The sequence below is a fragment of the Pontibacter kalidii genome (assembly GCF_026278245.1).
In the GTDB taxonomy this organism is placed as follows: domain Bacteria; phylum Bacteroidota; class Bacteroidia; order Cytophagales; family Hymenobacteraceae; genus Pontibacter; species Pontibacter kalidii.
This window is the reverse complement of record NZ_CP111079.1, coordinates 1,521,640-1,752,325: the sequence shown is the minus strand read 5'-3', so window position 1 is coordinate 1,752,325 and position 230,686 is coordinate 1,521,640. Positions and strand designations below refer to the sequence as shown.

Here is a 230,686-nt window from a genome sequence, read left to right as displayed (position 1 = left end):
TATAGAAATTATGATGAGATCGCTCCGAAGGTTTTGTCCTGGGAAAAAAAGGCTGAGGCTATAGAGGCGGCTAAGCAGTCGAGCCTGCGCAGGCAGGCTGGCTTTACGGCCTACGAGCAGCCACGCAAACCAGCAACCAGCCGCTACGCCGAAATGCTTCGAAACCCCGCCACCGCCCGCGATGCTGTTATACTTTCAGAGATCTTTAACAGGAAGTATAGCTAAGGCTGAAGGAAATAAGGTATACCTCCTGCAGCTATCTGATGCAGGAAGCGAATTCGGAAGCGGAAAAGAGGAGTGCTATACTTGCTGAAACTCTCTCCTTTTAAAAATCGCTACTCCTGCGTTAGCGCGAAAGTAAGGATGTTGGCGCCCATGCGCAGTGCTTGCTGGCGGATAGGCTCCGGGTCGTTATAGATCTCCTGATCTTCCCAGCCATTTCCCAGATCGGTTTCATACGTGTAAAAACACACCAGCCGCCCTTCGTGGATTATCCCAAATCCTTGCGGAGGCTTGTTGTCGTGCTCGTGTATCTTGGGTAACCCGCCGGGGAAAGCATACTTCTGTTTGTAGATAGGGTGGTCAAAAGGCAACTCCACAAATTCATACTCCGGGAACACCTTTTTCATTTCCTTTCTGATAAACTGGTCAAGTCCGTAGTTGTCGTCGATGTGCAGGAAGCCGCCGCTAAGCAGGTAAGTGCGCAGGTTCTGCGCTTCAGCCGCTGAAAAAGCCACGTTTCCATGGCCTGTCATGTGCACGAACGGGTAAGAGAACAGCTCCGGGCTGCCAACCTCCACCACCTCCTCATCAGGGGCCATATTCATGTTCAGGTTTTGGTTGCAAAAGCGGATCAGGTTAGGCAGGGATGTTTTGTTGGCGTACCAATCACCGCCGCCGTTATACTTGAGCTTGGCTATCTTAAAGCTTTGCGCCTGCGCTATACCTACGGTAAGGCTGGCCAGCACTAGGAGGAATATAAGCAGCAATCGGTTCATGGGCAATGATTTACTTTTATAACGGTGCGAAGATGTCGTGGAGTACATTTAACGTATGGCAGGCCACCAAAGCGGCCGTCTCGGTGCGCAGCCGGCTTTGCCCAAGTGTCACCGGTCTTACGCCGGCCTGGTAGGCTGCTGCTATCTCGCCTGTCGAGAAATCGCCTTCCGGGCCGATCAGGATGCAGTGCGGTTCCCCGTGCTTGTAGTAATCCTTTATACTTTTGGTGGCATCATCCTCTAAATGAGCTATGAAGGTGTTTTCAGGTATGGCTTTCTGGATGAAGCGGTGAAATGGAGTCATGTCGTTGAGCAGGGGCAGGTAGCCTTTCTTAGACTGTTTCATGGCGCTGACCGCGATTTTCTCCAGCCGGTCCAGGCGCAGGTTGCGGCGCTCCGAGTGCTCGCACAACAAGAAGGTAATTTCGCTCACGCCGATCTCCACGGCCTTCTCCACAAACCACTCCATACGGTCCAGGTTCTTGGTCGGGGCCACTGCAATGTGCGACACATAGGGCAGCTTACCATACTCTACCTGTTTTTCTATAATCTGCAACTGGCAGCGTTTCTGGTGCGCCTCCTGAATAATGGCCGTATACATACCGCCCACACCATCTATCAGGTATACTGTGTCGCCGTGGCTTAGGCGCAGCACGCGCGTACAATGCTTCGACTCCTCCTCGTTTAAAGTATAAATATCGTGGGTAATATCCGGGGTATAGAATAGGTGCACTTTGGGAAATCTGATTTAAGGGTGTACTGATAAGCTAGCGCTCTGATTTAAGTATACGAAAGTATAAAATTTACGCTGAACCAACACATGGAATTAAAAAAGCCCCTCGGCCTTAAACAGAGGGGCTTTTCCTTAATTGACTATTCTTATTTAGCCGATGGTAACCTCCACCTGCGGAGCGCCTGCCAGGATCTTGTCGTTGGCATAGTCGGCAAACTTCTGAAAGTTCTTCACAAACTTAGAGGCTAGGTCTGTGGCCTTAGCATCGTAAGCTTCCTGATTAGCCCAGGTATTGCGAGGGTTCAGTACCTCCGCCGGCACGTTAGGGCAGGTAGTAGGCATCTCTACGCCAAAAATTGGGTGTTTGGTGTATGGCACGTTATTCAACTCGCCGTCCAGCGCTGCTGTGATCATGGCACGTGTGTAAGGCAGCTTCATTCGGTGTCCTACGCCGTAAGGCCCGCCGGTCCAGCCAGTGTTCACCAGCCAAACGTTTACGTTATTTTCCTCCATTTTCTTACCCAGCATCTCTGCATACTTGGTGGGGTGCAGGGGCAGGAAGGCAGCACCAAAGCAAGCAGAGAAGGTTGTCTGCGGCTCTGTTACGCCCACTTCGGTACCTGCTACCTTGGCTGTATAACCGGAAATGAAGTGGTACATCGCCTGGCTAGCATTCAATCGGGAGATCGGAGGCAGGACGCCAAAAGCATCCGCTGTCAGGAAGAAGATGTTTTTAGGAATGTCCGCTCTGGAGGGTTCTACCGCATTATCAATATAGTTAATAGGGTAGGCGGTACGCGTATTCTCAGTGACCGAGCTGTTGGTATAATCCACGGTTCGGGAGCCAGGGAAGAAGCGGGTATTCTCCACAATGGAGCCGAATTTAATCGCATCCCAGATCTGCGGTTCTTTTTCACGCGTCAGGTCGATAACCTTGGCGTAGCAGCCGCCCTCAAAGTTAAATACGCTGTCTTCTGTCCAGCCGTGCTCGTCATCTCCGATCAGGCCTCTGTTCGGATCAGCTGAGAGCGTGGTTTTACCAGTGCCCGACAAGCCAAAGAAAATGGCTGTGTCGCTCTCTTTGCCTACGTTAGCAGAGCAGTGCATGGAAAGGATGTTTTTCTCATGCGGCAGGATGTAGTTCAGAACGCCAAAGATGCCTTTTTTCATCTCGCCGGCATAGCCAGTACCACCAATCAGGATCATGTTTTTGGTGAAGTTGATGATGGCGAAGTTGTTCTGGCGGGTTCCGTCTACGGCCGGGTCGGCCTCAAATTCCGGAGCACAGATAATGGTAAAGGCAGGGGTGTGGTCTTTAAGCTCTTCTTTCGTTAATCGTAGGAACATGTTATTGCAGAACAGGTTCTGCCATGCCTGGGTGTTTACGATACGCAGGTTCAGACGGTAATCGGGGTGGGCACCAGCGTATGCGTCGCGCACGTACAGCTTCTTGTCCTTCAGGAAGTCAACCATTTTAGCGTGCAGCTGATCAAACTTGTCAGCATCAAAGGGGATGTTAATATCTCCCCACCACACGGATTCCGCTGTTTTGGCATCCTTTACAATAAAGCGGTCTTTGGGCGAGCGGCCGGTGAATTTGCCGGTATCGCACATCAGGGCTCCATTGTCAGTCAGCATGCCTTCACCGTTTTGAATAGCTTCCTCTACCAACTCAGCAGGAGTAAGGTTCCAGAGCACCTCCTTTGCCTCCTTTATGCCAATACTCTCGAGACCTACTGCGTTAGATTTATCTCCAGATTCTTTCATTGAAATTTTTGGGTTTTGATTAAATGATAGGTTCGTTGCAACTATGGTACAAAAATAGCAAAAAATGTATATTCTAACAGGTGCTAGTATTTTTTTAAGTGTTTACTCACATTTCTTTTGTTAATACGCCTGCTTTCATACTTTTAGCAGCAAAAAAATGCTTAAGTTTCTGATCCTGATGCACAATGAGAATTTTAAAAGCAACTGATAATCAGCCTGAATGCATCTTGAGGCAAACAAATAAGCTTCTTCAGCAGTGAAGAGGTGTAGTACCGCTTACTACGCGTGAGTTTGCTGCGAGTTTAACCGAGAGCAAGAAAATAAAAGCCTTGTTATTATATAGTATTACTTATATTTAGCAGCTTTAGCAAGGGCGTTTCGTATAGTATACTGCGATTTTGTTGTGCTTGTTTGAGCTTTTCCCCTGATTATGAGCCCCAAGGAATGATGAAGTTCTCAGAGTCCCCGCTTACGTTGCAGATTGAAAGCCCAGGCAGGGCCTTCTACTCACTTTTTCTATAACACAGGAGGGACGTTAAATTTGTATAACTCATAATTGAGTCGTATTTTTAGTCTTATAATGCCCTAAACCGTTAAAAAAGTAACAACCAATTTATGTCAAATTCTCAGAATATCTCTGGAGGGAGAGCGCCGAGTTTTATGGATAAACAAGGCACGCTGTTCGGTCATCCTAAAGGCCTGATGGTACTGTTTTTTACCGAAATGTGGGAACGTTTCAGCTACTATGGCATGCGTGGCATTTTGGTGCTGTTCCTCGTATCCAACACAAAAGGGGGGTATGGCTGGACCGACGAGCAGGCGTTGGAGCTTTACGGTACCTACACCATGTTCGTTTACCTCATGTCGATTCCGGGGGGGATTCTGGCGGATAAATTCCTGGGGCAGAAAAAGGCCGTTATCATAGGCGGTTTTACGCTGGTTGCGGGCCACTTATTGATGGCCTATCCGCCGGAGTGGGCATTCTACACGGCACTGGTGCTCATCGTGTTGGGCACAGGCCTGCTGAAGCCTAACATCTCTACCATGGTGGGTGGCCTCTACAGAGAGGGCGATAGCCGCCGTGACTCCGGTTTCACGATTTTCTACATGGGTATTAACCTTGGCGCTTTGCTTGCCTCTCTGATCGTTGGTTACGTTGGAGAGGTTTACGGCTGGCACTACGGCTTTAGCCTTGCCGGCTTTGGTATGGTGCTGGGCCAGATCGTATTTATCTGGGGCCGCAAGTACCTGACGGGAGTAGGCAACCTGGAGAAGAATACAAAAGACGAGGACAGGATCTTTACAAAGGATCAGCACGGAACTCCTGCTGCCGCTACGGGCTTCATGGGCTTCACAAGACAAGAGTGGGACAGAATCATTGTTATCCTGATCTCTTTTATTATTGTACTGGTGTTCTGGGCCTCGTTTGAACAGGCCGGCGGTTTGATGAACCTGTTTGCCAAGCAGTATACCGATCGGGTTATTTTTGGGTGGGAGATTCCTACTGCCTGGCTTCAAGGGCTTAACTCCTTCTTCATCCTGACATTAGGTGGCATTGTAGCTGCTGTTTGGCTGATTTTAGCGAAACGTGGCATAAACCTGCCTTCCATCTTTAAAATGGGCCTTGGTACCTCTATCCTGGGTATCGGCTTTATTTTCATGGTGTTTGCCTCGCTGCAGCGTTCATCCTCTCCTGACGGGCTTTCTTCGTTACACTGGCTAGTGTTTGCCTACATGTTCCATACCATCGGTGAGCTGGCACTTTCTCCGGTATCGCTCTCCTTCATCACCAAGGTAGCGCCTAAGCGTATCGTGGCCTCCATGATGGGCTTATACTTTGCCGTAACAGGCCTGGCGAATAAACTGGCCTCCCTTATCGGTATCTGGGCTGTGCGTTTAGGTGAGCTGGAGGTTTTCATGTACATCGCCGGTTTCACCATTTTCCTGGGTATCGTGTTGATGGTGCTGACCAAGCGCATTAACAAACTCTCGCATGGCATGGAAGACAAGAAAATGGATGAGCAGCAGGCCCAGACCGGCCAGCTGCTGGAGGCTGAAGTAAGCTAGTTCACTCCTGACAAAGTATGCTATAAAAAAGCCCCTGGCGACTTATCGTCAGGGGCTTTTTTATGATTTATTTTATACTTATGCCGGCAAGAGAGAACCTTTAGCTACTCTACATGTGTTCTTTCCGGGATTAGTTATTTTAGCCAATTTATACTTTTAGCCAATGTTTCTTCATGTTCGGGCTCGGCAGCTCCTGTTGCTGTTGCCGTTGCTGCTGGGCTTCACTTCTGTAGCCTGCAATACCGTAACCGAGGTTGCCCCCAAAGTAGAGGAGGTGCCTGCCACGGTTTACACCATCAAAAAAGGATCCCATTACTCAGACAGGAACAACGTCCGGAAGCTAACGTCCAACCGCATCAGCTTTGAGGTAAGCTTCGATAGCACGGCCATTTATACTTCCGCAAAGTCTAACAACCAGGCAGACATCAACAAGCTCTATGGGTTATCAGACTGCAACACAAGCCACCACACCAACAGCGCACGTTTCGGCTGGCGCTGGTACAACAACCGCCTGGAGGTACTGGCCTATACGTATCGCAACAAGAAGTGGGATTACAAGCTGCTGGGCCCGGTTCCTCTGGGCCAGATAATAGCGCTTGAGTTGCGCATGGAAGATGGCTCCTATGTATTTGAAATGCTGGGAAAAGAAGTTAGCATGCCACGTGCCTGTAACGGGGCGGCAGAGGGCTATCAGCTCTACCCATACTTTGGTGGCGACGAAACCGCCCCTCACGACATCACGATCCGTATCAAAGACCTAAAATAAAGTATAAACTGAGGGTTTTTATACTTCAGTAGCGCTTACAGAAAGTAAAAAGCCCTGAGCTAATCTGGCTCAGGGCTTTCTATACTTTAGGTGCGGGGGGGATTACATCATGCCGCCCATGCCACCCATGCCGCCTGGCATAGCTGGGGCACCTTTATCTTCCTCCGGCTCCTCAGAAACCACGCACTCTGTCGTCAGCAGCAGGCCAGCGATAGAAGCCGCGTTCTCCAGGGCAAGACGCGTAACTTTGGTTGGGTCGATGATACCAGCCGCAAACATGTTCTCATATTTGTCGTCACGGGCATTGTAACCGTAATCGGTCTTGCCTTCGCGCACAGCTTGTACCACTACAGAACCCTCACCGCCAGCGTTGGAAACGATAGTTCTAAGCGGTGCCTCCAGGGCAGTCTTGATGATGCTTACACCTGTTTGCTCATCCGCATTATAAACGTCGATGTTGTTCAGGGCATCCAGTGCACGGATCAGGGCAACGCCACCACCGGCCACGATACCTTCCTCAACGGCAGCGCGTGTGGCATGCAGGGCATCATCTACGCGATCTTTCTTCTCTTTCATCTCTACTTCCGTAGAAGCACCGATGTAAAGGATGGCGACACCGCCAGAAAGCTTCGCCAGACGCTCCTGCAGCTTCTCTCTGTCGTAGTCAGATGTGGTTGACTCCATTTGAGACTTGATCTGGTTGATGCGCGCAACAATATCGTCTTTTGTACCGGCACCGTTAACCAGCGTCGTGTTATCTTTGTCGATAATCACTTTCTCAGCCTGGCCCAGGTACTCAAGCGTAGCGTTCTCCAGCTTGTAACCGCGCTCTTCAGAGATCACAGTACCGCCAGTTAGAATGGCAATGTCCTCCAGCATAGCTTTTCTTCTGTCGCCGAAGCCAGGGGCTTTCACAGCGGCTATCTTTAGAGAGCCACGCAGTTTGTTTACTACCAGCGTGGCAAGCGCCTCACCGTCCACGTCTTCCGCGATGATCACCAGGCCTTTACCCGTCTGAACAACCTGCTCCAGTACTGGCAGCAGCTCCTTCATGGTAGAAACCTTCTTGTCGTAAATCAGGATGTACGGGTTATCGAAGTCGGCTTCCATCTTCTCCGCGTTTGTCACGAAGTATGGAGACAGGTAACCGCGGTCAAACTGCATACCTTCCACAGTCTTCACCTCAGTTTCCGTTCCTTTTGCCTCTTCTACTGTGATCACACCGTCTTTACCAACCTTGTCCATCGCATCAGAGATCATTTTACCGATCTCAGCGTCGTTATTAGCAGAGATAGTACCCACCTGAGCGATCTCAGAAGATTTTTCGATTTTCTTGGACTGCGCACGCAGGTTTTCTACCACAGCATGAACAGCTTTGTCGATACCGCGCTTCAGATCCATTGGGTTAGCACCGGCAGCTACGTTCTTGATACCAGCCGTGTAGATTGCCTGTGCAAGTACAGTGGCAGTAGTCGTACCGTCACCCGCCTGGTCAGCAGTCTTAGAGGCAACCTCTTTCACCAGCTGCGCACCCATGTTCTCGATCGCGTCTTTCAGCTCGATCTCTTTGGCTACGGATACACCATCCTTTGTAATGGTAGGGGCACCAAATTTCTTGTCGATGATTACGTTGCGGCCTTTAGGGCCCAAGGTAACTTTAACAGCGTTTGCCAGTTTATCTACGCCAGACTTAATCTTGGCGCGAGCGTCGGCATCAAATGTGATGTTTTTAGCCATAGTTATAATGTTTTTTTACAGATTAGTTTTACTGATTGGATAAGATAAGATTAAAGAACTGCCAGGATGTCTGACTCACGCATGATCAGGTAATCGTTACCATCCACGGAGATCTCAGTACCGGCATACTTGCCATACAACACAGTGTCGCCAACGTTTACCTGTGGCTTCATCAGGGCTCCCTGCTCCGATACTTTGCCTTCACCAACGGCTACCACCTCACCACGCTGAGGTTTCTCTTTAGCAGTGTCAGGAATAATGATACCAGATTTGGTCTTTTCTTCTGCTGCAGCCGGAGCCACAATCACTCTGTCTGCTAATGGTTTGATGTTGATTGACATAGTTTTTGGTTATTTATAAGTTATGTTTATTGTTAAAGTTCCTACAATAACACCTGTGCTTTATCATTTCCTGTGCCAATACGCAGAAGGTGCCATTTTAAGCCAATTTTTCAGATTCTAACGCTAGAACAACTGCCAGGTTTGTCATTTCCTGCCATAGTGCGGAACTTTTTTGTAAATCTGTCATGCTTTCCCCGGCAGGGGCACAAACAAAAAAGCCGGCCTTTAGCAGGACCGGCTTAACCCACAGTGGGGGAGTCTTTAGTTTATTCTTGCGTTGCAGTATCTACCATCGTTGGTATCTCACCTGCGCCTGGGATAGCGGCAGTAGTGTCAGCGCCCGGAAGAGCTCCGGCAGGGGCTGTGGGCAGCTGTGACTGACGCGCGCGCTCCTCGTTTACGCTTCGCATGGTGCCTTCGCCTGAGCTACCTATCATGTGCGTACCCAGGGTAAGCACCACCAATGCAATGGCAAAGCCCCAGGTCAGTTTCTCGAGCAGGTCGCCGGTGCGCTTAACGCCCATTAGCTGGCTGGTGCTACCGCCAAACTGGCTTGATAGGCCGCCTCCCTTAGGATTCTGAGCAAGTACAACCAATACAAGCAGCACGCAGATAAAAATAATGATACTAATAAGGGCGATATACATGTTAGCTTAAGTTTTGTAATTTTTCGATCTGTTCGGCAAAGTAACTCTTTTTTTCCGGACTTTTCAAAATGAGTTGCTCATATATTTTAATGGCTTTTTTTACTTTGCCTTGCTTGAGGAAGATATTTGCCAGGCTTTCGGAGGCCGTGCCCCGCTTTATCTTAGAGCTTTTCAGGGATAGGTCTTCCTGCGGTTCCGGCTTGAGCCTGATGTTATTCAGTGTTTTGAGCCGCGGGTTTATCTTCAGGAACTGGTCGATGATGTCCTGTTGCCCATGCAGCGCCGGACCGGCTGTCTCCTCCTGCTTTACCAGGCCATGGGTTTTGCTGTACTCCAGTATCAGCTCCGGATGGAAGCCGGAAGGCCTTGGCCGGGTCAACTCATTCTCTTCCTTCAGCTGCAGCACCTCACCCATGCGACTCGACGACATCCAGTAGCCCAACACGTCCTGCTGGTACATGTCGTCTATGGCATCAAAGGCATACTTTACCTCCGTTTCCTCAGGGGCTGCTGCTTTTTCAGCTGAAATAGCAGTATCCTCTTCTTCTGCCTCCTTTATACTATAGTACAACTGGGCAGCGGTGGCCGCTTCTGCTGCGATGAGGCTGGCAAGGTCTTCTTTGGGGTGGTATACTTCTGGCTTCTCTTCCTGGTGCTGAGGAGCCTCTATCGCTTCTGGCTCCTGCAGATCATGCGGCGGGGCAGCAGGAGGCATAGGGGCTGCCGGCACTTTAGGTTCGACGTCCGGCTTTTGGGCCAGCAGGTCGGTAAAGGAAGGGCTGAGGCTTTTGATCGTCAGGAGCAGGGCCAGCTCAGAGTCCAATTTCTCCATCGGCTGCTCCAGTATGTCCTTGGTTGGCTTTAAGGAATTGATGCTTTCGGTTTCGTCCTCCTCTACAACTGCGTCCTCCATTTCCGGTATTGCCTCTTCCGCAATACTTTGCTGCGGTTCCTCGGTTATACTTTCTTCTTCTGCTGCTGTGTAAGCTGTTACAGGGTGCTCTTCCTCTGGCTCTACAATTGCCATAGAAGTCGTGTCCTCTTCAGGAGTAACCTCTTCTAGAGCAGGCTGGTTAGCTGCCGCTGCTTCAGGTGATTCTGTAACTGGGGAAGAGGCTATGGGTTGTGCTGGGGCAGGCGTTATAATTTGTTCTTCTACAGCCGTTTCGTCGAATACGGGCTCGGCTACCGGCGAAGTATAAATGATGCGCTTTAGCAGCTGACGGTTGGTGGCATAGGCCGAGGCGCGGCGCAAACGTTGGGTGGAGAGCATGCTGCCTTTATCATAGGCTGATTTAGCTAGCAGCAGGTGTGCTGTCTGGCAATAAGGAAAAGTAGCCGCCACCTTCTCCAGCTCTTCGGTTTGCTGGTCTGTGATGTTGGCTGCCTGCTGTATCAGTTGGAGAAATGCCGATTTATTCATGCTGACCTATTTCTGTAAAAGACGGCGTTACCAGTCTGCCACGGTTTTGTTGAATATATCCACCACCAACTGCTCCGACATCTGCTCGATCTGGGCAGTGGAGAGCTGGGTCACGTCCACGTTCTGCGGAAAATCCTGCGAGATGGTGAAAGTTCTTTCGAAATCCTTCTCCGGCTGCTTCACGTTGGCAAAGCGAATCTGTACGCTAAGCGTCAGTCGGTTAAGGGAGGCGATGTCCTGCTGCCCCTCGCGCTGAATAGCCGCCGGCGAATAAGTAAAGCTAACGATCTGACCTGCTAATTGCAAGTCGCCCTCGCCCTGCACAATGGCCAGGTTGGTATTGCGGCGGTAATAATTCTTCAGGTTTTCGGTTACTACCTGCGTCAGGTTAGAAGGGCCCTCTCCGGTGCTGTTCTCGATGTTTTGGATGGAGATGGTTCTAATATCGGGCGACAGGTTGGTGCCGGTAAATGAGTAAATGCCGCAGCCGCCGTTAACAAGCAGCAGTAACAGCAGTGTGTAGCTGAGTAAACGGGTTTTAATCTTCAATGTCATACTGCTTTAGTTTGCGGTAAAGGGTGCGCTCCGAGATACCCAAATCCTGGGCGGCATACTTGCGCTTGTTGTTGTGCTTCTTCAGCGCCTTCAGTATCATTTCCCGCTCTTTGTCTTCTAAAGATAGGCTTTCTTCCTCGGTTTCGTGCGGGATGTCCTCTACTTTATCATCCTCATACTCCTGCGGCTGGCTTTGCTTGATGGGCAGGTAATAGGGTTCAGCTTGCACAGGCTCCTGTTTGTAGGAACGCCCGTTGTACTGCGCCTTCTCCATGTTCTCGAACAAGTGGCTGTGCTCGCGCAGCAGGTCCTCGTCCTTTGGCTGGTGCGCCAGCATGTTAAACACCAGTTTCTTCAGCTCCGACATATCACGGCGCATATCAAAGAGCACCTTGTAGAGCAGGTCGCGCTCTGAGATAGGGCCTTCTGAGGCATTTTCTTTGGCCAGTACAGCCGGAAGCGAAGTGCTTGTCTCGCGGGGCAGGTAGTGGCGCAGCTTCTCAGCATTTATCTCGCGGTCATACTCCAGCACCGAGATCTGCTCCACAATATTCTTTAGCTGGCGGATGTTGCCCGGCCAGCGGTAAGCCAGTAAATCTTTTACCGCATCGGGTGTCAGGTAAATGGCCTGTACTTTATACTTCTCCGAAAAATCTGCGGCAAACTTGCGGAATAGCAGGTGTATGTCGTCCCCACGGTCGCGCAGGGCCGGAACAGAGATCGGTACGGTGTTGAGGCGGTAGTACAGGTCCTCGCGGAAAGTACCCTTTTCCACCGCCTTCAGCAGGTTCACGTTCGTGGCTGCCACAACGCGGACATCGGTTTTCTGCACCTTAGAGGAGCCCACTTTGATAAATTCGCCGTTCTCCAGCACACGCAGCAAACGCGCCTGCGTGCCCAGGGGCATTTCACCAATCTCATCCAGGAAAATCGTGCCGCCGTCCGTAACCTCAAAATAGCCTTTGCGGGCTTCCTGGGCACCCGTGAAAGAGCCTTTCTCGTGGCCGAACAGCTCGGAGTCGATAGTGCCTTCCGGTATGGCGCCACAGTTGATGGCAATGAACTGGCCGTGCTTGCGCGGGCTGAGTTGGTGGATGATCTTGGAAAAGGATTCCTTCCCGCTGCCGCTCTCGCCGGTGATGAGCACAGTCATTTCGGTAGGGGCCACCTGCGCCGCCACCTGGATGGCATAGTTAAGCAGCGGCGAGTTGCCGATGATGCCGAAGCGCTGTTTTATACTTTGAATATCGATAGTGCGCATGGATTTAATGTACTAATGAGTTAATGTGTTGATGTGTTAAATATGTAATGTGCCGGTTCGAAGTATTAGCACATTATCACATTAATCAATTAACACATTACTCTACCGCCTCGCCAAATAGGGTGCCTACGCTGCAGTCGTGCACGAAAACGCTCACATAGTCGCCTTTTCTGTAGTGCTTCCTGTCGAAGATCACCACCTTGTTCTGGTCGTTGCGGCCGCTCAGCTGTTCTTCTGACTTCTTAGACGGACCCTCCACCAGCACTTTATGCACCTTGCCCACGTCGCGTTTGTTGCGCGCCAGCGATGTTTCGCGCTGCTTCTCGATGATCTCTGCCAGGCGGCGTTTCTTTACCTCCAGCGGAATATCGTCCTCCAGCTTGCGGGCGGCCAGCGTACCTGGGCGCTCGGAGTAAAAAAACATGTAGGAGTAATCGTACTGCACGTAGTCCATCAACGAGAGCGTATCCTGGTGCTCTTCCTCGGTTTCGGTGCAGAACCCGGCGATCATATCTGATGAGATGCCGCAGTCCTCTCCAAGTATACTTCTGATGGCGTCCACGCGGTTGATGTACCAGGCACGGTCGTAGGTGCGGTTCATGAGTTCCAGCACGCGGGAGTTGCCGCTTTGCGCCGGCAGATGGATGTATTTGCAGATGTTGTCATACTTCTTCATCGTATACAACACCTCGTCGGTTATATCTTTCGGGTGGGAGGTAGAGAAGCGTACCCGCAGGTCAGGCGACACCAGGGCTACTTTCTCCAGCAATTGGGCAAAGTTCACGGATTCAGCTCCGTCCTCTGAAGCCCACTTATAGGAATCCACGTTCTGGCCCAGCAGGGTGACCTCTTTATAACCCTGCGCTACCAAGGCCTCCGCCTCGCGCACAATGGAATGGGCGTCGCGGCTGCGCTCACGGCCGCGCGTAAACGGCACTACACAGAACGAGCACATGTTGTCGCAGCCGCGCATGATGGAGATAAAGGCACTCACACCGTTGCTGTTGAGGCGGATCGGGTTGATGTCGGCATACGTTTCCTCGCGCGAGAGCAGCACGTTCACTGCCTTCTGGCCGCCGTCTACCTCATTGATCAGGTTGGGCAGGTCGCGGTAAGCGTCCGGGCCCACCACCATGTCCACGATCTTCTCTTCCTCCAGCAAGGACTTTTTCAGGCGCTCAGCCATACAGCCAAGGATGCCGATCATCATTTCCGGCTTCTTCTTTTTATAGTAGTTGATCTGGCCCAAACGGTTGCGCACCGTCTGCTCGGCCTTCTCCCGGATAGAGCAGGTGTTCAGGAAAACAAGGTCAGCCTGCGCAATGTCCGCTGTCGTGTCGAAGCCCTGCTCAAACATGATGGACGATACAATTTCGCTGTCGGAGAAGTTCATCGCGCAGCCGTAGCTCTCGATGTACAGCTTTCGTGCTTTGCCGGTATTGGTCTCTTTCGTTACCTGGGTATCGCAGGCAGCGGCTTGCTCCGGTGTGCGGTTATCTATAAAATCTAAGTCTACTATTGGATCCATGTTTACTCAATTACAGCTGCAAATATACTATAATGTTCTCAAAAACGTGACAGAATGGCAGAGAAGAGTTAGCGAATTTTGAATGAGTGAAGGTGTGTTGGTTGTTAGATGCTGGTTATTAGTTAGTGGTACTAAGTAAGATGAGTCAGCGGTGATGAAGTTTTCTCCGACTCATACTTCTGTAATCCTGGAATGAACACACTTAAAAAAACATCCACTCATCCACTCATTCACTCATTCAAAATTATCCCCCAGCACCTTAATCATCGCCTGCGCCTTCAGCAGGCATTCCTCATACTCACGCTCCGGGTCAGAGTCGTAGGTGATGGCGCTACCCACCATAAAACTGAGGTAGCCGTTGCCGGCATTATACTGGATGCTCCGGATCACGACGTTAAAATCGCAGTCGCCGTTTGGTTTGATGTAGCCGAAGGCGCCGGAGTAGAGCCCACGCCGGGTGTCTTCCAGTTCCTCGATCAGTTGCATGGCGCTGATCTTGGGGGCGCCCGTCATGCTTCCCATCGGGAAAGCACCGATCAGCGCATCTACCAGCTCTTTATCCGGCCTCAGTTCGCCCACCACCGTCGAGATCATCTGTGACATCTGCCGGAAGCCGTAAATCCCGAACATTTCTTCTACCTGCACGGTTCCGGTGGCGCAGGAGCGGCTCAGATCGTTGCGCACCAGGTCCACGATCATCATGTTCTCGGCCAGTTCCTTTTCATCGTGCCGCAGCTGCTGCTGCAGCAACTGGTCTTCCTCCGGCGTAAGGCCCCGGCGGATGGTGCCTTTTATCGGTTGAGAGATGAGCTTTTGGCCTTCCTTTTTCAGAAAACGCTCCGGCGAGGCGCAAAGCAGGTACTTGTCGTGCAGCTTCAGGTAACCGGAAAAGGGGGTAGGAGAAGCCTCATTCAGGGCCAGGTACAGGGGCAGAGGCTGCAGCGTTACCCCTTCGGCGAAGAACTCCATGCAATAATTCAACTCGTAAACATTGCCCTCCAGGATATGCTGCCGTACCCGCTCCACCTGTTGTATATACTTCTCCCTGCTTACCCGCTGCTGTAACCTTATACCTTGCGGAGGGGCTGGGGCAGGGGGGGCGGTAGCAAGTATGGAAGCGAGTATAAGTTCTGCATTATCTGCATAAGTATAAATAGTTATACTTGCTGCGTTAAAGTATAAGTATACTTCCGGCACAAAGAATGTCAACAGCGGGAAGCCCAAGTTATCGTAGTTCCGGCTGCTCAGGTGCTCGGTCTGGTTCTTTAGGTCATAGCCCAGGTAGCCGCAGAGCAGCGGATGCTGCTGTAGCTGCCGGCGCAGGCTCTCATAGGCGTTTTCCTCCTGCAGCTGCAGTACCTTGCCACCCGAAACGGCCAGCAGGTGCGCAAAGCCCTGGTGAGGGTAAGGGATGTCGTTGGACGTATAGTAGGCGGTCAGCGGGTGCCTGTCAGCCCAGGCAAGGGCCCTGAGCCGGAACTCCGCCATAGGAAGCGGCAACTCCTTTTGCTGTATCTCTTTCCTAAACATAGTATACCTCACATGTCCGACAGCGCCAGCTTCGCCTTGGCGTCGATACTGTTTTTATACGCATGGTGCTTGTAGCTCAGCGCCTGTTTAAAGTATGATCTGGCCTTCTGGGGCTGCTGCAACGCCTCGTAAATGTAGCCTGATTGCAGGGAAGCGCTGGGGGCAAAGTATAAATCTGTGCCTTGGCATAGGCTAATGGCCTTCTGGTACAGCGGCAGCGCCTGCTGCAACGAATCTGTGGCGTGGTAGATGCGGGCTTTCCTGTAAAAATACTCTGCTTTTACGGCTCTAGGTGTAGCCGCATTTACCTGCAGCTGCTCCAGCTCCTTCAAAGCCTCGCGGTAGTAACCGCCGTCGGAGTGGAGGCGGGCCTGCATCAGCGGCCTGACCAGCGGCTCCTGCTGCAGGGCGTACTTCTGGGCGTAGCGGTCTTCCTCGCTTTCTTCAATTCCTACTTGAGCTATTTGCTGAAAGTGCCAAGTGGCCTGCGGCTTATGGTTGCTCAGCGCGTACGCCAGGTATAGTTTATAGTTGGCCGACTTCAGGTAGTGTTTCCCCTGGTGCAGCTCCAGAAACTGGCGGTTCTCCTGTATGGATCTTTCGTAATCTGCGCGGAACAAGTATAAATCGGCGGCCATGTGGTGCAGGTACGGGAACGGATGGTAGGCTTTTCCCTTCGGGCGTCGCAGGTATACTTGCAGTGCTTCGTCGCTGGCTTGTGTCTTTTTGAGCAAGTGCATTGCCACGAACTGGAACAAGAGGTTATCCGCTTCATTTCTAGCCATTGCCTGTACCTGCCCCAATGCTTGTTCTTTGTTTTCTGGCTTCGTCAGGTGAAGTATAACGGCGTGCAGCAGCTGCGCCTCCTGGTAGAAAGGATTCTCCCTGGCGGTGGCTAATTTCAGGTTGGCCATGCCTTGTTTTACACTACCTTTCAGGCCGACGATGTTCAGGAACCATTTATACTTATCCGGGACGGAGCCAATCAGCACCTGCAGCACCCCCAGGTTCTTTTTAGTTGGAAGGAAATGAGGATGATTCTGAGCATTCTCGTTGTACTGCACGTACGCCTTGCGGAAGTCCCAGGCTGCGGATAAGCGGCTACCGAATAAAAGCTTAGACATCGCCATTTGAAGCCTGACTTCCGCCTGTGCATACGTTACCCACTCATTCTGTTGCGGTAGTTCTTCCAGCTTTTCCAATCGTTTTTCCTGCGCAGCCAGGAGCCTTTCATACTGGTGCTGGTCCTGCTGCACGCATAGTTCCAGAAAGTCGGCGTAATTGGCGAGCAGCAGATTGCGGGCGTCTTTTTGCGGCTGATGCTGCAGCAGCAGCAAGCGGCCATGGCTTACTTTCAGCTTTAGCAGCTCTTGGTAAACAATTTTTTGTTGGGGGGTAAATGTAGGAGTGGCTGCCAAGGTATGGCAAAAGAGCCAAAAGCCCAGCAGCAAAAAAAAAGGATGGGGTTTAGCCATCCTCTTTCGGTTAGTATGCAAGCGATGTTCGCTCAAGCTAATTCTTTGTTAGTACACACGCAGCTCCACACCAGCCAGAATACGGCCGCAGTGCTCGCACACGATGATCTTCTTCTGGGCCGCAATATCAGCCTGGCGCTGTGGCGGCACGGTGTTAAAGCAACCCCCGCAGGCATCACGCTTTACGGACACCACGGCAAGACCATTACGCACGTTTTTGCGGATACGGTTGTAGGCGCTCAGCAGGCGATCTTCCACACCGGAAGCGGCAGCCTGACGATCATCCTCCAGTTTCTTCTCTTCTTCCTGGCTTTCGGCTACGATCTGCTCCAGTTCCTTCTGCTTGTTCTCCAGGTCCTTGCGGCGCTCCTCGAGGCGGTGTTTTGTCTCCTCAATTTCAGAGATCTTCTGCTCGATCTGGAAGTGAGCCTCTTTTATCTTCTTCTCAGAGATCTGGATCTCCAGTTTCTGCAGTTCAATTTCTTTGGTGATGGCATCGTATTCGCGGTTGTTGCGAACATTCTGCTGTTGCTCTTCATACTTGCGGATCAGGCTTTCGGAGTCTTTGATGGCTTGCTTGCGCTGTGCGATGGAGTCATTCAGGCCGGCTACCTCATCATCAAATTTACGAACCCTTACTTCATAGCCCTCAATTTCATCTTCCAGATCCTGAACTTCTTCAGGCAGGTCTCCTCTAACTCTTTTAATTTCATCAAGCTGTGAATCGATGCTTTGAAGCTTTGATAATGCTTCCAATTTGCTGGCTACAGTACTTTCCATGTATTAAAAAGTGTATCTGACGGGGTTAGTGTTTACTTCCGATATTAAGACTGCAAAATTAGGAAAAGTTTTTGAAATAGCGTCATAAAATATCTCCTTTGTATATACCTCGCTTTCGTAGTGGCCTATATCGGCGATCATTAGGCGCCCCTCGGCATCAAAGAACTCGTGGTACTTTACATCCCCGGTTACCAGGGCGTCGGCTTCCTGTCGCAGCGCATCCTTGATCAGGAAGCTGCCGGCGCCGCCGCAAACCGCCACACGCTTTACCTTTCTGCTTCCGATGGAGGTATAGCGCAGCCCCTGCAGCTGCATTTTCTCCTTCAGATAGGCCAGAAATTCCTCCTCTGTCAGCTCCTTGTCCAGCTCCCCGATCATGCCAATACCTACTTCCTGGTTCTGGTTCTCGAGGTTATAGAAGTAATGGGCCACCTCCTCGTAAGGATGCACTTGTTTTAGCGCTGCCAGTATCTTGCCCTGTAAAACAGCCGGGAACAGCAACTCCAGTCGGTTTTCCTGCACCTGCTCCGCTTGATTGGCACTGCCGATGGCAGGGTCAGCCTGCTCCGAAGGGGTAAAGCGGCCGGTGCCAGTAACGCTGAAGCTGCAGCCGCTGTATGCGCCGATGTTACCTGCTCCGGCCTGATGCAGTGCCGCCAGCACCTTCTCGGTTTGCTCCACAGGCACAAACGTGACCAGTTGCATCAGGGTAGCGGGTTTGTTCACAAGTATGTGCTGTTGCTGCAGCCCCAGTTTGTCGGCAATTTTGGTGTTCACGCCGTTGAGCACGTTATCCAGGTTGGTATGGCTGGCGTAAATGGCAATGTTGTTTTGGATGGCCTTGATGATGGTGCGCTCTACGTAGCTGCGGCCTGTAAGCTGTTTGAGTCCTTTAAATATAACCGGATGGTGCGCCACCACCAGGTTGCAGCCTTTCGTTATGGCCTCGTCCAATACTGCCTCGGTGCAGTCCAGCGTTACCAGCACGCCGGATACTTCCGCGTTGGCGTCGCCGGTTTGCAAGCCGGCGTTATCGTAGCTCTCCTGGTAGCGGAGCGGGGCCAGTTGCTCCAGCAGGCTGGTTACTTCGTGTATTTTTGCCATAGTTTCTCTCGTTTCATTCAGTTGTTAGCATAGGCACGTTAAAATTAACGTAAATTGCGCGCGTTACAAAACCATGTTCCACTATCTTCACATACCGCTCTGGCCGTTCTCGCAGCTTTATGGGGGCATTATGCGGCTGCGCAACCTGGGCTACGACAAGGGGCTGCTGGCCTCGCGGCAGTTCAACCTGCCGGTTATCGCTGTTGGCAACCTGACGGTAGGAGGCACGGGTAAAACGCCCCATGTGGAGTACCTGCTGCGCCTGCTTCACGCGTATAAAGTTGCTACCCTCAGCCGTGGCTATAAGCGCCAAAGCAAAGGATTTATACTGGCTGACAATACTTCCTCTGCCGCCAAGATAGGGGACGAGCCTTTTCAATATCATCTTGATTTTAAGCAGGTTGAGGTGGCGGTATGCGAGGATCGGGTGAAGGGTATTGAGCAGCTGCAGCAATTGGTGCCGGGGCTGGAGGTGGTGGTGTTGGACGATGCTATGCAGCACCGCCCGGTGCAGCCGTCGCTCAACTTGTTGATCACCGATTATAACCGCCCGTTTTATCAGGACCATGTGCTACCGGCCGGAAGGCTGCGGGAACCGAGGAGCGGAGCAAAGCGGGCCGATGCCGTAATTGTGAGCAAGTGCCCGGCAAGTATAAACCAGCAGGAGCGGGAGCTGATTGTAGGGAAGGTGCAGCGCTATACTTCTCCCGGTACTCCGGTTTATTTTTCAACGTTTGCCTACGGGGCACCCGTGGCTATGGGAAACGGATCAGAAACAACAAAAAAGGTAATCCTACTGACGGGTATTGCCAATGCGGAGCCGCTGAAAAACTACCTCGGCAGCCATGGCTATACTTTGCTGAAGCATCTTTCGTATCCTGATCATCACCTTTATACTTCTGACAACCTGCAGGAGCTGAAAGAACTGCTGCAGCAGCCAGCCTATGCGGGTGCCTCTATCCTTACCACCCGCAAAGATGCCGTAAAACTGTCCGATACCGGGCTGCTGCCGCTCACGCAGGCTTTGCCGATCTTTTTTGTGCCGATTGAAGTACAGTTTATAGCAGACGGGGAGATGTTTGACCAATTGGTGCTGCAGCACGTGCAAAGCCTGGTGCATGCCTGAGGCTGCGTAATTCCATTAATATTTCACTATTTTTGAAACGTGAGAAGAAAACTATCCGCCTTTATACTTTTAGTGCTGAGTTTGCTGCTGGTAAACACGGATGCCTTTGCCCAGATCATAGACGACACCACGAAAGCGATTTACGGCCCCAAAACGGTTTTAAAGCTTTACGAGCAGGACGTGCTGGAGGGGCGCTATACGGCTGTGCCCATTGACACCACGCTGGATAACCTGCATAACGAGCGCTACTGGTATAACGACACGGCTTTTTACCAGCACCTGGGTAACATCGGCACAGCCTCTACGCCCATGCTTTTCCGGGCGCCCGACAAAATCGGCGTACGCCTGGGCAAGACCATCTTCGACCGCTATGCCTACGATCCGCACAGGATCAACTATTACGATACCCGCTCCCCCTACACGCATCTGAAGTATGTGCAGGGAGGCAACGGCGAGCAGGTGTTTGAGGTGCTTCACACCCGCAACATCAACCCGCGCTGGAACTTCGGCCTGGCCTACCAGATCCTCTCCGCTGACCAGCAGATAGGACCGGGCTCGCAGGGCCGCTCCAAAGGCATGCTGGATAACCAGGCTGTGAAGGCTTTTACCCACTACCGCTCCGAAAATGAGAAGTATGACCTGTTCTTCAACTATACCTTTATGAAGGTGGAGCAGATTGAAACGGGTGGGATCGATACCACCGGGACCAGTGCCGTGGAGTTTGAGCGCTTCGAGGAGGCACCGGTGTACCTGACGCAGGCCTCGAATGAGGAATCGCGCAACAACCTGCACCTGACACAAATATACCGCCTGGCGAAGGAGAACCTGAAAGTATACCACACCCTGGACTACTACCGCCAGCGCAACGAGTTCGTGGATGATGCCATTCCCGCCACGCTGGTAGGGGAAAGACAGCCAAATGGCACTTATTTGGGCACGACCTACCTGTACCCGACTTTCAGGTACAGCACGGGCCGCACCAGGGATGCCACGCAGTATAACGAGTTGGAGAACACCTTTGGCCTGACAGGCAACAACAAACTTTCCTCTTACAAGGCTTACCTAAAGATACGCAATGCAGGTATTACCTACAGTGCCATCGATTCTATCGGAACAGCCACTACTATTCCAGACTCGCTGCTGGCAACAGGCAACGTTTTCAAAACAATTAGCTCCAGCGGAGATTACAACCAGGTATTCATTGGCGGCGACATCAGGCTGTTTTACAAAGAACTGGCTGAGCTGACGGGTGTTGCGGAGTATCAATTGGCGGGCGATTACCGGGTTAAGGGTATGGCCAGGCTGGGCGGTGCGTACGGTACGCTGGAGCGTGTGCTCTATTCCCCAAGCCGTGTGCAGCGTTTTATGCTGAGCAATCACTTTGAATGGGAGAAAGACTTTGGCAATATTGTGATAGACCGTATTGGCGCAGGCTTGCACCAGAAAATAGGCAAGCGGCAGCACGTAAAGCTGGACGGGCATTTCACGAACGTAAAACGCTGGGTATACTTTAACGAGCAGGCTGTGCCGGTGCAGGCAAGCGGAAACCAGCGCTTCTGGGGTGGCAGTGTGGCACATAAAATTAACTTCGGCCCGCTGCATTTCGATAATTACGTTGCCTATCACAACACCGACGAGGCCAATAACATACGTATACCGGATTGGCTGGTGGAGTCGAAGTTATACTTGCAGGGGCCGCTGTTCCGCGAGGCTTTGTTCCTACAGGTGGGGGTACAGGGTACGTATGCATCGGAGTACTATGGCTATGGCTACATGCCGGTAACGCAGCAGTTCTTTGTTCAGGATGCTTATACCGTGCAGGGCTACCCGGTGGCCGACGTTTTCCTGAATGCCGATATCAAAACGGTGAATGTTTTCCTGAAAATGAGCCACATCAACCAGGGTTTGTCCGACCCCTATTACTTCCAGACGCCACTATACCCGGGAATGCGCCGCAGCTTCGTGTTTGGCCTTACCTGGAGGTTCTTCGATTAATAATTATTGATTGATAATTGTTCGTTATGGATGCGGAAATTAGTGCCCTGGCCTCAGCACAAATGGCGAGCCTATACTTCACTACCTGAGAGATCTTATACTTGCGGCAAGATGCAGCGTATCGCGGTGCCGGCGCAGGAGGAGAAAACCTTTTTCCCGCACGTTACCTCATTTACATATCCACTTATTCACTCATTCAAAATTATACACCCATGTCTGCTACTCAACCGACCAAAACCATACTTCGCCTGGAGCTGCCTACCGACCCGCGTTGGGTAAATATTGCCGAGAAGAACATTGAGGAGATCCTGGTGGACCATGCCTATTGCGAGCAAAAGGCCGCCACTTCCGGCATCTCGCTTATCGTGAAGTACCCCGACAAGGAGCGGCTGGTAGAGGAAATGACGGAGCTGGTGGCCGAGGAGTGGACCCACTTTGAGCGCGTGCTGGAGCAACTGAAGAAACGCGGTTACGGACTGGGCCGCAACCGGCCGGATGAGTATGTGGTGGAGCTGACAAAGCACATCCGGAAGGGAAACAAACGCGAGCGCCAGCTCATGGACCACCTGCTGGTAAACGCCCTGATCGAGGCGCGCAGCTGCGAGCGCTTCAAGCTACTTTGGAAGAACATCCAGGACGAGGAGCTGCAGAAGTTCTACTACGAGCTGATGGTGTCAGAGGCTGGGCACTATGTTAGCTTTGTAAAGCTGGCCAAAGAGTACATGCCCGCCGAGGAGGTGGACGCCCGCCTGAAGGAGCTCCTCGCCATCGAAGCCGACATCATCCGTAACCTGGAGCCCCGCCCCGACAGGATGCACTAGAACATTTAGCAGAGATCAAGTATCAATAATTTAAACAAAGGCTTGTGACGGTTTCACAGGCCTTTGTTTTTTATGTTTCCTTACATTGATAGTTGTTCATTGTAAACTGATAATTGAAATCAAGTTTTCTGCTTCTTCTTTTTGGCTGCCGGGAAGAGGATATTGTTCAGGATAAGGCGATAGCCTGGGGAGTTAGGGTGCAGGGTCAAGTCCGTGGGGTCTTCGCCCACCAGGTGCTGGTAGTCTTCCGGGTCGTGGCCTCCGTAGAAGGTCCAGGTGCCGCGGGCATAGGTGCCGTGCATGTAGCGTATCTCGCCCAGCTCCTTGTTCTCGCCCATTACCACCACCTCCGGTTTTACCAGCCTTTTCCGGAACGCTGTGGTCTGGCCCATAAAGCCCTTGATGGTCTTAACATGGTTCTGCGTGAGCATGGTTGGGATGGGGTCCCACTTGGCGGAGAAGGTGAACAGCTGGAAATAGTCATTCGCTTCATTTACCGGGCGCTCTTGCGGCTGCATGTCGATGTCGGAGTACTCATACTCTAGCGGGTTGCGGGATATCGTGAAGTCCTGGAAAGCAAAGGTTTTGCTGTAGTCCAGCTTGCTTTGCGCGTTCGGGTCCGCGGCATCCCCATCGAACATAGCTTCCACAATGTCCACGCCCTCGGCAGCCAGGGCAATATCATAGGTGTCGGTGGCAGAGCACATGGCAAACAGGAAGCCGCCGCCCGCTGTGAAGTCTTTGATCTTGTTCACTACTGCCATCTTCAGCTGCGACACCTTCGCAAATCCCAACTCCTTGGCCGACTCCTCCGACTCGCGCTGCTGTTCCTGGTACCAGGGGTAGTGGCGGTAGCTGGCGTAGAACTTACCATACTGCCCGGTAAAGTCCTCGTGGTGCAGGTGCAGCCAGTCATACTTTGGCAGCTGGTCCTGTACAATCTCCTTGTCATAGATCACATCGTAGGGGATCTCCGCATACGTCAGCACCAGGGTCACGGCATCATCCCAGGGCATCTTCGATTTAGGGGAGTATACCGCCACTTTGGGCACCTTCTCCAGCTTCATGATGTCCATATTCGCCTCCGGGGCGCCGATCTCCGTCAGGATGCCATTGTACTGCGCGTCCGAGATAACGGTATAGCTCACACCGCGCACGATCAGCTCGTTCTCCAGTTGCGGCATGTGGTTGAAGGCGAAGCTTCCGCCGCGGTAATTGAGTAGCCAGTCTACGGGCACGTTTTGGCCCAGCACCCAATACGCGATGCCGTAGGACTTCAAGTGGTCTTTCTGCGCCTCATCCATCGGCACCAGAATGGTGCTTGCCAGGACTGGAAAGTATAGGGTAAGCAGGCAAAGTATTAGTGCAGTGGTGCGGAAAAACATCTGGTTTGTCTTTAAAAAGTAATCGACTGTATAAAAGTGGTTCTTTTTTCAGAAAATGCCACTATCTTAGAAGCAGCGTGGTGATTTTTATACTTAACGTAAAAGATAACAAAAGCGCACATCTTTTCAACCGATGAACCTACTCGAAAATATTTTAGAGGGCCTCCGGGCCATTCAAAGCAACCTGCTCCGCACCGTGCTCACGGGCCTGATCATCTCTATTGGTATCATGTCGCTGGTGGGTATACTCACGGCGGTGGACGGCATGAAGCAGTCGCTCACCCAGACCTTCGCAAACCTGGGTGCCAACTCCTTTGACATCCGAAGAAAAGGGATGAACAACCGTGGGAGCCAAGGCGGGCGCGTGGAGAAAGTATACCCCAACATCTCCTACGAGCAAGCCATGCAGTATAAAAGCCAGATGCAGGACGAGGCGCGCGTCAGCCTTTCTGCCTATGTGTCGGGCGCCACAGTGGTGAAGAGCGAGACGGAAAAGACCAACCCGAACATCAACATTGTAGGTGCAGACGAGAATTACATGCTCAACAACAACCTGAACCTGGCAAAAGGCCGCGATTTTTCAACCTTCGAGCAGGAGCAGGGCACAAACGTGGCGATCATTGGCAACGAGCTTGCCACAACGCTTTTCAAAAATAAAGATGCCCTCGGAGAGTATATCTCCTTTCTGGGTCGTAGGTTCAAGATTGTGGGCCAGATGGAGAAGGCCGGCAGCAGTATGGGTGGGAGCAGCGACAGACGCATACTCATACCCCTGGAGACCGGCCGCCAGATACCCCGCACCGGCAATGCACAGCTGAACTACGATATAAAAACAGCCATTTACCGGGCGGATGAACTGAACTATGTAATGGGGGAGGCCACCGGCACGATGCGTAATATCCGCCAAGATGGACTTGGGCAAGAGGACTCCTTTGAGATTCGCCGGTCAGACTCCCTGGTGCAAAGCCTGGATGAGATATCAGGTTACCTCAAGATTGGCGGCGGGGTTATAGGCTTTATCACCTTGCTGGGTGCTTCGGTTGGTCTGATGAACATCATGATGGTTTCGGTGAACGAGCGTACCCGGGAGATCGGCGTGCGGAAGGCGCTGGGGGCAACTTCCTTTCAGATCCGGCAGCAGTTCCTGATCGAGGCCATTGTGATCTGCGTGCTGGGCGGCCTGGCAGGTATTTTACTAGGAATCTTGATGGGCAATGGTATCTCCTCGCTTATTACGCAGGGAGGAGGAGGGTTCTTCGTGCCGTGGTTATGGGTGTTTGTTGGCCTTACGATTTGTGTCCTGGTTGGCGTTATCTCCGGTTATTACCCGGCTTATAAGGCCTCAAAACTGGATCCGATTGAGTCTTTGCGGTATGAGTAGGAGAGTTCGCTTTAATTCTCATAATGATCCTATGCATCTTTGGTTAACTCTATAAAAACCGCCAACATCGTCAAAGGATAATAATATATTCCAATCTAAGAGTACGTCAATTAAATAAGCCATATCTTTTTTGTTAATTGGTATTTTTTGCCATCCATTTTCTCCGAAAAAATGACTTATGGTAAAGTCTTTACCCTTGGCTCTAATTGAGTCAATCATTACACTTGGTTCAACAATGGTAACATTAGTAATACTGACATTGTCTAATATAAACTCTGATTTTCCTTTAACAAGAGAAGCGATTGCCATTGAATCTGTAGGATGATTATTAGTTTCAGCTATTCTAACAAGGTGCCATAGATCATAGCTAACAATCCGAAAACTATCATTTTTATAAATTGCTTTAACAGTAAACGGGTACGGCCCTATTCTTGGTCTTGGTAATTCTCCTTCTTTAAGTTGGGTTGGATAAGTGTCCATAATAGCCTCAACAACACATTCAGGTCTAAGCAAACTAATACTCTCTTTTTTACTATCATTAACACAACCAATTAGAAAGGGATGGATAAATAAAAATGCGATTAACCTACTAGCAACATGCTTTCTCACCCTTTTGAACTTAAATTATTTCTTTTGATGGCTTAGTGTCATCTATACTTTTACTGAGCTCATGCAAAGACTGAGCACAGCAGGTTCTACAATTCAAGATTACAAAATAAAGCCTGCAACAATCAAGTTGCAGGCTTTTCTGTTGGTATGAGTATGTCAAAAGCTTACTTCTTCTTTTCTGCTTCTTTTTTCTTGTCAGCCGCGGCTTTCTCAGACTCGTAATTCTTGTTCAGGGCAGATACTACGCTGGAAGTGATGTCTAGGGTAGAGTCGCCGTACAGGATGGCGCTGTTGCCACGCTGGTAAGTTAGCACCATCTTATAGCCTTCTTCGTTGCTCAACTGCTTGAGGTACTCCTCCACGCGGTCGTAGATCTTCTTCATCTCCTCAGACTCCTCCGTCATCAGCTCGTTGCCAGAGCTCTGCTGCAGGGCCTGCAGTTGCTGCTGCTTTTGCATCAGGCGTTGCTCAGTGGCTTGTGCCTGCTGCTGCGTCATGCCGCCGGCATTCTGCTGAAAGCGCTGTACTTCTTTCTGAAACGACTCGGCCTGGGTACGCAGGTCCTTCTCCTTCTGCTCGGCTTTGGTCTGCAGGCGGGTGCGTACATCCTTAAAGTATTCGTAGTTGGCCAGCAGGGAGTCAGAATTCACATACACGATATCCGGCTTACTAACGGCTGTCTCTGTGTTGGCAGAAGCGGCAGTAGTGCCGTTAGTGGGGTTTTGATTGCAGGCTACCATCATGGCAGAGGCGGCAGCCAACCCTAATGTCATTTTTAAAACTTTCACGCTTTATCTTAATTTGTTTGTTGGAAGATTTCGCAGCTTAAATATAAACCATTTCCCAGGCAAAAACCTAATGCCGGAGCACCTCCTGGAAAGTTTCCTCTGCTTCCATGAGTCCCTGCGCATCGATCTGGGTCAGGCGCACATGTTTTGTCTCGTTTATCAGCACCGGATCATACTTGGCTACCACGCGCACGTAGTTCTCCGTCCAGCCTTCCATCTGGCCGTCCTTCACGTCATCCTCGAAGAGCACCGTAAACTCGCTACCGATTTGCTGTTCATAGAAATGGCGCTTTTTCTTCTCGGAGAGGATGCGCAGCATGTCGGCACGGCGGTTGCGGTCCTTTATACTTACCTTGCCCTCCATGTCCGGGGCCAGCGTGTTCTCGCGTTCAGAGTAGGGAAACACGTGCAGGTAGCTCACATCCAGCCCGTTTATGAAGTTATAGGTCTCCAGGAAATCCTCCTCCGTCTCGCCCGGGAAGCCCACGATCACGTCTACCCCGATGCAGCAGTGCGGCATCAGCGCTTTTATCTTGGCCACGCGGTCGGCGTAGAGCTCGCGCTGGTAGCGGCGGCGCATCAGCTTCAGGATCTTGTTGGAGCCCGACTGCAGCGGAATGTGGAAGTGCGGCATAAAGCGCTTGCTGCCTGCCACAAACGCTATGATCTCATCCTTCAGCAGGTTAGGCTCAATGGAAGAAATCCGGAAACGATCGATTCCTTCGACCTTGTCCAGTTCCTGCACCAGCTCAAAGAAAGATTCCACGCGCTGTCCGTCCTGGATGCCAAAGTCGCCGGTGTTTACGCCGGTCAGCACGATTTCTTTTACGCCAGACGCCGCAATCTCATTTGCAGACCGCACCACGTTCTCGATACTATCGGAGCGGCTGTTGCCGCGCGCCAGCGGGATGGTGCAGAAGGTACAGGAGTAGTCGCAGCCGTCCTGTACCTTCAGAAAGGTGCGGGTACGGTCGCCGAAAGAGTAGGAGTTATGGAAGGTGTTAGCCTCCGAGATTGGGCTGGCGAAAACCTGCGCCTTATCTTTTTTCTCGAATGTCTCCAGGATATCCACCAACTGAAACTTCTCGGCGGCCCCCAGTACGGCGTCTACGCCCGGAATCTCGGAGATTTCCTTCGGTTTGAGCTGGGCATAGCAACCCACTATGGTAATGAAGGCGTCCGGAGAGTGCTTGAGCGCCTCCTTCACAATCTTGCGACATTTCTTATCGGCGTTATCCGTGACCGAGCAGGTATTGATAACGTAGATGTCCGGTGTATCGGTAAACTCCACCTTCTCAAAACCCCGCTCCTGGAAAATTCGCCCGATGGTGCTGGTTTCGGAGTAGTTAAGCTTACATCCTAGGGTATAAAAAGCTACTTTTTTCATAATCAGGTGGCAAAGTTAAGAAATATTATTGTGAAAGAGTGAATGTAAGGCATAGGATGTAGTGTTTTGCAGATCAGTGTCTTACGGAAGTTATACGGTGATGCTTTATACTTGAGAGGGTGCATCTGAAAGATCACTTCCCCACAAAATCCTCAAAAGAAAACTGCATGTAGGCCTGGCCATTCTTCAGTTGTTCTTCTGTGACACCTTCTTCTTTTATAATGGGCTGTTTGGCCACGTTGTCATAAACCAGAATACCCTCCGGGGTGATGTAGCCAAAACCGTCGTTGTAGACATAAAACGCGAAAGGAGAGGAGCTTGGTGCCAGCAGGTTACGGCTCCACGCAAAATCCTGGTGCGGCAGCTGCAGCAGTGCCAGCAAGGTGGCGGCAATGTCGGTTTGGCTGCCGATGCCCTCTACCGTAATGCCTCCTTTTGCTAAAGCGCCCCCCGTAAGTATAAAGGGCATTCGGAACTTACCCGGGGCGTGATTCGGCTCGTTGCCGGGAAAACGATGGCCATGGTCGGCGGCAAGTACAACAACTGTGTTCTGCCACCAGTCCTGTTGCTTTGCCTCTTCTATAAACTTGCCCAAAGCCCAATCGGTATAGTACACACTGTTCCGGAACTGCGCCTCTTCACCGGTACCCGGGAATTTGGCCGGTATTGGAATTTCGAAGGGCTCGTGGCTGCTCAAAGTATAAACGGTGCTGAAAAACGGCTCCTTTTCCTGTTTCAGGTCCTGCTGCACGCGCGCAAACAGCACATGGTCGTGCGCCCCCCACTTGGAGTTATAGGTACTCGGGTCGAAATCATACTTGTCTACCAGCCGGTCGTAGCCGCCGTTGCGCAGGTATGACTTGATGTTGGCGAACTCGAGCTCGCCGCCGTAATAGTAGCTGGTGCTGTAGCCCTGAGCCTCGAACACCTGGCTCAGTTGCGGCAGTTTCTCTGTTTTCTTTGGGTACTTAATAATAGAGGTGGTGGTTTGCACCGGATATCCGCTCAGCAGGGCCACCATCCCTTTCTCGCTGCGCTCCCCGGAGGCATAGATGTTAGTGAAATTTATACCTTCTGCAGCCAGTATGTCCAGGTTGGGCGTTACGCCCTTCTCGCCCCCAAGGCTCTCTACGAACTTGGCTGTGTAGCTCTCCAGGATGATGAACAGCACGTTGGGCTGCTGCACGCGCAGCAGCTGCTCCGTAGTGTCCGTGGAAACGGCAGCGTATAATTCCTGCACCAGCTCCTGCGCCTGTTCCTCCGGCATATACTTATAGGGGTTGCTGGTCGACTCCTCATACTTGAGCAGGGCGTGCATCAGGTTCCAGGGCATGTTCAAACCGGCATGGTTGGCAAAGGGCTTGTCCGAAAAATAGGCCACGCTCTGGTTGATCGGGATCTGCTGCCAGCCGCCGCGCAGCGGCAGCACCAGCAGAGCGGCAAAAACCAACGAAGCGCCGGCCAATAACCACCTGTTTTGGGGCATCTTATACTTTCTCAGGTCAAAAAAGCGACGGTACAGAAAGATAAAAGCCACCGAGATCGACAGCGTTACCAGGAAAAGTATGAACAGGGGTGCCGTAGCGGCTGAGGCAGCCATTTCGGCCGGGGAGTTTAGGTACTGCAGGGGGGAGGTATCCAGCCTGAATCCCCAGTGGCTGTAAAGCTCCAGGTCCACGGTGAGCAGTGTCGACAGCAGCGCCAGCAGCACGAATGTATAATAGCGGATAACCTTACCCACTTGCAGCCGCGGCCACAGGCTGATCAGCAGCAACAGCAGGAATGGCAGTATACTTATGTAAGCAGCAAAGGAGGCATCCAGCCGCAGGCCATACATAAAAGTATGAAATACATCTGAAGAGGTGAGTTCAGCGCTGCGGTCGAGGTGGTAAACAAGAAAAATAGCCCTGGCTACGATAAAGTATAGTATCCAGAACAGAAAGTATAAGGGCTGGAATAGGATGCGGTTTTTCACAGCGCAAATATAAAGTATAAGTCAGCCTCCCATAACAGATTATTTCCGGAGATAGTTCTTGGGCAAAAACGGGAGGGGTAAATTAGCAGGGGGTGTACAGGAAACAAGGTGGTCCTTTCGAAAGTAGCCTTTAATTTATAGGGGGTGTTAATGGCTCTTGTAATATATTTTTAAAATACCCCTTAAAAAATTAGGGGCATCTGCAGGATTTTAGAATTTTGTATCTAAATTTGAAACATCATTTGAACCCAACCCTAAACCCCATGGCAATTCTTCGATTTAAAGCGCTTGAGCAGGCAAGCCAGCACAAACCTGGAGAGGTGGTACTACCTTCCCACATTATCTCAGATTATTTCGGCGAGAACGTTTTCGGCAATGCAGCCCTTCGTTCCACTATGTCTACCGAAAACTACAAACGACTGCAGCGCACCATCGAGGCGGGCGAAAAGGTAGACCGCGAACTGGCCGATGCCGTGGCGGCAGCCATGAAGACCTGGGCCATGAGCAAAGGAGCTACGCACTATACGCACTGGTTCCAGCCCCTGACAGGCGCCACGGCCGAGAAGCACGACTCCTTCTTCGACCTTTCAGGGGATGGGGAGCCCATCGAGAGCTTTAAGGGCAGCGCCCTGGTGCAGCAGGAGCCGGACGCCTCCTCTTTCCCGAGCGGCGGCATCCGTAACACTTTCGAGGCCCGTGGCTACAGCGCCTGGGACCCTTCCTCGCCGGCCTTCCTCATCGAGAACGCCGGAACCCGCACCCTTTGTATCCCGACCATCTTTGTGGCCTACACCGGTGAGGCCCTCGACTATAAAACACCGCTGCTCAAGTCGCTGAAGCTGCTCAATGACGCTGCCGTGCCGGTTTGTCAGTACTTCGACAAAGACGTAAACAAGGTGAACACCACACTGGGTATTGAGCAGGAATACTTCCTGGTGGACAAGGCCCTGTATGAGGCGCGCCCGGACCTGGTGATCGCCGGCCGTACTGTATTTGGTCACTCACCGGCCAAGGGCCAGCAGCTGGAGGACCACTACTTTGGCAGCATCCCGAGCCGAGTGCATGCCTTCATGGTTGATTTTGAAAAGACGGCCCTGAAACTGGGTATTCCGTTAAGGACTCGCCACAACGAGGTGGCCCCGAACCAGTATGAGTGCGCGCCTACCTTTGAGGACGCCAACCTGGCAGTAGACCACAACCAGCTGCTGATGGACATCATGAACCGTGTGGCGGAACGCCACAACTTTAAAGTGCTGCTGCACGAGAAACCTTTCAAGGGCGTTAACGGCAGCGGCAAGCATAACAACTGGGCCATGAGCACCAACACAGGCGTTAACCTGCTGAGCCCGGGCAAAAGGCCGAAGGAAAACCTGCAATTCCTTACCTTCTTCATCAACACCATCAAAGCAGCCTATACCCACGCCGACCTGCTGCGCGCAAGTATAGCCTCTGCCAGCAACGATCACCGCCTGGGGGCCAACGAGGCGCCTCCGGCCATCATGTCCGTGTTTATCGGACAGCAGCTGACGGCGGTGCTGGATGAGTTTGAGCGCACCTCTAAAGTGCCGATGGAGAAAGGCGATAACATGTACCTGAAGCTGGGCATCGACCGCATCCCGGAGGTGCTTCGTGACAACACCGATCGTAACCGTACCTCACCGTTTGCTTTTACAGGAAATAAATTCGAGTTCCGTGCGGTAGGTTCTTCTGCCAACTCCTCATCCCCCATGACGGTGCTCAACACTATTGTGGCCGACCAGCTGCTGGAATTCCGCAAGGCGGTGGATGAGCTGATCGAGGCAGGTATGAAAAAGGAGCTGGCCATCATCCAGATCCTGCGCGAGTATGTGGCTGCCTCTAAGACCATCCGCTTTGAGGGCAACGGTTACTCCCAGGAGTGGGAGGAGGAGGCAGAGCGCCGCGGGCTGTCCAATGTCAAGTCCACCCCACGCGCACTGGATGTATATAAGCGCCAAGACGTGAAGGAGGTGTTTGCCAAACACGGTATCTTTACTGAGGTGGAGCTGGAGGCGCGCCATGAGATCCTGCTGGAAGATTACGTGAAAAAGATCCAGATCGAGTCGCGCATTATGGGCGACCTGGCCATGAACCACGTGATCCCAACGGCTATCGCCTACCAGAACAAGCTTATCGCCAACGTGCGCGGCCTAAAGGAGCTGGGGCTGGAGGATGAGTACACCCAGAGCACGATTGAGGGCATCAAGAAAATGTCGGGCTACATCAGCTCGATACAGAAAAACGTGCGCGACATGGTAAACTCCCGTAAGGTGGCCAATAAAATTGACGACGCCCGCGAGCGTGCCATCATGTACAACGAGGAGGTGCTGAGCTACTTTGAGCCCATCCGTTACAGCGTAGACAAGCTGGAACTGATGGTGGATGACGAGGACTGGCCACTGGTGAAGTACCGTGAGCTGCTGTTCCGCCACTAAGCGTATTTTATTTTATTAAGGTTAATAAGTGAAGGCATCCGTCAGGGGTGCCTTCGCTGCTTTAGTCCCGAACCCTCCTAAGGAGCTCGCCGGCCACCTGGGCAAGTATGATCGGGAGCAGAATAATCACCAGAGCCATGGCGATTACCTTGCGCAGCCCCAGCCGCATGATCAGCTTGCCGATCACCTTGTCGCGCAGCTCGTGGTAGAGAAACTGTCCGGCCTTGGTCATGGGTTTGCCTTTCAGTACCTCCTGCACCTCGCGCCAGTTGCCGCGCTCTATCTGGTGGCGCAGGTACTGCAGTACGGTATCCTTGGTGATGTAAAAGGCGAGGGTCATCTGCTCCTGTCGCAGCTGGCCCCAGCGCTGCAGTTGCTGCAGCCTCGGCCATGATTTTCGGGGTATGAACTGGTGCATATAGATCATGGGTGAAGTGGGTGTATACAGGTACTACGTAAAAATTGCTGCTTAGGAGGGGGAAACACGTAGCTGTGCGGTGGGGCAGTAATAGCAGCCTGTATAATGCATGTTAAAATAAGCAGCCGTTAACCGGAAAGGCTCTTCAAAGCCCGTGGGCAACTCCTCGTCGGAGCCTACCGCCAATAGGTGCACCTTCTTGCCTGCCATCTTTCGGCCAAGTTCCTTTTGTGTCGTTACAAGATCCGTAAGCCTGTCGAAGAAATTCTTAAGCAGGCCACTCATGCTGTACCAGTAAACTGGAGTAGCGAAAATAACCTGTTCATGCTGCAGCAGCTGCCTGGCAATACCTATAAACTGGTCTTCCGTCTCATACTTGCCTGCGTAAGTATAAGGGCTTACCCGGAAATCAAGCAGGTTGATCAGTTCATACTTCTGTTCGGCCAAAAGCTTGCAAGCCAGTAGCTGCGTATCGCTGTTCCTGCGCGCGCTGGCCAGTATAACAAGTGGTGCGGATGTGGAGGGAGGTGGAAGGATGTTAGGAGGCATATTATTGAATTTGATAAGGTAAGAAGCAAGGGAGAAGTATAAGTCGCTGCCCATACTTTGAAATCAAGCCCTGAAGCGGGAGCTTGAACGGAAAATTACGTATTTTGCCGATTGAACAAAGCAGCGGCTACTTTAGTTAAAGATACGCATGGAATGTCAACTGGAAAATATAATGAATTCTTACTGTCCGAGCCTGGTAGAGTATAAGCGCCGCAAATCGCGCGTGGTGAATATCGGTGGAGTGCCGCTGGGCGGGGATTACCCGATCCGGGTGCAGTCGATGACCACCGTGGATACCATGGATACGATGGGCTCGGTGGAGCAATGCATCCGAATGATCGAAGCCGGCTGTGAGTACATCCGTATTACGGCGCCAAGTATAAAAGAGGCTGAGAACCTGCAGCATATCAAAGATGAGCTGCGCAGGCGCGGTTACAACGCCCCCCTTGTCGCCGACATACACTTTACCCCGAACGCCGCCGAGGTGGCTGCCCGCATTGTGGAGAAGGTGCGCGTGAATCCGGGCAATTATGCCGATAAGAAGAAGTTTGAAGTAATAACCTATAACGACGACACCTACCAGGCGGAGCTGGACAGGATCCGGAAGCGTTTTGTGCCGCTGGTGCGCATCTGCAAAGAGCACGGCACGGCCATGCGTATCGGTACCAACCACGGCTCCCTGTCTGACCGTATCCTGAGCCGCTATGGGGATACCCCGCTGGGCATGGTGGAAAGCGCGCTGGAGTTTATCCGCATCTGCGAGGACGAAGGCTACTATGATATCGTGATCTCCATGAAGGCCTCTAACACGCAGGTGATGGTGCAGGCCTACCGCTTGCTGGTGCAAAAGCTGGAGGAGGAGGGGCTGCAGCCGTACCCGCTGCACCTGGGCGTAACCGAGGCCGGTGAAGCCGAGGATGGCCGCATTAAATCCGCCGTGGGTATAGGCACTTTACTGGAAGATGGACTAGGTGATACCGTGCGCGTGTCGCTGACCGAGGCTCCCGAGGCGGAGGCACCCGTGGCGCAGGCGCTGATAGACCGTTATACGTACCGTGCCGAAAAGGCGCAGCCCATCAAACCCCTGTGCACCAACCCGATTAACCCGTACCAGTATCACCGCCGCGAAACAGGGGAGGTGGAGAACCTGGGAGGGCTGAACGTGCCGCGGGTGGTAGCCGATCTGAGCCGCCTCAGCGATGTAAAATACGCCGACCTGAAAGCCGTAGGCCATCTCTACTCTATGCTGCTCGACAAGTTCAACATGAACGACCTGGGCGCCGACTACATTTATACAGGTAATAACCCGATCTCGTTTATGCTGCCAAACGGCCTGAAGGAGATCGTGAATTATACTGCCTGGCAGCAGGCAGCGCAGCGAGAAAACCTCCACCCGCTGATGAGCACTGAAGTATACCTGGGCGGCGCTGAGCGGCACAGCAGTCTGAACTTTATACTTGCCTCTGTGCATGACATCACGCCGGAGCTGATGGAGGCGCTTAAAAAGGACAACACGGCCGTACTTGTGTTGCACACGCAAAATGAGCATGCCATGCCCGAATTGCGCAAGTGCTTTATCCGCCTGATGAACAACGGCGTGCAGGCACCCTGCATCATAAAGCGGGAGTATGGGGCGTTGACGCCGGACCAGGTGCAACTGTATGCCGCCACGGATGTGGGTGGATTGCTGATAGACGGCTTAGGCGACGGTGTGCTGCTGAGCACGGAACTACTGCCAGTGCAGGAGAAGCAGGAGGAGTTGCAGACCATAGACACGCTGAACAAGCTGGGTTTTGGCATACTGCAGGCCGCCCGCACGCGCATGAGCAAAACAGAGTACATCAGCTGTCCGAGCTGCGGCCGTACCTTGTTCGACCTGCAGGAAACCACTGCCATGATCCGCAAGCGCACCGACCACCTGAAAGGCGTGAAGATCGGCATTATGGGCTGCATTGTAAATGGCCCCGGCGAGATGGCTGACGCAGACTACGGCTATGTGGGTGTGGGTAAGGACAAGATTGCGCTCTACCGGGGGCAGACGGTGGTAAAGAAATCGGTGCCGGCTGACCGTGCCGTGGATGAGCTGATTGAGCTGATACGCGAGGATAACCGCTGGATTGAGCCGGTGCGACTAGAGGAGGAAGTATAGTGTTTTTTCTCCATCTGAAGTATAAACTATAACATGAACACCTGCAGGAGAGCACCCAGAAGGCACTTCTATACTTTCCCGCATACCCAAAACTCCAATGTATTATGAAAAAGGGACTTTTTAACCTGTCGGAAGTGGCGACCTATTTTTTTCGGAAGAAGGACCCCAGCCGCAAAACCAACTTTAACCTGCGCGCCATGCACACCATCAATAAAATATCTATCCTGATGTTCCTGGCCGCCATGATCTACTTTATCATCAAGCACCTCTAAAACTGCATGAATATAGAGGAATTTCGGGATTATTGCCTGGCCAAGGCAGGAACTACCGAGGAAACACCTTTTGACGAGGATACGCTTGTATTTAAGGTATGCGGTAAAATATTTGCGCTGTGCAGCATCGCTGAATATGCAAACGGCATTAACCTGAAGTGCGCGCCGGAAAAGGCGGTGGAGTTACGCGAGCAGTACCCGCAGGTAAAACCTGGCTACCACATGAGCAAAATGCACTGGAACACCGTGCTGCCGGAAGCCGGCCTTCCCGATACCCTTTTGAAGCAGTGGACGGATGATTCCTATGAGCTGGTGGCAAGCAAATTGAAGAAAACGCAGCGGCAGGAGCTGGGGCTGGATGTAGCCTGAAAAGTGGCGGGATGAAATTCCGTAAGCTAAGTTATTATGAGTCAGTGTGATTACATCGATGTTGCAAGGCTAAACTACTGATCCTTAATATATTTTTATCTTAAATAACGTTTTTCCTATTTATTTATTGTGCTAAGGGTTTACCAATTGGGTTTTTTTTCTTATAATTGGTAAAACTCACCTTAACACAAATATGAACCTTAACAGTCAACTTAGCATCGGTGCCTTCCGGAATGAATGGCAAAAGGCAAGTATGAGCCTGCTTTATACCTGTGGCTTTCTCAGCAACGGGTATGAGAGCTTCTTTAAGAAACACACCATTACCAGCCAGCAATATAATGCGTTGCGCATTCTGAGAGACCAGTTTCCAAAGCCTGTCTCCACCTCGTTTCTGCGCGAAAAGATGCTGGACAAAATGTCCGACGCCTCCCGCCTTGTCAGCCGCCTGAACGCCAAAGGCTATGTCACCGTAACACAGAACCCAACTGACAAGCGCCTGGTAAACATCCTCATCTCCAGTGAGGGCTTAGCCATATTATCCGGCATTGACAAGGAGCTCTACCAGCTGGATGCCATGCTGCAGGGCCTTACGGAGGAAGAAGCCGCTACCCTGGTGGAGCTGCTCTCCAAAGTACGGGAATCTATTACCACAACCGAAGAAAGAGTGGCTGCTTTAGAAGAAGCCACCGCATAATTCTATACCCTGAACTTTACTAACCTTACCCACCTTAGGCAAACGGAGGTGGCAGGAGAGGCCCCGGCTTCTTCTGCCACCTTTCTGTTTTCTGGGCCATGCCCGAGCCCGCTGTATTGAAAAGTTTGCTTGCAACTGTTTCGGCGGCGTCTGAGAAGGGCAGCAGCACCAGCACGTGCTCATTTTCCTCCTGCAGCAAGAGGGCATCGGAGGCGCGGTGCGCCGTCACCGCTATCCTTCCCGGGTAGCACAGGTGGCCCGGCAGCACCGGGTCTTCCATGTCGCCGTATTGCGCCGGCAGCTTCTTTTTCTGCCAGTAACTGATCATGCTCGGGTCAAAGTCCACAGCCAACACAGTATAGCCGTATTTCTGAAGCTCCAGCGCAAGGTTCCCGCCAAACCGGCCCAGGCCGAAAAGTATAATGACGTACTGCGCATGCTCTGGCAGGGCAGACTGTTCGGCAACAGGTATGCCTCACTCAAAAACACCCAGCACCGGCGACAGGAAGGCGAACAAGAGTTACGAGTTGATGATCATGTACGTAGATAGACCTATGGTTATCAAACAAGCACGCGTAATCAATCCTACTATGTCAGGGGAGATGTAGTCTCAGCCTTGGCCAGGAAGCTGATGTTTTCCGGTAATCCATCAGGCCCATAATGATCATCACAATAAGGGGTTGCCCACCAGTACAAAGAGTGAGAAAAGCAGCGCAGGCACTACCTGTCCGCTAATAAGCTGGAGGTCGAGGTGTATGAAGAGAACAGCAGCAGGAAATCGCGGATGCCGACGAGGCGGCCGCTGATGACGTTGCGGTACTGGGTAGAGGCCAGGGCCACCGCCCAGGCAATGGCAAACAGCACCAGCAGCTCCTGCGAGCTGGCCAGGTACTGCACTATGCCTGGGTATAACATAGGCACCATCAGCAGTCCGATCACCAGTATAACCCCAATCACTTGGCCAACATTCCGGCCATATTGTAGCCAAGGGCTATGCCTATGGCATACCCTGTAACGGATGTGAAGATGACCTGCCCAAGCCCCGTCATCAGGTTCCCTTTGCCCATGGAGCGGATCAGAATCAGGTTCAGGTCCAGCTTCAGGCCCACTACAAACAGGGGGAAGGCAATGCCCAGATCGGAAAGGAGGTAGTTTTATCGGTAGAAGAAACGAGGTTGAGTCCGGAAGGCCCAGCAAGTAAACCGACGGCAATAAAGACAGCAATCAGCGGCTGTCGTAGCAGCAGTCCAATGGCTGCGAATACTGCTGCCATCAAAAGTATAAGGGTAAATTAGTAGAAGGAATTCTGGCTCAGTACTTCTTCTATGGCGCCCCTTTTATTCTTCCTCGTCCAGGTGCGGTATCACCAGCAGCGGCAGCCTCGCCTTGTAGGCTATTTCCTCTGTAAAACCTTCTGAAAGCGAGTCGCCCCAGCCACCAACTTGCCTTGGAAGCCATACCAGCAGGTCTGTGTTGGTCTTTTGCAGGTGCTGCTCCAGCTCCTCGTTTTTACTATTCTTGCGGATAGGGATGATTTCGTAATTTAACCCGTTCACCAGCTCCGCCGATTCTGCCAGGGGTAGGGAGTCTCTCGCCTGACCATCCTCATCCAAAATAAAAAGAAAATAAACCGAGGCGCTGAACGTATGTGACAACCTGTCCAGGATGGATAAGCCCGGCCTGTTGCCGAAGCGCTTCGCCCTGATGACCACGGTTATACTTTTGAATCCCCGGAAAGCATAGCGGGCAGGAACGATCAGGAGCGGCACGGTGGTGATGCGGATCATCTCGGCCGTATTGCTGCCCATGAAAAACTTTTTTAGGCTGCTCACGCCGCTGCTCCCCATCACAACCAGGTTTATACTGTTGTCTCTGATAAGCTGAAGTACAGTGTTGGAAACCGGGGTAGGGAGGATCTGCACTCTTCTCGTCACCTCCTTCGGGCGCAGGTCCAGCTCCTGGTGAAGCTGCTGACTTAGTTGCTGCAGCCGTTGCCCCAGTTCCTGTTGCGCCGCCTGGAGAATGCTGTAGTATACTTCCTGCGGCGTGGCGGCCGGCACCATCGGTCGCTCCATGGCATGCAGAAAAGTGACTTCCGCATGGTAGCTTCGGGCCAGTTGCAAGGCGGTGCGCATGGCAGCATAGGCCGTGTCTGAGAAATCGGTGGGTACAAGTATACGCAGCATGGCTAAAGGGCTTTACCTACTCTACGGATATAGCGGATGCAGAAGTTTTACAGGGGAACTACAGAAGCCAAAAAACCGCCCAGCTTTTAATAGCTGCAGCGGCTTTTTGCTTCGTTAGTTGGTAATGGGGATAGTTTATACTACCACATTAATGATTTTGTTAGGCACGATAATGAGTTTCTTTGGTGCTTTTCCATCAAAGAACTTGGTGACCTGCTCCTCTGCCAAAACGGCCTTCTCTATCTCTTCACGGGGAGTATCCAGCGCAAAAGTGAGCTTGGCGCGCATCTTGCCGTTCACTGATACCGGGTACTCAAACGTGTTTTCCACCAGGTACTCTTCCTTCCATTGCGGGAAGGCGGCGTGGCTGATACTCTCTGTGTGGCCCAGTTGCTCCCAAAGCTCCTCGGTAATGTGCGGCGCGTAAGGGGAGAGGATCACCGTGAGCGGCTCCAGGATGGCGCGCTTGTGGCACTTGAGCTGGCTCAGCTCATTCACGCAGATCATAAAGGTAGAGACAGAGGTGTTGAACGAGAAACGCTCGATGTCTTCCTCCACCTTCTTGATCGTCTTATGCAGCGACTTGAGTTCCTCGGCCGTCGGTTGCTCGTCAGTTACCTGCAGGTTGCCTTCCTTGTCGAAGAACAGTTTCCAGTACTTCTTCAGGAATTTGTGCACGCCGTCCATGCCGTTGGTGTTCCAGGGCTTGAACTGCTCCAGCGGCCCCAAAAACATCTCGTACATGCGCAGCGTATCGGCCCCCATTTTCTCTACCAGGTCATCCGGGTTCACCACGTTATACTTCGACTTCGACATCTTCTCGATCTCCACGCCCACGTTATACTTGCCGTCTTCCAGTATAAACTCCGCATCGGCGTTCTCCGGCCGCCAGTTTCTGAAAGCTTCCAGGTCCAGCACGTCATTCTCCACGATGTTCACATCCACGTGAAGGGGAGATGTATCGTATTGATCTTTCAAACCAAAAGAAACATACTTGTTAGTGCCGTTGATGCGGTACACGAAGTTAGAGCGGCCCTGGATCATACCTTGGTTGATGAGCTTTTTGAACGGCTCCTGTTCTACTACCACGCCCAGGTCGAACATGAACTTGTTCCAGAAGCGGGAGTACAACAGGTGGCCTGTAGCGTGCTCCGATCCGCCGATGTACAAGTCTACGCTGCGCCAATATTCGATGATGTCTTTATCGGCAAAAGCCTTGTCGTTGTGCGGGTCCATGTAGCGGTACCAGTACCAGCTGCTGCCCGCCCAGCCTGGCATGGTGCTCAGCTCATACTCATACTGCCCGTTGTACTTCCAGTCTACGGCGCGGCCTAGTGGCGGCTCACCGGTTTCAGTTGGCAGGTAAGCATCGATCTTTGGCAGCTCCAGCGGCAGCTCGTCCTCCTTGATCAGGTGCGGCACGCCGTCTTTAAAGTATACCGGCACCGGCTCACCCCAATAGCGCTGGCGGCTGAACACGGCGTCGCGCATGCGGTACTGTGTGCGGCCTTTGCCTACGCCCATTTCCTCGGCTCTGGCTATACCTGCTTTTATCGCCTCCTTCACCTCCAGCCCGTTCAGGAAACCGGAGTTGATGATCTTGCCTTCTTTGCCGGCATAGGCCTCCTCCTCAATGTTGCCGCCCTCCACTACCTGCGGAATCGGCAGACCGAAGTGCTTGGCAAAGGCATAGTCGCGGCTATCGTGACCCGGAACGGCCATGACGGCTCCTGTGCCGTAACCGGCCAGCACGTAATCAGCAATCCAGATCTGTACTTTCTCGCCGGAAAGCGGGTTGATGGCATAAGCGCCCGTGAACACGCCGCTTACTGTCTTCACGTCCGTCATGCGCTCACGCTCTGATCGGTTTTTGGCCACGGTAACATACTCTTCCACAGCAGCGCGCTGTGCATCTGTCGTGATCTGCTCCACCAGTTCATGCTCCGGCGCCAGCACCACAAACGAAACCCCGAAAATGGTATCGATACGGGTCGTGAATACCTTGATCTTATCCTCAGCACCTTCAATGGAGAAATCCAGTTCGGCACCTACGGATTTCCCGATCCAGTTGCGCTGCATTTCCTTGATCGGCTCGGGCCAGTCTATATTTTCCAGTCCCTGGAGCAGGCGCTCCGCGTAGGCTGTGATACGCATCATCCACTGGCGCATTTTCTTGCGCTCCACCGGGTAGCCGCCGCGCTCCGACACGCCGCCAACAACTTCATCGTTGGCCAGTACCGTGCCTAGGGCAGGGCACCAGTTTACCACGGCTTCGGCTACGTAAGTCAGTCTATACTTCAGCAGCATCTCCGATCTCTGCTGTTCGTTGAAGTTATTCCAGTCCTCTGAGGAGAAAGCCGGGGTGTCTTCATCGCAGGCAGCGTTTACCTGCTCATTACCGCTCAGCTCAAACACACGCACCAGGGCATCTATCGGTTCAGCTTTATCGGTGCTGTAGTTGTAGTAGCTGTTGAACAGCTGCATGAAGATCCACTGCGTCCATTTGTAGTAGTTCGGCTCGGATGTGCGGATCTCGCGCTCCCAGTCGTAGGAGAAACCGATGTTCTTCAGCTGCTCCACATAGCGTTTGATGTTTTGCTCGGTCGTAATAGCCGGGTGTTGCCCAGTCTGGATAGCATACTGCTCGGCAGGCAGGCCAAAGGCATCGAAACCCATCGGGTGCAGCACGTTAAACCCTTTCAGGCGCTTGTAGCGGCTCACGATGTCAGAGGCGATGTAACCGAGCGGGTGGCCCACATGCAGTCCGGCTCCGGAAGGGTAGGGGAACATGTCCAGGGCGTAGTACTTCGGTTTATCACTGGTGGCCGTGGCTTTAAAGGTCTGGTTTTCTTCCCAGTAGCGCTGCCACTTTTTCTCAATCTGACTGAAATTATACTCTGACATTGTGTATGGCTATACTTTTGAATCTTGTTATAACTGCTAAGATAATTGTTAATCTTTAATTGTGGGATGGTTTCGTAGGGGAATGCTTAAAATCTTGGTGTAGGTAGTACCGAATCCAACTACATCTGCCTGACCTTGACCAAATAGGGGAGCCTTTTGTTGCCGCGGCTGAAGTATAAGTTCTGTAGCCGCTGCCGTTGGGCGGACAGGTTGCGACCTGTTCCTACAAAGTATAAACCCACCCCTGGCCCCGCTTCACCCCACCCCAACTCTCCCCTAAGAACAGGGGAGGGAGTTGTACTTGCCACACTCCCTGTCATCTCGAGTACTCTTGAGGCGGGAGCCGAGGAGAGCCAGCGTAGCTGTGAGAGATCTATCTGAAATTCTAATTAGATCTCTCCCAAAGGTCGAGATGACAGCAAGGGCAGCGGCTATCGAACCTGATCCCAGTCTTTCCGTTGAGCGCCTTGTAGATTTACGGTTTCGCTTCAGCGAAATTGCGGAGACCGCAGGTCAAGCAAAGGAAATGTACACCGCGCGATGCCAAAGGACGAGCCCTCTCGGGCCTGAGAGCAGAGTATACTATGGAACAAGTTGGTTGTAAAGCCGTGGATGAACGGCAGCTAGTAAGAATAGCTTGCTTCAGGTTAGGGTTAGCAGCGGCTAAGAAAGTATAAGCCAGCAAGTATAAGCAAAGCATAAAGTATGGCTCGTGCGGATTACAAATCCGCAGCTATTATACTTCCGGATTGCAAATCCGAAAGAGCAGAAGCAAGTATAAAGTATGGCCAAAGCAAGTATGGCTCTGTGAGCCAGTCGGGTTGAAAACCCAACGAATAAAAAGACACGGGCTGCAAGCCCGCGCCAGCGGAGGACTAGCGCCATGAAACATACAAAGGCACAAGCGGACGCTGGCGCCGGGGAAGGCAAGCAGCAGCCCGTTCTCAAAGTCCGATCGAGCCGTAAACTCAAGTCCATTTACACACACACGAACCCCGGCATCCTCGTAAAACAAAGTATAAATTCACCAAATCCCTACCTTTGCGCCATGGAACAGAAGAAACACGACCTACTCGATATCATCCACCTCATCTACGTGATGGACCCGATGTGCTCCTGGTGCTATGGCTTTGCGCCAGTCATCAGGCAGCTGGTGGCGGAGCAGGAGGGGAAGATGCAGTTTAAATTCGTCATGGGGGGCCTGCGCCCCGGCACGGAGAAACCCTTGGAAGAGCAAATGAAAGAGGGCATCAAACAGCACTGGCAGGACGTGGAGAAGATAACCGAGCAGCCTTTCGACTATACGTTCTTTGAGCGTACGGACTTTGTCTACGATACAGAGCCGAGTTGCCGTGCCGTTGTAACCATGCGTTACCTGAAGCCGGAGCATGAGTTTGACATGGCCAGAGCGGTGCAGAGCGCCTTTTATGCCAAAAACAATGATGTCACCAAACCGGAGGTGCTGGCAAGTATAGCCACCGCCTTTGGCGTGGAGGAAGAATCCTTTCTGGAAAAGTATAACTCGGAAGAAATGAAGGAGAAAACGCAGCAGGATTTTACGATTGCCCGCCATTTGCAGGCCACCGCCTTCCCGAGTTTATACTTGCTCAACGGCACCAGCATCCACCTCATCAGCCGGGGCTACCGCCCTTACGATGGCATGAAAGCGCACCTGGAGCGTGTGCTGCAGCAGCTGGCCCCGGACCAGCATCCTTCGGCCGAGTAAATTGGTATAAGGAACCAGCCGCCTACCTGAGGTTATGTTATGAGCCATCACCGAGAAACCTTCGGCTTTTGCCAGATCACTAAAAAGCGTTTGCCCCTGCATCTGCTGATGCCGGGTAAGGCCATTCGCCCGAGCTTACTCAGGTTAATTAAGGCTGATTTCCCGGACTTTGACGAGGAAAAGTATGTGGCCCTAGATGTGCTGGCAAAGTACCGCAAACTTTACCTGGAGCAGCTGCTGCGGAAGGAACTGGGCGAACTGACGGAACTGGAGGAGGAGGTGGTGAAAAGCATCAATCAGCAGGAGCTGCTGTCGAGCAACGTGGAGGAGAAGCTGGAAGAGCGCATCAGCCTCGGCGACCGCATGGCCGATCATATCGCCAGTTTCGGTGGCAGCTGGACGTTCATCCTCCTCTTTTTTTCTTTCCTTCTGCTTTGGATGGCGGTAAACGTTTACCTGCTGGCAACCCGTCCCTTCGATCCGTACCCGTTTATCCTGCTCAACCTCATTTTATCCTGCCTGGCTGCCATCCAGGCGCCTATTATCATGATGAGCCAGAACAGGCAGGAGTCTAAGGACCGCCTCCGCTCGGAGCACGACTACAAAGTGAACCTGAAGGCCGAGCTGGAAATAAGGTTGCTACACGAAAAGATAGACCACCTGCTGATGCACCAGAACCAGCAGATGGTAGAAATCCAGCAACTGCAGCTCGATCTGCTGGAGGACATTATGGAGCAGTTCAAGAAGAAAAATCATTCGTAGCTAGCAGCAGTTGCGTCTTTTCAGGTTCCGCTCCGTCTTCTAACTAAACAGAGGAACATGGAGACACTAAAGGCTTTTATTTTTGGATTAACCCTGGCCATTGCCGTCGGCCCTATCGCAATTCTGATCATCAACCGTGGCCTGACACAAGGGCTCAGGAGCGGCCTGATGAGTGGACTAGGCGCTGCGCTCGCCGATTTTACGTATGGGCTCATGGCCTTCTCCGTAGGGGCTGTGATCGTTGGCTACCTTCACCTGAATGCATATTACTTCAAGTTTCTGACCTCGCTCATACTTGTAGTCTTCGGGCTATGGATGCTGAAGGGAAGTCTGAAACCCTCCTTAGAAAAACAGAAGGGCCAGCCGGAGACAAAAAAGAAAAGCGGCTTTACCTACCTGCTGTCAACTTACCTGCTGACGGTGGCAAACCCGCTGACGGTGGTGGCTTTTGTCGGATTCTCAGGCCAGCTGGTTTCCCCGGTAACGGGTGCAGGACATGTTTTTATACTTGCGCTGGCCATTTTTGCTGGCAGCCTGATCATTCAATCTGCTCTGGCTTTCTTTGGTGCTTCTTTAGGGAGATTTCTGCAAAGCCCACACATCCTTCGCTTTCTGAATGTAGGCAGCAGTGTCTGTATCATGCTTTTTGGCCTGGCAGGGATGCGCTGGTGCTGAAGTTCGCCAGCACATGCTCCAGCGGATCAGTTCCGTTCCAGGTGCCCTGGCTGCTGATGGGCTTGAAACGGGCGAAAAGCTCCTCGCTGTACCAGTTCTCGGAGCGGGTGCGGCGCATGACCTCCTGGTGCAGCGGGTTTTTATAGGCATACGTTTTCATCGCCTCCACCGACTCCCACACGCTGAAAGTGGCCTGGCGCACCAGCGGCAGCTCGCCCAGGCCAATGGAGCACAAAAGGCCTTCTGCTGCATCCAGCGCCATACTTGCCTTCGGCACAAACCGCCAGAAGCTGGGCAAGGCCCGCCAGTTTATACTTGCCCGCGTCAGCACGGCCATGGGGCCGCTTTCATACTTTGCCACGAGAGCGGGAGCGAAGGGCTCTTGCCCGTCCCAGTACCCATGCGACTGCCAGGGCAGCAGCTTCACCGTCCATACTTCTTCGGTGTGGTCTTTATACTCCCTGATAAATTCTGAGTCATGCAGAAAGGCATCGGCGGCGGCTTCGCTCTCCCAGGTGCAAAGCAGGCCATACCTCCTGAAATTGGGCTTGATACTGAACCCCTTGCCATGCCCGCTGCCCAGCAATTTAAAGAACAGCAGCCCTGGCACCTTTTGCAGTAAGGCTCCGGAGGTACCCATCTGCGCCAGTCCCCAACGGATATGGCCGCTGCGGATACCGAACAGGGTGAGGGTGGTAAGGCGTGGAGAGGATGCGTGCATAAAGCTACGGGGGATGCCTAAAGATGTGTATTTTAGCTGCTTCTAAAAAAGAACACCTGCCAAACCAGATGTTCGGCAGGTGCTGCAGAGAGTTCTTTACCTTATCATACTATAAATTGATCTTCTTGTTCTCGCCACCCTTGGATGGCTCTCCGGTAATGGCTGCCTTGGCCATGCCAAACAGCGTCACCATTGTGTTGCTGGGTGTGTCCCAGTACTCGGCTTTGTCAATTCTCACACGTATCAGGCCGATGTTCTTATCTTCTTTGCCATCCGGAAACCAGGCTTTCATGTCAGAGCTCCAGAGTTCGTCTATCTTCTGCTGGTCGCGCAGGAGCTGCGCCTTGCCCGAGATGGAAACGTACAGGTTGTCGTTTGGGTCGGCATAGCTCAGGTTCACATGAGCGTCGTGCGCTATCTCGTGCGACTTACCTGATTCGTAGCCGGTAAAGAACCAGATGTCGCCGTCAGCCTCCGTTTTCTGATTTTTCATGGGGCGGCTGCGCAGCGTCCCATCATCATCCACAGTGGTCATCATGGCAATTTTTACGTCCTTTATCTTATCTATGAGCTTCCTGAGGTTTTCCTTCGTGTTTGGGTCGTTTTGCATAGCTTTATATCTTGTTTGTGATTGATTACGCGGCTCTCTTGCCTAGGGTTTATACTTTGCCGGATGCAACCAACACCACCCCGGAACCGCTAAAACAATAGGCGCAGCAGCCGGTTTATACTTTTCACCTAACCCTGATCAACCCTTTGAACTACCTGGCGCACATTTACCTTTCCGGAACAGACGACGAACTCCTCATAGGCAATTTTATGGCGGATGCCGTGAAGGGACGGCAGGCCGAACGCTACGCCCCGGGCATTGCCAAAGGCATCCGCCTGCACCGCCTCATCGATACGTACACCGATACCCACCCGGTGGTGGCCGAGACGAAAGCTCGGCTCCGCCCGAAATACAGAAAGTACGCGCCGGTGGTCGCTGACATGTACTTCGATCATTTCCTGGCCCGTAATTTCAGCAACTACGCCAGTGAGCCCCTGCCTGATTTTGTACAGCGAGCTTACAGCCTGATCGAACAGCACCACCACGTGCTGCCGCCGCGTGTGCAAAACCTGTTCGGGTATATGCAGCGGCAGAACTGGCTGGAGTCTTATGCGGAGGTGGAAGGGATAGCCCAGGCGCTGCAGGGCATGAGCCGCCGCACCACCTTTGCCTCTGGAATGGAAACGGCCGCCGAGGAGCTCGTGGAGCAGTATGCGTTATACCTGGCCGACTTCCGGCTTTTCTTTCCGGAACTGGAGCGGTACGTGGCCAGTGTGAGGGAGCAGTTGTAATGGCTGGCTAAACCTTTTAGCCTCTTGTACTTATACTTTAGAAGTATAAAGTATAAACCAAGCCGCGCATCCCTATGATACAAACTAATTTTTTCTTCCGGCATAACCGCCGCAGGTTCCTCAAAGACCTCTCGTTAGCCTTTGGTGCGACCGCCGTGGGCGTTCCGCTGGCTTCCTTTGCCGCCTCCTGCCAGTCTTCCGGCTCAGAAAAAGCAGCAACCCAGACGCAGCAGACAGGGCAGCAACAGCAGCAAAAACTGGGAATAGCCTTAGTAGGCCTGGGCAGATACGCCACCCATCAATTGGCGCCGGCGCTACAGGAAACCGAGCATTGTTACCTGGCTGGCATCGTTACCGGCACCCCCGCTAAAGCAGCGGAGTGGAAGCGCAAGTATAACCTCCCGGACAAGAACATCTATTCCTACGACACCTACGACCAGATTGCCGATAACCCGGACATCGACATTATTTACATCGTGCTGCCCAATGGTATGCATGCGGAATATACCATCCGGGGAGCCAAAGCTCGAAAGCACCTTATTTCCGAGAAACCCATGGCTACCTCTGCCGAAGATTGCCGGCGTATGCTACAGGCCTGTCAAGAAAATAACGTGCGCCTCTCCATCGGGTACCGCCTGCACTTCGAGCCGCACAACCAGCGGGTAATGGAGCTGGGGCAGCAGCAAATTTATGGGCCGGTGCAGGAGATAGAGGCAGCTGACAGTTTTGTGTTCAGCGGCGATCCAAATGCTTGGCGCTTAGACAAAGAACTGGCTGGGGGCGGGCCCTTGATGGACCTGGGCATCTACTGTGTGCAGGGAGCAATTTATACGATGGGGGAGAACCCGGTGGCAGTGACGGCAAAGTATGGCAATGTAACCAGGCCGGAATATTTTGATGAAGTGGAGCAGTCTATTAACTGGCAGTTAGAGTTCCCTGGTGGCGCCAGGGCCAATTGCCGTACCAGTTACAACCAAAACGAAGGGCTTTTATCGGCCAAAGCTGAAAAAGGGTGGTGGCGGCTGGAGCCAGCCTACAGCTACTCCGGCATAAAAGGCGAAACGAGCGAGGGCTCTATGGAGCTGCCCCAGGTAAATCAGCAAGCCCGGCAAATGGACGATTTCGCCCGCTGCATACTGGAAAACAAGGAAACGCGGGTGCCGGGCGAAATGGGACTTCGGGATGTGCAGATTCTGGAGGCAATTTACCAGGCTGCCGAAACCGGCGAGCGGGTGGAGCTAAAGCTGTGAGCGGCAACAAAAAAGGGGCGGCAGAAAATATCCTGCCGCCCCTTTCTAAACTCTAAAGTGTATACTTCTTAATGATGCACACCGCCTTCGCCGTGCACGTGGCCGTGCGCAAGCTCGTCAGCCGTGGCTTCGCGGATGCTTTCCACTTTGCCTTTAAAGTATAGCTCCTTGCCCGCCAGCGGGTGGTTAAAGTCCATTTTTACCGTATCATCCGTTACTTCCACCACGCGGCCCTGCAGTTGGTTGCCTTCGCTGTCGGTCATCGGGATGTAGTTGCCGATCTCCAGCATATCTTCCGGCACAGCGCCCTCTACTTCGAAGGCGTTTTTAGGCAGGTCAACAATTGCGTTCTCGTCTTGGCCGCCATAACCTTCCTCGGCATCCAGTTTAAAGTCAAAAGTATCGCCAACCGACAAGCCATCGAGCTGCTCCTCGAACTGCTCCGGAAGACCGCTCATGCCGTAGATGAATACCATCGGCTGCTCTTTATCGGCTGTTTCTATCAGGCTTGGTTCGCCTTGCTCGTCCATGATGCGCAGTTCATAGGTAAGCGAGACTACTTTGTTTTTCTCAATCTTCATGTCTTATTTTTTAATGTTCGAGATTAGAAAGTTACGGATTTATATCCATACCTCTAAACTTTGTCCAATGTTTACAGGTTTTACGCCATTAGCTCCTGCAGCTCCCAGGCGCTTCGGTAGGCGTTTATACTTTCTACGTAAGTCAGGAACGAAGCGTAGAAAGGGTGTTGGCTAAGGGTGGCGCTATCGCCCACGATCACCAGCTTTTTCTTCGCACGCGTCATCCCCACGTTCATACGGCGCATGTCTGCCAGAAAGCCGATCTCTCCCTGCTCGTTGCTGCGCGTCATGCTGATGTAGATGATGTCGCGCTCCTGCCCTTGAAAGCTGTCCACGGTACCTACTGACAGGTGGCGCAGCTGCCGCAGCTCATGCAGCTTGGGCATGTGCTCCACGCGGTCCTCCAAATAGTTGATCTGGGCACGGTAGGGGGCAATAACGCCTATTCGCAAATGCTCTACTTCCTCGTCGGCGTGGCTGTAGTCTTTCAGCAGGTGTGCCAGGTGGTTGAGCAGCAGATTTGCCTCGTCGGGGTTGGCCGAGCTGCTGCTTTCCGGCGTTTCCACCTCGTTGTAGCCACATCCGGCCGTATCGACAAACTCCACGGCCAGGCCCGGGGCAAAGTGTGGGTTATACTCATGCAGGTCGCTGCTGTGCACGCTCTCGTGCGCCATCAGCTCCCCTTTGTAAAACTGCTGGTTAGAGAACTCCATAATGTGGTGGTGCATGCGGTACTGCGTCTTGAGCATCGTGGAGACATCCTGCTGCCGCTCAATGCATTTCTCAAACAGCGTCTTCCCCAAGCCTTTCTGCTCCGCCAGGAACGATTTTACCGTGGGGGGCAGCTGGCAGTGGTCGCCAGCCAGCACCACGCGCTTGGCCCGGGAAATCGGGATCCAGCAGGCCGGCTCCAGCGCCTGTGCCGCTTCATCTATAAACACGGTGTCATACTCCAGGTGGCGGATGGCTTTGTTGGCCGCGCCTACCAGTGTGCAGGTGATGACCTGTACGTTGTTGAGCAGGTCCTCGGTGATATACTCCTCTACACGGTCGGCTTCGTCGAGCAGGCGCTTGCTTTCCATTTTATACAGTTGCCGCTGCGCCCGCTCCTCATGCCCGAACTTACGCTTGAACTGGAAGGCCATTCGCTTATATTCTTCGGCCGTTTTGCGGTAGTCCTTCAGTGTTTTATAGGAACGGTGCGCCATTACCTGCGCGTCCAGCGTATGCTCCAGCAGCACATCCGATACGCGCGACGGGTTGCCGATGCGGATCACGTTCACCCCTTCGTTCGCCAGTTTTTCCGTTAGTAAATCTACAGCGGTATTAGAGGGGGCCGTTACGAGCAGGCGCTTCTGGGTTTGCAGGGTGGTAAGGATGGCCTGTACCAGCGTGGTGGTTTTGCCCGTGCCCGGAGGTCCGTGAATAATAGCCACATCCTTTGCCTGCACAATCCTGCGCACCGCCTCGTTCTGCGAGGGGTTCAGCGACGGGATCTCCTCCATGGTGGCATCAGTGAAGTGGGCGGGCATATCGCCTAGCAGGATATCGCGCAGCTCCGCCAGGCGGGTCTTATACGCCTCAATCACCTTCTTCATGGCAATCTCCATCTCGCGGTAGCTCATCTCATCAAAGGTGAGGTCAATACCCAGGCGACCATCGTCTATCCAGTCGGGCAGGTCTTCCTTGTTGGTGGCCAGCAACACCTTGTTGCGCTTCAGGCCCACAATCACACCGTTTATGTTCTGCCGCTCGCCGTTGTTGCTGAAAAGGGCCGCTGTCTTGCCCACCTGGAACAGGTGCAGCTGGTCGCGGTCCTTGGTGCGCTCCAACTCCACCACCACCTTGTTGCCGAAGCCTATTTCCTCCTTGGAAATGGTGACCGGGTACCAGCAGAAGCCCATGGCCTTGCGCTCGGCAATCGTGCTTTTCAGGCTCTTGATCTTATACTGCTGGCGGTCTTCTTCCTGTTCTATTTTAAGCAGGTCCTGTACCTGCTTCAGCTCTAATAATATGTCGCTCATGTATATCAAAAAGAAAGGCTGGGCGTTTTGCCCCAGCCTTTATACTTTAGTTTATGTTGTGCGGATAAATTCCGCGGATCTAGCTTTGTATCTGCAGCAGAAAGTATAACAAACACAGTGCCTTTATGATTCATGCCTGCCCCGGCAAAGTATACATCTATACTTTCTTTTTCTTACGCGATTTGGCGTTGGCCTTGTTCAGGCGCACCTGCAGGATAACGGCGTAGAGCAGCAGTATAAAAGCGCCCACTGCCAACACAGCTATCACCTTGTCTTTGCCATACTTTAGATCGTAACTGGCCTTTACCTGCGTCTGCAGCTCTGCCATTTCGCGGTCCTTTTTACGCAGGGTGCTCTCCAGCGTTTTCACCTCGCTCTTCAGGCTGCTGATCTGCTTCTCGAAGTTGCGCTGGTCCTCCAGGCTGAGCTTGCCCTCCCGCTTGCTTTGCACGGTGTTCTGCGCGTACTGCCGCAGGCTGTTCTCTTTCACAGCCGCCACCAGCTCCGAATCCAGGTTAATGATCTTCTTCAGTGTCTCTACGATGTTGAGCAGGTCTTTCTTGGATTGCGTACCCCAGAAGCTGCTGTTTTGCTGCTTGTAATACTGATACTCCAGGATCAGCTGCTCCCGCTCACTCATCAACCGCGACAGTTTGTCTTCTGCCGGCACCGGCGTCTCCTGCGCCTGTGCCCCCATAAACCACAAACTCAACACCACCAACGTAAATAGCTTTTTCATCATCACTCTCTATACTTAACCCACAATTTACACGCAAATATGGTCATCCTTATTGGATCGGGCCTAATTTATTTTTTAGGGAGGCGGTAGAAACAGAGCACCAGCACAGGCAACAGCAGCAGGTCGGCCACGACGGCAAACACCAGCGTCAGGCTCACGAACAGGCCCACGTAAAAGGTCGCATCGAAGGTGGAGAGCACCAGCGTCAGAAAGCCGCCCACCAGGATGCAGGACGTGATGATGATGGCCTTTCCCGTTGAAATAAAAGTGCCTTTGACAGCATAGGGCAACGATTTGCCTGCCAGTAGCTCCAGCTTTAGCTTACTGAGGAAGTGGATGGTATCGTCCACGGCAATACCGAAGGCGATGGTGAAGATAATGGACACCGTCACCGTCAGCTTCACGCCCATAAAGCCCATCATACCTCCAATCATCAGCAAAGGAATGAGGTTTGGGATCAGCGAGATGATGATCATCCTGAAAGAACGGAAGATCAGCCCCACAATCACTGCGATCACTCCGAAAGCGATGAGCAGCCCCCGCAACATGTTGGCCGTTACGTACTCATTGTTCTTGTCCATGAGCGGGGCGCTGCCGGTGAGGCGGGTCTGCAACACGCTTGGGTCTATGTTTTGCTGGATGAACGCCTGCAGGGAATCGTTGCGCAGGGTGGCACTGGCGCTACCGATGTCCTGCATGTTGCCACTCAAGCGGCCTTCTTTGCCATTCGGTGTAACCACGTGGCGGAGCTCACTGCGGTGGCGGAATGCCTGCAGGCGACTTTTTATACTTTGTAACTCTTTTCTGCTTTCCGGCAACGTATAAAACTCCTGCAGCCCGCCATTCTGCGCGCGGTGCAGGGTTTTCACGATGGTGGCAGGAGAGGTGATAAAGTTGAGGCCGTACGTATGCGTCAGGTAGCGTTCCAATTCCTCCACCTCCTGCAGCACCTGCGCATCAAACATGGTTCGGCCCTCGCCGGCGATCAGGTGCAACTCGAAGGGGCGCACGCCGGAGAACTTCTCATCAAAGTACATAAAGTCCCGGATCACTGGGTCATCGTCGCCGAGATCCTCCAGCATGGTGCTGTCTACTTTTATTTGGCTGATGCCCACTAGGCTCAGAAGTATAACGGTAGCACTGGAGGCAAGTATGGCTTTGGGGTGCTGCAGCACGAAACGGAGAATGCGCCGCATCAGGGTCGGCCACGAGTAACTTATTTTTCTGGCCCGCGACGGGTTGGGCGGCTTCAAGAGGAAAAGCAGGGCCGGCAACACCGAAAAGGCCAGCAGGTAGGCCAGGCCGATGGAGATGGCCGTGTATAGCCCGAAGTTGCGGATGGGTACAATGGCCGTTGTAAGCAGCGTGAGAAAGCCCACAGCGGTGGTAAAGGAGGTGAGGAAGGTAGCCATCCCCACTTCCTTTACCGTCAGTTTCAGGGCCTGAAGCTTGGGCGTGCCGTTGCCTGTCTCCGTTAGGTAGCGCGAGAGGATGTGCACCACATCCGACATGCCCACCACGAACATAATGGTGGGCAGCAGCACGGTCATCAGGTCGATAGGTTTGTGGAAGAGCCCCATCACACCCATGGCCCAGAGTACCGACAGCAGCACCACAACCACGGGCACCAGCACTCCCCAAATCGTTCGAAAGGCTAGCCACAGGAAGAGCAGGACCAGCACAATGGCCGCCGACATAAAAATAGCCAGCTCCACCTGCATCTTGTCTATAAACACCGATTGCGCCAGCGCTTTGCCGGCCACGTGCACTTCCTGCAGTTGCAGCTCCTCCAGCTGTTGGTTCAGCGCCGTCAGCAGCGTGTCGCTGGCGCCTTTGCTCAGGTTTTCGGTGGTCCGGACAAATAGCGAAACGGCCATGGCATCCTCTGAAAACAAAGTGCCGATCAGCTCCGGGGACGAATAGATGTGAACCGAGTCCTGCCCGTAGCGCTCCGGCTCATAGGGGTGCAGGTATGGGATCTCAAAATAACCGAATGGCTCGATCACTGGGCTTTTCACTGTGGTGGGAGAAAGGACCGCCTCCACGTGCGGCTGCCGCTGCAGGAAGCTGGTCAGGCTATCCACCTTCGTCAGGAAATTTTGATTGAAAAGGCTCTTGCCCTGATTGTCGAGACCGATGAGCAGGTAGTCGTTGTCATTGCCGAACTTATCACGGTAGCTGAAATAGTAAGCCAGGTCCGGGTCGCCCTTCGGAAAGAAGTTGTCGAAGTTATAGTCGAAGCGCAGGCGCAAGGCAAAGTATAAACTAATGGCCGAGAGCACCGCCACCGACAATAGCACCAGGTAACTTAGATTTCTATAGCTCAAGGAAGTATAAAACTGATTTTAATCATTGGGAGCAGTGCTCAGCAACGGTACATTTACGTCTGAAACAACTGCATAACTTTCTTTTTGTTCAAATAAAAACACAAGTTCAGAAGATGAAAAAACTAGCGCTAACCTTAACACTGGCCGGCTTTCTAGGAGCCGGCTTTGCCACACCTGCCATGGCCTGCAAAGACGGCAAATGCAAGATGGAGCACAACGCCAACGACAATACATCCGGGAAAGACAAGAAGAAAACCGCTAAAGCTGAAAGCTGCCACATGACCGCTGCCTCTGCCAAAGAAACTAAGTCCTGCTGCGCGAAAAAGGATACTGCCAAAGCTGCGGCTACAAAAGACAAAAAGGCGCAATAGTTCCTGCTATCACCTGTCTTAGCCTTCTGCCATCGCGGCAGAAGGCTTTTTGCTTCTTTGTGTATCCTTTACTCGAGGCAGATGAAGGCCATAAGATCTACCTGGAAGTTTGGCTCAATTCTTCCTTCAGGCAAATCACAATTTTCCTATCTTTATCCCTCCACAACAAATGAATCATACATGAAGCAATATTTAGACTTGATGCAGCACATCCTGGACACCGGGGTAAAGAAGGAGGACCGCACCGGCACCGGCACCCTGAGCGTGTTCGGCTACCAGATGCGCTTCGACCTGCAGCAGGGCTTCCCGCTCGTCACCACTAAAAAAGTGCACCTGCGCTCTATTATACATGAGCTGCTCTGGTTTTTAAAAGGCGATACCAACATTCAGTACCTGAAAGAGAACGGGGTGAGCATCTGGGATGAGTGGGCGGATGAGAACGGCGACCTGGGCCCGGTCTACGGCTCGCAGTGGCGTAACTGGCCCACGCCAGACGGCCGCCACATCGACCAGATCACGCAGGTAGTGAACCAGCTGAAGCACAACCCGGACTCGCGCCGCATCATTGTGAGCGCCTGGAACGTGGCCGAGATCGAGCACATGAAGCTGCCGCCTTGCCACGCCTTCTTCCAGTTTTATGTGGCCGAGGGCAAGCTGAGCTGCCAGCTCTACCAACGCTCCGCCGATGTGTTCCTGGGGGTGCCGTTCAACATTGCCTCGTATGCCCTGCTGGTGCTGATGATGGCGCAGGTTACCGAACTGGAACCCGGTGAGTTTATCTGGACCGGCGGCGACACCCACCTGTACCTCAACCACCTGGAGCAGGCACAACGGCAGTTAAGCCGCGAACCCCGGGAGTTGCCGCAGATGAAGCTGAACCCGGACGTGAGGGATATCTTTGGGTTTAGGTTTGAGGATTTCGAGCTGGTGAACTATAATCCGCACCCGGGAATAAAAGCGCCTGTGGCGGTGTAGGTTTCAGTCAAGAAAGGATAATTTCCGTATGTATGTCGGTTATTATCCTTTCAACTTAATCCTAACACCATGAAACTGAAATCCATACTTGCCCTGGCTTTTATACTTGCCTTCGTGCAGGTACAGGCACAGCAGTTGGCAAAGCCAGACACGCTTAAGACCAGCGGCGGCCCGCTGGTGATTCAACCGATAACGCATGGCACGTTGGCGTTAACCTACAAGGCCAAAACTATTTACGTGGACCCGTATGGCGGGGCGGATCTTTTTAAAGGGCTGCCCAAGCCAGACCTGATCCTGATTACGGACATCCACCCCGACCACCTGGACACCGCCACACTTGCCGCCCTGGAGACCGAGAAGGTGAGGATGGTGGTGCCGCGTGCCGTGGCCGAGCTTCTGCCGGAGAAGTATCAGCAGCAACTGGTAATCCTCGACAACGGCGGGCAAAGTATACAACAAGGCATTAACATTATGGCCCTGCCCATGTATAACCTTCCAGACACCGCCGATGCGCGCCACCCGAAAGGTCGGGGCAACGGTTATGTGCTGCAGATAGGCGATAAGCGTGTCTACATCTCCGGTGACACGGAAGGCATCCCCGAGATGCGCCGGCTGGAGAACATCGATGTGGCCTTTGTAAGTATGAACCTGCCCTATACCATGGATGTGGACCAGGCTGCAGATGCCGTGCTGGAGTTTCAGCCGAAGGTTGTGTACCCGTATCATTACCGCGGCCAGAATGGCTTTAGCGATGTAGAGAAATTCAAGCAGCTGGTAGGTGCAAAGAACAAGGGCATTGAGGTGCGCCTGAAGGATTGGTACCCGAATAAGTAAGCATACACATTACTAAAAGCAGCACTAAAAGCAGCAAAGCACAGGTCGTCAGGCCTGTGCTTTGCTGCTTTTTATACTTGGTTTGATTTAGGGGTTAGTGGACCACAGACCCGCCTCTTTCACGAACACGCGGCGGTTCAGTTTCAGCTGCGATACGATCAGCTCGGCAAAATCTTCCGGCTGCATCACGCGCTCGGGGTTGCCGTCAGTCAGCTTCAGGTCGATGGCCATGTCGGTGGCGACAGTGCTTGGCGTGAGCGTGGAGACACGGATATTATGCTTGCGCACCTCCTGCATCAGCGACTCCGACATGCCGATCAAACCAAACTTGGAGGCACTGTAGGCACTGGTGACAGGCGCGCCCTTCTGTCCGGCGGTAGAAGAAATGTTGATGATGTCGCCTGTCTGGCGCTCGATCATCTCCGGCAGCACGGCGCGGGTGACGTAGTAAGGCCCCAGCAGGTTCACCTTGATGATGCTTTCCCACTTCTCCGGCTCCATCTCCAGGAATTTGGCAAAGGCCCCCACACCGGCATTGTTGATCAGGATATCGATCGGGCCAAGCTGCTCACGCGCCTGGGCCACGGCGCTGTTCACGGCGTGTATGTCTGTTACGTCGGCCGTTACCACGGCTGCTGTCACACCCTTGGCCGTCACGGCCCCGGCCACTTCCTCCAGCTGGCTGGTGGTGCGGGCCATCAGGGCCACGTTCACGCCTTCTTCTGCCAGCGCCAGGGCAATGGCCCTGCCAATTCCCTTTCCGGCGCCGGTTACCAGGGCGTTCTTTCCTTTTATAGATTCCATATTTTTATGTTGAGTTTTGTTGCTGGGAATACAAGTTCATCGACCAAAATGTTTTAAGCCCCGGGCTTGTAGAGGAAACAAAAGCGTGCTGTAGCGAAGCGTCAGGAAGATCAAAAGGGAAGTGCAGCTGAAAAAAGGTTTATACCTGCATCCCCGCGCGAAGCTGCTCCACAAACGCGTCTTTTTGATGCAGTTGCGTGCCGTTTATACTTGCAATGGCGCGTATGCCCGTAACGTTGGCAGCAAAGACGGCGTCTGCCTGTAGCAGCTGCTCAGGGCTTTGCAGAACCTGCTGCGTTTTAATATCCTGGGCATGGCACCAGGCCAGAATATTCCGGCGCAGGATGCCGTTCACGCAGCCAGAGCTGAGATCGGAAGTATACAGCGTGTTTTCCTTTACCCAAAAGATGTTGGAGGAGATGAGTTCGGCCACCAAACCTTGCTGGTTCAGCAGCAGCATGTCGTCTTGTTGCCGGGCCTGTTTCTCCAGCCCGGCCAGTACATACAAGGGGGCATTTGGCCCTTTAACGTGCGAGAGGGAAGTATAAACGGTGTGGCTGTTCTGGCAGATGCCGATGTGTAGCGGCTCCTGAGAGGCAGGTGTGGCCGGCTCTATACTTGCCAGCCAGTTTACCTGGCTGGTCTGCGGGGTATACAGCCCGGCACCTGCGCGCCATACCTTCAGTTTTAAGCGGCCATACTTTTCGGCCTGTTGCTGGCGGGCCAGCTGCAGCAGTTTATCCTCCAAGGTAGGCTGAAGAAAGTATTCAGGAAGCTTCAGGTGTAAGGCCCCGGCCGCCTCGCGCATGCGCTGCCGGTGTTGGTCCCAAAAGCGAATGCGGCCGTTTGCAAGTATAGCGGTCTCAAAGAATCCATCATTATACTGAAAAGCCCTGTCTGTAAGGGGCAGGTGCCAGTCGGACTCCCGGAGAAGCTGATCGTTATAAAGTATGAACAAGATGCCGTTGCTTTGGTTAAGGTATAAATTTAAAGCATACGCAGGAAACATGTACCTGTAATTTCTAAAAAACCGCCCCGCGGGCATCGCGTAGTATAAAGTATAAAGCCTTCACTTATGATTATCAGGAATTTACTCTTTCTTTTTGCAGCCTTTTTTTGTTTTGCAGCCTGCTCCGAGGCAAACACTTCAGAACGGATGCAGATGACGGGAAGCGACGCCCTGGCGCAGGAGGAAGAGGACACAGTGGGGCTGCCAAGCGCTGTTTTTGCCGGCGGCTGCTTCTGGTGCACCGAAGCTTACTTCGAAAGGCTGAAGGGAGTGAAGGCCGTGATCTCGGGGTACTCGGGGGGTAAGGAGAAAAACCCAACGTACAAGCAGGTAAGCTCCGGCCTTTCTGACCATGCCGAGGCCGTGCAGGTTTATTATAACCCGAGCCAGATAACGTACCAGGAGCTGCTGGAGGTGTTCTTTGCCACCCACGACCCCACCACCCTGAACCGACAGGGCCCTGATGTGGGTAAACAGTACCGCTCCATCGTTTTCTACAAGACGCCGGAGGAAAAAAAGCAAGCGGAGGAATACATCAGGCAGCTGGAGGAGGCAGGCACTTACAAAAACAAGATCGTGACCCATGTGCAGCCCTTCAAAAAGTTCTGGATGGCAGAGGAGTATCACCAGGACTACTATCGCCGCAATCCCCAGGACCCGTACGTGGTGTCGGTGGCTATGCCGAAGGTGCGGAAGTTTGAGGACAATTACAGAGATAAACTGAAGCCGGAATACGTAAAATAGGCATAATATCTATTTTACTACAGCACACGTAGTAGAGGCAGGTTTATAATTTTCCAACATAACATAAAACTATGGGATTTATCATTGATTTACTCGTTAGTGCCGGCGTTATACTGCTGCTAGCTTATGTTCTGCCGAGCGTGCACGTAAAAAGCTTCTGGACTGCGCTCTGGGTGGCTTTTCTGATCGGTATCTTCAACGCCACCATCGGCTGGATACTGGGCGGAATACTGAACCTGGTGTCTTTCTTCCTGCTGGAGGCAATCGTCAGCATCATCGTCACGGCCCTCATGATCAAACTGGTAGACATGCTGGTGGGCAACTTTAAAGTAGACGGGTTTCTGCCCGCCATTATTATTGCCGTTGCCACGGCGCTGGCGCTCTACCTGGTGGGCATGGCCCGCGGCGGTGAAGACGATTATTCCCTGCAACAGCACGAGGAGCTTCCTAAGATAGAATATGTAGCTCAGGCTTAGGTCAGAAGGTATAAAATATAAAAGCCTGTGCCGCTTTCTGTGGCACAGGCTTTTATATTCCCCATTCAACTGTATCATAACTGCGGCAGCTGCTCCATCTCCTCAGGAGTGAAAATCCTGGAGCGGATGTGAAACCGCACGCCCAACGGTATTTCCAGGGAGAAGCTGGAGCCGCGGCCGGGGATCACGTCCAATGTTAACTGCGTGTGCTTCCAGTATTCGTACTGGTCGCGGGCGATGTAGAACCTGCAACCGTGCACCTCGCCCAGCAGCACATCGCTGTCGCCCACCATGAACTCGCCTTCCTCAAAACACATGGGCTGCGAGCCGTCGCAGCAGCCCCCGCTCTGGTGAAACATCAGCGGACCGTACTTTTCGCGCAGCTGGTCTATCACCGCCTCGGCGGCCTTGGTTACGCTCACGCGCTCTACCTTTTCCATAGGTTATACTTTAAAAAGGAAGCCCCACCGGCTTTGCACCGGCAGGGCTATACTTTAATTTACGTTAAAAGAAGCCCAGCTTGTTCCTGTTATAGGAGATGAGCATGTTCTTGGTCTGGCGGTAGTGGTTGAGCATCATCTTGTGGTTCTCTCTACCAAAGCCAGATTTCTTGTACCCGCCAAACGGCGCGTGCGCCGGATAATGGTGGTAGCAGTTCACCCACACGCGCCCTGCCTGGATGGCTCTCGGGATCTGGTAGATCTCATGTGCATCGCGGGTCCAGAGGCCGGCACCCAGGCCATATAGCGTGTCGTTGGCCAACTCCACGGCCTCTTCCGCCGTTTTGAAGGTCGTCACAGAGGTAACCGGGCCAAAGATCTCCTCCTGGAACACGCGCATCCGGTTGCTTCCCTTAAAGATGGTCGGCTGTATGTAGTAACCCTTCTCCAATCCATTGTTCAGGCTGGCCACGCCACCGCCCACCAGCACTTCAGCGCCTTCCTGCTTGCCAATGTCCATGTAGGAGAGGATCTTCTCGAACTGGTCATTAGAAGCCTGGGCCCCCATCATGGTGTCCTCAGCCAGCGGATGACCAACTTTAATGGCCTTGGTACGCTCCACCACACGCTCCATAAAGCGGTCGAAAATGTTTTCGTGCACCAGCATGCGCGACGGGCAGGTACATACTTCGCCCTGGTTGAGGGCAAACATCACGGCACCTTCCACGCATTTGTCAAAGAAATCGTCGTCGGCATCGGCTATGCTGGGCATAAAGATGTTCGGCGACTTGCCGCCCAGCTCCATGGTTACGGGCACCAAATTCTCCGAGGCATACTGCATGATCAGGCGGCCGGTGGTGGTCTCGCCGGTGAAGGCTACCTTGGCCACGCGAGGCGAGGAGGCAAGCGGCTTTCCGGCCTCCGGGCCGAAGCCCGTTACTACGTTCAGCACGCCGGCCGGCACGATGTCCTGTATCAGCTCCATCAGCAGCATGATGCTGGTCGGGGTCTGTTCGGCGGGTTTCATCACCACGCAGCAACCGGCCGCCAGGGCAGGGGCCATTTTCCAGGTAGCCATCAAGAGCGGGAAGTTCCAGGGGATGATCTGGCCCACCACACCAATCGGCTCCTGCAGGTTTATACTTATCGTAAACTCGTCGTGCTCCGACATGGAGCTCTCGTCGGCCCGGATAACGCCGGCAAAGTAGCGGAAATGGTCAATGCAGAGCGGAATATCGGCAGCGCGCGTCTCGCGGATGGCTTTGCCATTGTCCACGGTTTCGGCGCGGGCCAGCAGCTCGGCGTTCTGCTCGATAGCGTTGGCAATGTCGAGCAGCACTTTGCTACGGGCTGCCGCCGAGGTTTTAGACCAGGATTTGAAGGCTTGGTGCGCCGCGTCCAGGGCTTTGTCGATGTCTTCTTTGGTGCCTCGGGCCGCTTTGGTGAAGGGCTTGCCGTCGATGGGCGAGATGTTGTCAAAGTACTCTCCGTTGGCTGGGGCCACCCACTCGCCGCCGATAAAATGCTCATACTTTTCTTTGAACTGCGGCCGCTCCAGTACGGCAGACTGTTCCTGAGGCATAGCTACTGAATCCATAGGTTTTAGTTTTTAAGGTTTAAGAACGATACCCCAAGGTCCGTATTTGCCTTATTTCTTTCTCAACTTATCGTCTCATTCTATCTTCTTATCGTATCATGTTAAGTATAAATTTTTAGATTTTGCCTATGTCCCTGAAGTATAACCTGCAGCCGATAGCACTGCGCGAGGAGCGCTCCCTGTTCACCCTGGTCGAAAACAGGTCGGTGTATAGCATGGATTCCTGCGAACTGAACGTGTTCGAGACGCACCAGCAGGCCAGGGACGTGCAGCTGCAGTTCGATGATTGGGTGCTGACCAGCATGCTGCGCGGCAAAAAGGTGATGCACCTCTCGGACCGCCCCGGCTTTGATTACCTGCCCGGCGAATCAGTGATCGTGCCGCCAAGCGAGCTGATGACGATTGATTTCCCGGAAGCTGGCAAGAAGACGCCCACCCAATGCCTGGCCCTGGCCATCCCTGCCGAGCAGATACAGGCTACGATAGGGCTGCTGAACGAGCGGCATGCTAAGGCAGAGGCGGGGGAGGAGTGGCAAATCAGCAAGGAGCACCTGCACCTGGCCAACAACCTGGAGCTGGCTGACATCATCAACCGCCTGATCAGGCTCGGCCTGCACGAGCACAGCCGCGAGAAAGACATCCTGATGAACCTGGCTCTACGGGAACTGCTGGTCAGGCTGATGCAGACACAGGCGCGTACTTTTTTTGAGCAGAACTACAACCGGCTGGCCTGCAGCAACCGCTTCGCGTACATTATCCAGTACATAAAGGAGAATATCACTTCCAAGATTGATGCGGACAAACTGAGCGAGAAGGCCTGTATGAGCCGCGCCAATTTTTTCCGGAAATTTAAAGAGGAGCTAGGCTATACACCTGCCGACTATATTCTGAAAGAGCGTATCCGTTTGGCAAAAATGTATCTGCAGAATCCGGTAAACTCCGTGACCCAGGCCTGTTATATGGCCGGCTTCCAGAACCTGAATTACTTCATCAGGGCCTTTAAAAAAGAGGTTGGCTTGACGCCCAAGGCTTTTCAGCTAAGCCTTTTGAATTGAGGTAAAGTATAAATTATACTTCATGACGAACGGACGCATGTAAACAACGAGGAAGGCAATTGGCCGTAGCGTGTTTTTTTACAATGAGAGGCACTGGCTATTATTTTTATTTATTCATTTAGTAGCACTGATACTCCCATTCCGTGAATAGAAAATGAAGGGTAATCACTTAAGTCCGAATTGGGAATATACTCTTCATAATACGCTTTCTCCAGTAAATGAAATTTCTCTATCCCATATCTTTTTGTGCTCTTATTGAATTGGTTCAAGAAGACACTAACTTTTCTTTCTAACCATGAATCCAATAGAAACTCATTCAGTTGTTTATATTTAATATTTTTCTTTCCGAACTGATTTTCATAGCTCTTTGAAAGCTCTGTTGTCATGTCTTTATAAAAAATTGGCGGCTCGAAATAAAGGTAGCCAAGTTTATCTAAATTGAAATCTTTTTTAATTAGTGGTAAACTTTCATTTATCTTGTCCAATGCCTTTGAAAATAAAATAGGATTACTGTGAAATACCCTAAGCTGGACTGAGCTGTCTGTCACATGTTCAGTCATCCCAATTTTAAAATCGAGCGTATCCTTATCAGATATCCAACAATATGTAAAAGACTTTGAGTAGAAGCCAACTTCATACGACTTCTCTAATTTATTTTCAATCTTAACCAATACTGTGTCTATTGAGGTTTCTTCAACATCAGAATCAAGGATGGCTTTCGTTTGATTTGATTTATTGCAAGACAATAAAGTCACTGTAATTATTAATAGAGTTAGTGTTTTCATTTTTCAGCTTGAACCGAACAGGTAGACATTAGAACTTTAGACAAAGGCCAGAAGATCTTGAAAGTATGAGCTATATAAGTTCAGGTAGTTGTCTGCAGGTGCTGCTCCGACTATACTACAAACTATACTTCACCCTACGCTTCTCCGCGCTGCTCTGCATGGCCAGCTCAACAATCCGGATGGTGTTGCGTGCCTGCTCCGGCTTCACCACCAACTCCTCCTGGCCGAGGATGGCTTTATACACATTCTGGTAAAGGCCGGTATAGTCCCCGGGTTCGCTGGTGAGTTTGCCTTTGTAGTGCAGACCCTGCACGGTGGTGTGCAGCGTCCCCCACAGGCTCTCGGGCTCCATACCCCAGTTCGGGGTATCGGCGGGAAAGCGGCTGGCCTTCAAGTTTTCTTCCTGCACGTCCATGCCATACTTCACAAAAGAGCCCTCACTGCCGTGAAGTATAAAGTGCGGCCCTTGCTCACGCACCAGCATACCCGCTTTCAGGATAGCTTTCATACTTTCATAGTAAAGCACTACCTCAAAATAATCCGGCACCTGCGAGTGCTGGCGCTGTACCTGCACATCGGCGTATACTTCCAGCGGCTCCCCGAACAAGTATAAAGCCTGGTCGATGAGGTGGGCGCCCAGGTCATACAGGATGCCGGCTCCGGGCAATGGCTCCTCTTTCCAGCTGTTGGGCTTTAGCTCGCTTCGGTAGCGGTCAAAATGGGTTTCATACTCTACCAGCCTGCCCAGCAGCCCGGCCTGCACCACTTTCTGCACCGTTTTAAAGTCGGAGTCCCAGCGGCGGTTCTGGTACACGGTCAGCACTTTCTGCTTTTCCTTTGCCAGTGCGATCAGTTCTTCGGCCTCCGCACTGGTGATGGTAAAGGGCTTGTCGACCAATACATGCTTGCCTGCCGCTAAAGCTGCTTTTGCTAATTTATAGTGGGTAGGATTTGCCGTGGCGATCACCACCAGATCTATACTTGCATCACCGAAAATGTCCTCCTCCAGGGGCACCACCTCCGTTTGTGGGTAGCGCTGGCGGGCCAGCTCCACACTTTCCAGGCGGTTGGCCTTTATTTTTTTCAGCTGGAGGCCCGGTACATTTGAAATAAAAGGTGCGTGAAAGGTTCTTCCGGCCATGCCAAAGCCCAGCAGGCCTACGTTTACTTCCTTGTTCATCTGGTCTGTTATTTAATCTTTTAGCAAAGCCTCACCTGAAGCGAGCGAAAGAGCCTCTTTATACTATACACCATAGCGCTATCCGCGTAAACTATAGCTGTTATTTGGTATAAACCCTCAATTTAATAAAACTGCAGATGAAAAAAAGAAAGCTAGGAAAACAGGGACTTGAAGTATCGGCGCTTGGACTGGGCTGCATGGGTATGTCAGACTTTTACAGCAACCGCGACGACAATGAATCAATTGCCACCATACACCTGGCGCTGGAGCTGGGGGTGAACTTTCTGGATACCGCCGACATGTACGGTGTGGGCGCCAACGAGGAACTGGTGGGCAAGGCTATCCGCGACAGACGCGACCAGGTGATCATCGCCACAAAGTTTGGGAATGTGCGCGGCAAGGACGGCAGCTTTTTGGGCGTGAACGGCAAACCGGAGTATGTAAAGCAGGCCTGCGAAGCCAGCCTGAAGCGCCTCGGCGTGGAGACCATTGACCTTTACTACCAGCACCGGGTAGATAAAAACACACCGATAGAGGACACGGTAGGCGCTATGGCCGAACTGGTGCAGGAAGGCAAGGTGCGGTATCTGGGCCTGTCGGAGGCTGCGGTTGAGACGATAAAAAAAGCACATAAAGTTCACCCGATCACGGCGCTGCAAACAGAGTATTCGCTCTGGAGCCGCGATGTGGAAGATGAGATCCTGCCAGCCTGTCGGGAGCTGGGCATTGGCTTTGTTCCTTATAGTCCGCTTGGCAGAGGCTTCCTGACGGGGCAGATCAAGAAATTCGAGGATCTGGCAGAAGACGATTACCGTAGGCAGTCGCCGCGCTTCCAGGGAGAGAATTTTCAGAAGAACCTGGACCTGGTGCAGAAGATTGAGGAGCTGGCCTCACAGAAAGGTTGCACCCCGTCTCAGCTGGCCCTAGCCTGGTTGCTGGCGCAGGGCGAGGACCTGGTGCCGATTCCGGGAACCAAGCGCCGCAAGTACCTCGAGGAAAACATGCAGGCGCTGGACGTTTCGCTGACGCCAGACGAGCTACGGCAGATCAATGAGATCGCTCCGAAGGGCATAGCCGCCGGTGGCAGGTACCGGGAGGAGCAGATGAAGGCGGTGAACGTATGATCTTTACCTCTAAAAGAGGAGCAGCCCCATGTGATAGAAAATGCATGGGGATGCTCCTTTTCAGCCATCAGGCAGATTCAGCTATCTCTTCTTCCTCCACTTCCGGTCGCTCCGTCTCCGTAACGATTCTGCTCAGATCCGTCAGGATGCTGCCCATGTCCTGAAGCACGGGCAACGCCGTTACATGCGTCAGGGTTTCGAGGCTGCGGGCCTGCTCGCGCCGTGCCACTCGTATGGCCGCGCCTAGTCTATCAGATTTCTCTTCCGATGGATCAACAATCGTCTCGCCAAAGGCACTGATGCAGGCAGCGGTAGCCTCCAGGGTTCGTACAAGCTGCTCCTTTCCTGCATAATCTGTTTGGAAAGCCGTATTCCGCTGCAGGTCGTCCAGGCTTCTCCGGATGCCCCTGATCTGGATCATGATACTATGCAACAGCCGGATGTCGGCTGCCAGCCGGCTCAGTTTCTCGCGCCTGTGCGTAAGCAGGGGGTTATATTTCAGGCTTTGCTCTGCCAGTTCCACCGATTTACGACATTCCAGGGCTGCTTTTGTAAGCGCATTTACTTCAGATCGGCCGGTTTTCCGGCGGGGGTCGGTGTCATCTAGCAAAGCACTTAGGCCACTCAGGGTGGTGGCGGCCATTTTGTTATACGCTATAATGCTTTTCTCTACATCCGGAATGGCATCGGTTGGAATGATCAGTGCATTGATCAGCAAGGCAATTCCTGAGCCGAGCACCGTCTCGATCACCCGTTCATAAGCATAACCCGAGTCAACCTGGCCAAAGGCAAGCACCAGCAGCGAACTGATAGCTACCTGCGAGATGATCTGGAGGTTCATCCGGAAAGCTTTGGCTATGCCCATTCCCAGTAGTATGATGAAGAAAATGGATGCCGTGTTTACCTGAAACCAGCGCCCCAGCAGCATGCTCAGCATCACGCCGCCAATAATGCCGATGATGCGCTGCGAAGCCTTGCTGACCGAATCGGCCACCGTTACCTGAACGGTAATGATAGCGGATACCGGCGCAAAATAGGGGTAAGCGGACTGCAGCAAGACAGAGGCGACAAACCAGGAAAGTGCAGCGGCCAGGGCTGTCTTAGCGATTTGCAGCGTGAGCCCAAGCTTTCCCAGAACTTCTACAATTTTCTTCACACAGAGGATTGTTATTACTACAACAAGATAAGCCTAGCTTTACCAAGCTTCGTGTTGCCTTAAGATTCTATACTTCGTTACCTCGCACAAATCCCTCTATACGCGCACCACTGGCACACATCCAGGTCTTTTGTTTTCTGGATTGGTTCCTCTGGGTCGAGCATGCGGCGCACGAAATCTCCCAGCAGTTCCTCCGAAGCCTCTACAAAATTCTTCGGCGTGGCACCGTCTTCTTCCATAAAGTTAAACTCCGATGAGAGCACACCCGGCTCCAGATTGCGGAAGGAGAGGATGCCGGATTTCGGGTTTATACTTTGTGGAGAGATATGCGCGGCATTGCGAAGTATGGTTTGCGGCTGCTCCTCCAGCACCCGTTTCAGCACGTACTCATACAGCCATAGCTGCCGCGCCTTGCCATACTTCTGGTCCGTAAGGAAATGCAGCGCCACATCCTCTGGCTTTACCTTCAGCTGGTTTTGCTCCACTTTCCCAGTCTTATAGTCGACTACGCGCAGCTCGTGGCCGGTCAGGTCAATACGGTCGGCTTTGCCGGCGATGCGCACGTTCACCACCTCTTCGCCTACCTGCACCGGAAGTATGGTAGCCAGCGTTTCCTCCAGGCGCAGCACGTACAGCGGCAGTTCCTCCGAATCTTTGAGTTTCAGCAGATATTTCTCCAGCACCTCCACGGCCACTTTATAAAGCAGGTAATTCATGCCGCGCTCGGGCTTGGCACCCAGCGTTACTTTGCTGAACTCGCGCTTCACCTTCTCGGGCAACGCCTGCAGCATCTGCTCCACATGCCCGGCAAGTATAGGCTCGCCGCTCTGCGCATGCGGACGGAAGAAATCTTCCAGCACCTGGTGCACAATCGTACCAAACTGATCGGCGCCCAGCTGTTCCTCCACCTCATCCACCTCCTGCATTTTGGCGATGCGGGTAAAATAGTACTGCAGCGAACAGTTGATGTACATGTTCAGGTGCGAAGGGTAGAGGCCACGCTCCAGTTCCTGCCGCAGTTGGGCAATGGTTTCCGGCGATTTCGGCACCACGATATCCTCCTCATACTTGCGGGTTTCCTGCTGCTCCACCGCCGCAATCATGTCGCGGAATTTTATCTTCGGGTTGCGCAGGGCCAGGTCGTTTTGCAGCTGCAGTATAAAGCGGCTTTTCTCGCCGGAGCCGTAGGTATCGGAGGGCAGCACATAGAGCAGGTTTATCTTTTTGGCGCGCTGCAGCAGGCGGTAGAAGTTATAGGCCATGGCTCCCTCTGTTTCGGAGTAAGTAGGCAGGCCAAATTCGCGCAGCACATCATACGGCATCAGGCTTTCCTGCCGCTTGGGTGCCGGCAGCACATTCTCGTTCACCGATAGGATGATCAGGTTTTCAAAATCCAGCGCACGTGTCTCCAGCATACCCATGATTTGCACTTCCGAAATCGGTTCCCCGCTAAAGGGCAGGCGCGTTTGCCCGATCAGCTCGTAGAGAAACTTGCGGAAGCTGCGCACCGAAATCTTGTGCTCGCGGCAGTCGAAGATCGTGTCCAGGCGCTTAACTATAGTATAAAAGATGTACAGGTACTCCGTCTCGATGCTGTTGCGGCCATGCGTGTACACCTGGCGCAGCAACTCGATCAGTTCATACAGGGCCACGATGATGTCGTCGCAATCGCGCCAGGTACGGAAGAGCGTCTCAAAAAGCGGGTGGTGCTGGCTCAGGTCAATGAGCTCCTGCGCTGTAATGAGCACCTTATTCTCCTGCACCATCTTATCGAGCACCTGCTGGATCATGCCGTGGAATGGGGCCTGCTCCGGATCATCGTTCAAGTATAGCTCATACCGTCGGATGAAAGGGTGGGTGAGCAGTTTGGTTACGCTCAGGTGGTGGTACTGGTATACTTTGTAGCCCGAGCTTTGCAGCTGCGTGACGCCCGTCAGGTGCACTTCAAAAAGCAAATCGATGAGGTTGAACAGTGGTGTGCCCCGAAAGCTGAGGCCCATGGTGACGTTATAAGTCGGCACATCTTCCGGAATGGAGTGCAGCACGGGCAGCAGCAGCGTTTCGTCGGGCAGCACGATGGCGGTCTGGGCATGGGGATTCTGCTCGCGTATCTCCTGCAGCAGCTGCCCGGCCAGTTTGCCCTGCATGCTGGCATTGGCCACACCGATCACGTTGATTTCCTTTTCATCCGTCAGCAGCAGGTTCTGCTGCCAGCGCCACTCCGGTAAATTCCAGGTGCTTTTATACTTGCGCAGAAAGCTACCAGCCCGGTTGCTCAGGCCCTGCTCATCCATATAGAAATCGTCGGTATCAAACAGCACCTCTGCCTTCTCGTGCTTGAGCAGGGTACGGATGATTTTTTCCTCGGAGTGGGTCAGGCTGTTAAGGCCGATGAAGATATACTGCCGGCACGCGCTGTCTTTGGCTATACTTTCTATACTCCTGGCCACTTTCCGGAAGGCCATACCCGTATAGGCCTGTTTATTGGCCAGCAGCCGCTCCTGCAGCTTATGGTAAGTTTTCTCGATGTTGTCCCAGAGGCTGAAATACTTTTTGAGGGTAGGGGAGAGCTCCTTGCCCAGGAACTTGGGGTCCCAGCGCTCCAGCGCCTTCGCCTCGCCCAAGTACTCAAACAGCTTCTTCGTGTCCACCAGGTTCTGGTCTATCCGGCTGAAGTCCTCCAGCAGGGTACCGGCCCAGGTCACGAAATTGTCGAAGTCGAGCTTGGGGTCCTGCTCACGCATGAGGTCGAACAGCTCCAGCTGCAGGTTTATCGGCTCCAGCACCTCGGTTTTGGAGAGGCTGCGGATAAAATCCTCCATGGCATACACCTCCGGCGACCAGATCGGCTCGGGCGCTGCCTGCGCCAGCGCGGTTTTAAAGAAGAAGCTCGCTCGCCTGGATGGCAGCACCACGCACAGCTCGCTGATGTCCTCTTTATACTTCTCGTAAACGTATTTGGCCGTTAGCTCCAGAAAGGTTTGCACGGGGGAGATGTTGAATGAGTGAATGAGTGAATTTACCTTTTTGTCATTCTGGAAGAATCGTGGTTCGGAGGGCTAAAATTTTGGCGACTCGCTAACAAGATCCTTTCAGGATGACAGAAGTAAGATATTACGGATTAATCAGGATGAGCATCATTACATTCATCAGACCAGCTGTAAGTGCTACTGCATAAGGCAGCATAACTTTATACCGGCCACTGTAGCCTCTGCCTCTAAAAGGTATAGCAGCTACAAGTGCAGCAAGGATGCTCCCTAGGGCTAGTAGCATCAGTAGCTGTACAAAAGTATCCACAGCTAAGATTACAACTGAAGGGCCAGTGGTAATATATACCTTATCAAGTATTAGATTTACCCCGACCAGCAAAGCAGCGACGACCCATCCGACTCTGATTAACTTCTGCATACATACCCAGACCTAATGTATAGAAGTATGCCTTTGCCCTTTTGGCTCATCGGGGAGCAAAAACGGGTTGTAAGCGATCTCCCACAGGTTATCATCCGGATCGGAAATGTAGCTGCTGTAGCCGCCCCAGAAAACTTTCTCCGGGCGCTTTACCACGGTAGCGCCATTCTGTTCCAGCTGCGCCACCAACTCGTCTACCTCCTGCTCCGAGCGCACATTATAAGCCAAGGAGAATTTCTTAAAGCCACTTCCTTCCGAAGAAACCCCCGCATCATCGGCCAACGATTCCTGCGGGAAGAGGGCCAGCTGTAGGCCGTTCAACTGAAAGAAAACTATACTTTCAGAGTCCGTTTCGTTTGGCTGCCAGCCAAACACGTTTTGATAAAATTCTCTGGACCGCTGCAGGTTCTTTACCCCTAAAGTGATCAATGTTAATCGTTGTTCCATGATTTCCTCCCCTTGCTCCCTCCTAAGAACAGGAGGGGTATGCTGGTTTTATATGTGATTTATACTTTTAAACTTACACTGCTACTTATCTCACCCTTCCCTGTTTTAGGGGAGGGACGCGGCGGGGTTAAAACAACCCCAGTTGCTCTGCCTTTTTGCCGCCGTACTGCCACTCCAACACCTGCTCGGTTTCGAAGTAATAAAGTACGCATTTTACCTGTTGATACCCCAACTGGCGGAAGCGCACGGCGTAATGATCCAGTTTATACTTGTGCTCCGGCTCTGGCGGTGGCGTTTTAAACTCAATCAATACCACGGCCTCGCCGTCGAAAACGATGCGGTCAGGTTTGTAGAGGTAGGCGCGGGCGTCCAGCACCTCTTTCTCATGCTCCACCACCACCTGGTGGGTAAAGTACCGGCTCAGCTTCGGGTGGTTTAGCACCTGCGTCAGTTTCTGCTTTAGCTCCGGCTTCTCGCGCTCGCTGATGATGCCTTCGTACACCATTTGCCGCAGCACCTTGTCCAACTCGGGTGCAAAGGCGATGCGGGCCAGGGCGTAGTGCAGTTTGCGGTTCTGCTGGCGCTGCACGGTCTGCGTCTCAAAATCGAACACGTTGTTGGCGTGCTGTTTTATCTTCAGACGCTGCTCCCAGTCGGCAGAGGTCAGGTGGTCGAGGAAGTATGATTTTTCATCACCCTGGCGGTGCTGTATACGCTGCGGTTTGCCCTGCGAGAGTTGATAGCATAACTTTCCGAATTCCCATAGCTCTTTGTGCACCAGGAAGCGGTACAGTAAGTGGCTTACGTTCCTAGCCTGCCCGTCCAGCTTCGGTGCCTTGCGCTCCTCCAGCAGGTCCTTGGCATTGCCGATTAGGTACAGCCTGTCGATGGGGCGCGTCAGGGCCACGTAGAGCATGTTCAGGTTCTCGATGAATGTTTTCTCAATCTCGGTGCTATACTGTTTTGTAAGTATCGTATTCTCCAGTTTAGAACTTATGTTAACTGCCACGCTGCGCAACTTACCTGTTACACTCACCTCATCCGGCAAATGGCTCCACATCAGCGATCCCCGTTTGGGCTCTGTGCTCCAGTCGGCAAACGGAATGATCACGATCGGGTAAGCCAGGCCCTTAGACTTGTGGATGCTGGTAATGGTGATGGCATTGCGGTCTTTGGGCGTGTTGATGCTCAGCTTTTCCTTCTGCACGTCCCAGTAAGCCAGAAAGTTATTGAGGTTATTGCTGTGCTTGAGGCTATACTCCAGTACCAGGTCCAGGAAGCGGAAGAGGTACTCGCTCTCGTTGTTCTTGCCCAGCAGATCAAAAATGCGGATCAGTTTTTCCGTAAGCTCATAGATAGAAAGGTTGCCGGTCTCGCGCTCCTGCACATCAAACCCGAACACGCGCAGCTGATCAAAGAAAGACTGGTTATCCTTGTCATTGGCAATGTCGGCAACGGTCTTGGTCATCTCCACATCCGGAATAACACCCAGCGATACTTTGCAGACCAGGTACAGGGCCTCTGACTTAGCCAGTGAATCGTTGGGCCGGTTGAAGACCCGGAACATGGCGATGATCAGGTTGATGACCTCGGCAAACTGCAGCGAAAGCGAGTCCTGGGAAATGATGTCATACTTGCGCTCCTTCAGGAAATTAGCAATCAGCTTACTCTTGCTGTTGGTGCGGCAAAGGATGGCCATGTCTCTCAAGGTATAACCTTCGGCCATGGCCTGCTGCACCAGCTGCAGCACCATGTTCAGCGTACTCTCATCATAGGTCAGCAGTTCTTTGTGCTTATAACCGTCGTAGTACTTCTCGGTGCGGCCGCAGCTGTTCAGGTCATAGGTATAGTTCAGGTCATCATCATGGGTGAACATGACCTGGATATGGCCGCCGCTCTTGTCGCTCGTGGGTACCTGTTGCGTAAAGTCTTTGTCGTAGATGGACGTGAACATGCCAAACTCCTGGTGCCCCTGGCTGATGAAAGTAAAAAGCTCGTTGTTGAAGCCGATGATCTCGGAGCGGCTGCGGTAGTTTACGCTCAAGTTCCGCGGCTCCAGCGCCTGGTCCACCGATTCATAGCGCTCGCGGATGAGCGGACCGTGGCGGCGGTTCTCGTAGAGCTGGCGCGTGTTATTTTTATAGAGATGCAGAATCTGCTCCATCTCACCGCCGCGCCAGCGGTAAATGGCCTGCTTGGCGTCGCCCACCACCATGCTGAAATGGCCCGAGGCCAGGGCGTTGTCTACCAGCGGCAGCAGGTTGTTCCACTGCAGCACCGAGGTGTCCTGAAACTCATCGATCAGGATGTGCCGGTACTTCTCGCCCAGGCGTTCATAAATAAAGGGCACCGGCTCTTTGAGCACAATGTCGATGATACGTTTGTTAAACTCGGAGATGTGCACTGTGTTCTTGTCCAACTTTATCTCCTGCAGGCACTTCTCCAGCTCGTTCAGCAAGGATACTTTATACAGGTGCGGCACCACCTGCTGCACCAGCGTAAAGGTGGCGGCATACTGGGCCTTTATACTTTCGATGTGGAAGTATAAATCGGTGAGCGGCTGCTTTATACTTTCGATTTGTGCTTTGGCGTAAGCGGAAGCTTTGCCGGCGTACCACTTGTCGTCCTCAATCGTCTGGCGTGCATAGTTGTTGCCATAGTTCAGGTCTACTGCTTTTAGCCAGGTGTTAAAGTACGACCAGATGCCCCGGTTACCCTGGTAGAGATCGGTAGGGGAGACGTCGGCTTTTTCGAATAGCTGCAGGGCCTGCTGCGCCGCCTCCTGCACCGTTTCCGCCACCTGCTGCTGCACGAGGTATAACTGCTCGCGCACTTCCTTAAAGTCCTCCAGGCTAAGCTGCTGCAGATCGGTAATGGCCTCATACACCTGCTCGTTCAAGAGGTTGCGGGCAAAGTCCATCAGATCGTCGGGCAGCAGGGTCCAGCTTTTGCCTTCGCGGGCTTTCTCCAGCGCGTACTGCTCCAGTGTCTGCGAGAGCAAATCTTCCTTCGAGTCGGTCACCTTGTCCAGCAGCAGCGACACGGCTGTGCTCAGCAGGGTGTTCGAGTCCAGGTCCACCTCAAAATTCTGCGGAATGTTCAGCTCACGTGTAAAAGCCTGCACGATCTTGTTTACGAAGCTGTCAATGGTGCTCACACTGAAGTCGGAGTAGTTGTAGAGTATCTGGCGGAAAAGCAGGGCAGCGCGTCGGCGTACCTCCTCCAGGTCAAACTGCTCCTCCGGGTACTCCTCCTGTAGTTCTTCCGTGATCTGGCGCAGCAGGTTCTCACTTTTTTCCTGCTCTCGCTCAGAAAGCCCTCCGTCGTTAAAGTTGCGGAGGGCGGCCAGAATACGCTCCTTCATCTCGGCGGCGGCGTCGTTGGTAAAGGTGATGGCCAGTATGCCGCGGTAATAATCCGGATCGGCCGTATGCAGGGCCAGTTTTAAGTATTCCTTCGTCAGGTTATAGGTTTTGCCGGAGCCGGCAGAGGAGGAGTATATCTTAAAAACGGATGGCATGGCAGTGGTAGCTATACTTTAAAGATACTACTTTGCCGGCTCAACAATCAAGTGCGAAGCTAATATTATTAGCAAATAAAGTATAACTACATGCGTTACAACAAGATAAACACAAAGGCCTCTACCCGAAACCGGGTAGAGGCCTTCAGATTTCTTTAGTAAGCTATGCTTAGCCGGCGTACACCAGCTCGCCTTTTGATTCGGTGGCAACAGCCGCAAAGTCTTTCACGCATACGTGGTACATGATTCGGGCCATGGAGAGGGAATAGTCGGTGATGAGGCAACGCTGCTGCTCAGAGCTCATCAGCGCCTTGCTGTTGCCCAGGTTAAACTTATTCAGCTCGATCACCTCATCAAAATTCTGGCGCAGGGTTTTCAGGGCTTTAAACGACGGCTCGTTATAGTAGAGTGGAATTACCTGGCAAACGGCGTAGCTGCCTTTCTTGCGCTCTTGAGCAATCAGCTGACAAAGCTGCTCTACATTCGTGCGGTCCACATCCGACAGGATCACATAAAACACGTTGCGGCGGTCGGCATTCAGGGCCTTGGCAGGCGCACTGCCCAGCAGCATGTTGCGGCTGATCTTAGCTCCCTTGTGGAATGATTCGTCCTTGAGGATCTTGTTGTGGATCTTAAAGGCCAGCGCGCCTGATGCGATGAGGTTAAAATCCTTGCCTTTTGTTGAAATTTTGGAGAAGTGCAGCATAATGTAAAGCTTAAGAGGTTAGGGATATTTTTAATATTTTTTGCCACTATTCACTTACAACTTCTGAAACAGAGCATAAGTGGTCAAAAAGCTATTGTTACAGCTTCGTAGATGTGTTTATGATTAAAATTCTAGTGCTATCAGTGCAATTCCGTGTGGTAAGCATAAAGACTCAGCTGGCTAAAATGACTAAAAGTTTTCGGCTTGTGTGAGTATATTACGCGGACCGGGTAAAATTAATTCATTGTAAAGTATAATCTGTGGTGAGTATACTTATTTTGCGAGTCAATATACCGATTTTACGGGTTGAGGAATCTATAGTTGCCTTTATTTAATATTTATTTTAAAATAAGCTGTAATATAGAACAATAATTTAAGTATACATATTTTCGTTATAATTTTGAGTAAATCGCCGGATTCTGAGGGTAAAAGATTGGATGAGAGATGCAATTAATATATAATAGCAAACTGCGGCATATATTAGTAATTGTCGGATAAAGTAAGTACATTTGCAGCTTGATTTGGATACAGTCTGATTTACAGATAACTGGTTACTACACTGTTGGCTACTTAGTTGTTTTTTATTTGTCGCTCTCTTAAGTGCAGAGAATGGTTGATTAGCAGGCTGCCTCCAGAAGTATCAGTTATAAAAAGTTAGATGAACAAAATCAGATTTGAAGAGCTTCCGCTTTCGCCGGAAGTGCAGCGTGCTATCGCTGACATGGGTTTCGAAGAAGCCTCCCCCATCCAGACACAAGCAATCCCGGTTGTTTTAGAAGGAAAAGACATCATCGGCCAGGCCCAGACAGGCACTGGCAAAACCGCCGCTTTCGGCATCCCAACCATTGAAACAATTGACCCGAACGACAGACGTGTGCAGGCGCTTATTCTTTGCCCTACGCGTGAGCTGGCCATTCAGGTATCCGGTGAGATTCAGAAACTCGCCAAGTATAAGCCAGGCATCAGCGTGGTACCGATCTACGGTGGCCAGAGCTATGACCGCCAGCTGCGCGCCCTCAAGCAGGGGGTTCAGATCGTGATCGGCACACCGGGTCGCGTGATGGACCACATCAACCGCGGCACCCTGGTGCTCGACGGCGTAAAGAAAATCATACTGGACGAAGCGGACGAAATGCTGGACATGGGCTTCCGTGAGGATATCGAGTATGTGCTGGAGCGCATCCCGGAAAATCGCCAGACGATCTTCTTCTCGGCGACCATGTCGAAGCCGATCATGGAGATGACCAAGCGTTACCAGACCGATCCTGTGCTCGTAAAAGTAGTGCACCAGGAGCTGACAGTGACCAACATTGACCAGGCCTATTTTGAGGTGCGTAACAGCGCCAAGCAGGAGGTATTGTCCCGCCTGCTGGACATGTATAACATGAAGTCGGTGATCATCTTCTGTAACACGAAGCGGATGGTAGATGACCTGGTAAGTGGGCTGCAGGCCCGCGGCTACTTCTCCGATGCCCTGCACGGTGACCTGAACCAGAACCAGCGCACGGCCGTGATGAACAAGTTCCGTAACGGTACGCTGGAGATACTGGTGGCTACAGACGTGGCTGCCCGTGGACTGGACGTGGAGAATGTGGAGGCTGTGTTTAATTACGACCTGCCGCAGGACGAAGAATCGTACGTACACCGTATTGGCCGTACCGGCCGCGCCGGCAAGTCTGGCAAGGCTTTCTCCTTTGTGGGTGGCCGCTCAGACGGGTACAAGCTGAAGGACATCATGCGCTATACCAAGGCCAAGATTGTGCTGCAGCAGGTGCCTAGCCTGGAAGACGTAAACGAGATCCGCACGAATATTTTCTTCGATAAAGTGAAGGAAGTGCTCGAAAAAGGCCACCTGGCCAAGCACGTGGCGCGCATTGAGCGTTTCGTGAATGAAACGGAAGGCTTTACGCCGCTTGATGTGGCTGCAGCGCTCCTGAAAATGAGCCTGAAAGAGCAGAAGGTGAAAGAGAAGGGCGCCGAGGCCGAAAAAGGCCTGAGCGCAGTAAAAGAAGGGATGGACCGCCTGTTTATCACTATCGGTAAGAAAGACCGCGTGCACCCACGCGACCTGATCGACCTGCTGGCGCAGAACTCGAGCATCCCGGAAGGACGCGTAGGCGATATCGATCTGTATGACAAGTTCAGCTTTGTAGAAGTGCCAACCGAGTATACCGCAGAAATTGTGGAGAGCATCGGACGCGTGGAATATGATGGCCGTTTGGTAATCGTGGAGAAGTCGCAGAAGAAAGGCTCCGGCCCGAAAGAAGGCGGTGAAGACTTTGGCTTTGGTGGCGGCGGCGACCGTGACCGGGACAGAGGCGGCCGTAGAGGTGGCGGCGGATTCCGTGGCGGCGATCGTGACCGAGGTGGAGACCGCGGAGGTTACGGTGGTGATCGCGGTGGTTTCAGAGATCGTCGTAGCGGCGGTGGAGACCGTGACCGTGACGGTGATAGAAGAAGCGGCGGCGGTGGCGGATTCCGTAAAAGAAGATTTTAATCTTACTTTTTCCTGAAACACTGCCATTTACGGCACGTATAAAATAATGTAATCAGCGCAAGAAGTTTAAACTTCCGAGCTTGAAGAAAGGGCCGACTTGAAACGTCGGCCCTTTTGATTTAAAAAAGTTTGAGAGTAGCATAACCTTTCCATCATACTATCGTTAAAAGAGTATCATAAAAAGGTTGGAAGATTAAGCTAACTGTTAACGCAGTTAGATATGATAAGGGTAGCATCAGACGGATGTTACCCTTATTGTTTTTACGGGCTATACTTCACCCCTAAGGTTATAGGTTATTTCGGATCAAGCGGAATAGTTGTGGGGCAGTGAAAAAAAGAGCAGCTTTGCGTGCGTATAATTCACCACACACGCTTTTCCCTTGCAAGATCCTTACCTCACTCTTATCCGCTGTCTCTTGCCAGAAGGTATTCTGGAGTACTTCAACGTAACACATGTCCTGCAAGGCCCGGCAGGCCTGCAGCTGCAGTTGGAGGAGAAGAACCTCCTCCCCGAAGTTTATCATGGCCAGCGCTCTGAGTCCAAAGGTTTCCTGCCTGAGATTAAGCTGCAGGATTTCCCTATCCGTGGCCAGCAGGTCACCCTCTGCATCAAAAGACGCCGCTGGCACTTACCTGACTCGGGAGAGGTAATCACCAGAGACTGGAAACTGGTACAACAGGGAACGCGAATGACAAGTGAATTCGCCGCTTTTTTAAAAGCAGCACTTGGATAACACCCCCGTCAGCTGCCGGCAACTGGCCAGCTACTTCCACCTGGACGGCAAACAGCTCCAGGAGCAGTACAAGGAGCACATCAGCCACTTTCACCAATGGGAGCAGCGGGAGCACGCCTCCGACTGGATGCGCTTTCCCCAGAACGTTGGCCAAGAGCTGAGCATTGATGAGACAGCCCTCTCCAATGGAGAGCTCTACACCATCCTGACCAACAAAGCCGCTAAAGGCAGAAAAGGCGCGCTGGTGGCGATGGTCAGGGGCACACAGGCAGAAGACATTATCACAGTGCTGGAAGGCATACCCCAGACGGCCAGAGCCAAAGTCCGGGAGGTGACCCTGGACATGGCCAAGGCTGTGAGAGGCTGCTTTCCCAAAGCTTGCCGGGTCATTGACCGTTTCCATGTCCAGAAGCTGGCTTATGAAGCGGTGCAGGAGCTTCGTATCAAGTACCGCTGGCAAGCCCTGGATGAGGAAAACCAGCGGTTAGAGCAGGCGAAAAGGAGCAGGCAGCGTTTTGACGCGGAAGTACTATCTAACGGGGACACGTTGAAGCAGCTGCTGGCCCGCAGCCGCTACCTGCTCTTCAAGCACCGAAGCAGATGGAGCGCCTCCCAAAAGGAAAGAGCCGATATGCTCTTCTACAGGTATCCGCTGCTGGGCAGGGCCTATGACCTGGCCATGGAGCTGGGCCAGATCTTTACCTATTGCAAAAGCAAGCAGCAGGCATTCAAGCGCCTGGCCATCTGGTACAATGAAGTGGAGGCCTCCGGTATAGACTCCTTTCGCACGGTGGCCCGGTCGGTACAGAATCATTATGAGCACATCCTCAATTTCTTCAATAACCGCAGCACCAATGCCTCGGCCGAATCCTTCAATGCTAAGGTAAAAGCCTTCAGAGCCACCTTCAGGGGAGTCAGAGATACAACGTTTTTCCTCTTCCGACTAGCCAACATCTATGCCTGAGAAGAGCTACCCCACAACTATTCCGCTTGATCCGTTATTTCCTTTATTCCGGCTCTGAAATACGTGTAGTCCCGCCCACCGGGCATATGCCACACGGCTCGCACCACCGTTGGTACATTTACCCCGTTCATTTCCCGGTACCTGTCATACAGGGCAGACCAGCCCCAATTTAAATAATCTTTGCCGTCTTTGGAGTAAAACCTGTCATTCGTCCTAAACTCGTACACCCGACCCCAATCATCGAAAAAGAACTTACCGCACACTGTTATGCCAGCATCTGTTATACTTGCCTGTACACTGTTCGCGCCGGTCTCCTGCCATTCCATCTGGTTTAGCAGGAAGGCCCCCGGGAGCAGGGGAGTTTCCGCCAGATAGGTTACCAGAGACGCCTGATCCATCTCTCTGCCCTTGGCATCGCTTAAGGTAATACCTGCCAGCTTAATGAGCATGTTGCCACGGCCCTGCTGGTACTTATCCCGGGCCGCAAAGGGCACCAGCCCATAGAGGCGCGTTTGCATGAGAGCCAGGCGGGCAGGGGGAGAACAGTATTGAACTGCTGGCAGGTTAAGCTTTGCCAGTTCCGCATGGGGGACAGTTTTATACCTGTGTGTTCATAGCGAATAAAAATATTCTTGGAAGCAGTCTTCCCATAATAGCCGCAGGACTCGATGTATTTTCTAACCAGCGTGGGCAGGGCAGCACAGGCTTCACGCGTTAACACCTCCGGCACCAGAGCAGGAAGGCCATGCTGTAGCGCCTGTTGCATCTCGCTTGAAAATAGTTTTTGAAGGGACATGCTCTGGAATTTAGAGTTGGAGCGTACTGTGGGAGGGGCAGGCATAAAAAAGGAGCCCCTGGAGGCTCCTTTAGCTCTGTAATCAGCGTATATCCTTATTCCTTTGCCGCATCGCGCAGGGTGCGGATATGGTCATGGGCGTGTTTCACGTCTCTGTACTGCTGCTCAATGATCTGCTTCAGCTGAGCGGGCAAATTCTTATCCAGCGCCTCTTCATAGGCTTTCACCGCATAATCCTCACCGCGCTCACACTCCTCCAATACCCGCACTCTGTCTTTGGAGGACAGGGCAGATTTCAGGTCAATCCAGGCACGGTGGATGGTGCCCTCTATTGAGCTGGACTCATCATCGGTGTGGCCCATTTGGTGCAACTGATCCTGCAGCTCCGTGATCATGCTGTCGCGCTGCACGGCATACTTGCGGAACAGGTCTTTCAGGTCCTGGTCCTCTACGTCCTCAGAGGCAGTTTTGTAGCCCTTGGCTCCGTCTTTGCACCTCTCTATCAGATGGTGTACAGTAGACTGTACTTCTTTATTAATTTCCATAGTTATATCAGTTTTGATCTAATATGCATTCATACTGATATGGAAGTGCTTTGGTTGCCAATTACGCTAACCTGATGAAAATTAAGCCATTGCTTTGCCCGCCAAATAGCCAGTGGTCCAGGCCGCCTGAAAGTTGAAGCCGCCGGTGATGCCGTCCACATCGAGCACCTCGCCGGCAAAGTATAAACCTGGCTGCACGAGGCTTTCCATGGTCTTCATGTTCACCTCCTTCAGCTCCACGCCTCCACAGGTCACAAACTCCTCTTTAAATGTGGTTTTGCCACTTACCGGCACCGGCATGCGTAGCAGCGCCTCCACCAGTTTATTGGTGTTTTTAGCGGGAAGGTCGCCCCAACGCACCTGCTCCGCCACCTCCGCCAACTGGGTAAGCCCCTGCCAGAGGCGCTGCGGTAGCCCGAAAAGGGCATTAGTGGCTACGGTCTTTTTGGGGTGTGCCTGCCGGAACTGTTGTAGCTCTCCACGCAGGCTTTCTTCGGTATGCTCGGGCAGCCACTGTATCAGCGCCGTAAACGTATACTTCTGCTCGTAAAAATGCCGGGCTCCCCAGGCAGATAATTTCAGAACCGCCGGGCCGGAATAGCCCCAGTGGGTGATGAGCAGCGGCCCCTCATACTCCAGCTTTTGGCCGGCAATACGCACACGCGCATGGGGCACGGCCACCCCCTGCAAATCTTTCAAGGGAGAGGATGGTACATTGAAGGTAAACAGCGACGGCACCGGCTCCTGGATGGAATGGCCCATCTGGCGCAGCCAATCATAGCCCTGGCTTTTCGGGTTTCCGCCGGTGCTAACGAGGACTTTGTCTGCTTTTATACTTTCGCCGTTGCTGAGCGTAAGTATAAAACGGGTCTGACCAGCCTCCTCCACCGGTTTTATACTTTCCACAGCGGCGCTGGTCCTTACCTGCACGCCGGCTTTGCGAGCCTGCTGCTGCAGGCAGTCGATGATGGTCTCAGAGGAATCGGTCACCGGAAACATGCGTCCGTCTGCCTCGGCCTTCAGCTTTACGCCGCGCTGGGCAAACCATTCCACTGTTTCGCGGGCTCCGAACAGCTTAAACGCCTCTTTCAGTTGCCTTGCCCCGCGCGGGTAATACTGCGAGAACACAGTGGGCACAAAGCAGTTGTGGGTAACGTTGCAGCGCCCCCCGCCCGAAACGCGCACCTTGGACAGCAGCTTGTTTGTTTTTTCCAGCAGCACCACTTTCGCCTCAGGGTTTGCCTCCGCACTCGTTATCGCCCCAAAAAAGCCAGCGGCCCCACCGCCTATTACAACTATATTCATTGCTTCAATTGTAGATTGCTGATTGATAATAATCGCTGTAAATGAGGGAAAGACGCAGCATGCTCCATCTCTGCACAGGTATGCTTTGGTTAGAAATGATCACACCAACAACCAGAAACTATAAATCAACCACAAATTTACGAAAAGAAAGCCATTGGCTCGGGGTGTACAAAAGTATAAGACAGCTCATCCTTTAGTTTCTGGCTGCTGATGAGCTTGAATTTTGTCTCCTCCATATCCTGAAACTCTGGTGGCGTGAGTCCCAAGGCCACGGCGCTGGACGAATAAAAGTCCCTTCGGAGCGGGTGTTCGTCGGCACAGGCATTGTACACTTTGCCCCAGCGTTCCTGCTCGATAATACGGTAAAGGATGTTTACGCAGTCGTCCTGGTGAATGAGGTTTACCGGCGCATCGCCGTTGAGCACGTTCTTCTTGCCAGCCAGCCAGCGCCCCGGCTGCCGGCTGCCGCCCACCAAACCGCCGAAGCGCACGATGGTCGTTACCCAGTCCTCCCGGTCCTGAAACAGCCGCTCTGCCTGCAGCAGCATGTTGTCGGGCTCCAGCTCCTCGGTAAAGCTGACGTCTTCCTCGGTTACCACGCGGTTCAGATCCTGGTACACAGAAGTAGAGGAAACGAAAAGGATGCGGCTAACCGGCGACTCCAGCAGAAATTTGAGTAGCAGCTGCATCTGGTTCTGGTAGGATACGCCGCCATCGGAGCGCAGGTGAGGCGGGATGTTGAGCACAAGAACATCCGTATCCAGGAAATCCACCAGCGCGGGCTTGTCCAGCAAATCGCTGCCCAGGTCCAGCAAGTAAGGCTGTATGTCTTTCTCCAGCATCACGTCAATTTTCTCGGGTGTGGTGGTAGAGCCCTTCACCGTGAACCCGTGTAGGGCAAGTTGCTCGGCCAGCGGCATGCCCAGCCAGCCGCAGCCCATGATGCTGATCGTTTGATTATTCTCCATGGTATGGTTTTAGGTGCATACTGCTACAACATTACGCGCACCGTTTGGTTTAGAATGGCAATACGCTTGTTTAAAGCAGTACAAAGTAAAGTATAAATGCGCTATGATGTGGCAATAATCGGTTCGGGTTTCGGGGCGCTCACGGCAGCAGCCCTGTTGGCGAAGCAAGGCCTGAAAATATGCGTGCTGGAGCAGGCAAAGTATCCGGGCGGTTGCGCAACCTCGTACCGGCGCAAAGGGTACTGGTTCGAGACGGGCGCCACTACGCTGGTGGGGCTCGACGAGCACATGCCGCTGCGCTATCTGCTGGAGGAGACAGGTATAAAAGTGCCCGTGCAGCGGCTGGAGCCTCCCATGCAGGTTCACCTGCCCGATGGGCAGATCGTGACAAGGTGTGGCAATTTGGAGCAGTGGGTGGCAGAGGCGGAGCGGGTGTTCGGAAAGTATAACCAGCGCGCATTCTGGGAGCATTGCTATCAGGTAAGCCAGCAAGTATGGCGCACCTCGCTGCAACAGCAAAGCTTCCCTTTCTCTAACTTCAAAGACGTGCTGCTCTCGGGTGTACGCACCAGGCCCGGTCAGCTAAAGCTGCTGCCGAAAGCTTTCCGGACAATGGAGGATGTGCTGCAAAAGTATGATCTGCTGCAGAATAAACTCTTTGTGGCCTTTGTAAACGAGCAACTGCTGATAACCGCCCAAAGTTACCTGCCGGAGGTAAACGAGCTGTTTGGTGCCACGGCCCTGTGCTATACGTTGCAGGGCAATTACTACGTTCCCGGCGGACTCATCAACCTGGTGAAGCCAATAGAGCAGTATATTTTATCAAAAGGCTCCTATATAAAGTATGGCCATGAGGTGAAACTGGTAAAAAATACCGAAAAAGGGTACAGGCTGGTCACAGGTAAAGGCGAGATCGAGAGCCGGTTTGTCATTTCAGGAATCCCGCTCAACAACACGCTGCCGCTCTTTAAAGAGGAGCAAGTACAGCGACGGCTGAAGCCCTACCTGCTGGAGAGTTGCCAGCTAAACGGCGCCTTTACGTTATCGCTGGTGCTGCGGGCGGGGGAGGTGAGCCAGGTGCTGCACCACCAGGTGCACGTGCCGGAGGGGCTGCCGGAGATTGGCAGTAAAAGCATTTTCGTCAGCTTCAGCCACCCGGAGGATAGGCTGAGGGCACCGGCGGGGGAGCTGGTGGCAAGCATAAGTACGCATGTGCACCACCCGCAGCAGCACATCATCCAAAATAAAGCAGCCTTAGAGCAAGCCATAGTTAACGTGCTGGTGCAGCGCGGGCTTATCAAGCGGGAAAGTATACTTTCGGTGCAATCGGCTACGCCAGGCGGCTGGATCTTCTGGACAAAAAGAGCCTTCGGAGCGGTGGGTGGCTACCCGCAATACCGCCACATTAAGCCCTGGCAAATGAAAGATGCCCGCCTGGATCACCGTGGGGCCTACCTTTGTGGCGATACCGTTTACCCGGGGCAGGGGATACCGGGCGTATGCCTGGGCGGGATCATCGCGGTGAATAAGCTACTGCAGGATCATTTTTAACCGCTAAAGGCTACTCCTCGTCCTCCTTTACCGTCGCCTCATCCTGTATCACCATGGTGCGCAGGCCGGCGTAGTTTCCCTCCTCCGCCTTGCCCAGTATGTACGCTTCCGTCCCGATCTGGGAGATGCAGTATACTTTCACATCCTGCAGCAGCCGTTTCAGAGCTGCCATCAACTGCTGATAAGCCGCTTTCCCCTCCGGCGTGGCCTCCCTTGCATCAGATTCAAGGCCCTGCACCTGGCTGAAGAAATCCTCCAGCGTCTTTATTTTCACGGCCATGCCGGATGGCTTGCCCGCATGTTCCACCACATCTTCGGGTTTTAGCTGCTGCCCCTCCGGCAGCTCCAGGTATACGAACTCAAAAGGGGATTCTATCTCGCTTTTCATCAGCAGTCCGTCCACAGCCTGCATCAGTTCTGCCTGTAATTGTTCTTTGTTCATCTGGCTATCTTTTTCGAACTTAATACGTGTGAGTTCAGGGCTATACTTATCTTTATGGGGATACGCTTACGTATAGCCGCATAACCTTAAACGATAGACCTATGATTAAAGCTGAACCAATGCTAAAAGAGGGCGCCCTGAAAGATAAAACCATCATCGTGACGGGTGGAGGCACAGGCCTGGGCCGTTCGATGGTAAAGTATTTCCTGGAGCTGGGCGCGCATGTGGTTATCTGCAGCCGCAAGCTGGAGGTGCTGGAGCAAACGGCCAAAGAACTGGAAAAGGAGACAGGAGGCACCGTTTTACCTATAGCCTGCGATGTGCGCAAGTATAACGAGATAGAGGCGATGCTGCAGGCTACTCTGAATAAATTCGGGAGGGTGGATGTACTGGTAAACAACGCTGCCGGAAACTTTGTGAGTCCCACCGAGCGCCTGAGCCATAAGGCCTTTGATGTCATAACGGATATCGTGCTGAAAGGCAGCTACAACTGCACCCTGGCGCTTGGCAAGCATTGGATTGAGCAGCAGCAGGAGGCAGCCATACTTAACATCGTCACCACCTATGCCTGGACCGGCTCCGGCTACGTGGTGCCATCGGCCTGCGCCAAGGCGGGCGTGCTGGCTATGACGCGCTCGCTGGCATCGGAGTGGGCTAAGTATGGCATCCGCTCCAACGCCATCGCGCCGGGCCCTTTCCCGACAGAAGGCGCCTGGAGCCGCCTGTTCCCGAAACAGTTGGCCGAAAAGCTGGACCCGGTAAAACGCATACCTGTTGGCCGCTTCGGGGAGCACCAGGAACTGGCAAACCTGGCTGCCTACTTAGTCTCTGACTACGCGGCCTTCGTTAACGGCGAGGTGGTAACCATAGACGGCGGCGAGTGGCTCTACGGGGCTGGCGAGTTCAACTCCTTTGATCAGATACCGCAGGAAATGTGGGACGCTATGGAGAAGCAGATGCGCGGGAAAGGGCAGTAAAATAATCTTCCTGAACACATACGAGAAAGCCTCTGCAAGTATAGCAGGGGCTTTTCTATTTAAAGAAGCACCCCTTTAAACGAATCTGAAATACAGATGGCCTACCGCGTAATATAGGTGGAAAGGCAATATGTACCTTTCTATATATGTTGTATTTATCATGGATACACCTGATGTTACCTTTTGCGAATACGTAGCCATAAATTGCCTCAAAAAGCACTCGCACATGGATTTTAAATTAATATTTCAGCAAAGCAAGCAGTTCCTGACAATGTTACTTTCCAATATAAAGCTTCCTTGAAAACAGTTTAGTTCTTCTTCTAATTAGCTTAAATTTTTATCTCACCTTAAAATTTAAGTACATGAAAAAAAATTATCTCCGAGCAGGAAAGTCTGCATTCACATTGGCCGCCATGTCGGCTTTGCTCTTAACAAGCTGCGAGAAAGAAGCACTCTTAGAAGATGATTCATTTGCCACGTCGCAGGAGGCGGAGGCCAGAGGGGCACTGGGCCAGCAGCATGTGGCCAACCAGGTGCTGGTTAAGTTTAAGGCAGGTGCCTCAGAAAGTGCAAAGGCAGCTGTGCTGGCCCGCATCAGCGGCAAGGTGCAGGAGCGCATCCTCACAAAGGCGATGGAACGCTTTGGCGATAAGGAAGGCCTAACCTTGGTGCATACCCCATTGGCTGCGCTCGAAGCCTTGAGCAAGTTAAAGGGTTCAGCGGAAATTGAATACGCTGAACCAAACTTTATCTATACCCATAGCGCCACTTCGTCAGACCCATATTACACCAACGGGTCTTTGTGGGGCCTGTATGGGGATGGCACATCGCCTGCCAACCAATATGGCAGCCAGGCCGGCGAGGCATGGGCAGCCGGTAATACAGGCGCTGCTTCGGTAGTGGTAGGTATTATAGACGAGGGCATCCAGTATTCTCACCCTGATCTGGCCAAAAATATCTGGACCAACCCTTACGACCCAGTGGATGGCGTGGACAACGATGGCAATGGCTACGTGGATGACACGCACGGCTGGGATTTCGACGGCAACAACAACGAAGTGTATGACGGAGGCTCCAGAGGCAGCCTTGATGACCACGGCACACACGTGGCAGGCACGATCGGTGGCGTCAACAACGGTTCTGGGGTTGTAGGCGTGAGCTGGGACGTAACGATGATCTCCTGCAAGTTCCTGGGCCGCAGAGGTGGCACCACCGCCAATGCGGTGAAAGCAGTAGATTACCTGACTGATCTGAAGAACCGCCATGGCATGAACATCGTGGCCAGCAATAACTCTTGGGGTGGCGGAGGTTTCTCTCAGGCGCTTTATGATGCCATTGCCCGTGCGCAGGCCAAAGACATCCTCTTTGTGGCAGCGGCAGGCAACGGTGGCAGCGACGGGGTAGGCGATGACAACGATGCTGTTGCCAGCTATCCTTCCAACTATACGCTGGATAACATTATTGCCGTGGCATCCATTACCTCTTCCGGAGCCAAGTCTTCCTTCTCCAACTACGGGGCCACTACGGTGGATATAGGTGCTCCAGGCTCTGGCATCTACTCTACCACAGCCTATAACAGCTACTCTTCGTACAGCGGCACCTCTATGGCGACACCGCACGTTACGGGGGGCGTGGCGCTTTACGCTGCCTCAAACCCCGGCGCTTCTGCTGCAACCATAAAGAACGCTATCCTGAGTAGTGCTGTACCGACTGCATCCCTGTCTGGTAAGTGCGTAACAGGCGGCCGCCTGAACGTAAGTGGGTTCTAATAGGATAGTATAACCGAACTCTTAATTTAAAAGCCGCTCCTCTTTGTAAAGGAGCGGCTTTTTTTATGAACTAACTTTAGCTATACTTGATGCCGTCTGAATTTACTGCTTCTCCGCCTTTGCCAGGAAATCTGGCGTGATGTTGAGCATCAGGTAAGCCCACTGGCCGCGGTCTTCTTTTGCTGTGGCTGGCGCCTTCACCAGTTTCAGGTTGTCGGTCGCGAAAATAGTGGCATAACCGGCCTCCAGGTTCACGCTTCTGAAGATGCTGTAGTTAACCACAAAGTCTATTTCCGTTCCGAACCGTCTTCCTGATGGCTTTAGGTGGGGGAGAGCCTCGCTTGGGGCTATTCTGTTAGCAGCGTAAAATTCGTGCAGATCCAGCGCGAAGAGCAGTTTATCATTTACCTTATACTTGTTGCGGATAAAATAGTCCACCAGTCCGGGAGAGCGGGAGGGAGCACCATCCACACCAAAGGCATCGGCCACGTAAAAATAATCCATAAAGCCCCAGAACTTGTGTGGCGTGCAATACAGCGGGTCGAAGCGGTGGTTCACCTTGCTTTGTTTCGCAGTGTTGTTGCCGGAGAGGAAATCGAAGCCGGGGTTGATGGTGAATTTGCCGGAAGTATAAGCGGCATCCAAGGTCAGGTTATAGGCGTCCAGCGTATGGCCCAGGCGGTCGTTGTTGCCCTGGTAATAGGCAGCTGCATGCAGGCCCAGGTTACCTGAAAGCTTAGAAAACAAGGCGCCGCCTACCGTTATTCGGCTGTTCACGCCTTCCACAAACGCAGTCACGCCTTCCACTGTTGCTGTCTTCTGGAAATCATCTTTAAACACCAACATACTTAGTTTTCCGAAGCTGCCGGTTCTGGCAAAATAGCCGTACTGCATGCTTTTATACAGCATGCCGATGCCGTTGGTGCCCGGTGCCACAGGCCCTGCTGGTATGCTTTGGTAGATGTTGCCGGATTTGCCGGGGGTATCTTTCCCGTGGTTCTGGTTAAAGGCAAAACCCGCATCTGCCTGCCAGCCTTTATGGCTGAACTTTATGATGATTGCATCATGTCGCCGGGCCTGTTGCAGCCAATCCAGGTTGCCCAGCAGCCTGGAATCGTCATAGAGTATCTCCTGCCGCCCGGCTTTTATACTTAACTGGTCTACTTTTATAGTAGAAGTGTCGCTCAGGATCACCTCACCCCAAGCCTGGTGCAGGAACAGCTTGCTGCCCTCCAGGTTACTGATCGTGGATTGATCGGAGCCCCATACTCGTATTTCCTGCCCCGAGACAAAGAAATGGTAGCGGTCTGTGCTATAGCCCAGGTTCAGGCGGGTGCGCTGGCTGGTGAATACACTGGCCTTGGTAGCTGGGGTTGGCAGAGTGCCCTGGCCGTCGCGGAACTCGGTTCTGGTGCGTAATTGCCCGGTAAAAGAGAGCTGCGCCAAAGCCGCATGTTGCAGCAGTATAAAACTGGCACCTGAGAGCAGGAGTGCGCGGAGTAGAAGTTTTTTCATGTGGGATAGGTTAGAAGGAGTATTTATACTTCCAAAAGCTGAACTGCCGCCTACATACGCTGCAGCAGCCCTTCTATACTTTTCACGGTCTCATCCGGGTCTTTGCCAAGGCCTTCCTGCTGGTAAATGATCTCGCCCTGCACGTTGAGCACCGAGATGATGTTGGAGTGGGCGATATCGCCGTTCGGGGCTTTTTTATACTTCATGTTCAGCAACACCGCCAGTTCCTGGATGCTGGCATCGTTACTGGTCAGCAGTTGCCAGCGACTTGGGTCCAGCTTGTTTTCACCGGCAAACTCTTTTAGTTTCTCAGGTGTGTCGTTGGCCGGGTCCATGGTTACCAGCACGATGCCCACCTCCTTATACTTGTCGATACCCGCTTCAATGCGCTTCAGGTCGGCCACAATGCGGGGACAGGTATAGGTACAGTTGGTGTACATCATCGCTACCAGCTGCACTTTTCCCTGTAAGTCGGCTAGTTTTATCGTATGGCCTTGCTCGGTTTGCCATTCGGAGTCCAGCTGGTACAGCGACATATCGCTAAGTTCGGCGGCGGGCATAATCTGGGCGGCCTGCTCCGGGGAATGGTGCGCCGCGTGGGCATCGGCAGTTTCGGGTGGGTTGCAACTGCTGCTCAGCGCCAGGCCAAGTATAAACGGAAGAAGTAGGAGGTGTTTCATGGTACTTTCTATCAGGATGGTGCGATTTCAAACAAGTATAAATCAGATGCTACAGACTCTGTGCGCAGCGGAAGCCGAGATTAGAGACCGTATAATTAGCCTTAAGGCTGGAGCGGAAAGCATAGCGCATAAAGGCCACGTAGTTTTTGGTGTCTTTGGCACCGCTGGAGCCCGAGCCGCAGAACAGCTGCCTGTCGAGGCTGGCGTTGGCCCTGGACTCCCCGATGAGCAGCGAAGAGTTAAAGTCCTGTGTCCATTCCCACACCAGGCCGATCATGCCATACAGGCCATAGAAGTTCTTAAAACTCTGCTGCACTGGTGGCAGATAGGTGGGGTTGGGTTGGCTGTACCATTCTATGCTTCGCTGATAAAATTTCTCGTCGTTGGCGGCGTTGGCTTTTGTCTCGCTGGCCAGGGCGGCGTATTCCCACTCCTCCACAGTAGCCAGGCGCTTCCCCTGGCATTCGCAATAGGCTTTGGCCGCAAACCACGACACACTCACCACCGGGCTGTTTTGTAGTTGGTCTGCCGCGGCACCTATGCTCAGATCACCATTCCAGCCTCTGAGGTAGTTCTGGTCAGCGAAGAGTTTTTTTACCGCCGACTTGCGCCACTGTGGGTTTTCTTTTACAAAGTTGAGGTACTGGGCATTCGTTACCGGGTACACATCCAGCGCAAAGCTTTTTACTTTTACCGCAGTGGAATCTCCCCCGTAGAGGGGCACAAAAGTTCCGCCCTTTACCAACACCATGTTTTTGGGCAAAGACTTCTGTGCCTGCGCTTTAAAGCTGATTCCCATCAACAGTAATACAACGATCAGTCTGTAAAGCATCTCTCTGGGGTTTAAAGATTAGTGTTTAAAATTGATTTTGGCTTTCTTCACCTGTTCTGGTGTCACCTCGCCGCCTTTGTTGCTCCAGTTGTTCATCACGAAGGTCATCACGTTAGCAATCTCCTCGTCTGTCAGTTTCAACTTGGGCATGGTGCTGTTGTAGAGCTCGCCGTTCACTTTTATCTGTCCTTCCAAGCCGTGGGCTACCACCCCGATGGCTCTGTCCACGTCGGCGTTCAGGTAATCAGACTTGGCAAGAGGAGGGAAGGCGCCTTTTATACCCTGGCCTTCGGCCTGGTGGCAAGCCTGGCAATTTTGGGCGTACAGCGTCTTACCAAGCTCCAGGCGCATTTCCTTGTTTGAGGCGATAGCTGCCTTAGGAGTTCCTGCTGAAGGCATTTCCTGCACGGTTGAACCTTCCGGCTGGTAAATCCTGTCTTCTATCAGGCCAGAGTACAGTCTCTTATCTTCAGCGCCTTCTACTTTCAGCATGCCCAGCGCACCTTTGTTAAATGCCCGGAAGATAGAGTGATCCACCAGCACATAATTGCCCGGCACATCGGCCTTAAATTCTGTGATAGCTGAGCCACCGGCTGGCACAAGCGTGGTCTGTATGTTATGGATAGCCGTGGAGCCACCCTCATCGTATACTTTGTCGAAGATCTCGCCGATCACGTGGAAGGAAGAAATCAGGTTAGGGCCACCGTTACCCACGAACAGGCGCACGGTTTCGCCCACTTTAGCTGTCAGGGCGTTATCACCTGTAAGGGAACCAACCGAACCGTTGAACACCACATAAGAGGGGTTCTCATCCAAGGCTTTCTGCATATCGAAAGGCTGGAGGCCCGGTGCTCCGAAGTCGCCTTTGGTGTAGAAGTCGCCCTGCATCACATAATACTCCTTGTCAACTTTAGGCAGTCCTTCTTCCGGCTCCACAAGTATAAGGCCGTACATACCGTTGGCAATGTGCATCCCTACCGGGGCCGTAGCGCAGTGGTACACATACAAGCCAGGGTTCAGGGCCTTGAAGTTGAAAACCGTTTCGTGGCCAGGGGCCGTGAAAGTAGAGGCCGCGCCACCACCCGGGCCAGTTACGGCGTGCAAGTCGATGTTGTGTGGGTTCTTGCTGTCGGGGTGGTTCATTAGGTGGAACTCCACCTCATCGTTTTGGCGGATGCGGATAAATTTACCCGGCACGGAGCCACCGAACGTCCAGAACGTATAGTCCACGCCATCGGCCATTTTCTTCATCACCTCCGTTACTTCCAGGCGCACCACCACCTTGGCGGCATGCTTGCGATCGATAGGAGCGGGCACCTTTGGCGCATCCGTCAGCTCCGCCTCAAGTACAGGAAGTTCTTTGGGAGTAGCGTCTTCGGTCTTAGCCGTGGTTTCGGCATGCGAGGTTTGGGTGCTGCAGGAGCTCAGGATGCCTATACTGTAGAGGCCCAAGCCAAGTAGCACTGCTGTTTTTTTGAGTGTAGACCTTTTCATAAGTAGTTGTTTAGTGTAATTCTGATGCTAAATAAATACCCTTAACTCTTTTAAATCATGACAGCTGTCATACACACAAATGACTTTTATCACTAAGCCTTAAAAATCCCCTATATAGAAATTCCTCAACGTTTTAAAATTTGCTCCTGAAGTATAAAACTTCCATACCAACCAAAAAAAACAGCCCCGGCTCTTGAAACCGGGGCTGTTTAACGTTAAGTCAGTCGAATGCTTTGTTAATGGGGGTTCACGTAGGCCGGGTCACCGCCTTCCTCATCGTCAGGACGGGTATCTGCGTTAGCGCGCAGCTTTGCCAGGCCTTTTTTACCGTACGCAACTCTGGTAATCACCACATACAGCACCGGCACCACGAAGATGGCCAGGAACGTGGCCGCTAACATACCACCGATCACTACCCATCCGATCGTCTGGCGCGATACGGCACCGGCACCAGAGGCCATGGCAAGCGGCGTCACGCCAAGTATGAAGGCCAGCGAGGTCATGATGATCGGGCGCAGACGCAGTTTCACCGCCTCAATGGTCGCCTCAATCAGCTCCATGCCCCGGTCCACACGCTCCTTGGCAAACTCCACGATCAGGATAGCGTTTTTAGCTGCCAGACCTATCAGGGTGATCATACCGACCTGGGCGTATACGTTATTGTCCAGCTTCGGCAGGAGCGTGAGGGCAAGTATGGCCCCGAACATCCCCAGCGGAATGGCGAATAGAATAGAGAACGGCACCGACCAGCTCTCGTAGAGGGCCGCCAGTAACAGCAACACCAGCAGGATCGAAAGCGCAAAGATGTAAATAGTCGTGCTTCCGGCCGCCTGCTCCTCCCGGCTCAGGCCCGTAAACTCGTAGCCATAGCCGGCTGGCAGCACCTGCGCCGCCACTTCCTCCAGCGCCTGCAGCGCCTGACCGGAGCTATAACCCGGAGCCGCGCTACCGTTGATATCCACGGAACGGAACAGGTTGTAGTGCGAAATCACGGCGGCTCTTTCCTCCACCTCAGCGTTCACCAAAGCGCTCAGCGGCACCGACTGGCCCTGGCGGTTCATCACATAGTATTGCTTCAGGCTCTCAATATCCATTCGGAAGGAGGTATCTGCCTGTGCCACTACCCGGAAGTTACGGCCGTAGCGCGTAAAGTCGTTCACGTAGCGGCTACCCATGTATGTGGAAAGGGTCGAGTACACATCGGCCACACTTACGCCCAGTTTCTTAGCTTTCTCGCGGTCAACCTCCACGTGATAGCCCGGGGTGCGGGTGTTAAAGAAGCTGTAGGCCATGGCGATCTCCGGACGGGCATTCGCTGCCCCCAGGAACTGCCCCATCACCTGCTCCAACTCTTGAGGAGAGGCGGCACGGCGCTGCTGCAGCACGAAGGTGAAACCACCCGACTGGCCCAGACCAGGAATAGCAGGCGGAGCCACCACAATGACGTTCGCCTCTTTGATGGAAGCAAACTTCTGCTGCATGGTCGCCATAACACCCGCTAACTGGTCAGCCTCCTCCTTGCGGTCTTCCCAAGGGTGCATTTGTACGAAGAAGGTACCACTGTTAGACTTGAAGGAGAAGTTAATGGCGTTCAGGCCGGAAATAGCGGTGTAGTTCTTCACCGCCGGTACCTCCGCCATCATTTTGCCCATTTGGCCCAGCACGTCTTCCGTTCTGGACTTGGAGGCACCCTCCGGCAGTTCTACCGACACAAACAGGCGACCCTCATCCTCGGTAGGAATAAAGCCTGATGGCTTGGTCATGAACATGCCAACCGTACCCGCATAAAGCAGGATAAGCAGGATGAGCACCAGCGGCATTGCCTTAATTGACTTACGTACACCGGTAGAGTAAGACTCCGTCGTGCGGGCGAACCAGTTGTTAAAGCGGTAAAAGAACTTGTTAATGCCTTTCGAATTCTTGTTCACGTTCATCGGCTTCAGCATCAAAGAGCAGAGTGCCGGCGTGAGTGTAAGCGCCACAAAGGCAGAAATCAACACCGAAATCGCAATGGTGATGGCGAACTGCTGGTACAATCGGCCCACGATGCCCGGGATAAAGCCCACAGGTATAAACACCGCTGCAAGTATAAGCGCAATGGCAATTACGGGCGCCGTGATTTCCTTCATGGCCTTACGTGTCGCGTCTCTGGCCGAAAGCCCCTCATGGTCCATGTTATGCTGCACCGCTTCCACCACCACAATGGCGTCATCCACTACAATACCGATCGAGAGTACGAAACCAAACAAGGTGAGCGTGTTGATGGTAAAGTCCAGCGGTATGAAGAAGATGAAGGTACCGATGATAGATACCGGAATGGCCAGGATGGGCACCAGCGTGGCCCGCCAGCTTTGCAGGAAGAGGAACACCACAATAATTACAAGTATGAGCGCCTCCACCAGGGTGCGCACCACCTCGTTGATGGATGCCTCTACTACGGATACAGTCTCGAATGAAACGATGTAGTCCAAATCTGCAGGGAAGGAGCTTTTTAACTCATCCAGTGCAGCATAGATTCCTTCTGCTGTCTCCAGTGCGTTACTACCAGGAGACTGGTAGATTAGCATCATCGTGGCTGGGTTGCCGTTGATCGTGGCAGCTCTGTTATAATCGAAACGGCCAAACTCAATACGGGCCACGTCGCGCAGGTACACCAGCGAGCCATCGGCCGGGTTGGTCCGCACAATGATGTTCTCAAACTGCTCCTGTGTCTCCAGTCGTCCTGTCACCGTAATCGGGTACTGGAAAGACTGGGAATCATATTGCGGGGCAGATCCGACCGTACCCGCGCCCACCTGCAGGTTTTGCTCCTGAATGGAGGCGATCACCTCGTTTGCACCGATGTTATACTGCGCCAGTTTGTCGGGCTGCAGCCACAGGCGCATACTGAAGTCCTGGCCAATGGAGAAAATGTCACCCACGCCCTTCACGCGCATCAGAGCATCCCGCACATAGATGTTGGTGTAGTTGTCCAGGTACTCCACGCTGTGGGTACGGTTGGGCGAGTACATACCGATCACCATCATGATACTCGGGTTACGCTTCCGCACGGTTACCCCCAGGCGACGCACCTCCTCCGGCAGAGCAGGCTCTGCGATACTGGCGCGGTTCTGCACGTCCAGGGTGGCAATGTCGATGTCGGTGCCCACCTCAAAGGTGACCGTTAAGCTCAACATACCGTTCGTGTTGGTGGAGGTAATGTAGGCCATGCCCGGCGAGCCGTTGATCTGCGTCTCCAGCGGTGTGGCGATGATCTGCTCGATCGTCTGGGCATCAGCACCTGTGTAGGTCGCTGACACGGCTACCGTAGGAGGGGAGATGTCCGGATACTGTGTGACTGGCAAATTCATCATGGCCAGCACACCCACCAGTACGATCACAATCGAGATCACCATGGCGGTGACGGGCCTTCTTATAAAAACATCTGATATCATCTTACTATGCTAAATCTCCTCTTAATTGATAGAAATTATTTCTGACTGGAGGCCTGCGGCTGTTGTTGCTGCGGATCTCCTACCTGTACTTTGGCACCCTGGCGCAGGCGCTGCACACCCTCCGTCACGATTTGCTGCCCTTCTTTCAGGCCTTCGCGCACCACGATATTGCTCTTAAACCTTGTGCCCAGCTGCACGTTTTGCTGCACCACAGAGTCGCCCTGCACCACATACACATAGAATTCCCCAAGCTGCTCCGTCACAGCCTTGTTAGGGATCACCAACTGATCGCCAATGTCCTGGTTCAGCACATTCAAGGATACTGTCATGCCAGGGATCAGGCGCTCGTTCGGGTTAGGGAACTGTACCCTGACGGTGGTAGTACCAGACTGGCGGCCAACAGCTCTGTCGATAGCCAGCAGTTTACCATTATGCGGGTATTGCTCCCCGTTGTTGAGGGTGATGGTAAAGAGAGAGTCAGGCTGGTTGCCCTGCCGCATTCTGCTGAAGCGGCCAATCTCCTGCTCGTTAATCACAATGTCCACTGCAACCGGATCGGTAGAGGAGATGGTGTTGAGCAACGGCTGTCCGGGCGATACCTGAGCCCCCACGCGAACTTGTGAAATACCAATGACACCATCGAAAGGAGCACTGATGACCGAGTAACCCAGGTCAGTGGAGACGCTGCGCACCTGCGCCTGTGCGGAGGCAACCTGCGCCTTGGCGGTTTGTACCTCCGTGCGGGCATAATCCAATTGCTGCTTGGCGATCGCATCGCTCTCTGCCAGCCGCTCGTAGCGCTCCAGGTCTTTCTGCACCCTGGCCAGGTTGGCCTCGGCACTGGCCAGGTTAGCCTGCGCCTGCTGGTAGGAAGCCTGGTACTTGTTGCGGTCTATTTCGTAGAGCTTCTGGCCCTTCTTTACACGCTGCCCGTCCTGCACATAGATATCTGTGATGTAGCCTGAAACCTGCGGACGAAGCTGCACTTCCTGCAGGGCTGTAACCGTGCCAGGGTAAGAGTCCTTGCCGGTAACGCTTTGCTCCGTAACCTTATAAGTATTCACCGGTACGGCCATGGCGGCCGGGTTCATCTGCTGTTGTCCGGCTTTATCACCGCCGCACGACATAAGTATAGTTGGGCTAATGACGGCCGCGGCCAGCCATACGTATTTCCTCTTCATTCTCTTTTTCTCTGATTGTTATTGATTGATATCTATGTTACCTAGAGCTCGCTGGTAGTCCAGCTTGCTGGCCATCAGGTTGTAAAGGGCATTGTAGTAGTTGATCTGCGTGGCGCGCAATTCACTCTCGGCCACCACCAGGTCCACATAGGCCTTCACACCCTCGTCGTACTGCAGCTTAATGATGTCGTACACCTCCTGGGCCATCTCGAGGTTGCTCTCCAGCGTGCGCCACTCGGTATAGTCGGCTTTATAGTTGGCAAGCGATGCCTGGTACTCAGTGTTGATGGCTTTGCGGGTATCTTCGATAGCCACATCTAAGCTCTCTTCCTGCAGTTGGGCGATCCGCAGGTTCTGCACCCTGCGCAACCCCTGGAAGATCGGGAGGGAAACACGTAGGCCGACAACAGAGGTAGGGTAGGCGGACTGGTACAGGTCCGCGAAGTCGGTACTGCTGTAGTACTGGGAATTATAGTTTATAAAGGCAGAAACCGTAGGCAAATAACTCCACTTGTTGTAGGCAGTGTTCAGGCTGAGCAACTGGCGCTGGGTCTGCAGTTGCTGCAGTTCGATCCGGTTGGCAAACTCGATCACCTCGGTCGTGTCGACCAGCACAGCCTGCTCCATTTGATCGTAATCGTACACCAGCTCTACGTTCTTCTCAATCGGGAAGCCCATCAGCTGCTTCAGGTAGGCCTCCTTTGCCTTGATGGCTTCCGTGGCGCGCTTGATGTCGCTGCGGATGTTGGCCAGCGTGATGGCAGCGCGCTGGTAGTCAGTCTTGTCTACCAAGCCAACCTCGTACCGGCTGCGGGCATCGTTATACTGCTTTTCCTGGCGCACCAGGTTCACGTTCAGGATACGAAGCTGCTCCTGTGTGAGCAGTACATCATAAAAACCCTTGCTCACCTCTACCACGGTATTGATCTTGGTGTCGGTGATCTCCTGATCCAGCTGCTGACGGGTAAAACGGGCAGCTTTAGAGGCCAGAAGCAGCTCGCTGTTAAACAGGTTCTGGTTCGCCTCGAACAGGAGGTTAGAGGTATACTTTTGCGTGGAAGTTATAATCTCGTCCCCTACAGGGAACTGCTGGGGCTTAATATTATAAGAGCCGCCAAAGCTGGCGTTTATCTGCGGGTACCATCCTGAAAGATTCGAACGGATTTCCCTTTCGCCTATGGCCTTATTCAGAAGAGCCTGCTCCACGGCTGCCCTATTTTCGAGGGCATAGTCCACGCACTGCTCCAGCGTGAGGCTCTCGGTGGCAGCCCCGGTGTTGCCCTGCGCCAGGGCAAGTGCTGGGCTTAGCAGGCAGCCCAGGAGCAAGGGTTTTATTCTCTTAATTAATCTCATGTAGGTAGTTGAAATACTTGGTGTTTGTAATAATCTCTGGGGAGTGGAGGAGGCGCTTTCCGGTGACCGGGCCACTTGCGTGCTCATTCTTTTTTATCATAGTTTAGTAGCGTTTTGGTGGTTCGTTTTAACATCATGTAGTATAAAGGTTTAGTATTTGCATTTCTTTGCTGAGGTGGTGGCTGTGAGCAAGGTGGCCTTACCTGCTCCTCATCCCATCCCAGAGGATCTGAGGGATCTGCTTTAGCTCCCCTTCCTCCAGCACCAGCCTGCCAGAGGAGGACATCTTCACCGTTGAGATAATGTTGGTGTGGGCCAGCGTGCCCAGGACATTCGGGCTGAGCGCTTTTAGGTGCCCCTCTCGTATGCCCCGCTCGAAGAAGCTGGTTAGGCGCTGCCGAAACTCGCTGCTGTTATAATCTTCCTGTATGAACGCATTGTAGGGTGAGTTCACGAACTGCTCAAAGAACATGAGCACGTTAGGGTTCTCGGAGTAATAGGCGTGCAATCCATACCAGATATTGAAGAAGCATTTTTGGTAGGGCATTTCCGCTGAGTCCTCGCGCTTTATCACCGAGATAATCTGCTCTTTGATGTAGTGAAACAGGTCCAGGATCAGGTCCTGCTTGCTCTCAAAGTAATGGTAGATGGTGCCTGCCGCCACGCCCGCCTTCTTAGCCACCAGGCTCATGGGCGTACCATGGAAGCCATTCTCCCGCACCAGCTCCAGGGTACTCTCAAAAATGGCTTTCTTCTTATCGGCTATTGGCTCCATGTTGTAATATTGTATTGAACATTCATTCGGTTCGCAAAAATAAAGCAGTTGGCACAGAGAGTAAAGATTAATTACATTATCATATAATTAAGGTGTGGTCCCTGCGCCTTTTCCTGTACCTGTTACTTCAAACCGGCTATGGCGCGACAGGTTTAAAAAAACTAGGATTGTTTCTCCAGCAGGCGCTCCATCCAGAAGATCAGGAAAAGCGCGACCAGGTTGATGCCCACAAATTTCTGCCCCATATCCTCGCCGAAGCTGAAGTGGAAAGAGGAGAGGGCGAGACGGAACTTAAAGATCCAGCCGCCTACCATATCCACGCCCACCCCGATGCGCAAGCCCGACACGAACTGAAACGCCCAGGCACCGAAACTGAAGTACACCACCTGTAGCACCTGGTTCACAAGCGAGAGCTTCAAGCCGCGCCTAGGATTGCGGAATAGCATACGCCCGCAAAGTATGGAGAAGACATACAGCAGCCCTGCCAGTATGCTGAAGCGCAGCACCTGCTGACTTACGGTTATTTCGCCGCCGAACAGGACAAGCAGCAACAGGACGATTCCTAAAAAACCGCCCGCTATCTGGTAAATAGCAATGGCTTTGATCTGGTTACTTCTACTCAAGGTACTCAGGGACTACAAGTTAGGTGCAGCTACACTGTTGTAGCTACAAAGGACATGCAAAAGTAAGGAAAATAATTCTCTACGGAAGGCTGTGGGCGGCTATATCAGACAAATAGCAACAGGAGCAGGACGAAGCGTGGGCCCTAGGGTATGAATGGCAGGTGTCTAAGGCCTGCCATTCATGTAAGCATGCGTTTACGCTCACTATGGAATTGAGGAGAAGAACCAGTTACCCGCCGTTGGCGCGGAATACCCGAAGGAAGTTCCCTCCGAGGATCTTCTTTACATCCGCCTCGCTGTAGCCGCGCGCTAAAAGCGCCTTAGTCACGTTCGGGAAATCCTGCACGCCATCCAGCTGCTGCGGGGCGGAGGTGATGCCGTCGAAGTCGGAGCCAAGGCCCACGTAATCAACCCCCACCAGGTTCACAATATGGTCAACATGATCGATTAGAACGGAGAGAGGGGGGCGTATATGCATGACATCAGCCGAATATGTCTCCGCCAGGTAATCCATGACTGCGTCGTTCGACCATCCTGCTGCTTTCAGGGAGTCTGATTCAGGCTTATGGACATCCATAAAGTTTTTGAGCCGTGTCCTGAACTCCGAATCCAGAAAGTCAGAGAAGAAATTTAGATGGATGACACCGCCATTCTTGGCGACGGCCTTGATCTGCTTGTCCGTCAGGTTGCGGGGAATAGGGTTTATGCTATGCACGCAGCTGTGCGAGACCAGCACCGGCTTGGTGGTGACAGCCATGACGTCCCAGAAGGTTTTCTCGCCCACGTGACTCAGGTCCACTAGCATGCCCAACTCGTTCATGCGGGAAACGATCTGCCTGCCCTTTTTAGAGAGGCCTCTCTTAGCTTTTGGCAGCTTGCCCGATGTCTCGTCTGCAGCCGAGGATGCCCAGGGCGTAGAGTTGTTCCAGGTAAGGGTGAGGTAGCGCGTCCCCCGGTTATAGAGCTGCTCGAGCTTCTGCAGGTCGTTGTCGATCATGTGGCCGCCCTCCACACCGATCAAGGCCGCCATCTTGCCTTCCTGCACGGCCTGCTCTATACCTGCCACATCGGTTGCCAGCAGCAGTTTATCGGGGTGCCGTTTCACAATGGCCTCCAGCGAGTCGATCTGCTGCATCGCATACTTGAAGTTGCCGGTTTCATCGCTCCAGACGGAGAAGAACTGGGCATCCACGCCTCCTTCCTTAAAGCGCGCCAGGTCGGAGTGGGTGCGGCCACGAAGGTCTTTGCTGATGTCCAGGCCTTCCATCACCGAGATCAGCACGTCGTTGTGCGTGTCGATCAGGATGGCTTCCTGGTGGACCTGTCTGTAATCCTGGGCCAAGGCGGGATAGCTGCCAAGGGTGAGGCCCAAGGCCGCGGTTATACTTAAATAAAGGTGCTTGTTTTTCATGGGGAGTGCGTATGGTTTATACTTCCGGCTAGGCTGCAACTGCTGCTCTTGCCGGAGGATGATCCTTTAAATATACCGTTTTTCAGTGAAAACCTAAATTCTGTCGCCAAAGTACACGCTTGGCCTAGGCTATGACAAGGCTTTGATGAAACTAACGGACTGCTGTAACACCTGCTCGACAGCCTCCCGGTGCGGCGTGTGGCCGATGCCCGAAAGTATAAGTCGGTGCACCGGCCCCTGCGCCTGCTGCACTAGCGCCTCCACCTGCGCCAGCGTGCCATACTCATCCGCCTCTCCTTGTATAATCAGAACCGGGCAAAGTATGGAAGGCAAAAAATGCTCGATGTTCCAGCGGCGGAAGCCGGCAGATAACCAGGTGTCGGTCCAGGCGCGGAAGACGGCCTCCGTTTTGGAGCCATGGTACTTTTGCAGCTTCTGCGGCAAGTTAGTGGTTTGGTAGGCTTTAACCGCTTCACGTATGCCTTCCAGGGTTTCCTCTTCTACAAACACATGAGCACCCTCTGTCACGATGGCCTTCACCCGGTTTTTATACTTGGCTGCCGCTATCAGGGCAATACTGCCGCCATCGGAGTGGCCGAAAAGTATGGCTTGAGGTATCTGCAGCTTATCCAGCAGCCTTTCCAGCACATCCGCCTCTTGCTCCAGGTAATCCTGACCGCGGTTTATACTTTCGAAGGGGGAGGACTGGCCGTATCCCTGCCTGTCGTAGATCAGGGTAGTGCAACCGGTGGCCTGTGCCAGCCTCTCCGGAAAATCGCGCCATAGGTTAATGCAGCCCAGGGAGTCGTGCAGGAAGAGGAGAACGGAACGATTCGCTGCTGCCACGCCTGGGCGCAGCCACTTCAGCTTGAGGGAAGCCTTGTTAATCCGGATGGTTTGTTCTGTTACGGTGATGGTTGGGGAAGTCATCAATCGGTAGAATATTAAAATCTAGGTAGGAAGATACAGCGACAGTGCCGAAAACAAAACTCCCTGCCTGTAGAGTCAGGCAGGGAGTTTATACTTTGAAACGTGGGGATTAAGCATCAACCTCAGCTTTTTCCTTCTTTCTCTTCTTCTTCAGCTCTTTCTCTAACTTCTTTTTCTCCTTTTTAGAGAGCTCTTTTTCGGGTTGCTGCTTACGGGCGTCTACCTGCGGCAGGCCGGAGGTATCATCGGTTACCAGCGTCATTTCCTCCACCAGGTGCGTGGCCCCGGCGAACTTGTCCACGATAAAGAGCATGTAGCGCACATCCACCGAAATGTTGCGCACCTGATCCGGGTTGTATACGATGTCGCTCATGGTGCCTTCCCAGTTACGGTCGAAGTTGGTGCCGATCAGCTGGCCGTTGGCGTTGATGACCGGGGAGCCGGAGTTACCGCCCGTGGTGTGGTTGGAGGCGATGAAGCACACCGGCATCTGCCCGTTTACACCATACGGGCCGTAGTCTTTTTTCTCATATAGTTCGCGCAACCTGGCCGGAATAGCATAGTCTTCGGCCACGCCGGAAGCAGCCTTCTCCATCACGCCTTCCAGGGTAGTATAGTAAGTATAAATCACACCGTCCACCGGTTTGTAGGGCTCCACTTTGCCGTAGGCCACGCGCAGGGTAGAGTTGGCGTCCGGGTAGAAGTTCTTATCGCTTTGCATCTGGCGCAGACCGCTCATGTAGCTGCGGTACAGCAGGCTCAGGTTATCGTTCACCGAAGTATAGGTCGGCATTACATTAACGCGGTAGTACTCGGCTACGCTATTGGCCAGTTCAAAGGCAGGGTCATTTTTAATCGCGTCCTTTCCCTTCTTCGCCTCGGCTAAGAGCTGCTTCACACCACTTTCCGAAACAAAGGCCGACTTGGTAAACACATCCTCGGCATACTTGGTGAAGTCGCCTTTATACTTGCTGCGCACCATGTTAAAGATCTCCGGGTGCAGCTTGCGGTCGATGTTGTTGTAGTACAGGCTCAGCAGCGCAGCGAACACTTTCTTATCGGCAGGAGCATGGTAATCTTTAAAATAACCGGCAGCATAGCTTTCCAGTTTGGCCACCTGCGCATCTATGTCGTTTTGCGGGGCCTTTTGGGCCAACAAGCGCTGCAGCGTAGTGAAGTTATTGGCCAATTTCACTATCTCCACCCCAAAGGCAGCCTCGTTGATATAATCGCGGGAGATGGTGATGCCATCCAGGGCCTTGTAATTCTGCTCGAACTCGGCCAGCAGGTTGCCGTACTGCTGCTGTCGCGCCGGGTCAGCCGCCACCCATTGGGCAAACTGCTGCTCCAGCTGTTGCTTCTCGGCAATGGCATTGGCCTTGCGGATACCACGGTTCTCGCCGATCCATTTTTTCCAGGCGTTGGCGATGCTGGCGTGCTTGGCCGCATACTTAATGCGCACCGCGTCAGAGGCCTTCATCTCCTCGTCCAGGATGTTGAGCTTTGTCTCGCGGATGTTGATCTTGTGCGGGTTAGACACCTCGTAGATCTCCTTCACCGCCTGCGAAACCAGGTATTCGTTGGTGCGGCCCGGGAAGCCGAAGACCATGGTGAAATCACCCTCCTTCACTCCGCTGAGCGAAATGGGCAGGTGGTGCCTGGGCTTGTAAGGCTTATTCTCGGGAGAATACTCGGCAGGCTCATTATTCGGGCCGGCATAGATGCGGAACAGCGAGAAGTCTCCGGTGTGGCGTGGCCACATCCAGTTATCCGTATCGCCGCCAAACTTGCCGATAGAGGAAGGCGGGGCGCCCACCAAACGGATGTCCTTGAACGTCTCGGTGATGTACATGTAGTACTCGTTACCGTAAAAGAACGGCCTGATCACAGCATTATAATGTGTGCCGGCTGTTGCCTCTTTGCCCACCCTGGAAATGTTGCGCTGCACAATGGCCTCACGCTCTGCTTCGGTCTTAGCCGCCTCAGTACCTGTCAAGATCTGTTTGGTCACATCCTCCATGCGCACGATGAAGGTGGCCGTGAGGCCGGGGTTGGGCAGTTCCTGTTCCCGTGTTTTGGCCCAGAAGCCTTCGGTCAGGTAGTCGTTCTCCACGGAACTGTGCTGCTGCACCTGGCCGTAGCCGCAGTGGTGGTTGGTAAGCAGCAGGCCCTCCGGCGAAATCATCTCCCCGGTACAAAAGCCCCCGAACGAAACGATGGCGTCCTTCAGGCTCGATTGGTTGACACTGTAGATGTCCTCGGCCGTGAGCTTCATGCCCTTGTCCTGCATCTGGGCCTCGTTCAGCTGCTTGAGCAGCATCGGCAGCCACATGCCCTCATCGGGGCGTGCGGTGGTGATGCCAATACTGAGCAGGGCAGCCGCAAAAAAGGATAATATGCGTTTACTGATCATGTGAGATTATGGGTTGGTATTTGTTTTTAGCCCCTAAAGATAGCCATTTTTTACCGCTGAAGTATGACCGTTACGAAATTGCCTGTAGCCAAAGGCAAGAGGGTAACTTTCGGGATAGGCATGAACTAAATTTATACTTTCACTTACACCTCCCCGGAGTAGGAGCCCATCCACTCAGACAAATAAAAAGCACCCTGACTGTTCAGGATGCTTTTCAGGGCGTGTAACCAGCGCTTATTTCGTATCTTGAATCAGGTAAGCTTAGAAACGGCCAATGTTCTCGTAGCTGGTATGAGCTTCCCACTCCCGGTACTTGGTGATCTCCTTGCTGAAGGCATCCACAAACCAGACCATCAGGCTGATATCATCCATTAGGCCGATGACAGGTATAAAATCAGGGATGATGTCGAGAGGTGTGACCAGGTAGAGTAGCACCGCCACCCCGATCACCATGGATTTTTTGGAAACATCCCTGTAATCGCCCCTTACGTAGGCCCGAACCAGACGCATAAAGGTCATCATCAGGGTCTTCAGCTGCTGGAAACCACTTTCACCGCCGTCCACATCTACTAATTTATTGTAAGCCGTAGTCAGCAGCAAACCAATCTTCATGGGCTTGGAAAGTAAGGCTCCGGCTTTGCCTGTAAACCTCCTGAAGATGGGGTTTTGGGAGTACTTAAATCCTTTGTGTATCCAATCTTGTAGCATATAGCATCTTCTATTTAATATCTAATAATCCACTGTACGTGTATAGGCTGCTAAAAGCTGCCTGACAGCCGCTACAGCTTCGATACACAAAAAATATTTCCGCCTGCCGGACTTGTTTTGATCAAAGATGCTCCTTAAAATTGATGTGTAATAGCCTGCTAATAATACAAGCCTTACTGCCTCAACCTAAATTTATGAAACTGTTCAGAATTGTGCTGATTGCGCTGCCCGTAAGTGCAGCACTCATTATCGGTGCCTCGCATTTTTTGCCTTCCGAAATTGTGGTGCAGCAGTCCGTTTTTCTGCAGCAAGCGCCGGAAGAGGTATATCCCTACCTGAACAACCCCACCGAGTGGCAAAACTGGAGCGTGCTTAACAAGGCGCACGACCCAAGTATGATTCACCTCTACGGCGGGCCGGTACAAGGCAAGGGCGCACGGCTGCAGTGGAGCGGCGACAGGGTAGGCGACGGCCAACTCATCTTTACGGAAAGCATACAGCCGACTACTATCGCCTACAGGCAGTCGCAGCCTGACGACACCGCTGCTATACTTGGCGTGTTTACGCTACAAGCCCATAACGGAGGCACCCAACTGGTATGGCAGCAGCAAACAACACTGAGGCAAAACCCTATGGCCAAGCTGCTGGGCGTGCTGCAAAAGTATAGAATGCAGCAGGAGGCCGAACGGGGGCTTCAGGGACTGCAAAAGCTCTTGGGAGTTAGAAAGTTAAAAAGTTAGAAAGTTAGAGAGTTAGAGAGTTAAAGAGTTAGAGAGTTTAGGAGTTAGAGCGTGCAAGGAGACATTTAGCTTTACACTTTTTATACTTCTCTATATTAAGAAAAGGCCTAGTTGTGAAGTACAGCCAGGCCTTTTACTTTATTGAGACTTTCTAACTTTTTAACTCTCTAACTTTCTAACTCTTTAACTCCCAAACTCTCTAACTCCTAAACTTACAACAGTTCATTTGCCAGGTTTGCCAGCTCAGAGCGCTCACCTTTTTGCAGCGTTATGTGTGCGTAAAGCGGGTGATTCCGGGCACGGTCGATGAGGTAGGAGAGGCCGTTGCTTTGCGAGTCGAGGTAAGGCGTGTCAATCTGATAGATATCGCCTGTAAAGATGATCTTGGTGTTCTCGCCAGCCCGGGAGATGATCGTCTTCACCTCGTGTGGCGTCAGGTTCTGCGCCTCATCCACTATAAAAATGATGTTCGAGAGGCTGCGGCCCCGGATATAGGCCAGCGGCGTGATCATCAGCTTTTCCAGCTCCACCATTTCCTTCAGCCGCTGGTACTCCTTACTGGTCTCGGGGTACTGGTTCTGGATGTACTTCAGGTTGTCCCAGAGCGGCTCCATGTACGGGTTCAGCTTCGATTTAATGTCGCCGGGCAGGTAGCCAATGTCTTTGTTGCTGAGCGGCACCACCGGGCGCGCCAGGTAGACCTGCTTGTAATCGCGGCGCTGCTCCAGTGCACTGGCCAGCGCCAGCAGCGTTTTTCCGGTACCGGCCACGCCTTGTATGCTGATGAGCTTTATGTGCGGGCTCATGAGGGCATGGAGGGCAAAAGCCTGCTCAGCGTTGCGCGGTTTTATACCGTAGGCCAACTGCTTATCCACCCGCTCCAGCCGCTTCTCGGCAATGTTATAGTAGGCCAGCACGGAATTCTTAAAACTTTTGAGCACAAAGAAGTGGTTGTCCTTGGGCAGGGTTGGCAGCACCTTATCCGCATCGCAGAAGCCGTGCTCGTATAGCTCGTTCACCAGGTTAGCCGGTACATCCTCCACGGTATCGCAGCCGGTATAGAGATCGGCTACGTCCTGTATCTTGCCGGTTTCATAGTCCTCTGAAATGATATTCAGGGCGCGGGCCTTCAGGCGCAGGTTAATGTCTTTGGTGACCAGCACCACGCGACTCTTCGGCTTTTCCTGCTGTAGCGTGAGGGCCGAGTTGAGGATGTGGTGATCATTCTTGTCTCCGAAGATGTTAACGGCATCTACCCCTGCGGATGTGTTGTGCATCAGCACCTTAAAGCTCCCTTTGTTGCGGCCGTTCAGCGGAATCCAATCCTGCAGCCGGTGCTCGGAAGAGAGCTTGTCGATGAAGCGGATAAACTCGCGCGCCTCAAAATTCTTGATGTCGTTGCCTTTCTTGAAGTTATCGAGCTCCTCCAGCACCGTGATCGGGATGGCTACGTCGTGTTCCTGGAAGTTCCTGATGGCGCTGTGGTCGTAGAGGATGACGGAGGTGTCGAGCACAAAGATCTTCTTGGTGTCTGTGTCTTTCGAGTTAGTTTTTGCGGTGGATGCTTTTGAAGGTTTGCTTTTGCCGTTCTCGGCAGGGGTAGAGATACTTTGGCTGGAAGTGCCAGCCTTTTTGGTTTCGGGTGATGCTTTGGGCATAAGCGTGGGGTTAGGTTGAAACCTTGTTTTGTACGTCTGCGAGGCGCTGTTTTTTAAGCAGCTTTATACTTGTTTACGTGAGAAAACCAGCCGTGGCCGAAGATCAGTCACCGCCATGTCAGCTACCATTTATCGTGGTTACCAGCTACAAATCCACAGTGTTCTATATAGTATTGAGACCTAGACAATTATACTTTGCTGACTCTATAACTAAAACATTAGTTGTTCGTAAATTTTTTTATACTTTTGCTCAAGGAGGTGCTCAATAAAGTATGAAAATAATGGTAAAGCTAAGATTGTGGTTATACTTGCTCATACTGCTGTTTCTGCCTTTGGCGGCCACAGGGCAGGAGAAGGACGTGAAAATCTATAAACCCAGGAAACAGGGAATCCTTTTCTGGAAGATTAACCGGTTCGACCAGCAGGATCGCTTTCACGGCCGCTGGAAAATATACTTGGGGGATGACAGGATAGTTATTCGGAACGGGCGTTTCAGGCACGGCACCGAGGTGGGGAAATGGAAATACTATTACCCCAGCGGCACCTGCTACATGATAGAAAAGTATAACCGCCGCAACAACATCATCGAGGTGCAAAAGTTTCATGAGAATGGGAACCTGGCCCGCCAGGGCACGGCTCGCTTCATCCGGTCCTCGCTCAAAGACCATTACTTCTGGTTTGGGGAATGGCAGGTGTTTGATGAGCAGGGAATATACTCGCATACTGAGACCTACCGGAGTGGCCACCTGGTCAGCAGCACGAAAGGAAAGTAATACTAAACGAAAGGAAAGTGATACTAAAAAGATGTATCCTTATAGTAACTGCCTGAGCTTAAAGAATAAATTCCTCCCTATGGAAACATAACCCACGGATGCGGCAGGGAGCTACACCAACGTATAAAAGTCTTCTTTCTCCTTGTCGTGCAGGAGCAGGTAGCCATGAATTACCAGTTTCACCAGCGTGCGGTAGGCACGGCGCTCGGAGATGTTAGCCAACTTCATGTACTGGCGCAGCGTAATGCGCGGATGCAGCCGCAGGTACTCCAGCACGGCTTCTTCGTGGCGGTTGAGCGGGAGCGGTTCGAACTGGTCGGGCGCCTGCTGCAGGGTCTTGTTCACCATTTTGCTGGTTTGCACGCTGGTGTCGTTCACGCGCACATAGCCGCGCCAGTCGTCTTCTTTCAGTTTGGCAAAATGGGGCTTATGGGTGCTTTCGGGCACCGTCACCTTTAGCACCACCCTGTTGTCCTGCTCTACCTCCTCGTACTGCAGAGTCACTGGCGGGTCGCAGTAGAATTCTGCGGCAAGTTGCAGCGTATGCTTTTCCTCCTCGGGGTCTACGCCGCACACATAGCCATTGTCCTTAACGCCTACTAGTATCACGCCGCCGCGTGTGTTGGCGAACGACACCATGGTTCTGGCGATTTTCTCGGGTTTGGTGATGCGCTGCTTGAAGTCAACGCTGTCGTTTTCGCCTTCCCAGATCAGGCGCTGTAGCTCATCCATAGTAGTAGGGGGGTACTTAAAAGTATAAACTCAGATCTGTGCCAAAAGTTGCTGACGGCGTATGGCAAAAACGGGCTCACCGCCAGGAGGCCGTACTTAACGCTTGTGATGTTAGGCTTACAGGCCAGATATAAAGAACAAAAAGCGAGCCTGTTCTGGCTCGCTTCCCGAAATATTTCTTGGCAGGAACTGATTCTTGTTAAAAAGGCAGATCGTTGTCTGCATCGCTGCTATAGAATGAGGGAGCGTCTTGCTGAGGAGCAGCTGCACCGGCGCCTCCATTAGAGCCGTGAGAAGCAGGCTCCAGTCTCCAGGCTTGCAGGTTGGTAAAGTACATGGTTTGGCCATTCTTCGTGAAAGGCTTGCCAGACAGGTTAAAGGTAACTTTCACCTCGTCGCCATTATTGTAGGTGTCAAGCAGGTTGCACTTGTCCTGTGTCAGCTGAAACTTTACGTACTGCGTGTAAGAGCCGTCCGGAATCTCCAGCACAAACTCGCGCTTCTTGAACTTGTCGCTGATCTGTTGCTCATCAAAGATCTCGTACAGCTTACCTTGGATATCAAAAGACATAATCTATCTGTTAATTTAGTTGTTTTACTCTAGACAAAGATAACGGATTTCCCCCGGAATTAGGTCCATTTTATTACCTCAACTCTACAAAATAATCATCCTGTAAAGTAGAATTCAAACAGCCGCCGCTTAAACGGCGTAAAGGTTGCTACAAAAGTATAAAAGTATAAACAGCATGCAAAAAACAGCGATTGCCATACATGGCGGGGCAGGCACCATTACACAGGCCAGTCTGTCGGCGGAGCAGGAAAAAGCCTACCGGGCTGCTCTGAAAGAGGCCGTAGAAGCCGGACACCAGGTGCTGGAGCAAGGCGGCACGGCACTGCAGGCCGTGGAACTAGCGGTGGTGCATCTGGAAGACACGCCGCTGTTCAACGCCGGTCGCGGGTCCGTGTTTACCAAGGAGGGAAAGCATGAGATGGATGCAGCCATCATGTGCGGCAAAACATTGGAGGCCGGCGCGGTGGCCGGTGTGCGAAGTATAAAAAACCCTGTGAAGCTAGCTGCAGCCATCATGGAGCATTCCGACCACGTGATGCTGAGCAGCTACGGGGCTGAGGAGTTTGCGCTCAGCTATGGGGTGGAGTTTGCGCCGGAGTCATACTTTTTCGACAAGTTCAGGTATGGCCAGTGGAGCGAGGTGCGGGATTCTGATATTTTTATGCTGGACCACACCGCGCAGCGCGACGAGAAGTTCGGGACCGTGGGGGCTGTGGCCGTGGACCAGAAAGGCAATGTGGCCGCGGCAACCTCCACAGGCGGCATGACGAACAAGCGCTACAACCGCATCGGCGACACACCTATTATCGGGTCGGGCACCTACGCTAACAACAACACCTGCGCCATCTCCTGCACCGGGCACGGTGAGTTTTTCATGCGCGCGGTGGTGGCCTACGATGTCTCCTGCCTGATGGCGTATAAAGGCTATACCCTGCAGCAAGCCTGCGACGAGGTGGTGATGAAAAAGCTGGTGGACTTCGGCGGCGATGGCGGGTTGGTCGCTGTCACGGCAGCCGGGGAAATAGCCATGCCGTTTAACTCTGAAGGGATGTACCGCGCCAGTAAGGCCGCGCAGCAGGAAACCTATGTGGGTATTTACAAGGAGTAGCGGGCTCTCTATTTCTACTTTGCCTTAGGTCAGAAATTCTTTTAGCTGCCCAAAGTGTGTTATGCGGGGAGAGACGTTGCTATGGGCGGCGCTATCTTTGGCGTACAGCACGGTGCCAAGGCCCAACTCGCGACCCGCCTTCAGCTCTGATTCCGGGTCGTCACCGACAACCAGTACTTCGGAGGTATCATACTTGTAGCGTTCTACTATACTTTGGAAAATGTCTTTTTTTGTGAGGTCCGACTTGCTGGGGTCCACGATGTGCACTTCCTCAAAGTCATCTTTTATACCCAGCTTTTCTACCTTACTCTGCTGCATGTTGGTATAGCCCGTGGTAACCAGGAACTTCTGCTGCGGCAATGCCCGCAGCTCCGCATAGTCCTCGAAAGGAGGGATAGGTTTTTCATACTTCAGGGTTTGTAATAACTTGTCGCCCTGCTGCTTCAGTTGCTCACTGAATTTATACTTCTGAGCCACCTTCTGGAAAGGGATGCGCATCATGTCCTGCTTTATGTCCTTCAGGTCTCCCTTAAATTCCCCGCTCTCCTCCAGCACGTGAAAGAAGGGCCTGAACAATTCCTCACCGATGGATGGTACAGGGAAAATGGTATTGTCGAGGTCGATAATTAGTGCTTTGATGGTCATTCTATAATAGGGTTTGCGGGTGTTTCAGTTATTTTTATCTTGATATATACCGCCTACTTATCTAGTGCAGTGGCGCTATTTCTATCTCCTCTCTTTACCGGTTAAGCTCCTGCAGTTGCGAGTGTTGGTAATCCTCTTTGCTTTTGTAGAAGACACGTGCATTGATGTCGAAAAGGTTGCCCTTGGCCAGCACGTGCATCAACATGTGGTTAATGGCTACGGGTCGGCCGGGCTCCACCTCATCGATGTTAGTATACTTAACCTCGTGCCCATCCACGATCACCACCAGGTTAGAGCCAATGGTCTCGATCTTGTGGCCCTCGGTAATGAGCACGCCGGTATCTTCGCCCAGGCCGATGCCAATCGTTTTGGGGTGTGTTACCACGGCCTCCATCAATCGCCCGAAACGCCCGCGGGTCACAAAGTGCGTGTCAATAATCACGCCCTCAATCAGGTTAAGGCCCCGGCCCAATTTCACGGCTCCGCGCAACAGCGACTCAGGGGCACTGCCGCCCTTGATCATTTCCCTGGACATGGCCATAGCGCCCGCGCTGGTGCCGGCAATAATAAAGTTCTCGTGCTGGTAGCGGTGCTTTAGGATGTCGAGCAGCTCCGTATGCAGGAACATGCGGGTTATCCGCGCCTGGTCTCCGCCGCTGAACATAATGCCGTCGCACGCGCGCACCCGCCTGATATACTCCGGTTTTAAGGCATCCTCCTCCGTGCGTATGTGCATCAGTTGCACATTCTCCACGCCCAGAATGCCAAAGGCGCTGGTATAACGCTCACCCACCTCCTCCGGAATCATGGATGCAGTGGTTACCACCTCGATGTGTGGGTTCTTGTCTGGAATTTCCTTCAGAAAACGCTTTAGTATACCCAATTCAAAAAAGTCGAGGTAGTACTTCCTTTTCGATTTGGGATTCGGGTAACTGCCTTTGTCTTCGTTTCCGCCTACTGCAATCAGTTTTCCTTTAGGTTTCTCCACGGGTGATATTATCGGTTTAAGTGATCGGTTCTGTCATGGATACCGGCAGCACAAGACTGTGCTGGTACAGTATGATTACCGCTTTCAGCTAAAATCGTTTCACTTTGGCAAAAGTTACCTACGCGGCACGCCGCAAAAGGCTAAAGTATATTTGGGTTTCTATCTAACTATATATAATAAGTTATATTAATAATTGCGGTAACAGGTTAATTTAATATGTTGGCAAATAAAAAATGATATCCTTAAACCCGACCGGAATGACGCCGTATAGTAGGTCAGTAACAGCAAATTGCTTAATTAATTTAACGCGTAACCTTTCCAAGCTATGAAACTAAACAACTTACAGGATCTCCTGATCCACGAACTGAAAGACATTTACAACGCAGAGCAGCAGATTACCAAGGCACTGCCCAAAATGATAAAGGCTGCCTCTTCTGATACCCTGAAGCAGGCTTTTGAGGAGCACCTGATGGTAACTGAAAAACAGATCGAGCGTCTGGATAATGTGTTTGATATGATGGGCGAGAAGGCCAAAGGAGAGAAGTGCAAAGCCATGGAGGGCATCATCCGTGAGGCCGAATCAATGATGGATGAAAGAGCCGATGCTTCCGTGATGGATGCCGCTTTGATTGCCTCTGCCCAGCGGGTAGAACACTACGAGATTGCCGCCTACGGCACCGTTTGCACCTATGCCAACCAGTTAGGCATGAAGGACGTGCTTAACCTGCTGCACCAAACGCTGGAAGAGGAGAAAATGACAGACCAGAAACTGACCCAGATTGCAGAAAAGTCCATCAACCTAAAGGCTGGAAGATAATTTATAAAGAAACGTAGGAAGGCTCTGTACCTTCACCTGGCTTCACCGAGCGGGTCAGAAGGTCACAGAGCTTTCCGTTTTTAGAAACTATATAAAAAAAGCGGCTGCCATACTTTGGCAGCCGCTTTTGCTTTAAGGTGAGAGTAGGTGGATTTATTTGAGCATCTCGTCGAGCGTGACGGTAGACACGGCATGGTAGTTCGGGCGCGCCTTGGCGTAAATGGCCAAAGCCTTCTGCTTGCCTTCCGGCGTGGCGGCCAGGGCCTTGTAGATCGGCACCAAAAACTTGCGGCGCCCTACGTTGGTCAGGAACGTTTCCAGCGCCTGGTCTGCGGTAGTATAGTTGTTACGGATGGCGTGAATGAACCAGGCTGCCAGCACCTCGGAGTTGCCGGAATTGGTGAAGTTGAAAGCCTTGTCCAGTTCTGCCATCTGCTGCTGGCTCATGCCCTCCGGCAGCATGCGTATAAAGTGCAGCCACTCGTGGCTCGACCAGTCCTTCGTGTTCAATTGCGCGGCTGGCTTTCCGTTCTTCCAACTCTGGAAGGCTTCCTCCACCTTGGCAAAGCGCGCGCTCGTCGGCGCCTCAAAGCCATCGGGCAGGCCAGGGGAGAACACCCACCCCTCGATATTGATCTGCTCGGCCAGTTGCTCATCGCCCTTGATCAGTTCAGTGCGCAGGAAGTTGAGGAATTTATCTGTATCAGTGCTCTGGAAAGCGAAGGTGTTGAAGTAGTTGTTCAGGAAGGCATCGAACTTCTCTCGGCCCACCGCTTTCTCGATGTTCTGCAAAAAGAAGTTGCCTTTCTCATAGGCGATGTCTGTCAACCCCTCATCCGGGTCACGGCCTTCCAGGTCCAGCTTCAGCCGGGTGTCCTGGCTGTCAGCGCCCAGATCGTTGAGGGTGTTCTGCAGGTCCTGGTAACCCAGCACGTTGAGCATGTCAGCGTAGTCTTTCCCGTAGACCTCCTCCATAATGCGGCGCTCAAAGTATACGGTGAAGCCTTCGTTCAGCCAGAAATCATCCCAGGTGGCGTTGGTTACCAGGTTGCCGCTCCAGCTATGCGCCAGCTCATGGGCAATCAGGCTGGTGAGCGAGCGGTCCTTGGCCAGCACAGTGGGCGTAACAAAGGTCAGGCGCGGATTCTCCATCCCGCCGAAGGGGAAAGAAGGCGGCAGCACCAGCAGGTCGTAGCGGTCCCATCTATACTTGCCGTAAAGTTTTTCAGCCGCTTCCAGCATCTTGTCCATCTCGGCAAACTCATGCGTGGCAGCCTTGATGGTGGCCGGCTCGGCATAGATACCCGTCTGCGGCCCGATCTTCTCGAACACCAGGTCACCCACCGACAGGGCCATCAGGTAGGAGGGGATCGGCTGCTTCATCTCGAAGGTATAAACGCCTGATGCATTTTTCTCCACCGGGTTCTCAGCACTCATTACAGCCAGCAGTTCCTTAGGCACTTTAACGGTCGCGTTGTAGGTAATACGGATGCCCGGGCTGTCCTGGATCGGGATCCAGGTGCGCGCAAGTATGGCCTGCGACTGCGTGAACAGGAACGGGTGTTTTTTACCCGCCGTCTGCTGCGGGTTGAGCCACTGCAGGGCCGCTGCATCCGGAGAGGTTTTATACTGGATGGTTACTTTCTTGGTGTCTGGCTTGATGGTGACCGCGAGCGGACGGCCCAGGAATTCCTTCTCATCGCCGAGCTCAAAGTCGGTTTCTTCCATGTTATCGCCCAGGTAAACTTTCTCTATCTGCAGGCCACGCGTGTCGAAAATGATCTGGTCGGTTCCTGTTTTGTTTTCGATAAGGTAGGAGGCGGTGCCGCTGAGCACTTTCTGATCAAAGTTTACATCAATGTCCAGGTCCAGGTGCTGGGCCACGGCCTCGGCTGGCTTGGCAAAGCTATGCACGTCTCCGGAGGCTTGCTCCATCGCGCTTTGTTCTGTGGTCATAGTCTCGTTATCATTTGTGGAGGTGGATGAGCAGGAGGCTAGCTGCAGGCTGCCTGCCAGGCCCAGCCCAAGTAAACAACGGTGATAGTATCTCATGGGTTTATCGGAGGATATTTTGGTGTAAGTTAGGCATTCTGCACGAATCCTGAAAACTGCAGCCGCACCTGCTCCCACCGCGGCAGGCAGGTCCTCGGCACCGTAAAAGTAGAGCACCCAGGGTACAGAGGCCCCCACAAAGTATAAAAAGGGATAGTAGGAGCGTGGCAAAACATTTTCGCTCTTTTTGAAGTACTTAAAGTTGAAACGCATAGAAAACCTGCTCAGCTGCTTTTGTATTGCATTATACTGATATCCAAAGGAGATAATATCAAAAAAGCAGGCCCCTGGCTGCAGAGACGGAAGTATGGCTGAGCAAAATTAGATAATATGAACCCTTATAACTTGAAAATACTCACCCTAAGTTTGCTAACATCGCTTCTGCTTGGCGGCCTGACGGGCTGCGGGCAAGGCGACTCGGAGAAAAAAGAATCCAACGGAATTACAGACCTATTTAAGAAGGAGGAGCTGCCGCAGGCCACAACCGACAGCCTTTTTATCAAAAAGTACATTACCGCGGAGCCGGAGTTCAAGGAGCACGCCGACTTGATGTATAAGTTCTACGGTGATCGCAACTACAAATTGGCCTGGTTCAACGAGAACGAGCTGCTGCCCCAGGCGCAGAAGTTTCTGGGCGTGATCGACTCTTCCTCGGAGGAGGGCCTCAACCCGGAAAAGTATAAACTTGTGAACTTCAACGAGATGTTCCAGAAGTATGAGCAGCTGGACGGCCAGGACTCCACCCGCCTGCAGCTACAGCAGCAGATTGACGTGGCTCTCACCGCCTCATACTTTAACTACGCCTCCGACTTTTACCGGGGCCGTATCGACCCCACCTCCAACAATAACGTGAACTGGGAGGTTAAAAGGAACAAGATCAAGCTGGACAAGGCGCTGCAAACCATCCTGAAGGAGCGTGAGAGCACCTACCCTTACTATGAGTTCGAGGCCCTGCACGCCGGCTACGCCAGGCTGCGGGACGCTTTGCAGAACTACAGAAGTATACAGGAAAAGGGCGGGTGGCCAAAGGTGGAGCTGGGCGGCAAGAAAACACTGCAGAAAGGCGATAGCGCTCAGGCGGTGGTCTCCCTCAGAAAGCGCCTGAATCCCAACCAACCCATTGACGTCAACGATAAGCGTTTCTGGCACTATGACGACAAGCTGGAAGCCCAGGTAAAGCAATTCCAGATGCTGCACGGCCTGACCCAGGATGGCGTGGTGGGCGGCACAACCCTTAAAACGATGAACGTTCCGATAGAGGACCGCATCGAGCAGATCATGATCAACATGGAGCGCTGGCGCTGGATCCCCAAGCGCATGGTGCCAAAGAGCCTGGACCAGAAGTATGTGTGGGTGAACATCCCAGAGTACAAACTATACATTTACGAGGATCCTGACAATGACCCGGAGGCGGAGCGGGAGTACAAAGAAGTGATGAGCATGCGCGTGGTAGTGGGTAAAACCATGAACGCCACCCCCATCTTCAGCGAGAAGATGGAGTATGTGGTGCTGGCCCCTTATTGGAACGTACCCAACAGCATCGTCGAGAGGGAGATCAAGCCCAAAATGATCAACAATCCGAACTGGCTGGACACGCAGAACATGGAGATCGTGACAAAAGAGAAGGACCCGAAGCAGGTATCCCCCTACGATATAGATTGGGAGGAAGTGACGGAGAAGAATTTCCAGTACATGGTGCGTCAGAAACCAGGCCCGAAGAACTCCTTAGGCCAATTGAAGTTCCTGTTCCCCAACGAGCATGCCATTTACCTACACGACACCCCGGCCGATGCGCTCTTCAGCCAGACAGACCGGAACTTCAGCCATGGCTGCGTGCGCCTCGAGAAACCGGTGGAACTGGCCAAGTACCTGCTGCAGGACATGCCGGAATGGGATGAGAGCAGCATCCGGGAGGTAATGAACGGCGGAGAGGAAAAGTGGATCACGCTCCCCAAGAAGGTACAGGTATACCTGGTATACTTTACCAGTTGGGTGGATGCGGAAGGGAACGTGCATTTCCGGGAAGACCTCTACGGCCACGATAAAACCCTGAAGCAGCAGTATTTTGGATAACAGTAGCCGGGCGGGGCCTCCCAAGCAGCCCCGCCCGGCATTCCCTTACCCCCATGAAAAAGCTAATTATAAGTATGCTGCCCCTGTTGCTTCTCCTTGGGAACTGCAGCCCTTCGGAAACGGAAGGCGAGACCGAGGCAGCAAACACTAGTATGGACACGGCCACGGCTGCCAGCGCCCCCCTGGTGGAGGAGAAGGACACGACCAGGCAGGAGGTGCAGGAGCTGGAGCTGCACGCCCTCGGCAACACGCTGGAGGAGATCCGATACAGCACGGACACCCTGATGGCAGAAGCCGGCGCCCTCGTAAAGCTTACCTTTGTGAACGAGGGAGTGGACATGCCGATGGTGCACAACGTGGTGTTCACGGCACCCGGCAAGTATAAACAGGTGGCCCTGGCTGGCGCCAGGGTGGGTGCTTCCGGCAATTACATACCCGAAAGTGAGGCGGTCATCGCTGGCTCGCCGATGGCCTTGCCAGGCCAGACAGTGGAGATGGAGTTTACTGTCCCCACAGAGCCGGGCCTCTACGACTTCGTTTGCACCTACCCCGGCCACTGGAAGAAGATGAACGGGGTGCTAGTGGTTAACTAAAACCTTTCCCTGTTGGGAACAGTGGGCATAAAGAACGTTCTGCAAAAAAAGCTTGTTAACGGCAATAGAGATTATAGATAGTATTGTCTAATTTTACGCCCAAAGACGAAAGCCAGCATGAAGTTCACACCACCGGATTGCCAACAATGTATGAGCAGAAAAAACTCACTGCTAGGCTGTTGCCGTGGCGATGAGCTGGAAGAGTTGTCTGCCAACAAGTCGAGCTGCCTGTACAGAAAGGGGCAGGTCATCTTCAACGAGGGCTCTAAACCGACGGGCCTGCACTGCGTGCACTCCGGCAAAGTGAAAGTTTGCAAGTTGGGCAGCGATGGGAAGGAGCAGATCATCCGCCTGGCAAAACCCGGTGATGTAATCGGTTACCGTGCCCTGATGGCTGACTCAAACTATTCAGCCTCAGCCGTGGCGCTGGACGATGCCGTGGTATGTTTTGTGCCAAAGACACAGTTCTTGGACCTGATACACGAGAACATGGATTTCTCCAATGGCCTGATGAAACTGCTCTCAAAGGCATTGGGAAACGCTGAAGAGCGCATGACGCAGATGGCTTATAAACCTGTGCGCGAGCGGTTGGCGGAGGCGCTGCTGCTGCTGCAGAAAACCTACCAGCAGGGCGGGAGCGAGGAAAACTTCACGATCGCTATCTCTCGCGAGGACCTAGCCTCTATTGTAGGCACTGCCAAGGAAACCACCATTCGCCTGCTCTCCGAGCTAAAGGATGAACAGATCATCTCCACCAAGGGCAGCAGCATTACCATACTGGATGCTGACAAGCTCTATAACATCTGCCATCTCTACGACTAGGGTGAAGCCTAAATAAGATTCAGAAGCATCAGTAAATACAAAAGGCCGGCTGCAAAACAGCCGGCCTTTTTACGTTCGTATAATTTATACGACACGCCAACACCATGTATACTTAACTAAACACTAAACTATCTTACCCAGGGGTGGCTTTGCGCCAAGGCTGCTTCGGGCCGATCCTTTTAAAGATCCTTCTTACCCCGATCCACAGCCCTGGCAAAAGCAGCTCTATCTCACCTTAAACTACTGCAAAGCACTGTTCCTTACTGTTTTTGAGCAAGCAGGTCCGCCCTTTCCTGTGGCCCACCTGATCAACTCAACGATACAAATGTCAGGCTATTCGTCTTGATTCACACTGATAAGTATCAACATCAGAACTGATTATTATCATCTTTTCGGGCAGCAGCCAAATCTACCTTTGTAACAGCAAAATAGGAGATAATATGGCTACAAAAGCTGCTTTAAGAACTGAGATACAAGCCTGTTACCACTGCGGCGACAAGTGTGTGGAAGAAGTGATCGTGGCGCACGAGAAAAGCTTTTGCTGCACCGGATGCAAAAACGTTTATGAGTTGCTGGAGGAAAACAACCTCTGTACTTACTATAACCTGGAGGAGAACCCGGGTCTAACTGGTAAAATAAAAGGGTCCGAATCCCGCTTTGCCTATTTGGATGATGCGGGCGTTGAAACCCAGCTGATAAGCTTCAAGAGCGATACTATCTGCAAATTAACGTTTTACATTCCCCAGATGCACTGCAGCTCCTGTATCTGGTTGCTCGAGAACCTGTTTAAGCTTAATCCGGGTATATCAGAATCTACGGTGAACTTCCTGCGCAAAGAGGTGTCGCTTACTTATTTCCCGCAGAAAACCACGCTGCGCGAAGTCGTAACACTGCTATCGCGAATCGGATATGAGCCAGAAATTACGCTGGCTGATACCGACGGCAAGAAATCCTCCAAGCCCAATCGTACCATTATTTACAAGCTCGGGATAGCTGGCTTTTGCTTTGGTAACGTTATGTTGCTGGCCTTTCCGGATTACCTGGCCATCACAGAAGGCTTGCAGCGCACCTTTGGCTCATTTTTCGGGTACCTGAGTTTTCTGCTGTCCATCCCGGTCTTCTTTTATAGTGCGCGCGGCTTTTTCACATCCGCCTGGGAGGGTATCAAGCAGCGCATGGTGAACATCGACCTTCCTATTGCCACCGGTTTATTGGCGCTTTTCTTTACCAGCATATACCAGGTAGTTACGGGCACCGGTCCCGGCTACTTCGATTCTTTTACCGGTCTGGTGTTCTTCATGCTGATCGGCAAGTACTTTCAGCAGAAAACCTACGACACCCTCTCCTTCGACAGAGACTATACTTCCTATTTCCCGGTGTCGGTGACGGTGCTGAAGGAGGATGGCAAGGAAGAGGCCGTGGCTGTACGAAACCTTAAAGTGGGCAACCGCATCCGTGTTAGGAACCAGGAGCTTATACCTGCCGATGCTATACTGTTACGTGGCCAGGCCATGATCGATTATAGTTTCGTGAGCGGGGAGTCGGAGCCTGTGGAGAAAGTGATGGGCGAGGTAATTTACGCTGGTGGCCGGCAGGTAGGGGAGAGTGTAGAGCTTGAAGTAGTAAAAGAAGTATCGCAGGGCTATTTGACGCAACTCTGGAACGATAGCATTTTTTCGAAAGAAGAAAAACACAGTGTCAACACCTACGCCAACGTGGCGGGCAAGTGGTTCATTATAGTCACCATGCTGGTTGCTGCAGGCTCCTTGTTTTATTGGGTCCCGCGCGACACCGAAATGGCCATGAAAGCCTTTACATCCGTGCTCATCATTGCCTGCCCTTGTGCCTTGTCCCTGGCTACGCCGTTCGTACATGGCCATACCCTTCGCGTGTTCGGTCGCAATAAGTTTTACCTGAAAAACACTCATGTGGTCGAAACGCTGGCTAAGATAGATACCATCGTTTTCGATAAGACGGGTACGCTAACAGAGCCGAGTGCCGCTGAGATCAACTACACTGGTAAAGCACTTACAGCAGCGCACGAGCAAAGTATAAAGTCTGTGCTCAGCCACTCGACACACCCCTTAAGCCAGCGCATTTTTCAGAGCCTGACAGGGGAGGTGGTGGCCGTGATGCATTTCCAGGAGTTTGCCGGCAAAGGGCTGGTTGGTGAAGTAAATGAATCTGTTATAAGAATCGGATCCGCTTCATATGTAGGCGTAAAAACAGATGCAGTTAAAGATACGGTCAAAACAACCGTTTACGTGTCGGTAGATGGCGTGCTGCTGGGGTACTATACGTTTTACAACGTGTACCGCAAGGGCTTGAAGCATATCCTACACGAATTAGAGGACAAGAAGCTAGCTGTGCTCTCCGGTGACAACGACCACGAGCAGGCTCGCCTGAAGGAACTGTTGGGCACCGAAGCAGAACTCAACTTCAATCAGAGCCCGGTGCAGAAGCTGGAGTACATTCAGCAGCTGAAAGACCGGCAGCATCGCGTATTGATGGTAGGGGATGGCCTGAACGATGCAGGCGCCCTGAAACAAAGCGATGCGGGTATTGCCCTGAGCAACAGCGTCACGAACTTCTCTCCATCCTGCGATGCTATACTTGACGCAGCTGCCTTCGATAAACTGAGCATGTTCCTGGGCTTCTCGAGAAAAACGATGAAGATCATACTTGCCACGTTTGCAGTGTCATTGGTATACAACGTTATTGGGTTAACACTGGCCGTACAGGGGCTTTTCTCGCCCCTGGTATCTGCCATCCTGATGCCTATAAGCTCTCTGAGCGTGATCATCTTCGCTACCTTATCCGTCAAGTTTGCCGCCAAGCGAGCCGGTTTGTAATAATGATAAATCAATAGTGAGTAAGGAATAGTGAATTATCCATCATGCTACAGCTCAAACTTTCTAACTCTTTAACTTTCTGACTCAACATGTATATCATCTTTTTAATGATCGCGGTGAGTGTATCGGTAGCCACGGCTTTTCTGGTGGCTTTCCTGTGGGCAGTGCGATCGGGCCAGTACGACGATGACTATACACCGGCAGTACGCATGCTCTTCGATAACGAGACACCAGCGAAACCTGCTCAGAAGCCTGACGAAAGCACTTCCTGACGGCTGCAGCTGATATCAATCACTTCTGAAAGTGACATTAGTCATCTTTTAAAATCGCATTCCTGCCCAATTTTGAAAAATGAAAAGGGGCGGTTTCAAAGCCGCTTCAGCTGCCGGGTTTCAGGGCGGCCACTTCAATAAACACAAAACCTGAAATACAAACACTTTAACAAAAATGGAGGACACCGCACATGTCAACTAATGTAGCCGAAGTCTTAGACAATGCACCCGACAAGCTGAAGCCCAAGGGCCGGGATGCGGGAACGACTGACACGTTTTTTTATGACAACAAAATTGTACGCGACTTTGGTATAGCCACCGTGTTCTGGGGCGTTGCCGGTATGCTCATAGGCGTGATCATCGCTTTTCAGCTGGCGAACCCTGATATGAACATGGGCAACCAGTATACTACTTTTGGTCGCGTAAGGCCATTGCACACCAATGCTGTGATCTTTGCCTTCGTGGGGAACGCGATCTTCATGGGTGTTTACTACTCGTTGCAGCGCCTGTGCAAAGCCCGCATGTTCTCTGACCTGCTCAGCAAGATCCACTTCTGGGGCTGGCAGCTGGTTATCGTGGCTGCTGTTATTACCCTTCCGTTGGGTATGACCTCCTCCAAGGAGTATGCTGAGTTGGAGTGGCCGATTGACATTGCCATTACGCTGATCTGGGTAGTGTTCGGCTGGAACATGTTCGGCACGATTGCTAAGCGCCGAGAGAAGCACATGTACGTGGCCATTTGGTTCTACATCGCCACCTTCCTGACGGTGGCCGTGCTGCACATCGTAAACTCTTACGCTCTGCCGGTTAATCTCTTCAAAAGCTACTCTGGTTATGCAGGGGTGCAGGATGCGCTGGTGCAGTGGTGGTATGGCCACAACGCGGTGGCGTTCTTCCTGACAACGCCGTTCCTGGGCCTGATGTATTACTTCCTGCCTAAGGCTGCGAACCGCCCGGTATACTCTTACCGCCTGTCTATCATTCACTTCTGGTCGCTGATCTTCATCTACATCTGGGCTGGTCCGCACCACTTGCTTTATACTTCCCTGCCAGACTGGGCTCAGTCGCTGGGTGTGGTCTTCTCTGTCATGCTGATCGCGCCAAGCTGGGGCGGTATGATCAACGGTTTGCTGACGCTGCGCGGTGCCTGGGACAAGGTTCGCGAGGAGCCTATCCTCAAGTTTATGGTGGTGGCCATCACGGCCTACGGTATGGCTACTTTTGAAGGACCGATGCTGTCGCTGAAAAACGTTAACGCCATCGCCCACTTTACCGACTGGATCGTAGCACACGTACACGTGGGGGCGCTTGGCTGGAATGGCTTCCTGACATTTGCCATGCTATACTGGCTGTTCCCACGACTTTACAAAACAGAGCTGTTCTCTAAGAAGATGGCGAATGCCCACTTCTGGCTGGGCACGCTGGGCATCCTGTTCTACGCCATCCCAATGTACTGGGCAGGTTTCACGCAAGGCTTAATGTGGAAACAATTCACTGCAGAAGGTACGCTGCAGTACTCTAACTTCCTGGAGACGGTGCTGCAGATCGTGCCGATGTACTACCTGCGCGGTATCGGTGGTATCCTTTACTTGAGCGGCGTATTCCTGATGGTGTACAACCTGTACAAGACCGCCAAGTCAGGCAGCCTGGTTGCCAATGAGAAAACAGAAGCCCCGGTAGTGGTGAAGGCCGAGAGCGCCAACGCCGGTCACTGGCACGCCTGGATCGAAAAGCGCCCTATGCAGATGGCTGTCTGGGCAACTGTTGCCATCCTGATCGGCGGTCTGGTGGAGTTCATACCTGCCTTCGTGATCAAGTCGAACGTGCCTACCATTGCCAGCGTGAAGCCTTATACTTCGCTGGAGTTGCAGGGGCGTGACCTCTACATCAAAGAGGGATGCGTTAACTGCCACACCCAAATGGTTCGTCCTTTCCGGTCTGAAACAGAACGGTATGGAGAATACTCTAAAGCAGGTGAGTTCGTGTACGACCACAACTTCCTGTGGGGCTCCAAGCGTACGGGGCCGGATCTGCACAGAGTAGGAGGTAAATATCCGCACAGCTGGCACTACCATCACATGATGGACCCAACCTCCATGTCTCCTGGATCTATCATGCCGGCCTACCCATGGTTGTTTGAGCAGGACGTTGACCTGAGCACCACCCAGGACAAACTCAAGACCCTGAAGCAACTGGGCGTGCCTTACGAGCAGGAGTATATCAACAGAGCCAACGAGGACCTGATGGCGCAGGCTACAGAGATTACCAGCCAACTATCTAAGGAAGGCATCGAAGTAAGACCTGAAACTGAGATCGTGGCCTTGATCGCCTACCTGCAGCGCCTGGGCACGGACATTAAAGTGAAGGAGGAAGTGAAATAAAACCGACACAAGTATCACGTATCACGACACACGACTTCAGGAAAGTTTACAGTCGTGATACATTATTCGGGATACGTGATACGAGTGTCACAAAGTATAAAACAATGTATAAGAACGTTTTGCAAGCCATAGAAGGCATCGAAATATACCCGCTCATCTCCTTCTCTATTTTCTTTCTGTTCTTCCTGGGTCTGCTGGTTTATGTTGCCCTGATGGACAAGAAGTACCTGCAGTCCATGAGCAGCATTGCCTGCGAAGACGAGAACCACGAGACCATCACTTTAGATAGCGCAAAACAATGATCCCCTTAAAGAATCTGATAGCAAAAAGCGGCCTTGCCCTGGTGGCAGGACTGCTTCTGGCAGGATCGCCAGCCGTACAGGCTCAGGATGCCGTAGCCGGTAAAGCCGTATTTAATGCCAACTGCGCCGTCTGCCATAGCATGGATGCCGACGTGGTTGGTCCTGCCCTGAAGAACGTGCACGAGCGCCGCGGCGATGAGTGGCTGACGAAGTTTATCCAGAACTCGCAGGAACTGGTGCAGGCCGGTGATAAAGACGCGGTAGAGGTTTTCGAGAAGTTTAACAAGATTCCGATGCCTGCCTTCGGCACTTCGCTCTCTGAAGAGGAGATCAAGCATGTGATCGCCTATATTAAGGATGAGAGCAGCAAGACGGTAGAGGCAGAGGCTGCCCCCGTGGCTGAAGTGACCGATGCCACAGCAACGCCACCCGCTGCGGAAGCGGATGTTGCCTTTTTAGATCTGCCCCCGGTACTGCTGTTCACGTTTGTACTGGCGGCGCTCATCATGCTGCTGACAGCCCTGGTACTGGTCATGATGTTCCGCCTTTTCATTCCGATGCTGGGCGACTCGATCTATGACGAGGATTTCCGCAGCTCCTTTGCCGGTCGTGTACTGTTCCTGCTCAAAGGAGACACCACGGTGATGACAGGCAAGGCCAAGGACAAGATCCACTCCACCCATGACTTTGACGGTATACAGGAATATGATAACGACCTGCCGCCTTGGTGGAAAGCCCTGTTTTACGTGACCATCGTGTTCGGCGTGGGGTATATGCTGCACTACCACGTGTTTAAAACCGGGGCGCTGCAAACCGAAGAGTATGAGATGGAGATGCAGCAGGCGGCCATGTTCGCGGCTAATAATGCCGACGACCCCAACGCCGTGACCGACTACGAGGTGCTGACAGAAGCCGCCGCCCTGGAATCCGGAAAGGCGCTCTACAACACGAACTGCGCGGCCTGCCACGGCACCGAAGGCCAGGGCACCGTAGGCCCGAACCTGACGGACGAGTACTGGCTGCACGGCGGCGATGTGAACGAAATCTTCAAGACCGTCAAGTACGGCGTGCCAGCCAAAGGGATGGTTCCTTGGCAGGGCAAACTTACCAAAGACCAGATCCTGGAGGTATCCAGCTACATCCTGAGCCTGCAGGGCACCAACCCGGCAAATGCCAAGGAGCCGCAGGGCGAGAAAGAGTAAGTACAACATACAAGTATAAAAAAGCAGCAGGCACTTTAACTCCAGAAGTGCCTGCTGCTTTTTTGTTTCCATTACTGATGATAATCACCCCGGCAAATGATATTTGTCATCTTTTAGCAGGGGCCAAATGTAGAATTTTGTGACAGCTGATTAAAGCAATCGCTACATTCTCATTTTCCACTTTTTATAACCGGCAGGAATAATATCCGCACAAATTACCACTGCCATGGCAACTAAAGCAAAACCAACCGATGAGTTTCGGGACCACATCTCTACGGTAGATGACCAAGGGAAGCGCGTTTGGGTGTACCCGAAAAAGCCGAAAGGCAAACTCTACAATTACCGTAAATACGTCAGCTACTTTCTGCTGGCGCTGTTATTTTCCGGTCCCTTTATCAAGATAAACGGGCTGCCGCTGCTCATGCTCAACGTGGTGGAGCGCAAGTTTGTGATCTTCGGCGTGCTCTTCTGGCCGCAGGACTTTTTTATACTGGTGGTAGCCTTTCTGGCGCTGGTGGTCTTTATTATACTTTTCACAGTGGTGTACGGGCGTATTTTCTGTGGATGGGTTTGCCCTCAGACCATCTTCATGGAAATGATCTTCCGCCGCATAGAATATGCCATTGAGGGGGACTACACCAAGCAGCGCGCCCTGGACAAAATGCCCTGGAATGCGGAGAAGATCCTCAAAAAAGGATCCAAGCTTACCATCTTTCTGCTGATCTCTATTTTCATCTCCAACATCTTTCTGGCCTATATCATCGGAATAGATGAACTGAAAAAGATCATCATGGACGGTCCGCTGGAGCACACGGCCGGATTTGGCGCCATGATCGTGTTTACCGGCATGTTTTTCTGGGTGTTTACCTGGTTCCGTGAGCAGGTCTGCACCATTGTTTGCCCTTATGGCCGCTTGCAGGGCGTGATGCAGGACAAGAAAACGGTGGTGGTGGCCTACGACTACGGACGCGGGGAGCCGCGCGGCAAGCTGCGCAAGAACCAGGAGCGTACCGAGGGAGACTGCATCGACTGCCACCAGTGTGTGCAGGTGTGCCCCACCGGTATTGATATCCGCAACGGAGCGCAGCAGTTGGAGTGTATTAACTGTACCGCCTGCATCGACGCCTGCAACGACATCATGCGCATGATCGATAAGCCCGAGGGCCTGATCCGCTATGAGTCTGAGGAAGCGATTGAGACAGGCAAGAAGTGGACCTTCTTCACCAACCGCGTGATGGGGTATACGGCAGTGCTGGTTATACTGATGACAGCCCTTGCCGCACTGCTGCTTACCCGCGACGAGGCGGAAGCCACCATACTTCGTACGCCGGGCCAGCTGTACCAGAAAACGGAGCAGGGACACATTAAGAACCTCTACAATATTTCCGTCATTAACAAAACCAACCATGACATGCCGCTTACCCTGAAGTTGCTGAACAAGGAGGGGACGATAAAAGTGATTGGCAGCGAGCTGGTACTTCCGGCACAGGGCATAGCAGAGGGCGTGTTCTTCACGGAGATAGCGAAAGAACAACTATCCGGCCTGAACTCGGAGATTGAGATCGGGGTGTACAGTGGTGAGGAATTGATCACCACCACCGACACCAAATTCCTGGGCCCGGCTAACTAAGGAAGTATAAAGAATTCTCCCCCAAAAGGGAAAAACCTACGGAAGACATTAACATGAATACGAAAGATAAAAAAAATAACTTCACCCTCTGGCCCTATGCCATTGTAGTTTGTATGGTGTTGTTTATGGCGTATATCGCCATGTTCGTGTACAAGGCCATGAACCAGGATGTGGACCTTGTAAGCAAAGACTACTACGAGAAGGAGATCAAGTTCCAGGACCAGATCGACAGGGTAAAACGCACACAGGCCCTGGGGGATGTGATGGTGGAGTACAATGCCAGGGAGCAAACCCTGCTGCTGCAGTTGCCGGCTACCTACAGGGGCATGAACCCCAGCGGCACGATTACGCTGTTCCGACCCTCTGACGATAAGCTCGACAAGCAGATTCCGCTGCAGCTGGGCCGTGACCAAAGCCAGCTGCTGGAGGTAGCCGACATGGAGAGCGGCATCTGGAAGGTGCGTGTGAGCTTTAGCGCGGACAACGAAGAATATTACACAGAAAAGACCATACAAATAAAATAGCCATGATCTGGGCTGGTTTTTTATTCGGACTTTTAGGCAGTTTCCATTGCGTCGGGATGTGCGGCCCGATAGCCATGGCCTTACCATTTGGCAGGAGCAGCGGCTGGCGTTATTACACCGGCCGGCTCCTGTACAATGGGGGGCGCTTGGTGACCTACTCTTTGCTGGGCGCACTGGCAGGTGCCTTCGGGCAATCGCTGCAAATGGCGGGGCTACAGCAGGTGGTCTCCATCGTGTCAGGGTTGCTCATACTTTTCCTGATTGTTGCCCCGGCCGCCCTCAAAGGCAAAGCCGGCAGCTTTCTGGGTACTGATAAGGCGGTTACCTGGGTACGGCAAAAGCTTGGTCATTTTTTCGGGCGCGACAACCTGGGTGCCCTTTTTATGGTGGGCCTGCTGAACGGGCTGCTGCCATGCGGCTTCGTATACATTGCCCTGGCAGGCGCCATCAGTGCGCCGGGAGTACCGGGTGCCATGTTATACATGCTGCTGTTCGGGTTGGGCACTTTCCCGCTCATGTTCCTCGTGTCGCTGTCGGGTAAGTTCATCAGCTTGAGCCTGCGCGGCACATTTAACCGCTTGGTGCCTTACGCAGGCATGGCCATGGCGGTGCTGTTCATACTTCGCGGCCTGAGTCTAGGCATCCCATACGTGAGCCCGAAAATTACCCATACCAGCCATAACACCACCGAAATAAGCTGTTGCACCAAGCCAAAGCAGACAGCTCATAACTGACAAAAATCACCGGGGGAACTGATCTTCCTCAGTGCCTTAAGAGTTAATCACAATTAATTTTACAGTAAATAAAGGACCAAAACTATGACCACGGCGACACCTATAAAGCATATACTTGTACCCGTTCAGTTTAATGAGGAAAGCGAGAACCTGGTGCGCTACGCCGGCTCGCTTGCCAGGGCTTTGGGTGTGGAGCTGGTGCTGCTGTATACTTCGGGCACGCCAGACCTTACCTTTACGCAGCAGAGCAAGGCGATTCATGCGCTCCGTACCTTTGCAGAGCATCACCTGGCAAAACACTACGATGATAACCTGAAGGGCTTTGACTGTGTAGTGCGCCCGGGCAGCCTACACCAAAGTATAAAAGCCGTGGTGCAGGACTATGCCGTAGATATGGTGCTGATGAACGCGCTGTCCTCAGCCGTTGCCGATGTTCCAGAGAGCGATCACGCCGCCGCCATTATGGGCATGCTGGAGGTGCCGGTGATGGTTTTGCCTGGAGGCAAGGGCTACCGCAAGTTAAAGCACCTTGTTTTTGCCACCGATTTTACCGACCGGGACCCTAAGGTGTTGCAGCGCATCCACAATTTTGCCAGGCAGGCAGGAGCCAGGCTGTCGCTGGTGCAGGTGTACACGCTCGCTGATAAGCCCCAACTCAGTGCCATAAACCAGGCTATGCGGGAGGTGGAGGCACAGCTGAACAGCAGGAAAGTAAGCGTGAGGATGCTGGAGGAGGAGGATGTGCTGGAAGGTATCAGCGATTTTGCCGAGCTAAAGGGAGCTGACATGCTGATCATGGCAACCCAGGACAGCTATCTGATGCAGCGACTCTTCAGCAGTGCGTACCTAAAGACGATGGCTTACCACACGCAGATTCCGCTGCTCACCTACAGGCAGCACAAGCGCAAGCCATGCTCGGGCTGCTGCACCAACTGCAAGAGCAAACAAAACCAGCCGCCACAGCGCTTACACCTGATCACTCCGGAATTAGCATAAAACAGCGGCTGGCAAGGCAACTGATCTTTAAAATTTCTGAAGGAAGGTTATGCTCAAGAAAGCGATAAAAGAGGGAATGCTGCAGGTAACCCAGCGAGAGCTCGTGGCTGGCACCTACCTCTATAAAACGGGTGAGCCAGCCGAGTCTTTTTTCCTAGTGGTGCAGGGCGCTGTGTTAGTGTCTATGTTAAGCCTTCCGAAGAACACGCTTGTGCAGCAGGGGCACCTGGTGGGGCTGCAGGACCTGATGAAAGAGCAGCACAGCCACACAGCCATACTTGCCGAGAATGCCACGCTGGTCGAGATTCCGAAGCAGGAGTTGCTCAAAGCCATTCAGACCATGGCACCACTCAGGCTTTACCTGATCCGGCTCATGAGCCAGCAGCCCAACCTTGCAACACTTGCCTACGAGTAAGCACAGTTGATTTATACTTAGCCTCAGCCACCCCGATAGGAATCCGGGTGGCTGAGGCGTTTACAACCCATCCTTTAAATTTAAAGTAAGACCATACAGTATGATCCCCCGTCAGAAGCTACTGCACCGTGTATGGATAAGATTCTCAGCCGCCTTAAATTTATTTACCAGTTCATCATCAGTAGCATTGGGTTTATCCCCACCCTCATCTCGTTGGCTTTCTTTGCCCTGGCGCTGGTGGTGCTGTACTTCGAGACGCTGGGCCTGAGCAAAGCACTGGACGAGAAGCTGCCCTACCTGATCATCCGCAACGGTGAAACGGCCAACATGGTCCTGAGCACCATCGCCACAGGTATTTTCTCGCTCACCGTTTTCAGCTTTACCATGGTGATGCTCGTGCTAAACCAGGCCAGCACCAACTTCTCCCCACGCGTAGTACCCGGGATAATCAGCTATAAGTCGAACCAAGGCGTTACTGGGCTTTACCTGGGCACCTTGATTTATACCTTGGTGGTGATGGTAAACATACGCTCCGACTCCTACAGTACAGATCTGCCTGGGTTTGCTATTTTCCTGGCCATGGGATTTGCCATCATCTGCCTTGGCTTCTTCGTCTATTTCATCCACTCCATCTCAGAGTCGGTACAGATAGACAGCATACTGGAAAGCATTTATAATATAACAAGCCGGCAGCTGGAAGAGGAGATCAGCCGCGACAAGGGGGCGCAGGTCCCCAACGTGTTTGAGCAGAAGGAGTGGCAACAGCTCAAAAGCCCTGTCACCGGATACCTGCAGAGCCTTGATGAGAAGGCCGTGCTCCATATCCTGAGGGAGTTTGATGTGGTCCTTGATTTTGAGCAGCCGCTCGGTAGCTTCCTGGTGGAGGGGGTGCCGTTTGCCCGCATTAACAAAACCCTTCCCGACATGGATGAGTTTGCCAGCCGCCTTTTCGACCATGTAAACTTCTTCAGGGAAGAGCGGGCAGGCATAAACTACATCTTCGGGATAAAGCACATCACGGAAAGCGCGGTGAAGGCACTGAGCCCCGGCATCAACGATCCCGGCACTGCCCTGAAAGCCATTGATTACCTCACGGCCCTGTTCGCCCAGCGGATGCAGCTGACGGACGAAAAGGTAATTTACGATAAGAAAGGTGCCGGCCGCATCAGGTTTGAGCACCAGACGTTCCGGGACATTTACAGTTTAACCCTGGCCCCGCTGCGCCTGTACGGCAAGCAGGACAGTGTGGTCATACTTAAGTTGCTGTTGATGCTGCAGAGCCTGCTGCACAAGGCGAGGCCTTACCCGCACCTGCTTCCGGTGCTCTACCAGGAGGCCTGCCTGCTACTGCACGATGCCGGGGAAAGTATAGAAAACCCCGGCGACCGGAAGCGGATAAACCTGCTGCTGAACCAGATCAACAACATGGGTTTGCTACGCGACCCGCTGCCCCTCCTCAGCCCCTCTCATTAGGCACTTTGGCTATTTTTCTTATTTTTGTAGCCCTTACACGTAACAAGTATGCTGCTGCAATCCCTTAAAAAGCTGTCCGACAGCGTGCTGAACATTCAGCATGAAACTGATGAAGAAGGCACTATCCGTGAGATAAACGACAAGATCCCCATTCGCGGCAACAACACCTGGATGCTGATTTGCTCGGCAGTGCTCGCCTCCATAGGGTTGGACACCGGCTCTGGCGCCGTGATCATCGGGGCCATGTTAGTCTCCCCGCTCATGTCGCCTATTCTTGGCGTGGGCCTCTCGGTGGGGATCAATGACCGCGAAATGTTGATTGACTCGATTAAGAACCTGGCGCTGGCAGCGGCAGCAGGCTTAGTGGTAAGCTTTTTATACTTCAGCGTTACCCCGTTGGGCGAACCGACAAACGAGCTGCTGGCCCGCACCACGCCAACGCTGCTGGATGTAGGGGTGGCTTTCTTCGGTGGAGTAGCCGGCATCGTTTCCATTTCTCGCTCCGATAAGTCGAATGCTATACCAGGAGTGGCCATTGCCACCGCCCTGATGCCGCCGCTCTGCACAGCGGGATTTGGCCTGGCGGTCGGGCGCTTTGATTACTTCCTGGGCGGGTTTTACCTCTTCTTTATCAACGCCGTTTTCATTAGTCTGGCCACTTACATGATTGTGAAGTACCTGCATTTCAATACCAAAGCCTACGTAGACCAGGCAAAGCAAAAGCGGGTGGCACAGGCCATGGTGGTGGTGCTCATGATTGTGGTGGCGCCCAGCGTCTACTTCCTCTACAACATCTATTCCGACGTGAAGACCAAAAAACGGATTGAGCAGCTTGTGATTGCGGACTTTACCAGCCGCAAAAATGAGATCATCAAATGGGAAATTCAGCAGGCGGACTCGCTCAAGCAGGTAAAGATCTATAGCGTGGGCAAGCAGGTGGACGAGAACCTGGTGAAGCACTACAACGAGGTGCTAGCGCAGAACAAGCTAGAGAAATACAGGGTAAAGCTGGTGCAGTTGGACGTATCGCCGGAGGAGATGCAGAAGATCGCCTACGATATCACCAATAACATGACCAAGGACATCCTGAAGACGCTGGAGTTGCAGAAGCTGCAGGTGCAGCACGCCGACAGTGTGCGCCGGCAGCAGAAAATAGAGCTCAACGGCAACGCCACCCGCGAACTGAAGATGCTTTTCCCTGAGATCCAGAAAGTACAGGTTGGCGACATGGTCAGCACCACCAACCCTGCTAAGGCCGACACCATAACGCTGGTCATGATAGACTGGAGGCCGCCGCAGCCGGTGGTACAGGAGGTGGCCTTAAAAGACAAGAAACCGGTGAAGCAGCCAGAGGCAGTAAGGCCAAAGCTGCAGACAGCACAGGTGCAGGAGTATGAGGGACGTATCAAGAGCTACCTCAGCTATAAGCTCCAGCGCGACTCGGTACAGGTAATCTCTACTTTCTAGCCTGCAGCATAAGCAGAAATAGATAAAGTATAAAGTATAACTTTATGTCATTAATTCGCCGTTATAGCTTGCAGGTGTAAAATCCGTAGAAGCTTTAGCTAGTAGGCAGAAGCAATATGAGCGCACTAAGAAGAAAACTGTACCGCATCATTTTTGAGGCCGATACACCCGCGGGCAAGGGATTTGACGTGGCGCTACTTGTGCTCATTATCTTAAGTGTTACCATCGTATCGTTAGAGAGCGTGGTGGCCTTACGGCGGGAGTACCTTGAGCTTTTCCTCAGGCTGGAGTGGAGCTTCACCATCATCTTCACCATCGAGTATTTTCTCCGGATATACAGCACGCCGCGGCCCATCAAGTATATTTTCTCCTTCTTCGGATTGGTGGACCTGCTTGCCATTCTGCCTACTTACCTGAGCCTGTTTATACTTGGTTCGCAGTACCTGCTGGTGGTCAGGGTGCTGCGCCTGCTCCGGATTGCCCGGATTTTCAAACTGACGCGCTTTATTAACGAGGGACAGGTGCTAACCCGGGCGCTGCGGGCAAGTGCTACCAAAATTGCGGTTTTCCTGGGCACGGTACTGCTGCTGGTGGTAATTATCGGCTCCCTGATGTACCTCATCGAAGGCCAGGAAAGCGGCTATACCAGTATCCCGAAAAGCATTTACTGGACCATCGTAACACTAACTACCGTAGGCTATGGCGATATTGCCCCACAGACTGCCCTGGGCCAGTTCATAGCCAGCATAGTGATGATCATGGGCTACGGGATCATCGCCGTGCCCACAGGCATCGTGACAGTGGAGATGTCGCGGTCGGAGCGTTTGGGAGTGTCGCACAGCCGTGTCTGCCCTAACTGCCACACCGAAGGGCACTTGGCTGAGGCCAACTTTTGCTACAACTGCGGCTACAGCTTTGAGCCCCTTGCCTAATTACTCGATGATCAGCGTGTGGTAACTTACGCCATAGCCACCCCAGACGCCTAGGCCGCCCTGTATGTTAGACTGCGTGATGTTGGGGGAGGAAATGGGGCTGCCGTTGTTGTTCTGCTCGTTTTCCAGCGTGAACCAGAAGCGGTAATGCGCCTGATCGATAGCCGCCCAGCGTACCGTTACTGTATCGCCCTTCCCGAAATAGCTGTAGAGGTCCAGGTCTACTTCTGCCTGACCCTTAGGCTCCCCCCGGTCCAGCGGGTAATCGATGGTGGCACCGTTAATGAACTCGTCCGAAAAAACAGAGGCGAAGCGGCCGGGGTAAAACGGCTCGCTGTTGCGCTTGGTAAAGTAGCGTACCGTATTGCCCAGTGTGTCGGGGTCGGAGTAGCGGTAATAGAGCTGACGCAGGCTGTCTTCCTCCGGGTTAGGATGCGGGACCGTAAAAATGGAGTCGAGGGGATTGAGGTGCGGAATTGTAGTGACAGCGCTTAGCTCGCGCCCTTCGTGGCTGATGTGCAGCCGGTAGCTTTTACCCGGTTCGCCTTTCAGCTCCTCCGAAGTATAGAGATAAAACAGAAAGCCCGCGTTGGCGCTCAGCAGCGCTGGCCTAAGCCCTAGTTGCACGGCTATCAATTCCTTAACCTCTTCTGATAAAGCAACTGAGGGTGTTTCTTTTAAAGGGTAGCTTTTCCCGTCCACGGTTATGCTCACCTGCGCATCGTGCACGAAGCTCTGCGCCAGCGCCTCCGCCGATACTTCGGTAAAAACCGGGACCGTTCGGGTAAGCACGACCACCGGTGGCGCATTCTGTTCTATATGGCCCTCCACCACCAGTTGCTCTTCACCCTTCGGAACCTCTACGGTGATATCCTCCTCACAACCAGAAAACAGCAGGCTGCAAAGTATGGCAAGTATAAAGTAGGGTCTGCGCATAGCTTACTTCCAGGTAAAGTTTAAGATAACTGAAGGCAAGGGAAACGGTACGATGGAGACTTTCTTGGCCTGCAGTTTAACGCCCGAATCGTAGGCGCTGCCCTCGTTATCGATGTAGTATAAGTAGGGGTTCCGGCGCCCATATACATTGTAGACGGAGAAGGTCCAGCTGTTTTCGATGTTCTTCCATTTCCTGCCTTCCAGTGTGGCCGAAAGGTCGAGGCGGTGGGTGGGCTGCATCCGAAAGCTGTTGCGGTCGCCGTACTGGTAATTCACCGTGCCCTCCAGGTAATAGCGCCGCACAGGCAGCGTGGTGGCCTCGCCGGTGCCGTACACAAAGCTGCCGCCAAAGGTCCATCGATCGTTATACTTGTAGCTGCCCACCACAGAGAGGTCGTGGCGGCGGTCATATCGGGCCGGGAACCGCTGCCCGTTATTCAGGTCGGGGAAGGTGCGTGTGGTGCGGGAATGGGTATAGCCAAACCACCCCTGTAACGGCCCGTAGTTCTTGCGCAGGAACAGCTCCACACCGTACGATCTGCCACTGCCACTCACAAACTCATACTCCAGGTCGCGGTTACTGGGGGCGGGCGCAAAGCCCTCGCGGTACTCCAGCTGGTTCTCCAGGTCCTTATAGTATACTTCCACGGACCCCTCGTACTGGTTTTCCCTTATACTTCTGAAATAGCCCAGGGCATACTGCGTGGCCCGCTGCGGCTCCACCATGGCCGAACTCGGCGCCCAGACATCCAGCGGCAAGGTGGTGTAGGCATTCGAGACCAGGTGCAGGTACTGCGCAGACCTAGAGTAGGCCGCTTTTATGGAGGATCGTGTGTTGATTTCATACTTTGCCGACACCCGCGGCTCCCAGGCGCTGAAGGTTTTCACTTTCTCCCCGGAGCCATACATCGTTGAGTCAGTAGCCATCAGTTTTTCATCAAATTGATAAAAAGTAAACGGCCCCGTTTGGGTAAAATAGCTGTTTCGGATACCGAGGCTAAGCAGCAATTTATCAGTCAGGTATATATCATCCGATAAGTATAAACCATACTCGTGGCCATACTTGGTGAGGAGCTGAGCGGTGCCGAATATTTCGCCGCTGGCGCTCTCGGCCTCCCCGGCGCGGGGCAGGAGCTGGTGGTACGTATACTGCAGTCCGTACTGCAGGCGGTGGCGCGCGTCGGGTTTATAGGTAAAGTCGAGGCTGGCGCTGTAGTCCTCCACGCCGGTTTGGGCCACGGTGGTGAAGCCGCCAAAATCCCAGTTGAACTCGAAGTCATACTTGCTCATCACCCCATACACATCCAACACTAGTTTATCATTAAAAATATGGTTCCAGCGGGCGGTGGCGCTGCTGTTTCCCCAGAAGAAATCCCCTTTGAAACGGCCTTCCGAGAGCGTTAGCTCCCCCACATCCCGGCCGTAGTAGCCGCTCAAGTAGAGCTTATCCTTCTCAGAAAGTATAAAGCTTAGCTTTCCATTAAGGTCGTAGAAATAGTAGGGGACACCGCCCTGCTCCGTATTTTTGAGAAAGGGGTTCATGAGCACATCAGCGTAGGTGCGCCTACTCGAAAGTATAAACGCGGCCTTGTCCTCCAACAGCGGGCCCTGCACCGACAGCCGCGAGGCGATCAGCCCAATGCCTCCGTCCACCCGAAAATCAGTCAAATCGCCTTCTTTCATGCCGATGTCGAGCACAGAGGACAGGCGGCCGCCGTAGCGCGCCGGCATGTTGCCTTTGATGAGGGTGGTCTGGTCGATGGCGTCGCTGTTGAAGACGGAGAAGAAGTTGAACAGGTGGCCGGGATTGTACACCGTGGCCTTATCGAGGAGCACCAGGTTCTGATCGGCCCCACCGCCGCGCACGTAAAAGCCCGTGCTGCCCTCACCAGCCGATTTCACGCCTGGCATCAGCGACACCGTTTTCAGGATATCCACCTCTCCGAAGAGTACCGGCAGGCTTTTGAGCGTCTCCAGCGGCAGCTCCAGCTGGCCCATCTGGGGTGTCTCGTGGAGGGGAGTGCTGCGCGCGCCCACCACCTGCACTTCCTGCACCTGGTAGGTAGTGGGCGAGAGTCGTACGGTTATCCTTACAGGCTGATTGAGCTGTACCGGCTGCTCCTGGGTTTCGAAGCCAATATACTTTACCACAAGGGTATACATGCCCTCATATGCAGCAAAGCTATAACTGCCGGAGGCATCCGTCATAGCTCCGGCCGAAGGGCGCTCCTTCAGCGCCACAGCGGCCCCTGCCAGTGCCTCGCCGGTCTCGGCATCCAGCACGCGCCCCGACAAAGTATAAACCGACTGTGCCGCCGCAGGAGTTGCCAGGCACAGCAGGTTCAGTAGAAGTAATAAAGTATGATAGAGGAGTAGCCGCAATCCGTTTGCCGTTTAGGTTATGCTTAAACAGCCGTTTTCGGGAAAGGTTTAGGGCCTGAAATAGGAGTAACGTCTAAGTAGGAGGCCATAAGCCAAGGAGGCCAGGTAAGCCAGTGCAGCGCCCAGCAGTGCGCCCAGCAGCACATCGGAGGGGTAGTGCACGCCCAGGTAAATACGGCTGTATGTCACAATAACTGCCCAGGCGAGCAACAGCACCTTAAAGATCAGGTATCGCTCCGAAAGCACGAGGCTGAAGAAAACGGCCAGCGCGAACGTGTTGGCCGCATGCGAGGAGATGAAGCCGAACTTGCCGCCGCAGTTCTGCACCACATTGATCACCTCGGCCAGCGCGGGGTCGTGGCAGGGGCGCAGGCGCATAAAGTAGGGCTTCATCAGGCCGGAGGCGATAAAATCGGCGGCTCCGATGGCAGCGATCACCAGCAGGACCATGGCTATACTTTGCCGGCGGTAGCGCCACGCCAGGTAACCGATCAGGCCCAGGTAAAAGGGGATCCAGACATACTTGTCCGACATGAAGATCATGATGGTATCCCAGATAGGGCTGTGCATCTCGTTGAGGTGGATGAACAGGTCCCTGTCCAGCTGCTTAAACGTCTCCAGCATTACTCAGCTATGTTTATCCAGTCGATTTCCTTTTTCAGGTAGCCCAGCGTCTGCTCCTCGGAGCTGCCCGGCTCGGGTATAAAGTTGTACACCCAGGAGGCATGCGTCGGCAGGCTCATCAGAATGGACTCGATTCTGCCCTTGGTCAGCAGCCCGAACTTGGTGCCGCGGTCATACACCAAGTTAAACTCCACGTAGCGGCCACGGCGTATCAGCTGCCACTGCTTTTCCCGCTCCCCGTAAGGCAGGTCTCGGTTTTGGTTGATGATGGAAGTATAAAAAGGGATGAAGGCGTAGGCCACATCCCGCACGAAGGCAAAGCGGTCCTCCAGACTGATCTCATCGGTTTCCATTAACCTGTCGAAGAAGATGCCGCCCACGCCGCGGGTCTCGTCGCGGTGCTCGTTGTAGAAATAATCATCGGCCCACTTCTTAAACTCCGGGTAATAGCTCGGGTGGTGCTTATCACAAACGGCCTTCATCTGCTCATGGAACTCCCTTGCCTGCTTCACGTCCACGAAGATTGGCGTCAGGTCGATGCCCCCGCCGAACCAGGCCTGCCCGTTGCCTGCCTCAAAATAGCGCACGTTCATGTGCGTGATGGGCACCATGGGGCTGTGCGGGTGCATCACCACCGACACCCCCGTAGCAAAGTAATTCGGATCAGGCATCTGCAGCGCCTTCAGAAACTGAGGTGACAACTCGCCGGAAACCGCCGAAAAGTTAACGCCGCCTTTCTCCAGCACATGACCGTCTTCAATCACGCGCGAAGTACCGCCGCCGCCGCCTTCGTGCTCCCACACATCGGAGGTGAAAGTAGCCCCGCCGTCGCAGGTTTCTAGAGCATGGCAAAGGTCCGCCTGGAACTGGCGCATGAACGCCTCAACTTTTTCTCTGAACATTTTTTCGCAGCTATTAGTAAAGATTTTGACAAAGGACTATTTGACAAAAGACAAAGGATAGCCCATCCGCTGCTTCGGATTTTCATTCCAAAACAACGCTACCAATCAAACAAAGACTATTTGATAACGAAACAACACCTCTTTAAACCTAACAAGTATCTTATGTCTTTTGTCAAGTAGTCTATTGTTATTGGTAACACAAAAGTACCTAATTCTACGCGCTCTACCGAACCCATTTCTCACTTTACTTAAAAGAAGAAAGTTTGTAACTTAGAGCAAACCTTAACGCTACCTATGTCACAACAAACCCTGGAAGCCACTAAACTCGATCTGGAATTATTAAAAAAGGCTTACCGACTGATGCTTACTGCCAAAACCATGGCAGACACTTATGAGGAGAACAAGGCGATCTGCAGCAAGTATGTGCACAGCACCTCGCGCGGCCACGAAGCCATACAGCTGGCCGCAGCCCTGCAGCTCAAGCCACACGACTACGCCGCTACTTACTACCGCGATGAATCCATGCTGCTGGGCATGGGGCTGCAGCCTTACGAGCTCATGCTGCAGCTCATGGCCAAGGCCGATGATCCCTTCTCCGGCGGCCGCACCTACTACGGCCACCCCTCGCTTCGAAGAGAGGGTTTCCCGACGATCCCGCACCAAAGCTCGGCCACCGGCATGCAGGCCATTCCGGCCACGGGCATGGCGCACGGTCTGGCGTACCTGGAAGGGCAGGGGCTGCTGCAGGGCGAGGAGAAGCCCATTGTGCTCTGCTCGCTGGGAGACGGCTCCATAACGGAGGGAGAGGTGGCCGAGGCCTTTCAGATGGCGGTGCTCAAGGGGCTGCCGATTATTTACCTGGTGCAGGACAACGACTGGGGCATATCAGCCACGGGAAAGGAGATGCGTGCCATGGACGCCTTTGAGTACGCCGCCGGTTTTAAAGGCATGGAGCGCCTGCGCGTGAACGGCTCTGACTTTGAGGAATCCTACGAGGGGATGCGCGTGGCGATAGAGTATGCCCGCAAGGTGCGCCGCCCTATACTGGTGCATGCCAAAGTGCCGCTGCTGGGTCACCATACTTCCGGGGTGCGCCGGGAGTGGTACAGGGGCGAGAACCTGCAGCAGCACAGCGTCGACGATCCGATCCCGAAACTGCGGGAGCTGCTTATAGGTGCCGGCCTGGAGGTAGACGAGGTGAAACTGCTGGAGCAGGAGGCCATGAGCACGGTAGCCGCCGACTACGAGCGTGCCCTGAACGCCCCATACCCGGATCCCAGCTCCTTTAGCACACATGAGTTCGCCCCAACACCAGTAACCGAGGAGAAAGGCGAGCGCAGCCCGAAAGGAGCTGACAAAGTCATTATGGTGGATGCCGCACTGCATGCGGTGGATGATATTCTGAGAACCTGCCCCGAGGCCCTGTTCTATGGCCAGGATGTCGGCGGGAAATTAGGAGGCGTGTTCCGCGAGGCCGCCTTGCTGGCTAATAAGTATGGCGATGCCCGCGTGTTCAACACCCCGATTCAGGAGGCGTATATCGTAGGCTCAACGGCTGGTATGTCTGCGGTAGGGGCAAAAGCGATCGTGGAGATACAGTTTGCCGATTATATCTGGCCGGGCATTAACCAGCTGGTGGAGGAACTGTCCAAGAGCTGCTACCTGAGCAACGGCAAGTTCCCGGTTCAGTCGCTTATCCGCGTACCCATCGGGGCCTACGGCGGCGGCGGCCCCTACCACTCGGGAAGTATAGAATCCACGCTGCTCAACATCCGGGGCATAAAAGTAGTGTTCCCCAGCAACGCTGCCGATATGAAAGGCCTGATGAAAGCCGCTTTCCTGGACCCCAACCCGGTGGTGATGCTGGAGCATAAAGGCTTGTACTGGTCCAAAGTACCGGGCACCGAGGATGCCAAAACCATAGAACCGGATGAGAACTACATCCTGCCGCTGGGCAAAGCCAACATTGTGCAACAAGCCAGCGAACAAGAAATACGAAAGGGCAACAGCATGACTGTGATCACCTATGGCATGGGCGTGTACTGGGCCAAGACAGCCGCCAAGCAGTTTCCCGGCAGTGTAGAGATCGTGGACTTGCGTACGCTCAACCCGCTGGATTATGAAACGGTCCGCACCTCGGTAGAACGCCACGGCAAAGCGCTGGTGCTCACGGAGGAGCCGCTCATGAACTCCTTTGCCGAATCGTTGGCCGGTCGCCTGTCGAAAGACTGTTTCCAGCAGCTGGACGCACCGATTTATACCTTGGGTGCCGCTAACCTGCCAGCTGTTCCGCTGAACGTGGAGCTGGAGAAGATGATGCTGCCCAACCCGGACAAGGTAGCCGCCCAGATGGAGGAACTGCTAAACTACTAAGTATAAATAGCAGCAAAGTATACATTTATATTGCAACAACTAAAAGCCTCCATCCCTGCCTTTTATAAGGTAGGGATGGAGGCTTTTGTCGATACGTAAAATCTAGTCTGAAGACTCTCACGCACGATGCGTATCCGGTTGGACACCTGTGTCAGGTTGTACCCTACGTTTCAAAATCAGCATAACTTAGGGTATCGACCCTAACCAGCAGCCTTAGAAAGGATAGCCGATGCCAATCTGCAGGGTACTCTGGTTGTTGCGGGTAAAGAAGTCGGTCAGATTAAACCTGGGGAGCACGAAGCGGTCCTCTTTCCACTGAGCCGGATCGTATACTTTGGTGGCGAAGTCGAAGCGCAGGATAAGCACCGAAAGGTCGAAGCGGAGGCCGAACCCTGTGCCTACGGCAAGCTCCTTGTAAAATCGGTTGAACTGGAAATCAGCACCAGGCCGGCCTTGATTCGGCTCCAGCAGCCATACGTTGCCGGCATCCACAAAAAAGGCACCGTTAATAAAGCTGAACATGTTAAAGCGATACTCCAGGTTAGCCTCCAACAGCACCTCGCCGGGCTGCTCGAGGTTGTAATCGCGTACGATCTTCTTATTGCCCTCTTCATCCTCTACCACTGTAAGTGCGGCATAAGAGCCCAGCCCCAGGCGACGCGACTGCCAGGCCCGCACACTGGAGGCCCCACCAGCAAAGAAGAACTTATCGTACGGTAGCGTATTGCCGCTGAACATAGGGGATGCGACGCCTGCGTTGATGCGGTACACAAAATAGCGCTGCCCGCCCAAAGGGATGTACCGGCGATAGTCCGGGTTAATGCGGCCGTACTGATAGGTGCGCAGGTTGTTGATGTCCAGGTTCAGGCCGAGCTCCTTCGTCAGGCCACCCAGTTCCACTAAAGTGCGGAAGAAGTGCGCGTTGCGGGTCTGGGTAAAGTCGTTGGTGTTGTAGATGAAGTTAAAGCCCACGAAGGAGATGATACCATCGTCGAAACTGCCGAGCAGGGAACGGCTGCCGGTGCTGTTATTCTCCAGCCTGCTTCTGAACTCCTGGTCCTTGATGTCGCCCTGCACGATGTTAAAGTTGACGGGCGAAAGGATGAACTGCATGACCGGCGGCTGCAGCGGGCTGCGGGACCGTTGCCAGATGTAATCAAGCCCCAGCTCATAAGTAGACCGCACATACTCCTGCCGGTCCTCACTGTTGTAGCCGGTACTAAAGCGTGTACGGGGGCTGAACTCCGAAAGCAGGTTCTTGTTCGTGAACGGGAAAAGTATCACCGGGAACGACAAAGAGGTGTTTGCCCCAAATTCCTTGATCATCACGGCCTGGTCCGGGTCGCTGAGGCTGGCCTGGTACTCTATGCCGCCCCTGATGCCGAAGTCCAGGTTCTCGGCCCCTCCGAAAACGTTGCGCACGCGCAGCGTCAGGCTGGAGAAAGGACCGGGCCGCTTCTCGGTAAAGTTCATCCCCAGTTCCGCCGTCTCCTGAAACTTCTTGGCGGGCAATGCATTCACCAGGGCAATTAACTCATAAGTTGAATCAGTGGGACTTTCTACCTTGTTATAGAACACGTTGTTGAACTGGAAAACATCCAGGTCGGAAAGCCTGCGCTGCGTCGTTAACGTACGGAGCTGGCTATAGCGCTGGCCTGGGTAGATATCGATTTTCTTGTCCAGGATCAGCGGGCTGTACTTGTGGTTATAGGCCACGTACTTTATGCCATTATACTCCACCGTGTCGCGCGGGATACCGAAGCGGTCTGCATCGGTCTTAAAGTATACATCCTTTATGGTGTATACTTTGTGCGTCGAGTCCTGCTCGGGGCTTTCGATGATGGTCTTGACGCGGGCGGTGTTCTGGGCATAACTGGTGTCCACCTCAAACTCTATGTAGGCCCGGGCGAAGTCATAGTAGCCGCGGTTCTTCAGCAACTCATACAGGCGGTCGCGCTCCAACGTCAGCTGCTCCTCGTCGTAGCGTTCTTCAAGCTGCAGCAGCGAGCGGGGCTCGCTGCGCTTCACGATCTGCAGGATGCGCGGGTCTTCTATATCGTAGCTAAGCTCCGCGTAGCGGTAAGGCTGGTTTTCCTCGATGTTGATGTCGATGTACAGGAGTTTATCCTTCTTTACCTGCTTGGAATAATCAGCGCTGTGGTTAAAGTAGCCCTTCGAATTCAGGTAAATCTCGATCTGCTCCATCGTCTCCTGCATGCGCAGCGAGTCGTAAATGGCGGGAGGCTCGCCCAACTGCATCACAAAATTGCCTTCCTGTAGTTTATCCTCCAGGCGCTCTACCCGTGCGTTATACTTGTTGCGCAGCTTGTTTACTTTCACGGAGTCGGTGCCGGCCTCCTGTATCTTGGTGGCCATCCGTTTCTCTTGTTTCGCTATCCGCTCCCGAATATTTTGCGGATCATAAAACTTTTTGCCGAAATTGTAAAGCGCCAGGTAGGGGGTGGAGCCCAGCACCATGCGGTTGGGCCGTTGCTGGTAAAGGTTCTGAATGGCAGACGGATCCACGGATTCCAGCCCCTTTGGCTCCATACTTACAAGCAGCTTCTCGCCCTCGCCCAGGTTCTTTGTCGGGATGCAGGCGTTCAAGCCCAGCATTGCAAAACTCAGGGCGGCTATGTATAATCGTGATCTCAAACGTGTACCAGCTATGTTGTCGAAAGCAGTTGTAAAGTATATTAAATCGTTGCAAGTAAAAAAATACCGCAACCAACACCAAGCCTTTGTGGTGGAGGGAGCCAAAAGTGTGCTGGAATTAGTACAGTCAGACTTTGCGCTGCAGCACCTTTTCGTGACCGAGGACTTCCTACGGGAACATACCGCTCTCCTTGCCAAAGGTTTAAAATACGACGTGGTGACCGAGGAGGAGCTCGTAAAAGCCGGCACGTTTTCGAGTAACAACGCCGCCCTGGCCGTGGCAAATATGAGGCAGCTACCGCCACTGCAAATCAGCCCGTCCGAGCTGGTCATCGCCCTCGATGACATCCGCGACCCCGGCAACCTGGGCACCATCATACGCATCGCCGACTGGTACGGCATCAAACACGTGGTCTGCTCCGAAAACTGCGCCGACTTTTACAACCCGAAGGTGATTTCCTCTACCATGGGCTCGTTTACGCGCATCCGGGTATACTACCTCGATCTACCGGGCTGGCTGCAGCAGCACACCGGCAAGTATAAGATCTATGGCGCCGCCCTAAACGGCGAGAACCTGCACCGCATGCAGCTCAAGCCCGAGGGGATTGTGGTGCTGGGGAACGAGGCCAACGGCATCCGGCCCGAGGTGGCGCAGCAGGTGAATCAGCTCATCAAGATTCCGGCTTTCGGGGGGGCAGAGTCGCTGAACGTGGCCACGGCAACTGCCATCATCATCGATAACTTCAGGCGCAACAGTTAAAACAAAAAAGGAGCCTGCTACAGCTCCTCTTTTTCTCACCTTACTAAAAAACACTTTTATACGTTAGTAGAACAACCTCACGCCAAAGCTGATCACGTTTGTGTTCGGACCGCGGTTATCCTTGAACAGGTCATTCATGTTATACTTGGCGAACAGATCCAGTCCACCGTACCCAATCACGCCTTCCACACCGTAATGGAAATCGCTGAGGTTAAAACTGTCGCGGGTCTTGTCTTTCTCGGTCTTGCCGTCCTCTTCATACTTTAACTTGGTATGGCTGCCCAGGCGGTAGCCTACAAACGGACCGGCACCGATCGTAAAGCCATCCTTTCCGTTGTCTCGCTTAAACTCCAGCGTGGCCATCAGCGGCAGGTTCACCGTGGAGTGGGTCAGTTTTGATTTTTCGAAGTTTCGCTCCGGGTCCACCGTGAAATAAGTCACGTTATCAATGTCCTCCACCACGATGTCATCTTCGAACATGTAGTTATTGAAGGCGAACTCCAGGCCGGACACCAGGTGGAACGGGCTCTTGCGGCCACCAATCTGCGACTTGAGGCGCATGTTCAGGCTCACGTAACGCGATCCCCACGGCCTCAGGTCCGCCATGCTGCGGCCCTGCTCGGTGAAGGCGTTAAAGCCCAGGTCCATGTCAAAGCCGACGTTGGTTGCCTTATAGGACTCTACCTCTCTCACCTGGCGGAGACTGTCGCGCTCGTGCCGCGTCGGCATGTCCACGTTCACGGTGGTGTTCTCTCCGTCTTCCTCCACGTCCACCTTTATCTTAAAGACCTTGTTGAGGACCACCTCATGCGTCTCCTTCTTTACCTTGCCCGTCTGCGGGTCCTCTTCCTGCACCGTAATGGTCACCTGCTCCCCCTGGCCACCTTCCGCCTCCGACCTGTTAAAGGTCACGGTCATCTCCTTCGACGCCTGGTTGGAGCTCTCCATCTGGTCTACGCGCTCCACGTATTTGGTCAGTTCCCGCATCAGCGAGTCGAGGCTGTAGTTCTGGAAAGCCTGCAGTTGCTGCATATTCTCCAGGTGCAGGATCATGGTGGCGCCGTTAGCCATTTTCACCACAATAGTATCCTGTTCGGTGGCATTGAGTCGCTCTTTCAGGGTGTTGCCGCCTTTGGCAGACACACCGGTAGCGGCGGCCATGCAAATGGCCAGTACGAGTAGTAGTATCCGTTTCATGTTGTTGGGTTTAGAGATTGATCACTTTTGAGATTTTCTGCTTGCCGATCTGTGTTTCCAGTGCTACCCGGTCGGCCCGGATGCCCAGTTCCTCCAGCTCCACGCCATCGCCGGAGGCCAGGTTACGCACCTGCTTGAAGATGTTCTTGGCCAGTGCCTTTCTGCTGTTGCCGCTGCCAGGCTGCTCCGTCTCTTGCGGCAAGGACGTTTGGGTAGCAACAGCTCGCTTGATAATGATCTCCACTGGCTCGGCGTTGAGGTTGGCGCTGGCAACGGCTGCAGGCTTTGTTACCGGTTCCACAGCTGCGGCAGGTACTCCTGGTGTTATATTGGCTGCGATGGCCGGCTGCACATCTTCCTTAGGTGCCTTTTTTACAGGAGCATTAGCCGGGTGGAGTTGCTGCACCGCTTTAGGTGTAGCCTTGGCGATGGCTCGCTGTTTAACAGGTTCCTTTGCAAGGGTAGATGCAGACGTTGCCGCGTCGGTTGCCTGGGGGGATAGCTTTTTTTCTGTTCCTGGCAAATCTGCTTCGGAGGCCTCCTTCTGGGCCATCATACCCTCCATAGAGGTTGCCTCTGGCGCAGGTATACGTATAGGCTCCACGTCTGGCCTATGCTCTGGCAGCGTGCTATCATACTTGGTGATGGCCCCGTTGATCTCCGGCGTGCCCGTGTTGATGTTATAGAACACCAGACCTACTGCCAGTAGCAGCGACAACGTGGCCGCCACGGAGGAGTAGATCCACATAAAACGCTGCTTGCCGCTTTTCTGCTGCTCCGCCTCCGGCGTCAGCAGTGCAAGAGGCTTTTCTCCCTCATCCTCCATGCGTGCCTGCAGGCGGTTCCAGAGGTCGGCGGGAGGGGTGGGAGAGGTATTACCCAGCCGCTCCTTAAATAACTTGTCTATGTCTTCTGGTTTCATCTTTCGTCCTCCTTCTTTAACTGGCGATAGCTTCCTGCCCCTCCAGCCTGCGTTGCAGCATGGCGCGTGCCTTGCTCAACTGCGACTTTGAAGTGCCCTCGGTAATCCCGAGCATATCAGCTATCTCCTTGTGTGCATATCCTTCTATGGCATACAGGTTAAAAACTGCCCTGTAGCCCGCGGGTAAAGTTCCCAGCAGCTCCAGCAACTCGCCCTCGGCCAGATCGTGGTCGGCACCGGTTGGGGTGGCCACCTGTATATAGGTGTCTTCCATGGCCAGGTGCAGCGGCTCCTTTTTGCGCAGAAAAGCCAGTGCCTCGTTCACCATAATCCGACGCACCCAGCCCTCAAAGCTGCCTTTGCCCTCGAAACGGTCTACGTGCTGGTAGATCTTCATAAACCCGTTCAGCAGCGCCTCCTCTGCATCCATCTGGTTCTTCAGGTAGCGCAGGCAAACGCCATACATCTGCGAGGCAAAGCGCTCGTACAGGAACTTCTGTGCCTTCCCGTCTGCCCGTTGGCACCCTGCTATCAGTTCTGCTTCTGTCACGCTTTGTAAAGGTTTAATCTATAGTTGTCTTCCGTTTTCAAGAGGAGCGTTTGGTTGCTCTTTACCCTTTAGATGCAGGGTAGCCATGGTGTGGTTGCCTGAGGATGTATAAATTTTCATCTTTTTTTTGTGATGCCCAAAACGTAGGCTATAAATACCTAAATATCAACTATAAAATTTTGAAGACATCCCTTTAGTTTGAGGCTGAATGAGTAATAAGTATGGATTTATGAGCCCTGTGCCTTACTTTTGCCTTCATGAGGACCGCAACACTGCTCATGTCGCTTATTATGTTTTGGATGGCCTGGCAGCCATGCACGGACATAATAATGTCTGAGCATGAGCACGCCCAGCAGGTAGTGGACCCCGCCCACACCACCGGCGAGAGCCCTTTCCATGAAGATACCTGCCCGGTTTTCTGCGCCTGCACCTGCTGCGCTACCCTGACAGTGACAAACGAGTTCACGCAGCTGGTCTTCAGAACATTTGTAGAACCGCAGGCAAAGCCAGTGCAGCTGGCGGCGGAGCAGGAAAAACACATTGCCTTTGTGCTGTGGCACCCGCCACGGCAGCTCGTTTAATTTCTTCTTTCCCCGGAGTAAGTATAAAACTCCTCTGACTGGATTTATACTTTGCTGGTGCCGCACAGGCGATCCATTGTGCGGCAGCAATATGCTATTCCGGGCTGTCAATCCTAAGAATTAAACTGCATATCATGTTTCAAAAGATTATTAGTTTCTCCATTCATAATAAACTGGTGGTGGGGCTGATGGTGCTGGCATTGGTAGTGGTGGGTATTTACAACCTTACCAAACTACCCGTAGATGCCGTGCCCGACATCACCAACAACCAGGTGCAGGTGGTCACTTCCTCGCCCACGCTGGCTGCCCAGGAGGTAGAGCGCTTTATCACCACACCCATAGAAATTGCCCTGGCCAACGTGCCCGATGCCATCGAGATGCGCTCGGTGTCGCGCTTTGGTCTATCTGTTATTACCGTTGTCTTTGAGGACGGCGTAGACATTTACCTGGCCCGCCAGCTCATCAAAGAACGCCTCGATCTGGCCGTAGAAGAGATCCCACCCGGAGTGGGCACACCGGAAATGGCCCCTGTCAGCACCGGCCTCGGGGAGATTTACCAGTACACCATCCACGTGAAGGAAGGCAGCGACAAGGAGTATAGTCCTATGGAGCTGCGCACCGTGCAGGACTGGATCGTGCGCCGGCAGCTGCTCGGCACGCCCGGCGTAGCTGACGTGAGTAGCTTTGGCGGCTTTTTGAAAGAGTATGAGGTAGCCCTGAACCCGGACCGCCTCCGCAGCCTGAACCTAACCGTGCCCGACGTGCTGGAGGCTATCAGCAGGAATAACGAAAACACCGGCGCCGCCTACATCGAGAAGAACAACAGCGCGTTCTTTATCCGGGGCCTGGGCATGGTGAGTGAGCTCGAGGACATTGAGCAGATTGTGATCAACAACCGCAACGGTGTGCCGGTACTGGTAAGCGATGTGGCCGAGGTGAAGTATGGCCATCCGGTGCGCTACGGCGCGCTTACCCGCAACAATGAAGGCGAAGTGGTGGGCGGCATCGTGCTCATGTATAAAGACGCCAACTCCTCTCAGGTGATCAAGGCAGTGCAGGAGCGGGTAGAAACTATCCAGGCTTCGCTGCCGGAAGGGCTGGTGATCGACGCTTACCTCGACCGCAGTGAACTGGTCGACAGAGCCGTGAACACCGTCATTAAAAACCTGGTAGAGGGGGGCCTGATCGTAGTGTTTGTGCTCGTGCTCATGCTCGGCAACCTGCGGGCCGGCTTGGTGGTGGCCTCCGTTATTCCGCTCTCCATGCTCTTTGCTATTACAATGATGAACCTCTTCGGCGTATCAGGCAACCTGATGAGCCTGGGCGCAATCGACTTCGGTTTAATTGTGGACGGCTCAGTCATCATTGTGGAGTCGGTGCTGCACTTTATCGTGGCCAAGAACGCCAAGCTGCCGCTCCGAAAACTCACCCAACGAGAAATGGACCTGGAAGTAGAAAGCGCAGCCTCCAAGATTATGAACTCCGCCGCCTTTGGTATGATCATCATTCTGATCGTCTACCTACCTATTCTGGCGCTGGTAGGCATTGAGGGCAAGATGTTCCGGCCGATGGCGCAAACGGTAAGTTTTGCCATTATCGGCGCGCTCATCCTCTCGCTTACCTACGTGCCCATGATCTCCACACTGATCCTGAGCAAAAAGACAAAGCACAAGCGCAACATCTCTGACCGCCTCATGGAAAAGATCATGCACTACTACCAGCCGGTCATTAAATTTGCCCTGCGCAGCAAAGCCCTGGTCCTGGGTACGGCGCTAGGCCTGCTCGCCGTCAGCCTGGTAGTATTCAGCCGCATGGGGGGTGAGTTTATTCCGCAGCTGGATGAAGGCGACTTTGCCATGGACCTGCGCCTGGTGCCCGGGGCATCGCTTGAGCAAACGGTGCAAACCACCCTTAAGGCCAGCGAGATACTGCAAAAGAATTTCCCGGAGGTGAAGGAAGTGATCGGAAAAATAGGTACGGCCGAGATTCCGACAGACCCCATGCCCATAGAGGCTGCTGATGTAATGATCCTGCTCAAACCGCGCGAGGAATGGACTAGCGCCAGCACCCGTGAGGAACTGGCCACCAAGATGGATTCCGCGCTGCAGGTACTGCCGGGCGTGAACTATGGCTTCCAGCAGCCTATCCAGCTGCGCTTCAACGAGCTGATCACCGGTGCCCGACAGGATGTGGCCGTTAAGATCTACGGCGAGGACCTGGACGAGCTGAGTGCACTGGCAAGCGAGGCAGAGCGCTTGATTCGGCCAGTACAGGGTGCGCAGGACCTGTTTGTGGAGGAAGTAACGGGATTGCCGCAGATTGTGGTGGAGTACAGGCGCGAGCGCCTGGCCCAGTATGGCCTGCAGGTGATGGATGTGAACCGCGTGCTGCGCACCGCTTTTGCCGGCGAAACCGCAGGATCGGTATACGAGGGGGATCGCCGCTTTGACCTGGTGGTGCGCTTGCAGCAGGACTACCGCCAGAACCTGAACGATATCGAAGATCTCTTCGTGCCGCTGCCGAACGGCGGGCAGGTGCCGCTGCTGCAGGTGGCCGACATCCGCGTGGAGAATGGCCCGATGCAGATTTCCCGCGAGGAAGGCCGCCGCCGCATTGTAGTTGGCTTTAACGTACGCGATCGCGATGTAGAGTCGATTGTGGAGGAAGTGAAGCTAAAACTGGAGCGGGAGCTAAAATTGCCGGCCGGCTACTACATCACCTACGGGGGCCAGTTCGAGAACCTGGTAAACGCCAAGCAGCGCCTGCAGATCGCGGTGCCGGCAGCGTTGCTGCTCATCCTGGTGTTGCTGTACTTTACGTTTAGGTCGATGAAACAGGGGCTGCTCATATTCACGGCCATACCACTGGCTGCGATCGGCGGTATCTTTGCCCTCTGGCTGCGCGATATGCCGTTCAGTATATCGGCCGGTGTTGGCTTCATTGCCTTGTTCGGCGTGGCGGTGCTGAACGGCATCGTGCTGATCGGCTACCTGAACCAGCTGAAGCGCGAGGGGTGGGACAATGTGTATGAACGGGTAATCGAGGGCACAACCGTGCGCCTTCGTCCGGTGCTTATGACGGCCTCTGTGGCAGCGCTTGGCTTCCTGCCGATGGCGCTTTCCGGATCAGCGGGGGCCGAGGTGCAGCGGCCACTGGCTACTGTCGTGATCGGAGGCTTGGTGACCTCTACTTTGCTGACGCTGGTGGTGCTGCCAGTGCTCTACTATATCTTTACATCCAGAGAGGAGAAGAAAACACAAGCTTTTAAGGTACACCCGGTTGTGCTGCTTCTCTTAAGTATAGGTTTATACTTTGGCGGTGGGCTTTCCACACAGGCGCAGGAGGCGCCGCAGCAGCTGGACCTGCAGGGCGCGCTGCAATACGCGCGGGAGAACAACCCCACGCTTCGTGCCGCACAGCTGGAAACCGAGCGGCAAAGGGCCCTGAAGGGAGCGGCCTATGACCTGCCCAAAACCAGCCTGAACTATAAGCGCGGCCAGGTGAGCACCGCGGAGACAGATGAGGAGATCACCGTGACGCAGCAGTTCGCATTCCCGACCGTGTACGGGCGGCAGGCCAGACTAGCTGATGCGCATGCCTCTCAGGCGGAGATAAGACAACGGCTGACGGAGCGGCAGGTGCTGCGCGACGTAAAGCTTGCTTTCGAGCAATGGCAGCACATGCAGGCCAGGCGCCAGCTTATACTGGCACAGGACTCGCTTTACGCGAATTTCGAGCGGGCTGCCCGGGTAAGGGAACGCGCCGGCGAGACGGGTGCCCTGGAGCGGGCCACAGCCGAGGCCAAGCGCCTGGGCATGAAAGCCGAGCTGGCGCAGGCCACCGCTGACGCAACGATGGCCGAAACACGCCTTCGCCAGCTGCTGAACGCCCCAGAGGGGGCTATTAGCTTTGTCGTGGCCCCGCAGCAGAAGTATACATCCGAAGTATTAACCGACACATCCACCGCACACGTATGGCTGCAGCTGCTGCAGAGCGAGGTACAGGTGGCCCAGCAGGAGACCAAGCTTGAAAAAGCAAGGCTGCTGCCCGACTTTAGCATCGGCTACTTCAACCAGACATTTATCGGCGAGAGCCCGGCGCTGGACCCGTCACGGGTTTACGGCAACTCCGACCGCTTCACAGGCGTGGAGGCCGGCATTTCGGTGCCGCTATGGTTTGGGGCGCAGAAATCTCGGATTACGGCCGCACGTCTGCATGAGCAGGCGGTAGAGAAGCAAGCGGAGGCGCGGGAGCGTAGCCTCGAAGCCGACCTGAAGAACGCGCTGCAGGAGCTGGAGAAGCAGGCGCAGCAACTCCTGTATTACGAGCAGGGGGCGCTGCAACAGGCAGCCCAGCTCGAGAAGGCCGCTGACATCAGCTTCAGGCTAGGAGAGGTAGATTATGTGGAGTTTGTGCAGGCCATGGAGCAGGCCTATACGCTACGCCTGCAATACCTCAACGCCCTCCTGCACTATAACCAGAGCATCATCAACCTACAGTATTTAACCGGAGAAGAATAAACATGAGACAATATATAATACCGGCAGCACTCGCTGCCATACTTTTCACTACCGCTTGTTCCGAGCAAACGCAGACCAAGCCGGAGACAGCAGCAGCAGAAGCCCCCACTGTAGCCACAGAACCAGATGTCGTACAGTTCTCCCAGCAAATGCAGCAGGTGAGCCAGGTGGAGGTAGGCCCCCTGGAGGAGCGAACCCTTTCTGCCCGTGTGCCTGCAAAAGGCCAACTGTCGTTGCCGCCGCAGGGGATGGCCAGTGTCAGCCCGCTGATAGGGGGCATGGTACGCAGCATCCACGTGATTGAAGGTGATTTTGTACAGAAAGGAAAGGTGCTGGCCACCATCGAGAACCCGGAACTGCTACAATTGCAGGAGGCTTACCTCTCGGCGAGCAGCCAGCTTGGGATGGCGCGGCAGGAGTATGAGCGCCAGAAAATGCTTTCGGAGGAACAGGTTGGCGCCCTGCGAAGGTACCAGCAGGCCACCAGCGAAGTAAAAGTGTTGGAGGCAAAGCTGAATTCACTGCGGGAGCAGTTGCAAACGCTGGGCATCTCGCCTAAGAACGTAGAGAACGGGCGCATCACGCGCACCCTCAACCTCACGGCCCCTATTTCGGGCTACGTGCAATCCATCGCCATTAACCTGGGTACGTTTGCGGAGCCAAACCAGCCTGTGCTGCAGATTATTGACGACAGGCACCTGCACCTGGACCTGAATGTGTTTGAGAAAGATTTCTCACAGCTGGAGAAAGGGCAGAAGGTGGTCTTTTCGCTGCCAAACGTGTCAGGGAAGGAGGTAGAGGCAGAAATCTTCGCCATCGGCAAATCGTTTGAGGGGGAAACCCGCGTGGTGCCGGTGCACGCCGAGATAAAGAATAACCAGAACAAAGGCCTGCTGCCGGGCATGTACATCAACGGCCATATCCTGACGGGTAAGCATACTGCGCTCTCGGTTCCGGAAGAGGCGATCGTCTTGTACAGGAATAAAGCTTACGTCTTTCAGCAGCTCAGCGAAAACACCTTCAAGATGATACCTGTGGAGACGGGCGTCACAGAAAATGGCTTTACCGAAGTCCGTTTAGAGGAAGTACTGCCCCTGGACGCGCAGGTGGTACAGAAAGGGGCCTCGTTTATACTTTCAGAGAAGATGAAGTCTGAGGTGGCGGAAGAATAGTCGCTTTGACAAACCTCTAAAATCAGAAACGGCTCCCCAGAGATGAGGAGCCGTTTCGTGTTATGAAAATCAAATTTTCAACTTTTAGCCATACTTAATAACGGGAGTGGTTTTAGAAGGTTACATAACGGCTAAATATTTCTGATTTTTTTCAGACTAGCCCAAATTTATACTTCTGTGGCGACCGTTTCTTCCTGCAAGATCGGCCCCAGCACCTCCCAAACGTTCTTGGCCAGGATCTTTTGTCCCTCCTCTGTCGGATGGATGCCATCGCCCTGGTTCAGGTCAGCCTCACCGCCCACGCCTTCCAGTAGGAAAGGGACCAGCGCCACGTTCTCCTCCTCGGCCACACGCGTAAACACCTCCCGGAAATCTTTTGAATACTTCTGGCCCATACTTGGCGGCATCTGCATACCTGTAAGTATGATCTTTACATCCGGGTTGCTGGCGCGCACTTTCTGGATGATGGCCTTGAGGTTTGCATACGTTTCTTCCGTGGAAATGCCGCGGAGGCCATCGTTGGCGCCTAACTCCAGTACAAAAACGTCGACTGGTTGTTTCTTCAGCAGCCAATCGATGCGGCTCTTGCCTCCAGCCGTGGTTTCGCCGCTCAAGCCGGCATTCACCACCTTGTAGGGCAAATCCAGAGAGTCGATGCGCTGCTGTATAAGCCCCGGGAACGCCAGGTCAGGCTTATCCAGCCCATAGCCGGCCGTAAGGCTGTTGCCGAAGAAAAGGATGATCTGCGTCTCCGCCTCAGCTTTTGCATCGGCACCGGCGGCGGCACGCGTCTCTTTCTCCGCAGCTACTTGCTCATTTGGCTGGCCTTCGCTGCAACCGTACAAGGTGACTAGGGCCGCCACTGCGAGGGTTAAAAATTGATTCTTTATCGTCATCGTTTATTTTTTCCTAAATTTATACTTGCCTTGTGCTAAACCTATAACGTACCCAAAGAGTTATTTTGTTCGGAGGATGCGCCTGTAGCGTTATACTTTGCACGGGCCCCTTGCTACATCAACCTAAAACCAAACAGATCAAAGTGCCTACCATACTTGAAATTAAAGACCTGAAGAAGACCTACGACAGCGGCGACCGACACCTGACGGTGCTGCAAGGTATAAATTTTTCCTTAGAGGCCGGAGATGTCTGTGCTATAGTGGGACCTTCCGGCAGCGGTAAGACCACGCTACTGGGCCTTTCGGCCGGCCTCGACAGGGCCTCTTCCGGATCCGTTATACTGAATGGCATCAAACTAGACGACCTTTCGGAGGACGAGCGGGCGCAGGTGCGCAACCAGTATGTGGGGTTTATTTTCCAGAACTTCCAGCTTATCCCCACGCTCACCGCTCTGGAGAACGTGATGGTGCCCCTGGAGCTGCGTGGTGAGCGCAATGTGCAGCAGCAGGCGATGGATTTGCTGGCCCGCGTGGGCCTTGCGGAGCGGGTCGACCATTACCCTACCCAGCTTTCCGGCGGGGAGCAGCAGCGGGTTTCGCTGGCGCGGGCCTTCTCCAACAGGCCGGCCATACTTTTTGCGGACGAGCCCACCGGTAACCTGGACGAGGAGACCGGAGAGCGCGTGGAGAAGCTGCTCTTCGACCTGAACCGGGAGGCTGGCACCACACTGGTGCTGGTGACGCATGACCTGGAACTGGCCGCTAAGACAGACCGTATCATCCGCATTAAAGGCGGCACGGTGGTCTCAGACGAGGTTACCTCTCTGGTTAATAAAGGGTAACAACTGAACTTGTAAATCGCTGCTTCACCCAAACCCCTCACTCCATAACAAGATACCGTGTCCGATACTATCATACATTTACCCGGAAAGCGACCGCTGCGGCTGCGCTGGCTCCTGAAAATGGCCTGGCGCGACAGCCGCCGCAACAGAGGCAGACTGGCTCTTTTCATCTCGTCCATCGTGCTGGGCATTGCGGCGCTGGTGGCCATTAACTCTTTTGCCGATAACCTCCGCGCCGATATCGACCGGCAGGCGAAGTCCCTGATCGGGGCGGACCTGGTGATTGCCGCAAACAAGGAGATAGAGCAAGACCAGCAGCAATTGCTGGATTCCATTGCCGTGGGCGGCGATCGCTCCGATGAAGTGCGTTTTGTGTCGATGGTGCAGTTTAAATCCACGGGCGGAACCCGGCTGGTGCAGGTGCGCGCGCTGGAGCGGGGCGGGTTTCCGTACTACGGCGCCATCGAGACGGAGCCTCAGAGTGCCAGCCGTACCTTTCGGGAGGAGGGTCGTAAGGCGCTTGTAGACCAGACCTTGCTGCTGCAGTACAACGCCAAGCCCGGCGATTCAATTCAGGTGGGCAACCAGACCTTCGAGATTGCAGGAGCCTTGCACAAAATCCCGGGCCAAACGGCCATGACCGCCACCGTTGCGCCAGCCGTGTACATACCGCGCCACTACCTGGAGGAAACAGGCCTGGTACAGAAAGGCAGCCGTGTGAGCTACTACCACTACTATAAACTACCCGAAACCACCGACCCGGACAAGCTGGTGAAGCGGCTGGAGAAGCGGCTGGACGAGGCCGGCTTTGGCTACGACACCATCGAGAGCCGCAAGGAAAGCACCGGGAAATCGTATGAGGACCTGGCCCGTTTCCTGGCGCTGGTGGGCTTTGTGGCGCTGCTGCTCGGCTGCGTGGGCGTGGCCAGCGCCGTGCATGTATACATCCGCGAGAAACTGGCAACCATTGGCGTGCTCCGCTGCCTGGGTGTGAGCGGCAAACAAGCTTTCCTGATTTATTTGTTCCAGGTGATCGTTATGGGGCTCATCGGCTCTGTGGTGGGCGCTATACTGGGCAGCCTGATCCAGTTATACCTGCCGGAGCTGTTTAAAACCTTCCTTCCGGTGGAGGTAACCGTGGCGGTGTCGTGGGCAGCCATCGGGCAGGGTATCGCCATTGGCGTGGTGGTGGCCGTGCTTTTTGCGCTGCTTCCGCTACTCTCTATCCGCAATATTTCCCCGCTGATCACGCTGCGGGCGGGCATAGAGCATGTTTCAAAACAGAAGGATAAATTGCGCTGGGGCGTATACGTCCTCATCGTAGCCTTTATTTTCCTGTTCTCCTACTTCCAGCTGGGTACCTGGCTGCAGGCGCTAGCGTTTACGGGCGGGGTGTTTGTAGGCTTTGTGGTACTGGCCCTGATTGCCAGGCTCATGATGTGGGCAGTGAAGCGCTTCTTCCCGGTACACTGGGGCTATGTGTGGCGCCAGAGCCTGGCCAACCTGTACCGGCCAAATAACCAGACGTTGCTGCTCACGGTCTCCATCGGACTGGGTACCGCGCTTATCGCCACGCTGTTTCTTATGCAGCGCATCCTGCTGAGCGAGGTAGCCTTTGCCGCCAGCGAGAACCAGCCTAATATGGTGCTGTTCGATATTCAGTCCGCGCAGAAGGAGGAAGTAGCCAACCTGGTCAGGCAACAGGGACTGCCCATCCTGCAGTCGGTGCCGGTAGTGACGATGCGCCTGGAGGAAATAAACGGCCTGACCGGTGCCGATGTGCGGGCCGATACAACATTGGGCATCTCGGAAAGAGCTTTTACCCGGGAGTTCAGGGTTACCTACCGTGACTCACTCATCAGTTCCGAAAAGACGGTGGAGGGAACCTGGCAGGGAGAAGTCACGAACCAAAGTGCTGCCATACCTATCTCTATAGAAGAAGGTTATGCTGAGCGGCTTAAAGCCGGGCTTGGGGACACGCTGATCTTTAACGTGCAGGGCGCGCTGATTCCGACTGTGATCACCCATCTGCGGGAGGTCGAGTGGAACCGCGTGCAAACCAACTTCCTGCTGCTGTTCCCGAAAGGGGTGCTGGAGGAGGCACCACAGTTCCATGTGCTCATGACACGCACGGACACCGACGAGCAGGCGGCAGTGTTCCAGCAAACCCTCGTACGTCAGTTCCCTAACGTATCCGCCATCGACCTGGGGCTCATACTCGAAACGCTGGATGATATACTGGGCAAGATCTCCTTTGTGATTCGATTTATGGCCCTCTTCAGCATTAGCACGGGGTTGCTGGTACTCATCGGCTCCATCAACAACAGCAAATACCAGCGGGTGCAGGAAAGTGTGCTGCTCCGCACGCTGGGCGCCAGCCGGAAGCAGATCCTGGGGATTAACGCCTTCGAGTACCTGCTGCTGGGCGCCCTGGCTGCGGGTACGGGCATCATCCTTTCTGTGGCGGCCAGCTGGGCCTTGGCTGTGTTTAGCTTCGAGGTAGCTTTCGTCCCTGACCTGTCGCCGCTGTTGCCAGTCTTCATTGGTATTACGGCCCTCACGGTCTTTATCGGGATGCTCAATAGCCGGGGCATTTTGAACCGCCCGCCGTTGGAGGTGCTAAGGCGGGAGGCAGCTTAAACCTAGAAGTATAAAGGGCGGGAGTGTTTCCTTCTCTTTTTTGTCATCTTAGAAAAGCGTCACGGGAGTTGACTTGAAATTATAGGCATTCTACATACGGAACGCAGTTAAGCTTCTTTTTATACTTTACATAGGGGCCCGGGTGTGCTGCTATACCCGGGCTCTTGCCGTTTTAAACCAGCAAGTCCAGAAGCAAACCTCACGTTATACTTTAAACCTCGGCCATAACATCCAAAACGCCAGCACTTGCTACTAAACAATACCGCTTCATCAAACAAGTATAACTTAATTGTGCTGGTGTTGGTACAATCATATACCTATAATCATCTAAAAATAAGCCAGCATAAGGTATAAACTATGAAAACAATGAAAGACAAGAACAAGGAAAAAACGGTACTAATCACTGGAGCCTCCAACGGCTTCGGTATGGAATTCGCCAAGCTCTTCGCGCAGGATGGGTACAACCTGGTATTGGTGGCGCGTAGCACAGAACGCATGCGAAAGCTTGGCCATTACCTGCAGGACCAGCATCAACTGGAGCATGTATGCATAATTACGGCAGACCTTACACGCCCGGAAGCGGCACGTGAAGTATACGAAGAGGTGCACAACGCCGGCCTGCAGGTCGATGTCCTGGTCAATAACGCCGGCGCCGGAGTGCATGGCATGTTCTTCGAAACAGACCTGGAGCGCGAAAAGGCGATCATCCAACTCAACATCACCACACCGGTGGAACTGACAAAGCTTTTCCTGCCTGAAATGAAGCACCGCAACGAAGGAAAAATCCTGAACCTGGCCTCTGTCGTGTCATTCATGCCTTCCCCGCTGATGGCCATCTACGGAGCAAGCAAGGCATTTATGCTGTCTTTCTCGGAGGCGCTATCCAATGAACTGAAAGACACCGCGATTACCGTAACAGCCCTTTGCCCCGGGCCCAGCAACACTATGTTCTTCCTCAGGGCTGGTGCAGCCCACACCCGCGCCGCCAACGGTAGCCTTTCGGAGCCGGAAGAAGTGGCCAGGGACGGCTATGAAGCGCTCATGAAGGGCGAGACGCGCATCATTTCAGGCCTCAAGAACAAGCTGCAGGCTACCAGCGCTAACCTGATGCCCGACATGGCCCTGGCCGCCAGTATGCGCCACCTGATGGAGGAGGAGCCGACTGAAGCGGGAGAAAGCCCTACCGGAACGGCAAAATATGAAGAGGAGGAGATCACCCGGTAAAGACCGGCTCACGTATGAAAAAGCCCCGGCACACCTCTTGCGTGAGCCGGGGCTTTTGTTTTCAGACAGGTATAAAAGCAAAGCAGGGATCTTTTATCAAGATCCCTGCTTATTCAAGACATAGACAACAAATGCCATCTGCCCTTGTTTCTTTGATATACGGAACTGCTTTTCGCAGGTTTTGCTTTTTAGGATAATATCATACTTTTTAATAACTATCCGTTGCCAGCATCACCAACGTGCAATGATGCAGTGTTTCGATGTTAGCCTGCTGCGCCATTTCCTCCAGCTCACGGTTTTCCGTGCCAGGGTTAAAAATAATGCGCTTGGGCTTCAGATTCAGGATGTAATCGTACCACACCGGTTGGTTGCGTGGCCCCACGTACAGCGTCAGGGTGTCCACATCTGCAATAGCCTCCGATTTATCGGTAATGATCTGTTTGCCCCCCACCTCTGCGTTCTTTATACCTACCGGCACCACCTCATGGCCGTGTTGCTGCAGCCGGTGCACCGCCTTATAGGCATAGCGTGATGGGTTATCGGAGGCGCCTAATACAACAGTCTTTTTCATATCTCAAGTTAATTCATGTTCACTGATAGTATACTATTGTACTTTGGGTTGGATGGAAAAGTTAAAACACAGCCGCATCCGCTTAAATAACAAACCTCATAATGAATTAGCCTTTTGAGGTTTATACAAGGGTGGTTTATACTTTAGTTTAGCATTACGCCGGCTCTTACCGCTGCTTTCTCGGCACAACGCTCCCCATCCATGGCCGCAGATACGATACCCCCGGCATAACCGGCTCCCTCGCCGCAGGGGTAAAGCCCTTTTACCTGCACATGCTCCAGCGTATCGCGGTCACGGGGGATGCGAACAGGGGAGGAGGTGCGGCTCTCGACACCCACGATTTGCGCCTCGTTGCTCAGGTAGCCGCGCATCTTGTTGCCGAAGGCCTTGAATCCCTCGCGCAGTCGATAGGCCATATCCTCGGAGAAAAGCTTACTCAGGTCTACTGACACCAAGCCTGGCTGGTAAGACGTGTCGAGAAGCTGCTTGCTTATTTTACGGTCGACGAAATCCTTCAGCAGCTGCGCCGGGGCCGCCTGTGTGCCGCCGGCCATGTCGCAGGCCTTCTGCTCCAGCGCCTGTTGCATGCGCAAGCCGGCCAGCGGGCCATACTTCTCCAGCTCCATATCCTCCAATTCAATGGCTACGACAATGCCAGAGTTAGAAAATTTAGAATCTCGGCGGCTCGGCGACATGCCGTTTACCACCACTTCGCCGGGAGCTGTGGCTGAGGGAACGATAAAACCTCCCGGGCACATGCAGAACGAAAAGATGCCGCGCTGTTTGCCGTTGTAATGCGTCTGGTGTACAAGGGAGTAGGACGAAGCTGGCAAGTATGGCCCGCGGTCCTCGCATTTATACTGTATGCTGTCTATCAGTTGCTGCTGATGCTCCACGCGTACGCCCATGGCAAATGGCTTCGCCTCTATGGTGATGCCTGTATGGTGGAGCAGTTCAAAAATATCGCGGGCACTGTGGCCGGTGGCAAGTATAACAGACTCGCCGGTATACTCCTGCCCATCCTGCGTGACCACACCGTGCATTTCACCATTCTCAAGTATAAAATCAGTGACACGCTTGTCAAAATGCACTTCGCCGCCAGCGTCGCGGATCGTCTCCCGGAGGGCCTCAATTATTTTAGGCAGTTTGTTGGTGCCAATGTGCGGGTGGGCATCAAAGAGAATGTCGGGCGTAGCGCCGTGCTGCACAAAGATCTGCAGGATGCGCTGCAGGTCACCGCGTTTTTTGGAGCGGGTATACAGCTTGCCGTCAGAATAAGTGCCGGCACCGCCTTCGCCAAAGCAGTAGTTCGAGTCGGGGTTTACGGTATGCTCTTTATTAATAGCGGCCAGATCGCGGCGGCGGCGGCGCACGTCCTTCCCGCGCTCCAGCACCACGGGCTTCAGGCCCAGCTCGATGCAGCGCAAGGCCGCAAAAAGGCCAGCCGGGCCGGCCCCTACGATCACCACACGTTTACTATGGGTAACATCGGGGTAAGTATAAACCGGAGCGATAATGTCGGCAGGAGGGGTGTCCAGGTACACATCGGCCCGCACGCGCACCTGTACCTGGCGCCCACGCGCGTCGATGGAGCGTTTTACCCGGTGCAGGAATTTCACATCCTCCGGCTGCACCCGGGCACTTTTCAGAAGCTCCCTTTCTAACTGTTGGGCATCAAATGCCAGCTCTGGCGGAAACACCAGGTCCAATTCCTTCTTTCTCATCTATAACAGGTAAGGTAGTTAGCCTTAAACTTTTAAATTAATTATGAATGGGTGATTGAGTGGATGACTAAATATTACGTTGCCGCTCAACCGAACTATAAAATGACAAGTTTATACCTAAAAACATTCCAACAATTCACGCAATCACTCCTTCAGAATTCAAAATTGTTACATATCTCCATTCAGTACCTTGTCAACCCAGCCTTTGCCCCATTCCTCTATTTCCTGCTCGGTGTAAAGCTCGGGGTAAAAAATGCGTTTCTGGAAGCGTGGCGGCAGGTATTTCTGCCAGTTGGTTCCCCCGGTGGCGGCGATCACGTCCGGGTCGCGCTGCAGGTAGCGCACGGCGGACTTGTAGTGCATCAGCGGCCAGTTCACGTTTACGTTGCTGTCGAGGTCGCGCAAGGCATGCTTTAGCTTCGGGTTCTGCTGGTCCGCTTCCGGCAGGTTCTTGTAAACCTGCCACACGTTCTTGTCGGCATACTCTTTGGCAAAGCTGATGAGCTGCGTGGTATACTTTTCCTCGAACTGCACCAGTGTCAGCGTTTTGGCCCCGGAGGCCACCTCCGTGGCGCCCTCTTTCCAGTAAATGCAGCCGATCATCTCCTCGTGCGTGCTTTCCAGGCCCAGCACAGAGCGCTTGGCCTTATCCACCAGGTTGCGCAAATCGGTGGAGGCAATCTCAATCAGGCGGTACTGCACCGATTGGAAGCCGCTGGCCGGCATCAGCGCCATCCGGAATTGGAGGAACTGTTTCGGGTCCATGCCGTCTACCATCACATCAAAGGAATTGATCAGGTTATCGAAGTAGCGGTTGATCCGCTTCAACCTACGAATAAGCACATCCACCGTAATGTCCTTGTCCTCACCAATCTGACGGTACTCCTCCAGGCATAACTTAAAGTATAGCTCCGTGATCTGGTGGTACATGATGAAGATCTTTTCATCCGGAATATTGGTGCGGGGGTTCTGCAGGCTCAGGAGCGTGTCCAGGTGAATGTAATCCCAGTAGGAGAGGAAGCTGGTGTGGTACAAACCTTCCAGGTAGGCTGCCAGGTCCTGCCCCAGCGGCACGTATTTCTCCTCCAGCCGCTTGAGCTGCTCCAGCACTTCAGGTTTAAAAGAATGCTCCATCTGCATGTAGGTTTAGGTGAGGTGGTTTCCGCAAAATTAGCAAAACATTTAAAGGCTGCTGTAAACCCGCCATTTTTGTCTTACATTGATGGCACGGGATGGTTAAAATTTCACGCCGGCAAAAACATAAACTACTGTGGCAGACTGGCTTTACTTTATAGGTATCCGCACAGCGTTTGTAGATATAAAGACGGTGTTTGTAGAAATAAGGCTAAATTAAACCCGGAATAGCGCAAAGCTGCCACATAATTGCTAAATTTGGTTTTCACGATATTGAGCGTATGGCTGAGAAAAGTAGTGTTTTTGACATGATCGGGCCAGTGATGATAGGGCCATCCAGTTCGCATACGGCTGGGGTGGTACGTATTGCCAGAGCTGCCATCCGTATCCTGGGCACCGCCCCGGAGGAGGCAGTCATCACCTTTTACAACTCCTTTGCCCGCACCTATGAGGGCCACGGAAGCGACCGCGCCATCGTAGCCGGCCTGCTGGACTTTAAAACGGACGACAAGCGCATTAAAGAAGCGTTTGACCATGCCAGGGAGCGCGGGCTGAAGTATAGCTTCCGCTCTGTTGGGAATGCCTCTACCATGCACCCGAACACCATTAAGCTCAACCTGAAGGCCGGGGAGCGTGAGGTGGAGGTGATCGGGCAAAGCCGCGGGGGAGGCGTAATTCAGATTGTGGAGGTAGACGGCTTTACCGCCAGCTTCTCTGCTAACCTCCACACTTTGATTATTGACGCCGAAGACAAAAAGGGGAGCATTGCCTTCATCGCCTCCATTTTGGCGCATGACGACTGCAACATTGCCACCATGAGCGTGAGCCGAAAGGGAAAACATGAGCGGGCACGCCAGTTCATAGAGATGGACTCCGGCATAAAACCGATTACCTTGGAGTACCTCAAACAGCTCAGCTGGGTACAGCACGTTGTCTATATTCCGAATATTGACCTATAAGAGAAGTATCTATAAATCTATGAAGAGAACAACTAAAAGCTTGTTGCTGGCTATGGGTTTTTCGCTGGCTGGCGCCTCTGGCGCCTGGGCCCAGCAGGACCCGACCGGTGATGGCGTGTGGACGCTGCAGGAAGCGGTGGAGTATGCCAACGTCAACAACCTGCAGGTGCGGCGAACCAAACTGAGCCGGGGCCTTTCTGAAACGGACCTGAAGCAGGCCAGGTTCAGCCGGCTGCCCTCCATAAATGGAAGCTCCTCCTATAATTTCAACTATGGTACTTACGTAGACCCGACCACCTCGGACCTGCGCTCGGAACAAAGCCAGACAAACAATTTCCAGCTCAGCGCCTCTGTGCCGTTGTTCATGGGGTTTCAGCAAATAAACTCCATCAAGCAAAACGAGCTGGAGCTGCAGGCTGTGGAGCAGGAGGTGCTCTCGGCACAGAACGACATCACCATACAAATTGTCACCTCCTACCTGAACATACTTTTCGCTAACGAGCTGATCAAGATAGCGCAGCAGACACGGGAACTGACAAAACAGCAGCTCGAACGCACGAGGATTCTTTTCGAGGCTGGGAGTGTGGCGGAGAACTCCGTACTGGACCTGGAGTCGCAGTTGGCTGCCGATGAGCTGGAGCTTATAAACGCTGAGAACCAGCGGGAAATCTCCAGGCTGGCGTTGATGCAGTTGCTGAACCTGCCCGCCTCGCAGGAGTTCCAGATCGAGATACCCCAGATCCCAGAGCCGGACCAGGACCCTGTGCTGTTAAGCGGGGACCAGGTATACGATGTGGCGGTTCAGACGCTGCCGGCTATAAAGGCCGCTGATCTGCGTATCCTAAGTGCCGCAAAGGCCCTGGATGTTGCCCGGGGAGCCTATTACCCGCGCCTGTCCATGTTTGGCAGCCTGAATACTTTCTACTCCAGTGCCCGGGATTTCCGTTTTCCTGTAACAGGCCCCTTGCAGGAAACCCCTATCGGTTTCCTCGACTCTGAGGGCACGGTTCCTTTTGTGGTTTACTCGCCCTCCACTTCGTTCAGAAGGGAGCCCTATGAATACTTCGATCAGCTCAAGGATGGGGTAGGCAAGGGCTTTGGCTTTTCGCTGCAGGTTCCCATCTTCAATGGTTTTCAGGTTCGCAGCAATGTACAACGCGCCAAGCTACAGCAACAGGATGCGCAGATAAACGCGGACATTGCCCGCAACAACCTGCGCCAGACCATCGAGCAGGCCTATGTGGATGCCGTAGCTGCGCAGCGCAGGTATGCAGCTGCCAAAGAACAACTGCGGGCAGCTGAAAAGAACTACAGCAACGCACAATTACGGTTAAATGCAGGTGTGATCAACACGGTGGACTTTAACATCATTGCCAACACGTTCCGTGCTGCGCAATCTAACCTGTCGCAGGCCAAGTATGAATACACGTTTAAACTTAAGGTCCTGGATTTCTACCAGGGCAATGACATCTCTTTCTAAACAACTATGGCTAAGAAAAAATCAAAGCTGATCCCCATCCTGGTCGGTGTACTGGTACTGCTGGTGGTATTTATTGTTGTAGCAAAAAAATCGGGCTGGATAGGCGAAGAAGAAGGCATTGAAGTGGTGTTGGCGGAGGCTAAACCTACTGATATCGTTGAAAAAGTGAGCGCATCAGGTAAGGTGCAGCCGGAAACAGAAGTAAAGATAAGCCCCGACGTTTCCGGAGAGATCATCGAACTGAATGTGGAGGAGGGTGACTCTGTTGTGAAAGGCCAGTTGTTACTCCGCATCCGCCCCGACAACTACCAGTCCATGGTGGACGCACAGCAGGCCTCGGTGAACACGCAGCGTGCTAACCTGGCGCAGGCCAGGGCCAGGCTGTCTCAGTCGCAGGCGAACTTTGCGCAGGTGGAGCAGAATTACAAGCGCAACCAGCCGCTGTTCGAGCAAAAAGTAATTTCGCAGTCGGAGTGGCAGCAGATAGAGGCCAATTACCTGGCCGCTAAGGCAGAGGTGGAGTCGGCGCGCCAGAGCGTGAGGGCCTCCGAGTACAATGTGCAGAACGCCCAGGCCTCCTTGAAGGATGCCCGCGAGAATCTGAACAAAACCACGATCTATGCCCCGGTGAGCGGAACTGTTTCCAAGCTCAACGTAGAGCAGGGCGAGCGCGTGGTGGGTACTTCGCAGATGGCCGGCACCGAGATCATGCGCATTGCCAACCTCAACAACATGGAGGTGCGTGTGAACGTGAACGAGAACGACATCATCCGCGTGGCCCTGAACGACTCTGTGGAGGTGGAAGTAGACTCCTATGCCAGCCGCGACGAGAAATTCAGAGGCGTAGTGACGGCCATTGCCAACACGGCCAAGGATGCCACCACCCTGGAAGCAGTGACCGAGTTTGAGGTACGCATCCGCCTGTTAAATGACTCCTACGACCACCTGCGTGGCACTTCGGCCCGGCCGTTTCGCCCCGGCATGACAGCCTCCGTGGACATTATCACGGAGCGGAAGTCTAATGTTTTATCTGTACCTTTGTCGGCTGTTACAACCCGTTCCGCCAACGCCGGAGGCGCTGAAAAGCCGCAGGAAGCGGAAGAAGAGGAGGATGGCCCGCAAAACCAGGAACAGAACCAACAGCAGCAGGCTCCGGCACAGGTAGATGAGGTTGTTTTTGTATACGATGAAGCCTCCAACACCGTAAAATCGACCAAGGTGAAAACCGGCATCAGCGATTTTGAAAACATTGAGATACTAGGCGGCGTTAAGCCAGGACAGAGAGTGGTGGCGGGACCGTTCAGAGCCGTTTCGAAGACACTGGAGAATGGTGCCAAGGTAGCGGTGAAGGATGAGAAATCGCTCAACAAGCAGGCCATAGCCGCAGATACAAAAGATAACTAACAGATTGGAAAAAGTAGCAGTACTGGGAGGGGGAAGCTGGGCAACAGCTCTGGTTAAAATCCTCTCAGAGAATAAATCACAGGTAAACTGGTGGATGCGCAGCGAGAGCGATGTACAGCACCTGATCAACTTCAGACACAACCCGCGCTACCTTAGCCAGGTGTCGTTTGACCTGAATTACGTTAAACCATCCACAGACATACAGGCAGCCGTTGCTTCCTCGGATTGGGTGATACTAGCAGTGCCAGCCGCATTCGTGCAGCTGGCACTTGCCGCTTTACCGGTGGATGCCTTTGCCGGGAAAGTAGTCGTCTCCGCCATCAAAGGCATGATCCCGAAGGAGAATGTGCTCATCACGGACTATGTGAAGCATACGTACGCGGTGCCGGACCAGGACCTGCTGGTGATTGCCGGCCCCTGCCACGCCGAGGAGGTGGCGTTGGAGAAGCAGTCGTACCTCACCATCGGCTCCCATAACATGGCCACAGCCGAGCGCTTTTGCGAGCTGCTGCGCAACCGCTATGTAAAGGCAAACCCCCTGGATGACCTCGACGGCATCGAATATTGCGCCGTGATGAAGAATATCATCGCCCTGGCCTGCGGCATTGCCCGTGGCCAGAACTACGGCGACAATTTTCAGGCGGTGTTGGTCTCCAACGCCATGTTTGAGATCGAGCGCTTCCTGGATGCTATCATGCCAATGCACCGGGCCCTGAACGGCTCCGCCTATCTGGGCGATTTGCTGGTGACGGCTTACTCCCAGTTCAGCCGCAACCGCACGTTCGGGAACATGATTGGCCGGGGGTATACCGTAAAATCGGCGCAGGTGGAGATGAACATGGTAGCCGAGGGTTATTACGCCGTGCAGAGCATCTATGAGGTCAACAAAATTCTCAGAGTGGACATGCCGATTACAACAGCTGTGTACCATATCCTCTATGAGCGCATATCGCCGGCAGTAGAATTTGAGATACTGAAGGATAAATTTAGGTAACAGCCGGGATTGAAAAGGGAGCACACCTGTACCAGGTGTGCTTTTTTTATACTTTGGAATGGCCCACGATACTATCGCCCAGTGCCCGGTAGACAGCCATAGCGGTAATAGCTATCGAAAAACAGATGCTGTACATGCCCGAAAGCAGCTGGAAATCAGCGAAAGGGATGTAATGCAGCTCCAGCAACTCCAGGAGGAGCACCAGGATAGCAGCTATTGAAAACCCGGCAAGGGCAAACATAAACGCGCGGTTAAACGTTTTGGAAGGCAGCCTGTCAATCAGGGTCTGGCTTTTGAGGTGCCAGTGCAGCGGCTGCACCTTGCCGCTGCGAAGCGCCCAACGCGTAGCCCTGGTAGAGAACCATCCAAGCATAAAGCCGGAGACAAAGCTAAAGACGTACAGATGCATGGCAACGCTCTGTTGCCCCCAGAGCGGAAGTTGCTCGTGCGGCAGCCACAACAGGAGCGAAAGCGCCATGCTAAGTATCACGGAAGCGAAAGCTAGTATGGCTGCGAGCATTACCAGAAACCTATAATTCAGGCTTATCTGCATGTATCAGCTTATAACGGTGCAATTCATTATACTTGATTTGACAGGTTAAGGATGTACAGGCACAAAAAGTTACAAGGATTAATAAAACGAGCACCCCCTGAAAATGAGCCGGCTAGCACCCGCGCCTTACCATCCATGAAGCAGCACCTACAGCAGATAGACGTAGTGAAGGGAGTAGCCATTGTGGCGGTGCTCCTGCTGCATTCGCTGACGCGCAAGGAACTGGAGGAGCATTATGCCATCTTTCATATCTGGCAGGCGGTGCCGCTCTTCCTGGTGGTGATGGGGTTAAACCTGGGTCTATCTACCCGAAACAAAACCCAGCACCTGCAACAGCTCTATACCCGCAGGTATTTCACGAAGAAGGCCGCCCGAATCCTCGTCCCGTTCATCATCATATTCTTACTTTCCATACTCGTGGGCCTGCTTTGGGAGTGGCTGCAAGGGGAGAGGGTGCTGGCGTTTGGCGCTTATACCTGGGTGGGTGTGCTGCCGGTAACGGGGCGCGGCAATTATTTCATCACCATGCTGCTGCAGTCTGTGCTGCTGCTGCCCCTGATCGGCTATGGCTTTAGCCGTAAACCCTTGCTTACCACCCTGGTGCTGGTGCTACTGGAGGCGGCCTTTCAGGTATGGGCGGCGCAGTTCGCCTACTTTGAGGACAACAGCTACCTCTACGACGCCGCTTTTCCGCGCTACTTCAGTGCCATTGCCTTTGGTCTTTGGCTCTCCAGGCTGGTTTGGGAGCCGTTCCGATGGCGGGATTTTATACTACTGGCAGGGCTGGGCAGCATGGCGGCTGTTAATTTATACTTGCTGCAGTATGGCGAACTGAAGCTGGAAAGTGTAATGAGGCCGGCCTGGCAGACCCAGCAACTGTTCACCTTTGGCTATGCGGCCCTGCTGGTGTGGCTGGCCATTAAACTGCTGCCTAACTTCTCTAATTTTATCCCACTGCGGTTGCTGGCGGAGTTGGGCAAGGCCTCGTACCATATTTTTCTGGTACAGGTGGTGTACTTCGGGCTTGCCGACCAGGACCTGTCGCACCTGGCCAACCTGGCGGTGCCCCTCGTGCTCGGCTACCTGTTCTACAAGTATGAGCCGCAGCTGCTGTTCGGTTCCTAGCCTTTTTAACTTAAGCTGGAGGAAGCAGACTTTCTCTATTTGTTATTTTGCATTTACATGGATTCTAAAGGAGTGATTAAAGTAATTTGTGCGATTGTGGAGCAACACGGCCGCGTACTGGTTACACAACGCAGTGAGCAAATGCGCGAGGCGCTGCTGTGGGAGTTCCCCGGCGGCAAACTGGAGCCAAGCGAAACGGAGACGGCCTGTCTGGTACGCGAAATCCGGGAGGAATTGAATCTTGCCATTGAGCCCTATCAGCGCCTGACGCCGGTGGTGCACGAGTACCCGGGTTACACGATCGAGCTGATCCCATACCTGTGCCATTACGCTGGCGGTGTCATCAAACTGCACGAGCACAGGGCCTACCACTGGGTTTCGCCCGCAGACCTGGCAATTTATACCTGGTGCCCCGCCGACCTGCCTATAGTGAAGGATTACCTGCATTTGGTTAAAAACAAGGAATAAGTATCATTCGGAAGTGCATTTTCGCGTACCTTTGCCTATGCAATTCCCAAAGACATTTACAGACCGCATGCATCGCATGCTCGGGGAGGAGGAGTTTTCAACCTTCCTGGAAGCCCTGCAGCAGGCGCCGCCTGTGAGCATCCGCATCAACAAAGCCAAAGCTGCGCCTTTGCCGGGCCTGCAGCCCGTACCGTGGTCCCAAACAGGATTTTACCTCCCCGCCCGGCCTTTCTTTACCCTCGACCCCGCTATACATGCCGGCGCTTACTATGTGCAGGAAGCCAGCTCCATGTTTGTGGAGCAAGCCCTGCGGCAGGCAATCAACCTGGAGGAACCGCTGCAGGTACTCGACCTCTGCGGCGCACCCGGCGGAAAATCCACCCTACTGGCTAGTCTTCTTTCAGAAGAAAGTTTATTGGTTTCGAATGAAGTGATCCGGAGCCGGGCCTCTATACTTGCCGAGAACGTGGCCAAGTGGGGCAGCGGCAATGTGCTGGTCACCAGCAACGACCCGCGCGACTTTGGCAGGTTATCTGACTTTTTTGATGTGGTGGTGGTAGATGCTCCTTGCAGCGGCGAGGGCATGTTCCGCAAAGATCCACAGGCCATCGGCGAGTGGTCGGAGGAGAATGTGAACCTCTGCGCCCAGCGCCAGCAGCGCATCTTAATGGATGTGTGGGAAGCGCTCAGACCGGGAGGAGTGCTGATCTACAGCACCTGCACCTGGAATGAGCAGGAGAACGAAGCGAACATAGCCTGGCTGGCAGAGCAGGAGGATGCCGAAAATATAAAACTGCAACTGCAATCGGAGTGGGGCGTGGTCCCCTCGCAGCTGAAGGGGGTGGAAGGCTATCGTTTTTACCCACACCGCGTGCAGGGCGAAGGGTTCTTTATGGCGGTGATGCGGAAAGCTGGCCGTGAGGAAACCATCAGCCATGGCAAAAACCGGAAGAAAAAGTGTAAATTGACCATTGCGGGCAAAAAAGAACAGGCGCAGGTGCAGGGTTGGCTGCAGCAGCCGGAGCAGTATACTTTCCTGCAGTATGGCGAGGTGATCTCTGCCTTACCGGAGAGTTTGTTCGAGGCGGCTGATGAAGTATACCAGAACCTGCACGTTATCTACGCCGGCACAGAGCTGGCAGAAATTAAAGGGAAGAAGCTAAAGCCATTGCAGGGGCTCGCTCTTTCGCAACACCTGCATAAAGGGGCTTTCGAGGTGGCAGACCTTCCCCTGGAGCAGGCGCTGCGCTACCTCCGCAAAGAGGACATCAGCCTTGGCACCAACGGCAACGACTGGCTGCTGCTACAATACAAAGGACTTCCCTTGGGCTGGGCCAAGGGAATTGGAAACCGACTTAACAACTACTACCCCAAGGAGTGGCGCATCCGTATGGAGCTCCCTGCTGCACTCCCGGAAGAGAGTCTCGTTATTAGCTGATCATTAGAGGTTACAGGCATAAAGAGAGGCCGGAGCTATACGTTACAGCTCCGGCCTCTCCTGTTTAAAGCAATCGAAGTATAACTTCTACTCTACAAAAAGCACCAGTCCCTTCAAATACTCACCTTCCGGGTGAAAGATCGAAATCGGGTGATCGGCAGGCTGGGAGAGGTGGTGCATGACCTTGATGTTGCGTCCAGCCTCAATGGCAGCGGCCATCACCGTGTTGTTGAACAGGTACTTGTCCACTACCTGCGAACAGGAGAAGGTGAACAGGATACCGCCCGGTTTTATCTTCTTCATGGCCTCCGCATTAAGGCGTTTATAGCCCATCAATGCGTTATGGCGCACGTTCTGACTCTTGGCAAAAGCAGGAGGGTCCAGTACGATCACATCATACTTATCTTCCTTGCCCTTCAGAAACTCAAAGGTATCCATGGCAAAGGCCTCATGCTTCTCCGGTGCCTGGCTCAGCTCCCCGTTCTTCACCGTCAGCTCGATCGCCTTTTTCGACACATCCACGGAGTGTACCTCCCGGGCACCCGCATTGAGCGCGTACACCGAAAAGCCACCGGTATAGCAGAAGGTGTTCAGCACCGACTTGTCCTGGACGTAGCGCGCCAGCAGGTCGCGGTTCTCGCGCTGGTCTATAAAGAAGCCGGTTTTCTGGCCTGTCTCCCAGTCAATGAAAAATTGGTTGCCGTTCTCGGTTACCACCACACCGCCTTCCGACTGGCCATACAGGTAGCCGTTCTGCGCCTGTACCGGACCCTTTGGCGGCAGCGATTCCGCACTCTTGTCGTACACAGCACGCAGTCTGTCTCCATAAATCTCCTGCAGGGCCTGTGCCACATGCCCGCGCACATTATACATGCCAACTGTGTGCGTCTGCACCACAGCGGTATCTTTGTAAAAGTCCACGATTAGGCCTGGCACACCATCCCCCTCGGCGTATACCAGGCGGTATACATTCGTGTCTGGGTTGTCGGTCAGGCCGAGGCGCTGACGGTACGCATAGGCTTGCTGCACCTTGCTTTTCCAGAAAGTATAATCCGGCTCGGTTTGCTCAAAAGAGAAGATGCGCACGGCAATAGAGCCCGGCGCATAGTGGCCCATGCCCAGGAACTCACGCTTACTGGAATATACTTCCACTACGTCGCCTTCGTCCGGCTCGCCGTCTGCTTTTCGGATAGCTCCCGAGAAAACCCACGGGTGCTGGCGCTTCAGCGAGTGTTCCTTGCCAGGGGCCAGGTATAATTTGGTAAGTGACATCGATGTTAATGTACTGTTGAGTTTTTATTGAGATTTGTACAGATGAAGTATAAAGGGTAGCACCAGAGGAATTGTTCCCTTCCGGCAAAACAAACGCTGGCTTTACAACACCCGTACGAGCGGTTAAAAGAGTGCGCGCTCCTGGTCAATAAAAATAATGGGGGTACAAAAACATGAGACTCTTGATTCCTTATAAAATAGTGGTCCTTAGCCCTGGTGCGTTTAAAACAGACGAATACGCGGCGGACTTTCCTAGAATCTTACGATACCCAGTTCCTCCAGCATAGCATACAGTTTCTGCACCGGCAGTCCCACCACGTTGAAGTATGACCCTTCGATACGCTCTATCCCGATCATGCCGATCCATTCCTGAATACCGTAGGCACCTGCCTTATCATAGGGTTTATAGTGGCTGATGTAGTGGTCGATCTCCGCCTCCGACAAGTGCTTAAAGTATACTTTGGTTTTGTCGTGAAACACAGTCTTCTGCTCTTTGGTAAGGATGCACACACCCGTAATCACCTCATTAAAAGTGCCCGACAGCGCCTGCAGCATCTGCTTCGCCTCCTCGTAATCAGCAGGTTTGTTCAGCACACGCTCGCCCAGGCAAACAATGGTATCCGCCGTGATCAGTGCCTCATTTGTAAGGTCGGAAGTATAGGCATCGGCCTTGTGCGAGGCCAGGTACTCCGCAATCTCTTCCCGCCTCAGGTGCCCCGGAAAATCCTCGTGTACCTCCTTCACCAGCACCTCATACTTTAGCCCGAGGCTGGAGAGCAGTTCTTTGCGGCGGGGAGAGTTAGAGGCAAGCAGCAGCGGCCGTTGTAAATTCATCTTCTTTAATGGAGCTAAATAAAAATCCACAGATAACTTTCGGGTAGAAGAAGGTTGATTTCTGCGGCATCACAGCACCGCTGCTGCACACGCGCTTCACCTGCTCCATCGAGATCTCATTCGTGATCAGAGCCACCTGCGCCTCGCCTTTGTCTACTTTTCGGATGCAGGCCGTGAAATTACGCTCGTAGCTGAGGCCTTTGTAGTCGCGCTGCTGCTGGCGGTAAATATGGAGTATCTTCTCAAAGATAAAATAATGCATCACCGTCAGGTCCAGCTGCTTCACCTCCTCCGGAAAGTTCCAGTCAATGCTTTTGTGCACCTCCGGCTTCAGCCGCAGCTTATAGGCGTTGCCGTTCAAGTATAACCCAAAGGCCCAAGGCTTGCCCACGATCACCTCGTTCAGTTCATAAGGATCTTCCTTAGGCGTTACGGTAAAATACTCCTGCAGCCGCTCCAGAAACTCCTCTTCCGGCATGGGCAGCTGCCTCAGCAGGCGGTGCGTAGGCAGGATCCGCAAATCGTCGTGCTCGGAGTTGGTCAGGTACATCAGGTGGTAGTTGTAAGGCTCAAAATCGGTATGGTCCGGGTTCTGAGCCATCATTTTCCGGCGATAGAACAGGGAGCCCTCGTAGCGGTGGTGCCCGTCGGCCAGCAGGATCTGCTGGTTGGCCAGCGTCTGCAGAAACAGTTTTATCACCTCGTGGTCGTGGATCACGGCCAGCACGTCGCGCACGCCCTGGTAATCCTCTGTTTCATAGATGGGGGTGCGGATGCTCTCGTCCATGTAGGGCTCCAGCAAGAACTCCGGATCCGCATAGAGTCCATGGGTGGGGCTGACGTTCAGCTGCGTCTCCTCCAGCAGTTCGATGCGATCGTTCACAGCACTAGGAATGGTGTTCTCGTGGCGCAGCAGCACCTTCTCGTGCCAGTCGTAGGCTTTTATGTTACAGATAAAGCCCTTGCGCACATATTCCTTGTCGCTGCCCGGCAACCGAAAGTACTGGTAGTACACATAGATCCCCGGCAGGCCGTCCTGACGGATGATGCCGTTCTCTTTCCATTTCTGCAGCAGCAGCGCCGCATCCTGTGCCGGACTGTCGCCACGGGGTACCGAGAGGTGTATGCTGTTGAGGGGAGTCTGGTACAAGGCCTCCCGCTGCTTCTCCGACACCACATCGAACAGCGGTGAGGTCAGTTGCTCTATCTTATCTTTCAGGTCGTCGTTGTAGCGCCAGGCGCGCAGGGGTAGTATCTCAGCCATTTTAATCCGTTACAAAGTATAAATCAGCCCGAAGCAAGGAAGTATAAGGATGCTTCAGAATCAGGGAGCCAGCCGCTTGATCTGCCAGTCACCGTTCTCCAGCTCATACACGATGCGGTCGTGCAGGCGGCTGGGGCGGCCCTGCCAGAACTCCACGTAATCCGGCAACAGGCGGTAACCGCCCCAATGCACGGGGCGCGGCACAAACTCAGAAGCTGCAAACTGGGCGCTTAGTTCCTTCTCCCGCTGCTCCAGCACCTCCCTGGAGGAAATAACCTGGCTCTGAGGCGAGGCCCACGCACCAAGCTGGCTGCCTTTCGGGCGGCTGTGGAAATAAGCGTCGGACTCCTCCGGGTGCACCTTCACCACCTTCCCCTCCACACGCACCTGTCGTTCCAGGGCCGGCCAGAAAAGTGTGACAGCGGCATAGGGGTTCTGCTCCAGCTCCCGGCCTTTGCGGCTGGCATAGTTGGTATAGAAGCTTAAGCCCTGCTCATCCACCCCCTTTAGCAGCACCACACGGGCAGCGGGCTTTCCGGCCGCACTCACCGTGGAGAGTACCAGCGCCGTCGGTTCCTCCACCTGCGCTTCGATGGCCTCCTGCAGCCACACCTTAAACTGATGCAGCGGGTTCGAAGCCACGGACTCTTCGGTGAGCGCGTGCTTCATATAATTGATCCGGATATCGGCAATGTTATGTGTTAGCGCCATTTTCTGGTAGTTTGGTTCAAAATTATAAAATTATCCGCTGCCGCTAAACTTATTCTTCGGCCATTGTCTCAGCAGCCTTTCTATAGAGAAGGATTGCGGCAGTAAAGTATAAAAGGTGTTTGCTCCCTTCCCGGAGAATTCGTTATACCTTGTGGCGGCATACTTCCCTCAACTCGCAGCAGCCCTACAAGGTATCAGTCAAACAAATGTCTAATTGCCAACTGTAAAGCACGAATCGCAGTATAGCATCAAAAATACAGCGCGCAGGGAGCCAAACTGTTACCATATCCGTCTATTTGCGTAAGAAACTAAAGATGGTTATTTTTATATGATTTTTTGTAATAAAGAAGGCTCCCTGTGCTATCAACGGTATCTGACTAGAAAAGTGAAGCAAGAATGATGGCAGAAAGTAAGGCTATAAATCCGCAGAACGGAAGCATACTCATATCCGAACCATACCTGGGCGACCCGAACTTCGAGCGCAGCGTGATCCTGCTATGCAGCCACGAAGAGGAGGAAGGCTCCTTTGGGTTGGTGCTCAACAGGGCGTCCAACCTGCGCCTGTCGGACGTGCTGGACGTGTTTGATGAGGATTTTGACATGGTGCTGGGCATTGGCGGGCCGGTGCAGTACAACACACTGCACTACATACACCGCCTGCCCGAACTGCCGCAGGCGGTGAAGCTGAGCGAGGAACTCTACTGGGGCGGCGACTTCGAGACGCTGCGCACCATGATCGACGCCGGCCTGGTGCACAAGGATGACATTAAGTTCTTCCTGGGCTATTCCGGCTGGACGCCCGGTCAGCTGCAGGAGGAGATCGACAAAAATGTTTGGATCGTGAACAACAATGCTGCGAATAAATTATTTACTTTGGATACAGAAACCCTCTGGCGGAGCATCCTCCGCGAGATGGGCGGAAAGTTTAAGGTGCTGAGCAACTACCCGGACGACCCACGCCTGAACTGATTCCCGATAAAGTTTACCTAATATAGTAGACATGACAACTGATAAAGAGTATATGGACACCACCGGTGCTGAGGCTAACAAACCAGAGAACCAGGCTGCAGCAGATGAGCAGAACGCAGCTTCTCCAGAGACGAAACGCGCAGAAGAAACCCAGTCTGGAGCAGGCCAGGAAGTGCCGAAGGAGGAACAGCCTGAGGTAAAGCCAGATCTTGGCTCGGCGCAGGAAAGCGAGGCTTCCGAAAGTATAACTGGGACTTTTGCCGAGGCAAACACCGATGTACAAGAGGAGGAGGCAGCTCCGGTGGCAACAGAAAGCACTGCGGAAAACAAGGCTGCTACGCCAGCTCCAGAGCACCACGAGGAGGAGGAGGAAGAGGAGGACGACCATACCGACTACAGCCAACTATCCCTGGAAGAGCTGCGACAGCAACTGGGCAATGTGCTCAAAAGCGCCGATGCGCTCCGTAAATTCCGCACCATAAACGAGATTCAGCGTCAGTATGACCTTAAGTTCCAGGCAGAGCGCAACGAGGCTTTAGCTAAGTTTAAAGAGGAGGGGGGCACCGAGGAGGATTTCGATTACCATACTTCCAGAGAGCACCAGGACCTGGAGAAACTGCTGACGGCCTACCGCGAGTCACGCTACCAGCAGCGGCAAAACCAGGAACAGCAGCGCCACCACAACCTGGAGCGCAAGAAGGAACTGCTGAGCCGCCTGCGCGAACTGGTGGAGTCGGCTGAGACGAAAAATAGTGGCGATGAACTGAAGAAACTGCAGACCGAGTGGAAGTCCACCGGTCCGGTACCGGCCGGAGAGGCGCAGGAGCTGTGGGATTCTTACCACGCCCTGCTCGACATCTTCTACAACAACCGCAGCATGTTCTTCGAAATGAAGGAGCTGGACCGCAGAAGAAACCTGGAGGCCAAGCACCAGCTGATAGAGCGTGCCGAGGCGCTGCAGCAGGAGCCAAGTATAAATAAAGCCCTGCAGGAGCTGCGTCACCTGCACGAAGAGTGGAAAAACATTGGTCCGGTGCCAAACGACCAGCGCGACCCGATCTGGGAGCAGTTCACACAGGCATCCGAGAAAATACATGATCGCCGCCGCGCCTACCACGAGGAGCGCTCTACCCGCGAGTTGCAGAACCTGACCGTGAAGCGAGCCCTTTTGGAGCGCCTGCAGGAGTTTGCCAACTTTAATACCGACCGCATCAACGAGTGGCGCGACAAGACCGACGAGATACAAAAACTGAAGGAGGAGTGGGATAAGGCCGGGCTGGTGCCGAAGGAGAACGCCGAGGAGGTAAACAAGGCCTTCTGGGGCAACTACAAGGCTTTCTTCCAGCGTAAAAACCAGTTCTTTAAGGCGCTCGATGAGCAGAAGATGCACAACCTGCAGCTCAAAACGCAGCTGTGCGAGGAGGCGGAGAGCCTGAAGGAAAGCACCGATTGGGCCAGTACCAAGGAAAAGCTCATTCAGCTCCAGAAGAAATGGAAGACGATTGGCCGCGTGCCTGACAAGCATTCAGACAAGATCTGGCAGCGTTTCCGCTCGGCTTGCAACGAGTTCTTTGACCGCAAGCAGGCGCAGGAGCAGCAGCGCTCCGCAGAACTGGAGAAACTATCCGCCGAGAAAATGGAGATATGCGATAAGGTGGCCGATAAGCTCTCTCAACCTAGCGCCACCGGCAGCGTGGATGAATTCAACAGCTTGGTACAGCAATGGCGCGAGACTGACAAAGGCAACAAACGCACCAGCCCCAAAGCAGAGGATAAGTTTATTTCCCTGATGGAGAAATACCTGGAGCGCGTGCCGGAGCTGAACCTGGAGGAGCGCACCGACCTGCTCGTGAAGCTACAGGTAGAGCGCATCAAGCACAGCCCCGATGCTGGTCAGAAACTGCACCAGCGCGAGAACACACTGCGCCGCGAGATATCCCAGCTCCAGAACGACATCCAGACACTGCGGACGAACATCGAATTCTTCGCCCGCTCCAAAAACGCCGACAAGCTGCGCGAGGAGTATGAGGGCCGCATCGCCGACGCCCAGAAGCGCATCGCTCACCTGCAGCACCAGCTGGACGCCTTCAGGGCATAATTTTTTCTCCTGACTCTCAATTTTTTAGGAGTGGTCAGGAGAAAATTTTAAAGCAGGTGTTTGCAGAATTAAATCTTAACTATACCTTTGCAACGCTTTAACACAATAAAGCACATCAAAAAAAGGTTAAGCCTCCTTAGCTCAGCTGGTAGAGCAACTGACTTGTAATCAGTAGGTCGCTGGTTCGATCCCGGCAGGGGGCTCAACTCCAAAAGCAAATGTTGGTACTGCATCTGCTTCCCTGGTAAACATCAAGTACAAGCCTCCTTAGCTCAGCTGGTAGAGCAACTGACTTGTAATCAGTAGGTCGCTGGTTCGATCCCGGCAGGGGGCTCTTAAACAGGAAAGCCTTCAGAGAAATCTGGAGGCTTTTTTGCGTTTATACTTTCCCCGCCGCTCTACATTTTGCTGGCCGCAATGGAAGCACATCCCCGTATTATACTTCCATTTCTTGCGGATTATAGTTTATTTAGCGTTCCCGTTTTAACACATACTATGACACTGATAGAGGTAAACACGCCGGAGCTCGCGCAGGAATTCTTGCTGCTGCAGGTGCGGCTGTATAAGAAAGACCCCAACTATATCCGCCCGCTGGATAAGGACGTGCACAATATCTTTGACCCGAAGAAGAATAAACTGCTGCGCGAGGGAGAGGCCATCCGCTGGATACTGCAGGACGACAAGGGCGTGTCCATCGGTCGCGTAGCTGCCTTCATCAACAAGAAAACAGCCAACGCTGGCGAGCAGCCAACCGGCGGCATGGGCTTCTTTGATTGTATAAACGACCAGGCCGCGGCCAACCTGCTGCTCGACGCCTGCCGCGACTGGCTCAAGGAGCGCGGCATGGAGGCCATGGACGGCCCTATCAACTTTGGAGAGCGTGACAAGTGGTGGGGGGTGCTGCTGGATGGCTTTTATGAGCCAACCTACTGCATGCCGTATAACTACCCATACTATCAGCAGCTGCTGGAAAACTATGGCTTCGAGCTGTTCTTTAAGCAGTATACCTACTACCGCACCGTGCACGACGAGATTCCGGAGAAGTACCAGATGAGAGCAAATCGTGTGCTGGCTGACAAGAATTACCACTTTCAGCACCTGGACAAGAAGAACCTGCCTAAGTATACCAGCGACTTCCGGGAAGTATACAACAAAGGCTGGGCCAAGCACGAAGGCGTAAAACCTATGACGGAGGCGCAGGCCGCCGCCATTATGAAACAGCTGAAGCCTATCCTGGACGAGCGCATCATTTGGTTTGCTTACTACAACGAAGAACCAGTTGGCTTCTTTATCGCCATTCCAGAGCTGAACCAGCTCTTCAAGTATAACAACGGCAAGCTGGATTGGTGGGGCAAGCTCAAGTTCCTGTTTAACCGCTGGAGGGGCGCCTGCAAGACCATGTATGGCATCGTGTTCGGCATTACGCCGGAGCACCAGGGCAAGGGCGTGGAGGCCGCTATGATCGTATCGGCCGGCAGGGTGGTCATCAACAACCCCAGCATCCCGTACCACGACCTGCAGATGAACTGGATCGGTGACTTTAACCCGAAGATGATGCGCCTGGTGGAGCAGCTCGGAAGCAGGATCTACAAGACGCACGCCACCTACCGCTATCTCTTCGACAGGACGAAAGAATTTAAGCGCGCCAGGATAATGCATTAATAGTAAAGACTAGCGGCAGCCCCTGGCATACGTAGAAGCCAAGGCCTGCCGCTAATAGTTAATGTCCTGCAGATCCAGGTCATTGATAAATTTTGTCTCAGTTACTTCGTCCCATCTCCACCCAACATAGGCAAGCATAGCGTTCAGGAACTTGCGGCGCTTGCGCAACTGCTCTATCTTCTTTGCCTCAGGTTGCAGCAGCGTAACTTTTGAATCCACCAGCTGTTTGATGTCTAGCTTAGGCTCCTCCAGAGATGCAGGATCGGGCGTGATAGTGGTGAGGGAATCTAGAAAAGTCGTTAGGGCGTGGCGCAGCGGCAGCATGCTTTGGCTGGAGGGGCGCTTATCTTCGGAAACATAGAGCAGCAGGATCGTGAGCGCCTCGTCTAGCGCAGCCAGGTTTGGCAGCAGCGCCGTCGATTTTTCGGCATTGTAAAAATAGTGTAGCAGCGGGTAGGCCAGGTGCAGCTGCCCTTGTTTGGCCACCGGCTGCGCCAACCCATCGAAATGTTCCTCCAGTTGCTTAAAATCAGTGCCGTTCCAATTGTTGAGCAGCATCTGCTGCGGGCTGTGGCCTAGAGAAGCGATACGGATGCTCAGGGTTCTGCGCTCTGTTACCGCCGAGAGAATCGGCACCATGTATGAAATGGCAATGGTAATAAGTATAAGCCCGGAGAAGGAGATAAAGGCGGAGTAAATACGCCACGGCTCGGTGCCTCCCTTCAGATCGCCGTTGCCCAGCGTGGACAAGATGTAGCCCGTAAAGTAAACCCTGTCCCAGGCATCGGCAGGCACTTCGCTAGTGCTGTCTACCACGGCATCCGCGTCAGAGAGGAACACCAGTGCGTTCCCAATCCAGAGCAGGAATACCCAACCGAAAATGGTTGCCATGATAATGAGGATACCCGCGCCGGCAAGCGCTTTGCGCGTCTTAAGCAAACTGCTCAGGCCTAAAAACACACGCCATATAAACGTGGAGGTAAACCCGCTTACGATACCGGCCCCGCGCGGAGCGAAAGTAGTATACAACAGGTCGTAGATACCGAGGCCGATGGTAAGAATTCCCAGGATAAGGCAGAGCGTTTCGTTCATAGAAAGGTGAGCTTCAAAGTTAGCCTTTGCTGCAAGGCAGCTTGTTTATACCTTTACAAGGCAGGCTTAGTTGCAGCAGCAACTGCAGGGGCCTATTCTATACTTTACTTGTAAGATGGATTCTTTAACACAAATAGTATTGGGTGCTGCCGTGGGCGAGGCCGTGGCAGGCAAAAAACTGGGCAACAAGGCTCTGCTATGGGGCGCCGTGGCAGGCACCATCCCGGATCTGGATGTCCTGCTGAACCCGTGGCTGGACACCGTACAGCAACTTACCTTCCACCGCTCCCTCACGCACTCCTTCTTGTTTGCCGTGGTCATGTCGCCCCTGCTTGGCTGGCTGCTGCACCGGCTTTACAAAAACAACCCGGCCACCTTGCGCGACTGGTCGCTGCTATTCTTTCTGGGCTTTGTAACGCACAGCCTGCTCGACAGCTGCACTACCTGGGGCACACAGCTCTTCTGGCCGTTCACAAACTACGGCGTAGCCTTTTATAACATCTTTGTGGTGGATCCGCTGTATACGCTGCCATTCCTGGTGTTTGTGGCTGCAGCTGCCTTCTACCACCGCCTCAGTTCTACGCGCCGCTACCTCAACTATGCAGGCTTAATGATCAGCACAGCATACCTGCTTTGGTCCTTCGTGGCTAAAAGCATGGCCAACGGCGTGTTCGAGCAAAGTATGACCCGGCAGGGGATTGACCATACTTCCTACATCAGCAAACCAACGCCCATGAACACCGTTTTCTGGTCGGTGACGGCAGCGGGAGAAGAAGGGTTCTACAACGGTTTTTACTCGCTGATGGACGCAGACCAGCAGGTGAAGTACGATTTTGAGCCGCAGCAGGCAGAGCTGCTGGCGCCCTACCGCGGCCACCCCAAACTCGAGCGCCTTCTTCAGATCACCAAAGGCTACTACACCGTAACGCAAGACAGAGCGGGAGCCCTGCTGATAAACGACCTGCGCTTTGGCAAGTTTGATGGCTGGCAGGAGAGTGGCGGCGGCTATGTGTTTGTGTACAAAGTATGGCAGGACGCGCAGGGGGAGCTGCAGTTCGAAGAGGTTAACAACCGACCTAAGGTAGATCAGGAGTACCTGCTGGCGTACTGGAACCGCATCACCGGCCTGAGGTAGGAGCGGCTAAAGAAGTAAAAACACCATACTTCCTGCTGGTTTTCCGTTACAGATACATCACTAAAACAATGAAAGAAATGGCACAAAACAGATGGCTGCTGACAGGCAGAAAGGCAGTGGTAACCGGGGGCTCTAAAGGCATAGGCGAGGCGACCGTGAAAGAGATGCTGGCGCTTGGCGCCGAGGTGCTGGCCGTGGCCCGCAAAAAGGAAGACCTGGACCGCCTGAAGGAGCAGCATCCGCAGGGGCTGTATACGTTGCCGGCAGACGTAAGCCAGCCCGAGGGCAGGGCGGCCGTGGCCGGGTGGGTACAGCAGAAGTGGGGCCTGCTCGACATTCTGGTTAACAACGCCGGCACCAACATCCGCAAACCAACCGCTGAGTACACCGCTGAAGAATATGAGTTTATCATGCAGACCAACCTGCGGTCGGCGTTTGAGCTGAACCGGCTGCTGTACCCGTTGCTGCAGAAATCTGAGCAGGGCAACATTGTGCATGTCACCTCCGTGGCAGGGCTGGTGCACGTGCGCACCGGCAGCATATATGGCATGACCAAAGCCGCCTTAACGCAGCTCACCCGCAACCTGGCCGTGGAATGGGCAAAAGACGGGATCCGGGTAAACGCCGTGGCTCCCTGGTACATTAGCACCCCACTGGCCCAGACGGTGCTCAGCAATCCTGAGTTCTACGATCATGTGATCAGCCGCACCCCGCTGCAAAAGGTAGGAGAGCCGGCGGATGTGGCCGGTGCCGTGGCCTTCCTGTGCCTGCCCGCTGCGGCCTACGTTACCGGCCAGACCATTGCCGTAGACGGGGGCTTCACGGTGAATGGTTTTCACCCGCTGTAGCGTTTACTTTTAAAGCCTCCCCAGGGGGTAATTATGTGGCAAAATACTGTTGAATGTCAGCAAAAATGCTTATTTTTGTATGATATGGAATTGGGCGCTCAACAATTTAATAGAGGCTCATAAACGGAACCCATGACATACAAGAAATCACTATTCATCCTCGGCACCGCGCTGCTCTCCGCCTCCCTCGTTTCCTGTAAACCAGCTTGTCCCATAGGCCCTTGCCAGGTGCGTATGGAGCACATCCACGGCGACCAGGAATACCGCGGGCAGCCCATCTGGAAAAAGCAGAACCCTAAAGTAGGCGAGAAGCTGGACAAGGTGTCGCAGGAGAAAACCCGAAAGGGCCACTCCAAAGCTAAAAATAAGGAATAAGCTATATAGGCAGTAAGGCCTTTTTTGCCTAACTTGCCTGATCTATCATACCATTTACATTATTTTAGACCTTTTAACATGCAAGAAGGCGAACGAATAATACCGATCAACATTGAAGACGAAATGCGCGGCGCGTATATCGACTACTCAATGTCTGTTATCATTTCCAGAGCCTTACCCGACGTCAGGGACGGATTAAAGCCTGTGCACCGCCGCGTGCTGTACGGCATGTCTGAGCTGGGGGTATCCTATAACAAGGCCTATAAGAAGTCTGCCCGTATTGTGGGGGAGGTGTTGGGTAAGTACCACCCGCACGGCGACTCCTCCGTGTACGACACCATGGTGCGCATGGCCCAGGACTGGTCGCTGCGCTACCCGCTCGTGGACGGCCAGGGAAACTACGGCTCCATAGACGGTGACTCGCCGGCAGCCATGCGTTACACCGAGGCACGCCTCAAGCGCATTGCCGACGAGCTGTTGGCCGATCTGGAAAAGAACACGGTAGACTTTGTACCGAACTTTGACGACTCGCTGAAAGAGCCGAGCGTCATGCCCGCTAAACTCCCGAACCTGCTGATCAACGGCACCTCGGGTATTGCCGTGGGCATGGCCACCAACATGGCGCCGCACAACCTCACGGAGGTGGTGAACGGCATCGAGGCCTATATCGATAACAACGACATCACGATTGCCGAACTGATGCAGCACATCACGGCACCGGACTTCCCGACAGGCGGCATCATCCACGGGTACGATGGTGTGAAGTCCGCTTTTGAGACCGGCCGTGGCCGTGTGCTGATCCGTGGACGCGCTGTTTTTGAAACGACACCGAGCGGCAAGGAGCAGATCATCGTAACGGACATCCCTTACATGGTCAATAAGGCATCCATGATCGAGAAAACGGCAGCGCTCATCAACGAAAAAAAGATTGAAGGCATTGCCGACCTGCGCGATGAGTCTGACCGCGACGGTCTGCGGATTGTGTATGACCTGAAACGCGATGCCATCCCGAACGTGGTGCTCAACAACCTCTACAAGTATACGGCCCTTCAGTCTTCGTTTGGCGTAAACAACGTGGCCCTGGTGAAGGGTCGCCCGATGACGCTGAACTTGAAGGACCTGATCAAGTACTTTGTGGAACACAGACACGAGGTGGTTATCCGCAGAACGCAGTATGAGCTGGAGGAGGCACGGAAACGCGCCCACATTCTGGAAGGCTTGCTGATCGCGCTGGATAACCTGGACGAAGTGATCAACCTGATCCGCTCCTCCCGTGACCCGGAGATTGCCCGCAACGGCTTGATGGAACGCTTCGCCCTATCCGAGATCCAGGCCCGTGCCATCCTGGACATGCGTCTGCAGCGCCTAACCGGCCTGGAGCGCGACAAGATCCAGCAGGAGTACCAGGAGATCATGAAGCTGATTGACTACCTGACCTCCATCCTCAATGATGAAGCGCTGCGCATGCAGATCATCAAGGACGAACTGACTGAGATCAGAGAGCGCTATGGCGACGAGCGCCGCACCGGCATCGAGGCCAGCACCGGCGACATCTCTTATGAGGACATGATCCCGGAGGAGAACATGGTAATCACGATCTCCCACGAAGGCTACATCAAGCGCACTTCGCTGAACGAGTACCGCAGCCAGAGCCGTGGCGGCGTAGGCTCCAGAGGCGTGGCTGCGTCCAGGGAGAGCGACTTTACCGAGCACCTGTTTATTGCCAACACACACCACCACATGCTGTTCTTTACAGAGTCTGGCCGTGTGTTCTGGCTGAAAGTATATGAGATTCCGGAAGGAGGGAAGACCACCAAAGGCCGTGCCATCCAGAACCTTATCCAGATCGAGAAGGAAGATAATGTGCGCGCCGTACTGAACGTGCACGACCTAAAAAACCAGGATTACGTACTCAACCACAACCTGGTGTTCATCACAGAGCAGGGTACCATCAAGAAGACGGTGCTGGAGGCTTACTCCCGCCCAAGAACCAACGGTATCAACGCTATCTCGATCAACGATGGCGATCGCCTGCTGGACGTGCAGCTGACCAACACCAGCAGCGAGATTGTCATTGCGCTGGAGTCGGGCAGGGCCATCCGCTTTAACGAGACGCAGGTAAGACCGATGGGCCGTACGGCTGCCGGTGTGCGTGCCGTCACCCTGGCCGGACCAAACGACAAGGTAGTTGGTATGGTTTGTGTAGAGAATGAGAACACCAACCTGTTGGTTGTTTCGGAAAATGGCTTCGGCAAGCGCTCGCCACTCGAGGAATACCGTATCACGAACCGTGGCGGAAAGGGTGTGAAGACGATGAACATTACCGAAAAAACAGGAAAACTCGTGGCCATCAAAGGCGTAATCGATACCGACGACCTGATGATCATCAACCGTTCGGGTATCACCATCCGTCTGCGCGTGAGCGACCTTCGTATCATCGGCCGCGCCACACAGGGGGTTCGTCTCTTAAAGCTCAATGAGGGGGATCAAATCTCATCAGTGGCAAAAGTAGAGGCCGAGAACGAAGCCGAGGTAGAAGAAGCGGTACTGGAGCAGGCTGTAGAGGAGGCGGTGATGGAACAGTCAGAGCTTACACCGGATGATTCGCTGCAGCCGGACACGATGATTGACCCGGACACGACAGAAGAGGCTTAAACGCCTAAGAACGAATTATTTACAGATATAATACGTTAAGCAAACAACAACCTCAAACCATTATTCAAGTATGAAAAAAGTACTTTTGACAGCCCTAGTAGCCGGTACCATTTCGGTTGCAAGCGCTCAGAACTCGGCTGTGAACAGTGCAGTCTTGAACCATAAAAATGGAACGCTTGACAAAGCACTGGCTGATATAGAGAAGGCCACAGAGCATAAAAAAACAAAGGATAAAGCAAAAACCTGGTTTTACCGTGGCGTTATTTATCAGGACATGATCGGCAACCCGATCTATGGTAAATTAACAGACGAGAACACCCCGTTGGTTATCCTGGAGTCTTTTGACAAGACGGTAGAGTTGGATGGCCAGAACGGAGAGTTCGCCAAGCAGGTGCCGGAGCGCAAGCAAATGCTGTACGGCCAGGTGCTGAACCAGGCGGTGGAATTCCATAACAGCCAGGACTGGGCTAACGCGATCGAAAAGTATGAACTGGCGCATAAGATCAGCCCGGAGGACACCACAGCTGTGCTTTACGCGGCCTATGCCTCCACAGCTGACAATAAGTATGACCAGGCCATCGGCTTTTATGATGAGCTCCTGAAAATGGGCCACAAGACAGAAGACGTGTACAAGGCAAAAATTCAGCTGCAGCAGGCAACTGAAGCCAGCGATGATGCTATATTGGCAACTCTGGCTGAGGGTCTGAAGGAGCACCCGAACAGCGTGTACATGATGCAGGAAGAACTGAAGTACTACCTGAAGAACGACCGCGCTGACGAGGCAATGGCCAAACTTGACAAAGCTATCGAAGCCGATCCGAAGAACGCCAGCCTTTATGCCGTAAAGGGAAACTTGCTGGAGCGCAAGAAAGACCTGGATGGTGCGCGCGAAGTGTATAAGAAAGCGATCGAGGCGGATCCGAACAACTTCGACGCATACTATAACTTAGGCGTACTGGAGTACAACAGAGGTGCCGAGATCAACAACAAGGCCGCTAAGATGGACTACGCCACGTACCAGAAAAAAGGCAAGGCCTTAGAGGCCGAGGCTAAGAAGTATTATCAGGCAGCGATGCCATACTTTGAAAAGGCACACCAGATTCAGCCGGAAGACAAAGCTACCATGCAGAACCTGATCAACGTGTACACACGTCTGGGTCGCAAAGCCGATGCGGAAAAGCTTTCCGCAAAACTGAACTAGACATTCGTTATTGACTGACATAGAAAAGGAGAGGCTGAAGTGCTTCTCCTTTTTTTGTGCCATAGGCTGGCAGTGAAAGGATGGCAGCTCCAAAGAAGGGAGTAATCATGCAGATGAAGGTACAGAAACCCCTTACTTAACATAATATAAATTATAAGACTTATAATGTACGATGATTAATCATCTATTTTAAGTGTCACTCATAATGTACTTTATGTTAAATAAGAAAGTGTAGAGCAAGGCTCGGTTAGAAACAGTTAGATTCTTCAACTTGCTTCTGGACTCTGTCCGTCGTGTGCAACGGTGTTTACGTCGTGAAGTAAAGACCTTATACTTTTGTTTGTTTATATTCAGGATAAACAAAGCACTATACATATGAAATGCCCTAACTGTAACGAAACGCTCCTTATGAGTGATAAAAATGGCGTAGAGATTGACTACTGCCCGAGCTGTCGTGGTATCTGGCTGGACCGTGGCGAACTCGAAAAGATCATCGAACGGTCTTCAGAACACTACTCCAAGCGGGAAAACTATGAATCGGATTATAAACGATACGGTTACGACTCTTACGGCCGCGACAAGAAACAGCACCCACATAAAAAGAAACAGTCCTTCCTGAGCGATCTCTTTGACTTTTAATCCCTGCCACTCCGTCAATCTTTACAGAAAGCGCCTTAGCGATGAAAACGCTAAGGCGCTTTCTGTTTATTTTACTTCGGGTTCCTCTGCTCGGGAAAGCTTACTAGTCCGGGCATTGTTGCAACCTAACAGGTTTCGCACCGTTCAAACTTAAGATTCGATTATTCTAATATAGATTCTCAGAATCGGCGAACTAAACGAGATAACTATGAAAAAATACAATCTTATCGCAGGGCTAGCTATCGTGCTGCTGCTCTTTAATTCCTGCGCTACCAACCCCGTAACGGGCAAACGAGACATTGTACTGATGTCGGAGGAACAGGAAATCGCGCTTGGGGCGCAATCCGATCCGGCCGTGCTAGCCCAATTCGGCCTTTATGAGGACAAGGCCCTGCAACAGTTTATACAGCAAAAAGGCCAGGCAATGGCGGCTGTATCGCACCGGCCGGAGCTAAAGTACGAATTTAAAATAGTAGACTCTCCCGTGATCAATGCTTTTGCCTTGCCCGGCGGCTACGTATACTTTACGCGCGGCATTATGGCCCATTTCAACAATGAGGCACAGTTCGCTGGTGTCCTTGGCCATGAAATCGGGCATATTACTGCGCGCCACTCCGTGCAGCAGCAGTCTAAGGCTACCCTGGCACAAGTTGGGCTGATTGGCGCCATGGTCATTTCCCCGGAGATCGCGCAGTTAGGTGATGTGGCCTCCCAGGGCCTGGGGCTGCTGTTCCTCAAGTTTGGCCGCGATGATGAGCGGGAGTCGGATGAACTGGGCGTGGAATACTCTACCAAAATTGGGTATGATGCTACCGAGATGGCTGACTTTTTCCTGACACTCCAGCGCCAACAGGCCGGCAGCGGATCCGCCATCCCCGACTTCCTCTCCACGCACCCGAACCCCGCCGACCGCTATACCAGGGTGCATGAGTTGGCCGCCGCCTGGAAAAAGAAAGAAAACCTGACCACCGCCAAAGTAGAGCGCAACGAATACCTGAAACGCATAGACGGCATCGTGTATGGCGAAGACCCGCGGCAGGGATTCGTGGAGAACAGCGTGTTCTACCACCCGGAGCTGAAGTTCCGGTTCCCGATCCCTTCTAACTGGGGATACTTAAACTCACCGCAGGTTTTTCAGATGGCGCAAAAAGAAGGAAAGGCCATGATGAACCTGATGCTGGTGCCCGGCGAAACCCTGGAAGCCGCTGCCCAAGCCTTAATGCAAGGCTATAACCTGCAGCCCGTAGAGTCCAAGAGCACAACGGTTAATGGCTTGCCTGCCCTTGCCATCGTAGCAGACCAACAGCCTCAGCAGCAACAACAACAGCAACAGCCCGTAATCCGAACGCTGACTTACCTTATCCGCTACGGCAACAACAACTACAGCCTGATGGGCATCACCACCGCCGACGACTTCGACAACTATTTCCAGACTTTCAGTAACACCATGCAGAATTTTGCCGAGCTGACCGAGGCCGATAAGCTTAACCGTAAGCCTGAGCGGATTCAAATTGTCACGGTGCAGCAAACAGCCACGCTATCCCAGATCCTGCAGAACCATAACATCAAGCAGGACAGGCTGGAAGAATTTGCCATACTCAACGGCATGGAGCTAACCGACCGGGTAGAGAAAGGAACGATGGTCAAAGTTATTTCGAAATAAAGTATAAATGCACCATAGCATCATCACTACAGCAGCGCCTCCCCTTAATCAGGGAGGCGCTTTTTTTGGGCGGCCCCTGCCCTGCCCCGGTGCTCTTCAAATTTAAATAGCTGATGGCCTTTTGTTTGGGAAAAAGTCGGTTAAAAAGTATAACTTTAATGCAGCCTTAGCCGAATATTTTCTCGCTTGTAAAATTTTCCATACTATCGGTTCGTAAGAGATAGTAGGACATAAACAGTAAGAACCTTGCGGAAATTCATACTTACCTTCACCCTTTTCCTGAATGCCTCCCTCCTTTTTAGCCAGAGTTACCCCAAAGTGGTGGCCGAAGACGGGGATGGCATTTACCTGCTACTCCGCCGCCACGGACTGGAGCCCTCTGAGCACCTCCAAAACTTTGTGGAGCTAAACCAGAAGAACCTCGGGCGGGACAACAGCCTGTACGCAGGCAAAACTTACCTGCTGCCAACAGCCTCTGCAGGCGGCGCAACTACGGCCGCCCCAGCAGAAAAAGTAGCCCCTGCTCCCGCCCCCGCTGTACTGGTAGAACCCCTGTTCGGGAAAAACTACGAGCGCGTAGAGGTCATAGACCGCCAGTTGCAGGGTTCTGTTTACTACCTGGTTGCCGGCCATAGCGGCCCGGACCCGGGTGCGATCGGAAAGTACGGCCCCTACCATTTAAGTGAGGATGAGTACGCCTATGATGTTACCATTCGCCTGGCCCGCCGCCTGATGGAGCATGGCGCTACCGTTTACATGGTTATCCAGGACCCGGACGACGGGATTCGGGATGAGAACATCCTGGAGATGGATACGGATGAGGTGGGCTACTTTGGCGACCCGGTGCCCCATGGCCAGACACAGCGCCTCAGGAGCCGCGTGGCAGACATAAACCGGCTGTACCAACGGCACAAAGGCCAACACCAGCGCATGCTCTCTATTCATATAGACAGCCGCAGCAAGGGCCAGAACATTGACGTGTTCTTCTATCATCACGAGAACAGCGCGCCGGGGCTCGCCCTGGCCCAACGCATCCACGAGGTGTTTACCACCAAGTATAACCGTTACCAGCCCAACCGCGATTACTTCGGCACCGTTACGCCGCGCAGTAGCCTGTATGTTGTGAAATATAGCCACCCGCCTACCGTGTTTGTGGAGTTGGGCAACATCAAGAACGATAAGGACCAGCGCCGCTTCGTTATCCCGAACAACAGGCAGGCCCTGGCCAACTGGCTCTGCGACGGCATCATAGCCGACTACAAAGCCAGCAACTAAGCTATTGAAAAGTCATCTAAGTATATAAGTATAGAGGAGCCCTGCTACAGGGCTCCTTTTTCATTGGCCTCGGATTTACGGCCAGTAAGAATCGGTAGTTGCACAAAACATAGTCAGCAATAGGGGTTAAATTGCACTCTTTAGCCAGGCAGAACATAACAAGGTTAATCCCGTTTAAAAAGATGTAGAGGAAGGTAGCTGTAGGCCAGTAGAACATTATATTTCTATATCGCTATCTAAACACACTTTTTATTTACCAACTAAAGAAGACGAGCTTATGAAAAAGTTAAATTGGCTATTCCTAATGGTCCTGAGTTTTGCATTTGTTGCCTGTGATGATGACGATGAGGACGTGGACCTGGATGTAACTGCTCCAACAATCACGATCAGCTCCCCTTCTGAGAACACCATGTTTGCACCGGGCAATGTGGTGGCCCTTAGAGCAAACGTCACTGATGACCAGGGACTGGAGAATATTAGGGTGTGGGTAACGAACCCAACTGGCAATACCAGCGAAATAGAGGATGACGACATCACCGACTTTCTGAACGACAACCGCCAGAAAGACCTGGAGTTGGATATAACACTGCCTGCCGATGCCCCTGAGGGCGACTATATGATTACTGTAGAGGCCACCGACGAGCAGGGTAATGAGGCGGAGGAATCTGTCACCATCAATGTAATGCCCTAACTGCACGTACCACCTCACATACTTATTTACTTTCTACAAAAGGCCCTGCTTGATGCAGGGCCTTTTGCTTGTCAGGGTCTCGCCACCAGGCAAGAAGGCGCCAGCCCATACGCCCTCTTGGTAGCCGACGCTGTGCCAGGGCAGGCCTTCTTCTGGCTTGCCTCAGGAGCCGACAGGCATGGTTCTGAGAGCTCACTTAATGTACAAAATCGATATGGCAGGCCTAGAACATGCGCCACCGGAATCAGCCTGTCCACATGCCTATCCAAGCGCTTAACCATATAGTACAACTAACACCCCATGTCCGCGTTAAAATAACTGCCAACTTTATCTAATACAGGTGCAAACCTACCTGTGCCCATTACTAACATCAAGTCTATGAAAAAAACAATACTACTCTCTGCATTTTTAACGTTGATCGGGCTTTCCGCCTCCGCACAGATTGAGGAGGAAATTCGGGAGCGGGCACCGCAAACCACCGCTCCCGTAGCTTCTGAGGCTGTACGGGACGGGAATTGGCTTATAGGCGCTACGATCGGCAACATCGGTTTCAATTTCAAGTCTGATTTCTTTACCTTGAACGTTAACCCCCGTGCAGGCTACTTCATCAGCGATAATGCAGCCATCGGTACCGAGATTCAACTGGGGCTGGATATTTACGACGGCGGCGAGACGTTCCGTTATGGCCTGACGCCTTTTGTGCGTTACTACTTCCCAGAGGGTGCCGCCCCCACGCACCGCTGGTTTGGCGAAGCCGTGGTCGGCATAGCCGGAAGCTCCGAAGAAGATAGCGAAGGCGACTCCGTATTCTCCAGCGTGCTTGGCCTACGGGCAGGCTATGCCCATTTTGTGGCCCAGAACGTGGCCTTGGAGGGCATCCTTGGCTACACCCGCACCAGCGCTGACATTTCGGTTGGCAGCGGCGAGTCCGGGCTTAACCTGGCCATTGGCCTGCAGGTATACTTGCCTGGTAGGTAAAGGGCATGAAAGTATAGAAGTATAAAAAAGGAAGAGCCACTAATGTATAGTGGCTCTTCCTTTTTTATACTTAGCGTCTTACTTTAAAACCTCCTTGGCAACTGTACCATCGCCATCAATATTATGGCTATACTCCAGGCCCAGTAACCGAGCCACGATAGCGTATACCTGCACATTGCTGAACGCAGCTGTTTTTACACCCTCTTTAAATCCCGGCCCCCAAGCATAAAATGTGGCGTGCATCTCTTTTACGGCAGTAGGATCGTAGCCGTGTGCGCCCGGTGCAGGTTTGCGGCTGGAGAAATGGAATACTTTTGGAGCATCGGTCAGCAGCAGGATATCGCCCACGCGGTTATACTTGTCCGCCTTCTTACCATAGTGCAGGTGCTTCGGAATATTGCTTTTGGTATAAACTTTATAAGCTCCACCAGCTTCCTTCTTCAGTTTTCTATACGTTGGCTTGATGTCCTTTTTATTTTTGGCGTGCAATTCCACCACCATACCTCCGCCTGACACCAAGAACTTTGCCGTGTCGACTGCGGCCGGAAGCGGCAAGGTATTCTCCTGGTCTATCTGAATCATGCCATGGTCGGAAACAAAGATATAGTTTACCGGCAGGCCCGTGACAGCCACTGCCTCTGTCAGCTGCTTCAGGCGTGCATCCAGCTCCTTTACCGACTGCTCCGTCTCCGGTGCATCCGGCCCGTACCGATGAGCGGCGTGGTCTACCTCCGGCAGGTAAAACGTGATCAGGTGCGGGCGCTCCGCCTCCGGCAGCCTTAGCCAGTCCACCACGGTCTGCACCCGGGCTTCGAACGGAATATCCTCATTATACTTGTACCAGTAGGTGGGGCGCGTGTTCTGCACCGGCGCCTCGGAGCCTACCCAGTAAAAGCTGGCCGACAGCAGCTGGTTCCGTTCTGCCAGCACCCATAGTGGCACACCGCCGTACCAGCTGCCATCCTCCACCTGCTTCCTGTCGCGCATAGAGTAATGCTCCTTTCGCTGCGGGTCGTAAAAGTAGTTGTTGATGAGGCCGTGCGTGGCCGGGTACATGCCTGTAACCAAGGTGTAATGGTTGGGGAACGTCTTGCTTGGGAATGAGGGCAGCATCGACTCGGCCTGCACCCCTAGCTCCCTGAAATTTTTCAGGTTCGCCGCGTCATACTTATCGGCGTAATCATAACGGAAGCCGTCGGCGGAGATCATGATCACGTAGGGCTTCTGCATTTGCGCTACGCTGTTCCGGCGGTTCGGCTCTACCTGTTGGGCAGTGTCTACCTGCGCCCAAGCTGGGGCTGCTAACAGCAGGGCAAGTATAAAAATCTTCAAGCGTTTCATGGGGCAAAGTTAAGCTGATGCAGGTAAACAAAGTATAAACGCAAGTTAAATTTAAAGCCCTATTACTGAGAGCTCCGAAGTGTATTTCAGCGATAACAGTTATCTCTAATGAGCAGGTTTCTCTGAACCATGGCAGATTGATCAGGTTTAAGGTTCCCTATACTTCCTTTGCCACCTCCTTGGAGCAAGCGTATGTTTGTGCCTTAACTTGCCACTGCTTCTTGCAGCTTGAACCTTGTTTACATTTATACTTTAGCCATACTTATACTTGTTGATTTATACTTTCAGAGCCGCTGCTTCCTGCATCTTGAACCAAGCTATCCTTGCTAACTCCTGTTCATCCTCAGCCTTACTACCAGCTCGTTTCACTTCTGGCTTTGGAGCTCTCAAGCCCGAGAGGGCTCGTCCTGGGGGTAGGGACCCTCGATAAGGGCATCGCGCTGGGAGCTTTTCCTGCCCTCGTGCCTCGGGCTGCCTCACTTCGTTCAGCACCGGAAAAACTCGCATAGGCGCTCAACCCAAGGACTGGGTATCAGTTCGATAGCCGCTGCTGACGGAGCGGGAACCAAGTCCCCCTTTGAAGGGGGCAGGAGGATGTTATCGACTGCGGAGAACTCCCCTCCTCAGAGGGGCTGGGGTGGGTTGATATGTGTAGGCACAGGTATCGACCTGCTCGCGCAATGCCAGCAGCTATGAAACTCATACTTTGGCATCAGCAAGTACAGTTCCCTCTCCTGTTTTGGGGTAGGGGCTCTCGAGAAAAGGAGAGGTGATGAGTAGAAGGCGTGGTTGGCCGCGGCACTGCAAAGCTCCTGCCCGGTCCTCAGGGCTTGCTTCTCGCCTACTCCTTTACAAACAATCGCTTGTCGAATTCGAAAAGTTGGGTATCCAGCACCTTTACCTGGTTAAAGTCCGGGTGGCGCGGATTGACGAGGAAGTTATAATTACCCTGCACCGTGGCGGAGGGCACTTTCAAGACCAGATGTTCCAGTTCCTGCACAAAGGCGTCGCCGATCTCCTGGGTGCTGTTGGCATGCGGAAAGGATTTCCAATCTTCGGGCAAGTCTGCCTCCGAAAGCTCCTTTATACTTGCGGAATCCGGTAGCTCGATGCGGACGAGGTGATAATCTTTAGGCACGATGCCAAGTGGCATGTGCACGGCAATCTCCACCGTACACAGCGCAATAGACTCGCTGGTGTAAAGTATGGCGGTGCCTTTGCTGTTCCAGCGGCCGCCGGCAATCTCCGCCCCGCGCCCTGAAAGGTCTTTGCGGTACAAACCCCTGCTGAGGCGGTACACGATCATGCCAGCACGCCGTGTTCTATGCGCGTCAATTCATCGCGCAGCAAACCAATACCGAAGGTGCTGTCGAGCAGTTCCTTGGGCTTCAGGCCACCGAGCGCCACGTTCTTGGCCTCCAGCCAGGCATCAAAGTTAGCCTTGTCGCCGAACACCTCCGTGCCCTTGTTGTACACCAGCGTTATCTCCAGAATCTTCTCGGAGTGCAGCGGATCGAAGGTGCGCTTTTCTTTCTTGTAGCGCTGAAACGTGCGCTCCGACAGGTGCAGGAAATTAGACCACTCGCTCACGCTAAAGGGAATCTTATCGGCGATGTTCTGGAACAGGGCATATTTTATGCCCTCACGCACCGTGCTGATGAGCATGAATACGTCTTTATCGTCTATCAGGCTGTAGCTCAGTCTGCTATCTATACTTAAGGCTTGTCCCATGGTGGCAACGGTTTATACATTCAAATATACGAAACTTGTCTAAATAAAAACGTCAATTGTCGCAAATTAATTCCGACAGCCTCCCTCCTTTTCCTAAAATCCAGACGTTGTACTAAAAATTACGTAGGGGCGTTAGTAAACCAAACCAGCAAAAGTATAAAATGCGACAATGGATAGCAGCGGCAGGACTGATTATGATGGGGTTGAGTGGTTGTAACATGCAAAATGCCCTTACTGAAAACCAGCAGCCCCAGCAGCGGCCAAGGCTTACGATGCAGGAGGTAATTCCGCCCATGGCACCCGCCACGCCGGAGGCTGTGGAGCAGCAAAACAGGTTCCTGAAGGAGAATACTAATCGGTTTAAGAGCCGCCAGATGGCCGGCAAGTACTATGTGCTGCAGGCAAAGCGCACGTTTAACGAGGAGAAGCTTGACTCGGCGATCGTCTTCTTTAACCGCGCCTGGCTGATGGACCGCAACAACAACGAGGTTTACTGGGGGTACGGGTTGGTGTATGGGCAGCAGCAGGAGTACGACAAGGCCCTCTACATACTTTACCGCGCCCTGGACAAGGACAAGGAAAACCCGCGCCTGCTCACCGACATCGCCACGACTCACCTGGCACGCTTTTACCAACAAAGCTCGCCGGATGACCTGCAGCAAAGCAAAAAGCTACTGGAGCGCGCCGTGCAGCTGCACCCCGATGATGCCGCCGACACGTTCTACAAACTGGCTGTGAACAGCTACTACCTCTATGAGTTCGCCCAGGCCTGGGACTACCTGCACCAGAGCATCCGCCAGGATAAGAGTAAAGAGGACAGGCAATTGATTTCGGCCTTGCTGCAGCATGAGCGCGACCCGGAGGGAATTTATACGGCGCAGCGGAAGCGGTAATTTGCAAGTATAGCGCAGCTGTGTTACTTTTATACGATGGCATTACAGCGCCCTCACAACAGACCTGCTGCCACAACTGCGGCAGTGCAACCCGGACGTATACACAGCTACAACTACCTTATGAAAAGATTTTTTCTAGCCGCCGTGGCACTTATTTGCGCCACCACCCTCAGCCTTGCCCAGGAGCAGGCTGTCGAGCTTAGCCCGAAAGTGCTGCCGATGTTCGGCGAAAAGCAGAAAACAGAAGCCGAGCAAAAGCAGGATGAGAAGTTCCTGACCAGCTGCGACAAGAACTTTACCGACCGCCGCGAGGCCAGCAAATTCTTTATGGAGCGCGGCTGGGAGTACCTAAACGAGGGGCAGGTAGACACGGCTATGTACCGCTTTAACCTGGCCTGGCTCCTGAACCCGGATAACAAGGACACCTACTGGGCCTTTGGCCTGGTAACCTCCGCCCGCGGCAACCAATCGCATGCCATCAGCATGTATGAGAAAGCGCTGGCGCTGGATGCCAAGAACTCGCTCCTGCTATCGGATGCGGCCGCAGCTTACCTGGCCGTTTACAATGAGAAAAAGAAGAAGAAAAACCTGAAGAAGGCCGCCGCCTATCTGGCTACTGCCACTGCCGCAGATCCCAACAACGCTTATGCGCTCTATAACCTCTCGAAGGTGAAGTACCAGGAGAGAAAGTATAACGAAGCCTGGAGTTACCTGCACAAGAGCCGCACCCTGGACATGTCGCAGATTGATTATACCTACATTCTGGAACTGACAGAGAAGATGCCCGACCCGCAGGGCTTCTTCAACGCAACTGCCCCTGGCAGCGCAGCGAACTAAAAGATAAGTCCCCAGCTCAACGGCCGGGGATTTTTATTTTAGCCAAGGTATAAAATCCGCAAGAATCGGGTTGAAAGTATAAGGCTGATTTAGGTAATTGCCCCTATGAATCATTACGAAACAGTAGCCAGGGCACTGGCCTACATCCGGCTGAAGGCAACGCAACAACCCACTTTAGAGGAGGTGGCGGCGCAGGTGCACCTGAGCCCGCAGCACTTCCAGCGAATTTTTACCGAGTGGGCCGGTGTAAGTCCCAAAAAGTTTCTGCAGTACCTCTCGCTGCAGCACGCCAAAAAAGTGCTTACCCAAAGCGCTTACATCCTGGAGGCAACGTATGACACCGGCCTCTCGGGCAGCAGCCGCCTCCACGACTTGTTTGTCAGCATAGAAGGCATGACACCGGGACAATACAAGAACAAAGGCGAGCAGCTGCAGCTAACCTATAGCTTCGCTTCCTGCCGGTTCGGCCCTTACCTGGTCGCCTCCACGGAAAAAGGTATCTGCCACCTCCACTTTTACCAAAACGCCGAGCAGGCGCTGCAGGAGCTACGGCAGGCCTGGCCCAAGGCGGAGCTGCTGCAGCAGGAAGCAAGTATACACCGGCAAGTGCAGGCTTTTTTCCAGGACACGCTCACACCGGATGCAGGCCGCATCCGGCTGCACCTGAGCGGCACGCCTTTCCAGCTGAAAGTATGGGAGGCGCTGCTGCGCATTCCGGAAGGGCATCTCTGCTCCTACGCCAGCCTGGCCCAATGTATAGGGCAGCCGAGCGCTAGCCGCGCCGTGGGCTCGGCCATTGGCAGCAATCCCATTGCTTTCCTCATCCCCTGCCACCGGGTCATTAAAAGTGTGGGCGGCATTGGCGAGTACCGCTGGGGCAGCGAGCGCAAAATGGCCATAATCGGATGGGAGGCGGCAGCCAGACCTCAGCCGCAGTACGGTAATCTGTCTTTTGATTTTGCCGAGTAAGCGCACTAAAAGGTTTTTTACTATATTTGCTTACACCCTATTACAAATTTTTAGCTAAAGTAAATGAGAAAACATCTATTCAAAGCCTCTATCCTACTGCTGGCTGGTAGCATGTCGCTTTCGTCGTGCGTGGTTTCCAAGAAGAAATACGATGACCTGATGGCCCGCAAAAACTCCCTGGAGGTAGATAAGGCCGGACTGCAGCAGGAGAAGTCAACCCTGGAGCAGCAGAAAGCTGACCTGGAAGCAGCAAAAGCCAATCTGGAGGAAGAGCGCGCGAAACTGGAGCAGCAGAAACGCGAATACGAGGAAAGCCTGGCCAAAGCCCTGAAAGAAGGAAAAACCCTGGGCGAGAGCCTGAACATGAGCAAATCGCAGATCGACCGCCTGAACGCCGACCTGAAAGCCCGTGAGGCGAGGCTGGCGGAACTGCAGCGCATCCTGGATGAGAAAGATGCTGCCGTAACCAACCTCCGCAACCGCGTGAGCAAGGCCCTGCTTGGCTTCAACGACAAAGACCTGACCATTGACGTGCGCAACGGCAAAGTATACGTATCGCTGGCAGAGCAGCTGCTGTTCAACTCCGGCTCCACCAAGGTAGACCCCAAAGGTGTGGACGCCCTGCGCAAGCTGGCTTCTGTGCTGAAGGAGCAGCAGGACGTAAACGTGCTGGTAGAAGGCCACACGGATGATGTGCCTATTGCCAGGGGCACCGTGGGCATGCAGGACAACTGGGACCTAAGTGTGCTCCGCGCCACGGAGATCACCCGCATCCTGGCCAACGCCGGCGTAGATCCTACCCGCGTAACACCATCAGGCCGCTCGAAGTACGTTCCGCTGGACGAGGCCAAGACAAAGGAGGCCCGCCAGAAGAACCGCCGCACCGAGATCATCCTGACACCGAAACTCGACGAGCTGTTCAAGATCCTGGAGACGACCTAGGAAGTGCAGCGTGTGTAAGTATAAAGTAAAGCAGCCAGCTCCCGAAATGGGGCTGGCTGTTTTGCTTTCATCAATATTTTATACTTTAACGGAGACGGGGCGATGAGCACGCAAGAATCTTTGGATAAGGATAGTTCGCAGGGATTTAGTACCTCTACTTTCACGGCTTTCTCCCGTAATACCTATGTCGCTGCAGCGACAGTTACCTTTATACGTACCAACACTCAACACCTTTTCAACCTTTTAGCCGATGCACGGAATAAAGAACGACCTCATGCACGGGTCCATCTTCCTCTTTCTGAAGCGTTACCTGGAAAGCAGGCACGATTACAGCACCTGGATCAGAATACTGGAAGAAGAAGGCATAGACCGGGTGGCAGCGCCTTATCAGATGCACGGGACCTACCCCGTCTCGGAGCTCTATACTATCATGGCGAAAGGTGCACTGCTGGAAGGGATTCCCTACCCGGAATTTCAGCAAGACTTTGGCGAATTCCTGGTGCCTGACCTGTTGCTGGTCTTTAAAAAATTCGTGAATCCCTCCTGGAAAACCTACGACATGCTGCAGTACATCGGCTCCCACATGCATGGCAGCATAAAGCTGGAGAATGCCGACACCAACCCACCTCCGTTGTATGTCACCAAAGTGGGCAAAAACACGCTCATTATCGATTACCACTCCAAGCGCAGGATGGCCGGATTTGCTATTGGTATAGTGAAAGGACTCGCGAGATATTTCCAGGAAGCGGACCGGGTGAACGTGATGCCTGCCACAGAATTACTTGCCGAGAGGGTGCAGATCAGAGTGGAATTCGACCAGGTAATCCCTGCTTAAGAGAACGCTACACTTCCAGCGTCGCGCCTTCCCCCTCCACCACAACCAAGGGCGAAGGTTTCGGCAGCACCCGCTGCAGAACCGGCTGAAGGATGAAGTATAAGGCTACCCCCACCGGAACAGAAAGTAGAGCCCAGGCAGCAATGCCCGCCAGGTTCGCCATCCAGAGTTTACCGATCGCATCCAGCCAGTCGGCCTGGAACATGGCCTGCATCTCGCTCAGCGTAAGCCGTAGTTCGCCCAGCCCGAAAAAAGAAATACCCAGCCGGATAAACGGAATAGCCAGTAACAGCTGTAAAGGCTGCACCAGATAGCTCACGAGCACCGTGGCCGCAATGTTCAGCCGAAAACGGGCTGCCACGGCAGTAGCCAGTATCGTTGCCACGCCAATGGCGGGCACTACGCCAATGACACAGCCCGCCGACACTGTAGCCGCCAGGCTGCGCGGCGTCATGCCCTGTCGCAGCAGGTTAGAGACCGGCTGCACCAGCCTTCGTCTCAGAAAATCGGATATGACACTGTTCGTGGCCACGGGGGGTAGTTTTAAAAAGTATAGGTGCTGCTGCAGACGGGAAAAGCAGGTGGTTTGGTATAGCCGGGAGAGGCTAACGCAGGCAGATCTTCTGCAGCTGCTTTTTATACGCTTGCGGGCATAAAAGTAACCTGTCCGGCAGCTATTTGTTTTATGTATTTCTCCCTGCAAAATAACATCCAGGCAATACCAACCGCCCCCCTCTACTTAATATTAAGAATATTTCATGGACAGGTTAAACCAAGCTGTGATACCTCTGTCTAAACACGAAGACTTACTATCACATTCATATCATTCATGAAAAGGGTTTTAACTACTTTACTGATGTTTGTAGCCGTGCTGCAGGCATTCGCACAAACCACCTCCGTGTCGGGCACGGTGCAGAGTTCCGGCGATAAGTCGGCGCTCCCGGGAGCCAACGTGGTGCTGACGCGCACCGCCGACGCCACCAAGACCGTCACGGCTACTGACGGCGAGGGCCGCTTCCGGTTTGAGCGCGTGGCGCAGGGCCAATACACGCTGGAAATCAACTACATTGGCTTTGAAAAGTTTACCCGAACTTTCCAGGTAGCAGGTACACCCGTAAACCTGGGCCAGTTGCTGCTGCGCGACGGGGCCACCGGCCTGCAGGAAGTACAGGTGATTGGACGCGCGCCGCTTGGCGAGCAGAAAGGCGATACTTCCCAGTTTAACGCCAAGGCCTTTAAAACCGCCCCGGATGCCAGCGCCGAGGACCTGGTCACCAAAATGCCGGGCGTAACCGTGCAGGACGGCAAGATACAGGCGCAGGGCGAGGATGTGCAGCAGGTGATGATAGACGGCAAGCGCTACACCGGCGAAGACGTAAACTCTGCCGTACGCAACCTCTCTGCCGACATGATCGAGAGCGTGCAGGTGTTTGACGGCCAGAGCGACCGCGCCGCCTTCAGTGGCTTCGACGATGGCAACCGCATCAAAACGCTCAACTTCGTTACTAAAAAGGACAAGCGCCATGGCTACGTGGGCAAGGCCTCGGCTGGGTATGGCACCGACGAGCGCTATATGGTGGGTGCTACCGTCAACTACTTCAATGGCGACCGCCGCATCACGGCCACGGGCCTTACCAATAACATCAACATGTTCGATTTCTCGATCGGTGAAACACCGGGTGGCGGCATGCGTGGCCGCAGAGGCTGGGGCGGCGGCTCTCCGAATGGTATCATCAACACAGACAACTTCGGGCTGAACTACAACGACAAGTGGGGCAAGAAGATCGAGGTAGGCGGCAACTACAACTACACAAACCGTGATGTAATCAACAACCAGTACCGCTTCCGTGACTTTGTGAACAGCGACACCACCTATACTGAAAACAGCCAGAACCAGGATATCTCTGACAGCCACCGCTTCAATTTCAGGTTGCAGTACAACATCAACGAGAACAACAGGCTGTTGGTGAGGCCGAATATCTCTATTCAGCGAAACCAGTCGTTTACGGGCCGTAACGCCAGCACCATTGCTAACGGCGAGGAGCTGACAAACTCCATTAACTCCGACAACGCGGACAACACCAGCCTGAACATCGGCAACAACATACTCTACTCCCACCGCTTCGGCGACTCCGGGAGAATCCTGACCGTGGACATCGACACCAGGTATACGGACACGGACGGTGATACATACCAATTGGAGAATACCTCCAACTTTATGGATCCGGAGCGCGACGTGACGCGTAACCAGTACATCAACCTGAGCAGAAGCAACTTTTCCTGGTCGGGTAACCTGGATTACTCCCAGCGCCTGGGTGAGAACTCACGCCTGCAGCTGGAGTACAACATCAGCAACCGCAACAACGACTCCGACCGCAGAACCTATGACTATGTAGAGAATGATGGGGCCTACAACAACTTTAACACCCCGCTGAGCAATACTTTCCAGAGCGATTATGTAGCACAGCGATTTGGGCCGAGCTACCAGTACAGAACAGAAAAAACCACTTTCCAGCTGAATGCCCGCTACCAGTATGCCACCCTGCGCGGCGAGAGCCAGTTCCCGGAGCAGTACCGCCTGAAGAGAGACTTCACTAACGTACTGCCTTCTGCCGAGTATGAATACAAGTTCTCGAAGTCCACGAACCTGAGGATCAATTACAGCACCTCGACAAACGAACCGTCCGTGGAGCAGCTGCAGAACGTGCTGGACATCTCGAACCCCCTGCAGCCACGCATCGGTAACCCGAACCTGGACCAGGAGTACCAGAACAGGCTGTTCATGCGCTTCCGTAACTTCAACGCCGAGACCAACAAGGTGTTCTTTATGGGCATATTCGGTACGATGACACAGAAATACATCGCCAACAGTATTTACACCCGTGATGTGCCGTTTGAGCTGCCAGAGAATTACACGTACCGCCCGGGCGCACGTTTTTCACGCCCCGAGAACCTGGATGGCTACTGGAGCGTTCGGTCGTTCTTTAACTACGGCCAGCCGGTCAACTTCATCAGCTCTAACCTGAACCTGAACGGCTCGGTGGGATACTCCAGAACCCCGGGTATGATCGATGAGGAGATCAACTATGCTAACAACACCAACTTCAGGGCAGGCCTGAGCCTGAGCAGCAACATCAGCGAGAACGTGGACTTTAACCTCTCCACCACCGGTAGCTACAACCTGGTAGAGAACACGCTGCGCACCAACCAGAACAACAACTTCTACAACCACAGCACGAACCTGCGCCTGAACACCATCATCTGGAAAGGCATTGTGTACCGCACAGAGCTCAACCACCAATATAACACCGGACTATCCGCAGGCGTGGACGACAGCTACCTGCTCTGGAACATGAGCCTAGGAAAGAAGGTGTTTAGGAACCAGCAGGGCGAGATCAGTCTGAGCGTGAACGATTTGCTGAAGCAGAACGTGAGCATTCAGCGTAATATCGCCGCCGACTACGTGGAAGATGTGCAGTCGTCGGTACTGCAGCGCTACTTCATGCTGACCTTTACCTATAACCTGCGCAAGTTCATCAGCGGCGAGGCCACAGAGATGAACCAGGAGCGCCGGGGTAACTGGGGCGGCAGACCATAATGAGCATGCCATTGTTTGATTAAGGTGAGAGCCCGGGCCAGTGGTCCGGGCTTTTTTGTTGCCGTAAGCTACAAGTGTGGCAGGAAATAAGTAAAATTGTAGAGTGCCTGCACCTTATTCAGTATAAGCTTCCACATATACTTGCCGATGCCGCTAACAGAAACCTTCTTCCGCTTCGATTGGTATGCCGCCATACTGTTGGTGGGGGTGGTGCAGGGCTTTTTCCTGGGTTTGTTGTTCCTGGCCCGCAGGCCGCACCGGCAGCCCTACCACCACCTGCTGCTGGCTGCCCTTGTGTTCACGTTCGCCGTTTTGGTGTTGGAAGTCTTCCTCTGCTACAGCGGCCTGATGTTCCGGGTGCTGCCCCTGGTGGACTTCTCCGAGCCGGCCAACTTTGCTGTGGGCCCGCTGACTTACCTACTTTTCCGAAGCCTGAACGGCAACAGCTGGGCACGCAGGCAATGGCTCCACTTCATTCCATTTGGAGTATACTTTCTTTACCACACCCTGTTTTACATACAGCCCGAGGAAATAAAGTATAACGCCTACCTGGGGGCCTATTTTCCGGAGATGGAGCAATTGTCGGTTACCATAAAACTCTACTGGGACCCGCTGCACTTAACTAAGTACGTAAACGAGCTCACGATACTGCACATCCTGCTCTACATAGGCCTCTGCTTTTGGCTCCTGAAAACCCGAAAAGCCTCCGACTCCCCTAATCCATACTTCTACACCTGGGCCAGGTTCCTGCTGCTTTTTTTCATTGCCTCCCTTTTAGTGATCCTCATAACCAAACTGAACTACGAGCACGATTTGGGTGACCATATCCTGGCCACCTTCCTGGTGCTGCAGCTTTTTTTTGCCAGCTATAAGATCATTACCGACTCCGCCTTCTTTCAGCCGGTGGTGCAGGTAAAGTATGAGAAATCAGCCCTGAGCGAGGAGGCCAAGCAAGACCTGCTGCAGAAGCTAAAGGTGGCAGAAGACGCTAAGTTCTATACCCAACCCTCGGCCTCCCTGCCCGCGCTGGCCAGGCAACTGCACACCTCGCCGCACTACCTTTCGCAGAGCCTGAACGAGCGGCTGGGCAAGAGCTTTTTCGAGTACCTGGCCGGGCTGCGGATTCAAGAGGCCAAAGCCATACTTGCCGACCCGGCGCAGCAGCACCTCAAGGTGGAGGAAGTGGCTGAGCAGGTGGGCTACCTGTCGAAGTCAGCCTTTAGCGCCGCCTTTAAAAAACAGACCGGGCAGACACCGGGCGAGTACCGTAAAAAGGCCATTTTGGGCTAGTTTTAGTACTTCCCGATAAAGTAGCACCTCGCACTTACCGGCACATGCTTCCTTTCCATACTTCCATCAGTAGGTTTGCATCAAAACGAATCGCTATGGAAAAAGAAATTAAAATCAGACGTTATGAGTTCGACTGGCTGCGGGTGCTGGCCTTTTCGCTGCTCATCTTTTACCACACCGGCATGTTCTTCGTGAGCTGGGAGTGGCATATCAAGAACGCGGCAATCAGCGAAACGCTGGAGCGGCCCATGCTCTTTATGAGCCAGTGGCGCATGTCGCTCATCTTCCTGATATCGGGCGTGGGCGTATACTTTGCGATGGGCTACCGCAGCGCCGGCACCTTCGCCAAGGACCGGCTGAAGCGGATCTTGGTACCGCTGCTGGTGGGCATGCTGCTGGTGGTGCCGCCCCAGGTATACTTTGAGCGCGTGGTGCAAGGGTCCGCCACCGACTACCTCAGCTTCTACCCCACCATATTTGCGTTTGAGCCTTACCCGGAGGGTAATTTCAGCTGGCATCACCTCTGGTACCTGGCCTATATCTTCTGTTATAGCCTGTTGCTGTTGCCGCTGCTTGTGTACATCCGCAAGGCAAATATAAAACAGGAACATATAAAAGGCTGGGTGCTGCTGGCAGTGCCGGCACTATGGCTAAGTATAGGCGGTGTACTTTTAAACGAGCGCTTCCCGGCCACCAACGCCCTTATCGACGACTGGGCGAACCACTTCCTCTACATTTCTGTCTTTTTAATCGGTTTTCTGTTGATGAAAATGCCAGAGTTGCAGGAAAGGATCAGAAGCATACGCTGGTATAGTATAATAGCCGCACTGACCACGGTGACGATCCTTTATACGTTCTACTGGTTCCAGGATACCAACCTGGCAGGCGCAGATCTGGCAGTTTACCACGTGCTGAAGCAAAGTAACCGCTGGTTTTGGCTCATGGTTATACTTGGTTTTGCCCTGCAGCACCTCCATTTCAAAAGCAAGCACCTGGCAAGGGCAAACGAAATGGTCTACCCCTTTTACATCCTGCACCAGACCCTAATCGTTGCCCTCGGCTTTTACATGCGCGATCTTAACTGGAGCATCGGCACCAAGTTCACCTTCATCAGCCTGGCCACGTTTATACTTTGTTTTATACTGGTGCGCTACCTGATCATGCCCTTTAACTGGCTACGGGTTCCTTTTGGGTTGAAGCCGCGGCATAAGGCAGGCAACACGGCACCTACGGCTGCCCTTGCGCATAAGCAGGTAGCAGTCGCGGGCAACAAAGTATAACTTACCGCCACTTTACTTTTGGCATCCGAAAGGCTTTTTGCCGTGCTGGGATGCTGTAGAGCACCAGCCCGCCCATCACCAGCAGCATGCCAATATTGGCCAAAGGGCCCGGCCAAACGATGCCCAACAGTATAATTTCACCCAGCAGTGTTGCAATAATCTCGATAGATTGGGTGGCCTCCACGGCGGCAAGCGCGGCGGAATTGTGGCGTACCATGTTCATGGCCACGAAAAACAGGATGCCGCCGATGACACCCGAGCTCAGGGCAATGACAAGGGTGCCCAGGATTTGGGCGCTACCAGGCAAGCCAGCCTCACTATAGCCATACAGCATAAGGTAAAGCTGCACCGGCAAGCTACCGATGGCCATACCCGCTACGCGCTGCATGGCATTCAGGCCCTGTGTTTTCTCCGCGGTGTGCAACAGCACCTTGCGGTTGGCAAGCGGCCACAGGGAAGCCCCGATCAGTACCAACACCACGCAAAGCCATAGGTCCTGCTGGGTGTAGTTGCCGTTGCGCTGGCTCCACTGCATCAGGGCAATGCCAACCAGTATAAGAATCGAGAGCAGCAATGCCCGCACGGGGATGCGGCCGCGTTCGTCCTTGTAGATCAGCGGAGAGAGCAGGATACCGGCTACAATGGTGAACTGGAACACCCCGGCCACCAGCCACCCCGGGCCGAAGAAGGCTGCGGAGGTAAGAAAGATATACACGATCCCGAAGGCCAGACTGCCCCAGCCAAACCATACGCCCGGGTGTTGGCGCAGCGCCTGCAGCAAAGGGCGTAGCCGACGCTGAAAGATTAGCAGCGGCAGCAACAGCAACACCAGAAAGGTGGTCCGAAGCCCTACCGTCCAAGCCCAGTGGCCACCGCCGGCCGATATAAAGCTGTTTACCGTGTAGGTAGCGCTGAAAAAAACACAGGCCAGCGAGCCGATCGCAATGGCTTTTAAATTGTTGTTCGGGTTCATAGCCGTCATTTCCTGAATCTGCAAATGTACGGCCCGGCCCGGGTCAGGTCATGGCATTATCAGCCTCGTCTATGGTACTTTTGGAACCACTGAGCTCCCGCCGCAGCTGCATGGGTGTGGCCCCGGTCAGCCTCCGGAAGAAACGCACAAAGTAGGAGGCATCCTCAAAGCCCAGCCTGTAGGCAATCTCCTTCACGGACAGGGTGCTGAAGTATAGCAGCCGCTTGCTTTCAATCAGGAGCCTGTTGTGTAGCATATCGGCCACCGTAATACCCAGGCATCCCCTGCAGATATTGTTGAGGTGCTTCGATGTAATCCCCAGCACTTCAGCGTAATAAGAAACAGGCAGGTGCTCCTGAAAATGCTGCTCTACCAGTGTACTCAGCTGGAAGATCCGTTCGCTGTACCTGGCCGGTGTGAGGCGCGCGATCTGCTGGTGCGACTCCCGTAGCAGATAGCGGAGCAAGGTGTAGAGCAGGCGCGATAGGATGGTATAATCCGGAACAGGCTCCTCCAGCTCCTGCTCCATGAGTTGCACGAGCTGCTCAAACGTACGTTGCAGCTGAGGAGGAATATCGAGGTAGGGATGATGGTAGGCCGCCCCGAAAAGCACCAGCACATCGTGGGCGGAAAGGCCGGTGGCCTGGAGCAAACTCTCCTGGAAAGCCACGATCCTGCCAAGCTCCTGCCTGGCCTCCCGCTGGTGCGCCTGGCCTGGCCCCAGGAAAAAGACGCGCCCCGCCAGCATCTCGTACCGCCTGAAATCAATCTGGTTATCGCCGCCCTTCGTCTCTTGCACATAGATGAGCTGATAGGCATTGTGCCGGTGCGGGATGGCCGAAAGCTCACTGGCAAAGTCCTGCAGGGGCAGCACGGCCAGCTGTTGCGTCTGCAGCAGCTCTTGTATGGGAAGCGGCTCTGGGTTCGGCTTTTTCATAGCAGTAAAAATCGGTGCTAATGTAAGTATAAATGCTGCTTGTTATACTTTCCCAGCCTCAGATTTAACCACTGTCAGCCTTACAGCCTTCCCTCCTCCTCGCCGGTGCCGGTTCTGCGGTTGCGGGCTGCTTTTACTTTGTTGTTGCCAAACTTATAGTTGAACGTGAGGTTCAGGCGGCGGCTCTCCCACTGGTTTTGCCAGTACATGTCTACGTTGTTGTACGCCAAAGTAGCCCTTGAGCGGCTGGAGTTAAACACATCGCGTAGCTTCAGGCTCAGGCTGGCTTTGCCGTTCAGCAACGTCTTCTGGGCGCCCAGGTCAATCTGGTAGTTAGCTTTTGTGTGGAACAAACCCTGCACCGACGGCGACATATAATAGCCGGAAAGCTGCAGTTTATAGTCCTTGGGCAGGTTAAAGGTTTCGTCAGCACTGGCCGACCAGCTGAAGCGGGAGCTGTTATAAGCTGTTCCCTGCAGTGGGGAGGAAATTGTATTATAAGACCCTTCGAGTTGTAAGGTACTTGTCCACCATTCTTTTACGGGAATCGAGCCGCCGCTGCTGGCGCTCAGGTAGGTGGCTTTGCTCAAGTTTTCGGGTCTGCTGATACTCATCTTGGTCTCATCGTTCTGCCTGATGACATCCGTCACGAAGTTATTAGACTCGATATAGCTCAGGCTCAGCAACTGTAAGCTCTTGTAATTGTAATTGAACTGCAAAGAGTTAGCATAAGAGGCCTCCAGAAAAGGATTACCCTGTAGGGCCGTGTAGGGATCAGAATAAAAGGTAAAAGGGTTTAAGCTGCGGTACGAAGGGCGGCTGATGCGGCGGCTGTAGGAAACCGAAAACTGGTTGTTGTCGCTGGCGCTGTAGCTCAGGAACAAGCTCGGAAAAAACTTCAGGTAATCCAGGTCCACCGCATCGACTGTGTTGGCGGAGTGGCCGTCGGCAATAGTATGTTCTGCCCTAAGTCCGGCTTTCATACTCAGTTTGTCACTGAACTTGCGGCTCAGGCTCAGGTAGGCCGCATGAATGGTTTCGGCGTAGGCAAAACTGTTGGTGCGGCTGGCGTCGTTTACCCAACCCTGCTCCTGCTGCTGCTCAAACTTTATATCGCTGTCGTTGCTAACCCTGCTGGTTTTTAAACCGGCCTCTGCTTTGTAGCCCTCCCCGAACGGGTGCGTGTAGTCCACTTTGAGTGATTTTATACTTGCCGCTGCCTTACTAAAGCTGCGGAGCTGCGATGGAGCCTGGGTCGCCTCACCGGATGTGTCAAAAAAGTTGTTCGTAAAGTGCTCATCTGCATCGGTGCTGTAGGTTACATAATCGGCGTCAAACGATAAGCTGCGGCCGGTGCTGTCAATGTCGAATTTATAGTTCAGGTTCAGGCTATAGTTGTCGGTGCCGGAGTCTTTGGGGTTGTGCATGCTCATACTTCCGAAGGCCTTGCCGCCAGCATCAAAGTTGGTGGAGTTGCTGGTGGTAAGCGTGTTTTCCGGCGAAGCGTAGCCCTTGGCCATAATACCTACCGTATGCTTTTTGCTGATGAAGTAGTCGGCACCGGCCGTGAGGTTATAGCTGTTGGTGATCGGGTGCCAGTAGTTTACCTGATTGTAGAGGCTATCGTTGATGTGACGCTTTAAGATCAGGCGGTTAAAGGAGTTGTAGTGACCGGTATTCAGACGGGAGTAAAGGCTTACTTTCTCGGTGTTGTAGTTCAGGTTCAGGCTTCCCCATAATTTCTCATACTTACCGTAGCCCGCCCCAAAGTTCACGGTGCCGTTCAAGCCCAAAGTCTCATCTCTTTTCAGGCGGATGTTGATAATACCGGCTGTGCCTGCCGCATCAAAGGCAGCAGGCGGATTAGCGATCAGTTCTACCTTGCTCACCGCCGAGGCAGGCAGCGACTTGAGGTAGCTCTGCAGCTCGGCCCCCGACATGTAGGTCATTTTGCCGTTGATCATCACGTTCACGCTGCCGCTTCCCCTGTAGATGATGTTGTCGTCCTTATCCAGCCGTACGCCTGGGGCATACTTTAATACTTCCAGCGCATTTTCGCCTGCCGTGTTCAGCTGCTCCACGTTCATGACTACGCGGTCTGCCTCCTGTTCCAGCAGCGGCTTCTGCCCTTTTACCACTACCTCCTGCAGCGCATTGGTTTTCTCCTGCAACGCTATACCGGGCACCTGCACCTGTTGCTGCTCTACCTCAAAGGCTATACTTGTGGCGGGGGCAAAACCAACCATCAGGGCTTTTACAGCATACTTTCCAGACTTCACCTGCCCAAAAGTATAAGCACCTGCGGCATCCGTCATCTCAGAGGCCACTACAGCCGAATCAGGCAACTGCAGCAGCACCACCGACACATAATCCAGCGGCTTTTGCGTGGCAGCGTTAGTTATAGCTCCTTTCACTGTTGCAGATGATTGTGCCCCGGCTGTTACCGCCACAAAGCCCAGCACCAGCGCCAGTGCTATGCCCCTAAGCGTCATCTTCCCTTTTTCTTTGGTCGCGGTAATGGTGGTAGCTGTTTCTTTCATGGCTCAGGAATCTTTTCGTTGATGTTGAGCCAAAGATGCAGCATGGCCTATACTTCGTAAAGTATATTATCCGAAGCACCCGAAACATTATCCGAAGCCGGAAAAGCCTGTACCAGCCGGTTTAAAATCAGAAAAAAGGTGATTTGTATACTAAACCACCGGATTGGGATAATAAAAGTGCAGCTGAACCCGCTTATGCATAGCTTTAGAACATGAATGCGCTACATAAAAAGATAGGCCTGCACCTGCTGGGATGGACGCTCTACATCGGTTATAGTTTTTTGGGCTACTTCCTCTACAACTGGCGGTTCGAAGTGCTGCTGCTCACCATGTCGCAGCACGTGCTGCATCTGGTGGAGTTCTATCTCTGCTATTTCTTGGTTTTCCCGCTCTGGATGAAGCATAAGCACTGGTGGGTGCTGGTGCTGGGTATTGTGGTTGTCATGGGTACGTACATAGGCCTGCGCTATACGATAGAAGAAGTTTTCTTTCTGTCTGTATTTGGGTTCAGTAACTATACCAGCATTACGCTCTCTTATTATTTCTTCGATAACCTTTACTGGGCCATGCCGGGCATCTTCTTGGGGGCAGTGGCATGGGCGCTGGAGGCAACCTTGCAAAAAGAACGCGAGAACCGCAGCTTAAAGCAAGAGAAGGCTCAGGCGGAGCTGGCCTTTCTAAAAACGCAGATCAACCCTCACTTCCTGTACAACTCCCTAAACTACTTATACTCGCTGGCTTATCCTGTATCTGACAAACTGGCCGGTGCGATCATCAAGCTGTCTGACCTGATGCGCTACATGCTGCACGAGAGCAAGGATGGCAAAGTGGAGCTACAGAAAGAGGTGGATTACCTGCACAGCTACCTCGACATCTACCGCCTGCGCTTCGAGGACAAATTCTTTGTGAAGTTAAACATTCAAGGCCATGTAAACGGACAGCGGGTGCCATCGCTGGTGCTGATCCCTTTCGTTGAAAACGCTTTGAAGCACGGGGTAGTGGATGATGCATCAGCGCCTGTTACGATCACCCTGCAGCTGGAAAGCAACAGCTTATACTTTGCCGTGAGCAACCGCATCAACAAAAGCCAGAAAGACCAAACTACCGGCATCGGCCTGCCCAACATCCGGCGCAGGCTCGAACTGATTTATCCCGGCAAGTATAACCTGAACGTGCATGACGATGGGAAGCAGTTTAAGACGGTGCTGGGGCTGCAGGAAGTCTGAGTCAGGTTTTTCAGTATTTTAGCCTAAACAGGATTCACGGCTTACAGAATTTCTAAAAATCTTCAGGAATGTTACCCCTAACTAGAGTATATTAAGCCCTGATTTAGGCAGCACTCCTAAACTCCCAAACACGCTAACTCCCAAACTTAATATGATCCGCTGCATTGCCGTTGACGACGAAGCCTACGCTGCCAATATTATAGCCGACTACATCAGTAAAGTGCCTTTCCTGGAGTTGGTGGGTAAAACCACCAACCCCATCGAAGCCATTAATTGGGTGCAGGAAGGCAAAGTAGACCTAGTTTTTCTGGATATTCAGATGCCGGAACTAACAGGGATTCAGTTTCTGAAGATCTGCGGCAGCAAGTGCAAAGTTATACTTACCACCGCCTACCCCGAATATGCCTTGGAAGGCTACGAGCACGATGTGGTGGACTACTTGCTCAAGCCCATCCCCTTCGACCGTTTCTTTAAGGCAGTGCACAAGGCACAAACGCTGCTGCAAGCAAAGCGAGCAAGCCCGTCAACGCTTGCCGTGGCACCCGGGCAACCAGCAGCAGAGCCAGCTCCTGCGGCTGCCTCCGCTCCCGAGTATATGTTTGTGAAAGGCGAGAGCAAGAACAAGTTCCTGAAGGTAGCCTACGGCGATATTCTGTATGTGGAAGGGCTTAAGAACTACGTGTCCCTGTACCTGCCAGGGCAGCGGCTCGTTACCTATCAATCGCTCACAGACCTGGCAGAGCAGCTGCCGCAGCCTCCATTTTACCGCGTGCACCGGTCCTACATCATCTCCATAGATAAAGTAAACATGGTAGATGGCAATATGATCTACATCAACGACACAGCCATTCCGATCGGGGAGACTTACCGGGAGAGCTTTCTGAAGAGGATCCGCGAAAAGCATACGCTGTAGCATCACCCTGCATTGTTATTCCTGCTAAAGAACCGCCTGATCTTCTCCAGGGTTAGGGCGTGCTCTTCCGTTCCTTCTGTGCCCAGCATAAACGACCAGGCAGACAGCTCCTCGGTATGGTCGCAGTATATTTTGAACATGCCCAGGTAAGGCACCGCCAGGAACATGCCGGGCAGTCCCCAGATCATCCCTCCCACAATAATACTGAGGATCGTAAACAAGGGGTTGATGTTCACCTTGCTGCCTGTGATGTTAGGCGTGAGGATGTTGTTCTCTGTGAACTGCACTACCAGGAAAAACAGCGTCACCATCAGCGCCTTGTGCGGGTCGCCCTGCACAAGTAGGGTATAAAGCAGCGGTATGGCGCCGCCAATCAGGGTGCCAAAGTATGGAATGAAGTTGATGAAGGCCGAGATGATGCCCAGCAGCAGCCAATACTCCACCCCGATCAGGAACAGTCCCAGGGAGTTGAGGACACAAAGTATAAGTATAACGATCACCACCCCGGCCATGTAGTGCTTGGTCACGTTCGATATCTGATAGATGATCAGCTTAATTCTGGGGAGGTTAGGAGGAGATACCCGGCGGTAGACAAAGCGTTCGAACTTGTTCCGGTAATACAGAAACAGGAAGATATACACCGGCATCAGACCGAACTTGGCCAGCGTGCCGGTTGTTGCACTCACAAAGTCACTTAAGAAGCCGCCACTAAGCTCCAGAGTATTTTTCACCTGCAGCTGCAGCCAATGCTCGTTATCCGGCTCCGACGCACCAAAGCGCTTGTCTATGCTTTCCTGCAGGCGGTCTATATTCTCCAGGGCCTGCTCCTGCAGCGCCGGGAAGTCGCCCAGAAAAACGATCAGCTGCTTGTAGAGCAGAATCAGCCCCCCGATAAACAAAGCCATGGCCAACACAACCGTGATAAAGTTGGCCAGTATGCGCGGCAGCCCCCTTTTCTCCAGCCACTTACCCACAGGGTACAGCAGGTAGGCAAAAAGCACCGCCATGAAAATGGGGTACAAAAATTCCCGCGTCTCCACCAGCACATACACCAGCAAGATGCCGAAGAGAAGCGTAAAGGTATTTTGCCGCAGCCGCCATCCGGGATTTTTCTCCATACCCTTACTACTGCTGTCAGGCCCCGATTTGTTATAAAAATTTAAGCACTGCCCATACTTCAGTGGATGATTAAAACGAGTAGAGAACAAGAATTGCCGTACCTTTACCGCTTACGTACAAGCATACCATGGCTACTTTTGAGCAACTGAAACTGAACAACGCCCTGCTACAGGGGCTGCAGGAACTGCAGTATACTTCGCCCACCCCTATTCAGGAGCAGGCCATTCCCTTGCTGCTGCAGGGGTACGATGTGGCCGGGCAGGCCGAGACAGGCAGCGGGAAAACGGCGGCGTTCGGGTTACCGTTGCTGCAAAGTATAAACCCGGAGCTGCAGCAGGTGCAGGCGCTCGTGGTGGTGCCCACCCGCGAGCTGGCGGTGCAGGTGCGCCAGGAGCTGAAGCAGTATGCCCGCTTTATCCCTAATCTCAAGATCAGCGCCTTTTACGGCGGCCACTCCTTTAAGCAGGAGGAGGACTCGCTGGCGCACCCGCCGCAGGTACTGGTGGGCACGCCCGGCCGTCTCATTGATCATCTCAGCCGCAGAACCTTGAATATAAGCAAAGCCAGCAAAGTTGTTTTGGATGAGGCTGATAAACTGCTGGAAATGGGCTTTGAAGAAGAGTTGGATAAGCTGCTGAATGCCTTGCCCCGCCAGCGCCAGACCATCCTTTTCTCCGCCACCATGGAAGAAGACGTGAAGGAACTGATTGCCAACTCGCTGCAGGATCCCCGATTTGTTCAGGCCACCACCACTGCCGTGCCCGACCGCATTCTATACTATGGCCTGAAGGTGCAGGACGTGCAGAAGCCGGAGGCGCTGCTACAGCTCCTGCAAAGTATAAATTCTGCGGGTACCGTGGTGTTCGTGAACGCGCGCCTGAGCACAGAGGAAGTGGCACAGCGCCTGCAGGAGCAAGGCTTCTCGGCACGGGCCCTGCACGGTAAACTGGAGCAGCGCGAGCGCGACAAGACCATGACGCTCTTCCGTAACGGCACCGCTTCCATACTTGTCGCCACCGATCTGGCTGCCCGCGGCCTGGACATGGACGTGGTGCGACAGATCATCCACTACGAATTGCCCCAGCACCAGGATGCTTACCTGCACCGCAGCGGTCGCACCGGCAGGGCCGGAAAGTCAGGCACGGTATATTCTTTACTGAGTGCGCGCGAGGTACAGAAGCTGGAGCAGTGGCCGGAGGTTCAGGTAAACGAGTGGCTGGAACTAAAACAGCTTGCCTCTGCTAAAGACTCAGTTCCTGCTGAAGCACCTTCCCGCACCACGCTACACATCAGCGGTGGCCGGAAAGACAAGCTCAGCCCCCGTGACATCGTGGGTGCCCTTATTGCAGAGGTAGGCCTGAATGCTGCAGAGATCGGGAAGATAGAGATACAAGACCATCACAGCTTCGTGGCTATTCCGGACACCGCCGCCAAACGCGCCGTACAGAAACTAAACGAAGCACGAATCAAAGGCAAAAAGTATAAAGTGAGTTTTGTAAGGTAATTACATAGTCGCTCCGCTTAAAAGTATTGCTGTTCCGGACACCTTTGTCCGGAACCTTAAAGAGGGCCCCTACCCGCACCTACTGCGGATTTCCAGATCCGCAGTAGGTTGTACTTTTATACTTGCCTACCTTACTGGCGCAAATCTCCCGCTCTTTCGGAATTGTAATCCGAAAGTATGAAGCAGCGGATTTGTAGTCCGCGAAAGCCACATTTATACTTCGGCCAAACCTTATACTTCTCTGGCGCAAGCGTCGGCTTAAGCCTTTACCTGCCACCGCTTCCTGCCAACTGAACCAAGTTATACTTGTTAGCTGCGGCTTCATCCACGGCCTTGAATCCTGCTCGTTTCATTCCTGGCTTTGGCTCCCTCCAGCCCGGGAGGGCTCGTCCTTTGGCATCGCGCGGCCTATTGAAGCTGCTCCTCGCTGGCGCTCCGGGCTGCTGAGCAAGCTCAGCACCGCATCAATAGAAGGCGCTCAACCCAAAGGCTGGGATCAGTTCGATAGCCGTTGCTATTTGTCATCTCGACCTTTGGGAGAGATCTCTTTAGAATTCCGGATAGATCTCTCACAGCTACGCTGGCTCTCTTCGGCTCCCGCCTCAAGAGTACTCGAGATGACAGGGAAAGGAGCAAGTATAAACTCCCTCTCCTGTTTTTAGGAGAGGGTTGGGGTGAGGTATAACTCCCCTCCTCGGAGGGGCCAGGGGTGGGTTTATACTTTGCACGGACAGGTCGCGACCTGTCCGCGCTTCATCAGCGGCTACGAAACTTATACTTCATGAGAAGCAACAGCAGATTCCTCTCTTTAATCAAGTCTCGGATCCTGAACTTGTTGCGTGATTCTTGTAGGCCAATTGATGTAGCTTATAATCTCTAGAAAGTGGCCCTCTATTTCCTATAGGTTCCTTGACAAGAAAACAATTTAATAAGGGCTTGTTTTAAGCAGATTGCAACGGCTTTGCCTCCAGGAGGAGTTTCATTAACTCCACATTTTTCTAAAGTCCGATTTCTCAAACTCTCTTAAGCTAATTTCATTAGCAAAAGCATTTGCTTCGATACTAAAATACTTTACCTTTACCCTATGGAGATCATCGTAGGTATAGCGGCATTTTTAGCGGGGTTGGTGGTGGCGTTCCTGGCACTGAAGGGGAAAATGAGCGCGCTGCAGCAAACGGCAAATCAGGCAGCCGTGGCGCAGGGCGTACTGGAGGGGCAGGCGCAGCAAAAGGCCGCGGAACTGGAGCAGCTAAAGGTACTGCTACGCGAGGCCCAGTCTGAAACGCTGGACCTGACCAACGCCCTCACCAAAACCGAGACAGACTATGAGCACCTTAAAGCCCGCCTCCAGGAACAAGGCCGAGAGCTGGAGCAACTCCGCGAGAAATTCCTGCAGCAGTTCCAGAGTATCTCCAACCAGGTGCTGATGACCAATGCCGAGCACTTCAATAAGGCTTCTTCCGAGAATCTGGAGCGCATCCTCTCCCCGCTCAAGGAACGTATCAAAGAGTTTGAAGTAAAGGTAGAGCAGACCTACGAGAAAACCTTAAAAGACAGCATCTCCCTGAAAGAGCAGATCACCCAGCTGGCCTCTCTTAACCAGCAGATGAGCCAGGATGCCGTGAACCTCACCAGGGCTCTGAAAGGCGAGAGCAAAACGCAGGGTAACTGGGGTGAGTACCTGCTGGAGAGTCTGCTGGAGAAATCGGGGCTCCGTAAGGGCGTACATTATGAGCGCGAGGAGGTACGGCAGAACGACGAAAAGCAAGTATACCGCCCCGACGTGATCGTGCGGCTGCCGGACGGCAAGCACCTCATTATCGATTCCAAGATGTCGTTGGTTGCCTATGAGGCCTTCTGCAGTTGCGAGGATGAGCACCAGCAGGAAGTATACCTGCGCGGCCATATCAATTCCGTACGCACCCACTTCTCCGACCTGGGCCGCAAAAGTTACCACCGTCTCAACGGCATCAACTCCCCGGATTTTGTGCTGATGTATATCCCAATAGAGCCGGCCTTTAACCTGGCTGTGCAGCACGACCACGACCTGTTCACCGATGCCTTCGATAAGAACATTGTCTTGGTAACCACCTCTACCCTTCTGGCCACTTTAAGAACAGTAGCCGGCGTATGGCGCCAGGAAGACCAGAAACGCAACGTCCTGAAAATAGCTGAGGAAAGCGGCAAGCTGTACGACAAGTTTGTGGGTTTTGTGGATGATCTGAAGACAATAGGTAAGCACCTGGAGCACAGCCAAAGCTCCTATAACGCCGCCATGAACAAGCTTACCGAAGGCAAGGGCAACCTGGTCCGGAGAGTGGAAATTCTGCGGGAGTTAGGCGCTAAAACAAGTAAAACTTTGGACGACAACCTACTGCAGGAGGCGCAGCTACCGGAGGAAGCTAGCTAAAGGTAACCCCATTACCCAAGAGCTTTGTCTATACGTCTTCATAATCGGCATAAAGTTACCCTATGTTAAAAGGCACAAGGGCACCAATAGAGTAAAAGCCTCTACGGCTGCATAAAAATTCCTTTTATTGTAAGTTGTATTAATATATTCCTATATTTACACAACCTTGCTCAATGCCTTTTCTCTTGGGGTTCATGCGCAGCACAATAGCTATAAAACAACTTAATATACCTTTTATGATCAGAAAATTTACACAGGTCTCCATGCTAGCCTTAGCACTCACGTGCATGAGCTGTGCCACCATTGTCAATGGTTCCAGGCAAACGGTAGACTTCAGCAGCCAGCCTACGGGCGCTAAGGTAAGTATAAACGGCGCTGCCTACGGAACCACCCCTACGCAGGTAAGGTTGAAGCGAAACGCCAATTTCCCGGGCACCCCTTCGGGACGTGGTTTCTATGACGTTAAAATAGAGCTGGATGGCTATTACCCTTACGAGGTAAAGGTGAAGCGCGAGTTCAATGGCTGGTTTCTTGGTAACATCCTGATTGGTGGCCTGATAGGTATAATCGTAGACGCTGCCACTGGAAGTATGTATAAACTTTCGCCAGACCAGGTGATTGCGCAGTTGGGACGCCAGACTGCAGTAAACTCCCAAAAGAAAGACAGTGATATCTTTATTGCTGTGACGCTTGATATTGATCCGACCTGGGAGAAGATAGGCCAATTGGAGAAGAAATAGCAGGCCAGCAAAAAAAGAGGGGCGCCATACAGTATGGTGCCCCTCTTTTTTTGCTGGTATACTTGCTGTACGCTTAGTTGCAATCCCCAACGGTAACTGTCTGTGTCACTTCAAAAGGGGTCGAGGCCATGCCAGCGTTACCTTTTACTGTACCTGTTACCGTAATGGTATAGGTACCGGCCGGTAAGCTATAGTTCAGCTGGTCAAGTTTAGCGACGGAGGCATTGCCACAGGCAGAGGTGCTACTGAAGGCATTCTGGCTTATAATCTCTCCCATGGTCATGTCTGTTAACAAGGCATAGGTAGCTCGGCCAAATGTGCCTGCGTTTGCTGTATAGAAGACATCAGCCAAGCAGTTGTTGGTTTCGTCGCCGACTTCAACAGTGTAGGCCGGATCAATTACATCCTCCTGGCCGTTAACCATTACTTTCAGGTCGCTGATGCGGGCATTGCCTTCTTCGTCGAGTAAGGTAAAGGAGTACTTGGCTCTGCCCTTGTTTACGACTACAGATTGGCCTGCGATAGCTATATCAACTGTAACTTCTGAGTTTGTAACGCCATTTCCAGCAGAAACAAGAGTCCAGGCTGTTTTAGCGGCAAGAGGGTTGGTTGTCACAGGCGTAATCTGGTTTTGCCCAATTTTTACCCCTTCCAATGTACCACCATTAAAGAAAACACACTTCTGTCTCTGCGCAGCCGTATTTCTATTGTTCGCAGTACCTCCAGAAAAGTATGCTGCTGCAGCAACATTGTCAAATACCCAAGTGCCCTCTGCATCAATAGCTGGGGCGTTAACATTAATGTCTACCATGATAGACTGAGCAGTTACGGCAGCGGCCTTGGCTGCACTCGAGGAACTGCTCATCAGCTCGGCACTATCCATTTCCTTTTCGCAACCTGTAATCAGGAACGTGGAGGCTAGCATGGCCGAAACTAAAACTGAACTGCGGAATAACTTTTTCATATAGTTTATAAGGGGTTAGGTGAATGATTCTACATTATTAGATAAATCAGAAGCAAGCAAAACAGCGCCAATCCTAAGGCCACACACCACACGCGGTGAGCTTTAGTCGACAGTCCACACGTAACCAGCAGTAGCGCCACACTGCAGTAGGTGAAAACTAAAGGCCTTAAACTCTAACCAGCTTTTAAAAGGTCTTAATCCCGAAAAGAAATTTGTGATGTAATAGAAAGGAATGCCACTCTTGTAGACATACTTCAATTATAAGTATGAATATAACAAATATACGTATATATTATAATATAGATACATTTATATCTAAGATTAATTTAGTATTACAAAAACGGCAAAAGGCAATAAATTACGCTCCATTGCTTATATTTATTCTTTCCTTCAACAGCTGCTTGGAGGGATAAAACAAAGACACAATTAGCCCATGAAAAAACTAATCTTTACCGGCCTCACCGCCGCAGCACTTCTCTCCGCCTGCTCCAGCCAGAAAACAGAGACGGCAGGCACAGAGCAAACCGCAGAAATAACCGAAGTGCAGCAGGAGGCACAGGCCTTTCTGGACCAGTACTCTACAAGATACCAGGAACTGTATACCCGCTCTGCTGAGGCAGAATGGGCTTCGAACACCAAAATCGTAGAGGGCGATACGACGAATGCAGCCGCCACCCGCCGCGCCAACGAAGCTTTTGCCGCCTTTACCGGAAGCGCCGAGAACATTCAGATGGCCCGCACTATGCTGGAGAAAAAAGACCAGCTGACGCCCCTGCAGGTAAAACAGTACGAGGCCATACTCTATGCAGGTGCCAACAACCCGCAAATCATTCCGGATGTGGTCAAAGCCCGCATCAAAGCCGAGACGGAGCAGACAGAGAAGCTCTACGGCTTCGATTACCGCATCTATGAAAAGTCGGTCAGCACCAACGAGATTGATAACATCCTGAAAACGGAATCAGACCTGAAGAAACGCCTCGATGCCTGGAACGCCAGCAAGGCAGTGGGACCTAATTTGAAGGAGGGCCTACTGAACCTGCGCCAGCTCCGCAATAAAACAGTGCAGAGCCTCGGCTACGACGACTACTTCAGCTATCAGGCCTCTGACTATGGTATGTCGCGGGAGGAGATGATGGATTTGATGCGGCAGATAAATGAGGAGCTGCGCCCGCTCTACCGCGAACTGCATACCTATGCACGCTATGAGCTGGCAAAGAAGTATGGTGTGAAGGAAGTGCCGGACTACCTCCCCGCTCACTGGGTGCCTAACCGCTGGGGACAGGACTGGAGCTCGATGGTAGAGGTAGAAGGCATTGACCTGGACGCCGCCCTGAAGCCGAAAGGCGCCGAGTGGCAAGTAAAGCAGGCGGAGCGTTTCTACACCAGCATGGGTTTTCCGGAACTGCCACAGTCGTTTTACACGAAATCGAGCCTGTACCCGCTGCCACCAAACGCCGGTTATAAGAAAAATAACCACGCCTCTGCCTGGCACATGGACCTGAATCAGGACGTGCGCTGCCTGATGAGCGTGGAGCCGAACGCAGAGTGGTATGAGACCACCCACCACGAGCTGGGCCACATCTATTATTACATGACCTATACCAACCCGGATGTGCCGGTGCTACTGCGTGAGGGCGCCAACCGTGCCTACCACGAGGCTGTCGGGTCATTACTTGGCCTGGCGGCCATGCAGAAGCCTTTCCTGGCGGAGCTGAACCTGATAGATAAGGATGTGCAGACGGACGAGGTGCAGACACTGCTCAAAGAGGCGCTGAACTATGTGGTCTTCATTCCTTTCTCTTCCGGGGTGATGAGCGAGTGGGAGCATGATTTCTATGCCAAAAACCTGCCGGCAGACCAGCTGAACAAGCGTTGGTGGGAGCTGACGAAGAAGTATCAAGGCATTGTGCCTCCGGCAGACCGAGGCGAGAATTACCTGGATGCAGCCACCAAAACACACATTAACGACGATGCGGCGCAATACTATGATTATGCCATGAGCTATGTAATCCTTTTCCAGCTGCACGACCACATCGCTAAAAACATCCTGAAGCAAGACCCGCACGCCACCAACTACTATGGCAGCAAAGAAGTAGGCAACTTCCTGCGCGACATCATGTACCCGGGCGCCTCAGCTGACTGGCGCCAGATGCTCAAGGAGAAAACCGGCGAAGAGCTGAGCGCCCGCGCTATGGTAGATTACTTCCAGCCGCTGATGGACTACCTGAAAGAGCAGAACAAAGGCAGAAAATATACTTTGTAGTTTAAGAGGTAGAGAATTCAGGAGATAAGAAATAAAAGATAACCACTCCACCTAAAAAGCCTCAGCAGGTGTTCCTGCTGAGGCTCTTTACTTTCTATCTTTTTTGAATCCTAAACCCCTAGTTTCTCCAGCTTCGTTACCTGATGCACCTGCAGAAAGTCCGCCAACCTTTCCAAGGTTTGGGACAGTTCTATCGGTTCCGGCAGGTACACTACCCTGAAATGGTCGGGGTGCGTATAGTTAAAGCCTGTGCCGGGTACCAGCAGCACATGCTGCTCTGTGAGCAGGTTCAGGGCAAATTCCTGGTCATCTAAAACAGTAAACTGCTTCAGGTCCAGCTTCGGGAACATGTAAAATGCCCCTTTAGGCTTAACGCAGGTAACGCCAGGAATAGCCGTTAGTTTCTCGTAGCAGATGGCACGTTGCAGCCCCAGCCTTCCGTTTGGGCTGGTAAGGGTGTGCATGCTTTGCTGGCCCTGTAGCGCCGCCTCAATGGCAAACTGTGCTGGTACGTTGCTGCACACCCGCAGGCTGGCCAGGGTGTTTAGTCCGTTCACGTATTCCTGCGCTTTGTGCCTGGCACCGCTCACCAGCAACCACCCTGCTCGGAAGCCGGCAGCCAGGTAGTTCTTGGAAAGTCCGCTGAGGGTTACAAACACCACCTCATCCGACAAGGAGGCAGCGGAAGTAAACGCCACTTCGTCGTACAGAATCTTGTCATAGATCTCATCCGAAAAGATAAGCAGGTTGTGCTCCTCCGCAAGTTGCACCAGTTCCTGCAGCAGCTCCCTGGAGTATACGGCCCCTGTAGGATTGTTTGGGTTGATGAGCACCAGCGCGCGGGTGCGGCTCGTGAGCTTGCTCCGGATATCCTGCACGTCCGGAAACCAGTCAGCCTCTTCATCGCAACGGTAATGTACAGCCTTGCCACCGGCAAAGCGCACGGAAGCCGTCCAGAGCGGATAGTCCGGCGATGGCACCAGCACCTCGTCCCCCTCATCCAGCAGTGCCTCCACGGCGTGCATAATCAACTCACTCAGGCCGTTGCCCAGGAAGATATCATCGGTGCTGATGTTGACAACACCTTTCGCATCGTAGTAACGCTTAACGGCCTCCCGTGCACTTAGCAGTCCTTTGTGGTCAGAGTATCCCTGTGCATTCCCCAGATTGCGGATGATGTGCTGCACCACCTCCTCAGGGGCCTCAAACCCAAAAGGGGCCGGATTACCGATGTTAAGTTTTGTAATGCGCTGCCCCGCCAGTTCAAGTTCGTTTGCCCGCTCATACAGAGGCCCTCGCAGGGCATACGATACATGGTGGAGGCGCTTGCTGCTTTTGATCATATTACTAAAATTTAGCCAAGATAGCACCCTTAATGATTTCCACCCCTTCCTCACATGATTTTATTTAACAAGCAGTTACCTCTTTCCTACTCCGCTACCTGCCGCACTTCATACTCCCCCCAAGGCCTTAGCCGCACCAGATAGAGCTTGTCATAGCCTTCGCTCAAACCCGGCACTTCCAGCCGTTTACGGGTGCCGTAAATTCCTTTAACAGGTATCAAGAACCTCCCTGCCCGCTGGCTGTTCCGCCTCACCGCCTCCTCAGAACTGGTCTCAAAGTAGTAACCCACCACCTCATACTTGGCAGCTTTTGCCATACCTATATACTTTGCACGTTCTGCTCTGGTGGGGTTGGTATTATCCACCACATAGCGCGTCTGGCTCTTCAGGCAAGTCTCCAGGAAAAGCAGTTCACGGTGGCGGGTGCGGAGCAAATCCAGGCTGATGCGCACATGGCTGTTAAAGAAGCGTTCCCTGTAAAAAGTTGACTTGCCGCTGGCTTGTATGCCGCAAAAGATAATGGCTTGCATAATCCTGATGTTTTACAAAGTATAAGAGTGCAGACCGGCTTAGGTTGTAAGCAAGTGCTGAAACTGTAACTTTAAGGCTAGTAAAGCATATAAAGAAGATCACTATAACAAAGTATAAATGGATGCTCAGAAGAAAAAGCTGGTGGTGCTGACAGGTGCCGGCATAAGTGCCGAAAGCGGCATCGCCACTTTCCGGGATGCAAACGGGCTGTGGGAAGGCCATGACGTGATGGAGGTTGCCTCTCCGCAGGGATGGCAAAAGAACCCGGAGCTGGTGCTCGATTTCTATAACCAGCGCCGCAAAAACGCCCATACCGTAAAGCCGAACGCTGCCCACGAGGCTCTGGCCGATCTGGAGAAGGACTTTGACGTGCGGATCATCACCCAGAATGTGGACGACCTGCACGAGCGTGCCGGCTCCACTAACGTCATCCACCTGCACGGCAAGCTGTTCGAGAGCCGGAGCACCCTGGACCCTAGTCTGGTGTACCCCATTGAGGGTTGGGAGCTGAAGAAAGGGGATAAATGTGAGCGCGGATCGCAGCTGCGCCCCAACATCGTATGGTTTGGAGAAGCCGTACCCATGATGGAGGTTGCCATTGCGGAAACACTACAGGCAGATATCTTTTTGGTGGTGGGCACCTCGCTGGTAGTATATCCCGCCGCTGGCCTGGTGGATTATGTAGACCATGAGGTACCGATTTTTGTGGTAGACCCCAACCTTCCAAGTATACGAGTGCGGCCAAATTTGCACCGCTACGAAGAAAAAGCCAGCACTGGCATGGAAAAGGTGGCGAAGCTGCTTCGGGAGAAGTATAAATAACCCAAAAAGAACAAGAGGTCTGTCAGCCCTGCAGGTAAAACTGCCAGGGCTTTTTTATTGTGCCTAGACTAACCGCCCCCTAACGACTTATGCAAAGGATATTAAACTATATGAAATCAGTGTTTAGATTAATCTAAATTTATACTTTTGCGTTTCTAATAGATAAACATGAAAATCCTAAAACTATGAGAAACTCACTTTTACTCCTTTTTTCCTTTGTCACTATAACCGCCTCAGCGCAGGAGGCCAGCATCCTGGGGCTGGTAATGTCTGAAACAGGCAAACCTGTCCCTTTCGCCACTGTTCTGCTAGAGGGGACGCCGTGGGGCACTACTACTGACCTGGGGGGAAACTATGCCCTCGGGGATCTTCCGGCAGGCAAGTATGAAGTACAGGTAAAAGCCATTGGCTACAAACGGGCGCAGCAAACGGTGCAGGTAGCGGCAGACACGCTGGTCACGATGGACTTTATACTTCAGGAGAGCCATGCCACACTACATGAGGTGGTGGTAACCGGCACCCGCACCGAGCGACGCAGGCTGGAAAGCCCCGTAGCCGTAAATGTACTCGACAGCCGCACCTTCGGCTTTACACAGTCCAACACGCTGAGCGAAGGGCTTTGCTTTCAGCCGGGCCTGCGCATGGAAACCGACTGCCAGACCTGCAATTACACGCAGCTGCGCATAAACGGGCTGGGTGGCTCCTACTCGCAGGTGCTCGTGAACAGCCGTCCTATCTTTATTTCGCTCATGAGCCTCTATGGGCTGGAGCAGCTTCCAGCCAATATGGTGGAGCGCGTGGAGGTAGTCCGCGGCGGCGGCTCTGTGCTCTACGGCTCAAGCGCCATTGCCGGCACGGTGAACATCATTACCAAAGAGCCGACGGAAAGCACTTACACCCTCTCTACCAACTCCGCTGTGATAGATGGTGCTGCCTGGGACCATATCCTGAACGCGAATGTGAACACGGTGAACGAGGAACAGCATGCCGGTTTCTCCTTCTTCGCCTCGCACCGCAACAGGGAAGCCTTTGACGCCAACGGTGACGGCTTTTCAGAGCTCACGCAGCTCCACAACAACTCCTTTGGCTTCAACACCTTTTTTAAGCCGACCGATCGCGATAAAGTAGAGGTGAATGGCTGAAGCATTTACGAGGAGCGCAAAGGCGGCAATAAGCTGGATCTACCTGCCGACCGCGCCGACCAGTCAGAGTACCGGCTGCACAACATTCTGGTAGGCAGCTTTAACTGGGACCATCAGCTCGAAAACAGCAACTCATCGTTCAGCCTCTACGGATCAGGCCAAAACACCAAACGGACGCACTATACAGGTATAAACCAGTCGGATGGATGGGGCCGGACCAGGAGCCATACCCTACAGGGTGGCTTTCAGTACAACCACAACGTAAGCAATTTCCTGGGCGGCAGCAATACCTTTACCATGGGCGCGGAGCACTTGTATGACAATACATTTGATGAAATAGCCGCCTATAACTACCTGATAGACCAGAAAAACAACCTGGCCGGCCTATTCCTGCAAAGCGACTGGAATGTATCCCCTACCTTTACCATCCTTGCCGGCGTGCGGGCCAGCAAGCACGATAAGGTGGAAAAGCTGATGCTGACGCCGCGGCTAAACATGCTTTACAAGCTTGGCACCACCACCCAGCTGCGCGGCTCCTATGCGCGTGGCTTCAGGGCACCGCAGGCATTTGAAACCGACCTGCACATAGCCTTCGCCGGCGGAGGCATCTCCCTTATTCAGCTTGACCCGGAGCTGAGGGAGGAAACCTCCGATGCCTTAAACGCTTCATTGGATTTCAATAAACCCAGCGAGCGCATGATCTATGGCTTCACGGTAGATGCGTTCTACACCCGCCTCTACCATGCCTTCGTGCTGGAGGAGATAGGTATGGATGAACAGGGTAATCAGCAGCTGCTGCGCACGAACGGTAGCCCCTCCACCGTAAAAGGGATGACGCTGGAGGGCCGCCTGAACTATGACCAGCGGTTCCAGGTGGAGACGGGCCTGACGGTACAACGCTCCCGGTACGATGCGCCGGTTGCCTGGTCGTCGGAGATAGCCGGAACGCGAAAATACACCCGCACGCCAGACTTGTATGGCTATTATGTGCTCACGCTTCTGCCGCAAAGCCGCTTCAACGCCACTTTCTCGGGTGTACTGACGGGCCCGATGCTGGTGCCGCACTTTGCTGGAGCCCCCGGAGTGGTGGAAGACAAGCTGCATACTTCGCCCACGTTCGTAGAAAACAACCTGAAACTGGCTTATCGCTTCACAATTAAAAGTATAAAACAGGACCTGCAGTTACATGCCGGCGTGCAAAATATCCTAAATGCCTACCAGAAGGATTTTGACACCGGGCCTTACCGCGATAGCAACTATGTGTATGGCCCGGCACGGCCGCGCACCTTGTTCTTTGGGCTCCGCTTCGGTCTGCTTTAAGCTGCCAAAGTGCTATTAGCCGAAGCAGGAAAGCAAGGTGTCGGCTTCTCTTATCCAAAATGTATAAATTCCGTAAGCCTATGGATTATAACCATTGGTATAGGTATGGCTTTTTTCAAAGACAGAATACTGGCAACGCACGACACCTGGGGCCTGACGATTGTGCGGGTAATGTTAGGGCTTGTGATGTGGCCGCACGGGGCTCAGAAGCTGTTTGGCTGGTTTGGCGGGTATGGGCCTGCCGCTTTTATGGCGTCCTTCGAAAAAGTCTCCGGGATGCCCGGTTGGCTGGGCTGGCTGGTGATCATCATCGAGTTTGTAGGCGCTATCTGCCTGATCCTGGGCTTTTGGGTGCGCCTGTGGGGTCTGGCTTTTATCGGCCTTTTTGTCGGAATCATACTTGCCCTACACCTTCCCTACGGGTTCTTTATGAACTGGGGCGGTAACCAGCCGGGCGAAGGCTATGAATACCACTTACTGGTCATCGGTATGGCATGGGCCCTGGCAGTTGGGGGCGCCGGCAAGCTCAGCATCGACCGAAGTATGGCGAACCAGGAGCGGAAATTTTGAAAGTTAAAAAGTTAGAGAGTTAGAGAAGTAGGAGTTTGAGAAATTGAATTCTATCAACTAATAAATAATATCTAACAACTAATATCCAGCAACTAATAACTAACTTTTCCCCAGCAGCCTGGCCACATACTTTCCGATGATGTCGAACTCCAGGTTAACAGTGTCGCCGGGCTTTACCGTGTGCAGGTTGGTGTGCTCAAAAGTATACGGAATGATGGCCACTGAAAACCGGTCCTCCCGCGAGTTTACCACCGTCAGGCTGATGCCGTTTACGCAGATGGAGCCTTTCTCCACAGTCACATTGCCCTGGCTGGTATCGTAGCTGAAGGTAAAGACCCAGCTGCCGTTCTCGTCCTTTACTTCCTCGCAAACCCCGGTCTGGTCCACGTGCCCCTGCACCACATGCCCGTCGAAACGGCCGTTGGCCTGCATGCAGCGCTCCAGGTTCACCGGATCGCCCACTTTCAGGCTGTGCAGGTTCGTTTTGCGCAGCGTCTCGTCAATAGCCGTCACTGTGTACTCCTCCCCGTTTATGCGTACCACCGTCAGGCACACGCCGTTGTGCGCCACGCTTTGGTCTATCTTCAACTCGTTGATGAAAGGTGACGTGAGTGTGAAGTGTTTGTTGGTTTGCTCGTCCTCTATGGCAGTTACGCGGCCCAGGGCCTCTATTATTCCGGTAAACATAGCGTAGAATTTGAAGTTCGTTTGGTTGCCGTAAGTATAAATCCGGCTGCCGCAAAAAATGTTTACCAAAAGTAATACGATTAAGCCGTGGTGCCGCGGCATTTCAAAATAAAAAAAGGAAAAGGGCCTTTAAGCGAGCTTTATTGGCCTTAGATGCTTATTTTCGCAAACAAGCCTCTACCGGGGGCAGTAAAGCTACATTAAAGAACACTAGACTACTAAAACATGCAAACCGACTCGTACAGGCACAAAGGCATGCGCCGGGCTCTGGTAAAACTGCTTCGCGAAAAAGGCATCCGTGATGAGCGCGTGCTGGCTGCCATCGAGTCTGTACCGCGTCACTTCTTCTTCGACAAAGCATTTCTGGAGCAGGCCTACCAGGACAAGGCCTTCCCCATCGGAGAAGGCCAGACCATCTCGCAGCCGTATACGGTGGCGTTTCAGAGCGAGCTGCTGCGGCTAAAACCTACCGATAAGGTGCTGGAGATTGGCACCGGCTCCGGTTACCAGTGCACCATCCTCCTGCAACTCACGCCAAACGTCTACACCATCGAGTATAACAGGCCGCTGTACGAAAAGGCCCGCCTGTTCTTCCGTAAGCACGGCCTCCAGCCCCATACCTTCCATGGCGACGGCTCCCTTGGCCTTCCTTCCCAGGCGCCTTTCGATAAGATCATCGTGACGGCCGGTGCACCCGTGGTGCCCAAAGAGCTGCTGCGCCAGCTGAATGTAGGCGGCATTCTAGTTATACCTGTGGGAGATGAAAAGTCACAAAAGATGCTGCGCATCACGCGGGTGGAGGAAAATGAGTTCACGAAGGAAGCTTTCAGTGACTTTAAGTTTGTGCCGCTGCTGGGTCGCTCCGGCTGGAGCGGAGGCGAATAGCAGGACTACTTATACTTTGTGTAGCCCCTGAAGTAGATTTTATCGTTTGGCGCCGGCGCCTTATCTTTGCCCGTACAAACAACAATCTGGAATGCGTAAACAAAAAAAAGTATCTGATTCATACGTCATCATGACGGAGCTGGTGTTACCCAACGACACCAATACCCTTCACAACCTGATGGGCGGCAGAATGATGCACTGGATGGACATTGTGTCGGCTATTGCAGCGCAGAAGCACTCCAACCGCATCGTGGTAACAGCTTCGGTGGATAATGTATCCTTCTCCGAAAGTATACGGCTTGGCAATGTGGTCACGCTGGAGGCCAAGGTGACCCGCGCCTTCAACTCCTCCATGGAAGTGCACATCGTAGTGTATGCCGAGGACATCCCAAGCGGCAGGAAAGTAATGTCGAACCAGGCGTTCTTCACCTTTGTGGCGGTAGATCAGCTGGGCAACCCGATCGATGTGCCGGAGGCCATTCCTGAGACAGAGGAGGAGGTTAGGCTTTACAACGAAGCCCTGCGCCGCCGCCAGCTGCGCCTGGTACTGGCCGGACGCATGAAGCCAAGCGAGGCAACAGAACTGCGCTCCATTTTCAACATCAAAGAAGACACGAACGACTAAGTATACATGGCAGGTCTACAGGCAGCTATCAGCAGTGAGTTTCTCAAAAGCTTCATCCCCGAAACTATTTATTTGGTAGAGGGCGAAAGTGCTGTGTCTGCCCCCGTGGCACCCGAACCGGTGGAGGTACAGGAGACCAACGCCATAGAGGTTGAGGCCACCTCACCGGCTACTATAGCTGCCCCTGTACCTGCCAACCAGGTGGTACATGAGTTGCCAAAAATCCCCAAAAAGGAGGCCGCACCGCAGCAACAGAAGTATAAAATAAGCGGGCAAAACCAAAAAGGGGTGGTCATTCTGGTTACGATACCGGATGTCGAATTCGCCCAGCTGCCGCAGCTGCAGTTTCTGCAAAAGATTCTCTCGGCCATTGGTCTGAAGCCTGCGGATGTGGCTTACGTGAATAACATATCCGGGGAATTGGCGCTGTTCGAGGAACTGCAGCGGGAGCTGCCGGTAAACTATATCATCAGCTTTGCCAGCCGCATCGAAACGGCGCTGCCGCACGAGAAGTTCACGCTGTACAGCCCGGTAACCGTAGGCAAGGTGCCCGTGGTTTTCTCACAGGCACTCAGCCTACTAGAGCACAATTTGGAGCACAAAAAGCTGCTGTGGGGGGCGCTGCAGAAGACCTTTAACCTATAACCTCCTAAGAGGGAAGTATACTCCAGGATTCATACTTTTAGGTATGAAGTATAAAAAAAGGGCGGCCTTCCAAAGTATGGAAGGCCGCCCTTTTTTGAATGGTCAGGAAATGAGGAATCTTCCTCGTCACGGAGATTTCTAGTTTTGCGTCAGGAGTTCCTCCAGTTTCTGCTCGAGTGCCTCTCCCCTCAAACCTTTGGCAACAATCTTTCCTTCCGGATCAAGCAGCACTGTCTGCGGGATAGCCGTCACGTTGTAAAGTTGTGCGGCAGTGCTCTCCCACCCTTTCAGGTCAGACACCTGCGGCCATGTAAGCTTATCTTTCTCAATGGCGGCCAGCCACTTCTCCTCCGACTGGTCCAGCGAAACGCCAAAGATCTCAAAGCCTTTGCCTTCGTTTTTCAACTTGTTGTACATGCGCACCACGTTCGGGTTCTCCTGGCGGCAAGGACCGCACCAGCTGGCCCAAAAGTCGATCAGCACATACTTTCCGCGCAGCGATGAGAGCGACTTTGTACTGCCATCCGGGCTGGGGAGCGTGATATCCGGCGCGAGCTGGCCGATAGCCGTGCTGCGGTGAGGCTTCAGGCGCTCGTTCACCAACGCGGTATACTTAGAGTTCGGGATGTGCTGGTTGTAAAGCGTGGCCATACTATCGGCAAAGGCGAAATCATTAACAGGGTCTATCAGGCTGGCCGTACCAAAAGCTGACACTATAGACTGGGGATGCTGCGCGATGAAGTCCTTAATACTGTTTTGCTGCCTGAAGTACTCGGCACGCAGGCGCTCCGCTTCTTCCGTGTTGCCTTCCTGCATGGCCTTGG

Annotated in this window: 199 protein-coding genes, 2 tRNA genes and 1 pseudogene (2 of these 202 running past the window's edge); 101 read left to right on the top strand and 101 right to left on the bottom strand. The window is 53.1% G+C overall.

The window, feature by feature from the left end; all coding sequences use genetic code 11:
• On the top strand, positions 1-225 hold the final stretch of the coding sequence (locus OH144_RS07530) for a hypothetical protein (protein ID WP_266205687.1). It extends 306 nt beyond the left edge of the window; 225 of the gene's 531 nt are visible here — the last part of the coding sequence; its start codon lies beyond the left edge, outside the window; the stop codon is at positions 223-225.
• A gap of 110 nt (positions 226-335) precedes the next feature.
• Here OH144_RS07530 and OH144_RS07525 read toward each other — a convergent pair whose 3' ends face one another.
• The 3 genes from OH144_RS07525 to pckA all read right to left on the bottom strand — a co-directional run bounded on the left by OH144_RS07525 (position 336) and on the right by pckA (position 3,498).
• Positions 336-998, bottom strand: a complete 663-nt coding sequence (locus OH144_RS07525) for a DUF4159 domain-containing protein (protein WP_266205686.1) — start codon at positions 996-998, stop codon at positions 336-338.
• A 16-nt stretch (positions 999-1,014) separates the two neighbouring features.
• The gene (locus OH144_RS07520; protein ID WP_266205685.1) at positions 1,015-1,731 is read right to left on the bottom strand and encodes a 16S rRNA (uracil(1498)-N(3))-methyltransferase; all 717 of its coding nucleotides are present in this window, start codon (positions 1,729-1,731) and stop codon (positions 1,015-1,017) included.
• Between the two features lie 150 nt (positions 1,732-1,881).
• A complete protein-coding gene (gene pckA, locus OH144_RS07515) occupies positions 1,882-3,498 on the bottom strand; it encodes a phosphoenolpyruvate carboxykinase (ATP) (protein ID WP_266205684.1) in 1,617 nt (538 codons plus the stop codon).
• 660 nt (positions 3,499-4,158) lie between these two features.
• Here pckA and OH144_RS07510 point away from each other — a divergent pair.
• Both OH144_RS07510 and OH144_RS07505 read left to right on the top strand, forming a co-directional pair.
• A complete protein-coding gene (locus OH144_RS07510) occupies positions 4,159-5,565 on the top strand; it encodes a peptide MFS transporter (protein WP_266205683.1) in 1,407 nt (468 codons plus the stop codon).
• Between the two features lie 163 nt (positions 5,566-5,728).
• Entirely contained in the window at positions 5,729-6,331 is a 603-nt protein-coding gene (locus OH144_RS07505) for a hypothetical protein (protein ID WP_266205682.1), read from the top strand.
• 102 nt (positions 6,332-6,433) lie between these two features.
• On the opposite strand, the gene groL is transcribed toward OH144_RS07505, so the two are convergent.
• The 11 genes from groL to OH144_RS07450 form a co-directional block, all read right to left on the bottom strand.
• Positions 6,434-8,068, bottom strand: a complete 1,635-nt coding sequence (gene groL, locus OH144_RS07500; RefSeq protein WP_266205681.1) for a chaperonin GroEL — start codon at positions 8,066-8,068, stop codon at positions 6,434-6,436.
• Between the two features lie 50 nt (positions 8,069-8,118).
• The gene (gene groES / locus OH144_RS07495) at positions 8,119-8,409 is read right to left on the bottom strand and encodes a co-chaperone GroES (RefSeq protein WP_266051307.1); all 291 of its coding nucleotides are present in this window, start codon (positions 8,407-8,409) and stop codon (positions 8,119-8,121) included.
• Between the two features lie 266 nt (positions 8,410-8,675).
• Positions 8,676-9,056 (bottom strand): preprotein translocase subunit SecG, encoded by a 381-nt coding sequence (gene secG / locus OH144_RS07490; RefSeq protein WP_266205680.1) that lies wholly within the window; start codon positions 9,054-9,056, stop codon positions 8,676-8,678.
• Position 9,057: 1 nt separating this feature from the next.
• Positions 9,058-10,479, bottom strand: a complete 1,422-nt coding sequence (locus tag OH144_RS07485; RefSeq protein WP_266205679.1) for a hypothetical protein — start codon at positions 10,477-10,479, stop codon at positions 9,058-9,060.
• Positions 10,480-10,506: 27 nt separating this feature from the next.
• The gene (gene lptE / locus OH144_RS07480; protein ID WP_266205678.1) at positions 10,507-11,034 is read right to left on the bottom strand and encodes an LPS assembly lipoprotein LptE; all 528 of its coding nucleotides are present in this window, start codon (positions 11,032-11,034) and stop codon (positions 10,507-10,509) included.
• A complete protein-coding gene (locus OH144_RS07475) occupies positions 11,018-12,295 on the bottom strand; it encodes a sigma-54 interaction domain-containing protein (protein WP_266205677.1) in 1,278 nt (425 codons plus the stop codon). The genes lptE and OH144_RS07475 overlap by 17 nt, the downstream gene beginning before the upstream one ends.
• Positions 12,296-12,392: 97 nt before the next feature.
• The gene (miaB, locus tag OH144_RS07470) at positions 12,393-13,823 is read right to left on the bottom strand and encodes a tRNA (N6-isopentenyl adenosine(37)-C2)-methylthiotransferase MiaB (protein WP_266205676.1); all 1,431 of its coding nucleotides are present in this window, start codon (positions 13,821-13,823) and stop codon (positions 12,393-12,395) included.
• Between the two features lie 234 nt (positions 13,824-14,057).
• Entirely contained in the window at positions 14,058-15,353 is a 1,296-nt protein-coding gene (locus OH144_RS07465; protein ID WP_266205675.1) for an anthranilate synthase component I family protein, read from the bottom strand.
• Positions 15,354-15,361: 8 nt separating this feature from the next.
• On the bottom strand, positions 15,362-16,828 hold the full coding sequence (locus OH144_RS07460) for a tetratricopeptide repeat protein (protein WP_266205674.1): 1,467 nt from the start codon (positions 16,826-16,828) through the stop codon (positions 15,362-15,364).
• 48 nt (positions 16,829-16,876) lie between these two features.
• The gene (locus OH144_RS07455) at positions 16,877-17,608 is read right to left on the bottom strand and encodes a zinc ribbon domain-containing protein (protein WP_266205673.1); all 732 of its coding nucleotides are present in this window, start codon (positions 17,606-17,608) and stop codon (positions 16,877-16,879) included.
• 3 nt (positions 17,609-17,611) lie between these two features.
• Positions 17,612-18,712 (bottom strand): Nif3-like dinuclear metal center hexameric protein, encoded by a 1,101-nt coding sequence (locus OH144_RS07450; RefSeq protein ID WP_266205672.1) that lies wholly within the window; start codon positions 18,710-18,712, stop codon positions 17,612-17,614.
• Positions 18,713-18,785: 73 nt separating this feature from the next.
• Here OH144_RS07450 and lpxK point away from each other — a divergent pair, with 73 nt between their 5' ends.
• The 3 genes from lpxK to miaE all read left to right on the top strand — a co-directional run bounded on the left by lpxK (position 18,786) and on the right by miaE (position 22,654).
• On the top strand, positions 18,786-19,838 hold the full coding sequence (gene lpxK / locus OH144_RS07445; RefSeq protein WP_266205671.1) for a tetraacyldisaccharide 4'-kinase: 1,053 nt from the start codon (positions 18,786-18,788) through the stop codon (positions 19,836-19,838).
• Between the two features lie 39 nt (positions 19,839-19,877).
• On the top strand, positions 19,878-21,833 hold the full coding sequence (locus tag OH144_RS07440) for a putative porin (RefSeq protein ID WP_266205670.1): 1,956 nt from the start codon (positions 19,878-19,880) through the stop codon (positions 21,831-21,833).
• 212 nt (positions 21,834-22,045) lie between these two features.
• Entirely contained in the window at positions 22,046-22,654 is a 609-nt protein-coding gene (gene miaE / locus OH144_RS07435) for a tRNA-(ms[2]io[6]A)-hydroxylase (protein WP_266205669.1), read from the top strand.
• Between the two features lie 119 nt (positions 22,655-22,773).
• Here the strand turns inward: miaE and OH144_RS07430 are convergent, their stop codons facing one another.
• Positions 22,774-24,039: an asparagine synthetase B gene (locus tag OH144_RS07430; protein ID WP_266205668.1), complete on the bottom strand. Its 1,266-nt coding sequence runs from the start codon at positions 24,037-24,039 to the stop codon at positions 22,774-22,776.
• 133 nt (positions 24,040-24,172) lie between these two features.
• On the opposite strand from OH144_RS07430, the gene OH144_RS07425 reads away from it, so the two are divergent.
• Positions 24,173-25,420 (top strand): ABC transporter permease, encoded by a 1,248-nt coding sequence (locus tag OH144_RS07425; protein ID WP_266205667.1) that lies wholly within the window; start codon positions 24,173-24,175, stop codon positions 25,418-25,420.
• Between the two features lie 18 nt (positions 25,421-25,438).
• Here OH144_RS07425 and OH144_RS07420 read toward each other — a convergent pair whose 3' ends face one another.
• The 4 genes from OH144_RS07420 to OH144_RS07405 all read right to left on the bottom strand — a co-directional run bounded on the left by OH144_RS07420 (position 25,439) and on the right by OH144_RS07405 (position 30,179).
• On the bottom strand, positions 25,439-26,029 hold the full coding sequence (locus OH144_RS07420; protein WP_266205666.1) for a hypothetical protein: 591 nt from the start codon (positions 26,027-26,029) through the stop codon (positions 25,439-25,441).
• 164 nt (positions 26,030-26,193) lie between these two features.
• A complete protein-coding gene (locus OH144_RS07415) occupies positions 26,194-26,817 on the bottom strand; it encodes an OmpH family outer membrane protein (RefSeq protein ID WP_266205665.1) in 624 nt (207 codons plus the stop codon).
• A gap of 67 nt (positions 26,818-26,884) precedes the next feature.
• On the bottom strand, positions 26,885-28,204 hold the full coding sequence (gene mtaB / locus OH144_RS07410) for a tRNA (N(6)-L-threonylcarbamoyladenosine(37)-C(2))-methylthiotransferase MtaB (RefSeq protein WP_266205664.1): 1,320 nt from the start codon (positions 28,202-28,204) through the stop codon (positions 26,885-26,887).
• 133 nt (positions 28,205-28,337) lie between these two features.
• Positions 28,338-30,179 carry an LTA synthase family protein gene (locus tag OH144_RS07405; RefSeq protein WP_266205663.1) on the bottom strand — a complete coding sequence of 614 codons (1,842 nt, stop codon included), beginning with the start codon at positions 30,177-30,179 and terminating at the stop codon, positions 28,338-28,340.
• A 263-nt stretch (positions 30,180-30,442) separates the two neighbouring features.
• Here OH144_RS07405 and OH144_RS07400 point away from each other — a divergent pair, with 263 nt between their 5' ends.
• Entirely contained in the window at positions 30,443-32,632 is a 2,190-nt protein-coding gene (locus tag OH144_RS07400; RefSeq protein WP_266205662.1) for a glutamine synthetase III family protein, read from the top strand.
• A gap of 61 nt (positions 32,633-32,693) precedes the next feature.
• Here the strand turns inward: OH144_RS07400 and OH144_RS07395 are convergent, their stop codons facing one another.
• Entirely contained in the window at positions 32,694-33,059 is a 366-nt protein-coding gene (locus OH144_RS07395) for a hypothetical protein (RefSeq protein ID WP_266205661.1), read from the bottom strand.
• A 42-nt stretch (positions 33,060-33,101) separates the two neighbouring features.
• Entirely contained in the window at positions 33,102-33,599 is a 498-nt protein-coding gene (locus OH144_RS07390) for a flavodoxin family protein (protein ID WP_266205660.1), read from the bottom strand.
• 172 nt (positions 33,600-33,771) lie between these two features.
• On the opposite strand from OH144_RS07390, the gene ispG reads away from it, so the two are divergent.
• The 4 genes from ispG to OH144_RS07370 all read left to right on the top strand — a co-directional run bounded on the left by ispG (position 33,772) and on the right by OH144_RS07370 (position 37,083).
• Positions 33,772-35,748 carry a (E)-4-hydroxy-3-methylbut-2-enyl-diphosphate synthase gene (ispG, locus tag OH144_RS07385; RefSeq protein ID WP_266205659.1) on the top strand — a complete coding sequence of 659 codons (1,977 nt, stop codon included), beginning with the start codon at positions 33,772-33,774 and terminating at the stop codon, positions 35,746-35,748.
• 104 nt (positions 35,749-35,852) lie between these two features.
• Positions 35,853-36,020, top strand: a complete 168-nt coding sequence (locus OH144_RS07380; protein ID WP_266205658.1) for a DUF6728 family protein — start codon at positions 35,853-35,855, stop codon at positions 36,018-36,020.
• 6 nt (positions 36,021-36,026) lie between these two features.
• On the top strand, positions 36,027-36,389 hold the full coding sequence (locus tag OH144_RS07375) for an MmcQ/YjbR family DNA-binding protein (protein ID WP_266205657.1): 363 nt from the start codon (positions 36,027-36,029) through the stop codon (positions 36,387-36,389).
• Positions 36,390-36,582: 193 nt separating this feature from the next.
• Positions 36,583-37,083 carry a MarR family winged helix-turn-helix transcriptional regulator gene (locus OH144_RS07370; protein ID WP_266205656.1) on the top strand — a complete coding sequence of 167 codons (501 nt, stop codon included), beginning with the start codon at positions 36,583-36,585 and terminating at the stop codon, positions 37,081-37,083.
• A 34-nt stretch (positions 37,084-37,117) separates the two neighbouring features.
• Here OH144_RS07370 and OH144_RS07365 read toward each other — a convergent pair whose 3' ends face one another.
• The 5 genes from OH144_RS07365 to leuS all read right to left on the bottom strand — a co-directional run bounded on the left by OH144_RS07365 (position 37,118) and on the right by leuS (position 42,173).
• The gene (locus OH144_RS07365; RefSeq protein ID WP_266206316.1) at positions 37,118-37,504 is read right to left on the bottom strand and encodes an NAD-binding protein; all 387 of its coding nucleotides are present in this window, start codon (positions 37,502-37,504) and stop codon (positions 37,118-37,120) included.
• A 299-nt stretch (positions 37,505-37,803) separates the two neighbouring features.
• The gene (locus OH144_RS07360) at positions 37,804-38,022 is read right to left on the bottom strand and encodes a hypothetical protein (RefSeq protein ID WP_266205655.1); all 219 of its coding nucleotides are present in this window, start codon (positions 38,020-38,022) and stop codon (positions 37,804-37,806) included.
• A 14-nt stretch (positions 38,023-38,036) separates the two neighbouring features.
• Positions 38,037-38,192 carry a hypothetical protein gene (locus OH144_RS07355; RefSeq protein ID WP_266205654.1) on the bottom strand — a complete coding sequence of 52 codons (156 nt, stop codon included), beginning with the start codon at positions 38,190-38,192 and terminating at the stop codon, positions 38,037-38,039.
• Positions 38,193-38,420: 228 nt separating this feature from the next.
• Positions 38,421-39,269, bottom strand: coding sequence for a universal stress protein (locus OH144_RS07350; RefSeq protein WP_266205653.1), 849 nt, complete (start codon positions 39,267-39,269; stop codon positions 38,421-38,423).
• A 135-nt stretch (positions 39,270-39,404) separates the two neighbouring features.
• A complete protein-coding gene (leuS, locus tag OH144_RS07345; RefSeq protein WP_266205652.1) occupies positions 39,405-42,173 on the bottom strand; it encodes a leucine--tRNA ligase in 2,769 nt (922 codons plus the stop codon).
• 883 nt (positions 42,174-43,056) lie between these two features.
• Here leuS and OH144_RS07340 point away from each other — a divergent pair.
• From OH144_RS07340 to OH144_RS07330, 3 genes are read left to right on the top strand one after another with little or no spacing between them, the layout of a single operon-like run.
• The gene (locus tag OH144_RS07340) at positions 43,057-43,899 is read left to right on the top strand and encodes a DsbA family protein (protein WP_266205651.1); all 843 of its coding nucleotides are present in this window, start codon (positions 43,057-43,059) and stop codon (positions 43,897-43,899) included.
• Positions 43,900-43,938: 39 nt separating this feature from the next.
• Entirely contained in the window at positions 43,939-44,661 is a 723-nt protein-coding gene (locus OH144_RS07335) for a DUF1003 domain-containing protein (protein WP_266205650.1), read from the top strand.
• A 57-nt stretch (positions 44,662-44,718) separates the two neighbouring features.
• Positions 44,719-45,336 (top strand): LysE family translocator, encoded by a 618-nt coding sequence (locus OH144_RS07330; protein WP_266205649.1) that lies wholly within the window; start codon positions 44,719-44,721, stop codon positions 45,334-45,336.
• On the opposite strand, the gene OH144_RS07325 is transcribed toward OH144_RS07330, so the two are convergent.
• Together OH144_RS07325 and OH144_RS07320 are read right to left on the bottom strand one after the other, a co-directional pair.
• Positions 45,299-46,057, bottom strand: coding sequence for a spheroidene monooxygenase (locus tag OH144_RS07325; RefSeq protein ID WP_266205648.1), 759 nt, complete (start codon positions 46,055-46,057; stop codon positions 45,299-45,301). The two genes, OH144_RS07330 and OH144_RS07325, sit on opposite strands and share 38 nt — an antisense overlap.
• A 109-nt stretch (positions 46,058-46,166) precedes the next feature.
• Positions 46,167-46,667 (bottom strand): pyridoxamine 5'-phosphate oxidase family protein, encoded by a 501-nt coding sequence (locus tag OH144_RS07320; protein ID WP_266205647.1) that lies wholly within the window; start codon positions 46,665-46,667, stop codon positions 46,167-46,169.
• A 146-nt stretch (positions 46,668-46,813) separates the two neighbouring features.
• Here OH144_RS07320 and OH144_RS07315 point away from each other — a divergent pair, with 146 nt between their 5' ends.
• Together OH144_RS07315 and OH144_RS07310 are read left to right on the top strand one after the other, a co-directional pair.
• Entirely contained in the window at positions 46,814-47,398 is a 585-nt protein-coding gene (locus tag OH144_RS07315; protein WP_266205646.1) for an acyl carrier protein phosphodiesterase, read from the top strand.
• A gap of 74 nt (positions 47,399-47,472) precedes the next feature.
• Positions 47,473-48,648 (top strand): Gfo/Idh/MocA family protein, encoded by a 1,176-nt coding sequence (locus tag OH144_RS07310; RefSeq protein ID WP_266205645.1) that lies wholly within the window; start codon positions 47,473-47,475, stop codon positions 48,646-48,648.
• 68 nt (positions 48,649-48,716) lie between these two features.
• On the opposite strand, the gene OH144_RS07305 is transcribed toward OH144_RS07310, so the two are convergent.
• The 4 genes from OH144_RS07305 to OH144_RS07290 all read right to left on the bottom strand — a co-directional run bounded on the left by OH144_RS07305 (position 48,717) and on the right by OH144_RS07290 (position 54,319).
• Positions 48,717-49,229 (bottom strand): FKBP-type peptidyl-prolyl cis-trans isomerase, encoded by a 513-nt coding sequence (locus tag OH144_RS07305; protein ID WP_266205644.1) that lies wholly within the window; start codon positions 49,227-49,229, stop codon positions 48,717-48,719.
• 80 nt (positions 49,230-49,309) lie between these two features.
• Complete coding sequence (locus OH144_RS07300) at positions 49,310-51,253, bottom strand: AAA domain-containing protein (RefSeq protein ID WP_266205643.1); 1,944 nt, start codon at positions 51,251-51,253, stop codon at positions 49,310-49,312.
• 157 nt (positions 51,254-51,410) lie between these two features.
• Positions 51,411-51,995, bottom strand: coding sequence for a hypothetical protein (locus OH144_RS07295; protein WP_266205642.1), 585 nt, complete (start codon positions 51,993-51,995; stop codon positions 51,411-51,413).
• A 65-nt stretch (positions 51,996-52,060) separates the two neighbouring features.
• Positions 52,061-54,319: an efflux RND transporter permease subunit gene (locus OH144_RS07290; RefSeq protein WP_266205641.1), complete on the bottom strand. Its 2,259-nt coding sequence runs from the start codon at positions 54,317-54,319 to the stop codon at positions 52,061-52,063.
• Between the two features lie 113 nt (positions 54,320-54,432).
• Between OH144_RS07290 and OH144_RS07285 the strand changes: the two genes are divergently transcribed.
• From OH144_RS07285 to OH144_RS07275, 3 genes are all read left to right on the top strand, one after another.
• Positions 54,433-54,690, top strand: a complete 258-nt coding sequence (locus OH144_RS07285) for a hypothetical protein (protein ID WP_266205640.1) — start codon at positions 54,433-54,435, stop codon at positions 54,688-54,690.
• A 180-nt stretch (positions 54,691-54,870) separates the two neighbouring features.
• The gene (locus OH144_RS07280; protein WP_266205639.1) at positions 54,871-55,665 is read left to right on the top strand and encodes a thymidylate synthase; all 795 of its coding nucleotides are present in this window, start codon (positions 54,871-54,873) and stop codon (positions 55,663-55,665) included.
• 69 nt (positions 55,666-55,734) lie between these two features.
• Positions 55,735-56,499: an MBL fold metallo-hydrolase gene (locus OH144_RS07275; RefSeq protein WP_266205638.1), complete on the top strand. Its 765-nt coding sequence runs from the start codon at positions 55,735-55,737 to the stop codon at positions 56,497-56,499.
• An 87-nt stretch (positions 56,500-56,586) separates the two neighbouring features.
• On the opposite strand, the gene OH144_RS07270 is transcribed toward OH144_RS07275, so the two are convergent.
• Both OH144_RS07270 and OH144_RS07265 read right to left on the bottom strand, forming a co-directional pair.
• The gene (locus OH144_RS07270; RefSeq protein ID WP_266205637.1) at positions 56,587-57,303 is read right to left on the bottom strand and encodes a 3-ketoacyl-ACP reductase; all 717 of its coding nucleotides are present in this window, start codon (positions 57,301-57,303) and stop codon (positions 56,587-56,589) included.
• A gap of 139 nt (positions 57,304-57,442) precedes the next feature.
• Positions 57,443-58,261, bottom strand: coding sequence for an aminotransferase class IV (locus tag OH144_RS07265; protein ID WP_266205636.1), 819 nt, complete (start codon positions 58,259-58,261; stop codon positions 57,443-57,445).
• Between the two features lie 198 nt (positions 58,262-58,459).
• On the opposite strand from OH144_RS07265, the gene msrA reads away from it, so the two are divergent.
• Both msrA and OH144_RS07255 read left to right on the top strand, forming a co-directional pair.
• Positions 58,460-59,056 (top strand): peptide-methionine (S)-S-oxide reductase MsrA, encoded by a 597-nt coding sequence (gene msrA, locus OH144_RS07260; protein WP_266205635.1) that lies wholly within the window; start codon positions 58,460-58,462, stop codon positions 59,054-59,056.
• 71 nt (positions 59,057-59,127) lie between these two features.
• Positions 59,128-59,532 (top strand): phage holin family protein, encoded by a 405-nt coding sequence (locus OH144_RS07255; RefSeq protein WP_266205634.1) that lies wholly within the window; start codon positions 59,128-59,130, stop codon positions 59,530-59,532.
• Between the two features lie 74 nt (positions 59,533-59,606).
• Here OH144_RS07255 and OH144_RS07250 read toward each other — a convergent pair whose 3' ends face one another.
• Both OH144_RS07250 and OH144_RS07245 read right to left on the bottom strand, forming a co-directional pair.
• Positions 59,607-59,972: a DUF779 domain-containing protein gene (locus OH144_RS07250; protein ID WP_266205633.1), complete on the bottom strand. Its 366-nt coding sequence runs from the start codon at positions 59,970-59,972 to the stop codon at positions 59,607-59,609.
• Positions 59,973-60,036: 64 nt separating this feature from the next.
• Positions 60,037-61,569, bottom strand: a complete 1,533-nt coding sequence (locus OH144_RS07245; RefSeq protein ID WP_266205632.1) for an aldehyde dehydrogenase family protein — start codon at positions 61,567-61,569, stop codon at positions 60,037-60,039.
• Between the two features lie 128 nt (positions 61,570-61,697).
• Between OH144_RS07245 and OH144_RS07240 the strand changes: the two genes are divergently transcribed.
• Positions 61,698-62,624: an AraC family transcriptional regulator gene (locus tag OH144_RS07240; RefSeq protein ID WP_266205631.1), complete on the top strand. Its 927-nt coding sequence runs from the start codon at positions 61,698-61,700 to the stop codon at positions 62,622-62,624.
• Positions 62,625-62,734: 110 nt separating this feature from the next.
• Here the strand turns inward: OH144_RS07240 and OH144_RS07235 are convergent, their stop codons facing one another.
• Together OH144_RS07235 and OH144_RS07230 are read right to left on the bottom strand one after the other, a co-directional pair.
• Positions 62,735-63,409, bottom strand: a complete 675-nt coding sequence (locus OH144_RS07235; RefSeq protein ID WP_266205630.1) for a hypothetical protein — start codon at positions 63,407-63,409, stop codon at positions 62,735-62,737.
• Positions 63,410-63,524: 115 nt separating this feature from the next.
• Positions 63,525-64,589, bottom strand: coding sequence for an oxidoreductase (locus OH144_RS07230; protein WP_266205629.1), 1,065 nt, complete (start codon positions 64,587-64,589; stop codon positions 63,525-63,527).
• A gap of 137 nt (positions 64,590-64,726) precedes the next feature.
• On the opposite strand from OH144_RS07230, the gene OH144_RS07225 reads away from it, so the two are divergent.
• The gene (locus OH144_RS07225) at positions 64,727-65,713 is read left to right on the top strand and encodes an aldo/keto reductase (RefSeq protein WP_266205628.1); all 987 of its coding nucleotides are present in this window, start codon (positions 64,727-64,729) and stop codon (positions 65,711-65,713) included.
• Between the two features lie 67 nt (positions 65,714-65,780).
• Here OH144_RS07225 and OH144_RS07220 read toward each other — a convergent pair whose 3' ends face one another.
• The 6 genes from OH144_RS07220 to OH144_RS07195 form a co-directional block, all read right to left on the bottom strand.
• On the bottom strand, positions 65,781-66,869 hold the full coding sequence (locus tag OH144_RS07220; RefSeq protein WP_266205627.1) for an FUSC family protein: 1,089 nt from the start codon (positions 66,867-66,869) through the stop codon (positions 65,781-65,783).
• Positions 66,870-66,946: 77 nt separating this feature from the next.
• On the bottom strand, positions 66,947-69,856 hold the full coding sequence (locus OH144_RS07215; protein WP_266205626.1) for a PD-(D/E)XK nuclease family protein: 2,910 nt from the start codon (positions 69,854-69,856) through the stop codon (positions 66,947-66,949).
• Between the two features lie 127 nt (positions 69,857-69,983).
• Entirely contained in the window at positions 69,984-70,277 is a 294-nt protein-coding gene (locus OH144_RS07210) for a hypothetical protein (protein WP_266205625.1), read from the bottom strand.
• Between the two features lie 12 nt (positions 70,278-70,289).
• Positions 70,290-70,724 (bottom strand): VOC family protein, encoded by a 435-nt coding sequence (locus tag OH144_RS07205; protein ID WP_266205624.1) that lies wholly within the window; start codon positions 70,722-70,724, stop codon positions 70,290-70,292.
• A gap of 127 nt (positions 70,725-70,851) precedes the next feature.
• Entirely contained in the window at positions 70,852-74,244 is a 3,393-nt protein-coding gene (locus OH144_RS07200) for a UvrD-helicase domain-containing protein (protein WP_266205623.1), read from the bottom strand.
• Between the two features lie 169 nt (positions 74,245-74,413).
• A complete protein-coding gene (locus tag OH144_RS07195) occupies positions 74,414-74,950 on the bottom strand; it encodes a hypothetical protein (RefSeq protein ID WP_266205622.1) in 537 nt (178 codons plus the stop codon).
• A gap of 658 nt (positions 74,951-75,608) precedes the next feature.
• On the opposite strand from OH144_RS07195, the gene OH144_RS07190 reads away from it, so the two are divergent.
• The 3 genes from OH144_RS07190 (at position 75,609) to OH144_RS07180 (ending at position 79,145) form a co-directional block, all read left to right on the top strand.
• Positions 75,609-77,447 (top strand): DEAD/DEAH box helicase, encoded by a 1,839-nt coding sequence (locus OH144_RS07190; protein ID WP_266205621.1) that lies wholly within the window; start codon positions 75,609-75,611, stop codon positions 77,445-77,447.
• A gap of 380 nt (positions 77,448-77,827) precedes the next feature.
• Entirely contained in the window at positions 77,828-78,181 is a 354-nt protein-coding gene (locus OH144_RS07185; protein ID WP_456107239.1) for an ISAon1 family transposase N-terminal region protein, read from the top strand.
• Positions 78,174-79,145 carry an ISAon1 family transposase gene (locus tag OH144_RS07180; RefSeq protein WP_323134751.1) on the top strand — a complete coding sequence of 324 codons (972 nt, stop codon included), beginning with the start codon at positions 78,174-78,176 and terminating at the stop codon, positions 79,143-79,145. The genes OH144_RS07185 and OH144_RS07180 overlap by 8 nt, the downstream gene beginning before the upstream one ends.
• Before the next feature lie 17 nt (positions 79,146-79,162).
• Here the strand turns inward: OH144_RS07180 and OH144_RS07175 are convergent, their stop codons facing one another.
• The 5 genes and pseudogenes from OH144_RS07175 to OH144_RS07160 all read right to left on the bottom strand — a co-directional run bounded on the left by OH144_RS07175 (position 79,163) and on the right by OH144_RS07160 (position 82,759).
• Complete coding sequence (locus OH144_RS07175) at positions 79,163-79,708, bottom strand: DUF6544 family protein (RefSeq protein ID WP_323134795.1); 546 nt, start codon at positions 79,706-79,708, stop codon at positions 79,163-79,165.
• A 20-nt stretch (positions 79,709-79,728) separates the two neighbouring features.
• Positions 79,729-79,911: pseudogene (locus OH144_RS21620) on the bottom strand (hypothetical protein); the annotation flags it as partial.
• Between the two features lie 125 nt (positions 79,912-80,036).
• Complete coding sequence (locus OH144_RS07170) at positions 80,037-80,486, bottom strand: ferritin-like domain-containing protein (RefSeq protein ID WP_266205619.1); 450 nt, start codon at positions 80,484-80,486, stop codon at positions 80,037-80,039.
• An 81-nt stretch (positions 80,487-80,567) separates the two neighbouring features.
• Positions 80,568-81,791, bottom strand: coding sequence for a BaiN/RdsA family NAD(P)/FAD-dependent oxidoreductase (locus OH144_RS07165; protein WP_266205618.1), 1,224 nt, complete (start codon positions 81,789-81,791; stop codon positions 80,568-80,570).
• Between the two features lie 137 nt (positions 81,792-81,928).
• Positions 81,929-82,759, bottom strand: a complete 831-nt coding sequence (locus OH144_RS07160; RefSeq protein ID WP_266205617.1) for an SDR family oxidoreductase — start codon at positions 82,757-82,759, stop codon at positions 81,929-81,931.
• Positions 82,760-82,867: 108 nt separating this feature from the next.
• Here OH144_RS07160 and OH144_RS07155 point away from each other — a divergent pair, with 108 nt between their 5' ends.
• Entirely contained in the window at positions 82,868-84,310 is a 1,443-nt protein-coding gene (locus tag OH144_RS07155; RefSeq protein WP_266205616.1) for a phytoene desaturase family protein, read from the top strand.
• Between the two features lie 10 nt (positions 84,311-84,320).
• Here the strand turns inward: OH144_RS07155 and OH144_RS07150 are convergent, their stop codons facing one another.
• Positions 84,321-84,752 (bottom strand): nuclease A inhibitor family protein, encoded by a 432-nt coding sequence (locus OH144_RS07150; protein ID WP_266205615.1) that lies wholly within the window; start codon positions 84,750-84,752, stop codon positions 84,321-84,323.
• Positions 84,753-84,853: 101 nt separating this feature from the next.
• Here OH144_RS07150 and OH144_RS07145 point away from each other — a divergent pair, with 101 nt between their 5' ends.
• Entirely contained in the window at positions 84,854-85,729 is an 876-nt protein-coding gene (locus OH144_RS07145) for an SDR family oxidoreductase (protein ID WP_266205614.1), read from the top strand.
• A gap of 362 nt (positions 85,730-86,091) precedes the next feature.
• The gene (locus OH144_RS07140; RefSeq protein ID WP_266205613.1) at positions 86,092-87,498 is read left to right on the top strand and encodes a S8 family peptidase; all 1,407 of its coding nucleotides are present in this window, start codon (positions 86,092-86,094) and stop codon (positions 87,496-87,498) included.
• A 102-nt stretch (positions 87,499-87,600) separates the two neighbouring features.
• Here OH144_RS07140 and OH144_RS07135 read toward each other — a convergent pair whose 3' ends face one another.
• From OH144_RS07135 to OH144_RS07075, 13 genes are all read right to left on the bottom strand, one after another.
• A complete protein-coding gene (locus OH144_RS07135) occupies positions 87,601-89,013 on the bottom strand; it encodes an alginate export family protein (RefSeq protein WP_266205612.1) in 1,413 nt (470 codons plus the stop codon).
• 50 nt (positions 89,014-89,063) lie between these two features.
• Positions 89,064-89,693, bottom strand: coding sequence for an SCO family protein (locus tag OH144_RS07130; protein WP_266205611.1), 630 nt, complete (start codon positions 89,691-89,693; stop codon positions 89,064-89,066).
• Between the two features lie 49 nt (positions 89,694-89,742).
• Complete coding sequence (locus OH144_RS07125) at positions 89,743-90,525, bottom strand: formylglycine-generating enzyme family protein (protein ID WP_266205610.1); 783 nt, start codon at positions 90,523-90,525, stop codon at positions 89,743-89,745.
• An 18-nt stretch (positions 90,526-90,543) separates the two neighbouring features.
• Positions 90,544-92,019, bottom strand: a complete 1,476-nt coding sequence (nirK, locus tag OH144_RS07120) for a copper-containing nitrite reductase (protein WP_266205609.1) — start codon at positions 92,017-92,019, stop codon at positions 90,544-90,546.
• A 236-nt stretch (positions 92,020-92,255) separates the two neighbouring features.
• Positions 92,256-95,453: an efflux RND transporter permease subunit gene (locus tag OH144_RS07115; RefSeq protein WP_266205608.1), complete on the bottom strand. Its 3,198-nt coding sequence runs from the start codon at positions 95,451-95,453 to the stop codon at positions 92,256-92,258.
• 35 nt (positions 95,454-95,488) lie between these two features.
• On the bottom strand, positions 95,489-96,634 hold the full coding sequence (locus OH144_RS07110; RefSeq protein ID WP_266205607.1) for an efflux RND transporter periplasmic adaptor subunit: 1,146 nt from the start codon (positions 96,632-96,634) through the stop codon (positions 95,489-95,491).
• Between the two features lie 18 nt (positions 96,635-96,652).
• Entirely contained in the window at positions 96,653-97,987 is a 1,335-nt protein-coding gene (locus OH144_RS07105) for a TolC family protein (protein WP_266205606.1), read from the bottom strand.
• 199 nt (positions 97,988-98,186) lie between these two features.
• The gene (locus OH144_RS07100; RefSeq protein ID WP_266205605.1) at positions 98,187-98,762 is read right to left on the bottom strand and encodes a TetR/AcrR family transcriptional regulator; all 576 of its coding nucleotides are present in this window, start codon (positions 98,760-98,762) and stop codon (positions 98,187-98,189) included.
• A gap of 161 nt (positions 98,763-98,923) precedes the next feature.
• Positions 98,924-99,385 (bottom strand): hypothetical protein, encoded by a 462-nt coding sequence (locus OH144_RS07095; RefSeq protein WP_266205604.1) that lies wholly within the window; start codon positions 99,383-99,385, stop codon positions 98,924-98,926.
• A 229-nt stretch (positions 99,386-99,614) separates the two neighbouring features.
• A complete protein-coding gene (locus OH144_RS07090) occupies positions 99,615-100,796 on the bottom strand; it encodes a dipeptidase (protein WP_266205603.1) in 1,182 nt (393 codons plus the stop codon).
• Between the two features lie 129 nt (positions 100,797-100,925).
• Positions 100,926-101,726: an alpha/beta fold hydrolase gene (locus OH144_RS07085; protein WP_266206314.1), complete on the bottom strand. Its 801-nt coding sequence runs from the start codon at positions 101,724-101,726 to the stop codon at positions 100,926-100,928.
• Positions 101,727-101,835: 109 nt separating this feature from the next.
• Positions 101,836-104,139 (bottom strand): S46 family peptidase, encoded by a 2,304-nt coding sequence (locus OH144_RS07080; RefSeq protein ID WP_266205602.1) that lies wholly within the window; start codon positions 104,137-104,139, stop codon positions 101,836-101,838.
• A 261-nt stretch (positions 104,140-104,400) separates the two neighbouring features.
• The gene (locus OH144_RS07075; RefSeq protein ID WP_266205601.1) at positions 104,401-104,847 is read right to left on the bottom strand and encodes a YkvA family protein; all 447 of its coding nucleotides are present in this window, start codon (positions 104,845-104,847) and stop codon (positions 104,401-104,403) included.
• Between the two features lie 194 nt (positions 104,848-105,041).
• Between OH144_RS07075 and OH144_RS07070 the strand changes: the two genes are divergently transcribed.
• Positions 105,042-105,587, top strand: a complete 546-nt coding sequence (locus OH144_RS07070; protein WP_266205600.1) for an SRPBCC family protein — start codon at positions 105,042-105,044, stop codon at positions 105,585-105,587.
• 212 nt (positions 105,588-105,799) lie between these two features.
• Here OH144_RS07070 and OH144_RS07065 read toward each other — a convergent pair whose 3' ends face one another.
• On the bottom strand, positions 105,800-107,245 hold the full coding sequence (locus OH144_RS07065) for a PhoH family protein (protein ID WP_266205599.1): 1,446 nt from the start codon (positions 107,243-107,245) through the stop codon (positions 105,800-105,802).
• Between the two features lie 281 nt (positions 107,246-107,526).
• Between OH144_RS07065 and OH144_RS07060 the strand changes: the two genes are divergently transcribed.
• Positions 107,527-108,018, top strand: a complete 492-nt coding sequence (locus tag OH144_RS07060) for a toxin-antitoxin system YwqK family antitoxin (protein WP_266205598.1) — start codon at positions 107,527-107,529, stop codon at positions 108,016-108,018.
• A 111-nt stretch (positions 108,019-108,129) separates the two neighbouring features.
• Here OH144_RS07060 and OH144_RS07055 read toward each other — a convergent pair whose 3' ends face one another.
• Together OH144_RS07055 and OH144_RS07050 are read right to left on the bottom strand one after the other, a co-directional pair.
• Positions 108,130-108,750, bottom strand: a complete 621-nt coding sequence (locus OH144_RS07055; RefSeq protein ID WP_266205597.1) for an AlbA family DNA-binding domain-containing protein — start codon at positions 108,748-108,750, stop codon at positions 108,130-108,132.
• 199 nt (positions 108,751-108,949) lie between these two features.
• The gene (locus OH144_RS07050) at positions 108,950-109,321 is read right to left on the bottom strand and encodes a DUF3127 domain-containing protein (protein WP_266205596.1); all 372 of its coding nucleotides are present in this window, start codon (positions 109,319-109,321) and stop codon (positions 108,950-108,952) included.
• Positions 109,322-109,496: 175 nt separating this feature from the next.
• Here OH144_RS07050 and OH144_RS07045 point away from each other — a divergent pair, with 175 nt between their 5' ends.
• The gene (locus OH144_RS07045) at positions 109,497-110,429 is read left to right on the top strand and encodes an isoaspartyl peptidase/L-asparaginase family protein (protein ID WP_266205595.1); all 933 of its coding nucleotides are present in this window, start codon (positions 109,497-109,499) and stop codon (positions 110,427-110,429) included.
• 24 nt (positions 110,430-110,453) lie between these two features.
• Here the strand turns inward: OH144_RS07045 and OH144_RS07040 are convergent, their stop codons facing one another.
• Both OH144_RS07040 and OH144_RS07035 read right to left on the bottom strand, forming a co-directional pair.
• Positions 110,454-111,074: an HAD family hydrolase gene (locus tag OH144_RS07040; RefSeq protein WP_266205594.1), complete on the bottom strand. Its 621-nt coding sequence runs from the start codon at positions 111,072-111,074 to the stop codon at positions 110,454-110,456.
• Between the two features lie 94 nt (positions 111,075-111,168).
• A complete protein-coding gene (locus OH144_RS07035; RefSeq protein WP_266205593.1) occupies positions 111,169-112,062 on the bottom strand; it encodes a cyanophycinase in 894 nt (297 codons plus the stop codon).
• A gap of 325 nt (positions 112,063-112,387) precedes the next feature.
• Between OH144_RS07035 and OH144_RS07030 the strand changes: the two genes are divergently transcribed.
• Positions 112,388-112,879, top strand: a complete 492-nt coding sequence (locus OH144_RS07030; protein ID WP_266205592.1) for a YciE/YciF ferroxidase family protein — start codon at positions 112,388-112,390, stop codon at positions 112,877-112,879.
• A 153-nt stretch (positions 112,880-113,032) separates the two neighbouring features.
• Here OH144_RS07030 and OH144_RS07025 read toward each other — a convergent pair whose 3' ends face one another.
• Positions 113,033-114,835 carry a M1 family metallopeptidase gene (locus OH144_RS07025; protein ID WP_266205591.1) on the bottom strand — a complete coding sequence of 601 codons (1,803 nt, stop codon included), beginning with the start codon at positions 114,833-114,835 and terminating at the stop codon, positions 113,033-113,035.
• A 462-nt stretch (positions 114,836-115,297) separates the two neighbouring features.
• Between OH144_RS07025 and OH144_RS07020 the strand changes: the two genes are divergently transcribed.
• From OH144_RS07020 to OH144_RS06945, 16 genes are all read left to right on the top strand, one after another.
• The gene (locus OH144_RS07020) at positions 115,298-117,004 is read left to right on the top strand and encodes a L,D-transpeptidase family protein (protein ID WP_266205590.1); all 1,707 of its coding nucleotides are present in this window, start codon (positions 115,298-115,300) and stop codon (positions 117,002-117,004) included.
• A 53-nt stretch (positions 117,005-117,057) separates the two neighbouring features.
• Positions 117,058-117,597: a plastocyanin/azurin family copper-binding protein gene (locus OH144_RS07015; protein WP_266205589.1), complete on the top strand. Its 540-nt coding sequence runs from the start codon at positions 117,058-117,060 to the stop codon at positions 117,595-117,597.
• 150 nt (positions 117,598-117,747) lie between these two features.
• Positions 117,748-118,419 (top strand): Crp/Fnr family transcriptional regulator, encoded by a 672-nt coding sequence (locus OH144_RS07010; protein WP_266205588.1) that lies wholly within the window; start codon positions 117,748-117,750, stop codon positions 118,417-118,419.
• A 440-nt stretch (positions 118,420-118,859) separates the two neighbouring features.
• Positions 118,860-121,271: a heavy metal translocating P-type ATPase gene (locus OH144_RS07005; protein WP_266205587.1), complete on the top strand. Its 2,412-nt coding sequence runs from the start codon at positions 118,860-118,862 to the stop codon at positions 121,269-121,271.
• 89 nt (positions 121,272-121,360) lie between these two features.
• Entirely contained in the window at positions 121,361-121,543 is a 183-nt protein-coding gene (gene ccoS / locus OH144_RS07000; RefSeq protein ID WP_266205586.1) for a cbb3-type cytochrome oxidase assembly protein CcoS, read from the top strand.
• A gap of 191 nt (positions 121,544-121,734) precedes the next feature.
• Positions 121,735-123,924 (top strand): cytochrome-c oxidase, cbb3-type subunit I, encoded by a 2,190-nt coding sequence (gene ccoN, locus OH144_RS06995; protein ID WP_266205585.1) that lies wholly within the window; start codon positions 121,735-121,737, stop codon positions 123,922-123,924.
• Between the two features lie 104 nt (positions 123,925-124,028).
• Positions 124,029-124,226, top strand: coding sequence for a hypothetical protein (locus tag OH144_RS06990; protein WP_266205584.1), 198 nt, complete (start codon positions 124,029-124,031; stop codon positions 124,224-124,226).
• Positions 124,223-125,428 carry a c-type cytochrome gene (locus tag OH144_RS06985; RefSeq protein ID WP_266205583.1) on the top strand — a complete coding sequence of 402 codons (1,206 nt, stop codon included), beginning with the start codon at positions 124,223-124,225 and terminating at the stop codon, positions 125,426-125,428. The genes OH144_RS06990 and OH144_RS06985 overlap by 4 nt, the downstream gene beginning before the upstream one ends.
• 226 nt (positions 125,429-125,654) lie before the next feature.
• Positions 125,655-127,058, top strand: a complete 1,404-nt coding sequence (gene ccoG / locus OH144_RS06980) for a cytochrome c oxidase accessory protein CcoG (protein WP_266205582.1) — start codon at positions 125,655-125,657, stop codon at positions 127,056-127,058.
• A 53-nt stretch (positions 127,059-127,111) separates the two neighbouring features.
• Positions 127,112-127,582: a FixH family protein gene (locus OH144_RS06975; RefSeq protein WP_266205581.1), complete on the top strand. Its 471-nt coding sequence runs from the start codon at positions 127,112-127,114 to the stop codon at positions 127,580-127,582.
• A 2-nt stretch (positions 127,583-127,584) separates the two neighbouring features.
• On the top strand, positions 127,585-128,316 hold the full coding sequence (locus OH144_RS06970; protein ID WP_266205580.1) for a sulfite exporter TauE/SafE family protein: 732 nt from the start codon (positions 127,585-127,587) through the stop codon (positions 128,314-128,316).
• An 84-nt stretch (positions 128,317-128,400) separates the two neighbouring features.
• The gene (locus tag OH144_RS06965; RefSeq protein ID WP_266205579.1) at positions 128,401-129,312 is read left to right on the top strand and encodes a universal stress protein; all 912 of its coding nucleotides are present in this window, start codon (positions 128,401-128,403) and stop codon (positions 129,310-129,312) included.
• Between the two features lie 49 nt (positions 129,313-129,361).
• The gene (locus tag OH144_RS06960) at positions 129,362-129,727 is read left to right on the top strand and encodes a Crp/Fnr family transcriptional regulator (RefSeq protein WP_266205578.1); all 366 of its coding nucleotides are present in this window, start codon (positions 129,362-129,364) and stop codon (positions 129,725-129,727) included.
• A 132-nt stretch (positions 129,728-129,859) separates the two neighbouring features.
• The gene (locus OH144_RS06955) at positions 129,860-131,200 is read left to right on the top strand and encodes a DUF2254 domain-containing protein (protein WP_266205577.1); all 1,341 of its coding nucleotides are present in this window, start codon (positions 129,860-129,862) and stop codon (positions 131,198-131,200) included.
• 48 nt (positions 131,201-131,248) lie between these two features.
• A complete protein-coding gene (locus OH144_RS06950) occupies positions 131,249-132,667 on the top strand; it encodes a TIGR00341 family protein (RefSeq protein ID WP_266205576.1) in 1,419 nt (472 codons plus the stop codon).
• A gap of 116 nt (positions 132,668-132,783) precedes the next feature.
• Positions 132,784-133,599: an ion transporter gene (locus OH144_RS06945; protein WP_266205575.1), complete on the top strand. Its 816-nt coding sequence runs from the start codon at positions 132,784-132,786 to the stop codon at positions 133,597-133,599.
• On the opposite strand, the gene OH144_RS06940 is transcribed toward OH144_RS06945, so the two are convergent.
• From OH144_RS06940 to hemF, 4 genes are read right to left on the bottom strand one after another with little or no spacing between them, the layout of a single operon-like run.
• Positions 133,600-134,535, bottom strand: coding sequence for a DUF4249 domain-containing protein (locus tag OH144_RS06940; protein WP_266205574.1), 936 nt, complete (start codon positions 134,533-134,535; stop codon positions 133,600-133,602).
• Positions 134,536-134,538: 3 nt separating this feature from the next.
• Complete coding sequence (locus OH144_RS06935) at positions 134,539-136,917, bottom strand: TonB-dependent receptor (RefSeq protein ID WP_266205573.1); 2,379 nt, start codon at positions 136,915-136,917, stop codon at positions 134,539-134,541.
• Positions 136,918-136,965: 48 nt separating this feature from the next.
• Positions 136,966-137,541 (bottom strand): phosphatase PAP2 family protein, encoded by a 576-nt coding sequence (locus OH144_RS06930; RefSeq protein ID WP_266205572.1) that lies wholly within the window; start codon positions 137,539-137,541, stop codon positions 136,966-136,968.
• Positions 137,541-138,443, bottom strand: coding sequence for an oxygen-dependent coproporphyrinogen oxidase (gene hemF / locus OH144_RS06925; RefSeq protein ID WP_266205571.1), 903 nt, complete (start codon positions 138,441-138,443; stop codon positions 137,541-137,543). Before hemF ends, OH144_RS06930 begins: the two co-directional genes overlap by 1 nt.
• A gap of 294 nt (positions 138,444-138,737) precedes the next feature.
• Here hemF and OH144_RS06920 point away from each other — a divergent pair, with 294 nt between their 5' ends.
• The gene (locus OH144_RS06920) at positions 138,738-140,816 is read left to right on the top strand and encodes an alpha-ketoacid dehydrogenase subunit alpha/beta (protein ID WP_266205570.1); all 2,079 of its coding nucleotides are present in this window, start codon (positions 138,738-138,740) and stop codon (positions 140,814-140,816) included.
• A 213-nt stretch (positions 140,817-141,029) separates the two neighbouring features.
• On the opposite strand, the gene tamL is transcribed toward OH144_RS06920, so the two are convergent.
• On the bottom strand, positions 141,030-143,471 hold the full coding sequence (tamL, locus tag OH144_RS06915) for a translocation and assembly module lipoprotein TamL (protein WP_266205569.1): 2,442 nt from the start codon (positions 143,469-143,471) through the stop codon (positions 141,030-141,032).
• Positions 143,472-143,484: 13 nt separating this feature from the next.
• Here tamL and OH144_RS06910 point away from each other — a divergent pair, with 13 nt between their 5' ends.
• On the top strand, positions 143,485-144,231 hold the full coding sequence (locus tag OH144_RS06910; RefSeq protein WP_266205568.1) for a TrmH family RNA methyltransferase: 747 nt from the start codon (positions 143,485-143,487) through the stop codon (positions 144,229-144,231).
• A 63-nt stretch (positions 144,232-144,294) separates the two neighbouring features.
• Here OH144_RS06910 and OH144_RS06905 read toward each other — a convergent pair whose 3' ends face one another.
• Genes OH144_RS06905 through OH144_RS06895 form a run of 3 tightly spaced genes read right to left on the bottom strand, consistent with a single transcriptional unit; the run spans position 144,295 to position 146,900 of the window.
• A complete protein-coding gene (locus OH144_RS06905; RefSeq protein WP_266205567.1) occupies positions 144,295-145,428 on the bottom strand; it encodes an outer membrane beta-barrel protein in 1,134 nt (377 codons plus the stop codon).
• Between the two features lie 10 nt (positions 145,429-145,438).
• Complete coding sequence (locus OH144_RS06900; RefSeq protein ID WP_266205566.1) at positions 145,439-146,350, bottom strand: hypothetical protein; 912 nt, start codon at positions 146,348-146,350, stop codon at positions 145,439-145,441.
• Between the two features lie 16 nt (positions 146,351-146,366).
• Positions 146,367-146,900: an RNA polymerase sigma factor gene (locus tag OH144_RS06895; protein WP_266205565.1), complete on the bottom strand. Its 534-nt coding sequence runs from the start codon at positions 146,898-146,900 to the stop codon at positions 146,367-146,369.
• A gap of 329 nt (positions 146,901-147,229) precedes the next feature.
• On the opposite strand from OH144_RS06895, the gene OH144_RS06890 reads away from it, so the two are divergent.
• The 3 genes from OH144_RS06890 to OH144_RS06880 all read left to right on the top strand — a co-directional run bounded on the left by OH144_RS06890 (position 147,230) and on the right by OH144_RS06880 (position 153,173).
• Positions 147,230-147,481: a hypothetical protein gene (locus OH144_RS06890; protein WP_266205564.1), complete on the top strand. Its 252-nt coding sequence runs from the start codon at positions 147,230-147,232 to the stop codon at positions 147,479-147,481.
• 134 nt (positions 147,482-147,615) lie between these two features.
• A complete protein-coding gene (locus OH144_RS06885; protein WP_266205563.1) occupies positions 147,616-152,001 on the top strand; it encodes a CusA/CzcA family heavy metal efflux RND transporter in 4,386 nt (1,461 codons plus the stop codon).
• A gap of 2 nt (positions 152,002-152,003) precedes the next feature.
• Positions 152,004-153,173, top strand: a complete 1,170-nt coding sequence (locus tag OH144_RS06880; RefSeq protein ID WP_266205562.1) for an efflux RND transporter periplasmic adaptor subunit — start codon at positions 152,004-152,006, stop codon at positions 153,171-153,173.
• A gap of 167 nt (positions 153,174-153,340) precedes the next feature.
• Here OH144_RS06880 and OH144_RS06875 read toward each other — a convergent pair whose 3' ends face one another.
• Entirely contained in the window at positions 153,341-154,069 is a 729-nt protein-coding gene (locus OH144_RS06875; RefSeq protein ID WP_266205561.1) for an arylesterase, read from the bottom strand.
• A 143-nt stretch (positions 154,070-154,212) separates the two neighbouring features.
• Between OH144_RS06875 and OH144_RS06870 the strand changes: the two genes are divergently transcribed.
• From OH144_RS06870 to OH144_RS06860, 3 genes are all read left to right on the top strand, one after another.
• Positions 154,213-154,911 (top strand): ABC transporter ATP-binding protein, encoded by a 699-nt coding sequence (locus tag OH144_RS06870; RefSeq protein ID WP_266205560.1) that lies wholly within the window; start codon positions 154,213-154,215, stop codon positions 154,909-154,911.
• Between the two features lie 57 nt (positions 154,912-154,968).
• Positions 154,969-157,551, top strand: coding sequence for an ABC transporter permease (locus OH144_RS06865; protein WP_323134781.1), 2,583 nt, complete (start codon positions 154,969-154,971; stop codon positions 157,549-157,551).
• A gap of 357 nt (positions 157,552-157,908) precedes the next feature.
• Positions 157,909-158,775, top strand: a complete 867-nt coding sequence (locus OH144_RS06860) for an SDR family NAD(P)-dependent oxidoreductase (protein ID WP_266205559.1) — start codon at positions 157,909-157,911, stop codon at positions 158,773-158,775.
• A gap of 208 nt (positions 158,776-158,983) precedes the next feature.
• Here the strand turns inward: OH144_RS06860 and OH144_RS06855 are convergent, their stop codons facing one another.
• The 3 genes from OH144_RS06855 to OH144_RS06845 form a co-directional block, all read right to left on the bottom strand.
• Positions 158,984-159,346, bottom strand: coding sequence for a CoA-binding protein (locus tag OH144_RS06855; RefSeq protein ID WP_266205558.1), 363 nt, complete (start codon positions 159,344-159,346; stop codon positions 158,984-158,986).
• Between the two features lie 143 nt (positions 159,347-159,489).
• On the bottom strand, positions 159,490-161,070 hold the full coding sequence (locus tag OH144_RS06850) for an NAD(P)/FAD-dependent oxidoreductase (RefSeq protein WP_266205557.1): 1,581 nt from the start codon (positions 161,068-161,070) through the stop codon (positions 159,490-159,492).
• A 168-nt stretch (positions 161,071-161,238) separates the two neighbouring features.
• Positions 161,239-162,204 carry a tryptophan 2,3-dioxygenase family protein gene (locus OH144_RS06845; RefSeq protein WP_266205556.1) on the bottom strand — a complete coding sequence of 322 codons (966 nt, stop codon included), beginning with the start codon at positions 162,202-162,204 and terminating at the stop codon, positions 161,239-161,241.
• A gap of 281 nt (positions 162,205-162,485) precedes the next feature.
• On the opposite strand from OH144_RS06845, the gene sdaAB reads away from it, so the two are divergent.
• Genes sdaAB through OH144_RS06825 form a run of 4 tightly spaced genes read left to right on the top strand, consistent with a single transcriptional unit; the run spans position 162,486 to position 167,041 of the window.
• Positions 162,486-163,163 carry an L-serine ammonia-lyase, iron-sulfur-dependent subunit beta gene (sdaAB, locus tag OH144_RS06840; protein ID WP_266205555.1) on the top strand — a complete coding sequence of 226 codons (678 nt, stop codon included), beginning with the start codon at positions 162,486-162,488 and terminating at the stop codon, positions 163,161-163,163.
• A 19-nt stretch (positions 163,164-163,182) separates the two neighbouring features.
• Positions 163,183-164,643 carry a TolC family protein gene (locus OH144_RS06835; RefSeq protein ID WP_266205554.1) on the top strand — a complete coding sequence of 487 codons (1,461 nt, stop codon included), beginning with the start codon at positions 163,183-163,185 and terminating at the stop codon, positions 164,641-164,643.
• Positions 164,644-164,649: 6 nt separating this feature from the next.
• Entirely contained in the window at positions 164,650-166,047 is a 1,398-nt protein-coding gene (locus OH144_RS06830) for an efflux RND transporter periplasmic adaptor subunit (protein ID WP_266205553.1), read from the top strand.
• Positions 166,048-166,051: 4 nt separating this feature from the next.
• On the top strand, positions 166,052-167,041 hold the full coding sequence (locus OH144_RS06825) for an NAD(P)H-dependent glycerol-3-phosphate dehydrogenase (RefSeq protein ID WP_266205552.1): 990 nt from the start codon (positions 166,052-166,054) through the stop codon (positions 167,039-167,041).
• Between the two features lie 46 nt (positions 167,042-167,087).
• Here the strand turns inward: OH144_RS06825 and OH144_RS06820 are convergent, their stop codons facing one another.
• Positions 167,088-167,594 (bottom strand): hypothetical protein, encoded by a 507-nt coding sequence (locus OH144_RS06820; protein ID WP_266205551.1) that lies wholly within the window; start codon positions 167,592-167,594, stop codon positions 167,088-167,090.
• A gap of 135 nt (positions 167,595-167,729) precedes the next feature.
• Here OH144_RS06820 and OH144_RS06815 point away from each other — a divergent pair, with 135 nt between their 5' ends.
• Genes OH144_RS06815 through OH144_RS06805 form a run of 3 tightly spaced genes read left to right on the top strand, consistent with a single transcriptional unit; the run spans position 167,730 to position 170,625 of the window.
• Entirely contained in the window at positions 167,730-168,719 is a 990-nt protein-coding gene (locus OH144_RS06815; protein ID WP_266205550.1) for an acyltransferase family protein, read from the top strand.
• A gap of 57 nt (positions 168,720-168,776) precedes the next feature.
• Positions 168,777-169,187: a (deoxy)nucleoside triphosphate pyrophosphohydrolase gene (locus OH144_RS06810; protein WP_266205549.1), complete on the top strand. Its 411-nt coding sequence runs from the start codon at positions 168,777-168,779 to the stop codon at positions 169,185-169,187.
• 37 nt (positions 169,188-169,224) lie between these two features.
• Positions 169,225-170,625, top strand: coding sequence for a methyltransferase RsmF C-terminal domain-like protein (locus OH144_RS06805; protein WP_266205548.1), 1,401 nt, complete (start codon positions 169,225-169,227; stop codon positions 170,623-170,625).
• A gap of 87 nt (positions 170,626-170,712) precedes the next feature.
• Here OH144_RS06805 and OH144_RS06800 read toward each other — a convergent pair whose 3' ends face one another.
• The 4 genes from OH144_RS06800 to pdxH form a co-directional block, all read right to left on the bottom strand.
• Positions 170,713-171,897, bottom strand: coding sequence for a class I SAM-dependent rRNA methyltransferase (locus OH144_RS06800; protein ID WP_266205547.1), 1,185 nt, complete (start codon positions 171,895-171,897; stop codon positions 170,713-170,715).
• Between the two features lie 252 nt (positions 171,898-172,149).
• Positions 172,150-172,731 carry a Maf family nucleotide pyrophosphatase gene (locus tag OH144_RS06795; protein ID WP_266205546.1) on the bottom strand — a complete coding sequence of 194 codons (582 nt, stop codon included), beginning with the start codon at positions 172,729-172,731 and terminating at the stop codon, positions 172,150-172,152.
• Entirely contained in the window at positions 172,697-173,995 is a 1,299-nt protein-coding gene (locus OH144_RS06790) for a DUF1015 domain-containing protein (protein WP_266205545.1), read from the bottom strand. Before OH144_RS06790 ends, OH144_RS06795 begins: the two co-directional genes overlap by 35 nt.
• Before the next feature lie 60 nt (positions 173,996-174,055).
• Positions 174,056-174,706: a pyridoxamine 5'-phosphate oxidase gene (pdxH, locus tag OH144_RS06785; protein ID WP_266205544.1), complete on the bottom strand. Its 651-nt coding sequence runs from the start codon at positions 174,704-174,706 to the stop codon at positions 174,056-174,058.
• A gap of 396 nt (positions 174,707-175,102) precedes the next feature.
• Between pdxH and OH144_RS06780 the strand changes: the two genes are divergently transcribed.
• From OH144_RS06780 to OH144_RS06760, 5 genes are all read left to right on the top strand, one after another.
• Positions 175,103-175,675 carry a YqgE/AlgH family protein gene (locus OH144_RS06780; protein ID WP_266205543.1) on the top strand — a complete coding sequence of 191 codons (573 nt, stop codon included), beginning with the start codon at positions 175,103-175,105 and terminating at the stop codon, positions 175,673-175,675.
• A gap of 31 nt (positions 175,676-175,706) precedes the next feature.
• Complete coding sequence (locus OH144_RS06775) at positions 175,707-177,773, top strand: DUF349 domain-containing protein (protein WP_266205542.1); 2,067 nt, start codon at positions 175,707-175,709, stop codon at positions 177,771-177,773.
• 130 nt (positions 177,774-177,903) lie between these two features.
• Positions 177,904-177,976 (top strand) — tRNA-Thr (locus OH144_RS06770).
• Between the two features lie 58 nt (positions 177,977-178,034).
• A tRNA-Thr gene (locus OH144_RS06765) sits at positions 178,035-178,107 on the top strand.
• Positions 178,108-178,268: 161 nt separating this feature from the next.
• The gene (locus OH144_RS06760) at positions 178,269-179,435 is read left to right on the top strand and encodes a hypothetical protein (protein ID WP_266205541.1); all 1,167 of its coding nucleotides are present in this window, start codon (positions 178,269-178,271) and stop codon (positions 179,433-179,435) included.
• 51 nt (positions 179,436-179,486) lie between these two features.
• Here the strand turns inward: OH144_RS06760 and OH144_RS06755 are convergent, their stop codons facing one another.
• Entirely contained in the window at positions 179,487-180,527 is a 1,041-nt protein-coding gene (locus OH144_RS06755; RefSeq protein WP_266205540.1) for an ion channel, read from the bottom strand.
• Positions 180,528-180,642: 115 nt separating this feature from the next.
• Here OH144_RS06755 and OH144_RS06750 point away from each other — a divergent pair, with 115 nt between their 5' ends.
• From OH144_RS06750 to OH144_RS06705, 10 genes are all read left to right on the top strand, one after another.
• Entirely contained in the window at positions 180,643-181,662 is a 1,020-nt protein-coding gene (locus OH144_RS06750) for a metal-dependent hydrolase (protein WP_266205539.1), read from the top strand.
• A gap of 77 nt (positions 181,663-181,739) precedes the next feature.
• Complete coding sequence (locus OH144_RS06745) at positions 181,740-182,510, top strand: SDR family oxidoreductase (RefSeq protein ID WP_266205538.1); 771 nt, start codon at positions 181,740-181,742, stop codon at positions 182,508-182,510.
• 132 nt (positions 182,511-182,642) lie between these two features.
• Positions 182,643-182,885 (top strand): hypothetical protein, encoded by a 243-nt coding sequence (locus tag OH144_RS06740; protein ID WP_266205537.1) that lies wholly within the window; start codon positions 182,643-182,645, stop codon positions 182,883-182,885.
• A gap of 78 nt (positions 182,886-182,963) precedes the next feature.
• Complete coding sequence (gene gyrA, locus OH144_RS06735; RefSeq protein ID WP_266205536.1) at positions 182,964-185,540, top strand: DNA gyrase subunit A; 2,577 nt, start codon at positions 182,964-182,966, stop codon at positions 185,538-185,540.
• 70 nt (positions 185,541-185,610) lie between these two features.
• A complete protein-coding gene (locus OH144_RS06730) occupies positions 185,611-186,741 on the top strand; it encodes a tetratricopeptide repeat protein (protein ID WP_266205535.1) in 1,131 nt (376 codons plus the stop codon).
• Between the two features lie 375 nt (positions 186,742-187,116).
• Complete coding sequence (locus OH144_RS06725; RefSeq protein ID WP_266205534.1) at positions 187,117-187,380, top strand: TFIIB-type zinc ribbon-containing protein; 264 nt, start codon at positions 187,117-187,119, stop codon at positions 187,378-187,380.
• Positions 187,381-187,588: 208 nt separating this feature from the next.
• Positions 187,589-189,043 carry a M48 family metalloprotease gene (locus OH144_RS06720; RefSeq protein WP_266205533.1) on the top strand — a complete coding sequence of 485 codons (1,455 nt, stop codon included), beginning with the start codon at positions 187,589-187,591 and terminating at the stop codon, positions 189,041-189,043.
• Between the two features lie 246 nt (positions 189,044-189,289).
• Complete coding sequence (locus OH144_RS06715) at positions 189,290-190,318, top strand: N-acetylmuramoyl-L-alanine amidase family protein (protein ID WP_266205532.1); 1,029 nt, start codon at positions 189,290-189,292, stop codon at positions 190,316-190,318.
• Positions 190,319-190,595: 277 nt separating this feature from the next.
• Positions 190,596-191,009, top strand: a complete 414-nt coding sequence (locus OH144_RS06710; RefSeq protein ID WP_266205531.1) for a DUF4625 domain-containing protein — start codon at positions 190,596-190,598, stop codon at positions 191,007-191,009.
• Between the two features lie 378 nt (positions 191,010-191,387).
• On the top strand, positions 191,388-191,987 hold the full coding sequence (locus OH144_RS06705) for a hypothetical protein (protein WP_266205530.1): 600 nt from the start codon (positions 191,388-191,390) through the stop codon (positions 191,985-191,987).
• A gap of 78 nt (positions 191,988-192,065) precedes the next feature.
• Here OH144_RS06705 and OH144_RS06700 read toward each other — a convergent pair whose 3' ends face one another.
• From OH144_RS06700 to parS, 3 genes are all read right to left on the bottom strand, one after another.
• The gene (locus OH144_RS06700; RefSeq protein ID WP_266205529.1) at positions 192,066-193,328 is read right to left on the bottom strand and encodes an alkaline phosphatase family protein; all 1,263 of its coding nucleotides are present in this window, start codon (positions 193,326-193,328) and stop codon (positions 192,066-192,068) included.
• Between the two features lie 841 nt (positions 193,329-194,169).
• Positions 194,170-194,634 carry an RES family NAD+ phosphorylase gene (locus tag OH144_RS06695; protein WP_266205528.1) on the bottom strand — a complete coding sequence of 155 codons (465 nt, stop codon included), beginning with the start codon at positions 194,632-194,634 and terminating at the stop codon, positions 194,170-194,172.
• Complete coding sequence (gene parS / locus OH144_RS06690) at positions 194,631-195,059, bottom strand: type II RES/Xre toxin-antitoxin system antitoxin (protein WP_266205527.1); 429 nt, start codon at positions 195,057-195,059, stop codon at positions 194,631-194,633. The genes OH144_RS06695 and parS overlap by 4 nt, the downstream gene beginning before the upstream one ends.
• A gap of 161 nt (positions 195,060-195,220) precedes the next feature.
• On the opposite strand from parS, the gene OH144_RS06685 reads away from it, so the two are divergent.
• The 5 genes from OH144_RS06685 (at position 195,221) to OH144_RS06665 (ending at position 199,535) form a co-directional block, all read left to right on the top strand.
• A complete protein-coding gene (locus OH144_RS06685; RefSeq protein WP_266205526.1) occupies positions 195,221-195,952 on the top strand; it encodes a tetratricopeptide repeat protein in 732 nt (243 codons plus the stop codon).
• Positions 195,953-196,072: 120 nt separating this feature from the next.
• Positions 196,073-196,789 carry a tetratricopeptide repeat protein gene (locus tag OH144_RS06680; protein WP_266205525.1) on the top strand — a complete coding sequence of 239 codons (717 nt, stop codon included), beginning with the start codon at positions 196,073-196,075 and terminating at the stop codon, positions 196,787-196,789.
• Between the two features lie 105 nt (positions 196,790-196,894).
• The gene (locus OH144_RS06675; protein WP_266205524.1) at positions 196,895-197,758 is read left to right on the top strand and encodes a bifunctional transcriptional activator/DNA repair enzyme AdaA; all 864 of its coding nucleotides are present in this window, start codon (positions 196,895-196,897) and stop codon (positions 197,756-197,758) included.
• A 63-nt stretch (positions 197,759-197,821) separates the two neighbouring features.
• Entirely contained in the window at positions 197,822-198,700 is an 879-nt protein-coding gene (locus OH144_RS06670; RefSeq protein WP_266205523.1) for an OmpA/MotB family protein, read from the top strand.
• A 250-nt stretch (positions 198,701-198,950) separates the two neighbouring features.
• Complete coding sequence (locus OH144_RS06665; RefSeq protein WP_266205522.1) at positions 198,951-199,535, top strand: heme NO-binding domain-containing protein; 585 nt, start codon at positions 198,951-198,953, stop codon at positions 199,533-199,535.
• Positions 199,536-199,542: 7 nt separating this feature from the next.
• Here the strand turns inward: OH144_RS06665 and OH144_RS06660 are convergent, their stop codons facing one another.
• Complete coding sequence (locus OH144_RS06660; RefSeq protein WP_266205521.1) at positions 199,543-200,067, bottom strand: DUF2062 domain-containing protein; 525 nt, start codon at positions 200,065-200,067, stop codon at positions 199,543-199,545.
• A 297-nt stretch (positions 200,068-200,364) separates the two neighbouring features.
• Here OH144_RS06660 and OH144_RS06655 point away from each other — a divergent pair, with 297 nt between their 5' ends.
• From OH144_RS06655 to OH144_RS06645, 3 genes are all read left to right on the top strand, one after another.
• Entirely contained in the window at positions 200,365-203,133 is a 2,769-nt protein-coding gene (locus tag OH144_RS06655) for a TonB-dependent receptor (protein ID WP_266205520.1), read from the top strand.
• A gap of 147 nt (positions 203,134-203,280) precedes the next feature.
• Positions 203,281-204,423 (top strand): helix-turn-helix transcriptional regulator, encoded by a 1,143-nt coding sequence (locus tag OH144_RS06650; protein WP_266205519.1) that lies wholly within the window; start codon positions 203,281-203,283, stop codon positions 204,421-204,423.
• Between the two features lie 95 nt (positions 204,424-204,518).
• Positions 204,519-205,703, top strand: a complete 1,185-nt coding sequence (locus OH144_RS06645) for an acyltransferase family protein (RefSeq protein WP_266205518.1) — start codon at positions 204,519-204,521, stop codon at positions 205,701-205,703.
• Between the two features lies 1 nt (position 205,704).
• On the opposite strand, the gene OH144_RS06640 is transcribed toward OH144_RS06645, so the two are convergent.
• From OH144_RS06640 to OH144_RS06630, 3 genes are all read right to left on the bottom strand, one after another.
• Complete coding sequence (locus tag OH144_RS06640) at positions 205,705-206,676, bottom strand: DMT family transporter (RefSeq protein ID WP_266205517.1); 972 nt, start codon at positions 206,674-206,676, stop codon at positions 205,705-205,707.
• A 43-nt stretch (positions 206,677-206,719) separates the two neighbouring features.
• On the bottom strand, positions 206,720-207,613 hold the full coding sequence (locus tag OH144_RS06635; RefSeq protein ID WP_266205516.1) for a helix-turn-helix transcriptional regulator: 894 nt from the start codon (positions 207,611-207,613) through the stop codon (positions 206,720-206,722).
• An 80-nt stretch (positions 207,614-207,693) separates the two neighbouring features.
• On the bottom strand, positions 207,694-210,153 hold the full coding sequence (locus tag OH144_RS06630; RefSeq protein ID WP_266205515.1) for an outer membrane beta-barrel family protein: 2,460 nt from the start codon (positions 210,151-210,153) through the stop codon (positions 207,694-207,696).
• A gap of 212 nt (positions 210,154-210,365) precedes the next feature.
• Here OH144_RS06630 and OH144_RS06625 point away from each other — a divergent pair, with 212 nt between their 5' ends.
• Together OH144_RS06625 and OH144_RS06620 are read left to right on the top strand one after the other, a co-directional pair.
• Positions 210,366-211,379: a sensor histidine kinase gene (locus tag OH144_RS06625; protein WP_266205514.1), complete on the top strand. Its 1,014-nt coding sequence runs from the start codon at positions 210,366-210,368 to the stop codon at positions 211,377-211,379.
• Positions 211,380-211,530: 151 nt separating this feature from the next.
• Positions 211,531-212,292: a LytR/AlgR family response regulator transcription factor gene (locus OH144_RS06620; RefSeq protein ID WP_266205513.1), complete on the top strand. Its 762-nt coding sequence runs from the start codon at positions 211,531-211,533 to the stop codon at positions 212,290-212,292.
• Positions 212,293-212,294: 2 nt separating this feature from the next.
• On the opposite strand, the gene OH144_RS06615 is transcribed toward OH144_RS06620, so the two are convergent.
• A complete protein-coding gene (locus tag OH144_RS06615; protein WP_266205512.1) occupies positions 212,295-213,410 on the bottom strand; it encodes an AI-2E family transporter in 1,116 nt (371 codons plus the stop codon).
• A 128-nt stretch (positions 213,411-213,538) separates the two neighbouring features.
• Here OH144_RS06615 and OH144_RS06610 point away from each other — a divergent pair, with 128 nt between their 5' ends.
• Entirely contained in the window at positions 213,539-214,915 is a 1,377-nt protein-coding gene (locus OH144_RS06610; RefSeq protein ID WP_266205511.1) for a DEAD/DEAH box helicase, read from the top strand.
• A 79-nt stretch (positions 214,916-214,994) separates the two neighbouring features.
• On the opposite strand, the gene OH144_RS06605 is transcribed toward OH144_RS06610, so the two are convergent.
• Positions 214,995-215,240: a hypothetical protein gene (locus OH144_RS06605; RefSeq protein WP_266205510.1), complete on the bottom strand. Its 246-nt coding sequence runs from the start codon at positions 215,238-215,240 to the stop codon at positions 214,995-214,997.
• A gap of 759 nt (positions 215,241-215,999) precedes the next feature.
• Here OH144_RS06605 and rmuC point away from each other — a divergent pair.
• Positions 216,000-217,325 (top strand): DNA recombination protein RmuC, encoded by a 1,326-nt coding sequence (gene rmuC / locus OH144_RS06600; RefSeq protein ID WP_266205509.1) that lies wholly within the window; start codon positions 216,000-216,002, stop codon positions 217,323-217,325.
• Between the two features lie 236 nt (positions 217,326-217,561).
• Positions 217,562-218,065, top strand: coding sequence for a PEGA domain-containing protein (locus OH144_RS06595; protein WP_266205508.1), 504 nt, complete (start codon positions 217,562-217,564; stop codon positions 218,063-218,065).
• Between the two features lie 73 nt (positions 218,066-218,138).
• Here OH144_RS06595 and OH144_RS06590 read toward each other — a convergent pair whose 3' ends face one another.
• Positions 218,139-219,029 (bottom strand): hypothetical protein, encoded by an 891-nt coding sequence (locus OH144_RS06590; RefSeq protein ID WP_266205507.1) that lies wholly within the window; start codon positions 219,027-219,029, stop codon positions 218,139-218,141.
• A gap of 433 nt (positions 219,030-219,462) precedes the next feature.
• On the opposite strand from OH144_RS06590, the gene OH144_RS06585 reads away from it, so the two are divergent.
• Entirely contained in the window at positions 219,463-221,292 is a 1,830-nt protein-coding gene (locus OH144_RS06585) for a M2 family metallopeptidase (protein ID WP_266205506.1), read from the top strand.
• A gap of 110 nt (positions 221,293-221,402) precedes the next feature.
• Here the strand turns inward: OH144_RS06585 and OH144_RS06580 are convergent, their stop codons facing one another.
• Both OH144_RS06580 and OH144_RS06575 read right to left on the bottom strand, forming a co-directional pair.
• Positions 221,403-222,635 carry a pyridoxal phosphate-dependent aminotransferase gene (locus OH144_RS06580; RefSeq protein WP_266205505.1) on the bottom strand — a complete coding sequence of 411 codons (1,233 nt, stop codon included), beginning with the start codon at positions 222,633-222,635 and terminating at the stop codon, positions 221,403-221,405.
• Positions 222,636-222,721: 86 nt separating this feature from the next.
• Positions 222,722-223,165 carry an AAA family ATPase gene (locus tag OH144_RS06575; protein WP_266205504.1) on the bottom strand — a complete coding sequence of 148 codons (444 nt, stop codon included), beginning with the start codon at positions 223,163-223,165 and terminating at the stop codon, positions 222,722-222,724.
• Positions 223,166-223,283: 118 nt separating this feature from the next.
• Here OH144_RS06575 and OH144_RS06570 point away from each other — a divergent pair, with 118 nt between their 5' ends.
• From OH144_RS06570 to OH144_RS06555, 4 genes are all read left to right on the top strand, one after another.
• Positions 223,284-223,988 carry an SIR2 family NAD-dependent protein deacylase gene (locus OH144_RS06570; protein ID WP_266205503.1) on the top strand — a complete coding sequence of 235 codons (705 nt, stop codon included), beginning with the start codon at positions 223,284-223,286 and terminating at the stop codon, positions 223,986-223,988.
• Between the two features lie 185 nt (positions 223,989-224,173).
• On the top strand, positions 224,174-225,130 hold the full coding sequence (locus OH144_RS06565; protein ID WP_266205502.1) for a TonB-dependent receptor: 957 nt from the start codon (positions 224,174-224,176) through the stop codon (positions 225,128-225,130).
• 3 nt (positions 225,131-225,133) lie between these two features.
• Positions 225,134-226,450 carry a TonB-dependent receptor plug domain-containing protein gene (locus OH144_RS06560; protein WP_323134794.1) on the top strand — a complete coding sequence of 439 codons (1,317 nt, stop codon included), beginning with the start codon at positions 225,134-225,136 and terminating at the stop codon, positions 226,448-226,450.
• Between the two features lie 105 nt (positions 226,451-226,555).
• Entirely contained in the window at positions 226,556-227,020 is a 465-nt protein-coding gene (locus OH144_RS06555; protein WP_266205501.1) for a DoxX family protein, read from the top strand.
• 99 nt (positions 227,021-227,119) lie between these two features.
• Here the strand turns inward: OH144_RS06555 and OH144_RS06550 are convergent, their stop codons facing one another.
• Positions 227,120-227,707, bottom strand: coding sequence for a riboflavin synthase (locus OH144_RS06550; RefSeq protein ID WP_266205500.1), 588 nt, complete (start codon positions 227,705-227,707; stop codon positions 227,120-227,122).
• Between the two features lie 225 nt (positions 227,708-227,932).
• On the opposite strand from OH144_RS06550, the gene OH144_RS06545 reads away from it, so the two are divergent.
• The 3 genes from OH144_RS06545 (at position 227,933) to OH144_RS06535 (ending at position 229,862) form a co-directional block, all read left to right on the top strand.
• Positions 227,933-228,592, top strand: a complete 660-nt coding sequence (locus OH144_RS06545) for a protein-L-isoaspartate(D-aspartate) O-methyltransferase (protein ID WP_266205499.1) — start codon at positions 227,933-227,935, stop codon at positions 228,590-228,592.
• Between the two features lie 91 nt (positions 228,593-228,683).
• Positions 228,684-229,217 carry an acyl-CoA thioesterase gene (locus tag OH144_RS06540; protein ID WP_266205498.1) on the top strand — a complete coding sequence of 178 codons (534 nt, stop codon included), beginning with the start codon at positions 228,684-228,686 and terminating at the stop codon, positions 229,215-229,217.
• A gap of 6 nt (positions 229,218-229,223) precedes the next feature.
• On the top strand, positions 229,224-229,862 hold the full coding sequence (locus tag OH144_RS06535) for a hypothetical protein (protein WP_266205497.1): 639 nt from the start codon (positions 229,224-229,226) through the stop codon (positions 229,860-229,862).
• Between the two features lie 138 nt (positions 229,863-230,000).
• Here the strand turns inward: OH144_RS06535 and OH144_RS06530 are convergent, their stop codons facing one another.
• Positions 230,001-230,686 carry the 3' portion of a TlpA disulfide reductase family protein gene (locus OH144_RS06530; protein WP_266205496.1) on the bottom strand. The gene runs 439 nt beyond the window's last position, so 686 of the gene's 1,125 nt are visible here — the last part of the coding sequence; its start codon lies off the right edge, out of view; its stop codon occupies positions 230,001-230,003.

Bases quoted from the DNA above. Each gene is read 5' to 3' on its own strand.
- OH144_RS07525 (WP_266205686.1), bottom strand. From the start codon at position 998: ATGAACCGATTGCTGCTTATATTCCTCCTAGTGCTGGCCAGCCTTACC.
- pckA (WP_266205684.1), bottom strand. From the start codon at position 3,498: ATGAAAGAATCTGGAGATAAATCTAACGCAGTAGGTCTCGAGAGTATT.
- OH144_RS07510 (WP_266205683.1), top strand. From the start codon at position 4,159: ATGGATAAACAAGGCACGCTGTTCGGTCATCCTAAAGGCCTGATGGTA.
- OH144_RS07505 (WP_266205682.1), top strand. From the start codon at position 5,729: ATGTTTCTTCATGTTCGGGCTCGGCAGCTCCTGTTGCTGTTGCCGTTG.
- groL (WP_266205681.1), bottom strand. From the start codon at position 8,068: ATGGCTAAAAACATCACATTTGATGCCGACGCTCGCGCCAAGATTAAG.
- groES (WP_266051307.1), bottom strand. From the start codon at position 8,409: ATGTCAATCAACATCAAACCATTAGCAGACAGAGTGATTGTGGCTCCG.
- secG (WP_266205680.1), bottom strand. From the start codon at position 9,056: ATGTATATCGCCCTTATTAGTATCATTATTTTTATCTGCGTGCTGCTT.
- OH144_RS07485 (WP_266205679.1), bottom strand. From the start codon at position 10,479: ATGAATAAATCGGCATTTCTCCAACTGATACAGCAGGCAGCCAACATC.
- lptE (WP_266205678.1), bottom strand. From the start codon at position 11,034: ATGACATTGAAGATTAAAACCCGTTTACTCAGCTACACACTGCTGTTA.
- OH144_RS07475 (WP_266205677.1), bottom strand. From the start codon at position 12,295: ATGCGCACTATCGATATTCAAAGTATAAAACAGCGCTTCGGCATCATC.
- miaB (WP_266205676.1), bottom strand. From the start codon at position 13,823: ATGGATCCAATAGTAGACTTAGATTTTATAGATAACCGCACACCGGAG.
- OH144_RS07465 (WP_266205675.1), bottom strand. From the start codon at position 15,353: ATGTTTAGGAAAGAGATACAGCAAAAGGAGTTGCCGCTTCCTATGGCG.
- OH144_RS07460 (WP_266205674.1), bottom strand. From the start codon at position 16,828: ATGGCTAAACCCCATCCTTTTTTTTTGCTGCTGGGCTTTTGGCTCTTT.
- OH144_RS07455 (WP_266205673.1), bottom strand. From the start codon at position 17,608: ATGGAAAGTACTGTAGCCAGCAAATTGGAAGCATTATCAAAGCTTCAA.
- OH144_RS07450 (WP_266205672.1), bottom strand. From the start codon at position 18,712: ATGGCAAAAATACACGAAGTAACCAGCCTGCTGGAGCAACTGGCCCCG.
- lpxK (WP_266205671.1), top strand. From the start codon at position 18,786: ATGTTCCACTATCTTCACATACCGCTCTGGCCGTTCTCGCAGCTTTAT.
- miaE (WP_266205669.1), top strand. From the start codon at position 22,046: ATGTCTGCTACTCAACCGACCAAAACCATACTTCGCCTGGAGCTGCCT.
- OH144_RS07430 (WP_266205668.1), bottom strand. From the start codon at position 24,039: ATGTTTTTCCGCACCACTGCACTAATACTTTGCCTGCTTACCCTATAC.
- OH144_RS07425 (WP_266205667.1), top strand. From the start codon at position 24,173: ATGAACCTACTCGAAAATATTTTAGAGGGCCTCCGGGCCATTCAAAGC.
- mtaB (WP_266205664.1), bottom strand. From the start codon at position 28,204: ATGAAAAAAGTAGCTTTTTATACCCTAGGATGTAAGCTTAACTACTCC.
- OH144_RS07400 (WP_266205662.1), top strand. From the start codon at position 30,443: ATGGCAATTCTTCGATTTAAAGCGCTTGAGCAGGCAAGCCAGCACAAA.
- OH144_RS07395 (WP_266205661.1), bottom strand. From the start codon at position 33,059: ATGATCTATATGCACCAGTTCATACCCCGAAAATCATGGCCGAGGCTG.
- OH144_RS07390 (WP_266205660.1), bottom strand. From the start codon at position 33,599: ATGCCTCCTAACATCCTTCCACCTCCCTCCACATCCGCACCACTTGTT.
- ispG (WP_266205659.1), top strand. From the start codon at position 33,772: ATGAATTCTTACTGTCCGAGCCTGGTAGAGTATAAGCGCCGCAAATCG.
- OH144_RS07380 (WP_266205658.1), top strand. From the start codon at position 35,853: ATGAAAAAGGGACTTTTTAACCTGTCGGAAGTGGCGACCTATTTTTTT.
- OH144_RS07375 (WP_266205657.1), top strand. From the start codon at position 36,027: ATGAATATAGAGGAATTTCGGGATTATTGCCTGGCCAAGGCAGGAACT.
- OH144_RS07370 (WP_266205656.1), top strand. From the start codon at position 36,583: ATGAACCTTAACAGTCAACTTAGCATCGGTGCCTTCCGGAATGAATGG.
- OH144_RS07350 (WP_266205653.1), bottom strand. From the start codon at position 39,269: ATGCTGCGTATACTTGTACCCACCGATTTCTCAGACACGGCCTATGCT.
- leuS (WP_266205652.1), bottom strand. From the start codon at position 42,173: ATGTCAGAGTATAATTTCAGTCAGATTGAGAAAAAGTGGCAGCGCTAC.
- OH144_RS07340 (WP_266205651.1), top strand. From the start codon at position 43,057: ATGAAACATACAAAGGCACAAGCGGACGCTGGCGCCGGGGAAGGCAAG.
- OH144_RS07335 (WP_266205650.1), top strand. From the start codon at position 43,939: ATGAGCCATCACCGAGAAACCTTCGGCTTTTGCCAGATCACTAAAAAG.
- OH144_RS07330 (WP_266205649.1), top strand. From the start codon at position 44,719: ATGGAGACACTAAAGGCTTTTATTTTTGGATTAACCCTGGCCATTGCC.
- OH144_RS07325 (WP_266205648.1), bottom strand. From the start codon at position 46,057: ATGCACGCATCCTCTCCACGCCTTACCACCCTCACCCTGTTCGGTATC.
- OH144_RS07320 (WP_266205647.1), bottom strand. From the start codon at position 46,667: ATGCAAAACGACCCAAACACGAAGGAAAACCTCAGGAAGCTCATAGAT.
- OH144_RS07310 (WP_266205645.1), top strand. From the start codon at position 47,473: ATGATACAAACTAATTTTTTCTTCCGGCATAACCGCCGCAGGTTCCTC.
- OH144_RS07305 (WP_266205644.1), bottom strand. From the start codon at position 49,229: ATGAAGATTGAGAAAAACAAAGTAGTCTCGCTTACCTATGAACTGCGC.
- OH144_RS07300 (WP_266205643.1), bottom strand. From the start codon at position 51,253: ATGAGCGACATATTATTAGAGCTGAAGCAGGTACAGGACCTGCTTAAA.
- OH144_RS07295 (WP_266205642.1), bottom strand. From the start codon at position 51,995: ATGATGAAAAAGCTATTTACGTTGGTGGTGTTGAGTTTGTGGTTTATG.
- OH144_RS07285 (WP_266205640.1), top strand. From the start codon at position 54,433: ATGAAAAAACTAGCGCTAACCTTAACACTGGCCGGCTTTCTAGGAGCC.
- OH144_RS07280 (WP_266205639.1), top strand. From the start codon at position 54,871: ATGAAGCAATATTTAGACTTGATGCAGCACATCCTGGACACCGGGGTA.
- OH144_RS07275 (WP_266205638.1), top strand. From the start codon at position 55,735: ATGAAACTGAAATCCATACTTGCCCTGGCTTTTATACTTGCCTTCGTG.
- OH144_RS07270 (WP_266205637.1), bottom strand. From the start codon at position 57,303: ATGGAATCTATAAAAGGAAAGAACGCCCTGGTAACCGGCGCCGGAAAG.
- msrA (WP_266205635.1), top strand. From the start codon at position 58,460: ATGCAGATGACGGGAAGCGACGCCCTGGCGCAGGAGGAAGAGGACACA.
- OH144_RS07255 (WP_266205634.1), top strand. From the start codon at position 59,128: ATGGGATTTATCATTGATTTACTCGTTAGTGCCGGCGTTATACTGCTG.
- OH144_RS07250 (WP_266205633.1), bottom strand. From the start codon at position 59,972: ATGGAAAAGGTAGAGCGCGTGAGCGTAACCAAGGCCGCCGAGGCGGTG.
- OH144_RS07245 (WP_266205632.1), bottom strand. From the start codon at position 61,569: ATGGATTCAGTAGCTATGCCTCAGGAACAGTCTGCCGTACTGGAGCGG.
- OH144_RS07240 (WP_266205631.1), top strand. From the start codon at position 61,698: ATGTCCCTGAAGTATAACCTGCAGCCGATAGCACTGCGCGAGGAGCGC.
- OH144_RS07235 (WP_266205630.1), bottom strand. From the start codon at position 63,409: ATGAAAACACTAACTCTATTAATAATTACAGTGACTTTATTGTCTTGC.
- OH144_RS07230 (WP_266205629.1), bottom strand. From the start codon at position 64,589: ATGAACAAGGAAGTAAACGTAGGCCTGCTGGGCTTTGGCATGGCCGGA.
- OH144_RS07225 (WP_266205628.1), top strand. From the start codon at position 64,727: ATGAAAAAAAGAAAGCTAGGAAAACAGGGACTTGAAGTATCGGCGCTT.
- OH144_RS07210 (WP_266205625.1), bottom strand. From the start codon at position 70,277: ATGCAGAAGTTAATCAGAGTCGGATGGGTCGTCGCTGCTTTGCTGGTC.
- OH144_RS07205 (WP_266205624.1), bottom strand. From the start codon at position 70,724: ATGGAACAACGATTAACATTGATCACTTTAGGGGTAAAGAACCTGCAG.
- OH144_RS07200 (WP_266205623.1), bottom strand. From the start codon at position 74,244: ATGCCATCCGTTTTTAAGATATACTCCTCCTCTGCCGGCTCCGGCAAA.
- OH144_RS07195 (WP_266205622.1), bottom strand. From the start codon at position 74,950: ATGCTGCACTTCTCCAAAATTTCAACAAAAGGCAAGGATTTTAACCTC.
- OH144_RS07190 (WP_266205621.1), top strand. From the start codon at position 75,609: ATGAACAAAATCAGATTTGAAGAGCTTCCGCTTTCGCCGGAAGTGCAG.
- OH144_RS07170 (WP_266205619.1), bottom strand. From the start codon at position 80,486: ATGGAAATTAATAAAGAAGTACAGTCTACTGTACACCATCTGATAGAG.
- OH144_RS07165 (WP_266205618.1), bottom strand. From the start codon at position 81,791: ATGAATATAGTTGTAATAGGCGGTGGGGCCGCTGGCTTTTTTGGGGCG.
- OH144_RS07160 (WP_266205617.1), bottom strand. From the start codon at position 82,759: ATGGAGAATAATCAAACGATCAGCATCATGGGCTGCGGCTGGCTGGGC.
- OH144_RS07150 (WP_266205615.1), bottom strand. From the start codon at position 84,752: ATGAACAAAGAACAATTACAGGCAGAACTGATGCAGGCTGTGGACGGA.
- OH144_RS07145 (WP_266205614.1), top strand. From the start codon at position 84,854: ATGATTAAAGCTGAACCAATGCTAAAAGAGGGCGCCCTGAAAGATAAA.
- OH144_RS07140 (WP_266205613.1), top strand. From the start codon at position 86,092: ATGAAAAAAAATTATCTCCGAGCAGGAAAGTCTGCATTCACATTGGCC.
- OH144_RS07135 (WP_266205612.1), bottom strand. From the start codon at position 89,013: ATGAAAAAACTTCTACTCCGCGCACTCCTGCTCTCAGGTGCCAGTTTT.
- OH144_RS07130 (WP_266205611.1), bottom strand. From the start codon at position 89,693: ATGAAACACCTCCTACTTCTTCCGTTTATACTTGGCCTGGCGCTGAGC.
- OH144_RS07125 (WP_266205610.1), bottom strand. From the start codon at position 90,525: ATGCTTTACAGACTGATCGTTGTATTACTGTTGATGGGAATCAGCTTT.
- nirK (WP_266205609.1), bottom strand. From the start codon at position 92,019: ATGAAAAGGTCTACACTCAAAAAAACAGCAGTGCTACTTGGCTTGGGC.
- OH144_RS07115 (WP_266205608.1), bottom strand. From the start codon at position 95,453: ATGATATCAGATGTTTTTATAAGAAGGCCCGTCACCGCCATGGTGATC.
- OH144_RS07110 (WP_266205607.1), bottom strand. From the start codon at position 96,634: ATGAAGAGGAAATACGTATGGCTGGCCGCGGCCGTCATTAGCCCAACT.
- OH144_RS07105 (WP_266205606.1), bottom strand. From the start codon at position 97,987: ATGAGATTAATTAAGAGAATAAAACCCTTGCTCCTGGGCTGCCTGCTA.
- OH144_RS07100 (WP_266205605.1), bottom strand. From the start codon at position 98,762: ATGGAGCCAATAGCCGATAAGAAGAAAGCCATTTTTGAGAGTACCCTG.
- OH144_RS07090 (WP_266205603.1), bottom strand. From the start codon at position 100,796: ATGAAAAACAAGCACCTTTATTTAAGTATAACCGCGGCCTTGGGCCTC.
- OH144_RS07085 (WP_266206314.1), bottom strand. From the start codon at position 101,726: ATGACTTCCCCAACCATCACCGTAACAGAACAAACCATCCGGATTAAC.
- OH144_RS07080 (WP_266205602.1), bottom strand. From the start codon at position 104,139: ATGATCAGTAAACGCATATTATCCTTTTTTGCGGCTGCCCTGCTCAGT.
- OH144_RS07075 (WP_266205601.1), bottom strand. From the start codon at position 104,847: ATGCTACAAGATTGGATACACAAAGGATTTAAGTACTCCCAAAACCCC.
- OH144_RS07070 (WP_266205600.1), top strand. From the start codon at position 105,042: ATGAAACTGTTCAGAATTGTGCTGATTGCGCTGCCCGTAAGTGCAGCA.
- OH144_RS07065 (WP_266205599.1), bottom strand. From the start codon at position 107,245: ATGCCCAAAGCATCACCCGAAACCAAAAAGGCTGGCACTTCCAGCCAA.
- OH144_RS07060 (WP_266205598.1), top strand. From the start codon at position 107,527: ATGGTAAAGCTAAGATTGTGGTTATACTTGCTCATACTGCTGTTTCTG.
- OH144_RS07055 (WP_266205597.1), bottom strand. From the start codon at position 108,750: ATGGATGAGCTACAGCGCCTGATCTGGGAAGGCGAAAACGACAGCGTT.
- OH144_RS07050 (WP_266205596.1), bottom strand. From the start codon at position 109,321: ATGTCTTTTGATATCCAAGGTAAGCTGTACGAGATCTTTGATGAGCAA.
- OH144_RS07045 (WP_266205595.1), top strand. From the start codon at position 109,497: ATGCAAAAAACAGCGATTGCCATACATGGCGGGGCAGGCACCATTACA.
- OH144_RS07040 (WP_266205594.1), bottom strand. From the start codon at position 111,074: ATGACCATCAAAGCACTAATTATCGACCTCGACAATACCATTTTCCCT.
- OH144_RS07030 (WP_266205592.1), top strand. From the start codon at position 112,388: ATGAAACTAAACAACTTACAGGATCTCCTGATCCACGAACTGAAAGAC.
- OH144_RS07025 (WP_266205591.1), bottom strand. From the start codon at position 114,835: ATGACCACAGAACAAAGCGCGATGGAGCAAGCCTCCGGAGACGTGCAT.
- OH144_RS07015 (WP_266205589.1), top strand. From the start codon at position 117,058: ATGAAAAAGCTAATTATAAGTATGCTGCCCCTGTTGCTTCTCCTTGGG.
- OH144_RS07010 (WP_266205588.1), top strand. From the start codon at position 117,748: ATGAGCAGAAAAAACTCACTGCTAGGCTGTTGCCGTGGCGATGAGCTG.
- OH144_RS07005 (WP_266205587.1), top strand. From the start codon at position 118,860: ATGGCTACAAAAGCTGCTTTAAGAACTGAGATACAAGCCTGTTACCAC.
- ccoS (WP_266205586.1), top strand. From the start codon at position 121,361: ATGTATATCATCTTTTTAATGATCGCGGTGAGTGTATCGGTAGCCACG.
- ccoN (WP_266205585.1), top strand. From the start codon at position 121,735: ATGTCAACTAATGTAGCCGAAGTCTTAGACAATGCACCCGACAAGCTG.
- OH144_RS06990 (WP_266205584.1), top strand. From the start codon at position 124,029: ATGTATAAGAACGTTTTGCAAGCCATAGAAGGCATCGAAATATACCCG.
- OH144_RS06985 (WP_266205583.1), top strand. From the start codon at position 124,223: ATGATCCCCTTAAAGAATCTGATAGCAAAAAGCGGCCTTGCCCTGGTG.
- ccoG (WP_266205582.1), top strand. From the start codon at position 125,655: ATGGCAACTAAAGCAAAACCAACCGATGAGTTTCGGGACCACATCTCT.
- OH144_RS06975 (WP_266205581.1), top strand. From the start codon at position 127,112: ATGAATACGAAAGATAAAAAAAATAACTTCACCCTCTGGCCCTATGCC.
- OH144_RS06970 (WP_266205580.1), top strand. From the start codon at position 127,585: ATGATCTGGGCTGGTTTTTTATTCGGACTTTTAGGCAGTTTCCATTGC.
- OH144_RS06965 (WP_266205579.1), top strand. From the start codon at position 128,401: ATGACCACGGCGACACCTATAAAGCATATACTTGTACCCGTTCAGTTT.
- OH144_RS06960 (WP_266205578.1), top strand. From the start codon at position 129,362: ATGCTCAAGAAAGCGATAAAAGAGGGAATGCTGCAGGTAACCCAGCGA.
- OH144_RS06955 (WP_266205577.1), top strand. From the start codon at position 129,860: ATGGATAAGATTCTCAGCCGCCTTAAATTTATTTACCAGTTCATCATC.
- OH144_RS06950 (WP_266205576.1), top strand. From the start codon at position 131,249: ATGCTGCTGCAATCCCTTAAAAAGCTGTCCGACAGCGTGCTGAACATT.
- OH144_RS06945 (WP_266205575.1), top strand. From the start codon at position 132,784: ATGAGCGCACTAAGAAGAAAACTGTACCGCATCATTTTTGAGGCCGAT.
- OH144_RS06940 (WP_266205574.1), bottom strand. From the start codon at position 134,535: ATGCGCAGACCCTACTTTATACTTGCCATACTTTGCAGCCTGCTGTTT.
- OH144_RS06930 (WP_266205572.1), bottom strand. From the start codon at position 137,541: ATGCTGGAGACGTTTAAGCAGCTGGACAGGGACCTGTTCATCCACCTC.
- hemF (WP_266205571.1), bottom strand. From the start codon at position 138,443: ATGTTCAGAGAAAAAGTTGAGGCGTTCATGCGCCAGTTCCAGGCGGAC.
- OH144_RS06920 (WP_266205570.1), top strand. From the start codon at position 138,738: ATGTCACAACAAACCCTGGAAGCCACTAAACTCGATCTGGAATTATTA.
- OH144_RS06910 (WP_266205568.1), top strand. From the start codon at position 143,485: ATGTTGTCGAAAGCAGTTGTAAAGTATATTAAATCGTTGCAAGTAAAA.
- OH144_RS06905 (WP_266205567.1), bottom strand. From the start codon at position 145,428: ATGAAACGGATACTACTACTCGTACTGGCCATTTGCATGGCCGCCGCT.
- OH144_RS06900 (WP_266205566.1), bottom strand. From the start codon at position 146,350: ATGAAACCAGAAGACATAGACAAGTTATTTAAGGAGCGGCTGGGTAAT.
- OH144_RS06890 (WP_266205564.1), top strand. From the start codon at position 147,230: ATGTCTGAGCATGAGCACGCCCAGCAGGTAGTGGACCCCGCCCACACC.
- OH144_RS06885 (WP_266205563.1), top strand. From the start codon at position 147,616: ATGTTTCAAAAGATTATTAGTTTCTCCATTCATAATAAACTGGTGGTG.
- OH144_RS06880 (WP_266205562.1), top strand. From the start codon at position 152,004: ATGAGACAATATATAATACCGGCAGCACTCGCTGCCATACTTTTCACT.
- OH144_RS06875 (WP_266205561.1), bottom strand. From the start codon at position 154,069: ATGACGATAAAGAATCAATTTTTAACCCTCGCAGTGGCGGCCCTAGTC.
- OH144_RS06860 (WP_266205559.1), top strand. From the start codon at position 157,909: ATGAAAACAATGAAAGACAAGAACAAGGAAAAAACGGTACTAATCACT.
- OH144_RS06855 (WP_266205558.1), bottom strand. From the start codon at position 159,346: ATGAAAAAGACTGTTGTATTAGGCGCCTCCGATAACCCATCACGCTAT.
- OH144_RS06850 (WP_266205557.1), bottom strand. From the start codon at position 161,070: ATGAGAAAGAAGGAATTGGACCTGGTGTTTCCGCCAGAGCTGGCATTT.
- OH144_RS06845 (WP_266205556.1), bottom strand. From the start codon at position 162,204: ATGGAGCATTCTTTTAAACCTGAAGTGCTGGAGCAGCTCAAGCGGCTG.
- sdaAB (WP_266205555.1), top strand. From the start codon at position 162,486: ATGGCTGAGAAAAGTAGTGTTTTTGACATGATCGGGCCAGTGATGATA.
- OH144_RS06835 (WP_266205554.1), top strand. From the start codon at position 163,183: ATGAAGAGAACAACTAAAAGCTTGTTGCTGGCTATGGGTTTTTCGCTG.
- OH144_RS06830 (WP_266205553.1), top strand. From the start codon at position 164,650: ATGGCTAAGAAAAAATCAAAGCTGATCCCCATCCTGGTCGGTGTACTG.
- OH144_RS06820 (WP_266205551.1), bottom strand. From the start codon at position 167,594: ATGCAGATAAGCCTGAATTATAGGTTTCTGGTAATGCTCGCAGCCATA.
- OH144_RS06815 (WP_266205550.1), top strand. From the start codon at position 167,730: ATGAAGCAGCACCTACAGCAGATAGACGTAGTGAAGGGAGTAGCCATT.
- OH144_RS06810 (WP_266205549.1), top strand. From the start codon at position 168,777: ATGGATTCTAAAGGAGTGATTAAAGTAATTTGTGCGATTGTGGAGCAA.
- OH144_RS06805 (WP_266205548.1), top strand. From the start codon at position 169,225: ATGCAATTCCCAAAGACATTTACAGACCGCATGCATCGCATGCTCGGG.
- OH144_RS06800 (WP_266205547.1), bottom strand. From the start codon at position 171,897: ATGTCACTTACCAAATTATACCTGGCCCCTGGCAAGGAACACTCGCTG.
- OH144_RS06795 (WP_266205546.1), bottom strand. From the start codon at position 172,731: ATGAATTTACAACGGCCGCTGCTGCTTGCCTCTAACTCTCCCCGCCGC.
- OH144_RS06790 (WP_266205545.1), bottom strand. From the start codon at position 173,995: ATGGCTGAGATACTACCCCTGCGCGCCTGGCGCTACAACGACGACCTG.
- pdxH (WP_266205544.1), bottom strand. From the start codon at position 174,706: ATGGCGCTAACACATAACATTGCCGATATCCGGATCAATTATATGAAG.
- OH144_RS06780 (WP_266205543.1), top strand. From the start codon at position 175,103: ATGATGGCAGAAAGTAAGGCTATAAATCCGCAGAACGGAAGCATACTC.
- OH144_RS06775 (WP_266205542.1), top strand. From the start codon at position 175,707: ATGACAACTGATAAAGAGTATATGGACACCACCGGTGCTGAGGCTAAC.
- OH144_RS06760 (WP_266205541.1), top strand. From the start codon at position 178,269: ATGACACTGATAGAGGTAAACACGCCGGAGCTCGCGCAGGAATTCTTG.
- OH144_RS06755 (WP_266205540.1), bottom strand. From the start codon at position 180,527: ATGAACGAAACGCTCTGCCTTATCCTGGGAATTCTTACCATCGGCCTC.
- OH144_RS06750 (WP_266205539.1), top strand. From the start codon at position 180,643: ATGGATTCTTTAACACAAATAGTATTGGGTGCTGCCGTGGGCGAGGCC.
- OH144_RS06745 (WP_266205538.1), top strand. From the start codon at position 181,740: ATGGCACAAAACAGATGGCTGCTGACAGGCAGAAAGGCAGTGGTAACC.
- OH144_RS06740 (WP_266205537.1), top strand. From the start codon at position 182,643: ATGACATACAAGAAATCACTATTCATCCTCGGCACCGCGCTGCTCTCC.
- gyrA (WP_266205536.1), top strand. From the start codon at position 182,964: ATGCAAGAAGGCGAACGAATAATACCGATCAACATTGAAGACGAAATG.
- OH144_RS06730 (WP_266205535.1), top strand. From the start codon at position 185,611: ATGAAAAAAGTACTTTTGACAGCCCTAGTAGCCGGTACCATTTCGGTT.
- OH144_RS06725 (WP_266205534.1), top strand. From the start codon at position 187,117: ATGAAATGCCCTAACTGTAACGAAACGCTCCTTATGAGTGATAAAAAT.
- OH144_RS06720 (WP_266205533.1), top strand. From the start codon at position 187,589: ATGAAAAAATACAATCTTATCGCAGGGCTAGCTATCGTGCTGCTGCTC.
- OH144_RS06710 (WP_266205531.1), top strand. From the start codon at position 190,596: ATGAAAAAGTTAAATTGGCTATTCCTAATGGTCCTGAGTTTTGCATTT.
- OH144_RS06705 (WP_266205530.1), top strand. From the start codon at position 191,388: ATGAAAAAAACAATACTACTCTCTGCATTTTTAACGTTGATCGGGCTT.
- OH144_RS06700 (WP_266205529.1), bottom strand. From the start codon at position 193,328: ATGAAACGCTTGAAGATTTTTATACTTGCCCTGCTGTTAGCAGCCCCA.
- OH144_RS06695 (WP_266205528.1), bottom strand. From the start codon at position 194,634: ATGATCGTGTACCGCCTCAGCAGGGGTTTGTACCGCAAAGACCTTTCA.
- parS (WP_266205527.1), bottom strand. From the start codon at position 195,059: ATGGGACAAGCCTTAAGTATAGATAGCAGACTGAGCTACAGCCTGATA.
- OH144_RS06685 (WP_266205526.1), top strand. From the start codon at position 195,221: ATGCGACAATGGATAGCAGCGGCAGGACTGATTATGATGGGGTTGAGT.
- OH144_RS06680 (WP_266205525.1), top strand. From the start codon at position 196,073: ATGAAAAGATTTTTTCTAGCCGCCGTGGCACTTATTTGCGCCACCACC.
- OH144_RS06675 (WP_266205524.1), top strand. From the start codon at position 196,895: ATGAATCATTACGAAACAGTAGCCAGGGCACTGGCCTACATCCGGCTG.
- OH144_RS06670 (WP_266205523.1), top strand. From the start codon at position 197,822: ATGAGAAAACATCTATTCAAAGCCTCTATCCTACTGCTGGCTGGTAGC.
- OH144_RS06665 (WP_266205522.1), top strand. From the start codon at position 198,951: ATGCACGGAATAAAGAACGACCTCATGCACGGGTCCATCTTCCTCTTT.
- OH144_RS06655 (WP_266205520.1), top strand. From the start codon at position 200,365: ATGAAAAGGGTTTTAACTACTTTACTGATGTTTGTAGCCGTGCTGCAG.
- OH144_RS06650 (WP_266205519.1), top strand. From the start codon at position 203,281: ATGCCGCTAACAGAAACCTTCTTCCGCTTCGATTGGTATGCCGCCATA.
- OH144_RS06645 (WP_266205518.1), top strand. From the start codon at position 204,519: ATGGAAAAAGAAATTAAAATCAGACGTTATGAGTTCGACTGGCTGCGG.
- OH144_RS06640 (WP_266205517.1), bottom strand. From the start codon at position 206,676: ATGAACCCGAACAACAATTTAAAAGCCATTGCGATCGGCTCGCTGGCC.
- OH144_RS06635 (WP_266205516.1), bottom strand. From the start codon at position 207,613: ATGAAAAAGCCGAACCCAGAGCCGCTTCCCATACAAGAGCTGCTGCAG.
- OH144_RS06630 (WP_266205515.1), bottom strand. From the start codon at position 210,153: ATGAAAGAAACAGCTACCACCATTACCGCGACCAAAGAAAAAGGGAAG.
- OH144_RS06625 (WP_266205514.1), top strand. From the start codon at position 210,366: ATGAATGCGCTACATAAAAAGATAGGCCTGCACCTGCTGGGATGGACG.
- OH144_RS06620 (WP_266205513.1), top strand. From the start codon at position 211,531: ATGATCCGCTGCATTGCCGTTGACGACGAAGCCTACGCTGCCAATATT.
- OH144_RS06615 (WP_266205512.1), bottom strand. From the start codon at position 213,410: ATGGAGAAAAATCCCGGATGGCGGCTGCGGCAAAATACCTTTACGCTT.
- OH144_RS06610 (WP_266205511.1), top strand. From the start codon at position 213,539: ATGGCTACTTTTGAGCAACTGAAACTGAACAACGCCCTGCTACAGGGG.
- OH144_RS06605 (WP_266205510.1), bottom strand. From the start codon at position 215,240: ATGAAGCCGCAGCTAACAAGTATAACTTGGTTCAGTTGGCAGGAAGCG.
- rmuC (WP_266205509.1), top strand. From the start codon at position 216,000: ATGGAGATCATCGTAGGTATAGCGGCATTTTTAGCGGGGTTGGTGGTG.
- OH144_RS06595 (WP_266205508.1), top strand. From the start codon at position 217,562: ATGATCAGAAAATTTACACAGGTCTCCATGCTAGCCTTAGCACTCACG.
- OH144_RS06590 (WP_266205507.1), bottom strand. From the start codon at position 219,029: ATGAAAAAGTTATTCCGCAGTTCAGTTTTAGTTTCGGCCATGCTAGCC.
- OH144_RS06585 (WP_266205506.1), top strand. From the start codon at position 219,463: ATGAAAAAACTAATCTTTACCGGCCTCACCGCCGCAGCACTTCTCTCC.
- OH144_RS06580 (WP_266205505.1), bottom strand. From the start codon at position 222,635: ATGATCAAAAGCAGCAAGCGCCTCCACCATGTATCGTATGCCCTGCGA.
- OH144_RS06575 (WP_266205504.1), bottom strand. From the start codon at position 223,165: ATGCAAGCCATTATCTTTTGCGGCATACAAGCCAGCGGCAAGTCAACT.
- OH144_RS06570 (WP_266205503.1), top strand. From the start codon at position 223,284: ATGGATGCTCAGAAGAAAAAGCTGGTGGTGCTGACAGGTGCCGGCATA.
- OH144_RS06565 (WP_266205502.1), top strand. From the start codon at position 224,174: ATGAGAAACTCACTTTTACTCCTTTTTTCCTTTGTCACTATAACCGCC.
- OH144_RS06555 (WP_266205501.1), top strand. From the start codon at position 226,556: ATGGCTTTTTTCAAAGACAGAATACTGGCAACGCACGACACCTGGGGC.
- OH144_RS06550 (WP_266205500.1), bottom strand. From the start codon at position 227,707: ATGTTTACCGGAATAATAGAGGCCCTGGGCCGCGTAACTGCCATAGAG.
- OH144_RS06545 (WP_266205499.1), top strand. From the start codon at position 227,933: ATGCAAACCGACTCGTACAGGCACAAAGGCATGCGCCGGGCTCTGGTA.
- OH144_RS06540 (WP_266205498.1), top strand. From the start codon at position 228,684: ATGCGTAAACAAAAAAAAGTATCTGATTCATACGTCATCATGACGGAG.
- OH144_RS06535 (WP_266205497.1), top strand. From the start codon at position 229,224: ATGGCAGGTCTACAGGCAGCTATCAGCAGTGAGTTTCTCAAAAGCTTC.